Source organism: Lysobacter sp. Root604 (assembly GCF_001427505.1).
Lineage (GTDB): Bacteria > Pseudomonadota > Gammaproteobacteria > Xanthomonadales > Xanthomonadaceae > Lysobacter.
On record NZ_LMGS01000009.1, the window covers coordinates 1,192,403 to 1,423,088 of the forward strand.

Sequence of the window (230,686 nt, forward strand, 5' to 3'; positions counted from 1 at the left end):
CTGCGGCAGCCCAGGCAGTGGTCCAGGTGGGTGTCGGCGATCGTGCTGGGCTCGATCGTGCCCAGCGCCCAGGCCCGCGCCACGGCGATGCGCCCGCGCGGGGATTCGGCTTCCAGGCGGTCGTGGCCGTAGGTCGGGCAGGCCGGCAGACACAGCCCGCACTGGACGCAACGGTCGGCCAGCGCCACCAGCGGGTCGGCGGAAGGCGGGCGGGCGGCGGACATGACCCCCGATGCTAGCACCGGTTCAGCTCGACTTGCAGGCCTGGCCCGACCCCGCTATCATTCCGCCTCTTTCGTTCCACATTCACAACGCGAGGCGAAATTCCGCGCCGCGCCCGCCCTGATCGCAGGTCGGGGAGATGCGCGAAATCAGCCCGACCAGGTACCCATAGCAGACTTCCATGAAGACTTTTACCGCTAAGAACGAGACCGTCCAGCGCGACTGGTACATCGTCGACGCGTCGGGCAAAACGCTCGGCCGCTTGAGCTCCGAACTCGCGCGCCGTCTGCGCGGCAAGCACAAGCCCGTCTACACCCCTCACGTGGATACCGGCGATTACCTCGTGGTGATCAACGCCGAGAAGATCGCTGTCACGGGCAATAAGCTCCAGGACAAGATCTATCACCGCTTCACCGGCTACGTCGGCAACCTGAAGAGCGAAACCCTGGGCCAGGCGCTGGAGCGCCACCCGGAGCGCGTCATCGAGATCGCCGTCAAGGGCATGCTGCCGAAGAATCCGCTCGGCCGCGCCATGTATCGCAAGCTCAAGGTCTACAAGGGCTCCGAGCATCCGCACGCTGCCCAGCAGCCGCAGCCGTTGGACATCTAAGGTAAAGACACGCACATGGCTATCCAGCAGAACTACGGCACCGGCCGCCGCAAGTCCTCCACCGCTCGCGTGTACCTGCGCAAGGGCGAGGGCAAGATCACCATCAACCAGCGTTCGATCGAAGAGTTCTTCGGTCGCGAGACCGCGCGCATGATCGTGCGCCAGCCGCTCGAGCTGACCCAGTCCAGCGACAAGTTCGACGTCAGCGTCACGGTCGCCGGCGGCGGCATCACCGGCCAGGCCGGTGCGATCCGCCTCGGCATCGCGCGTGCGCTGGTCGAGTACGACGAAACCCTGAAGTCCGAGCTGCGCAAGGCCGGCTTCATGACCCGCGACGCCCGCGAAGTCGAGCGTAAGAAGGTCGGCCTGCACAAGGCACGTCGCGCTACCCAGTTCTCGAAGCGTTAATCGCAGTCGCAATTCTGCGTTTTTTGCTAAGATTTGTTCTATAGCCCCGTCGCCAAGCGGTAAGGCACCTGACTCTGACTCAGGCATTCGGTGGTTCGAATCCATCCGGGGCTGCCACAACAAGATCGATCCATGCCGGCGACGGCGCGGATCGGCAACAAAAAACCCGCCCTCCGGCGGGTTTTTTGTTTTTGCGGCTCAGCCGCCACGCTGCGTAGGATGCGGTGAGCCGAAGGCGAACCGCATCGTCGCGCCAAACGGCCGCGATGTGAGCTTCGGGAACCCGTCCATGCAACGCGCCTCGCCCCGACTCGCCGCCGACGCGCAGGCCCGGTAGGGTGAGGGCCGATCCGCGCGGGCCTGTTGCCCGCGACGATTCGGTTACAATTGAAACTATCGCGCTGCGGCGCCCTGCAATTTGAGGTCTGGATGAAGCTCGGTTCCCTGAAGGAAGGCGGCCGCGACGGCACGCTGATCGTCGTCTCCCGCGATCTGACCCGCGCCGTGCGCGCCAGCGGCATCGCCGACACCCTGCAGCGCGCGCTGGAGGACTGGTCCAACGCCGCGCCGCGCTTGAACGCCCTGTCCGACGCGCTCAACGCCGGCAGCGCCGAGGGCGCGTTCGATCTGGACTACGCCGCCCTGGCCTCGCCGCTGCCGCGCGCCTACGAATTCGTCGACGGCAGCGCCTACCTGCCGCATGTCGAGCGCGTGCGCCGCGCGCGCGGCGCCGAGGTGCCGGAGAGCTTCTACGTCGACCCGCTGATGTACCAGGCGGTCAGCGCCGGCTTCTACGGCCCGCGCGATCCGGTGCGCGTGGTCAGCGAGGACTACGGCATCGACCTGGAAGCCGAGGTGGTGATCGTGACCGACGACGTGCCGATGGCGGCCACGCCGGAGCAGGCCGCCGCCCATATCCAGCTGATCGGCCTGGTCAACGACGTCTCGCTGCGCAACCTGATCCCGAACGAGCTGGCCAAGGGCTTCGGCTTCCTGCAGTCCAAGCCGCGCTCGGCGCTGAGCCCGGTGTTCGTGACCCCGGACGAGCTGGGCGAGGCCTGGCAGGACAGCAAGGTCCATCGCCCGCTGCTCACCCACATCAACGGCGAGTGGTTCGGCGCGCCCGAGGCCGGCGTCGACATGCAGTTCAACTTCGCCCAACTGGTCGCGCACGCGGCCAAGACCCGGCCGCTGTCGGCGGGCACCATCGTCGGCTCCGGCACCGTCGCCAACGAGGACACCTCGCTGGGCGCGTCCTGCTTCGCCGAGCGCCGCACAGTCGAGACCCTGGAGCACGGCAAGCCCCTGACCCCGTTCATGAAGTTCGGCGACACCGTGCGCATCGAGATGCTGGACGCCGACGGGCGCAGCATCTTCGGCGCGATCGAGCAGCGCATCGAGCGGCAGGCTTCCGCCTGACGGCAGCGGCGCGCCGGACGAGAGGTATCCCCGGCGCGCCGGCCACCGGCTAAGGTGGCGATCGACCAGGCACGACGGCAGATCCAGGGACAGGCAGTGGGCGAGCAACTCAGGCTGTATTCGTACTGGCGGTCGAGCGCGTCCTATCGGGTGCGCATCGGCCTCAATCTCAAGGGCCTGGCGTACGAGACCGTGCCCGTGCATCTGGTCCGCAACGGCGGCGAGCAGCACAGCGAGGCCTATCGCGAGATCAATCCGTTGGGCCTGGTGCCGGTGCTGGAGCACGGCAGCCGCAAGATGCGGCAGTCGATCGCGATCCTGGAATACCTGGACGAGACCTGGCCACAGCCGTCCCTGCTGCCCGCCACCGCGCGCGACCGCCAACGCGTGCGCGCGCTGGCCCAGACCATCGCCTGCGACATCCATCCGCTCAACAATCTGCGCGTGCTGCAGTACTTCGACCGCACCTGGAGCGTGCCGCATCCGGAGCGCGAGGACTGGATCAAGCACTGGGTGCGCGAAGGCTTCAGCGCGATCGAGGCCACCCTGACCGACCATCCGGCCACCGGGCGCTACTGCGAAGGCGACACCCCGACCCTGGCCGACTGCTGCCTGGTGCCGCAGGTCTACAACGCCCGCCGTTTCGGCGTGCCGCTGGACGATTTCCCGACCATCGTGCGGATCGAGCAGGCTTGTTTGGAGCTGCCCGCGTTCGATGCGGCGCGGCCGGAGAACCAGCCGGACCGGCCGCCGGAGTGAGCGGGGCGGGTCAGGCGATCCAGGTGCCTTGTACCGCCAACAGCTTCCATGCGCCTGCCCGATGGGCGAGCACGAATCGTTGGCCCTCGCCGCACAGCGGGCCGCAGCCGATTCCGGTGTCGACGGTGGCGATCAGCTCGTCGCGACGGTAGTAGACGGGCAGGCCCATGCGCAGGGTTCCGTGCGCTTCGGGGTAATGGCGGTGAAAACAACGCCATAGCGGTAGCGCCGATTTTTCGCTTTCCGGGCAGGGAGGCTTGCCGGCGAGCGCGGCGTCCAGCTTCGCGGACGGTTCGATCCTCACGAGCGCGCAGACACGGTCGATCCCTGGTGGGAATCGAGTCGAATCCAGTTGCTTGCGCTCGTGCGCAAGTTCGTCGGGCACGTCGTGAAGCAGCAGGGGTTTGCTCTGTCCCTTGCATAGATCCTTGAGCACGAGCGAAAGCACGGCGAGGTCGTTTTCCGAAGCGAGTTGTCGCGTCAGCGGAATCGGCTGCAGTCCTTCGAGCGAAGGTGCGCGCGCTTCATCGCCGGCTGGTTCAAGAATGGGCGCTGGCACGACCGCGGCCGGACGCATCAGCAGCGGCAGCCCCAGGTAGGCCGAAATCGCCAGCGTGAGGCAGACGGCGACGGCCGCGATCGTGCGAGTGCTCATGCCTGCTCCTGCCGGTGGATGCCGTGTCGCGGACTTGGCTCATCGTACGTTCTTGCGCGCGACATCGCGCAGTCGGCCCCTTGCGACCCTGGCGGTGCTTCAGCTCTGGCGTTGAGGGCGCGCGTCCGCTCAGGTGCCCGGCGACGGAACATTCGGATACCAGACGCCGCGCACGCTGCACACACCGATGTTCGGGAGCACGTGTCCCGGATCCAGATCGCGGATATCGATGTCGACGATAGGCGGGCCCAAGGTGGTCATGTCGATATACGGCACGGCCGATCGCAAGAGCCTGCGCGCGTCTTGCTCGGTCCATGCGGTCGCGCCGAAACCGATGCCGAAACCGATACGGGTAGGAAACCAGTATCGGTGCAGCCGGATGCCGCTGATCATCGGAGCGGTGACGAACCGCGCCGCGCTCAGTGCGCGGCGTTGGCGTCGTACATGTCCGCGTAAGGGTCGTGCTCGGCGCCGCCCTCGGAGAGGCGGAACTTGAGCGCCAGGCCGTCGCGCGAGTCGGCCGCCTTGAGCGCCTCCTCCATCTCGATCCGGCCTTCCTTGTAGAGGCGGAACAGGCACTGGTCGAACGACTCCATGCCTTCTTCCAGCGACTCTTCCATCGCCTGCTTGATCTCGTGCACCTGGCCACGGCGCATCAGGTCGCGCACGTGCGGGGTGTTGATCAGGATCTCGGCGGCGGGCAGGCGGCGGCCGTCGGTACCGACCACCAGGCGCTGCGACACCACCGCCTTGAGGTTCAAGGCCAGGTTCATCAGCACGTTCTTATGCGCCGACTCGTTGAAGAAGTTGAGGATGCGTTCCAGGGTCTGGTCGGCGTTGTTGGAGTGCAGCGTCGCCAGGCACAGGTGACCGGTTTCGGCGAAGGCGATCGCCGCCTCCATCGTGGTCGCGTCCAGGATTTCGCCGATCAGGATCACGTCCGGCGCTTCTCGCATCGCGTTCTTGAGCGCGTTGTGGAAAGCGTGGGTGTCCAGGCCGACTTCGCGCTGGTTGACGATCGACTTCTTGTGCTTGTGCAGATACTCGATCGGATCCTCGATGGTGAGGATATGGCCCGAGGTATTGCTGTTGCGGTGGTCGATCATCGACGCCAGCGTCGTCGACTTGCCGGAGCCGGTACTGCCCACGATGAGCACCAGGCCGCGCGGGGCCATGATGATCTCCTTGAGCACCTGCGGCAGCTGCAGTTCCTCGATGCTGGGAATGATGCTGCGGATGGCGCGGATCACCATGCCGACTTCGCCGCGCTGCTTGAACACGTTGATGCGGAACCGGCCCGCGTCGGGCAGCGCCAGAGCCATGTTCAGCTCCAGGTCGCGCTCGAACTGCGGTACTTGGCCCTCGTCCATCAGCGAATAGGCGATCTTCTTGACCATGCCCGGGGGCAACCCGGTGTTGCCAAGCGGGTACAGTCTGCCCTCGACCTTGATATAAACCGGCGCCCCGGTGGTCAGGAACATGTCCGACGCGTTCTTTTCCGTCATCAGCTTCAGGAAATAGCCGATGTCCATGCACACACCCCTTGTTAACGACGACGTACCGTTGCAAGCACGCCGCCGGCTTCCGACAATGGCCGAGCGCACTCCTTACGCAACGGCATCCCCTATGAACGCAAGCTTCGCACGAATCAGCTTCTCACAGATGCGCACCGTGGCGCTGGCACTAGTTCTCGCTTCCGCGCTGAGCGCATGCGCCTCGCTGCCGCCGCCGACCGCGGAGCTGGCCGCCGCCCAGCAGGCGGTCACGCGCGCCGACGGCGCCGATGCCGACCAGTACGCGCCGCAGGACCTGGCCGCCGCGCGCAATGCGCTGGGCCAGGCCCAGGGCGCGATGTCGCGCGGCCGCGAGGACGACGCCCGTCGCCTGGCCGCGGCCGCCGCCGCCGACGGCGACCTCGCCGCCGCCAAGAGCCGCGACGCGGTGATCAACGCCGAGCTGGCCCAGCGCCGCGCCGAGATCGCCGACTTGCGCCGCCGCCTGCAGACCGGAGACGACCGATGAGCCTGCGCCATCTGCTCAGCTGCACCCTGCTGGCGACCGCGCTGGCCGCCGCAATGCCGGCCGCGCACGCCGCCGAGGACCCGGACGTGGCGCGGCTGTCGCGCCGTCTGACCGCGGTCGACGCCGATCCCGGCCTCAACGGCTTCGGCGCCTACGAACGCCTGCAGGCGCGTCAGGCCGTGCAAGCCCTGGCCGAGGCCAGCCGCCGCGACCGCGACGGCGCCTTCTACGTGGCCGAGCGCCGGGTCCAGATCGCCGAGATCGCGGCGCGCAGCCAGGCCGCGCAGCGCGAGGTCGACCGTCTCGACCGCGAGCGCAGCGACCTGCTGGTCGAGGCCAGCCGCCGCGACGCCGAACGCGCGCGCGCCGAGGCCGAACGCCTGCGCCTGCAGGCGCAGATGCAGGCCGAGGAGGCCGAGCGCCTGCGTGCCCAGGCCGCCGCCGATGCGCTGGCGATCCAGGACGCCGACGCGGCCCTGGCCACGGTCGGCGACGCCCAGACCGCCAAGCTCAACGCCGCGCGCGAGCGCGAGGCGGCGCTGGCGCGCCAGGAAGCCGAGCTGATGGCCGGCGGCAAGCTGCCCGCGTCCAAGCGCGACGCACGCGGCGAAGTGTTCGCCTTGAACCGCGATGCCTTCGGCGCCGGCAAGGCCGCCCTGGGCGGCGCCGCGGCTGGGCAGGTGCGGACCCTGGCCGCCTACGTCCAGGCCGGTCCCTCCGGTTCGGTCAAGGTCGAGGCCCAGGCCGGCGACGCCAAGCTGGCCCAGCGCCGCGCCGACGCGGTACGCGATGCCCTGGTCGCCGGCGGCGTGGCCAAGAGCAAGATCCAAAGCAGCGGCCGCAGCGGCAAGGGCGACCGCGTCGATGTCGTGGTATCGGATAAATAATCTTAAAAATCAGTTATTTGTTGCTTGAGCCCGCGCCAAAGGCACCGCCTTGGCGCGGGCCCGATGCCGATCCTGTCGAATGCGACCGTCGGCCTTGCCGACCCCGAAAAGGAGGAGTAGGGTCGAATACCCAAGCGGCCGGATTTCCGCTTGGCGAAGAGCCAGGCCGATGACGCAAGCCCACCATCTGCAGGAACCCGCCACCGCAAGCTTGTCGGTGGCCGGCCTGTATGAGGCCGGCGCCGCGCCCCGCCTGGCGCCCCTCACGGACCCCCCGCGACGCCCTGGTCATTAGGCCGGGGCGTTTGCTTTTCTGCTGAAGGAGGCTTTCATGTTCGAAGAACGACCGCAGCCCGAAATCGACGCCCTGATCAAGAGCAGCCCCGAGTTCAAACAGCTCTACCAGCGCCATAAGGAGCTCGACAAGAAGGTGATGGACGCCGAGCTCGGCGTGCTGCCGATCGACGACGTCACCCTGGCGCAGATGAAGCGCGAGAAGCTGGCGGCGAAAGACCGATTGACCCAGTTGTACGACACGCAACCTCACTGAATCTTCTTCAGCGCGGGCGGTGGCGGCCATCCTCGTCGGCCGCCACCGCCCGCGGCTACCGGACGGACCGTGACCATCGCCGGCCCGTATTCCCGACACGTTCCCTCATCGCCTCCGCGCCCGCGGGCGGCCCGATCGCGCGCCCAGCGCGGCCGCGAAGCGCGGCGCCCCGCTAGAATGGCCGGGTCCCGCCGCGCCGAACGCGGCCTCGCAGAAGCCGCGTAACCGCATGGCCATCCATCAATCCGTACTCGAACTGATCGGTCAGACCCCGATCGTCAAAGCCCAGCGCCTGGACACCGGCGTATGCGAGCTCTACCTCAAGCTGGAATCGCAGAACCCCGGCGGCTCGATCAAGGACCGCATCGGCCTGTCGATGATCGAAGCGGCGGAGAAGGCCGGCAAGATCAAGCCCGGCGACACCCTGGTCGAAGGCACCGCCGGCAACACCGGCATCGGCCTGGCCCTGGTCGCGCAGCAGAAGGGTTACAAGCTGCTGCTGGTGGTGCCCGATAAGATGAGCCGCGAGAAGATCTTCAACCTCAAGGCCATGGGCGCGCAGGTGGTGCTGACCCGTTCGGACGTGGCCAAGGGCCATCCCGACTACTACCAGGACCTGGCCGAGCGCATCGCGCGCGAAACCCCCGGCGCCTACTTCATCAACCAGTTCGGCAATCCCGACAACCCGGCCGCGCACGAGTTCGGCACGGCGCCGGAAATCCTCGAACAGATGGGCGGCCAGCTCGACGCGATCGTGTTCGGCTGCGGCAGCTCGGGCACCATGACCGGTCTGTCGCGCGCTTTCGCCAAGCTGTCGCCGAACACCGAGCTGGTGCTGGCCGATCCGGTCGGTTCCATCCTCGAGGAATACATCAACCGCGGCACGCTCTCGGACAAGTCGGCGAGCTGGATGGTCGAGGGCATCGGCGAGGATTTCCTGCCGCCGATCTCCGACTTCACCCGGGTCAAGCAGGCCTATGCGATCAGCGACAAGGAAAGCTTCCTGACCGCGCGCGAGCTGCTGGAGAAGGAAGGCATCCTCGGCGGTTCCTCCACCGGCACCCTGCTGGCCGCGGCGCTGAAGTACTGCCGCGAACAGACCCAGCCCAAGCGCGTGCTGGTGTTCGTCTGCGACACCGGCAACAAGTATCTGTCGAAGATGTACAACGACTACTGGATGCTGGACAACGGCTTCATACAGCGCGAAAGCCACGGCGATCTGCGCGACCTGATCCTGCGCCCATATTCGCAGCGCGACACCGTGGTGGTGGGTCCCAACGATCTGCTGGTCACCGCCTACCAACGCATGAAGCTGTACGACGTCTCGCAGCTGCCGGTGATGGACGGCGAGCACATCGTCGGCATCGTCGACGAGAGCGACGTGCTGCTGCACGTGTACGGCGACGAATCGCGCTTCCGCGACCCGGTTTCGACCGCGATGGTCAGCAAGCTCGACAAGATCCCGGTGTCCGATCCGATCGAATCGCTGTTGCCGGTGTTCGACCGCGGCCACGTCGCCATCGTCATGGACGGCGAGCGCTTCCTCGGCCTGATCACCCGCATCGACCTGCTCAACTTCCTGCGGCGGCGCGTGCAGTGACCGCGGCGGCGGCCGAACGCTGGCTGCCGGGCGACCGCCTGCCCGACGTGTTGCTGCGCGACGGCGCCGGCCAGGCCCAGACCCTGCACGCCGAGTTCGCCGGCGCGCCGCTGTGGCTGGCCGCACCCTCCCAGGCCGCGCTCGCCGCGGCCCTGCCGGCGCCGCCGGCGGGGGTGCTGGCGCTGTGCCTGGGCGCGGACGTCTACCCGAATCCGCCCGCCGGCTGGCGCGCGTTCGCGACCGATCCGCGTTGGCTGGCCGGCCTGGGCGCGGACACCTTGTGGCTGGCCGATGCCAACCTGCGTTTGCAGGCCGCGAACGCGCTGCCGGCCGCCGCGCCGCCTGCGCCGGCCGCGATCGAAAGCGCGCTGACGCCGGCGCAGACCTGGCGCATCGCGCCGGTGCTGCAGATTCCCGACGTGTTCGAAACCGAGCTGTGCGCCGAGCTGATCCGCCATCTCGACGTCGACTGCGGCGGCGGCGACGCCTCCGGGGTGATGGTGCTGGAGGACGGCGCACAGCGTTTCCAGCTCGATCCCACGGTCAAGCAGCGTCGCGAAAGTTTTCCGCGCGATCCGGCCCTGGACGCGCGCATGCACGAACGCCTGCTGCGCCGCGCGCTGCCCGAGATCGCGCGCGTCTATCAGTTCAACGTAAGCCGGCGCGATCCGTTCAAGCTGCTGGCCTATCCGCAGGACGCGGGCTATTTCCGCGCCCATCGCGACAACGAAACGCCCGACGTGGCCTACCGCCGCTTCGCCTTGTCGGTGAACCTCAATGCCGGCGCCTACGCCGGCGGCGAATTCCGCTATCCCGAATTCGGCCCGCATTTGTTCTCGCCGGCGACCGGCTCGGCGCTGGTGTTCTCGTGTTCGCTGCTGCACGAAGTGCTGCCGGTACGTAGCGGCACCCGCTACGCGATGACGACATTTCTGGCCTGAGCGTCCGCGCTCAGAGGCCCAGTCGCGGTCGCAGACTCTCCGCGTCCAAGCCGGCCAGCGCGCTTTCCGCCCAGGCCAGGCCGGCCTCGATCTGCGCCGCATGCGCGCGCGCCGCCGCCGCCAGCTCGCGTTCGCGCGCGGCGGTGTCATAGGCCTGGTTGTGGTCCTTGGCGTAGCGATCCAGCAGGCCCGAGGCCGCGATCCGCGCGGCCCAGTCCGCCGGCACGGCCAGGCCGTAGTGCGCGGCCAGTTCGGCGGTGCGCGCGGCCGGATCGGCCAGCACGGCCGCGAAATCCAGATCGATCAGGCGGCCGGCCAGGGCCGGGTCCGCGTTCAAGCGGCGCCAGCGCAGTTGTTCGGCCAGCCACAGCCGGGCCAGGCGGGCGCCGTCGCCGGCCGCGGCGGGCAGGCCGTCGCGGCCGAACTCGGCCAGGCGCAGGGTCTCGCCGGCCAGGCTGCCGTCGCGCAGGCCGTCGTCGCGCAACATCGTCGCCAGCCAGCTGCGCAGGTCGATCCACAGCAGGCAGGCGCGCCCCGGTACCCGCGCCAGCAGCCGCGCGGCGAGGGTGGTCACGGTGCTGGTCGGCTTGATCAGCACGACCTGGTCGTCGGCGAATCGCCGGTTCAGCAGGCGCAGCACCGGGCCCTGCCAAGCCTGGGTGGCGGGGTCGTCGGGGGCCTGGGCCAGGCTCAGCAGGGGCAGGGGCTCGCGCAGCCCCAATACCGGATCTAGCGTATCCAGCAAACGGCTGGCCAAGCTGGAGCCGCAATGTCCAATATGGAAAATCCAGTGCAGGGGCGCCGTTGCCGGCGGCGGCGCCAGCGCGGCCTCGATTTCGGCCAGCGGCAGCTCCCAGCCGCGGATGTCGCGATGGTGCAGGGCGCGCTGGTCCAGGAAGCTCGCGCGGCGGTAGTCGGCGGGCTCGAAATGCAGCACCCAGCCGCGCCCCGCTGCCGCGTCGAAGGCGAACAATGGATAGGCTGCACTGTGACTGAAGTCGGGTGGCAGGCGCCGGGTCGGACTCATGGGCGATGGTAGAATTCGCGTTTGCGCATGCTAGCCGAAGCGGAAGAACGCAATGACTGAACGAAAGCCGGATGGCGGGGCGCACAAGCCCGGACTGGGCACCCTCGCGATCCACGCAGGCCAGTCCCCCGACCCGACCACGGGCGCGGTGATGACCCCGATTTACGCGACCTCGACCTATGCCCAGAGCAGCCCGGGCGTGCACCAGGGTTTCGAGTACTCGCGCAGCCACAACCCGACCCGCTTCGCCTACGAGCGTTGCGTCGCCGGCCTGGAAGGCGGCAGCCACGGTTACGCCTTCGCCTCCGGCCTGGCCGCGACCTCGACGATCCTGGAACTGCTGGACTCCGGCAGCCACGTGATCGCGATGGACGACGTCTACGGCGGCACCTACCGCTTGTTCGAGCGCGTGCGCCGACGCTCGGCGGGCCTGGACTTCAGCTGGGTCGACCTCAGCGACATCGCCGCCTTCGAGGCCGCGATCCGTCCCGAGACCAAGCTGGTCTGGATCGAGACCCCGACCAATCCGCTGCTGAAGCTGGTCGACGTGGCCCGCATCGCCGAGATCGCGCGTAAGCGCGGCCTGATCGTGGTCGTCGACAACACCTTCAGCTCGCCGATCCTGCAGCGCCCGCTGGAACTGGGCGCGCACATGGTCATGCACTCGGCGACCAAGTACCTCAACGGCCACTCCGACATCGTCGGCGGCATGGTCGTGGTCGGCGACGACGCCGGCCTCGCCGAACAGATGACCTTCCTGCAGAACGCCATCGGCGGCGTGCAGGGGCCGTTCGACAGCTTCCTCGCCCTGCGCGGCCTGAAGACCCTGCACCTGCGCATGAAGGCGCATTGCGAGAACGCGCAGGCGCTGGCCGAGTGGCTGCAGTCGCATCCGTCGGTGGAGAAGGTGATCTACCCGGGCCTGAGCTCGCACCCGCAGCACGAGCTGGCCAAGCGCCAGATGCACGGCTTCGGCGGCATGGTCAGCATCCTGGTCAAGGGCGGCATGGACGGCGCGCGCCGGATGATGGAGCGCTGCGAACTGTTCGCGATCGCCGAATCCCTGGGCGGCGTGGAAAGCCTGATCAACCACCCGGCCGTGATGACCCACGCCTCGATTCCGCCCGACCGCCGCGCCGCGCTGGGCATCGCCGACAACCTGGTGCGCCTGAGCGTGGGCGTGGAGGATCTGGCGGATCTGCGCGCCGAGCTAGAAGGCGCGCTGGCTTGACGCCGATCGCGACGGAGCGCAACGCCAGCGCCGCTGCGCGCGTTCGCTCCGTATCGCGATCCGACGGGTTCGCTCCATTTTCCGCGCCGCGATTCGTGGCCGCGGACAGGCAGGAAAGCCGCGTGCGCGCGGCTCCCACCCAGCCCAATCGAATTTCCCCCGCCATGCCCGTTCGCCGCGCGCGAGCGGCCACCTGGAGCGTCTAAGTGCACCACAGTTCGTACGAACACATGCAGGATCTGGTGACCCGCCACCTGGACCCGCAGCAGTCGCTTTCGGTCGTGGACATCGGCTCCTACGACGTCAACGGCTCTTACCGCACCCTCTTCGGTCAGCCCAAGTGGTCCTACACCGGCATCGACCTGGAGGCCGGCCCCGGCGTCGACGTCGTGCTGACCTCGCCTTACCGCCTGCCGTTCGCCTCCGGCTCGGTCGACCTGGTGATCTCCGGCCAGGCTTTCGAGCACGTCGAGTACTTCTGGATGAGCTGGCTGGAAATGGTGCGGGTGCTCAAGCCGGGCGGCCGGATCTTCCTGATCGCGCCTTCACGCGGCCCCGAGCACCGCTACCCGCAAGATTGCTGGCGGTTCTACCCGGACGGTTACCGCGCCCTGGCCAAGTACGGCGCCTGCGACCTGCTGGAAGTGAGCACGGACTGGGAGCGCAACCATCCCGATCCGCACAGCCAGGACTGGGGCGACACCGTCGGCGTGTTCCGCAAGCAACGCGTCGGCCTCAGGACCCGCGCGTTCCAGGCCGCGATGCGATTCGCGTACCGCCTCCACAAGAGCGCATGACCGTGCCCATGTCAGATTCCGATTACCGAACCCGCGCGAGCATCGCCCGCTCGGCGCAGCCGCGCGCGCTGCCGGCAGGCGTGCGGCCGACATGAGTTACGGCCATCTGGTGAACGCGCATCTTCCGCCGAAGGCCGGGCCGGTCAGCATGTTCGCTGGCTTCTGGCGCGAGCGCAGGCTGATCGGGCAGTTGATCCGTCGCGAAGTGCTGGGCCGCTATCGCGGCTCGGTAATGGGTGTGGCCTGGTCGTTCCTGTATCCCGTGCTGATGCTGGCGGTATACACCTTCGTGTTCTCGGTGGTGTTTTCGGCGAAGTGGCCCGGCGCGATGGCGGGGCAGAGCAAGACCCAGTTCGCGCTGTTGCTTTTCGTCGGCGTGATCGCGCACGGCATCATCGCCGAGGCCCTGACCCGGGCGCCGGCTCTGATCGTGCAGAACGCCAACTACGTCAAGAAGGTGGTGTTCCCGCTGGAAACGTTGGGCTGGAGCCTGGTCGGCTCGGCCGTGTTTCATGCGCTGGCGAGCCTGGCGATCCTGCTCGCGGCCAAGCTCGTGTTCGAGGGTTCCATCACGTTGGCGACCTTGTGGTTGCCGGTGATCTTGCTGCCCTTGGTGCTGTTCGCGCTGGGCATCTCCTGGCTGCTGGCCGCCCTGGGCGTGTTCATCCGCGACATCGGGCAGATGACCGGCGTGATCTCGACGGTACTGATGTTCCTGGCGCCCGTGTTCTATCCGATCGCGTCGCTGCCGGAAAAATACCATCGCTGGGTCTATATGAATCCGATCACGGTGGCCATCGAGCAGAGCCGCGCGGCCTTGTTCGCGGGCACCGCGCCGGACGCCGCGATGCTGATCCGCTACTACTCGTTCGCGTTGGTGTTCATGGCGTTCGGCTACTGGTGGTTCCAGAAGTCGCGCCGAGGGTTCGCCGATGTCCTCTGACACGCAGCTGACGGACATCGCCGACGCCGCGCCGGAACGCGCCATCGTCGTGTCCGACGTCGGCAAGTGCTATCAAATCTACGAACGGCCGCAGGATCGCCTGAAGCAGGCGCTGCTACCGCGCCTGGACCGCATGGCCGGCCTGAAGCCGCGCGCGTATTTCCGCGAGTTCTGGGCGCTGCGCGGCCTTTCCATGACCGTCGCCCGCGGCGAGACCGTCGGCATCGTCGGCCGCAACGGTTCGGGCAAGTCGACCTTGTTGCAGATCGTGTGCGGCACCTTGTCGCCCACCAGCGGCGATGTGGCGATTTCCGGGCGCGTCGGCGCGTTGCTGGAGCTCGGAAGCGGTTTCAATCCCGAGTTCACCGGGCGCGAGAACGTCTACATGAACGGCGCGATCCTGGGCATGAGCGAACAGGAGATCGCCTCCAAGTACGACGACATCGTCGCTTTCGCCGATATCGGCGAATTCATCGAACAACCGGTCAAGACCTACTCCAGCGGCATGTACGTGCGTCTCGCGTTCGCGGTGATCGCTCACGCCGATGCGGATATCCTCATCATCGACGAAGCCTTGTCGGTGGGCGACGTGTTCTTCGGCCAGAAGTGCATGCGCTTCCTGCGCGACTTCCAGAAACGCGGCACCGTGCTGTTCGTCAGCCACGATGCCGGCGCGGTGACGATGCTGTGCGATCGCGCGCTGTGGCTGGATGGCGGCCAGGTGGTGATGGACGGCCCGGCGAAGGAGGTCTGCGAGGCCTACAACGCCAGCGTCTACGGCCATCGTCCCGATCCGTCCAAGCCGGCCGCGATCGCGGTCGCCGCGGCGTCGGATGGCGACGAGGCGAGCCAGACCGACGCCGCCCAGGACGTCGCCGCCATCGATGCCGCCGATCCCGATGCGTTCGATCCGAGTCTGGATCGAAGCAGCATGCGCGTTTTCCGCTTCGATCCGGATGCGCAAAGCTTCGGCGACGGCGGTGCGACGATGACCTCGATACGGTTGGAAAACGCCGAAGGTCGCGGCCTGAGCCTGCTTGAGGGCGGCCAGATCGTGCGCCTGATCATCGAAGCGACGGCCAATCGCCGCATCCCCAGCCCGGTCATCGGCTTCATGCTGAAGGATCGCCTCGGCCAGCATCTGTTCGGCACCAACACCTATAGGGACGGCGAACCCGCGAAGGCGGTCGAAGCGGGCCGGCAAGTGCGCGCGATTTTCGAGTTCCGCGTGCCTTTCTTGCAGCCTGGCCGCTACACGATAGACGCAGCGTTGGCAGACGGAACTTACCTAAATCATGTGCAAACCGTTTGGGTTTATGATGCGCTCGTGCTCGATTCCACCACGGACACGCGTTCGACCGGGCTGGTCGGGATTCCCTTCCGCGCGATCGAGCTTTCGGTATCGGACGTGGCCGAGGCCGCCGATTCGGCGCATGCCTCCGGGACGCCGATCTGATCCGATCGCATCCCTCGCCACCGCGATCGATCGAGCCGCTCGCCGCGATATCCGTCGGCCGATGCGAATCGATTTTCTCCCCTACACCTGAAGCCCCGGAGTGTTGAACTTGAGTCTCCGTCTTTACCAAAGCAGACCGCGAGTCGGCGAAACCGGGGCTGAGACCGCTCTCGATACGTCGCCCCTATGCGAATCGAAGGTACAAGCATGAGTACGGGTACACCGCGTTTGAAGCTCAACGCCGCCATGTCCTTGCCGGCGCTGCATGTTCCGCCCAGCGCGTGGACGGGGCATCTTCCGTTCGCCTTCTGGCTGGTCGAGGAAGCCAAGCCCCGCATGCTGGTCGAGCTGGGCAGCCACCATGGCACCTCCTACCTGGGGTTCTGTCAGGCCGTTCGTCACTGCGGCCTGGATACGCGCTGTTTCGCCGTCGACATCTGGACCGGCGACGAGCACTCGGGCTTCTACGGCGACGAAGTGTTCAACACGCTCTGGCAGTACAACCAGGAGCAGTACGGCGGCTTCTCGGCCTTGATGCGCATGACCTTCGACGAGGCCCGCGGCTACTTCGCCGACGGCAGCGTCGATGTGCTGCATATCGATGGTCTGCACACTTACGAAGCAGTGCGCGAGGATTTCGAGAACTGGTTGCCGAAGATGTCGACGCGCGGCATCGTGCTGTTCCACGACACCATGGTGCGCGAGCGTAACTTCGGCGTCTGGCGGTTGTGGTCCGAGTTGAGCCAACGCTATCCGAGCTTCGAGTTCGTGCATTCGCACGGTCTGGGCGTTCTGCTGGTGGGGCCGCAGCAGCCGCAGTCCCTGCTGGATCTGGCCGCGCTGCGCGGCACGGACAGCGAGGTGACCGTGCTGCGACTGTTCGATGCGCTCGGCAGCCGCATCTGCGCCGATCAACGCATCGAGGCCGCCGAACAGCGCGTCGACGAAGTCCTGCTCGAGACCCGTCAGCGCTTGGCCCAATCCGGCGCAGCGACCGAGGGGCTGCAGGAAGGCGCCGCCCTCGTCCGCGACCGGGCGGTACAACTGCCCGAAGGTCTGACCGTGGTTCGCGAGCAGATGTCCCAGCTGTCCAAGGATCTGGCCGTCACGCGTCTGCAGGCGGCCCAGTTGTCCACCGAGGTGACGGCCCTGCGCTCGGCCAACGCCACCAACGAGACGGTTCGCACGAATCTCGAAACCGCGTTGCAGGATCGCGAGACGCGCTTGCGCGCGCGCGACGAGCAAGTGCGCGCGATCATGGCTTCGTTCAGTTGGAGACTGGCCGCGCCCATGCGCTGGCTCTCGACGAAGCTCAAGGGAAAATAGCATGGCCTCGCTCAAGGCCCTGGTCGGCAGGTCTCTGCGCAAGGTGTATCACGCCTTGCCCTTGTCCTGGGCCATGCGGCTGAAGTTGAAACAGCTGATCTTTCGCGGCTTCGCGCCCGTGCTGTCGGGCACGCACGCCTACCGGCGGTGGGATCAGCAGGTTTCCGATGGCTCGGTCGCGGAGCTCGCGGCCATCGCGGCCACCGACGATCCGGCACCGCTTTCCGTGGCGGCGCCGGCTGCGCCGCTGCGCGCCAAACTGGCCTTGATTTCGCACGACGCCAATCCGCATGGCGCGCAGTACTTGGCGCTGAATCTGGTTCGCGAACTGCAGCGCATGCATCAGGACGTGGAAGTCCTGATGCAGAACGGCGGCCTCCTCGAGCCCGAGTTCGAGGCGATCGCGCCGCTGCATCGCCTGTATCAAATGGATCAGGCCGAGCTCCGCGCCTTCGCCGTGCGCCTGCGCGAGCAGGGCGTGCAGGCGGTGATCGCCAATACCACCGTACCGGGTCTCGTCATCGCGCCGTTCCGCGAAGCCGGGCTGCGCGTGGTCTCGTTGATACACGAGCTGCCGGGCATCATCGCCAAGTACGGCTTGGGTCAGGCGTTGTTGGACCTGGTGGACGCCAGCGATCGCGTCGTGATCTCGTCCGAAGCGGTACGCAAGGGCGTCGACGGACTGGTGCCGCCCGAAGCGCTGGCCGGCAAGTTGATCCTGCGGCCGCAGGGCTTGTTCACGCGCAGTCGCTATCGCGGTTTGGACGACCTGTCGGAGCCGCGCGCGAATCTGCGCCGCAAGCTCGGCGTCTCCGAGCAGGCGGTGGTGGTGCTGGCGGTGGGCTTCGGCGATCTGCGCAAGGGCCTGGACCTGCTCGCGCGCGCGGCCGCCATTGCCTACCGCAGCGAGCCGAACCTGCATGTCGTCTGGGTGGGAAACCACGAGGACGAAGTGAAGCAGGATGTCGATCGGATGCTGGAGGAAGCGGGCATCGCTTCTCGCTTCCACTTCGTCGGGCTCGACTTCGACACCGACGACTATTACGCCGGTGCCGACGTGTATGCGCTTCCCTCGCGCGAAGACCCGTTCCCGTCGGTGGTGCTGGAAAGCCTATCGGTAGGTACGCCGGTGGTCGCGTTCGAGGGCACCGGCGGCGGAGCCGATCTGGTGGCCGACCGCGCCGGCCTGACGGTAAGGGCGTTCGATGTCGACGCCTACGCGCAAGCGTTGCTGCGCATCTGCAGGGACGGCGAGCTGCGCGCGCGCTACGCACGCGCGGGCCGGGATATGGTGGACACGGAGTACTCCTTCCGCCGTTACGCCCAGGACCTGTTGGAGCTCTGCGAGGTGCCGGCGCCGCGGGTGTCGGCCATCGTGCCCAACTACAACTACGCCCATTATCTTCCGCACAGGCTGGCCACGCTGTCCGCGCAGACGCTGCCGCTGACCGAGATCCTGGTGCTGGACGACGCGTCTTCCGACGACAGCGTCGCGGTGGTGCAGGCGCACAGGGGTTCCTATCACCCGGAGCCGATGATCGTGCGCAACGAGCGCAACTCGGGTTCGGTGTTCCGCCAGTGGCTGGCGGGTGCGCGGCGCGCGACCGGCGAGTTCGTCTGGATCGCGGAGGCCGACGACGAGGCCCGGCCGGAAATGGTCGAGTCTTTGGTGGGCGCGCTGCGTGCCGATACCAGCCTGGTCATGGCCTATTGCCAGTCAGAGGCGATCGATGCCGACGGCGTCGTGATCGCGGCCGACTACACCGGCTACACCGACGACCTGTCCCGGGATCGTTGGCGCTCGGCCTACACCGCCACCGGCGCCGAGGAGGCGATCGCCGGGCTGGCGATCAAGAACACCGTGCCGAACGTCAGCGCCGCCGTGTTCCGGCGCGAGGCGTTGCTGCGGGTGCTGAGCGAGCACGAGGACGAGATCGTGTCCTATCGCGTTGCCGGCGACTGGATCGTCTATCTGCGCCTGCTAGCGTTGGGGCGTATCCATTTCGAGCCGCGCGCCCTGAATCGCCATCGCCGCCACACCTCCAGCGTAACCGCGGCGTTAGACCTGCAGCGGCATTACGACGAAGTGGTCGCGGCGCAGGCGTTGGCCGCGCGGTTGTATCCGCTGAAGGAAGAAACGTCAGTCGCCGCATCGAACTACGCCGCGCATCTGCGCGAGCACTTCGGTTTGGCGTGAGAGGAGCGACATGCGGACTTTATTGATTGGCGGCAACGGCTTCATCGGCTCGCACCTGGTCGAGGGCTTGCGCGCCGCGGGCCACGCGGTTTCGGTGCTCGATCCCCGGCCTGCGCGCGACGACGTGGATTGGAGCGGCGTGAACTATCGCTGCGCCTCCCATGCTGACGAAACCGTGTTGGGCGAGATGCTGGCGGATTGCGACGTGGTCCTGCACCTGGCCAGCACCACGGTGCCGTTCACTTCCAACGCCAATCCGGTCTACGACGTATCGACCAATCTGGTCGATACCTTGCGCCTGCTGGGCGCGATGCGCAGCCGCGGTCTGCGCCGCATCGTGTTCTTCTCCTCCGGCGGTACCGTCTACGGCAATCCCGATAGCCTGCCCGTGGAAGAGACGCATCCGCTGCGGCCGGTCTCCTCCTACGGCGTGGTGAAGACGGCGATCGAGCAGTACTTGCTGATGTACCACCGCCTGGGCGAGCTGGACCCGTTGATCCTGCGGCCGTCCAACCCCTATGGGCCGCGTCAGGCCGCGTCGGGACGCCAGGGGTTCATCGCCAAGGTCCTGTCCTGCCTGCACGACGACGCCCCGCTGCAGATCTGGGGCGACGGAAGCGCGGTCCGCGATTACCTCTATATCGACGATCTGGTGTCCCTGGTCTCGCAGGCGGTGAACGGGGCGGAGTGCGGCGTGTACAACGTCGGCAGCGGAATCGGCCATAGCCTCAACGATGTGCGCTCGGCGGCGGAGCGGGTCGCGGGCAAGACCATGAACGTGGAGTACTTGCCCGCGCAAGGTTTCGATGTGCGCGGCATCGTGCTGGATATCGCCGCGGCCGGCGCACGTTTCGGTTGGCGCCCGCGGATCGATCTGGAGGAAGGCTTGGCGCGCACCTGGCGTCAGGGCGGTTGAGCCGAGCTCGGAACTCGACCTTCCTGAACCGATTCCCGCGCTGCGGGGAGGGCGCGAGCCGATGCGTACTAAAGACCCACTTGAGACGTATTAAAGACTTGTTAATAGCTATAAAATCTGTAGTGGACTTCAAGGAATACAGGGCATGAAGCAGCATTCGAACAACGCCTGCGATTGGACGCCGGGCGTTCGGGTATCGGCACCCACGCAAAAGGTGGCTTTCGTGTGCCGGGTGGTTTCTCGGCGCTGCGGCCGCTACGGCGCGGTCTAACGATTAGCGATGGGGTCGTTGCGCAAGGAGCTCAACGCCTGCGGCGCCGAATTTATGGACTATCCCGCTCTGGATCCGATGTTGTCGATATGAAAGATACTGCCCAACTTACCTTTTTCACGATCTGCTCGAAGAACTTCCTCGCCTATGCGCGTACGTTGTTCGACTCCGTGCGCGAACACCACCCGGACGCGACCTTCTATGTCGCCCTGTGCGATCGCGTCGACGGAATGATCGATCGCGCGAACGAGCCGTTCGAGATCATCGAGCTGGATCAATTGGATATTCCGGATCTGGCCGGAATGATCGCCCGCTACAACATCACCGAGCTCAATACGTCGATCAAGCCGTATGTGTTCGATTATCTGTTCAGCAAGCGCGACGAGCAGCGCGTGGCGTATCTCGACCCCGACATTATCGTGGTCGGCCCGCTGAAGGAGTTGCAGGACGCCATGGATGCGGGCGCGGACGCCGTGCTGACGCCGCACGTGCTGAATCCCGCCGAGAACGTCGATATCGACGACATCAAGATGCTGCAGCTGGGCATCTACAATCTGGGCTTCGTCGCCTTCAACCGCACCCCGCGCGTGCTGGACATCGTGCGCTGGTGGGCGCGGCGGCTCGAGAGCCAGTGCGTCATCGATATTCCGAACGGACTGTTCGTGGATCAGAAGTGGGCGGATCTGCTGCCCTCCTTCATCGCCAAGACGCATATCCTGCATCACCCCGGCTACAACGTGGCTTACTGGAATCTGTGGCAGCGCAAGATCGAAAGATCGGGCGACGGCTGGCTGTCCAACGGCTTGCCCCTGCGTTTCGTGCATTTCAGCGGCAACAATCTCAACGACGAGAACGTGTTTTCGCGGCATAGCCCGCGCTTGACCGCGGCGAACGTCGGCGAAGCCAACGAGTTGCTCAAGGAATATCGCGCACGCGTGTTCGCCAACGGCCACGCGAGTTACTCCAAGCTCCCGTACGCGTTCAGCTGGAATGGCGCCTCTGGCGTGAACGAGCACACCCCGGAGCCGGCGCGCGCGCCGGAATCCGAGGCCACGATGCAGCCGTCGGGCGAGCATGTCGTGGTTGCGCAGGCCGCCGCCGGCGGCGGCGCGCTGAGCAAGCTGTCCAACGCGATCACGACCCTGCGCCGGGTGCGCGATCACTCCGGCGGCTGGTCGGCGGTGATGAGCAAGGCCGTCGCGGTGTATCGTCGCGGCGGCTTGCGCCTGGTTCGCGACACCGTCCGCCAGCTCAACCTCATCTATCCCTTGTTGCACGGTCGTGGTCTGAGCCGTCCGGTCGAAGTGCTGCCCTATCTCGCGCCGGAAACCGAGGCGATCGTCGAGGCCGCCAACAACAGTCGCGGCAAGCTGCTCTTCATCGACATGTACACGCCGAGGCCGGATTGCGACGCCGGCTCGATCACCGCGTTCTACCTGATGAAGATCCTGGTCGACATCGGCTACGACGTGACCTTCATTCCCAGCGATCTGGTCAAGCTGGGTCACTACACGCAGCAGCTGCAGAACGTCGGCGTGACCTGTCTGGGCCGCGACGACGTGCCGTCCATCGAGGCGCACCTGATCGCGGACGGCCACCTGTACGACTACGCGCTGCTTTGCCGCGCGCCCGTCGTGGAGCCCTATCTCGACATCATCCGGCAGCACGCCAGCCGGGCCAAGATCATCCTCAACACCTCCGATCTGCATTACCTGCGCGATATCCGCCAGGCCGAGATCGAGGGCTCGGAGGAGAAGATGCAGGCCGCGCTGCGTTGGAAGGAGCGCGAGTTGGAGGTCATTCGGCGCTGCGATCACAGCATCGTGATGAGCGATCACGAACTGGCGATCCTGTCGAAGGAGCTGCCGAACTCGAACATTCATCACGTGCCGCTGATGTTCGTCGATATCCCGGGGCGCACCGGCGACTACGCCTCGCGCAAGGACATTCTGTTCATTGGCGGCTTCCCGCACCTTCCCAACGTCGACGCCGTCACCTACTTCTGCGAGCAGGTATGGCCGATGGTCCGCGCCCGACTTCCGGATGCGAAGGTGCATCTGCTGGGCAATTCGCCTTCGGAAGAAGTGTTCGCTCTGGGCGAGATTCCGGGCGTCAACGTGGTCGGCTACGTCGAAGATCTCAAGCCGTGGTTCAACGGCATCCGCATGAGCATCGCGCCGCTACGCTACGGCGCCGGCATCAAGGGCAAGCTCGGCACGAGCCTGAGCTTCGGCGTGCCTTCGGTCGCCACGTCGGTGGCGGTGGAGGGCATGCGCGTGGTCGACGAGCAGCATGTGCTGGTCGCCGACGAGCCGGAGGCGTTCGCCGACCAAGTGGTGCGTCTGTACAACGACGAGGCGCTGTGGAACCGACTGAGTCAGGCTGGGCTGGATTTCGTGGCCGATACCTATTCGCTCGACGCGGGCCTGAAGCGCATCGATGAGTTCATGAGCATGGTCGCGGGCGATCCGCCGGCGTTCCCGGCCGTGGCCGTGTCCACGCCCGCCGAGTACGCCCGTTATCACGCCGAGGCGATCGGGGAATATCCCAAGCGCGTTGCCGCGGAAGAAGCTCTGATTCCCGAGCGCGTCGATTCGTTCCTGGTCGACGGTCATTGCGCTGTCTGCGATCGTCCTTCCGCGTTCGACGTCAGCTTTCTGTACTCCTGCGGCACGCGGTCCGACGGCGGGCCGATGCCGAATTGGCGCGAGCATCTGGTTTGCGCGAAGTGCGGCTTCACGAACCGGATCCGCGCGGCGATCCACGCGTTCCGCTCGGAGCTGAAGCCCGAGCCGGAAGCGCGGGTCTATATCACCGAGCAGACCACGCCGCTGTACCGCTGGCTGCACGAGCAGTTCCCGAACGCCAAGGGCAGCGAATACTTCGCCGACAAGGTGCCGCCGGGCGAGGAGCTGGGCGGGCTGCGCAACGAAGACATCATGGCCTTGACCTGGCCGGACGCGAGTTTCGATTTCGTGCTTTCGTTCGACGTGATGGAGCACGTGCCCGATCCCGCCAAGGCCTTCGCCGAGTGCGCCCGCATTCTGCGCCCGGGCGGCTCGATGCTGTGGGCCGCGCCTTTCGCGCTGGACGGCAATCACAAGATGCTGGACCGGAACGTGATCCGGGCGCGTATCGATGGCGACGGCGAGCTCGTGCACCTGATGGAGCCCGAGTATCACTGCAATCCCGTCGATCCCGACGGTGGGGCTTTGTGCTTCCAGTACTTCGGTCTGCAGGTGCTTGAGCAGATGCGAGCGGCGGGGTTCGCCGACGCGCGGTTGTTGTTCTACTGGTCGCCCAAGTTCGCATACCTCGGACAGGAACAGATTCTTTGCATCGCCACCAAGGCGGCGCGCTGATCCGACCGGGCCCATTCGCACGGGCTTCAAGCTTGATGGTCTATAAGGCTAGGCGGCGCTCGGCGCCCCGCGCACTCGAAGAAGGAATGTTCCAATGAAGAAAGGGATCCTGGTGGTGTTGCTGACGATCGCCGCGCTTGCGGGGATTTGGTGGCTTACCGAACCGAAGTCCGGCAAGGACGCGGCGCCCCCGGCGGCCAGCGTCGAACCCGCGGCGGGCGCGCCGGCGTCCACGGCGACGCCGACGACGACCGATGCGGCGCAAGCCAGCGTCGGTCCGGTGACCTTGCTGTGGCGCAACGGCGCGACGGGCGAGAACCGGCGCTGGCGTTTCGACGGCAAGACCGCCATGGCCCCCCTGGAAACCTGGGCGGTCGCGCCGGAGTGGAGCGCGCTGGGCTACATGTCGCGCGCCTGGGGCGGCAACGATCTGGCCGCATGGCGCATGAAGGCGACGGGCGAGGTCCGGCTGTGGAAGCTTTCCGCCGCTAGCCCCGAGCCGGCCGCGGAGATCCTTCCCGCCGCGGACGCGAGCTGGCAGGTGGTGGCGTTCACCGACGTGAATCAAGACGGCTTCGACGATGTGGTGTGGCTGGGGCGCGACGGCGGCGTCGCGGTCTGGACGCTGCGCGACGGCAAGGTCCAGGAACAGGCGCTGATCGGCAACGTCGGCACCGGCTGGTCGGCCGCGCAAGTCGGCGATTTCGACGGCGACGGTCGCGGCGACCTGTTCTGGATCAAGGACGACGGCTCGTCCGCGAGCCTGTGGCTGCTGGATGGCGCCAAGCTCAAGAGCGCCCGGGCCATCACCTACACGGGCGGCGACTGGAGCCTGGTGGCCGCCGGCAAGTTCGACGGGGAGGCCGGCGACGATCTGTTGTGGCGCGCCTCGGACGGTCGTCTGCAAGGCTGGAGCTCGGCCGATCCGGGTAAGCAGATCGCGTTCACCCGTCAGGCCACCGGCGACTGGCGTTTCGTCGCCGCGCTGGACGTCGACGGCAACGGCTACGCCGACCTGCTGTGGCACAACCCGAAGACCGGCCAGGTCGGCGCATGGCTGCTTGCCGCGAACGGAGCGATCACGGATCGTGAGCTACCGTCCATCGGCGGCGAATGGACGCCGGTGCCGACGGGGCTGGTGGCCAAGGCCGACGCGGCGCGCTCGCCGAAGTGAAGGTTCGGGCCTGGCCCGGCAACGTATCGCGTGACTAGGATCGCACCATGAAAGAATGCAGCAAATCGATCGCCCGCCGACTGTCGGATCCGAACTTCAGCAATCGGTATTTCGTCGGCGAAGGCATCGATATCGGCGGCAAGCCCGATCCGCTGGCGCTCTACGTCGGCATGTTCTCGCGCATGACCGGCGTGAAGACCTGGGATTGGGAGGACGGCGACGCCCAGCACCTGCAGAGCGCGGGCGACGGCAGCTACGATTTCGTGCACAGCAGCCATTGTCTGGAGCACCTGACCGATCCGCACGAGGGGCTCAAGAACTGGTTCCGCGTGCTGAAGCCGGGCGGCTACCTGGTGCTTACCGTGCCCGACGAGGACCTCTACGAGCAGGGCGTCTTCCCTAGCACGTTCAATCGCGACCATAAGTGGACCTTCACCGCGTACAAGCCGCAGTCCTGGTCCGATCGCTCGATCAACCTGGTCGACCTCGCCCGCGACCTGGGCGCGGAGGCCGAGATCGTCCGCATCGAGCAGCTGTCCTCGACCTATCGCTTCGATCTTCCGCGCTTCGACCAAACCCTCACTCCGGTCGGCGAATGCGGTATCGAGTTGGTGCTGCGCAAGCGCCCTGCGGCGGAAGTGGAGGCGCGCGGCCGTTGGCAGCGCCCGGCCACCCTGGACGATCGCGAACTGCGCATCCATTTCAATCAGTATCGACAGGACATGCAGTCGATGAAGAACTCGAACCAGGGCGCCGCGCCCTTCCAGAACGACGAGCCGTTGTGAACCGCAACGCTATCATCCGAGCCCGCGCGCCCCTGCGCCTCGGCTTGGCCGGTGGCGGCACGGACGTTTCCCCGTACTGCGATACGTACGGCGGTTATGTGCTCAATGCGACGATCGACCGTTACGCGTATGCGGTGATCAAGCCGATGGAAGGCCCGAACGTCCGCTTCGTGGCCAGCGATCAGCAGCAATCGGCCGATCTGCCGCTGCAGCCGTCATACGAGCTGCGCGACGGCCTGCAGCTGCACAAGGCGGTCTACAACGAGATCGTCGCCCGCTACAACAACGGCGAGCCGCTGGCCGTCGAGCTGACCACGTTCTGCGATTCGCCGATCGGTTCCGGCCTGGGCTCTTCGTCGACGCTGGTCGTGGTGATGATCCGTGCGTTCGCCGAGCTGCTGGGCCTGCCGCTGGACGACTACGCGATCGCTCACATGGCCTACAAGATCGAGCGCGTCGATTGCGGCCTCAAGGGCGGCAAGCAGGATCAGTATTCGGCCACCTTCGGCGGCTTCAACTTCATGGAATTCTACGAGAACGATCGCGTGATCGTGAACCCATTGCGGATCAAGAACTGGGTGCTGTGCGAGTTGGAAGCCTCGCTGCTGCTGTACTACTCGGGGGTGTCGCGCGAGTCGGCGAAGATCATCGCCGATCAGAGCGACAACGTGCGCGACAAGGATTCCGGCACGATCGAGGCCATGCATCGGCTGAAGGAAGAGGCGCAAAGCATGAAGGTCGCCCTGCTCAAGGGCAGCTTCGGCGAGATGGTCAGTTCGATGCGTCTGGGCTGGGAAAGCAAGAAGAGCACCGCCAGTTCGGTGTCGACGCCGAAGATCGAGGCGATCTACGAGGCGGCTGTCGGCGCGGGCGCGCTGGCGGGCAAGGTGTCCGGCGCCGGCGGCGGCGGCTTCATGATGTTTTTCGTCAAGCCGGATCGACGCATGGAAGTGATCCGAGCGCTGAAGGCCTTCGACGGCCAAGTCAGCAACTGCCACTTCACCAAGAATGGCACGCAAGCCTGGAGAATCGAGTGAAACAACAGATCATCGAGAAGCTCGAGCGCGCCGTGCAGGTCATGCGCGCCCTCGCCGACGACCAGACCACGCAGCAGCAGCTGGAAGCCTGCGCGGCCAAGTGCATCGAGACGCTGAACTCGGGCGGCAAGCTCCTGCTGGCCGGCAACGGCGGCAGCGCCGCCGACGCCCAGCACATCGCAGCCGAGTTCGTCAGCCGTTTCGCCTTCGACCGCCCGGGTTTGCCGGCGATCGCGCTGACCACCGACACCTCGATCCTCACCGCGATCGGCAACGACTACGGCTACGAGAAGCTGTTCTCGCGCCAGATCCAGGCGCTGGGCCGCAGCGGCGACGTCTTCATCGCATACTCCACCTCGGGCCGTTCGCCGAACGTGCTGGCCGGTCTGCGCGAAGCGCGCGAACGCGGCCTGTTCTGCATCGGCCTGACCGGCAGCGGCGGCGGCGACATGCCCGAGCTGTGCGACATCCTGCTGCGCACGCCTGCCACCGACACCGCCGAAATCCAGCAGGGGCACGCGGTGCTGGGCCACATCATCACCGGCCTGGTCGAGAGCGCGATTTTCGGTAAGCCCGCGTGAAGCAAGCGATCGTCCTGGCGGGCGGTTTCGGCACGCGTCTGCGCAGCGTGGTCAGCGACGTTCCCAAGCCGATGGCGCGCATCGCCGGGCGGCCGTTCCTGGAGCTGTTGCTGAGCCACCTGGTCGGCAACGGCTTCCAGCGCATCGTGCTGTCGGTAGGCTATCTGTCGGACACCATCGTCGCCCATTTCGGCGATGCCTTCCGCGGCGTGCCGCTGGCCTACGCGGTCGAGAACGAGCCGCTGGGCACCGGCGGCGCGATACGCGAGGCGATGGCCCACTGCGACGATGGCCACGTCTACGTACTCAACGGCGACACCTATCTGGCCGTGGAAACCGCCGAAACCGACGCGCTGTGGGCGCGCCGCGGCCTGCCCGTGATCGTCGCCCGCGAGGTCGAAGACACCGCGCGCTACGGCAAGTTGGAGGTGGATAACCAGGGGCGCATCACCGGTTTCCTCGAGAAGGACGCCAGCGGCGGTCCCGGGCTGATCAACGCCGGCTGCTATGTGCTGCCGACGGACATCGTGCGCGAGTTTCCGGACCGCGAGCGTTTCTCGTTCGAGACCGAGTACCTGCGCGATGCGGTGAGCCGCCGCGAGTTTCTGGCATTGCCGACCAATACGGATTTCATCGACATCGGCACGCCCGAGGACTACGCGCGCGCCCAGACCCTGCTGTCGGCGATCCGCTGACCGTGGCCGGGCTCGCGCGGGCGCTGTTCCTGGATCGCGATGGCGTGGTCAATCGCGACGAGGGCTATACCCATCGCTGGGAGGATTTCGTCTTCATCGACGGCATCTTCGACCTGTGCCGCGCCGCGCGCGCCCAGGGCTACCGCTTGTTCGTGGTCACCAACCAGGCCGGCATAGGCCGCGGTCGCTATACCGAGCAGGACTTCCTCGCGCTGACCGAGCGCATGTGCGAGGCCTTCGCCGCCGAAGGCGCGCCGATTGATCGGGTTTACTTCGACCCCACCCATCCCGAGCATGGCATCGGCGACTATCGCCGCGAGTCGCCGATGCGCAAGCCGAACCCGGGCATGCTGCTCGCGGCCGCGCAGGAGTTCGGCGTGTCGCTGGCGGACAGCCTGCTGGTGGGCGACAAGCCCTCCGACATCCTCGCCGGCCAGCGTGCCGGCCTGGCCACGACCCTGCTGTACCGCCCCCCGGGAGCGGCAGCGGCGGAGGAGCCCGGCCAGGGCGAGGTCGTGCCGACCGCCGTCATCGATCGCCTGCGGCAGGCGATCGATTGGCTGTAACGCTCGCCTCTGCGGCGCGCGCCGGAGCGTAGCGACAGCGCCGCGATCGCGTCGAATCATTGGCGTTGGAACGGCACCCAGATGCTGTGGTCGTACTGGGCTACGAGCGTCGAATCGAAGCTGCCATCGCCGCGTCCGCGCCACAGATACAGCAACGCATCCTCTCGCTGAGCCTTGGTCGTCCACATGACGTCGCCCTTGCCGTCGCCGTCGTAATCGCCCACGCCCGCGATCTCGAAGCGGTCGCGGTCGATCGGGATGGTGCCGCCCTGCAGTACGCCGTCGCCGCTCATCAGCCAGTAGGCGAACGACCTGCCGGTGTAACTGGTGAAGACGATATCGGATCGGCCATCGCCGTTCAGATCGGTCGTGCCATAGAACTGAAAGGCGATGCTGAGGTTGCCCACCAGCACTTGATCGAACTGACCGTCGGCCCGGCCGCGCCACATGTACAAGGGGCCGTTGGTTCGATGGCCCAGCCATAGCAGGTCGCCGCGGCCGTCGCCATTGAAGTCGCCGCGGCCGAGGAAGTCGTAGTTGGCGGTGTCCACGCCGAACACGGCGCTGCCCGCGATCGCGGTGCCGTTCATGAGCCAATACGCCATTTGCCCGCGCGTCTTATCCACCCAGACGATATCGCTCTTGCCGTCGCCGTTCAGATCCTCGACCGCGGACGGAAGCCACGCGCCGCCGACACCGGCCACGAAGGTGGGCGCTAGGATGCCGTTTGCGTCCTGGCGGGCCAGCAACAGCCGACGGTTGCCGGCGTCTGGGTTGAACCATATCTGGTCGACGCGCCGGTCGCCGTCGAAATCGCCGTTGAAGATGGAGTAGTTCCCCTCCGGCAGCACGGTCGCCCCGACCATTTGCAGGATCGTGGCGCCGTTCATTCGCCAATGCGCGACATGAAAGGTTCCGCTGCTGCCGCCTAGCCAGAACATGTCGGAACGGCCATCGGCGTTGGCGTCGCTGTTGGGCGGGCGCACGGCGGTTGCGAGAGGCGAGGCCGCCGCCGCGCCGGTCGGGCCGACACCCAGAGCCTGGACCACGCCGCCTTGCGCTGCGCCGGGCGCGCGGGCCGAAGGGGCGGCGGGCATCCGCGCCTGCACTGCGCTCGCGACCTGCTTGGCCATGGCTGCGTCGCCTTCCGAGGACGTCGCGATTTTCGCCTGCTCGAGCGGGCAGCCGGTCAATAGCGCGGCGGCGACGGCGGCCGAAAAGAGATTTCGCATGGTTCTATCCCTGGGTTTGGATGCGATGCGCTGAGCGCCGGTCGAGGCCATCGGTTCGCAACGGACGGTGTTCATGCGTCCGCATACGGCGGCATCGGCTGCCAGACGCTGTCGTCGTAAGTCGAGATAAAGCTCGGATCGAACGAGCCGTCGCCGCGGCTACGCCAGAGGTAGAGCGAAGCGGCGGTGGCATCGCGTCGCGTCGCCCAGACGAGATCGCCTTTGCCGTCGCCGTCGAAGTCGCCCCATGCGGCGATCGTGTAGCGCTCGGTGTCCGCACCGATCACGCCCGTCCGTTGCGGGGCGGCTCCATTCATCCACCAGTACGCCATCTGGTTCGCGTCCCGGTTGGTCCAGACCAGGTCGGAGCGCGTGTCTGCGTTGAGGTCGACCACGGCATCGAGCACCCAGCCCGCCGGCACCGTGCCGACGTAGGACTGATCGAAATGGCCATCGCTGCGGCTGCGCCACATGTAATAGGCGCTGTTTTGGCGGCCGCGCCACAGCAGGTCTTCGCGGCCGTCGCCATCGAAGTCGCCGACGGCGACGAGCGCATAGTTGTTGACGTCGAGCGGGTACACGCCGCTACTCAGTATGGTGGTGCCGTTCATGAGCCAGTACGCCATCCGGCCCAAGGTGCGGTTGGTCCAGATCGCGTCGCTGCGGCCGTCGCCGTTGAGGTCCGCGGAGCGATCGAGCAACCAGCCGTCGCCGATCCCGGCGACCTGCCTGTGTTCGTAGGAGCCGGCTTCGTTCAGTCGGCCCAGGGTCAAGCTGCCGCCGCGACGTTCGAGCCGCAACCAGAGTTGGTCGACCCGCTTGTCGCCGTCGAAATCGCCGGTGCTGATGACATGGCTGTCGGCGGCCATCGGCGTCGGGTTGAGCGTGCGCATAACCTGGTTGCCATTCATCAGCCAATGGGCGACATGCAGCCCGGAGAGGTCGCCGGCCCAGACCAGGTCCGAACGGCCGTCCGCGTTGGCATCGTTGTAGGCGCCGCGCGCGCTCGCCAGGGGTTGCGCGGACGGGCTGCCGCGTTCGATGGGCGCGGAGGCGCGGGCCAGCGGCCCGGATGCGGATCCGGTCGGCGCGACGAAACTGGAGGCGTTCGCGCCCAGGGCTTGCGCCGGCACAGGCGCCGTGGCGGCCTGCGCGGGCGCGGCGACCTTGTTCGAATCGAGCGGGCAGCCCGACAAGGAGACGGCGGCGATTCCTGCTAGAACGAGATGACGCATGGGGAGCTCCTTGCTGATATCCGAGGTTCGGTTGCCGATCGCGCGCCGGCGAGCCGTGCCCGCGCGTGCCGTTTCTGGCGAACGAGATCCGGGCGGCTATCCGCATGCGCATCGCGAAGCGCTGCGCGAGTGACATCGGCGCATGCCGCGAGCGTCGCGATGTCGTCAGCGCCGCATGCGTCGACTTGCGCCGGACCTGGCAACGCGATGCCCGCATGGCGCCTCGCCGATGCGATGGCATGGGCGCGCATCGGATCGACGGGATGCGAGGGCAAGATCGCGCGTGCTTGCGGTGCGCGAGCCAGCGCAATGCGCGTTCGCATGTCGGCCGCGCGCATGTCGATAGCGACGGCGTTTTTATCGGGTTCGATGGCGTAGCTGCGCGGATGCGCAGCAAAGACTGCGATCGAAACGTAATGGCGCATGCTGCGCTCCCTGCGGCTGGATCATCCCAGTGGCCGCACGCAGGATACGACGCTTGCGTGAGGAAAAAATCACGCGCGCGCTCGCGAAAAATGGGCCTACGTTCTTAAAGTGCCATTGATATTGATGGTGTGTGCATTGCGTGTGTCGCATCTTGCGGTTGCGGCATCGGCGCATTGCAGTAGCGGCACGCGAATACTGGTTGAGACCGCGTTCGCGCAAAAAAAAGCCCCGCGAATTTCGCGGGGCTTTTGGGGTCGAGACGCGAGCGTCGGTCAGGGCAACAACGACCAGGCGGTGGAGTAGCCTGCGACGAACGAGGCATCGAAGTTGCCGTCGCCGCGGCTGCGCCACAAGTACATCTGACCGGTGGTGGCATTGGTCCAGATGAGATCGCCGCGGCCGTCGCCGTCCAGATCGCCGGTGGTGGCGATGCGGAACTCGGGCGCCACGCCCTTCACGCCGCTGGACTGCACGCTCGCACCGTTCATCATCCAGTACGCGATCATGGCGTGACCGGAGTGTTCCCAGACCAGATCCGAACGGCCATCGGCGTTCAGATCGGGGGTGCCGACGATGGTCCAGGCGCTGTCGTAACCGCCCAGGGACGGCTTATCGAAATCGCCGTCTGCGCGGCCGCGCCACAGGGTCAGCTGACCCAGGCTCGGATTGGCCAGCACCAGGTCGCCGCGGGTGTCGCCATCGAAGTCGCCGGCGGCGACCACGCGCGCGGCGCCGACCGGGAACACGCGGCTGCCGGTGACGGTGTTGGTGCTCATCAGCCAGTACGCCATCAGGCTCGCGCTGGTGTTCTCCCAGACGATGTCGTCCTTGCCGTCGCCGTTGAGGTCGACCGTCTTCACGACCTTCCATTCGCTGGCGAAACCGCCGATCACCGAGAAGTCGAACTGGCCGTCGCCGCGGCTACGCCACAGCTGCAGCTGGTTGAAGTTGACCCAGAGGACGTCCATGCGGCCGTCGCCATCGAAATCGCCGGTGCCCGCGATGCGCGTGCTGGCCGCCAGCGGGTAGTAGCCGCTGCCGATGTTCGTGGTGTTGTTCATGAACCAGTACGCCATGCCCGGCTGGTTTGCGTTGTACCAGACCAGGTCGGAGTAGCCGTCGCCGTTGATGTCGTTGTGCTTGCGGCTCGGGTTGGGCACCAGCGAAGCGCGGAACTGCGCGATCAGCGGCATCGTGATGTTCAGGCTGCGCGCGTTGTCGGCGGTGGCCGAGCCGGTGGGACGGCCGGTGCCCGGATGGACGACGTTGGGGTTGCCGAAGTACGGGATCGAGAACTGGGTGCTGCTGGCCAGGCGGTAGGCCATGACGGTGTAGAAACCGTTGGTCGCCGCTTCGCGGTAGCCGTAGGAATAGCTGTGCGCGCCTTGACCGCTGCTGTCTTCGGGATTGTGCGCCTGGCCCATGTTGTGGCCGAGCTCGTGCGCCAGCGTTTCCTCGCGGCAGAAGTAGGTCTTGCCGTCGCCTTCGTCGCGGTCCTGGCCGTCGCTGACCACCGAGTAGCCGAAGCCGGCATCGCTGTTGTCGATGGTGCTGCCGCCGCCGCCGAGCAGCCAGGCGATGCCGCAGCCGTCCTGTTCGGGCGTGGTGAACGGACGCACCAGCGACACCAGGTCGGCGCCGACCGCGTCGCGCGCGGCGCGCAGGCCCTGCAGGCCCGCCGGCACCGGCTGCTGGGTGCAGCCGGAGCTGGTGCAGGTGTAACCGGTCAGGGCTTCCAGCGCGGTGTCGTTGCTGTTGGCGTCGGTGTAGTCGACCTGCATGGTGTGCACGAGGCGCACGCGCGGGTTGATCTGGCTGTCCTGGTAGGCCTGGTTGGTGATCGCCATCAGGTTGACCAGGCGCGTGTTGACCTGGGTGGCGCCGCCGTAGCGGGCGACCATGCCGGCGGTGTAGCCCAGCGCCACGTCGACGGTGTTGGCCGCGTTGGCCAGCGTGCCGACCTGGGCCGACGCGGCGTTCGCCGCGGCCTTGGGCGGAATCAGGGTGTCGGACTCGGCCTCGCTGCGCAGGTTGCCGTCGAGCAGCTTGGATGGATCGGCCTGCATGACCCAGGTGCGGCCGTTGAGCGTGGTGATGCGCAGGGCTTCGGTGGCCTTCTGTTCGATCTTGCCGAACACCGCCTTCTCGCCGAAGGTGATGACGGCGCGCAGGCCGTCCTCGGTCTGGCCGATCCAGGTCCAGTTGCCGTCGAGGCTTTCCTCGTGGCGCTGGTAGGCGATGCGCATCGGACGGCCGTCCGGCGTGGTCAGCGAGATCGCGCGACCCGGCACGGTGGCGGCGAGGCCATGCGCCTCGCTCAGCTCGACCGGCAGATACGTGAAGGCGCCGCGCTGTTCGCTGGGCTGCTTGCGGTCGTACTGGATCAGGGCGCCGCGGTCGGGCAGCGCTGCGAAGCCCTGGCCCGGCGCGTGGCCGAATGCGGGGCTCGTGGCCTGGGCGACGGCGCCAGCACCCGTCTTCGCCGAGGCTGTGGCCTTGCGGCCGTCGTCCGATTCGGACGCACAGCCGGCAAGGAACAAAGTAAGGGTCAAAGCTAATATGGAATAACGCATCGTTGCCTCAGCTGGCTGCATCGTTGGTGGCGCCCGGTGGCAAGCATAGCGCCTTAGCTCGGGCCGTCGCATGACCGGGCTCGGGGCGGATCGCGGCTATTTGCTACGCCTATTCCAGTTCCGAAAGCACATGAATGGGGGCGTTCGTGTGCCAGCTACCTGCGTTGTCGCCGATCGCCCGGAAACGGGCCGGCGCCTGTTCCCTGGGAAAACGGCGACCGGCAACGAAAAAGGCCGCCCGAAGGCGGCCTTTCGCGTGTCGCGGCGAGGTCGGTTCAGAGTGCCTTTTCCAGCTCCGGCAACAGCGTGAACAGATCGCCCACCAGGCCGATATCGGCGATCTCGAAGATCGGCGCATCGCCGTCCTTGTTGATCGCGACGATGGTGCCCGCGTCCTTGATGCCGGTCAGGTGCTGGATCGCGCCGCTGATGCCGACCGCGACGTACAGCTCCGGGGCGATGATCTTGCCGGTCTGGCCGACCTGCAGTTCGTTGGGCACGTAGCCGGCATCGACCGCGGCGCGCGAGGCGCCGACCGCGGCACCGAGCTTGTCGGCGAAGTCGTAGATGATCTTGAAGTTGTCGGCCGAACCGACGCCGCGGCCGCCGGAGACGACGCGCTTGGCGCTTTGCAGGTCGGGACGGTCGGACTTGCCGGCGGCCAGGCCGACGAAGCGGGTGTGGCCGGGCAGGGTCGCTTCGACCGTGGCCGCTTCGACCGAAGCGCTGCCGCCCTTGCCGGCTTCCGGCCACGAGGCGGTGCGCACGGTGGCGACCACGGTGTGATCGGCCGGGGCTTCGACGGTGATGATCGCGTTGCCGGCGTAAATCGGACGCTTGAAGGTGTGGCTGGCGTCGACCGCCATCACGTCGGAGACCTGGGCCACGCCGAGCAGGGCCGCGACGCAGGGCATCAGGTCCTTGCCGAAGGTGGTCGAGGGGCCGAACACGTGGCTGTAGCCGGGCGCCAGCGCGGCTACCTGCGGCGCCAGCACTTGCGCAATCGCGTTGGCGTTGGCGGCGTTGCTCACGGTCAGCACGCGCGCGACGCCGGCGATCTGCGCGGCTTCGTTTGCGATGCCGGCCGGGTCGGCGGCCAGTACCACCACGTCGATGGCGTCGGGCTTCAGCGCCTGCGCCGCGGACACGCACTTGGCGGTCGAGGCGTTGAGCTTGCCGCCCAGGTGTTCGGCAACGATCAGAACCTTGCTCATCACAGCAACCCCTTCTGCTTCAGTGCGGCGACCAGTTCGGCCGCGTCCTTGACCATCACGCCACGGCTGCGCTTCGGCGGCGGCGCGTAATGGGTGGTCTTGAGGGTGTCGCCGGTGTCCACGCCGAGGTCGGCGAAGGCGATGGACTCCATCGGCTTGCTCTTGGCCTTCATGATGTCGGGCAGCTTGATGAAGCGCGGCTCGTTGAGGCGCAGGTCGGTGGTGACCACCGCCGGCAGATCGACTTCCAGCGTTTCCAGGCCGGCGTCGACTTCGCGCGTGACCGTGGCTTTGCCGTCGGCGACCTCAAGCTTGGAAGCGAAGGTGGCCTGCGGGCGGCCCCACAAGGTCGCCAGCATCTGGCCGGTCTGGTTGGCGTCGTCGTCGATCGCCTGCTTGCCCAGGATCACCAGGTCCGGCTGTTCCTTCTCGATCAGCTTGAGCAGGGTGCGCGCGGCGGTGAGCGGCTGGATCGGCTGGTCGCTGACGACGTGGATGGCGCGGTTCGCGCCCATCGCCAGGCCGTTGCGCAGATGCGCCTGGGCGTCGGCGGGACCGATCGTGGCGACCACGACCTCGGTCGCGATGCCCTTGTCGCGCAGCCGCAGCGCTTCTTCCAGCGCGATTTCATCGAAGGGATTGGCCGACAGCTTGACGCCATCGGTGACCACGCCGGAACCATCCGGCTTGACCTGAATGCGGACGTTGTAGTCCACCACGCGCTTGTAGCCGACGAGGATCTTCATCGTGCGGGGGTTCCTTGGGGGTGCCCGTTGGGGGGTGCGCGGCCCGGGGGCCGAGAACCGCCAATTCTAGCGGAGACCGTTCGCGGGCGCAGGGGGCGGAACGGCCGGTGGCAGGCGCCGGGCGGCCGAAATGCGCCCAGCGTGCAGGCAACGTGCGCCGATCCGTACGGATTACGCGGCCGGCGTGCGGTCCGCCACGGTCAGGATCTGGCGCCCACGCCAGTCCGCGCCCGGCGCCAGCGACAGCGGCATGGCGACCGCGGCGGCTTCGATGCAGACGAAGCGCGCGTGCTCGCCCGCGCCCAGATCGTCCAGGCTGGCGGCGAGCGCGGCGCCCGGGTTCCAGACCACGGTGTCGGCATAACCTTCGGCGTCGATGCGCAAGCCGCGTTCGCCGTCGAGCAGATGCAGACCGCCGGCGATGTCGGGGTAGAGGCGGTCGAGCTCGCCGTCGAAGCGCAGGTCGTGTTCGCGCTGGACGGCGGAGGCGCCGGCGCGGGTGGCGTCGGCGTAGGCGCGTCCTTCCAATCCTTGAACGCGCGCGCCGGCCAGGTCGTCCACGCCTAGATACGTGTGCAAGGCAGCGGTGAAGGCGAAGGTCTCTGCGCCGGTGTTGCGCACCTGCAGCGCGATCGCCAAGGCATCGGCGCCCAGTTCCACCGTCAACTCGGCCTGGAATGCATAAGGCCACGACGCGCGCGTGTCGGCGTCGTCGCGCAGCACGAAGCGGCCCGCGCCCGCCTGCGACCACTCGCGCACGCGCGCGAAGCCGTGACGCGGGCCGGGCCCGCGGTCGGAGAACTGCGGAAAGATCACCGGCACGCCGCCGCGGATGGCCTGGCCCGGCGCGAAGCGCGCGCGCGGGCTCAGGTACAGGCGCTCGCGGCCGCGGCAGGTCCAGGACAGCAGCTGTCCGCCGTGCAGGGCCACCTGCGCGCTGGCGCCGTCCGGCCCCTGCAGGCGCACCGACGGGGCGCCGTTCACGCCGCCTCCGGGGCCGGACGGCGAGGCTGGGTGACTGCCGCCTGAGCGACGGCCCGTACCGACGCGCCGCCAAGCGGGCGGCGCGCGGCTCCGATCCGGTACCCTTCACGATGTAACCCCAGTGCGGAGTCGAAATGCTTCACCCGGTCATCCTCAGCGGCGGCAGCGGAACCCGATTGTGGCCGCTTTCGCGACAGAACCAACCCAAGCAGTTCCTGTCGCTGATCGGGGACCATTCGCTGTTCCAGGAAACCGTGCTGCGCGCAAGCAAGCTGCCCGATGCGCAGGCCCCGATCACGGTCTGCGCCGACGACCACCGTTTCATGGTCGGCGAGCAGTTGCAGGCGATCGGCGTGCGCAGCGGCGGCATCCTGCTGGAGCCGGTCGCGCGCAGCACCGCGCCGGCGATCGCGGCCGCGGCCCTGCACGCGCTGGTCGGCGACCCCGACGCGCTGCTGCTGGTGCTGCCGGCCGATCATCTGATCGAGGACGAAGCCGCCTTCCGCGACGCCGTGAGCGCGGCGCTGCGGCTGGGCCGCGAGGACTGGCTGGTGGCGTTCGGCATCCGCCCCGATTACGCCGAAACCGGCTACGGCTACATCCTGCGTGGCGACGCGCTGGGCGCGGACGGCTATCGCATCGAGCGCTTCGTCGAGAAGCCCGACCAGGCCACCGCCGAACGCTATCTCGCCGAGGGTACCTACGCCTGGAACTCGGGCATGTTCCTGTTCCGCGCGCGCAGCTATCTGGACGAACTGGCGCGGCTGGCGCCGGCGATCCACGCCGCCGCCCAGGCCGCGTTCGCCAGCGCCGGCACCGACCTGGATTTCCTGCGCCTGGGCCATGACGCGTTCGCGGCCAGTCCCAGCGATTCGATCGACTACGCGGTGATGGAGAAGACCGACCGCGCCGCGGTGGTGCCGGTGAGCTGCGGCTGGAGCGACATCGGCTCCTGGTCCTCGCTGTGGTCGGTGGCCGAGCGCGACGCCGACGGCAACCGCCACGAAGGCGACGTGATTTCGGTCGACACCCGCGACAGCCTGGTGCGCGCGTCCGACCGCCGCATGATCGCGACTCTGGGCGTCGAGGATCTGGTCATCGTCGATACCGCCGACGCCACCCTGGTCGCGCGCAAGGACCGGGTCCAGGACGTCAAGATCATCGTCGACCGCCTCAAGGCCGCCGGCCGCCAGGAACACCTGTTCCACCGCAAGGTCTACCGGCCCTGGGGCAGCTACGATTCGATCGGCGTGGGCGAACGCTTCCAGGTCAAGAAGATCGTGGTCAAGCCCGGCGCCGCGCTCAGTCTGCAGAAGCATCAGCACCGCGCCGAGCATTGGATCGTGGTCTCCGGCGTGGCCGAGGTCACCTGCGACGACAAGGTGTTCGAGCTGCGCGAGAACGAGAGCACCTACATCCCGCGCGGCAGCGTGCACCGCCTGCGCAACCGCGGCAGCGAACCGGTCGAGTTGATCGAAGTGCAGTCCGGCGGCTACCTGGGCGAGGACGACATCGTCCGGCTCGAGGACGTATACGGGCGCTCTTGAGCGTCCGTATACGTCAGGTATGCGTAGCGTTCCTGAGGCGCCCGTGATTCGCGTACGCGCTTAGTTCGTCGCGCCCAGCCGCTCGCGCAGGCGCGCGACGAAACGGTCGGCGCTGCCGTCGGCGTAAGGGAAGAACAGCGACGGCTCGCACAGTTCCAGTTCCAGCAGGCGCGGCGTGCCGTCGGCGTCGCGGATCAGATCCACGCGCGCATAGGCCAGCGGCGCCTCCAGCTTCAGCGCATCGCGCGCGGCCGCCAGCACCGCCTGCGCCAGCGCGTGCTCGTCCTGGCCGGGCTCGCGCGCGACGATCTGTTCGGGCACGAGCGCGGTGCCGTTGCCGCCGTCGTCGGGACGCAACAGCGCGCCCTTGCGGATCGCATGGCTGTAGTCGCCATCGAAATACAGCAGGGCGGTTTCGCCGTCGCGATCGACCGAGGCCAGATAGGGCTGCAGCAGCACGCTGCGGCCGGCGTCGAGCAGGCGCGCGATGTGGTTGGCGGCGGCGAACTCCTGCGAGCGCGCATACCGTTGCGTATCGCGCGAACCGGCACTGACCGTGGGCTTGACCACGAACTCGGCGGCCCCGGCGTGCTCGGCCAGGAAGGCCTGCAGCGCGGGCAGGGGCTCGGCCTCGGGTTCGACGAAGGCGCTGGGCACCACCGCCACGCCGCGCGCGGCCAGGTCGGCCAGGTAGTGCTTGTCGGTGTTCCAGCGCACCACCGGCAAGGGATTGAGCAGACGCGACTGCGCGGCCACGCGCTCGCACCAGGCCAGGAATTCCGGCAGGCGCTCGGTGTAGTCCCAGGGCGAGCGCAGCAGCGCAGCGTCGTAGCGTGTCCAGGCCACGCTGGGGTCGTCCCAGGCGCGCACCTCGGCGGCCAGGCCGGCGCGGGCGCAGGCCTCGATCAGCGGCACCATATCGGTGTCGGTTCCGGTAGCGGCGATGGCGGTGACCAGGGCGATTTTGCTCATGCTTCGAGTCTAACGTCGCCACCCATCCCGGCACGAGTGACCATTGCCCTAAGGTCCGGTGGGGCCGGGCGGGCTGGCGCGCTAAACTGCGCCCATCCCGTACAGGAGTTCCCCCATGGCCGAGGCCATTGCCGCGACGCCCAGCGCCGGCGCCGCGAAGAACAAAGTGTTCCCCAATGCCGACGAAGCGCTGCGCGGACTGGTCGCGGACGGCCAGACCCTGGCGGTCGGCGGCTTCGGCCTGTGCGGCATTCCCGAGGCCCTGATCGCGGCACTGCGCGACAGCGGCGTCAAGGGCCTGACCGCGATTTCCAACAACGCCGGCGTCGACGGTTTCGGCCTGGGTCTGCTGCTGGAAACGCGCCAGATCCGCAAGATGATTTCGTCCTACGTCGGCGAGAACAAGGAATTCGAACGCCAGTTCCTGTCCGGCGAACTCGAGCTCGAGTTCAACCCGCAGGGCACCCTGGCCGAGCGCCTGCGCGCCGGCGGCGCCGGCATTCCGGCGTTCTACACCCGCACCGGCTACGGCACCGTGGTCGCCGACGGCAAGGAGACGCGCGAGTTCGACGGCCACCACTACGTGATGGAAACCGCGCTCAAGGCCGACGTCTCGCTGGTCAAGGCCTGGAAGGCCGACAAGGCCGGCAACCTGGTGTTCCGCAAGACCGCGCGCAACTTCAATCCGGCCTGCGCGATGGCGGGCAAGGTCTGCGTGGCCGAAGTCGAGGAAATCGTCGAGATCGGCGCGATCGATCCCGATCACGTGCACCTGCCCGGCATCTACGTCGATCGCATCGTGCTCAACGCCGCGCCCGAGAAGCGCATCGAGCAGCGCACCGTGCGCGCCTGACGCGCACGCCCCACCGACGACTCGACGCTTACGACTCTTTCAAGGAATTCGACATGGCTTGGACCCGCGATCAAATGGCGCAACGCGCCGCGCAGGAACTCACCGACGGCGCCTACGTCAACCTCGGCATCGGCTTGCCGACGCTGGTGGCCAACTTCATCCCCGAGGGCATGGACGTGTGGCTGCAGTCCGAGAACGGCCTGCTCGGCATCGGCCCGTTCCCGACCGAGGCCGAGGTCGACGCCGACCTCATCAACGCCGGCAAGCAGACTGTGACCGCGCGCGCCGGCGCCAGCTACTTCGGCAGCCACGACAGCTTCGCGATGATCCGCGGCGGCCACATCGACCTGGCGATCCTGGGCGCGATGCAGGTCACCGACAAGGGCGATCTGGCCAACTGGATGGTGCCCGGCAAGATGGTCAAGGGCATGGGCGGGGCGATGGATCTGGTGGCCGGCGTGAAGCGCGTGGTGGTGCTGATGGAGCACAGCGCCAAGAACGGCGAACACAAGATCCTGCCCGAGTGCACCCTGCCGCTGACCGGGCTGGGCGTGGTCAACCGCATCATCACCGAACTGGCGGTGATGGACGTGACCGAGGACGGCCTGGTGCTGGTGGAAAGCGCGCCCGGCGTGAGCGAGGACGAGCTGCGCGAGAAGACCGGCGTGGCGTTCAAGCGCGCCGCCTGAGGCGCGCGTCCGCCGCCTGCGGCGACGCCCCTGAAGCATCGCCACCGGCCACGGACGAAGGCGAAACCGGGCGCTGCGCCCGGTTCGCATCAACGGGATTTGATGAAGTCGCGCATCTGCGGGAAGTAGTCCGCGGGTTGGCGCGTGGACAGGCGGCTGCCGTCGGCGGCCAGTTCGAATTCGTACATGCCGTGCTCGGCATGCGGGAACACAGTGAGGCGGATCGGCGCGCCGGCCTTGGCCAATGCGGTGAGGCGGCGCACGGTCTCCGCGCTGGGCGCGTCGATGTCTTGCGCGCCCAACAGCCACAGCTGCGGCGTGCGCAGATTGCGCAGCACCGGTAGGGCGTCGTAGTCCAGGGACGCGCCCGGAAACAGCGTTGGGCCCACGCTGCGCAGTTCAGCCTCGGGTTTTTCCAGAATGAAGTAGCTGACGTTGCCGCGCACGAACTTGAACCAGGGTTCGGCGCCGTAGCGCTGCTTGATCCGGGCCACCTGCTCGTAGCCTTCGCGGAAATCGCTCTCCAGCACCGCGGCGGTGGCGTCGGCCACCTGCATGGCCTTGGCGACCACGTCGGGGCCGTAGCCGCGACGCGTCATGTCCAATTCGATCGCGGCGCGGTCCTCGTCCAGCGGCGACACCGCCAGGCCGAAACTGACGATCACGAAATCCGCCGGTTCGATCTGCGCCGCCAGCGGCGCCACCCAACCGCCCTGGCTGCCGGCCTGATAACCCATCTTGCCGGCGCGCGCGCCGGCCAGCCGGCGCGCTTCGCGCAAGGCGGCGATCGCGTCGTTGGCCAGGGTGAGGAAGTTCTGGGTGTAGCGCCCGCCGGATGCGCCGGTGCCGCGCTTGTCGTAGACGAAGGCGCCGATGCCTTCGGACGGGAACTGGCGCTGCAGCGCGTAGTAGTCGCGCGCCGAATCGCGTTCGGAGCCGTGCACCAGCACCACGATCGGCACCCGGCTTTTGCCCGGCGGCAGCACCAGACGACCTGACAGGGTTGCGCCGCCGGACTGGAAGCGCGTCTCGGTCACGTCGAACGCGAGCCGCTGGCCTTCGACGCGGTCGAAGGCGATGCGGCCGGCGGCGCAGTCGCGCAAGGCGATCTGGTGGCCATCGGCGCGTTCGGTCCAGCCTCGCGTGCTCGACCAGTCGCCCGGCGCGGCCCAGCTCAATTTGCCGCTGGTGCCGTCCTTCATGCGCCAGCGGTAGTGCGATTCGTCGGACACCGCGATATCGACGTCGCGGCCGTCGCGTAAGCGGTAGCTGCCGATGCAGGCCTTGTCAGTCGGCTCCGCGGCGGACGCGGGCAGCAGGGCGCTCGCGGCCAGCAGCGCGCACAGGGCGAGGCCGCGGCGGAGGAGGGAGGGGGCGTTATCCATGGTCTAGGTCGGGCCGAAGGCAGGGAGAGGGAGCCGCGGCATCACGCCGCAGGTACTTTTTACCCCTGGCGACCAGTACAGTACCGATACACTTTCCGCTCCTGGGGCCGATACGGTGTCCGTGCCTTCCAAGCCTCGCCCGCCCGGCCTGAGCCGGGTCGAAGACTGCGTGCGCTGGGCGCGCCGGCGCATCGAGGGGGAGGTGCTGCGGCCGGGCATGCGCCTGCCTTCGGTGCGCGCGTTGGCGCGCCAACGCGGGGTGTCGCCGTTCACCGTGGTCGAGGCCTACGAACGCCTGGTCGCCGACGGTTATCTGGAAGCGCGCCGCGGTTCGGGGTTCTACGTGCGCGAGCGCGCGGTCGCGGCGCCCGCGTCGGAACCGCCGGTGGGATCGGTGATCGATCTGGATTGGCTGATGCAGAACATGCTCGAAAGCGGCGCCGCGCAGGGGCCGGGACTGGGCGTGCTGCCGGCGTCGTGGCTGGACGGCGCGCAACTGGGCGCGGCGATCCGCGCGCTGGGGCGCGAGGGGCGCTGGCTGGACAGCGGCAAGCCGCACGGCTACGGGCCCTTGCGCTCCCTGTTGCAGCAGCGCCTGGCCGAGCTGGACATCCTGGCCCAGCCCGATCAGATCGTGCTGACCACCGGCGTCGCGCATGCGCTGAATCTGGTGCTCGCGGCCCTGGTCAAACCCGGCGATGCGGTGCTGACCTTGGACCCGTGCTGGTTCGGCGCGCTCGGCATCGTGGCCGCGCACGGCGCGCGCGTGGTCGGCATCGCCTGCGGCGCCGACGGCCCGGATCTGGCCGAGCTGGAACGGCGGATGGCGCAGGAGCGGCCGCGCCTGATGGTGCTGAGCACCGCCGCACGCAATCCGACCGGGCTATCGCTGCCGGAGAGCATCGTGGTGCGCATCCTCGCGCTGGCCGCGCGCCACGACGTGACCGTGTTCGAGGACGACGTCTACGCCGATCTGTGCGGCTCGCGGGTGACGCGCGCGGCGGCGCTGGATCGGCTCGATCGCGTAGTCTATGCCGGCAGTTTCTCCAAGACCTTGGCCGCGAACGTGCGCGTCGGCTACCTGGCCGCCAACGCCGAACTCGCGCGCAAGCTGACCAACGCCAAGATCCTGACCGGCTTCACCACGCCCGAGCTCAACGAGCGGCTGGTGCACAAGCTGCTGGCCGAGCGCCGTTACGACAAGCACGTCGAAGGCCTGCGCGAACGCCTCGCGGGTCAGCGCGAGCTGGCGAAACGGATGTTCGCGGCCGAAGGTGTGGAGATCCTCGGCGACCCGGCCGACGGCATGTTCCTGTGGGCGAACATGCGCGCCGACACCAATCGACTGGCGGTGCGCTGCCGCGAGCAGGGCATCCTGATCGCGCCGGGCAGTCTGTTCACGGCGCAGCAGGCGCCGAGCACCTGGATGCGGTTCAACGTCACCGCGCAGGTGGACAAACGCATGCGTGATTTGTTGTTCGCTTGAGGCGGGACAGTAGGAAGGCTCAGTCGCCGCTGGGCGGCAATGGGAACTTCGCTTGAATCGCAGCCTTGAGTGCCTGGTGGGCGGGTGAGTTGCAATGCTGCCTCGACAGCGTATAGCGACCTCGCACGCACGACTGCATGATGTTGCCGCCGCTGACGCATACCGATGTGCGTAGCTGCGGCGTGCGCCACAAGGTTGGGTCTTGCCAGGTGCGCCGTATGCCTTCTAGTTCTTTCGTGTCCGCATGGAACAACCGGCGAGCATGCATTCTGAGAGGCTGTTCGCCCATCAATCCGCGCGACTCCAGCTCGATGGCGATCGACGCATTCGAGTCGCGGATACTGAAATCGGCACGGTAGTAGGGTTTGAACCCGCCCGGATCGAAGAGCGCGACGTATCGCTCTTCGTCCTGCGCATGGTCCTCGCGCCCGCAGATGTGCGGCAGCTCGCCGAGCATCGGACTGGCTGCCAACAGTGCGCCTCTAGCGTTTGCGCCGCCGTCGAACTCGCTTTCGGGCGGCATGGAAAGCCATGCTGCCCGAGCTGGCGAAGGGGGCGCGACTTGTAGGCTAGCCCAGACCGCCGTGGCCAGAATCGCCACGATGGCGAGCGCACCGGTCGTTACCAGGATGCGCTCGGCCCGGATCGCCATGAGGTTGGGCCTTAAAGATTCTGGTAATTCGGCCCCGAGCCGCCTTCCGGCGTGACCCAGGTGATGATCTCGTAGGGGTCCTTGATGTCGCAGGTCTTGCAGTGCACGCAGTTGGCGGCGTTGATCTGCAGGCGCTTGCCCTCGGCGTCTTCGACGATCTCGTAGACGCCTGCGGGGCAGAAGCGGGTACAGGGGTTGCCGTATTCCTCGGCGCAGCGGGTCACGCAGATCGAGGTGTCGGCGACCTTGAGGTGCACCGGCTGGTCTTCGTCGTGTTCGGTGGCGGCGAAGTAGACGCCGGCCAGGCGGTCGCGCGGCGCCAGGCTGCGGTCGACGTAGTCGCGCTTGGGCTTTTCGGCCTCGTCGAGTTTCTGCAGCGAGGACCAGTCGGGCTTGTTCTTCAGCGTCCACGGCGACAGCCCGCCGGTGACGGTTTCCCAGGCCGCGTTGAGCATGCCGAACCACAGGCCGCGCTTGAACCCGGGCTTGATGTTGCGGACTTTCTTGAGCTCGTCCATCGCCGGCGAGGCGCGCAGCTTGGCGTCGTAACCTTCCGGCGCCAGTTCGGACGCGGCCAGGTGTTCGGCGGCGAGCATGCCGCTGCGGATCGCCTGATGCGTGCCCTTGATCTTGGGCACGTTGAGCAGGCCGGCGGTGTCGCCGATCAGCAGCGCGCCCGGCATCTCGACCTTGGGCAGCGACTGCCAGCCGCCGGTGACGATCGCGCGCGCGCCGGCCGAGACCAGGTTGCCGCCTTCCAGCAGGGGCTTCACCGTCGGGTGGTTCTTCCACTGCTGGAAGGCTTCCCAGGGCTTGTAGTCGGGGTCGCGGTAGTCGAGGCCGCTGACGTAGCCCAGGGCGATGCGGCCCTTGTCCAGGTGATACAGGAAGCTGCCGCCGTAGGTGTGGTTGTCGGCCGGCCAGCCGAAGCTATGCACGACCTTGCCCGGGGTGACCCGGTCTTCCGGCACCTGCCACAGTTCCTTGATGCCGATCGAATAGCCCTGCGGGTCGCTGTCCGCGTCCAGGCCGAAGCGCTTGATCAGGCGCTTGGTCAGGTGGCCGCGCGCGCCCTCGGCGAACACGGTGACCTTGGCGCGGATGTCGATGCCGGCGGTGTAACCGGGCTTGTGCGACCCGTCCTTGGCCACGCCCATGTCGCCGATGCGCACACCGGCCACGCGGCCGTCGGCGTCGTGCAGGGTCTCGGAGGCGGCGAAGCCGGCGTAGATTTCCACGCCCAGCGCTTCGGCCTGCGGCGCCAGCCAGGCGCAGGTCGCGCCCAGGCTCACGATCACGTTGCCGTGGTGATTGTTCATGCCCGGCGGCACCGGCAGACGGCGCCCGCCGTCCTTGCTCAGCAGCCAGAACTCGTCCTGGGTGACCGGCACGCAGATCGGCGGCGGGTTGTCGCGCCAGTTCGGCAGCAGCGCGTCCAGCGGGCCGGTCTCGATCACCGCGCCGGACAGGATGTGGGCGCCGATGGTGCTGGACTTCTCGATCACGCAGACCGAGAGCTCCGGGTTGATCTGCTTGAGGCGGATCGCGAACGACAAGCCGGCCGGACCGGCGCCGACGGTGACGACGTCGTACTCCATGACGTCGCGCTCGACCTCGGCGGGGTTGGGGCTGTGTTCGCTCATGCTGGCTCTCCGCTTGCTGAGGCTGGAATTGTCGCGGGTTTGGGCCCCGAGCTCAAAGTCGGCCCGCGAACGCGGCGGCGACGGTATGCTCGACGCCGCCTCCCTTTGGCCCTGCGCGTATGACCGGCCCCGCCTCTCCACCCGCGAAGGACGCGCGCGTGCCCGCCGGGCCGCGCCTGTTCCTGGCCGAGGTCGATGCCGCCTACGACGCCGTCTACGAGGCCCAACTGGGCCTGCTGGACGAGGACGAGCGCGCGCGCCTGGCGCGTCTGCGCCTGGTGCCGGTGCGGCGCGAGGCCCTGGCCGCGCGCTTGTTGTTGCGCCACGCGCTGTCGGCCTGCCAACCGCGGCCGCCGCAGGACTGGCGCTACCTGCGCGGCGTCTACGGGCGCCCGCGCGTGGCGGATGCGCCGGAACTGAGTTTCAGCCTGTCGCATTGCGCCGGCCTGGTCGGCTGCCTGGTCGCGCCGGGCGGCCGCGTGGGTCTGGACCTGGAACCCTGCGCGCGCGCCACCGAGGAACTGTGGAACGCGCGCACGCTGGCGCCGCAGGAACTGGACGAGTTGCTGGCGCAGGCGCCCGAGCGGCGCGACGCCGCGTTCCTGCGCAGTTGGACGCTGAAGGAGGCCTATGCCAAGGCCGGCGGCCGCGGCCTGCGCCTGCCGTTCGATCGCATCGCGTTCGCGCGCGCGGGCGACGGCGCGCCGCGATTGCAGCGCGATCGCGCCGAAGCGCCGGCATGGCGGTTCTGGAGTTTCCGGCTGGACGCCGCGCATGTCGGCGCGATCGCCCTGCGCAGCCGCCGCGTCGCCGCGCAGGCGATCGCGATCGAAACCGTGCCGGCCTTGCCCTATCGCGGCGCCGGCCGCGTGCTGCGGCCGGCCGACCCGTTCTGAGCGCGGTCAGCGGCGCGTGCTGCGCGGGTGCTCGGCCTGTTCGTGGGCGTTGCCGCTGGTCAAGATCCAGCCGCCGAGGTCGCGGGTGATCGCGGCCAGGGCGCCGTCGAAGGCGGCGACCACGTCCGGCACCGCGGTGGTGGACGCGCGTTGGCTCTGCACGAAGGTGCGCGCGGCGGCGATCTTCTGGTCGCTGTTGTGCAGCAGCTTGGCGCTGACTTCGATGGTCGCCGAGGGCAGGGCCTGGCCGTTGTAGTCGGATTCGAAGCGGCGCAGGTCCAGCACCAGCTTGTAGTCGGCGGCTACGCCGCTGCCCTGGCGCGCGACCGCGTCGATCCGGCCGGAGTCTTCCAGCGCGCGCAGCAGCGCGTCCTGCAGCATCTCGCCGGGCGGCTTGGCCCAACCGGCGCCCTTGTAGACCTGCATCTCGTTCGGGCTGGGGCGCACCGCGATGCGCAGGCTGTCGATCATGCGCGCCGAGGTCGGCGGCGTCAGCGACAGCTGCCAGTCGGCGTTGGGCCAGGCGGCGTCGGCCTGCACGCGCGGATCGGGCGCGTACAGGGTGGAGCGCTCCTTGGGCTTTTCGCCCAGGATCGAGCACGCGCTCAGGCTCAACAGCAGGCTCAGGCCGGCGGCGCGGCGCAGCAGCGCGTAAGGGCGGGGCAGGGGGCGAGAGGTCATTGCGGCTCGAACTCCTTCTGGGCGTCGCGGCCGAGCAGGTAACGGGTCGGGTTGCTGTCGATGCGGTCGCTGATGCGGCGCAGGTCGCGCACCAGCACGCGCAACTCGGCCAGGGTCGGGCCGAGCTGCGCGAGGCCGTCGTTGGCGAAGCTGCTGATCGCGGCGCGGTTGTCGTTGAGGATGCCGTTGGCGCCGTTGGCGGCCGAGTCCAGGCGGGTCAGGGTGCTGTCGAGCTTGGAGATCAGCCCGGGCAGCTTGGCGACCAGTTCGCGGTCGACGTTCTTGACCGCCTGATTGGTGGTGTCCAGGGTGGCCGACAGCTGTTCGCTGGACTTGCGCGCGTTGACGATGAGCAGGCGCAGGTCGTCGCGCTGGTCGGCGATCGAGCCGGTCATGGCCTCGATGTTGGACAGCGTGTTCGACACCCGCTTGACGTTCTCGTCGCTGAGCACCTGGTCCAGGCGCGCGACCAGGCGGTTGGCGGTGTCGGCGATGTTCTGCAGCGCCGAGGCCTCGGTCTGGATCACCGGGATTTCGCGGCGGTCGACGTCGGCCAGGGCCGGGCTGCCGGGGCTGCCGCCGGTGAGCTGGATGATCGGGCTGCCGGTGATGCCGGTCAGCGACAGCTTGGCGCGGGTGTCGGCCTTGATCGGCGCGTCGGCCTGCAGGCGCAGCTGCGCGATCACCCGGCGCGGGTCGTCCGGTGCGAGCCGCAGCAGCTTCACCGTGCCCACCGAGATGCCGTTGTATTGCACGGTGCTGCCCTCCGACAGGCCGGTCACCGGTTCGTTGAAGATCACCGCGTACTCGCGCCAGCTCTTCTCGGACGAGTACTTGGCGGCCCACAGCGCGAACAACAGCAGGAACAGCGTCGCGATGATCGTGAACGCACCGATGAGGACGTAATTGGCCTTGGTTTCCATCAGGCACCTGAGACGATGAGGCCCGGCGGGCGGTCCGTGACGGACATCATGCCAGCACGGGGTAAGTGAACGTGGTGAAGTGGACCAGGTTGAGTCCGAAATGGGTCAGCATCGCGGCCTGCAATCCGCCGCGGCGGTAGGCCAGGCCGTAGCCGGCGCCGGCCACGCCGGCCAGCAGCGCCCAGGCCCAGCCGCCGGCCAGATGGATCAGGCCGAAGGCGAGCGCGGCGACCGCGATCGCGGCCGCGTCGCCCCAGCGCCGCTCGCGCCAGTGCCGGCTCAGGCCTTCCTGCAGATAGCCGCGGAACAGCGCCTCCTCGGCCAGCGTCACCAGCAGCAGGTTGTTGAGCGCCCACAGCAGCCCCCAGCTCGGCCACTTCGGCGCCCAGGCGATTTGGCCCAGCGCGCAGGCCAGGCCCAGGCACACAAGCGTCACGGCAAGGCAGGCCGGTAGCGCGGCCTTGAGCCAGTCGGCGAGCGGCCGCTCGCGCTGCACCCCGGCCCAGACCAGCACCAGCCAGAAACCGACCAGGGGCTTGTCGAGATTGAGGTACATGCTGAATTCGATCGCGTCGGCGGTGATCCGGGTCGGCGCGATCGCGAGCGGATTGTGGAATCCAGGCGCCACATGGAAGCCCAATGCCAGCGCGACCACCACAAAAAGTACATGCCCGCCGATGCGCGTCGCTTTCGCGCGCGCCGCGCCCACCATCCAGCCGGCCAAGGCCAGCAGGGCCAGCGCGATCAGCGCGCGGATATCGAGCTGGCCCAGCGCGAAGCCGGCCACGCCGGCGATCGCCAACAGGGCCAGGCTGGCGATGCGCGCGCGGGGCCACCACAGCAGCAGCGAGGCCAGCGCGAGCGCGGCCCAGGGCAGGTGGTCGACGGCGGCGAGCGCGGGCGAGAGGGCGGAAAGCAAACCGGGGCGTCCTTGCGTGCGGCGTCAGCGTTCGGTCGCCGCGTAGTTGTCGCGCGCGACCTGGGCGGCGCGCGCGCGCGGGCCGTGGAAGTACTCGTGCGCCCAGGGGTGGTCGAGCTTCTCGATCTCGGCCATCGGCGCGCAGGCGATCACCTTGCGGTCGGCGAGCACGGCGATGCGGTCGCAGATCGCGTACAGGGTGTCCAGGTCGTGGGTGATCAGGAACACGGTCAGCCCCAGCGCCTGCTGCAGGGTGCGGATCAGGCGGTCGAACGCGGCCGCGCCGATCGGGTCCAGGCCGGCGGTGGGTTCGTCCAGGAACAGCAGCGGTGGGTCCAGCGCCAGCGCGCGCGCCAGGCCGGCGCGCTTGCGCATGCCGCCGGACAGCTGCGAGGGCAGCTTGTTGATCGCGTCGGCGGGCAGGCCGGCCAGCTTGACCTTGAGCAGCGCCAGTTCGTAGCGCAGCGAGTCGGGCAGGTCGCTGTGGTACTCCTTCAGCGGCACCTGCACGTTTTCGCCCACGGTCAGCGACGAGAACAGCGCGCCGTCCTGGAACAGCACGCCGGTGTTGCGCTCGATCTCGCGCCGGCGCGCCGGGTCCTCGCTGCGCGCGTCGATGCCCAGCACCTCGATGCTGCCCTCGTCGGGGCGGCGCAGGGCCAGGATGGAGCGCATCAGCACCGATTTGCCGGTGCCCGAGCCGCCGACCACGCCCAGGATCTCGCCCGCTTTCACGTCCAGGTCCAGGCCGTCGTGCACGGTCTGTTCGCCGAAGCGATTGACCAGGCCGCGCACGCGGATGATCGGCGTGTCGGCGTCGATATGGTCGCGCGGATCGTCGAGGGGCTCGCTCAAAATCCGACCTCCATGAACCAGATCGCGGCGAAGGCGTCGATGATGATCACCAGCGAGATCGCCTGGACCACGCTGGAGGTGGTGCGCTCGCCCACCGACTGCGCGGTGCCTTCGACCTGCAGGCCTTCCAGACAACCGATCAGGCTGATCAGCAGGGCGAAGATCGGGGCCTTGGACAGGCCGACCAGGAAATGGCGCAGCTCCATGGTCTCGTGCATGCGCGCCAGGTACTGCTGGGGCGGGATGTCGAGGTTGTAGGCGCCCACGGTGAGGCCGCCGAGCAGGCCGAAGATCATCGCCACGAAGGTCAGCAGCGGCAGCATCACCAGCAGCGCCAGCACGCGCGGGATCACCAGCAGGTCGATCGGGTCCATGCCCAGGGTGCGGATCGCGTCGACTTCCTCGCGGCTGACCATGGCGCCGATCTGGGCGGTGAAGGCGCTGGCGGTGCGGCCGGCCAGCACGATCGCGGTCAGCAGCACGCCGAATTCGCGCAGGAACGAGATGCTGACCAGCTCGACCACGAAGATGGTGGCGCCGAAGTCGCGCAGGATGGTCGCGCCCAGGAACGCCACCACCGCGCCGACCAGGAAACACAGCAGCGCGATCAGCGGCACCGCGTCCAGACCGACCTGTTCCATGTGGTGCACGGTCGCGGTCGGGCGGAAGCGGCCCGGGTCCTTGAACAGGCGCAGGATCTTCATCAGCGTTTCGCCGAAGAAGGCGATCAGCGCCAGCACTTCCTTCCAGTTGTCGGTGACCGCGTAGCCCAGGCGCGCGAGCGCGGCGTAGACGCCGTACTCGCGCTTCTTCTTGGGGCGCTCGTCGGCGACGTCCTCGATCGCGCTGACCAGGGCGCGGTGGTTGTCGTGGAAGTCGAAGCCGTCGAAATCCAGCTCGCGCCGGCGCGCGAAGCGCATCAGCTGCAGCACGCCCACCGAGTCCAGGCGCTCGACCGCGCTGGCGTCGATCGTGGTCGCGTCCTGCGGCGCGCCGTGCAGCGCGGCCGAGATCGCGTTGGCGTTCTCCAGCGTCCAGCGGCCGGATAGCCGCAACCGCGACGGCGTCTGGGCGTCGGCGGCGATCTGCGGCGTGTGCGTGGACGGTGCGGTCATAGGCTCTCCGGCGGAGGATACAGGCTAGGAACGACGAGGTGAGGGCGGCGTGCGCATGCGCGGACCGTCCGCGGGCTGACTCGACGTGCGGTCGCGCTGCCCATGCGGCACGTCCGCATGCGATGCTTTCGCGCATGTCGACACCCGATTCCTCGAGCGCGCCGCCCGCCCCGCTGAGCGCGACCAGCTATGCCGCGCGTATCGGCTTCGTGGTCGAACTGGCCGAGCGCCTGCACGCCTATGGCACCACCGCGCAGCGCCTGGAAGGCGCGGTGTCGGCGGTGGCCCAGCGGCTGCGCCTGGAGTGCGAGCCCTGGTCGAATCCGACCGGCCTGATCCTGACCTTCAGCGACCCCCACCGCCCGCCCGGCGAAAGCGACACCACCCGCGTGATCCGGATGCCGCCGGGCGAAAACGACCTCTACAAGCTCAGCGAGACCGACCGCATCGCCGAGGACGTGATGGCGGGGCGCCTGGACCTGGCCGCCGGCCATGCCGCGCTGCAGGCCCTGGACCGTCCGCGCACCGCGCGCTGGCGCGCGATGCAGGTGCTGGCCTTCGGCCTGGCCGCGGCGGCGGTCGGCGGCCTGCTGCGGCTGCCCTGGCCGGACATCGCCGTGGCCGGCGTGAACGGCCTGCTGATCGGCGTGCTGATCGACTGGTCGAGCGCGCGGCCGCGCTTCAAGGAGGCGGTGGAGGCGGTCGCCGGCATGGTCGCGGCCATGGTCGCGGTGCTGGTGGCCAGTTTCCTGGTGCCCTTGAATCAGAACACGGTCATCATCGCTTCGCTGATCGTGCTGCTGCCCGGCATGGCGCTGACCAATGCGGTCAACGAACTCACCAGCCAGCATCTGGTGTCGGGCACGGCGCGCTTCGCCGGCGCGCTGACCACGGTGGTCAAGCTGGCGGTCGGCACCATCATCGCGCTGTACCTGGGCGACCTGGTCGGCCTGACCCCGGCGATCCAGGCTTCGCGTCCGCAGCCGGCCTGGGTGGAGTGGTGCGGCCTGGCGGTGGCTTCGTACGCGTTCGCTGTGCTGTTCCGCGCCCATCGCTCCGATTATCCGAAAGTGATGGCGGCCGCCGCCTGCGGTTATCTGATCTCGCGTTTCGCCGGCGAAGCCTGGGGCAGCCCGGCCGGTATCTTCCTGGCCGCGCTGGCGCTGACCGCGGCCGGCAACGCCTACGCGCGCTGGGGCAACCGGCCCGGCGCGATCGTGCGCGTGCCCGGCATCATCATGCTGGTGCCGGGCAGCGTGAGCCTGCGCGGCCTGCTGACCCTGATCCAGCAGCAGGACATGGAAGTCGGCCAGGATGCGGTGCTGGCGGTGATCAATATCCTGCTGGCCCTGATCGCCGGCCTGCTGTTCGGCAACCTGCTGTTGCCGGCGCGGCGGAATCTGTGAGGAGCCGGGAGTGGGGATTCGAGATTCGAGATTCGAAAGAGCCTGAAGCGGCTACTAATCCCGAATAACCAATCCCGAATCCCGCAGCAAAAAAGCCGGCGTTAAGCCGGCTTTTTAATGAGTTACTTGATCAGGAACTCGTCGAGCTTGCGGCCGTTGCCGGTGTAGGCGGCCAGCCAGCGCGGCTGCTTGCCGCGACCGGTCCAGGTTTCGCCGGTGTTGGCCGGGTTGCGGTACTTCGGCGCGACCTTGCCCAGCGGCTTGCGGGTCTTGCGCGCGGCCGCGGCCGCCGGCTTGGCGGCCTTGGCGCGCGCGCTGGGGGCGCTGGCGCCGTTGCCGAACAGCTCGGCGATATCGTAGCCCTCGGCCTTGGCGAGCTGGCTCAGCTTCTTGCGCACGGCCGCGATCGGCTTGCGCTTGCTCAGCGTGGTCTTGCGCTTCTTGGCCTGCGAGATCAGCGATTCGAGTTCTTTCGCGGACAACGAGTTCAGATCGATCGACATGGGGGACTCCGGTGGGAATATCGGTGGGGATTATCGGCCGGTCCATGGCGTGCCGGCCCATATTAATGGTCCGGCGCGACGGAAGTAAATCTCCCGGGGTTTTCCGGGAGATTCTAGGTCGGATAATCCCGCGCGGTCGGCGGGCTCAGACGGCCGCGGTCGGGCCGGCAAGCAGACGCGCGAACAGGCGCTCGCGGTCGAGGTTTTCGGCCTCGGCGGCGCGGCGCTGGCGATACTCGTAGGTGCCGGCGGCCAGGCCGCGCTCGGACACCACGATGCGGTGCGGAATGCCGATCAGCTCCATGTCCGCGAACATCGCGCCCGGGCGCAGGCCGCGGTCGTCCAGCGCGGTTTCGATGCCGGCCGCGTTGAGGTCGCGGTACAGCGCCGTCGCCGCCTCGGTCACGCCGGCATCGTTCTTGGGATTGATCACGCACACCACCGCCGCCCACGGCGCCATCGCCTCGGGCCAGCAGATGCCGGCCGCGTCGTGGTTCTGCTCGATCGCGGCGGCGACGATGCGCGACACGCCGATGCCGTAGCAACCCATCGCCGGGATCGCGGCCTTGCCGGTCTCGTCGAGCACGCTGAGCTTCATCGCCTCGGCGTACTTGCGGCCGAGCTGGAACACGTGCCCGACCTCGATGCCGCGGCCGATCCGCAGCGTGCCCTTGCCGTCGGGCGAAGGGTCGCCTTCGACCGCGTTGCGCACGTCGGCGACTTCGTCGGGCTCGGCCAGATCGCGGCCCCAGTTGACGCCGGCCAGGTGGTAGCCGTTTTCGTTGGCGCCGACCACGAAGTCGGCCATGGCGGCGACGCTGCGGTCGGCGACCACGCGGATTTTCTTCGGCGGCGCGACCGGGCCGAGGAAGCCGGGATTCGCGCCCAGGTGCTCGAGTATCTCGGCCTCGCTGGCCAGGCGGTATTCGCCCAGGCCGGCGAGCTTGCGCAGTTTGATTTCGTTGACCACGTGGTCGCCGCGCACCAGCACCAGCGCGAACTGGGCCTGGCCGTCGGCATCCGCGCCGATGATCGCAACCGACTTGACCGTGCGCTCCAGCCCGATACCCATCAGCGCGGCCACGTCCTCGCAGGTCTTCTGGGTCGGCGTATCGACCTTGCGCAGCGTCTCGGTCGCCGCGGCGCGCGCGCCGGGCGCCAGCGCCTCGGCCAGCTCGACGTTGGCGGCGTAGTCGGAGCCGTCCGAGAACGCGATCGCGTCCTCGCCCGAATCGGCGACCACATGGAACTCGTGCGAGGCGCTGCCGCCGATCGCGCCGGTATCGGCGAACACCGCGCGGAACTGCAGGCCCAGGCGGGTGAAGACGCGGCCGTAGGCGTCGTACATGTTGCGGTACTCGCGGCCCAGGTCCTCATCGCTGAGATGGAAGGAGTAGGCGTCCTTCATCAGGAACTCGCGCGCGCGCATCACGCCGAAACGCGGGCGGATCTCGTCGCGGAACTTGGTCTGGACCTGATAGAAGTTGACCGGCAGCTGCTTGTAGCTGGACAGCTCGTTGCGCGCGAAGTCGGTGATGACCTCCTCGGCGGTGGGCGCGTAGCAGTACTCGGCCTCCTTGCGGTCCTTGAGCTTGAGCAGCTGGCCGCCGAACTTCTCCCAGCGCCCGGTTTCCTCCCACAGCTCGCGCGGCTGCACGGTCGGCATCAGCACCTCGATCGCGCCGGCGGCGTCCATTTCCTCGCGCACCGCGCGCTCGACCTTGCGCAGTACGCGCAAGCCCAGCGGCGACCAGGTGTACAGGCCGGCGGCGAGCTTGCGGATCATGCCGGCCTTGAGCATCAGCTTATGGCTGACGATTTCGGCCTCGGCGGGGGTTTCCTTGCTGGTATGAAGATGGAACTGCGACAGACGCATCGGCGGGAATTCGAAACCGGAGGGGAACCCCCATTCTGCCGTGCGCGCGGGCGTCGCGCGAATGGCGGGCCTCAGTCGCGGTCGCCGTGGACTTCGATGCCGGCCTGCGGCTGGCGCGCCACGCGCTCGTACGGGCGCCCCTTGGGCGGCCGTTCGCCGACGTGGAGCTGGCCGGAGGCGTCGCGCCAGCGGTACAGCGGCGGGTCGGCGGATTCGGCGCGGGCCCGCGCATCGGCCTGGGCCCGGCGGCCCGGGGCCGGCTCGTCCTGAGCGGCCCACCAGGCCAAGCCAGCGCCGAGCGCGATGCCCGCGACGATGGCCCAGCCCAGTTTCATCCCGGGTTACAGCTGCGGGGCGGCGGCCGCGACGGCCGGCTTGCAGTAGGCGGCGATCGAGGCCTCGGCCAGCTTGACCTGGGCGGCGCGCTGCTCCGGGGTGAAGGCGGAATCGGCCTTGCCGTCCTTGTCGGTGTCCAGACCGATCGGGGCGTTGCTCTGCAGCTGCTTGAGATTGCTGCGCGCGGTGGTGCATTCCGCGCTTTCGCTGGGCTTGGCCTGGGTCACCGAGGGCGCGCCGGTCTTGTGCTGGATCTGGCGGCCCTTGACGTTGCTCTGGTTGGGCGGCGGCGAATCGGAGTAGTGGGTGACGCCGTTGGCGTCCTTCCACTGGTAGACCTCGCCCGCGGCGGCTGGCAGGGCCAGCGCCAGCAGGGCGGCGGCCAGCCACGCGTGGCGCGACGGACGGGGGGGGGGAATGCGGGTCGGGCAGGGCATGGTCGGCTCCGGGCAGGACGGTGCTGGACGGTGGCGGGTAGGGGGACTACGGGGGGAACGTCGATTGCAGCACCGTGCCGGCGCGCAGGCAAGCGCTACACTTCCGTTATGGAACCTACACCTACGCCTCGACCGCGCGGACGCGGCATTTATTTGCTGCCCAATCTGTTCACCACCGGCGGCCTGTTCGCCGGCTTCTACGCCATCATCTCGGCCACCCAGGGCCGCTACGGCGACGCCTGCGTCGCGATCTTCATCGCCGCGATCCTGGACGGCGTCGACGGCCGGGTCGCGCGCCTGACCAATACCCAGAGCGAATTCGGGGTCCAGTACGACTCGCTGGCCGACCTGATCAGCTTCGGCCTGGCGCCCTCGCTGGTGATGTACCACTGGGCGCTGGAGGCGATGAAGCACGACGGTCCGATGCCGGGCAAGATCGGCTGGATCGCCGCCTTCCTGTACGCCGCCTGCGCCGCGCTGCGGCTGGCGCGCTTCAATTCCCAGGTCGGCCAGGTCGACAAGCGCTGGTTCATCGGCCTGGCCAGCCCGGCCGCGGCCGGGCTGGTCGCCAGTTTCGTATGGACCTGCGACGAACTGGGCTGGACCGGCGACGAGCTGCGCTACGTCGCCCTGACGGTGACCGTGATCGCCGGCCTGCTGATGGTCAGCCGGCTGCGCTATTTCAGTTTCAAGGGCGGCGGCCCCAAGCACGACCGGGTGCCGTTCCTGGCGATCCTGGTGGTGGTGGTGGTGGTGATCGCGATCGCGATCGATCCGCCCAGCGTGCTGCTGCTGATCTTCGCGCCCTACGCCTTGTCCGGCCCGGTCTACGCGCTGTACCGGCGCGCGCGCCGGCTGCCGCCGGCCGACACGGGGGCCGCCACGTGAGTTTGTGGAGCGCGCAGCAACGCGAATGGCTGCAGGCGCTGGGCCATCCCGCGCTCGCGCTGGCGTCGGCCGCGCCGGAAGCGGCGCCGCCGTCGCGCCCGGACACGCCGGCCGCGCACGAGCGCGCACGCGCCGAACTGCGCGCACCCGCCGCCGAACGCGCGCCGGAGCGTCCCATCGAGCGCGCCAGGCCCGCGACACCCGCACGCGGCGGCGACGACGCCCTGCTGCGCGCGGTGCTGCGCGCGGCCGGCCGCCGCGCCGATGCGGCGCCCGACGAGGCGGTGCTGAGCCTGTACGACGCCGCGACCCTGCGCGGCTATCCGGCCGCCAAGCGCGCCCTGTGGCCGCTGTTGCGCAGCCTGCGGCGGGGCTCCCGCCCATGAGCGCATTGGCCGCCGACGTCGACCGCGATTCTCCGGCCGCCGCGCTCCGGCCGATGCGCGAGGAGGACCTGGACGCGGTGCACGCGATCGAGATCCGCGCCTACGAATTCCCTTGGACGCTGGGCATCTTCCGCGACTGCCTGCGCGCCGATTACCCGTCCTGGGTGCTGTACCGCAAGGACCGCATCCTGGGCTATTTCCTGATGAGTCTGGCCGCCGGCGAGGCGCACATCCTCAACGTCTGCGTCGCCCCCGAGCAGCAGGGCCACGGCTACGGCCGCCGCCTGCTGCACGCGCTGCTGCAGGTCGCGCGCGGGCGCGGGGCGCAGCGCGTGTTCCTGGAGGTGCGCCCGTCCAATCCGGGCGCGATCGCGCTCTACCACGCCGAAGGCTTCAACGAGATCGGCCGTCGCCCGCGCTATTACCCGGCCCGCGACGGCCGCGAGGACGCGCTGGTGATGGCGATGGAATTGTTCGCGGACGAAGGCTGAGCGAATGCGACCGGCACGATGGCCCCTTGCGTGGCTGCTGGCCGGTTTGGCGCTGGCGCCCGCGTTGGCGTCCGAGCCGGCGCCGAGCGTGCGCCTGTTGACCTCAGCGCCGACCTGCGCGCACAAGCGCCTGGGCCAGGTGTCGGTGACGCTGGGCGAGAAGGCGCCCAACCTGCGCACGGGCATGCCTGCGTCCTCGGTCGACTATCGCTTGGCCTTCGCCAAGCTGGCGCGGGCCGCGCAGGCCAAGGGCGGCGACGCGGTGGTGTTGCGCGGCCACGAAGCGGCCTATGTCACCAAGGGCGCGCGTCCCTCGCGCCGGCCCAGCTACGTGTCCCTGCAAGGCGCGGTGATCGCGTTCGCGAACCCCGGCGCCGCCTGCGAGCTGGTTCTGCTCGATCCGCAGACGTTCGCGCGCGAGGTGTTGGCGCGCGAAGCGGAGGACGTGGTCAAGGAAACCGGTACCGCGTTCTAGGCGGCGCTATCGCCCCATCGGTGCAGGTGGCCCCCGTGCGGTGTGTACCGCGCGCTCCTACCCCRRAGCARAGCSSATCCGCGACGCAGCCGCRCGCTTMCTGTRGGAGCGGCGYAAGCCGCGATGCTTTCCCCGCGCCCGCTGCGGCCGTAGGGTGCGATGACAAACGTATCCTCGTGATCCCGGCCTACCCACGCCGGTGCGGTGCGCCTACGGCTTACCGCACCCTACGAGTTACGGGGCGACATAGAGCTCGGCCGGAAGGCCGATGAAGGCCGGGCCCGACAGTTCGCCACCGTCGAGCGAATCGCCCTTGTGCAAGGCGCGATTGACCGTGGTCAGCGATGCGCTGCGCAGCGCGATGGTATTGAAAGCCTCGCTGGGGCCCTCGTCGTGGAGCATGCGCATCGCCGTTGCCGCCGCCAAGGCGAAGATCGGTTCGCGCGCGCATTCGATCGTATGCCAGCGGCCGTTGCGGCCGCGTGCCGAAAAGGTGGCCGGCAGTACGACGCCCGCGCATTCGGGGATGTGCGCGATCAAGGTCAGGCCGAAGGCCTCCGCGGTCACATCCACCAAGCGTCGTGCGGTCAGCGGATGTCCAGCCAGCCGCAACACTTCGGCTTCGATCTGCGCTTCCGCGCGGTCGCCGTGCCCGAAAGCTTCTATGGCTTGGGCGACGAGTTCGGGCGACACCTCCAGCGGCGGCAGCGCGGCGCGGAACGCCGCATCGGCGCCCTCGCGATCGAACCAACCTAGCAAGCGCCGCAGCACGGACTCAGCCCAGCTTCGCGCGCTGCGCCTGCAAGGCTTCGCGCTGCGCGCGCCAGTCGGCCAGGCGCTTGCGCTCCTGCTCGACCACGGCCGGCGGCGCGTTCTGGACGAAGGTCTCGCTGGACAGCTTGTTCTCGCACTTGCCGATCTCGCCGCCGACGCGCTTGATCTCCTTGTCCAGGCGGGTGCGCTCGGCATCCAGATCGACCAGGCCTTCCAGCGGCACCAGCAGGGTCAGGTCGCCGACCACGCCGGTCGCGGCGGCCGGCGATGCGGCGCCGACGGCAAGCGCTTCGACCCGCTCCAGGCGATTGAGGAAGCGCAGCTGCGAATCGAAGCGCGCGGCGCGCGCACGATCGGCGTCATTGCCGCCCGACAGCAGCAGCACGACGGTCTTGGACGGGGCCACGTTGAGCTCGCTACGGATCCTGCGCAGCGCGGTGACCATCGCCTTCAACCACTCCACGTCGGCTTCCGCGCCTGCGTAATCGGTGTCCAGGTCCGCGGCCCGCGGATACGGCCGCAGCATGATCGTGGTCTCGGCGATGCCCAGCTTGGGCGCGACCTGCTGCCACAGTTCCTCGGTCACGAACGGCGTCAGCGGGTGCAGCAGCGACAGCAGGCGTTCGAGCACGTACAGCAGGGTGTGGCGAGTGCTCTGCGCGGCGGCCTGGTCCTCGCCCAGCAGGGCCGGCTTGGCCAGCTCCACGAACCAGTCGCAGAACTCGTTCCAGGCGAATTCGTACAACGCCTGCGCCAGCAGGTCGAAGCGGTAGGCGGCGAAGTGGGTTTCGGCTTCGGCCGCGACCCGCGCCAGGCGCGACAGGATCCAGCGCTCGGCGTCGGTCTTGGGCTCCGGGGCGCCGCTGAAGCTGGCGTCCTCGGTGTTCATCAGCACGAAACGGGTCGCGTTCCACAGCTTGTTGCAGAAGTTCTTGTAGCCCTCGGCGCGGCCCAGGTCGAACTTGATGTCGCGGCCGGGGCCGGCCAGCGCGGTCATGGTGAAGCGCAGCGCGTCGGCGCCGAAGGCCGCGATGCCGTCGGGGAATTCCTTGCGCGTGGCTTTTTCGATCTTGGGCGCGTCCTGCGGCCTCATCAGGCCGGTGGTGCGCTTGGCGACCAGGGCATCGGCGGTGATGCCGTCGATGATGTCCAGCGGGTCGAGGATGTTGCCCTTCGCCTTGGACATCTTCTGGCCGTCACTGTCGCGCACCAGGCCGGTGATGTAGACGTCGCGGAACGGCACGCGGCCGACCAACTCGTCGGTCATCATGATCATGCGCGCGACCCAGAAGAAGATGATGTCGAAGCCGGTCACCAGCACGCTGGTCGGCAGCGCCACGTCGAAGCCGAGTTCGCCCATCTTGTCTTCGTTCGGCCAGCCTTGCGTGCTGAACGGGAACATGGCCGAGGAGAACCAGGTTTCCAGCACGTCCGGGTCTTGAATCAGCTCAATCCGGTCCTTGACCTTCTCGTAGTTGTCCCGACCGAGCGCGCCAAGCAGCTTGGCGTGAGCGGCAACTTCGGCCTCGGCTTCCGTGCGGGCGACGATCTCCCCGACGAGCGGCGTGAAATCCGAATCTTCCGAGCGCACGGTCCAGGCGGGGATGCGATGGCCCCACCAGAGCTGGCGCGAGATCGTCCAGTCCTGGATGTTCTCCAGCCAATGGCGGTAGGTGTTGATCCAGTTCGCCGGGACGAACTGCACTTCGCCCGACTCGACGAGTTCGAGTCCGCGCTGGGCCAGGCTGTCCATCTTCACGAACCACTGGTCGGTCAGGTAGGGCTCGATCACCTGGCCGCTGCGGTCGCCGCGCGGCACCTGCAGCCGATGCGGTTTGACCTCGATCAGCAGTTCCGCGACATCCAGATCCGCGACGATGATCTTGCGCGCTTCGAAGCGGTCCAGGCCCCGATACGCGGCCGGGATGTACTTCTCGACGATCGCCGTCATGCCTTGTTCGGTGAACAAGGAGAAATCGTCCATGTACTGAGTCTGCTGCGGCGTGCAGCTATCAGGGGCGATCTTGGTGAAATTCGGATCGGCGGACGACAGCACGTGCTTGAGCGCGGTCGGGCCGGAAAGCGTCCAGACCGACGCATCGGGCGCGAAGATGTTGATCGACAGCAGCGAATGGCGCTGGCCCACCGCGTAGTCGTTGGCGTCGTGGGCGGGCGTGACCTTGACCACGCCGGTGCCGAACGCGCGGTCGACGTAGCTGTCGGTGATGACGGGAATGCGGCGGCCGGTCAGCGGCAGATCGACGAACCTGCCATGGATCGCGGTGTAGCGTTCGTCCTCGGGGTGCACCATCACCGCGGTATCGCCCAGCATGGTTTCCGGGCGGGTGGTGGCGACCACGACGTAATCGCGAATCTCGCGCAGGATTTCGTTGCCGTCGGCGTCGCGCTCGACGTATTCGTAGCTCGCGCCATCGGCCAACGGGTAGCGGATCGACCACATGTGGCCGTTCTCTTCCTCGTTGGCCACCTCCAGGTCGGAGATCGCGGTCTTCAGCACCGGGTCCCAGTTGACCAGGCGCTGGCCGCGGTAGATCAGTCCCTTCTCGTGCAGGCGCACGAAGGCTTCGGTGATCGCGTCCGAGGCCATCGGATCCATGGTGAACACGCTGCGCGACCAGTCGCCGCTGGCGCCGAGGCGACGCATCTGGCGCTCGATGGTGCCGCCGGATTGCTGCTTCCAGGCCCACACCTTTTCGATGAACTTGTCGCGGCCCAGCGAATCGCGGGTCTCGCCCTTGCCTTCGATGGCGAGGTTGCGCCCGACCACCATTTCCGTCGCGATGCCGGCATGGTCGGTGCCCATCTGCCACAGGGTGCGATAGCCGCGCATGCGGTGATAGCGGATCAGCGCGTCCTGCAGGGTGTGCTGGAAGGCGTGGCCCATGTGCAGGGTGCCGGTCACGTTGGGCGGCGGCAGCAGGATCGTGTACGCCGGGCCCTCGCCGTGCGGCTGGAATACGCCGCTGCTCTCCCATTGCGCGTACAGGCGGGCTTCGAACTGTTTGGGGTCGTAGCTGGGGGCGAGGGACATAGGAGCCGGGATTCGGGATTGGGGATTCGGGATTGGGAAGGGCGGGGGCGGGAAGTGGTTAGGTTGTTCGAATCTCGAATCACCCATCCAGAATCCCGGCCTTCATCACATGTCGTGCTTTTTCAGGTCGAAGCCGCGGGACTGGTACTGCTTCCAACGTTCGCGCAGCGGGCCGCGCGCTTCGGCGTCGGCGGGTACCACTTCCAGCACGCGGTCGAAGCTGCCCTGTACGGCGTCGTCGCGCAGGTTGATGACCAGCGGGCGCATCGCCGCGTCGGCGTCCGGCGCGCTGATCAGCACGTCGGCCTCCTCCTCGTCGACGTCGGCGCCGGCGATCTGGTGCGGGATGAAGACGTCGTCGCCCATGTCCCACAGCAGATCGTCCAGGGCCTCGGCCTGGGACGCGTCGCGGGCCAGGATCAGGGTCGGCAGGCCGGCGTCGAACGCCTTGCGCGCCAGTTCGCCCACCAGCCGCAGCGGCTCCTCGCGGAAACGCGCGGTGGTGATCAGATAGAAGTCGGCGCGCGGCATGGTGTCCTAACTATTCACTTTTTTTGAACGACGCGGCGCGGACGACTTCCAGTACGCGCACGGGATCGCAACCGTAAATGCCGGATCCCCAGGCCGCATTCTGTTCTACGCAGGCCCAACGGCCATCGTCGAGCGTTCCGACATCAATGACCACGGCATTGGGGATTTCGACGGAAGGGTCGGCGAGTATCTCCGCCATGAAAGCTTCGAGCGCTGAACACTCGTCGTCGCTGGTGGAGAACCCTGTATCCCGCTGCAGATCGCCGTTACGCGAATAGATCGAGTAGGTATGCAGCACGCGATTCAGCACGAAGCAACGGAACTCCATATTCCATTGCACGACGTCCGATACCAGGACCGGAGTGTCTCCGTCGTACTCGATCGGGAGGTCCGCGCCGCCATAGACGCCCGCAGGAAACGATTTGTCGTTCGGCGGCTTCACGAACATCGGCACTTCCAGCTTGCGCGCCTCTTGCAAGGTCGTCAGGCGGATATGCCGATGTTTGTACTTCATTGGCAGGCGGACGAGCCAATCCTCCGACGGCGACAGCAGCGTCAGCCCAAGCGTTTCTGCGTAGTCGGGGGCAAACAGAGCCTCTGCGTACAGCACGGGGTCCGGTAGCGCGACGACATGGTCAGGAAGGCGCCATCCGCCCAGCCTTTCCGTAGACCAGCCGAGCGCATTCGCCGCTTTCCACAGAGAGCGGGAATCTTCAGTCTGGCGTGGGGTCAGGATCAGGGTCGGCATCGTATGGAGTCGACAGCTCAGCTCAGGCCGCGCGCTCGAGCAGCCACTGGCTCAGCAGGCCGACCGGACGGCCGGTCGCCAGGCCGCGCTTGCCCTCGTCGTTGGCCACGCCGGCGATATCCAGATGCGCCCAACGCTGGCCTTCGGTGAAGCGGGCCAGGAAGCAGCCGGCGGTGATCGCGCCGGCCCAGCGGCCGCCGATGTTGTAGACGTCGGCGAAGGTCGATTCCAGCTGGGTCTGGTACTCGTCCCACAGCGGCAGGCGCCAGGCGCGGTCGAACACCTGCTCGCCGGCACCGAGCAGCTCGGCGGCGAGGTCGTCGTCCTTGCTCATCAGGCCGCTGGCGTACTTGCCCAGCGCGACCACGCAGGCGCCGGTCAGGGTGGCCACGTCGAGCAGGGCCTGCGGCTCGAAGCGCTGCGCGTAGGTCAGCGCGTCGCACAGGATCAGGCGGCCCTCGGCGTCGGTGTTGCCGACTTCGATGGTCTTGCCGGACATGCTGGTGAGCACGTCGGAGGGGCGGTAGGCGTCGGCGTCGGGCATGTTCTCCACCGCCGGCACCACCACCACCAGGTTGATCGGCAGCTGCATGCCGACCGCGGACACGAAGCTGCCCATCACCGTGGCCGCGCCGCACATGTCGAACTTCATTTCCTCGATGCCGCCCTGAACCTTCAGGTTGATGCCGCCGGTATCGAAGGTGATGCCCTTGCCGACCAGCACATAGGGCTTGGCGTCGCCGCCGTTGTTGTACTTGAGCACGATCAGCTTGGGCGGATTGGCCGAGCCGCGCGCCACCGCGAGCAGCGAGCCCATGCCCAGTTCCTGCATCTGGGCGCGGTCCAGCACTTCGCAGCTGGTGGTCGGGAAGCGCGCGGCGAAGGTCTGCGCCTGCTCGGCCAGGTAGGCCGGGTTGCACACGTTCGGCGGCAGGTTGCCCAGCTCGCGCGCGAACGCGACGCCAGCGGCGATCGCCTGGCCCTGGGCCAGCGCGGCGGCATCGTCGCCGTTGATCGCGAGCTTGCGCAGGCCGGCCTCGTCCTTCTTCTTGCCGAGGGTGGCGGTGTAGCGGTAACAGGCGTGATCGGCGGCGATCGCGGCCTGGCGGATCGCCCAGGCGTTGTCGCGGCCGGTCACCGGGGCTTCGGACAGGGTGAACACGGCGTGTTCGACCGGGCCGGCCTTGAGCGCGCGGGCGGCGTCGGCGGCGGCCTTGAGGTACTGCGGCACGCCGAACTTGCCGGCTTCGCCCAGGCCCACCACCAGCACGCGCGGCGCGGTCACGCCGGCCAGATCGTGCAGCAGGGTGGTCTTACCGGTCTTGCCGCTGACGTCGCCGCGCTCCAGCAGGGCGGTCAGGCGGCCGCCGCTGGCGGCGTCCAGCGCCTGGCCGGCGGCGGTCAGGGTCTTGTCGGCATAGGCGCCGACCACGATGCAATCGGTCTTGACGGCGGCGGGCGCATCGCGGTTCAGGTCGAATTCGAGGGTCATCCAACAGATTCCCAGGTAGAAGTGCAGCTAAAGGAAGTGAGTTCCGTACAATCGGGCGGCTTCCGGTGGGCTGGACTTGCGCGCATCGCGCCGGCTTCAGCCGTCCCATGCCGTCGAACGAACCCCCGAGTTTAACGCAAGCCCGCCCCCATGCCGAAGCCCAATGCCCGATGCCCAAGCTTGACCGCTACCTGCTGAGCGAATTCGCCCAGGCCACCTTCGCCACCCTGGTGGTGCTGCTGATCGTCGCCGTCGGCGGGGCCTTCACCGACGTGCTGCAGGACATCGCCCGCGGCCGGGTGCCGGCCGGGATGATGCTGGCCCAGCTGGGCCTGGTGCTCCTGAAGTGGCTGCCGCTGATCCTGCCGCTGGCGCTGATGCTGGGCCTGATGATGGGCACCGGGCGGCTCTACCGCGACTCGGAAATGCCGGTGATCGCCTCGATCGGCGTCGGCCCGCGCCGCCTGCTCAAGCCGGTCATGCTGCTGGTGGTGCCGATCGTGCTGGTGGTGGGCGCCTGCTCGCTGTGGCTGGGGCCCTGGGCCGAGCGCGTGTCCAAGCAGATGATCAGTCAGGCCAACCGCAACCTGATCGTGGCCGGCCTGGAGCCGGGCAGCTTCACCGAATTGCCGGGCGGCAAGGGCGGGGTGATCTATGTCGGCGCCATGTCCAACGACGGCAGCCGCTTCCAGCGCGTGTTCGTGTACCGCCAGAGCGACGACCGCCGCGAAATCACCACCTCCAACGACGGCGTGCTCAATGTCGACGAGCAGGGCAACCGCTACCTGACCCTCAACAGGGGCTTCCAGGTCGAGGGGCCGCGTGATAACGGCCTGGATTTCCGCATGATGCATTACGCCAGCAACGAGCTGCTGCTGCCCGCCGGCGAGACCAAGTTCGACCCCAAGAACCCCGAGCTGATGTCGACCCCGGCCCTGCTCGGCGATGCGCGTCGCGAGGCCGGCGCGCAGCTGCATTACCGGCTGGCGCCGCCGCTGCTGACCTTCGCGTTCGCCCTGATGGCGATCCCGCTGGCGCGCAGCATGCCGCGCCAGGCGCGTTACGGACGCATTCTGATGGGCTTCCTGGCCTATCTGATCGGCATCAATCTGATGATCGCGGGCACCGGTTGGCTGGAGAGCGGCAAGATTTCGCTGAGCCTGGGCCTGTGGTGGCTGGTGCTGCCGATGCTGGCGCTGGCGCTGTGGCTGTACTTCGGTGACGGCCGCCTGCGCCGGGCGAGGGCGCTGGCATGAAGCCCTTCCCGAAGATCCACGACGTCTACGTCGGCCGCGTCGTGCTGGGCACGGTGCTGCTGACCTGGACGGTCTTGATGGGCCTGGATGTGATGCTGGGCTTCGTCAGCAGCGAGCTCAGCGACATCGGCAAAGGCAACTACGGCCTGACCCAGGCCCTGACCTACATGGTCTACACGATCCCGCGCCGCGCCTACACGCTGTTCCCGACCTCGGCGGTGATCGGCGCGCTGATGGCGCTGGGCCAGCTTGCGGCGACCTCCGAGCTCACCGCGCTGCGCGCGGTCGGCCTGTCGCGCCGGCGCCTGAGCCTGGCCGTGGCCGGTGCCCTGACGACCCTGACCCTGCTGATGGTGGTCAACGGCGAGACCCTGTCGCCGTGGGCGCAGCGCAGCGCCGAGGCGCTCAAGGCCTCGGCCAAGTCCAAGAACATGATCGTCGCCCAGTATTCGGGCCTGTGGGCGCGCGAGGGCGATTTCATCCTCAACGCCGGCGGCGGTCAGGACCGCAGCAACGGCAAGGACACCTGGCTGGAACTGCGCGACGTGTTCTTCTACGAGTTCGCCGAGGACGGCCGCCTGAAGTCGGCCGCGATCGCGCATATCGCCGAACACCGTCCGGGCGGCTGGGTGCTGCGCGACGTCACCCGCACCACATTCGGCGCCAAGTCGGTGACCCAGACCCATGTGGCGCAGGAGCGTTGGGAGTCCAAGCTGGACGGCGCCGCGCTGATGGCCGGCTCCGACCGGCCGCGCTACCTGAGTTCGGCGGCGTTGGCCGCGGCGATCGACTACCGCGAGCGCAACGGTCTGGACGCGGGCGAGTTCGAGGAGCACTACTGGGGCCGCTGGTTTTATCCGATCAACGTGCTGGCGCTGTGCCTGGCCGCGATTCCGTTCGCGTTCGGCGCGCTGCGCAGCGGTGGCATGGGCAAGCGCTTGTTCATCGGCATCGTGTTCGCGCTGGGTTTCTGGTTGCTGCAAACGCAGTTCGTGAAGCTGGCCAGCGTGTACAAGTTCGACTTCCGCCTGGCCTATCTGATGCCCACGGTAATCATGGTCGGCGTGTCGGCATTCCTGTTCAAGAAACGCTCGGGCTAAAGCTCGGGCGCCTGCCGCGGCGCCCCTGTAGGAGCGGCGCAAGCCGCGACCCCGACCTCCGGCTGCATCGTAATTTTCGATTCGAGGCGGCTTTCTGTGGGAGCGGCGTGAGCCGCGATCGCGAGCTCCGGCGACGTCGTAATTTTCAATTCGAGTCGCCTTTCTGTAGGAGCGGCGCAAGCCGCGACCGCGAGCTCCGGCTACGTCGTAAATTTCGATTCGAGACGGCTTTCTGTGGGAGCGGCGTAAGCCGCGATCTCGAGCTCCGGCTACGTCGTAAATTTCGATTCGAGACGGCTTTTTGTGGGAGCGGCGTAAGCCGCGATCTCGAACTCTGGTTGCTGTGCAAGCTAGGCTTCAGGCCGGGCTTCCGCCTGCTGCGCATGCGCGCCACTTGCCGTTGCTTCTAGCTCCCTCCTTTGGAAAAGGAGGGTTGGGGAGGATTTGCTTTTGCCTTGCTGTCGCTTCTTCTGACCGAAGGTCAAAGGCTTCCGCCTGCTGCGCATGCGGGTCACTTTCTCTTGCTAGCCCAAGAGAAAGTAACCAAAGAGAAGCGTCCTGCGCGCCGCCCTACGGGTCTACGACTGGTCGTGTGAGTGCGGTGCCTTTGGATTTCAATGCCGCGGCAACGGCAACGGCAACGGCAACGGCAACGGCAACGGCAACGGCGATGGCAATTGCAGCTCCGTGAAAGGCGGTATTCGTAGGATGCGGTGAGCCGCAGGCGAACCGCATCGTCGCGTGGCGGCGGCGACGCGCGCGGATCGAACTACTTCTTCGGCAACCGAATCAACCGCGTCCCGCTGGCGCGGTCGTGCCAGGTCAGGCGGTCGCGATCCAGCCAGGCCCACCAGAAGCCCAGGCCGGCGGCCAGCAGCGATACGCTGCCGACGCCGTAGCGAATCAACAAGGCCTTCCAGCCCGGCCGGCCGCCGTCGGCGCCGATCAGGCGCAAGCGCCACGGCCGCATGCCCAGGGTCTGGCCGCCGCGGCGCCAGCTGATCGTGGCGTAGGCGCCGGTGAGCAGCCAGCACACCAGCCACAGCAGCCACTGCAGCGCGCTGAACGGCGCGATGTTCTCGTGCACGTCGTGCCCGGACACGGTGTAGCCGACCGAGAACAGGGCCGAGGCCAGCATCCACAGCGCCAGCGCCGGCCAGAAATCGTAGAACAGCGCGAACCAGCGCCACAGCAAGAGGGGGGCGGGTCGGGTAGGCGTGTCCGGGGCGGCATGTTCGGTGCTCATCGCAACAGGATAGCCGCCGAGCGCGCGCGGTCGTAGCGCCGCCGATGCGCGCGTGCGCGATTGCGGGCGCGCGCCGGGCTTGCGCCGTCGCGCCCGGCTGAGGGACGCTGCCGCGATGACGTCGCCGAAATCCCGCAAGACCACGCCCGCCGAACGCCGCAGCCTGGCGATGTCGCTGCCGCCGCTGCCGGACGCCGACGAGGCCGCGATCCGCGTGTTCCTGGATGCGATCTGGGCCGAGAGCGGCCTGGCTCAGCAAACCCTGGACAGCTACCGGCGCGACCTCGAAGGCCTGGCGCGCTGGCGCGGCGGCCGCGACGGCGGCCTGGCCGGCGCCGATCGCGCGGGCTTGTTCGATTACTTGGCCTGGCGCACCAAGGAAGGCTATTCGCCGCGCAGCAACGCGCGCCTGTTGTCGGCGCTGCGGGCCTTCTACGCGCTGCGCCTGCGTCGTGGCGAGCGCGCCGACGATCCCACCGCCCTGCTGGAGCCGCCGCGGCTGCCGCGTTCGCTGCCCAAGGCGCTGGCGGAAAGCCAGATCGAGGCGCTGCTGGCCGCGCCCGAGGTCGACACGCCGCTGGGCCTGCGCGACCGCGCCATGCTGGAACTGATGTACGCCGCCGGCTTGCGCGTGAGCGAGCTGGTCAACCTGGCCGCGACCGCGGTCAACCTGCGCCAGGGCGTGCTGCGCGTGACCGGCAAGGGCGGCAAGGAGCGACTGGTGCCGCTGGGCGAAGAGGCCCAGCACTGGCTGGAGCGCTATCTGGCCCAGTCGCGTCCGCTGCTGGTCGGCAAGCAGGCGCTGAAGCCCCTGTTCGTCGGCGGTGCCGGCGAGGAAAGGGCGCTGACCCGCCAGCAGTTCTGGGGCCTGGTCAAACGCTACGCCGCGGTCGCCGGCATCGACCCGGCCCGGATCAGCCCGCACGGCCTGCGCCACAGCTTCGCCACCCACCTGCTCAATCACGGCGCCGACCTGCGCGCATTGCAGATGCTGTTGGGCCACAGCTCGCTGTCGACCACCCAGATCTACACTCTGGTCGCGCGCGAGCAGCTCAAGCAGTTGCACGCCAAGCATCACCCTCGAGGGTGAACCGCCATTCAACCTGGTCCGGCCGTTTCCAGCCCCGATTCCCGTACTCCCCAGTTCCCGAAAACGCCAACCCCGTCGCGCTAGCGCCACCGGTCCGGCCCCCCCGGCCGACCCCGTCCCGCGCCCCGTGCGACAATCGTTGAACCACACCTTCCCCGCGCGGTCCAAACGCTCGGTGAACCAGCCAAGGACCCGATCGATGAAGTACGCCCTATTCGCCGTGCTCGGAGCGCTCAGCCTGTCGGCCTGCGCCGAGGCCCCCAAGCCCGCCGCCGATGCCGCTAAAACCCCGGCCGCCGCCAGCGCCAAGCCTGCCGAGGCCAAGGCCGCCGCCGGCACGCCGGACGCGCGCGCGATCGAAGCCATCCGCGTGCTCAACTCGCGCGTCACCGTCGAGCGCGTCGGCGCCGCGCCGATCCCGGGCTTCCGCGAGGCGATCGTCGCCGGCCAGGTGGTCTACGTCAGCGACGACGGCCGCTACCTGTTCCTGCCGGGCTCCGGCGGCGCCCTGTTCGACACCACCGCCAAGAAGAACCTCAGCGAAGTGGCCTTGGCCGGCATGCGCAAAGAGGCGTTGAAGGCGATCCCGGCCAGCGAGCGCATCGTGTTCGCGCCGGCCAATCCCAAGTACACGGTGTCGGTGTTCACCGACGTCGAATGCGGCTACTGCCGCAAGCTGCACAGCGAAATCGCCGAGTACAACCGCCAGGGCATCGCGATCGAGTACCTCGCGTTCCCGCGCGCCGGCATCGGCAGCCAGGACTACAACAAGATGGTGTCGGTGTGGTGCGCGCCGGATCGTCGCAAGGCCCTGACCGACGCCAAGGCCGACCACGCGGTGCCGAACAAGAACTGCAAGAACAGCATCAACCAGCAGTACGACGTGGGCCAGCGCGTGGGCCTGACCGGCACCCCGATGATCCTGGCAGCCGACGGCACCCAGCTCGGCGGCTACGTGCCGCCGGCGGCGCTGCGCGAAACCCTGGACAAGCTGGCCACCGATGGCAGCGCCAAGCCGGCCGCGACCGGCCCGGTCGACGCCGTACCGGCGGCGGCCACGGCCGGCGGGGCCTGAGTCCCGTCGCCCCGGCCGACCCGGCCGGGCGCCACTGACGATGCCGCCGCGAGGCGGCATCGTCGTTTCCGGGCCCCGCCCGGGCCCGCCGGGCTTGCCGCGGCGGGCCGTGTGCACGGAAAACGGCGCGGGTGCGGGCGCTTGGATACAATACCGGGCCCGACGTTGCACGGTTCCCCGGACATGATCGTCCTCGAGGGCCTTTCGGCCCTGTCTCCGTTCCGCCGCGAACGGCTCCAAGCCCGCCTGCAAGCCATTCACCCCGAAGTCCGCCTGATCGACGCCTGGCCCGTGTATTGGGTCCGGCCCGACGTGGGCGCGCAGCCGGATGGCGACACCCTGCGCCGTATCCTGCAGGCCGAGCCGGACGCCGCCGCGCGCGAAGCCGGCGCGGTCTCGCGCTACGTGACCCCGCGCCTGGGCACGCTGTCGCCCTGGGCCAGCAAGGCCACCGAACTGCTGCGCGGCGCCGGGCAGCCGGTCGCGCGCGTGGAGCGCGGCACCCGCTACGACCTCGCCGGCTGGCCCGCCGACGCCGCCATCCAGGGCGCGCTGGCCAAGGCCCTGCACGATCCGATGACGCAGTCGCTGCTGGATGCGCGCGACGACGCCGCGGCGCTGTTCGCGGTGCCGGAGCGCGGCGAACTCGAACGCATCCCGCTGGACGGCCTGGAGAGCGCCAACGTCCGCCTCGGCCTGGCCCTGGCCGAGGACGAGATCGCCTACCTGCGCGAACGCTATGCCGCGCTCGGCCGCGCCCCGTCCGACGTCGAACTGATGATGTTCGCGCAGGCCAATTCCGAGCACTGCCGGCACAAGATCTTCAACGCCTCCTGGACCATCGACGGCCGCGAGCAGACCAGCTCGCTGTTCAAGATGATCAAGCACACCCACGCGCAGACGCCGGAAAACACCCTGTCGGCGTACAGCGACAATGCGGCCGTGGTGGAGGGCTATCCGAGCCGGCGTTTCCGCCCGCAGCCGGGCAGCCAGGCCTACGCCGCCGAAGCGGAAACGCCATCGGCGTTCTGCATCAAGGTCGAAACCCACAATCACCCGACCGCGATCGCGCCGTTCCCGGGCGCCAGTACCGGCAACGGCGGCGAGATCCGCGACGAAGGCGCGACCGGCCGCGGCGGCCGCCCCAAGGCCGGCCTGTGCGGTTTCAGCGTCTCGCACCTGCGCATTCCGACCCTGCCGCAGCCCTGGGAAGGCGAGCGCGCCTTGAACCCGCGCATGGCGCCGGCGCTGGAGATCATGCTCGACGGCCCGATCGGCGCAGCCGCGTTCAATAACGAGTTCGGCCGCCCCAACCTGGTCGGCTACTTCCGCAGCTTCGAACTCGCCGAGGGCGCGCATGCGCGCGCCTACGACAAGCCGATCATGCTCGCCGGCGGTCTCGGCGCGATGGACCGCATCCAGGTCGCCAAGCTCGGCCTCAAGCCCGGTCACGCCGTGATCGTGCTCGGCGGTCCGGCCATGCTGATCGGCCTGGGCGGCGGCGCCGCCAGTTCGGTCGCATCCGGCGACAGCGCCGAGGACCTGGATTTCGCGAGCGTCCAGCGCGACAACCCGGAAATGGAGCGCCGCTGCCAGGAAGTGATCGACCGCTGCGTCGCGCTCGGCGCGGACAATCCTATCGACAGCGCCCACGACGTCGGCGCCGGCGGTTTGTCCAACGCGATCCCCGAATTGCTGCACGACTCCAACCTCGGCGGCGTGATCGATCTGGCGCGCGTGCCCAGCGACGATCCCTCGCTGTCGCCGATGCAGCTGTGGTGCAACGAATCGCAGGAGCGCTACGTGCTCGGCCTGCCGGCCGACCGCGTCGCCGACTTCGCCGCGATCTGCGAACGCGAACGCTGCCCGTTCGCGGTGGTCGGTTACGCGACCGCGGAAGAGCGCCTGGTGGTGGGGTATGGCGCGACCGTCGAATCCGTCTACGGCGTTGCGGATTCCCTTCTCCCGCCTGCGGGAGAAGGTGCCCGCAGGGCGGATGAGGGCACGCGGCAAGGCATTGGCGGCGACTCTCAGCAGTGGCCGATCGACCTGCCCATGGACCTGCTGTTCGGCAAGCCGCCGAAGATGCACCGCGACACCCGGCGTCCGCCGACCGCGCCGTGGCCGGCGCTGAACTGGAACGGCCTGGACCTGCATCAGGCCGCGCTGCGCGTGCTCGCGCATCCCACCGTCGCCTCCAAGCAATTCCTGGTCACCATCGGCGACCGCAGCGTCGGCGGCCTGACCGCGCGCGATCAGATGATCGGCCCCTGGCAGCTGCCGCTGGCCGATTGCGCGATCACGCTGTCGGGCTTCGAAGGCTATGTCGGCGAAGCCATGGCGATCGGCGAGCGCACCCCGCTGGCCCTGCTGGATGCGGCCGCGGCCGCGCGCATGGCGGTGGGCGAAGCGATCACCAACCTGTGCGCCGCGCCGGTGGAATCCTTGAACCGGATCAAGCTGTCGGCCAATTGGATGGCGGCGGCCGGTCACCCAGGCGAGGACGCGCTGCTGTTCGACGCGGTCAAGGCGGTCGGCCTGGAGCTGTGCCCGGAGCTCGAGCTGAGCATTCCGGTCGGCAAGGACTCGCTGTCGATGCAGGCGCAATGGCAGGCCGACGGCGTCGCCCACAAGTCGGTGTCGCCGGTGTCGCTGATCGTGAGCGCGTTCGCGCCCGTGGTCGATGTGCGCCAGCAACTCACCCCGCTGCTCGCGCGCGAGCCCGACAGCGAGCTGTGGCTGATCGGCCTGGGCGCCGGCAAGCAGCGCCTGGGCGGTTCGGTGCTCGCGCAGTGCCACCCGCAGGCGACCGGCTCGGCCGAGGCCGGCGGTCTGCCCGCGTTCGCCGCGCTGTCCGCCGATGGCGACCGCGACGACCTGGGCGTGCCCGACCTCGATCACCCGCAGCGCTTGCGCGATTTCTTCGAACTCATCCGCGACGCGCGCGAGGCCGGCCTGCTGCTGGCCTATCACGACCGCAGCGACGGCGGCGCGTTCACCGCGCTGTGCGAAATGGCGTTCTGCTCGCGCCTGGGCCTGGACATCAGCCTGGACGGCTGGGGCGAGGATCCGTTCCGCACCCTGTTCAACGAGGAACTCGGCGCGATCGTGCAGATCGCCGACGAGGACCGCGCCGAATTCGCCGACCTGGTCGCGCGCCATGGCCTGATCGACTGCGCCCAGCGCATCGCCAAGCCGGTGCTGAGCCGCGTAGAAGGCGCGGCGGCCGCACCCGCGGTGCGCGTGCGCGAGGATGGCGCAACCCTGGCCGAATGGCGTTGGGACGAGCTATTCGATGCCTGGTGGTCGGTCAGCCACGCCATGCAGAAGCTGCGCGACAACCCCGATTGCGCCGATGAGGAGCGCGCGATCGCGCGCGACTTCGCCGCGCCGGGCCTGAAGCCCAAGCTCACCTTCGACCCCGCCGACGATGTCGCTGCGCCGTTCGTGAACCTGGGCGCGCGTCCCAAGGTCGCGATCCTGCGCGAGCAGGGCGTCAACGGCCAGATCGAAATGGCGGCCGCGTTCGACCGCGCCGGCTTCGAAGCGTTCGATGTGCACATGAGCGACCTGATCGCCGGCCGCGTCTCGCTGCAGGACTACAAGGGCTTCGCGGCCTGCGGTGGTTTCAGCTATGGCGACGTGCTCGGCGCGGGCCGCGGCTGGGCCACCAGCGTGCTCGAGCGCAGCGCCCTGCGCGACGCGTTCGCGGCCTTCTTCGCGCGCGAGGACAGCTTCTCGCTGGGCGTGTGCAACGGTTGCCAGATGCTGGCCCAGCTCAAGCCCATCATCCCGGGCGCCGAGCATTGGCCGCGCTTCCTGCGCAACCGCAGCGAACAATTCGAAGCGCGCCTGGGCCTGCTGGAAGTCGGCGAGTCGCCGTCGCTGTTCTTCCGCGGCATGGCCGGCTCGCGCATCCCGGTGTCGGTGGCGCACGGCGAAGGCCGCGCCAGCTTCGATAACAACCTCGACCAGAGCGCGGCGGACATCTCGTTGCGTTACATCGACGGCGAAGGCCGCGTCGCCGAGCGCTACCCGCTCAACCCGAACGGCTCGCCCGACGGCATCGCCGGCCTGACCTCGCGCGACGGCCGCGCCACCATCCTGATGCCGCACCCCGAGCGCACCCTGCGCAGCGCGAATCTGAGCTGGGCGCCGCGCGACTGGAGCGGTGACTCGCCGTGGATGCGGATGTTCCGCAATGCGCGGGTGTGGGTGGGGTAAGCGTTGGCGCTGCTACGAACGAGGCATTAAAGAAGGGCGTCCGCAAGGGCGCCCTTTTTTTGTGCCAGTTGGCACGCATAAAAAGCGGCGAATTTCGCATGGCCGGCTTGGTGCGCGCACGCCGCTTGCGACGGCGATAGAACCGCTGAATTGCGCTCGATTCGACGGCATAGCGTTCGGATCTGCGCCGAGCCGTGCTCGCATTGCGCTAAGGCGTGATCGCGCATGCGCATGCACGGAGTTTCACCACGAACATCCGATTGACAGCCTTTTCCACTCGGCTGCGATCCTGCGATCAGGCGTGCGCCCACTGCGCCGAAGCGAACGCATTCGCGCGTTCTTCGGTCCGACAATGCATCGACACGACCGGGAGTTCATACCGGTCTCACATCGGGCCTCTGGTCCTGGGTCGAGGGGAAGACCGTGCGATATCTGATCGGTGCATTGCTCACGCTTACGTCCTGCGCGGTTTGCGCGCAGAAGGCGCCGTGGGAGGAATACGACAAGCTCATCAAGTCGGCGCAGACCATCAAGTCCGAGGGCCCGACCTTGTTCGGCGATTCGGTGAACCTGTACACGGGCGCGACTTCGTTCGCGACCGTGGACGTGTCGATCCCCGGCAACTTTCCGATTTCGGTCGCGCTTGGGCGGCGTTTCTCTTCGGCGACCGACGCGCGCAGCCGCCCGTTCGGAGATTGGGATTGGGACGTTCCGTATATCAGTGGCAACTTCAGCCGTGCCGAAGGCTGGGTGCTGGGAACTTCGGCCGCCACTGCCAGCGCCAATCGCTGTTCGTTCCCCACCAGCCCGGAAACGGCGCGGCCGCCCTTGGTCAAAGTGCAGAGCTCGACGCCTACGAGTGCGCCGGCGGTGCAGCCCTGGGAGTACTGGAGCGGCTATAGCATGTCGGTTCCCGGCGGAAGCCAGGAGCTGCTGATCGCAACCGCGGAGACGCGGCCGCGGCCGACCGACGGCGGTGTCTATCCCTGGGTCACCAACAAGCACTGGCACCTGTCCTGCGTGTCGAGCCTGCAGAGCGGACAGGCGGGCGAGGGCTTCATGGCGCGTTCGCCGGACGGTACCCGTTACCGTTTCGACTGGATGGTGGCGCGTCCTTCCGACGATCTGTTGAAGCCGGTGGTCAGCCAGGGCGTCGTGGTTCAGCGCCCGGTGCCGCGCGACGAGATACGCCTGTACCCGACGCGGATCGAGGATCGATTCGGCAACTGGGTCGCCTACGCCTGGAGCGGCGCCAAACTGCTGTCGATCACCTCCAGCGACGGCCGTCAGCTCAGCTTGAGCTGGGAGAACGTCAACGGCTACGACCGGGTCACTAAGGTGGCGACTAATACCGGGCGCGAATGGAACTATGGCTATTCGCCGTACTCGCAGCTCACCGCGGTGACGCTGCCCGACAGCAGCCAGTGGGCGATCAATTTCGCCGCGCTTTGGGGAAGCCCGTACTACGAGATCGACGAAGAAACCATGACCGACGGCCGTCGCGTGCCTCTGCAGGACAAGGCGCTGTATTGCTCCTGGATGCGCAAACTCAGGCCGCTGACACGTATCGCGACCATCCGGCATCCGTCCGGCGCCAGTGGCGAGTTCGTGTTCCAGACGGTGCGCCATGGCCGAAACGGCGTGCCGTTCGATTGCGTCTTCCCGCCGAACATGGGGCCGCGTCCCGATCCCGATTTCGAGCCGGGCGATGACACGCTGAACGCCATGATTCCGGCACGCTTCGACGTGCTGGCCCTGCAGACCAAGCGCGTCACCGGGCCGGGCCTGCCGGGTCACGTCTGGAGCTACAGCTACACCACTCCGATCGGTAGCTGGGAAGGCGAGTGTCCGAGCTGCGCGACCACCAAGACCACCACGGTTACCGATCCCGACGGCGATCGCACGGTGAATACTTACGGCGTGGTCTACAACGACAACGACGGCAAGCTCTTGAAGGTCGACGTCTACGCCGGCAGCAGCTTGCTTCGCAGTTCGACCACCACCTATCTCAGTAACGCAGCCGCGCCGAATCAGGAATTCGCCGACCGAATGGGCGTAAGCCCGCAGATCCGTCTCGACTCGTTCTCGTCAGAACGCCAGCGGCCGGCGGTGTTCAGCTCGGTGCAGCAGGACGGCGTGCGCTTCGATACGGCATACGAGACCTTCGACGAATTCGCCCAGACGAAGCGCGTTGGGCAGTCGAGCACTTTGGGCTACACCCGCACCGACATCACCGAATACCTCAACGATAAGACGAAGTGGGTGATTGGCCAAGTCCAGCGCCAGACCAACTTCAACACCGGTGCCATTCCTTCGCGTACCGAATACGACCCCGCTACTGCATTGCCTAAGCAGACCTTCGCCTACGAAAAACCGCAGCAGGGACTGACCTACAACGCCGACGGCACGCTGGCCAGCGTCGTCGATGGGCGTGGTTTGGCTACGACGGTAAGCAATTGGAAGCGCGGCATTCCGCAGACGATACGTTTTAATGACGGCACGCAGAAGCTCGTGGGCGTGGACGGAAACGGCTGGGTCGGATCGGTTACCGATGAGAATGGTTATGCCACGGGCTACTCCTACGATTCCATGGGGCGTATCACGCGCGTCACGCCGCCGGCTGGCGACGATGTCGCGTGGCTGGATACGGTACTGCGTTTCGAGCCCGTAGCTACGGCCGAGTACGGCCTGGAGGCCGGACATTGGCGCCAGGTGGTGACTACCGGAAATCGAAAGAGGATCGTCTATTTCGACGCTCTGTGGCGTGCCGTTGTGGAGCAGGAAGAGGATATGTCCAACCCTGCCGGAACGCTGCGCTGGAGCGCCAAGCGCTACGACGACGAAGGGCGGACAGTCTTCGCCTCCTACATGCTCAATCCACGGGTCGATGGTGAGTCGACGTTCTCAAATCCCGCATTGAAAGGCACGGTGTCGCAGTTCGATGCGCTCGGACGGCCGACGCGGACGATACAGGACGGCGAAGAGGGGCCGCTGGCGACGGTGATCGACTACCTGGCCGGTTTCAAGCGTCGCACCACCGACCCACGCGGAATCGCCACCAGCGAGACGTTCGAAGTCTACGGGACGCCGGGTTACGACGCGCCGAGGCAGATCGATGCCGCTGAGAACACCGTCGATAAGGCGCGCACCACCATCGTTCGCGACGTGCTGGGCAATACCAAGGAAATCGTGCGCGGCCCGGGCGGTTGATCCGGCGATAGCTCAGGGGACTGCGGCCCGCGCATCAGCGCGGATCGCGGCAACGGCATAGGACAGCAGGCCGGATTCGGCCAACAGGTCGGTTTATGTGCAAGACACGCAATGTGATGGCGCCCCAAGAACGGGCGCTGAAGGCGCCGCTGCGGATGGCGATGTGGTTATGGCTGCTGCTGGCGACGTTGTTGCCGGGGCTGGCCGTCGCCGCCGCGGGGCCGACACTGAGTTTCAGCTACCCCGCCGCGCCGGAGATGAATTTCGCCGCGCCGGCCAACGTCAAGGTGTTGCTGAACGCCACCGCGGGCTGTGGCCCGATCAACATCTACGTCACCGGTCCGGGCTTGGATACCTCGATCAGCAACGGCGATACGTTAAGCAATCTGCCGCCGGGCCGCTACTTCATCGATGCCTACTTCGAAATGTGCGACCGGCGTTGGATCGACCCGGTCAGCGCCGGCCGAGCCTTCAACGTGCTTGGCGGTTCGATAACGGCGTCGCCGCAGACCTGCACCATTCCCTGGGGCGGCAACGCCTGCTACACCACGATCAACTGGAGCTCGAACGCGGCCAATGCCGAGGTCTGGTACTCGCTGCCGGACGGCAGCTTCATGACCCGATGGGCCAGTGGCCAGAACGGCTCGGCCAACGGCGGCATAGACAGCCGCGGGCTACGCTTCTACCTGAAGAGCGGCGATCTGACCCTGGCGACGGTCAACGTCAGCGCAGTGCCGACCAACAATGCCGCGCCCTCGGTGGCTCTGACCGCGCCTACGCAGAATCAGGTCTTCCCGGCCGGCAGCGCCATCGCGCTCACCGCGAACGCCAGCGACGCCGACGACGGCGTGCAGCGCGTCGAGTTCCTGGTCGATGGGGTCAAGATGGGCGAGGACACCAGCGCGCCCTACGAACTGCATTGGACCATGCTTGAGGGCGGTCACGCGGTGACCGCACGCGCCTTCGACACGCGCGGCGCGCAGACCACCTCGGCCGCGGTGAACATCATCGGCAACGGCCCGCCATCGGTCGTGCTGACCGGTCCGGCCAACGGCGCCACATCTATCCTGCCCGGCAGCTTCCTGCTGAAGGCCAATGCGAGCGATCCCGACGGCATTGCGCGAGTCGAATTCGTCGCCAACAGCGTCGTGGTGAGCAGCGACACGGTCGCGCCCTATGAGTTCCAGTGGTCCGGCGTGGGCGTCGGAACGCACACGATCCATGCGGTAGCGACCGACGGGCGCGGAAGTCAGAGCGTATCCGCGGTGGCCACCGTTACCGTCACTCAGCCGCCATCCGGGCCGACCGGCGTCGCGCGCCGCTACGTGTACGACACCCATCAGCAGTTGTGCAAGATCATCGAACCCGAAACGGGCGCCACCGTGATGGGCTACGACGCAGCCGGCAACCTGGCCTGGTCGGCTGCCGGTCTCGATCTTCCGGACCAGAACAACTGCAATACCAACGAAGGCTATGCGTCCGGTCGTCGCGTCGATCGCGGCTACGATCAGCGCAACCGTTTGCACACCCTGGCGTTCCCTGACGGCCGTGGCAATCAAACCTGGGTCTATACGCCCGACGGTTTGCCCAAGGAGATCAGCACCAGCAACGACGGCCCGGGTTTGGGTGTCGTGGTCAATACCTACGCCTACAACAAGCACCGCCTGCTGACTGCCGAAACGCAGGCCCTGCCAGGCGACTACACCGGCCTCATCGCCTACGCTTACGACGCCTACGGCAATCGCAGCCAATACACCACGCCGGACGGCCAACCGATCAGCTACGCCAACAACGCGCTGGGCCAGCCGGTCAGCGTGAGCTCGAACTGGGGCAATCACGCCACTGGTATCAGCTACTACCCCAACGGTGCGATCAAGCAGTTCACTTACGGTAATGGCGTCGTCCACACCCTGACCCAGAATGCCCGTCAGCTGCCTAGCTCCAGCGCCGACGCGGGCGTGGCTCGGTTGGACTACACCTACGACCCCAATGGCAACGTCAACGGCATCCTGGATCGGGTGCGCGGCGATACCTACAGCCGTTGGATGACCTACGACTATCGCGACCGTCTGACCGCCGCGGGTTCGTGCAGTTTCCTCGGCGATTGTTGGCATCGTTTCACCTACGACCCGCTCGACAACCTCAAGAGCTGGACCCTGGGCGGCGTCAAGGATCACGCTACCTACTACTACGATGATCGTAACCGCCTGACCAACATCCGAAACAGCGCGGGTGCGGCGGTGCTGGGCCTGGGCTACGACCCGCAGGGCAATCTGGAGAACAAGAACGGCCAGGCCTACCAGTTCGACTACGGCAACCGTCTGCGCACGGTCGTCGGCAAGGAGGCCTACCTATACGACGCGCAGGGCCGGCGCGTAGCTACGACCGGGCGCCCCGACACCACGTACTCGCGATCGTTCTACAACCTCGATGGCCAGATGGTGATGAGCGAAGACCATCACACCGCCGAGGCGCAGAACGACAGCCATCCCGAACTCACCGTTCCTCACGTCTATTTGAACGGCAGTCTGCTGGCGACCATCGAATGGAACCGTGCGACGGGCAACGGTCAGATCAAGTATCACCATACCGACGCGTTGGGCAGCCCGATCGCTGTCACGAATGGCGCTGGTGCGGTGATCGATCGCACCGACTGGGAGCCCTATGGCGCTGCAATCGGCAAGCCGAACTACAACGGCGTGGGCTACACCGGTCATGTGATGGATGGAGCAACCGGTGTCACCTACATGCAGCAGCGGTACTACGACCAAAGCTTAGGGCGATTCCTAAGCGTCGACCCCGTTACTGTCGACAAGGTTGTGGGCTCCAACTTCAATCGCTACTGGTACGGAAACAACAATCCGTACAAGTTCGTCGATCCCGATGGACGGTTCGGCCAAGGGGCGCAGTGTCAGGGAGCAAACTGCGCACCTCAGATGGGAGCCGAGGGATTGTCTAGGGCTTATGACTCGGCGGCGGGAGCGATCAAATCCGTACTGGACGTGGTGGACATACGTGTTGAGTTTATGGCGGCGTACGGCATCGGCGTAGAGGGGTCCATGAGCCTAATGCGTGGTGACGGCGAGATCGGCATGGTGACAGCGGGGTACGGCGTATCGGCCGGCGCCACGCTCCAGCCTAGAGATGGGTTCATCGTGGGAATGGACAACGCCGTGGAGGCGCCCATTACGTTTAGCGGAGAAGCAAGCGTGGGTGCTGGCCTTTATGGAAGTCTTGAGGGTAGCGTCAATCCAGGGGGCTCTGCGGAGTTGGTACCAAAGCTCGGCGTCGGTGTTGGTGAGTCGTTCAAGACGTCTCCCAGCGTTATGTTCCTGAAGTGGGGCGAGCTCGCGACGGATGAGAAGGCACCCTCTGATTGAATGGTTGCATGCAGGAGATGGGAGCTTCATTGGACCCCGTGTTTTCAATCTTGGCTGTATATCGGGAGCTGGCACCCTGTCGTGGTTGTAACTCCGGCCTGGGAAGACTTAGTGGCCGAAACTGCTAAAGTCCGGGTTCACGCGCAGGAGGGTGACGTGAACGCAGTAGCCACCAATATGGGATCGCCCGGGGCTCCGGAACCCGGGCTGTCCGCCGCCGAGGCCGGGGCCGGAGGCCCACAGGCCGCCGTGGACGCGGCCATCGTCGAGGCCCTGCTGGCCAAGGGCCGGCTCAAGGAGCCGGACCTGGCGCGCGCGCGCCGGCTGCAGGAGGAAACCGGCGGTAGCCTGCTGGCGCTGCTGGCCCGGCTGGGCCTGGTGTCCGAGCGCGACCACGCCGAAACCGTGGCCGCGGTGCTGGACCTGCCCCTGGTCAGCATCAAGGACGCACCGGAATTACCTCCGGAAGGCGTCGCCCTGACACTCAAATTCATGAAGCAGTTCGCGGTTTGCCCGGTCCGCGAGACCGAGCAGGCCGTTGAGGTGCTGATGGCCGACCCGCAGGATGTCTACACGCTGGACGCGCTGCGCCTGGCGACCCAGCGCGACATCCGGCCTTACGTGGCGCTGCGCTCGGAGATCGGCGACGTGATCGAGCGCTGGCACGGCCAGGGCCGCAGCGCGATGGGCGCGATCGTGGAGACCGCCGAGGGCGAGGGCTCGGGCGATCTGGACGACGTCGAGCACCTGCGCGACCTCGCTTCCGAGGCGCCGGTGATCCGGCTGGTGAACCTGGTGATCCAGCGCGCGGTCGAGCTGCGCGCGTCGGACATCCATATCGAACCGTTCGAGAACCGCCTGAAAGTGCGCTACCGCGTCGACGGCGTGCTGGCCGAGGGCGAGAGCCCGCCGGCCAATCTGACCGCGGCGGTGATCAGCCGCATCAAGATCATGGCCAAGCTCAACATCGCCGAGCGCCGCCTGCCGCAGGACGGCCGCATCATGCTGCGCGTGCAGGGCAAGGAGCTGGACCTGCGCGTGAGCACGGTGCCGACCGCGCACGGCGAGTCGGTGGTGATGCGACTGCTGGACCGCGAGACGGTGGTGTTCGACTTCTACAAGCTCGGCTTCACCGACGAGTTCCTGCCGCAGTTCCAGAAGGTGCTGGACCAGCCGCATGGCATCTTGCTGGTGACCGGCCCGACCGGCTCGGGCAAGACCACCACGCTGTACACCGCGCTGAGCAAGCTCAACACCAGCGACGTCAAGATCATCACCGTCGAGGACCCGGTCGAGTACCAGATCGAGGGCATCAACCAGATCCAGGCCAAGCCGCAGATCGGCCTGGATTTCTCGCATGCGCTGCGCTCGATCGTGCGCCAGGACCCGGACATCATCATGATCGGCGAAATGCGCGATCTGGAGACCGCGCGCATAGCGATCCAGTCCGCGCTGACCGGCCACCTGGTGCTGAGCACGCTGCACACCAACAACGCGGCCGGCGGCGTCACCCGCTTGCTCGACATGGGCGTCGAGGACTACCTGCTGACCTCGACCATCAACGGCATCCTGGCCCAGCGCCTGGTGCGCCGCCTGGAGCCGACCCACGCCGAGAAGTATCCCGCCTCGCCGGAGGAGATCGAGAAGTTCCATCTGCGCCGCTACCAGCCGCAGGGCGAGATCTTCCTGTATCGCCCGCGCGGGTCGGCGCTGGCGCCGACCGGTTACCACGGCCGCACCACGATCATGGAATTCCTGGTCATGAACGACGAGCTGCGGCGTGCGGTGATGCGCCATGCGGGCATGGGCGAGATCGAGCAGATCGCGCGCGACGCCGGCATGCGCACCATGTACGAGGACGGCATCGTCAAGGCCCTGGCCGGGCACACCACGATCGAAGAAGTACTGCGCGTGACCGAGGACGCGTGATCGCGTCGGGGCCGCGCGCCACCACCATAGGGGCAGGGCGTATGAGTAACGCAACGGTAAGGATATCGGGCCTGTGTGTGCTGGCGGCCGCGCTGGCCATGGCCGGCGTCGTGCATGCGGCGGGCAAGGCGCCCGCCAAGTCGCTGAGCAAGGACGCGCTGCCGGCCGGCTTCGCGGTCGGCAAGGGCCAGCCGCCGTTGACCCTGAAGGTGGACGTGGCCGACGGCAAGGCCAGCAGCACGGTGGTCAGCGACGCGGCCCAGGCCAACGTCACCGCCAGCGGCGGCGCCGACGGCGGCGAGACCATGCTGACGATCCGTCACGACCTGGCGGTCGCGATCAAATTCGATCTCTACATCTCCTCCGACGGCGAGCGCTTCGAGTACACCAGTTCCTGCGCGGTGACGCCGGGAATTTCCAGTTTCGAGATGTGGTCGCGCCCGATCCGCGCCTTCGCGCTGGGCAACCCGCGCGTGGTGCCGGCCGACCGCATGGCCTGCGACTGAGCCGCCGATGGCCCTGTACCACTACAAAGCCCTCAACGCCCGCGGCGAAATGCTGGACGGCCAGATGGAGGCGGTCAGCAACGCCGAGGTCGTGCAGCGCCTGCAGGAGCAGGGTCATCTGCCGGTCGAGGCCAAGCTGGCCAGCGAGGCCAGCGGCGCTTCGGTATGGAAGGGCCTGTTCAAGCCCAAGCCGTTCGCGGGCGCGCGCCTGGTCCAGTTCACCCAGCAGTTGGCGACCCTGCTGGGCGCCGGCCAGCCGCTGGATCGCGCGCTGACCATCCTGCTGGAACTGCCCGAGGACGAGGCGGCCAAGCGCACCGTCACCGACGTGCGCGACGCGGTGCGCGGCGGCGCTTCGCTGTCCACCGCGCTGGAGCGCCAGCACGGCACCTTCTCGCGCCTGTACATCAACATGGTGCGCGCCGGCGAAGCCGGCGGCAGCATGCACGAGACCCTGGCGCGCCTGGCCGACTATCTGGAGCGCAGCCGCGCGCTGCAGGGGCGCGTGATCAACGCCCTGATCTACCCGGCGATCCTGGTGGTGATGGTCGGCGCCAGCCTGCTGTTCCTGCTGGGTTACGTGGTGCCGCAGTTCGCGGTCATGTACGAGAGCCTGGACGCGCCGTTGCCGTTCTTCACCAAGATCGTGCTCAGCATCGGTCTGTTCGTGCGCGACTGGTGGTTCCTGCTGGTGGCCACGCCGGCGGTGGCGTTCTGGTGGTTCGACCGCAAGCGTCGCGACCCGGTGTTCCGCGAGGCGCTGGACGGCTGGCTGCTTAAGCGCAAGTTCGCCGGGGCGCTGGTCGCCAAGATCGAAACTGCACGTTTGGCGCGCACTTTGGGCACGCTGGTGCGCAACGGCGTGCCGCTGATGACCGCGCTGGGCATCGGCCGCAACGTGATGGACAACCGGGTGTTGGCCGCCGATGTCGAGGCCGCGGCCGAAGAGGTCAAGAACGGCGTCGCCCTGTCGACCGCGCTGGGCAAGGGCAAGCGCTTCCCGCGCCTGGCCCTGCAGATGATCCAGGTCGGCGAGGAGTCGGGCGCGCTGGACACCATGCTGGTCAAGACCGCCGAGACCTTCGAGCACGAAACCAGCCTGGCCCTGGACCGCATGCTGGCGGCGATGGTGCCGGTGATCACCGTGGTCCTGGCCGGCGTGGTCGGCACGGTGGTGCTGGCCGTTTTGACGCCGCTGTACGATCTGACCAATGCGATCGGCTGAGCGCGGGGCGGCAAAACTGCGACACGGTTCCCTGTTCAGGCTGGCGCCCGGCGGTCCGGATCGGCGCGCTTCCGCCGTTTTGAACGCAAGCTGTACCGCTTCCCGCGCGCTTGCACCGGCGTCGGGATCGCGGCACAGAATCGAGCTGGACCACGCCGCTCCGGAACCGTTCCGGCACGCGGCGGTCGAACCGAGTCGCGGGGGCAGCGGGATCGTCCCTGGCAGGATCGCCTCTTCTGTGTACCCAACCACTTACGGATGAACGAAATGCGAAATCCCCGTTCCCTGCGCCGCCCGTCCGCCGCCCTGCAGCGCGGCATGAGCCTGATCGAAATCATCATCGTGATCGTGCTGATCGGCGCGGTGATGACGGTGGTCGGGACCAAGGTATTCGGCGCCAACGACAACGCCAAGTTCAAGCTCGCCAAGACCCAGGTGCAGACCCTGGCCGGCAAGATCGAGTCCTTCCAGATGGACACCGGCCGCCTGCCGGGCTCGCTGGACGAGCTGGTCAAGGCGCCCTCGGACGCCAGCGGCTGGCTCGGCCCTTACGTCAAGGACACCGACCTCAAGGATCCGTGGGGCCACCCGATCGAGTACCGCTCGCCCGGCGAAGGCCGCGATTTCGACGTGGTGATCCTGGGCAAGGACGGCAAGCCCGGCGGCACCAGCGTCGACGGCGACGTCAAGTACGAGTAAGCCGCGCATGAGGCAGTCGCGGCAACGCCCTTGCGCTCCCGTAAGGGGCCACCGGGGCTATGCCGCGGCGCGGGCGGCTGTCGCCTCGCCTCGCCTCGTACGCGGTTTCACGTTATTGGAAATGCTGTTGGTGATCGCGCTGATCGCGGCGATCGGTTTGCTGGCCGCGTTCGCGTTCACCGGCGGCATCGCCGGCATGCAGCTGCGCAGCAACGCCAAGGAACTCGCCGCGCAACTGCGTTACACCCGCACCCAGGCGATCGCCACCGGCCAGAAACAGACTTTCACCATCGATCCGGGCGCGCATACCTGGAGCGGCGCGAACGGGCGCGCGGGCGAGATTCCGAAGTCCTTGAAACTGTCCTTCGTCGGCGCGCGTCAGACCCAGCCCGCCGAAGGCCAGGGCGCGATCGTGTTCTTCAACGACGGCGCCTCCACCGGCGGGCGCATCCAGCTCAGCGCCAAGCGCGCGGGCTGGAACATCGATGTAGCCTGGCTCACCGGCGAAGTGCGACTCAAACGCGTGGAGGCGCGCCGATGAGCGCGTCGCCGCGTCGGTCCGGCTGGCGCGCGCCGCGCGCGGCCCGTGGTTACACCCTGATCGAAGTCATCATCGCGTTCGCGCTGCTGGCGCTGGCGATGACCCTGCTGCTGGGCACGCTGTCGGGCTCGGCGCGGCAGGTGCGCTGGGCCGGCGACGCCGGGCGCGCGAGCTTGTACGCGCAGTCGCTGCTGGACCAGGTCGGTGTGGCCGAGCCGCTCACGCCGGGCCAGCAAAGCGGCGATTTCGAGGAAGGCCGCTACCGTTGGACCCTGGGCGTGGCGCCATGGCGCGACCGCGCCGTGGCCGCGGTCGCGCAGCCGGTCGACGTGAACGGTCCGCAGTTGTTCGAAATCACCCTGGCGGTGGAGTGGGGCGACGGTGGGCCCGCGCAGCGCTTCCAGTTGCGTAGTCTGCGCAGCGCCTTGCCGGGCACCGAGGCGGTGCTGCCATGATGCGCGCGCGTCGCGCCGCCGCCGGCTTCACCCTGATCGAGATCCTGCTCGCGACCGTGCTGTTGGCCGCGGGCGTGGCCCTGGCTTTCGCGACGCTGTCGGCCGCCACCCAGACCGCGACGCGCGGCGAGGCCATGGCCCAGCGCAACGAGCGCCAGCGCGCGGTCGAAGGTTTTCTGCGCAAGCGTCTGATCGCGACCCGCCCGATCGCGTTCGGCTTCGACCAGGCCAGCGCACTGCCGCAGCGCTTTATCGGCGAGCCCGACCGTCTGCGCTTCGTCGCCGACCTGCCGGACTACCTCGGCCGCGGCGGTCCCTACCTGCACGATTTCGCGATCGAATCCGACGGCGACCAGGCGCGCATCATGCTGTCGCTGTCGATGGTGCTGGCCGGCCAGACCATCGAGGAGGAACAGGAGCGTCCGCCGGAACTTTTGGTCGAAGGCCTGAAGTCGGCGCGCTTCCGCTACCGCGCCCTGGACGAGACCGGCAAGCTCGGCGACTGGCAGGAGCGTTGGCAGGCGGTGGAGCAACTGCCGCTGATGGTCGAAGTCACCCTGACCGATATCGACGGCCGCGAGTGGCCGCCGCTGGTGGTATCGCTGCCGCTGGCCGCCAGCGTCGCGCGCGGCGTCGTGCCGGGGACGATATGAGCGCGCCCGGCATCCGCGCCCACCGTCACGCTCGCGGCGCCGCGCTGCTGCTGGTGCTGTGGCTGATCGCGATGCTGACCGCCTTGATCGGCGCGTTCGCGCTGTCGGCGCGGGTCGAGAATCTACAGGGCCGCGTCCTGATGCGCGGTTTGGTCGCGCAAAACGCAGCGCGTGCAGGCATGGAATTTGCGCTGACCCGGGTCGGCCAGACCGATCCGCGTCTGCAATGGCGGCCGGACGGCACGGCCTATCGCTGGTCGTATGGCGGCGCCGAAGTGGAAGTGAAGCTGATCGACGAGAACGGCAAGGTCGATCTCAACCAGGCCGATCCGGCCCTGCTGACCGCGCTGATCCAGGGCGTCGGCGGCATCGAACAACAGGCCGACGCGGCGCGTCTGGCCTCGGCGATCGCCGATTGGCGCGATCCCGATCCGCTGACCCAGATCGCCGGCGGCGCCGAGGATCCGGACTACGCCTCCGCGGGCCTACCCTACGGCGCCAAGGACGCGGAGTTCGAAAGTGTGGCCGAGGTCGAGCAGATCCTGGGCTTTACGCCCGCGCTGTATGCCAAGCTCGAGCCCTACCTGACCGTCTACAGTGGCCGCGCCCAGCCCGATCCCGCGTTCGCTGCGGCACCGGTGCTGGATGCGATGGGGCTGAACGGTGCCGATGTGGTGGCCCAGCGTGGCCGTCGCAACCCCGATGGCACACCGATGCCGGGTGGGGGGGCGCCAGGGCAATTGCCCGGTCTCGTCGGCGAAGGCAGTGGCACCTATAGTATCGACAGCCGCGCGCGGCTCTCCGATGGCCGCGAGTCGGTGTTGCGAGTAGTCGTGCGCGCGGGAGGCGGTGCCGTGCCAGGCATGGCCTATACACCGTTGCGTTGGGAGGAGGGAGCTTCGCCACGATGAATTCGCAAGTGGAAAGCCGGCCGGGAAGCTGGCAGACGGACAATCCGTTACGACGTCTGGGCAGCCGCGTGATGCCGGGCGCGGGCGGCTTCCTGTCGTGGTGGGGGCGCAATCTCGCGGCCTGGCTGCCGCTGCGCGCGCGCCAGGCCCTGGGCATGGACCGCGGCCGCTTGCTGCTGCAGGTGCAGGGCGATGCCGTGTCGCTGCGGCTGCAGCGCGGCGCCGAACTGCGCGAACTGGGCGTGCTGCCCGGGCTGGCGGGCTACGCCGACCCCGCCGCCGCCGAACTGGCCGCGCTTGCCGGACCGAACGCGGTGGTCGCCCACACCAGCGATCCGCTGGCGCCGCTGCTGCCGTCCGGTCTGGCGGATCTGCCGCGCTGGCTGCTGCTGCCGGCCGCGAGCAGCCTGCGCCGTCGCCTGGCCTTGCCGGCCGCCGCGGCCGAGCGCCTGCGCGACGTGGTCGGTTTCGAGATCGACCGCCAAACCCCCTTCACCGCCGACGCGGTCGCGTTCGACGCGCGCGTGCTCGCGCGCCGCGATGCCGACGGCCAGCTCGACGCCGAACTGGTGGCGGTGCCGCGCCAGGCCCTGACCCCGCAACTGGCGGCGATCGGTCCGCTCGCCGACAGCCTGGCCGGTGTCGACGTCGCCGGCGCCGACGGCATGCCGCTGGCCGTGAACCTGTTGCCGCCCGCGCAGCGCCGCAGCCACAGCGATCCGTTCCGGCTGTGGAACCTGGCCCTGGCCGCGGTCGCGCTGGTCGCGATCGCCGCGACCATGTGGCAGTTGCTGGCCAACCGCCGCAGCGCCGCCGACGCCCTGGAGCAGACCATCGCCAGCCACGCCGTCGCCGCGCGCAACGCCGCCGCGCAGCGCCAGGAACTGATCGGACTGATCGAAGGCCAGGCCTTCCTCGACCGCACCCGCGCCGAGCGTCCGAGCACGATCGAACTGATCGACGAACTCAGCAAGCGCCTGCCCGACAGCACCTACCTGGAAAAACTCGCGATCGAGGACAACAGCCTGCTGCTGATCGGCCTCAGCCGCGAAGCTTCTTCCTTGATCGCGCGCCTGCAGGGCACCCAGCTGTGGCGCTCGCCGGCCTTGACCGGCGCGGTCCAGCCCGACCCGACCAGCGGCCGCGACCGTTTCACCCTGACCGCCGAGATCGGTCCGCCGCGAGCGGAGGCCGCCCGTGGCCAATGAGCTGAAGATCGGCGGCATCGAACGCGACCGCTGGGCGGCGCTGGGCCTGCTGTTGGCCGCGCTCGCGCTGGCCTACGCGGTGCTGGTGCACCCGTGGTGGACAGTGCCGATGCTGGAAGCCAACGAACGCCTGGAAAACCTGAAGGAGCGCGAGCTGCGCCAGCGCATGCAGTTGCAGCAGGCGCCGCAGGTGCAGCAGCGTTTGCAGCAAGTGCGCCAGCAACAGGCCGGGCTGCCGGGCTTCCTGCCCGAGGCCTCGGCCGAACTGGCCAGCGCGTCCCTGGTGCAGCGCCTGGAGAACGTAGTCGCCCAGGCCAGCCCGGGCAACCGCAGCTGCCGCATCGACAACCGCTCGCCGCTGGCCGACAACAGTCGCCGCGACAAATACGCGCGCGTGGTCGTGCAGGTGCGCCTGCGTTGCGGCACCGGCGAGACCGCGGCCGTGCTGCATTCGCTGGAGACCGGTTCGCCGCGTTTGTTCGTGGGCAATCTCAATCTGCTGTCGGCGCGCGGCTATTTCGTGCCCGGCACCGGCCGGCCCTCGTCCGACGGCGGCATCGACGTGAGCTTCGACCTCTACGGCTATCTGCGCCCCGGCCCCGCGGCCGCGACGCCCGCGCCCAAGGCCAACATTCCGGGGGCCGCCGATGCGTCTTGACGCCGCCAGCCCCCGTACCTGGTTGCTGGCCACAGTGGCCGGCTGGGCCGTGCTGGCCTGGCTGCTGGCCCTGGCCGGCATGGGGCGCCAGACCCGGCTGTTGGACGACGATGCCAGCCTGGTTCAGGCGCTGCCGCAGTCGCGCGCGCCGGCCAAGCCGCGTATCGGTCCGCTCACCCAGTACGGCGAAATCGCCGCGCGTCCGCTGTTGATGGACGATCGCCGGCCGCGCGCGTTCTTCGTCCAGGGCAAGGGCGACGAGACCGCGCAGGCCAACACCTTCGACTACGTGCTGACCAGCGTGCTGATCACGCCGGATTTGAAGATGGCGATCCTGCAGCCGGCCGACGGCAGCGAGTCGGTGCGGGTCAAGTTGGGCGAAGTGCCGGAATCGCATCCGGCCTGGCGCCTGAGCGCGCTGGATCCGCGCAAGGCCGTGTTCGAAGGCCCCGAAGGCCGGCGCGAGATGGATCTGCGCGTGTATGACGGCCAGGGCGGTCAACCGCCGACCGCGGTCGCCGTGCCGGTGCCGCCGCCTAACCAGGCCGGGCCTGGTACGCGCGCGCCGCCGCCGCCGCCGCAACCGCAGCCGCAGCCGCAGCCAGTCGCACGCAGCACCGCCGGGCCGATGCCTTCGACCAACCCGCCTGGACAGGTCGCACCCGTGACCAACAGCAACACCGTCGTCAGCCCTGCCGGTAGCGAACCGATGACCGAGCAGGCGCAGATGGAAGCCATCCGCAAAAGGATAGAGGCGCGTCGCGCCCAATTGCGGCAACAGCAAGCCCAGCAACCCCCGGCCAAGACGCCGTGAGAGTGAACGCATGAAGCTACGTCACAACCCAACCGCGTCCCGCGCCCTTGTTGGCCTCACCATTGCCAGTCTGCTGGCGGGCTGCTCTACGGTGCCGGTCCCGAACATCAGGCGCGATGCCAATCCGGCGGCCTTGTCCGACAAGGCTACCGCTGCGGGCACCTCTTCCAGCGAAGGCGTTTCGTCGCAACCGTTGCCAGAGCAAGACAGTGGCCCGCGTGCGCAAATCCGGCGCGGCACCGGCCAGGTCATCAACCGCAGCGCGGCGGCGGAAGCGCCTCCGGGCATCGGCGCCACCAGCGGTTCGGCCACCTTCAATTTCGAAGGCGAGTCGCTGCATGCCGTGGTCAAGGCCATCCTCGGCGACATGCTGGGCCAGAACTACGTGATCGCGCCGGGCGTGCAGGGCACGGTGACCCTGTCCACGCCCAAGCCGGTCAGCCCGGCGGCGGCGATGAACCTGCTGGAAATGGTGCTGGGCTGGAACAACGCGCGTCTGGTCTACAGCGGCGGCCGCTACAACGTGGTGCCCGCCGATCAGGCCCTGGCCGGCAACGTCGCGCCCAGCACCAATCCGGCCTCGACCGCGCGCGGCTTCGAAGTGCGCACCGTGCCGTTGCGTTACATCTCGGCCACCGAGATGGAGAAGATCCTCAAGCCTTACGCGCGTCCGAACGCGATCATCAACGTCGACGGCGCGCGCAACGTGATCAGCGTCGGCGGCAGCCGCGCCGAGCTCGAGAACTACCTGCACACCATCGAGATCTTCGACGTCGATTGGCTGTCGGGCATGTCGGTGGGCGTGTTCCCGCTGCAATCGGGCAAGGCGACCAAGGTGGTGGCCGATCTGGAGAAGGTGTTCGGCGAGCAGAGCAAGTCGCCGGTCGCGGGCATGTTCCGCTTCATGCCGCTGGAAGGCGCCAACGCGGTGCTGGTGATCAGCACCCAGGCCGACTATCTCGACGATATCCAGCAGTGGCTGGAGCGCATCGACGGCGCCGGCGGTGAGATGCAGTTGTTCACCTACGAACTCAAGTACATCAAGGCCAAGGAACTCGCCCAGCGCTTGTCGGAGGTGTTCGGCGGCGGCCGCAGCGGCGGCGGCGATGGGGGCGGGGGTTCGCCCTCTCTGATGCCAGGCCTGGATCCGGTCGAGCTACAGGACGGCGCCAACGGGTCCGTGGCCAACATCGGCGGAAAGGACGGTGGCACTGGTGGCGGCGGTGGCAGCGGCGGCGAGATGTCGCTGGGTTCGCGCCAGAGCGGCAACGGCGCGGTCACCTTGGAAATCGACGGCGCGCGTGTGGGCGTGGCCGCGGTCGAGGAAACCAATTCGCTGCTGGTGCGCAGCAGCCCCGGCGCCTGGCGTTCGATCCGCGACGTGATCGACAAGCTCGACGTGATGCCGATGCAGGTGCACATCGAGGCTCAGGTCGCAGAGGTTGAGTTGACCGGCGACCTGTCCTACGGCGTGCAATGGTTCCTCGATCGCGCCACCAGCGACAATGGTTTCGGCGACCTCAATCGGCGAACCAACCCGCTGGTGCCGCCGAAGTGGAGCACGCTCGCGGCCAGCATCGGCGGCGTCAATGGCGACGGCCTGTCGTGGTCGCTGATCCGCAACAACGCGGCAGCGTTGATCACAGCGCTGGACGAGGTCACGGACGTACGTCTGTTGCAGACACCCTCCGTGTTTGTGCGTAATAACGCCGAGGCCACGTTGAACGTTGGCAGCCGCATTCCGATCGAGTCGGTCACGGTCAACCCAGGCTCCAACAACGACAGTACCTACAGCCAGGTCCAGTACCTGGATACGGGCGTGATTCTGAAGGTTCGTCCACGAGTAAGCCGCGACGGCATGGTGTTCCTGGATATCGTCCAGGAAGTCAGTTCGGCTGGTGCGCCGCTACGCGCGAACAGTCAGAACGTCACTATCAACACGCGCAAGCTCAAGACCGAGGCGGCGGTGCAGAGCGGCGAAACGGTCCTGCTTGCAGGTTTGATCTCCGACAGCGTCACGCGTGGCTCCACCGGTTTCCCAGGGTTGAGCCGCATACCGGTGATCGGTGGCTTGTTCGGAACGCAAGGCTCCAAGACCGAACGGCGGGAAACCATCATATTGATCACGCCGACCCTGGTGCGTAATCCACAGGAAGCACGCAACCTGACCGACGAATATAGCCGCCGGTTCCGCGCCATGGAGCCGCTCAACCCGCCTAAGAAGAAAAAGTAGGAGCCGGGCGCGTCCGTTGAGGCAAAGCGGTGCTGCATCGCATCCGTCGGATGCGATGCAGGCCGATACCCGCGAGCGGGCGCGTAGGCCCGCCGAGCCGGCGCCACGGTTCTTGGTTAAGATCGCGGCAATACCGGCTGCTACGGACCGCGACGTTTGGCCGAAACGCTTTCTAGTAACAGCCTGCCCATCGTCGTGGTCCCGGTCGGCGTCGACGACGACGCGCTGGACGCCTGCCTGGCCGCGCTGGACGCGTGCACGCCGCCGGGCACCCGGGTCTGGCTGGCCGACGACGCCCAGGCCGGTCCGCGCGGCTATGCCATCGTCGAACGCTGGATGGCGCGCACTCCGCTCAAGGCCGACTACACCCGCCGCCAGCGCCCGATCGGCGAGGCCGCCCACCTGGGCGAGGCGCTCGCGGTCTGCGGCGATGCCGACGTGGCGGTGCTGGCGCCGGACGCGATCCCCGCGCCGGGCTGGCTCAGCCGGCTCGCCGCCTGCCTGAGCACCGACGGCGCGATCGCCACCGCCACCCCCTGGAGCAACGCCGGCGAGGCCGCGTCCTGGCCGCGCATCGGCGAGATCGAGGCGGTGCCCACCGACCTGGAACGGCTGTCGCGCGCGGCTGCCGGCATGCCGGCCCTGTACCCGGAACTGCCGGCCGCGATCGGCCACGCCGTGCTGCTGCGCGGCAGCGCGCGCAAGCGCGCCGGCGGCATCGACGGCGCCAGCTACGGCTCCTGGTACGCCGCGCTCACCGATCTGTCGCTGCGCCTGTCCGGCCTGGGCTGGCGCAACGCGCTGTGCGAGACCGCCTTCGTCGCCCGGCGCGGCGAGGGCGGGCCCTGCGACGGCGACATGGACCACCTGGCGGTGCGCTGGCCGGACTGGCACGCGCGTCTGGCGGGATTCTTGATGAGCGACCCGCTACGCGGTTCGCGCGAACGACTGGCCGCGCTGCTCGACGGCGTCGGCCCACCGGATCCGCAACGTGACTTCTTCACCTGATTCCCCTGCGCGCGTCGCGGCGGCGCCCGACGACGGCATCGCCGCGATCGTGGTCAGCTACCAGAGCGCGGCGACCATCGACGACTGCCTCACCCGCCTGCGCGCCGCGCAAGGCGTGAGCGCGATCCGCGTGGTCGACAACCACTCCAGCGACGGCACCTTGGAGATCGTCCAGCGCCACGCGGCCGGCGACGCACGCGTGCGTTTCATCGACAATCCCGACAATCCCGGCTTCGGCGTGGGCTGCAACCAGGGTGTGGCCGATCTCGGCGGTGCGCCGACGGGCTGGCTGGCGTTCGTGAATCCGGATTGCCTGCTCGAAGCCGACGCGCTCGCGCGCCTGCGCGCGCTGGCCGCGCCGTTGGGCGAGGCGCTGCTGGGCGCCGATCTGGTCGACGACGACGGCGTGCGCGACGGCGCGGCGCGGCGCAACGATCCCGACTTCGCCGGCATGCTGGCCGGCGCGCTGCGGCGCGCGCCCAGCGCCGCGCTCAACCTCGCGCCCGACGACAGCCAGGCCTTGCAACGCGTGCAGGCGGTGTCCGGCGCCCTGATGCTGATGCCGCGCGCATTGTTCGAGCGCATCGGCGGTTTCGACCCGGGCTATCGCCTGCACGCCGAGGACCTGGACCTGTGCCGGCGCGCGCGCGAGGCCGGCGCCACCGTCGCGGTGGCCAACGGTGTGCGCGTGCTGCACGTGCGCGGCGTGTCCAGCCGCTCGCGGCCGCTGTTCGTGGAGTGGCACAAGCACCGCGGGCTGTGGCGTTACTTCCGCAAGTTCGAATACGCGCGTCGCGGTTTCGCGACCCGGGTGGGCGTGTTCGCGGCGATCTGGCTGCGATTTCCCATCGCGGCGGTGCGTGCTTGGCTGCGCTGATACGGCCAAAGCCAAAGCAAATCCCCCCTAGCCCCCCTTTTTCAAAGGGGGGGATCAAAAGCGGGGCCAAGTTGTTGCCGGCCCGTTCTTTGAAGAGCTGTTGCTGTTCCCCCCTTTGAAAAAGGGGGGCTAGAGGGGATTTGCTCCTGCACTCAAACCTCCATCAAATCTCCATCAAATCCCGCCCCACGATCAGCTCGCCGCTGAAATGCGGCGCCACCGCTTCGCGCCACACCGCATCGGTCAGCGAGGCGTCGCCGCCCGGCACGAAGTGATTCAGCACCAGGGTTTTGACGCCGGCCTCGCTGGCCAGGCGCCCGACCTGTTCGGTGGTGGTGTGGCTGTCGAGCAGATGCTGACGCAGACGCGCGGCCTGCGCTTCGCTGGCGATCAGGCGCTCCAGCGCCGGCAGGTACATCACCTCGTGCACCAGCACGTCGGCGCCGCGCGCCAGTTCGACCAGCGCCGGCGAGGGCCGGGTATCGCCCGAGAACACGATGGAACGGTCGGGGCCGTCGAAGCGGTAGGCGAACGCGGGCGCGACCGGCGGATGCTCGACCAGCGCCGCGGTCACCTTCACCCGCTGGTCGCGCATCACCACACCGCCGCGGGTGAGCTCGTGGGCGCGGATCATCGGCGCCAGCGGCGCGCGGCCTTCGTCTTCGATGCGGGTACGGATGTCGGCCTGGTTCATGGCCAGGAACTGCCGGGTCATGCGCTTGAGCGGCGGCGGCCCCCAGGTGTCGACCGGATGGCGCAGGTCCGCGGCCCAGGCCAGCCACAGCAGATTGCCGTAGTCGGCGTTGTGATCGGAGTGGTGATGGGTGACGAAGACGTCGGCGATCGCGCCCAGCGACAGGCCGGCCAGGGCCAGCTGCCGCGCAACGCCGTTGCCGCAGTCGACCACGTAGACCGCGTCGTCGATCACCACCGCGCTGGCCGGCGCCGCGCGCAAGGCCTTGGGCGTGGGGCCGCCGGCGGTGCCGAGCAGGATCAGGCGCGTGCGCTTGCGCGCGATCGCGCTGGCGAGCGCGGGCAGGGCCGGACAGGCGCCGGCAGCGAGCCCGAACGGAGCGGCGGCGAGCAGGCGACGGCGGTGGCGATCCATGGGGAGCAGTAACTAAATGAAGAGTAATTAGTGACTAGTAAGAGCCATGGTGCCTCTACTGGTTCCTCGTTACTAGCTACTCGTTACTGCTCACCTGAAGGCATTGATCTGGTCGCGCAGAGTCCGCGCCGCGACCGCAGCGGCCTCGGCATAGTCCTCACCCGAGGACGCGTACAGGATCGCGCGCGAGGAGCTCACCATCAGGCCGGTGCCATCGGCGGTCTTGGCGTTGCTCACCACCGCCTCGACGTCGCCGCCCTGGGCGCCCACGCCAGGCACCAGGAAGGGTACGTCGCCGACGATCGCGCGCACTTCGCGCAACTGCGCCGGCCAGGTCGCGCCGACCACCAGCGCGCAATTGCCGTGCGCGTTCCATTCGTGCGCGACCTTATGGGCGACGTGCTGGTACAGCGGACGGCCGTCGACCATGAGGTCCTGCAGGTCGCCCGCGCCCGGATTGGAGGTGCGGCAGAGCACGACCACGCCGCGGTCGGCGCGATCCAGGAACGGCTGCACCGAATCGCGGCCGAGGTAGGGATTGGCGGTGACCGCATCGGCCGCATAGCGATCGAAGGCCTCGCTCGCGTAGTGCTGGGCGGTACTGCCGATATCGCCGCGCTTGCTGTCCAGGATCACCGGGATGCCGGGATGCGCGGTGTGGATGTGGGCGATGAGGCGCGTCAGCGCATCCTCGGCGCCGAGCGCGGCGAAATGCGCGATCTGCGGCTTGAACGCGCAGGCGTACTGCGCCGTGGCATCGACGATGTCGCGGCAGAACCCGAACACCGCGTCCGGATCGGCGGCCAAGCGCGCCGGAAACTTGGCCGGTTCGGGATCGAGGCCGACGCAGACCAGCGAGTCGGCCTGGGTCCAGCGTTGCTTCAAGTCGGCGATGAATCGGCTCATAGCGAGTCCTGCTTATCCGTTAGGAGGAGAGGCCTGATCGGCCTCTCCGTAACTCGGCGGCTTCGGTCGCGGCATCAGGCGGATGACGATGGGCGCGCTATCGCCGTTTCCCAGCGCCTTGTGCGTGGTCGCGTGCCGGCCTATGCCGAAATCGGGGTGTGTGGCGATCAGTTCGATGGGGAAGTCGCAGGTGCAGTCCGTTCGCTGCAGTCCGAAGCGACCTTGCGCATCGGTCCACAACACCGGGTCGTACGTATCGGCACGATCCGACACGAACAGATACACCGGAACTCGCGCCATCGGCGTACCGGTGGGGCCGACGACCTGGCCGGACAACTTCAAACTGCCGTCGCAGCCTGCCGAGACCAGGCAGGCTGCGAGCAGGAGACCGGCCAGGCCTCGCGTCACTTAAGCGCCTTGAAGCGCAGGCGATGCGGCTTGGCGCCTTCCTCGCCCATGCGACGCTTCTTGTCTTCCTCGTACTCGCGATAGTTGCCCTGGAAGAACTCGACGTGCGAGTCGCCTTCGAAGGCCAGGATGTGGGTCGCGATGCGATCCAGGAACCAGCGATCGTGCGAGATCACGAAGGTGTTGCCCGGGAATTCGAGCAGGGCGTCTTCGAGCGCGCGCAGGGTTTCGATGTCGAGGTCGTTGGACGGTTCGTCCAGCAGCAGCACGTTGCCGCCCTGCAGCAGGGTCTTGGCCATGTGCAGACGGCCGCGTTCGCCGCCCGACAGCGAGCCGACCATCTTCTGCTGGTCCTGGCCCTTGAAGTTGAAGCGGCCGATGTAGGCGCGCGACTGGATCTCGATGCCGTTGATGTTGAGGATGTCGAGACCGCCGGAGACTTCCTGGAACACGTTGTGGTTGCCGGTCAGGGCCTCGCGGCTCTGGTCGACATAGGCCAGCTTGACGGTCGGGCCGGTCTCGATGGTGCCCGAGTCCGGCAGCTCCTTGCCGATGATCATCTTGAACAGCGTCGACTTGCCGGCGCCGTTGGGGCCGATGATGCCGACGATCGCGCCCGGCGGCACGCTGAAGCTCAGGTCCTCGATCAGCAGGCGGTCGCCGAACTTCTTGTTGACGTTCTTGAACTCGATGACCTTGTTGCCCAGGCGCTCGCCCGGCGGAATGAAGATCTCGTTGGTTTCCTGGCGCTTCTGGTAATCGACCGACTGCAGCTCATCGATGCGCGCCAGGCGCGCCTTACCCTTGCTGCGGCCGCCCTTGGCGTTGCTGCGGGCCCACTCGAGTTCCTTCTGGATCGCCTTCTGGCGCGACTTTTCCTGGTTCTCTTCCTGCTTCAGGCGCTCGTCCTTCTGCACCAGCCAGTCGGTGTAGTTGCCCTTCCACGGAATGCCGCGGCCGCGGTCGAGTTCCAGGATCCACTCGGCGGCGTTGTCGAGGAAGTAGCGATCGTGGGTGACGGCCACCACGGTGCCGGTGTAGCGGGCCAGGAACTGCTCCAGCCATTCGACCGATTCGGCGTCGAGGTGGTTGGTGGGTTCGTCGAGCAGCAGCATGTCGGGCTTCTGCAGCAGCAACTGGCACAGCGCGACGCGGCGCTTCTCGCCGCCGGACAGGTTGCCGACCACGGCTTCCCACGGGGGCAGGCGCAGCGCGTCGGCGGCGACTTCGAGCTGGTTTTCGAGGGTGTGCGCGTCGCCCGCGGCCAGGATCGACTCCAGGCGCTGCTGCTCGGCGGCGAGCTTGTCGAAGTCCGCGCCTTCCTCGGCGTAGGCGGCGTAGACCGCGTCCAGCGCGGCTTGGGCGTTGATGATCTCGCCCAGGCCGACTTCCACCGCCTGGCGCACGGTGTGGGCCGGATCCAGCTGCGGCTCCTGGGCCAGATAGCCGACCTTGATGCCGTTGGCCGGACGCGCTTCGCCGGTGAAGTCCTGGTCGACGCCGGCCATGATCTTCAGCACCGTCGACTTGCCGGCGCCGTTCAGACCGAGCAGGCCGATCTTGGCGCCCGGGAAGAACGACAGCGAGATGTCCTTGATGATCTGGCGCTTCGGCGGCACGGTCTTGCTGACGCCGTTCATGGTGTAGATGTATTGCATGCGGACTCCGAAGCATGGGCGCGCCGAGCCGGGCCGGGGATGGCCGGAGGGGCGAGGCGGGAAGCGGTAATTATCCCGCAGGCGCGGGCGGGGTTCCAGCGCGGGGCGGGGCGGTGGGGGATCCGATGGGGCGGCAGGCCCCGTCGGAGGCAGGCGGAGCGGGCGCCGAGGGGCCTGGCTTGCGCCGGGAGGCCGGTTTGCGTGGTCGCGGCTTACACCGCTCCTATCCCAAGACGGGGGTTAGAGCCAGATCACGAAGCCGATCGCCGCCAGCACCAGGGCGTATTTGAGGGCGTAATACAGGGGCTTGTTGCGCTCGCGCAGGCCCTTGGCCTTCAGGCGCAGGGCGTAGAAGTACTTGAACAGGCGGTTGATGCCGCCGGTCTTGTCGCCTTCCATGTTCGGCGAGGCGCCCGCCGCGATGAAATGCTTGGCCACGAAGCGGTTGAGGCCGCGCGCCCAGGCGAAGCGCATCGGCCGCTCGATATCGCAGAACAGGATGATGCGATTGGCCTGCGAGCCGTTCTGGGCCCAGTGGATGTAGGTCTCGTCGAACATGGTCCACTCGCCGTCGCGCCAGCTGTAGCGCTGGCCGTCGACGTCGATGAAGCAGGCGTCGTCGTTGGGCGTGTCCAGGCCCAGGTGCAGGCGCAGCGAGCCCGCGAAGGGGTCGCGGTGCGGGCGCAGCTCGCCGCCCGGGGGCAGCTCGGCGAACATCGCGGCCTTGACCGCCGGGATCTGGCGCAGCAGCTCGGTGGTGCGCGGGCACAGCTCGGCGGCCGAGGGGTGGGCCTCGTCGTACCACTTCAGATAGAAGCGCTTCCAGCCGCGGCGGAAGAACGAGTTGAAGCCGACGTCGTTGTAGCCGTCGGCGGCCTTGATGTGCTGCAGCTCGCGCAGGTGCAGGGCTTCCTCACGGATTTCGCGCCAGCGCGCGCGCAGCGGCTCGAGTTCGGGAAAATGCCGGTCCGGCTCGATATAGGGGCTGGTCGGCACCCGCGAGCAGGCGTACATCAGCACGTTGATCGGGGCCATGAAGGTCGAATGGTCCAGCAGCTGCCGCCCCAGACGGTGGCGTACCTTGCCGCGCAGGTGCACGTACACGGCGCTGGCCAGGAACAGGAAGACGAAGACCCATTTCACGGTCGGGACATCCAACAAAGCGGTGGGGTGGGGGTGCGGGAGCGGTTTCGGGCGCTCCGGGGCCTGCGGACCCATCATGGCGGTTGGCCGCCATACGCCCCTAGGCTAACATTTCAAGTCTTACGTCAAGCCTGCTCGTAGGTTAACGCCGGCCTGGGCCTGACGCGGCGCACCCCTCTCCCCCCGTCCGTTTTACCCTCCGAGGCCGCGAATGTTCCCCAGCCAGACCCGTATTGCCGGATTCGACGACGAACTCGCCCAGGCCATCGCCGCCGAGGCGCGTCGCCAGGAAGACCACGTCGAACTGATCGCCTCGGAAAACTACGCCAGCCCGCGCGTGCTCGAAGCGCAGGGCAGCGTGCTCACCAATAAGTACGCCGAGGGCTACCCGGGCAAGCGCTATTACGGCGGCTGCGAATACGTCGACATCGCCGAGCAGTTGGCGATCGACCGGGTCAAGGAACTGTTCGGCGCCGACTACGCCAATGTGCAGCCGCATTCGGGCTCGCAGGCCAACCAGGCCGTCTACTTCGCCCTGCTCAACCCCGGCGACACCATCCTGGGCATGAGCCTGGCCCACGGCGGCCACCTCACCCACGGCGCCAAGGTCAACGCCAGCGGCAAGCTGTTCAACGCCGTCCAGTACGGCGTCAACGACCAGGGCCTGATCGATTACGACGAAGTCGAGCGTCTGGCCCTGGAGCACAAGCCCAAGATGGTCGTGGCCGGTTTCTCCGCGTACTCGCAGGTGGTCGACTGGGCGCGCTTCCGCGCCATCGCCGACAAGATCGGCGCCTACCTGTTCGTGGACATGGCCCACGTCGCCGGCCTGATCGCCGCCGGCGTCTACCCCAGCCCGGTCCCGCATGCGCACGTGGTCACCTCGACCACCCACAAGACCCTGCGCGGCCCGCGCGGCGGCATCATCGTCGCCAAGGACGCCTCCGAGGACCTGGTCAAGAAGCTGCAGAGCATCGTGTTCCCGGGCATCCAGGGCGGTCCGCTGATGCACGTGATCGCGGCCAAGGCGGTCGCGTTCAAGGAAGCGCTGGAGCCGGAGTTCAAGGACTACCAGGCCCAGGTGGTCAAGAACGCGCAGGCGATGGCCAAGACCATCATCGCGCGCGGTTACAAGATCGTTTCCGGCGGCACCCAGAACCACCTGATGCTGGTCGACATGATCGGCAAGGGCATCACCGGCAAGGCCGCCGAGGAAGCGCTGGGCAAGGCCCACATCACGGTCAACAAGAACGCCGTGCCGAACGATCCGCAGAAGCCGTTCGTGACCTCGGGCCTGCGCATCGGCACCCCGGCCGTCACCACCCGCGGCTACAAGGAAGCCGACTGCGTGGCGCTGGCCGAGTGGATGTGCGACGTGCTCGACCACCCCACCGACGAGAAGGTCATCGCCGGCGTGCGCGAGAACGTGACCAAGCAGTGCGCGCAGTTCCCGGTGTATGGCTAAGGCCGGTTTCCGGCTGGCGATGGTCGGCTGGCTTGCATGCCTGAGCGTGCAAGCCGCCGAGGCGCCGCCGGCCGGGACAGAGCCGCCGCCGGCGATCGAGTACAGGACGCTGACGCCGGCCGAAGCCGCCGAAGCGACGATCGTCGAGATCAACGCGCCCACGCCGCCGCCGCTGCCTGACATGCGCGAAAGCATCGGGATGACGGAGACCTACTACATCCCGATGTGCGAGCTGTCCGCCGGAGCGGGGCCGTACCGAACGAACTGGCGCGAGATCTCGGACTTCCACGCGCGCAACCGCGTGCCGTGGTTGTCGGAAGCCAATCGCGGCAAGGCGCAAGCCGCCTATACGCAAGAAGGCAGCCGCGCGCCGGAGCCGAACAACCGCCCCGAGGCGGTGTATCCCGCCGCCGCCGGCGACAAGGTCGGCGAGGTGGTGGTCAAGGTCATCATCGACGCCAAGGGCCGCACCCGCGATGCGATGGTGATCTGCAGCAACGACCCGGTTTTCCACGCGCCCGCGTTGGCATTCGCGCGGAAAGTGAGCTACACGCCGGCCTTGAGCGATGGTCGGCCGGTGGCGGACTACGGCAACGTGAGCATGCGTTTTTATCCGGATGGGCCGCAGTACGGGTTTCGGCGGCATAAATGATCGCCTCCGCTACCGGCCGAAACGAAGCCATGAGCCCAATGGGCGTGTCGTCCGCACGAGCCTTGTTCAACGATGCGGCCCTGGCCGCAGTAAGATCGGCGACGTTCGTCCCCGCTACGTCTCGCGGCGTTGCCGTCGCCAGCGTGGAATCCGTCGAATACCGGTACCCGCGGTTCTGAGCGCATGAACGACGCGAAGGCCGATTCCCCGCTGCTGTCCAGCCAAGGCTAATCCTTTGCATTGCCCCTTCTGCCAGCACCAGGACACCCGCGTGATCGATTCGCGCGTGTCCGACGACGGCGCCACCATCCGCCGTCGCCGCGTCTGCGAGGCCTGCGGAGAGCGCTTCAGCACGCTCGAGACGATCGAGCTGAAACTGCCGATGATCATCAAGGGCGACGGCCGCCGCGAAGCCTTCGACGCGCGCAAGCTGCGCGTGGGCTTCGACCGTGCGCTGCAGAAGCGGCCGGTGTCGGAGGAGCAGATCGAAGCGGCGGTGCGCGCGGTCGTGCACCAGCTGCGCATGACCGCCGAGCGCGAACTGGCTTCGCGGCGGGTCGGCGAGTTCGTGATGGCCGAGCTGCGCAAGCTCGACCACGTCGGCTACGTGCGCTTCGCCTCGGTCTACCGCTCGTTCGAGGACGTGGCCGATTTCCGCGAGGAGCTCGATCGCCTGGAACGCGACATCCCGGGCGACGCGCAGTTGCCGTTGCTGGGCGAGGATGAACCGCGTCCGGATAAGAAGAAGCGCTGAGCCGAGCGCGAGCCCCTGTCACGCGCTGAAAGGAGTTCGCGCATGTCGAACGCATTGAAATTTTCGCTGCTCGCCCTGAGCTTGCTCGCGGCCGGCGCCCAGGCCGCCGATCCGATCCAAGACCGCCAACGCGCGGCGTTGGCCGGGCACTACGTCCTGGAAGGCGTGGCCGATGCCGGCTCCGAACTGGAGCTCAGGCCCGACGGCCGCTTCGAGTGGAGCCTGAGCTACGGCCTGATGGTCGAGTCCGCCAGCGGCATCTGGAATGTGGGCGCGGATAGGGTGGTGCTGACCATGCAAGCGCCGGCCGAAGGCAAGCCGCTGTTCTCGCTCGATCAGGTGCTGCCGTGGAATCAGGACGCGCAGCGGCGCCTGGAAGAGTTTGCGCAGGAACAGCGCGACGCGATGGCCGAACGCGCATGCGGCTTCGCGCAGACCTACCGGCTCGGCCTGGCTCAGGCCGAAACCGAGGCCCTGGTGGCCCAGCCTGCGAACGATCCGGCCGACCCAGCGCATCGCGCCGCCGCCGAGGCGGCCCTGACGCCGGAGTTGGCTGCCCTGGAGCGGTCGCGCCTGGCGGTGGAGGCGGCGGCCGCCACGGCGATCAAGCGCAAGGCGGGATCCGCTGCTGCCTACGACCCCTTGCCGCCGCCGATGCCGTCGGCGACGGACGCGGCCGCTGCGGCCGCGGCCGCAGCGGCGAACGAGGCCAAGGCCATGCAGTCGCCCGGCCACGCGGCTCCCGTCGACGAGATGGAAGCCGCCGACCGCGCGGTGCGCGCCTACCTGCGGCAATACCAGCGCGTCGGCGAATTGCACGCGCTGGCCGGCCGCACTCCGCCGCAGCTGCGCCAACCCCAATTCGATACGACGGGCTGTCTGCCGCCGTCTGCGGCCGCCAAGCCCAGCGGCTATGCGGTCGTCGTCGGCGATCCGCAGCGTGGCTACCGGGCCGAGGGCATCGGCGTCGAGTTCGTGTATTCCGATGGTCGCAGTGCGAGCGCCCAGACCAGTCCTGGCGGTTGGGCCCTGGCCTTGCAACGACCGGGTGCGCGTCTGCAACGCGTGGTCCTGCAGGCGCCCGATCGGCCAAGCGAAACCCTGGCGCTGGATGAGGGCCAGGGCCGGGTGTTCGCGATCCGCCTCGACACCGCGGCGGCGCGGCCGCCGTCTTTCGAGCAAATGATCCTGACCCAGGACGATGGCGATCTGATATCGCCGCAGATCCGCGGTCGCTATGTACGGCAGTGACCAGTACAGGAGCGCGACGTGAACCCCGAGATCCCCGCGCGACACCGCGCCGAACCTTGCGCGCGCCTGTACACCCTGGTCGCCTGCTTGATCCCGGCCGCCTCCGCGGTGGCAGCCTGCAAGCCCGCCGACCCCGCGCTGGCGGCGCGCTACGCCTCGGTGGCCGAAGCGCCGGTGAGCCTGAGCTTGCACCAGGACGGCCGCTTCCGAATCTACGACCTGCCGGCGGCGGCGCCGACACCCGAGGTGACCGGTTGCTGGTCGCGCGACGGCGACCGCGTGATCTTCGCGCCGGGCGCGGATACCGGCGGCGAGGGCATCCGGCGCGTCCTGCCCGATCCGCTGACCCAGGCCGATCTGGACCCGGTGCGCGGCGACGGCATCGAGACGATCGCGCAGGCGGTGGACGCCGGTTTGCTGCCGGCCGGACGCGTGTGGGCGCACCAGGTGCGCAAGCCCGGCGAGCCGGTGCGGGTGAAGCTGTTCGACTCCAAGGTGGGCATCGCAGCGGGCGAGGCCAAGGTCGTGCTGCGCCTGGCCGACGGCCAGGAGCTCGAGGCCAGCGTGGGAATGGGCGACGGCGAGTACGAGCTCGCGTCCTTGCCCGCCGACGCCGTGGTGACCGCCATCGGCGTACGTTTTTCGTACCCGCCCGAGCGCACGCGCTGGCTGACGACGACCGATTCGACCAAGCGCTTGTACCTGATCGATTTCGATGCGCTGGCCGTTGGCGCTCTTCCGGGCGGCCCCTTGACGCTGACCGTCCAAGCCGACGGCAGCCTGCGCGCGGATACGCCCGACCGCATCCATTTCAAACGCACACCATGAGCGCGCCCTGCGCCGAGGGAATCTCCACCGCATGACGCGCCATCGATCCTACCCGCGCGCCGCCGGCGCGATCGTGCTGGTGTGCGCCTGGATGCTCGCGCTACCTGCGGCCGCGGCCTGCGCGGCGGGCGACGCGGCGCTCGCGGGGCGTTATGCGGCGAGCGCGACGAAAGCGGCGCCGAGTCTGCAGTTGAACGCGGACGGCAGCTTCCGCCTGCGCGAGCTGCCGATGCCGGGCATGGACGTGACCGGCTGCTGGCAGCGCAGCGACGGCACGCTGGTGCTGGTGGAGCGCATGATCGACAGCGAGGACGGAATCAAGCGCGCGCTACCGCCGCCCCTGACCGAGGCCGATCTGAACAAAGTGCGCGGCGACGGCATCGAAACCCTGCAGCAGGCGGTGGACGCGGGACTGTTGCCGATCGGCACCTGGTGGGCGCACCGGCCGCGTCGCGCCGGCGAGGCCGTTTGGGTCAAGGTGTACGAGCCGCGTATCGGTCTGGCGGTGGGCGAGGCCAAGGCGATGCTGCGTCTGGCCGACGGTCGGGTGATCGAGCAGACCTCGAAGGAGGGCGGCGACGGGGAATTCGAGTTCGCTGCCTTGCCGGCCGATGCCGCGGTGAAAGCCGTCGGCGTACGCTTCCCCGAACAGCCCGACCGTCCACGCTGGCTGAACGTGGACGATGCGACCAAGCTGTTGTACCTGATCGAGTTCGACGCCAACGCCATCGGCGCCAGCGAGGGCGGCGCGATGACCCTGACCGTGCAGGCGGACCGCAGCCTGATCTCCGACTTTCCCGACGCCACCCATTTCAAGCGCGCCCCATGACGACCTCCTTCACCGCCACCGATCACCTCCACATGGCCCGCGCGCTGCGCCTGGCCGAGCGCGGCGCCTACACCACCAAGCCCAATCCCATGGTCGGTTGCGTGATCGCGCACGGCGACGAGGTGGTGGGCGAGGGCTGGCACCAGCGCGCGGGCGAGGCGCACGCCGAAGTGCACGCCTTGAACGCGGCCGGCGAACGCGCGCGCGGCGCCACCGCCTACGTCACCCTCGAACCCTGCGCGCACACCGGTCGCACCGGCCCTTGCAGCCAGGCCCTGATCGCGGCCGGCGTCGCGCGCGTGGTCGCGGCGATGCGCGATCCCTTCCCGCAGGTCGACGGCGCCGGCTTCGCCCAACTGCAGGCGGCCGGCATCGAGGTGGCCAGCGGGCTGATGGAGACGCAGGCGCGCGCGCTCAATCGCGGTTTCCTGTCGCGTATCGAGCGCGGCCGGCCGTGGTTGCGGGTCAAGCTGGCGACCAGCATCGACGGCCGCAGCGCGCTGGCCAACGGCGAATCGAAATGGATCAGCGGCGACGCCTCGCGCCTGGACGTGCAGCGCTGGCGCGCGCGCGCGGGCGCGATCGTCACCGGCGCCGGCACCGTGCTGGCCGACGATCCCTCGCTGACCGTGCGCCTGGGCGACGACACCGCGTTCGTGGCGCCGCTGCGGGTGGTGCTGGATCCGGGCCTGGCCACGGTCGCGCGCGGGCGCGTGCGCGAGGGCGATGCGCCCACCTTGTACCTGCACGCGCCCGACGCCAAGCCGCCGCGCGAACTCAGCGCCCAGCACGCCGCGATCGCGGTGCGCGAAGGCCGTTTCGATCTGGACGCGGTGCTGCGCCTGCTGGCCGAGCGCGGCGTCAACGAAATCCAGCTCGAAGCCGGCGCGACCCTGGCCGGCGCCTTCCTCGCCGCCGGCCTGGTCGACGAAGTGCTGTTGTACGTGGCGCCGGTGTTGCTGGGCCAGAACGCGCGGCCCCTGTTCGATGGTCTGGAGATCGAGGCGATGGCCCAGAAGCTGCGTTTGCACATCGTCGAATCGCGCCGCATCGGCGAGGATGTGCGCCTGTTGCTGCGGCCGGAGACTACGGGCTGAGGGCGCGGTCATGAGCGGCACCGATTTCAAAGACCATTTCTCGGCCATCGCCGGCGCCTACGCGGCGGCGCGACCCGAGTACCCCGATGCCTTGTTCGACGTGCTGAGCGGCGTGGTGCCGGCGACCGCGCGGGTGTGGGAGCCGGGCTGCGGCAGCGGCCAGGCCACGCGCGGCCTGGCGGCGCGTTTCGCCTGGGTCCACGCCAGCGATCCCAGCGCGCAGCAGATCGCCCAGCACTGGGCCCAGACCGGCGACGCGCGCGTCGAGCTAGCGGTCGAGCCCGGCGAACGCACCGTGCTGGCCGACGCGAGCGTGCAGTTGGTCGCGGTCGCCCAGGCCCTGCATTGGTTCGACCGCGCGGCCTTCTTCCGCGAATGCGAGCGCGTGCTCGCGCCCGGCGGCGTGCTTGCGGCCTGGGGCTACGGCGACTTCCTGGCCCCGGAAGGCATGCTGGAACCGGTGGCCGCGTTCCGCGCCCAGATCGAGGCCTACTGGCCGCCGGAGCGCGCCCAGGTCGACGCCGCCTATGCCGGTTACGACTGGCCGTTCCCCGCGCTGCCCGCGCCCAGCCTGTGGCTGGAGGCCGAATGGTCGCTGGCGCGTTTTCTGGGGTATCTGGGCAGCATGTCGGCGACCGCGCGCTGCCTCGCCGACAGCGGCGACGACCCGGTCGCGCGGCATGCGCCGGCGCTGGCGGCGGCCTGGGGCGATGCGGGCGACCTGCGCACGCTGCAGTGGCCGCTGTTTTTGCATTTGCGGCGCAAGGCTTGAAAGCAAATCCCCCCTAGCCCCCCTTTTTCAAAGGGGCGACAGCGCCCGCTTCTCTTCCCCCTTTGAAAAAGGGGGATTGAGGGGGATTTGCTTTAGGCCGCGAACCCCCACCACCCCCAGAACACTGCATCCGGCCGGCCATCCCCACCCCCGGTGCTAGAATGCCCGCGCCGGTTTCCGGCACTACTACTTACGTAACGTCTTCAGGGCGGGGTGCGATTCCCCACCGGCGGTAGGTGCGGGGCCTAAGCTCCCCGCGCGAGCCCGCGAGCGCCTCCGGCCACGCCGGAGGGTCAGCAGATCCGGTCGGATGCCGGAGCCGACGGTCACAGTCCGGATGAAAGAAGACGGCTTTCGCATGGCGCGCGTCGCCGTGCGCTTGCCTCGTGCCTTGAGGCGTTTTTCGCTCACCATCATGCGGGAAACGTTTCATGTCCAAGCTCCACCTTAGCCGCCGCGCGCTCGCTGTCCGGGAGACGCGCTGATGTTCACCGGCATCATCGAAGGCGTCGGCGCGCTCGCCGATCGCCAGAACCTGGGCGGAGACGTGCGCCTGCGCGTCGCCACCGGCAGCCTCGACTTCGCCGAACCCAAGCTGGGCGAAAGCATCGCGGTCAACGGCGTCTGCCTGACCGTGATTGCGTTCGGCAGCGACTGGTTCGACGCCGACGCCTCCACCGAAACCCTGGCCCTGACCACCCTGGGCGGCCTGCGCGACAACGCCATCCTCAATCTGGAACGTGCGATGCGGCCCAGCGATCGCCTCGGCGGGCACCTGGTCAGCGGTCACGTCGACGGCGTCGGCCGCGTGCTCGACGTGCGCGAGGACGCGCGCGCGCAGCGCTGGCGCTTCGCCGCGCCCGCCGCGCTCACGCGCTACATCGCCAAGAAGGGTTCGATCTGCGTCGACGGCGTCAGCCTCACCGTCAACGAAACCGATGCGCAGGGCTTCGAGGTCGCGTTGATCCCGCACACCGTCGCCCACACCGCATTCGCGCAGACCGCGGTCGGCGATGCGGTGAATCTGGAAATCGACCTGGTCGCCCGTTACGTCGAGCGCCTGCTGGGCCACGCACAGGAGACCGGCGCATGAGTTTCGCCAGCATTCCCGAACTGTTGGAAGAGATCCGTAACGGCCGCATGGTGGTGATCGTCGACGACGAGGACCGCGAGAACGAAGGCGACCTGATCATGGCCGCCGAACTGGTGCGGCCGTCCGACATCAACTTCATGGTCACCCACGCGCGCGGCCTGGTCTGCCTGTCGCTGATGCGCGAGCGCTGCCTGCAACTGGGCCTGGGCCCGATGGTGCGCGACAACACCTCCTCGCACCACACCAACTTCACCGTCAGCATCGAGGCCGCCGAGGGCGTCACCACCGGCATTTCCGCCTACGACCGCGCCCACACCGTGCGCACCGCGGTGCGTCCGGACGCCAAGCCCGCCGACCTCGCCCAGCCCGGCCACATCTTCCCGCTGATGTCGCAGCCCGGCGGCGTGCTCAATCGCGCCGGCCATACCGAAGCCGCCAGCGACCTGGCCATGCTCGCGGGTCTGGAGCCGGCCGGCGTGCTGGTGGAGATCCTCAACCCCGACGGCAGCATGGCGCGGCGGCCGCAGTTGGAGGCGTTCGCGGCCGAGCACGGGCTCAAGATCGGTTCGATCGAGGAGCTGATCCGCTACCGCCTGGCCACCGAGCACACCGTCGAGCGCGTCGACGAGCGCGAGATCGAGACCGAATACGGTCCGTTCCGTTTGATCAGCTACCGCGACCGCCTCAGCCATGCGCTGCATTTCGCGATGCTGCGCGGCCAGCCCGATCCGACCCTGCCGACCCTGGTGCGCGTGCACGTGCAGAACCCGCTGGCCGATGCGCTGCACTGGCGCCGCGCCGACTTCGGCCCCGCGGTCGGCGACGTGCTGGCCGCGATCGCGCGCGAGGAGCGCGGCGCGCTGGTGCTGCTGGGCGACGCCTCCGGCGCCGATGCGCTGCTGGCGCGGGTGCGCGAGCAACCGGCCGCGCACGAGGCCGAACCGGTCGTCGCGCCCAGCCAGGGCCATACCCTGGCCGAATGGCGCCGCAACGGCGCCGGCGGCCAGATCCTGGCCGATCTCGGCCTGGCCCGTCTGCGCGTGCTCGGCACGCCCCGGCGCCAGGTCGGCCTGGCCGGCTTCGGCCTGGAAGTCGTCGAATACGTCGATCCGGCCGCGCTGGGCTGAGCCCGGCCGAACCGCGCATGCGCCCGTTCGCGGTCGCATGCGCGCACCGCGGCGGTCGCGGCCGCCGATTCGTCGGCACTGGCCGCCCCAGCCGCTAAACTACCCCTTTCGTCCAGACGGTTCCCCCATGTCCCATTACGAAGGCGATCTGCGCAGCCCCGAAGGCGCGCGCTACGCCGTCATCGCCAGCCGCTGGAACCCGCGCATCACCGATACGCTGGTCGCCGGCGCGCGCCGCACCTTCGCCGAACACGGCGTCGCCGAGGACGCGATCGACGTGATCCGCGTGCCGGGCGCCTGGGAGCTGCCGGTGGTGGCCGCGCGACTGGCCCGCGCCGGTTCGCACGCCGCGGTGGTCGCGCTGGGCTGCGTGGTGCGCGGCGATACCCGCCACTACGAACAGGTCGCCGACGGTTGTTCCGAGGGACTGATGCGGGTATCGCTGGACTACGGCTTGCCGATCGCCAACGGCGTGCTGGCGGTGGAGCGCCACGAAGACGCCGAGGCCCGCGCCGGCGGCAGCCACGGCAACAAGGGCGAGGAGTGCGCATTGGCCGCATTGGAGATGGCGCACCTGCTCGCGCAGGCGCCGTTCGAGCAAGCATCACAGGAGCACAGCCGATGAACCGCCGCCGCCACGATGGCATTGATCCGGTCGCGCGTTCGCGCGCACGCCGCCGCGCGCTGCAGGCGGTCTACGCCTGGCAGTTGTCGGGCGCGCGCGTCGAGGACGTGATCGCCCAGTTCGCGCACGAACAGGCCCACGAAGTCGCCGACCTGCTGTATTTCGAGGATCTGGTGCGCGGCGTCGACAAGTACCAGGAAGAACTGGACGTCGCGCTGGCGCCGTTCCTGGACCGCGACATCGAGCAGGTCGATCCGATCGAGCGCGCGGTGCTGCGCATCGCCGCCTACGAGCTGCGTCGCCGCCCGGACGTGCCGTATCGCGTGGTTCTCAACGAGGCCATCGAAACCGTGAAGCGTTTCGGCGCCGAGCACGGGCATACCTACGTCAACGGCGTGCTCGATCATGCCGCCGCCGATTGGCGCCCGGTGGAAACGCAGGCGCCGCGCGCCAAATAAGCGCGACCTGCCGCGATGGCCGAATTCGACCTGATCGCGCGCATCCGCCAGCGCGTGGCCGCACGCGACGACGTCGTGCTCGGCATCGGCGACGATGCGGCGGTGCTGCGCGTGCCGGCCGGGCGCGAGCTGGTGGTGGCGATGGACACGCTCAATGCAGGCGTGCATTTCCCCGACGAAACCGCGCCGGCCGATATCGGCTGGAAAGCCCTGGCCGTGAATCTGTCGGACCTGGCCGCGATGGCGGCCGAGCCGGCCTGGTGCACCTTGTCGCTGTCCCTGCCGCAGGCCGACGCGGGCTGGTTGGACGCGTTCCTCGACGGTTTTCTCGGCCTGGCCGCGCAGCACCGTGTGGCCCTGGTAGGCGGCGACACCACCCGCGGCCCGCTGTCGGTGTGCGTGACCGTGCATGGGCTGGTCGAACCGGGCCGCGCGCTGCGCCGCGATGGCGCGCGCGTGGGCGACACGGTATGGGTCAGCGGCAGCCTGGGCGATGCCGCGGGCGCTCTGGCGCAGTGGCGCGCGGGCGCGGCGATGGACGCCTTCCTGCGCGAGCGCCTGAACCGGCCGACGCCGCGCTTGGCCTTACTGCCCGCGTTGCGGCATGCGAACGCGGGCATCGACGTGTCGGACGGTTTGTTGGCCGATCTGGGGCATGTGTGCGCGGCCAGCGGCGTGGGGGCGCAAGTCGATCTGCCTGCGCTGCCCGCTACGGAAGCCTTGCGCGCGTGCTTCGACGACGCGACGCGGTATCGGCTGCAGGCCACAGGCGGCGACGATTACGAGCTGTGCTTCACCGCGCCGCAGAGCGCGCGCGAGGCGATCCTGCGCGACGCGACCGACGCCGGCGTGGCGGTCACCGCGATCGGCCGCGTGGTGGCGGGCACGGGCGTGTCGGCGTTCGATGCCGAGGGTTCGCCTTGGCGGGACGCGCGCACGGGGTACGACCACTTCGCCGCGTAGGCGGTCGTGATTCCCATCGCACATCGTCGCAACGCACCTGCGCGCGCTTGCGCGACGATGCGGTTCGCCTGCGTCTCACCGCATCCTACGGCTCTGGCAACCGCAGGCCGTCGCTCTTCCTCCCCCTTTGAAAAAGGGGGATTGAGGGGGATTTGCTTTTGCGCGATGAAAATCAGTCGCGCACGGTCCGATACGCTCGCTACGAGCGGCTCCACCGAACCCTCAATCGATGCCGATGGTTCGCCTTGGCAGGACGTGCGCACGGGGTACGAGCACTTCGCCGCGTAGGCGGTCGTGGTTCCCATCGCGCATCGTCGCAACGCACCTGCGCGCGCTTGCGCGACGATGCGGTTCGCCTGCGGCTCACCGCATCCTACGGCTCTGGCACCCGCGATGCCGTCGCTCTTCCTCCCCCTTTGAAAAAGGGGGATTGAGGGGGATTTGCTTTCGCGCGATAGGAATCGGCCGCACACGGCCCCTCACCCTCGCTACCAGCGTCTCCCACGCCCCCTCAATCCGGCAACAACTTCCCCGGATTGAGTATCCCCTGCGGATCGAACACCGCCTTGATCTGGCGCATCAGCGCCAAGGTCGGTGCGTCGATCGCCTGCGTCATGAAGTCGCGCTTGGCCAGGCCGATGCCGTGCTCGCCCGAGAGCGTGCCGCCCAAGGCCAGCGCCAGGCCGAACACCCGCGCCATCGCCGCGTTAGCGCGCGCGCTTTGGTCGGCATCGGCGGGGTCGTAGAGCAGGTTCACGTGCAGATTGCCGTTGCCGGCGTGGCCGAAGCAGACGATGGGCAGAGCGAACTCGCGCGCCAAGGCCTGCACGCCATCGACCAGTTCCGGTATGCGCGAGACCGGCACCACCACGTCTTCGTTGATCTTGCCCGGCGCCAACGTGCGCAGCGCCGGCGACAGGGCCTTGCGCGCGGCCCAGAGCGTTTCGCGCGCGGCCTCGTCGGCCGCGTCGTCCAGTGCCAGCAGGCCTTCGCCGGCGGCCGCGCGTTTCAGCGCCTCGATCGCCTGCGGCAAGGTGTCCGCATCGCCGTCGGCCTCGACCATCAGCAGCGCGCCGGCCTCGTGCGGAAGATCGGCGCCACCGACGTCGCGCGCGAGGCGCAAGGCGTCGCCGTCCATGAACTCCAGCATCGAGGGCGTCACCGGTTGCGCCATCAGGCGCGCCACCGCCAGCGCCGCCGACGAAACGTCGCGGTAGATCGCGCGCAGCGCGCGCCGCTGCGGCGCCGACGGCGTGAGCCGCAGGCTGGCCTCGACGATCAGCGCCAGGGTGCCCTCGCTGCCGACCAACAAGCGATGCAGGTCGTAGCCGGTCGAACCCTTGGTGGTCGCGGTGCCGCAGACGATGAGGTCGCCCGCGCCGGTGACCGCGGTGATCGCGAGCACGTTGTCGCGACTGGCGCCGTATTTGACCGCGCGCGGGCCGCCCGCGTTGCAGGCCAGATTGCCGCCGACGGTGCTGAAGGCGGCGCTGGTCGGATCCGGCGGCCAGAACAGGCCGTGCGGCTTGAGCGCGGTTTGCAGCTCGCCGTTGAGCACGCCGGGTTCGACCACCGCGCAGCGGTCGCCGGGACGGATCGCGAGGATGCGGTTCATGCGCTCGAACGAGACCACCACGCCCGCCGCGACCGGCACCGAGGCGCCGGTGGTATTGGTGCCGCGCCCGCGCGCGACCACCGGCACGCGGTGCGCGCGACAAGCGCGTACCAGCGCCTGCACCTGCTCGCGCGTGCGCGGCAGCGCGACCGCGTCCGGCAGCGCTTCGCGGCGCGAATTGTCGTAGGCGTAGGCCAGTCGTTCGCCGGGGTCGGTGAGCCAGCCGTCGCCGAGCAGCTCGGCCAGCGTGCGCGCCAGCTCGACCGGCAGCGCGCTCATGGGCGCGTACCCGCGTTCCGGCGCGCCAGCCAGGCCAGCGGCGCCGCCAGCAGCAGGGTCGGCAGCCACACCCATTGGATCTCCGACCACAGCACATGCACACCGCGCAGACTGAAGAAACCGGCGCCGATCGGCGAGACCTCGATCGGCCGCCACGGCGCGAAGAGGCGCGCATCCGACCACGGCCACCATAGGGCGACGCCGAGCCCGCCGTCGGTGAACGCGTCCAGCAAGGGATGCGAAGCCACGCACAGCGCCAGCCACAGCGCCGCCCACAGCGGCGGACTGCGCAGCCAGCGGGCAACGAGCGCGCCCAGCGCGCCAACGGCGGCGGCGAACGCGAAGGAGTGGCTGGCGCCGCGATGGCCGAAATCGTCGGCGTAGGCGATGCCCAGCTTGAACGCGACCACGTCGGCGTCGGGCAGCATCGCCGCGATCGCACCGGCCACCAGCAAACGCCGGTCGACCCGGCGCGGGTCCAGGGCCCAACCCAGCGCTAGCGGTACCACGGCATGGCTGATGACGGTGGGCATGCGGTGTCAGATCTCGTCGGCGCGGAAGGCGTCGCGCAGCCAGTGCAGGCGCGGGGCGGTGGGATCGCCGTCGGCTTCGATCACGTCGAAGCGGCAGGGCGCGTTGCGGTAGGCGCGGTGCGCGACGAGGAAGGCCTGCGCGGCCTGGACCAGGCGCCGGCGTTTGCCGATATCGACCGAGGCCGCGCCGCCGCCGAAGGCCGCGCTGCGGCGGTAACGCACCTCGACGAACACCACGCAGTCCTCGCGCGCGGCAGGGTCCAGCATCACCAGGTCCAGCTCGCCGAACCGGAAGCTGGCGTTGGCGGCGATATCGCGCAGGCCCTGTTCCAGCAAGTACGCGCGCGCGGCGGCCTCGACCGCCGCGCCGCGGCTGCGTCGGTCCGTCGGTGCGGCCATGCGGGCTGGCTTACTGGCGCGCCACGTCGCTCAGCGAAACCGCGACGCCGCTGCTGAAGGTCGACCACGCCGGCGTGCGCATCACGTTGCCGAAGCCGTCGATGCGCAGGGTGCCGGTGGCGCCGGTGATCTGGCCGTCGGTGGCGGTCGCCATGCGTTCCAGATAGGCCGACAACAGCCAGGCGTCGTAGCCGAACGCGAACAGGCGCGCGGCCGGCCCGCGCGCGGTCGGCAGGGTCTGGCCGGCGGACGCCGCCGCCGGCAGGCCGCGCACGCCGCGGGTGGTCCAGGCTTCGGAGGGGAACACGATGCCGTCGAGCACGCGGTCCTGTTCCGGCTTGCCGGTGCCCGACAGCACATAGGAGGTCGCCACGCGCGGCTTGCCGCCCAGGCCGGCCAGGGCCAGCTTGGGCATCAGCGTGCGCGCCGAGGCGCCCTTGACCGCAAGGAAGATCGCATCGACGCCGCCTTCTTTATTGGCGAACGGCGCGAAGTCGGCGGTGCCTTCGCCGACCACGTCGCTGATCGCGGCGCCGCGCTCGTTCAGGCGTGCGCGCAGCGCGGCCACCGCGCGGTTCTGACCGTCGTCGCCGCCGCCGACCACCAGCACGCGGCGCGCACCGCGGCCGAGCAGGTAGTCGGCCGCCGCGATGCCTTCGTCTTCCGGCGACAGCGAGAAGCTGGCATTGCCGGATGGCGGCGCGACGCTGCCGCGGTTGAGCGCGAGCACCGGCAAAGGCAGCGCGCCCTTACCGAACAGCGCGCTGACCTCGTCGCGGCCGAGCGGGCCGACCACGAAATCGTTGCCCTCGGCGGCGGCCTTGTCGTAGGCGGCCAAGGTGCCGCCGGCGGTGCCGAGGGTGTCGTAGAACACCACGTCCGGACGTCGGCGGTTCTCGCCGTAGTAGCCGGCGAGGAAGCCGTCGCGCACCGGCGAGGCGGCGGTGGCCAGGCCGCCGGACAGCGGCAGCAGCACCGCGATCTTGTTCGGCGGGCGGTAGCCATCGCTGTCGGCCGGCGGGCGGCTGGGATCGAGGCGCAAATTGCGGTCGAACGGGCGCGGCAGCGGCAGGCCGCGGCGCAGCAGGGCACGGCCTGCGTAGTTGTAGAGCGGGTCGCCGGCCGGCAGCGCCGCGGCTTCGCGGGCCAGGCTGTCGTTGTCGAGCTGATTGAGCAGGCGCTCGATCTGGCTGTCGTTCTCGCTGCGCGCCGCGCCGCTGAGGGCGGCGCCGTTGCGCGCCAGCTCGGCGGCCTGCATCACCAACGGATGGCCGGCGGTCCGCGCCGGCGCCGGGCCGGTTTGGGTGGCTACCGTGCCGCAGCCCGCCAGCGCGAGGCCCAGCGCCAGAGCGGCCAAGGCGAACCGCGCGCCGCGCCAGCCGACCCGGCCGGCAGCGGTAGGCGTGAGGGGGGATCCTGCGATCTCGAGCTGAAGGCGCATCGGCTTGCTTCCCGCCGCGACGCGGCGTTCCTTGGGGGACCGGTTAGGATTCTACCCGGCCCCGACACGGAAGCACGATGCACAGCCCCGGCACCCTTCACATCGTTGCGACCCCGATCGGCAACCTAGGCGACCTGTCGCCGCGCGCGCTGGAGACCCTGCGCGGGGTGGCCGCGATCTGCGCCGAGGACACCCGCCACACCCGTCAGCTGCTGTCCCACTTCGGCCTGGAGCGGCCGCTGCTGGCCCTGCACCAGCACAACGAGGACGCCCAGGCCGCGCAACTGATCGCGCGCCTGCAGGCCGGCGACTCGCTGGCGCTGGTGTCCGACGCCGGCACGCCCCTGGTCAGCGATCCCGGTTTCCGCCTGGTGCGCGCCGCGCGCGCGGCCGGCATCCGGGTCTCGCCGGTGCCCGGCGCCTGCGCCGCGATCGCCGCGCTCAGCGTGGCCGGGTTGGCCTCGGACCGGTTCGCGTTCGAAGGCTTCCTGCCGGCCAAGGCGTCCGCGCGCCGCGAGCGCCTGAGCCGGCTGGCGGCCGAACCGCGCACCTTGCTGTTCTACGAATCCGCGCATCGCATCGAAGAAGCCTTGGCCGACATGGCTGTCGCGTTCGGCGACGAGCGCCCGGCGGTGCTGGCGCGCGAGCTGACCAAACTGTTCGAGACCGTGCTCGACGGCAGCCTGGCGCAGCTGCGCGAACGCGTCGCCGCCGATCCGAACCAGCGCAAGGGCGAGTTCGTGGTGATGATCGAAGGCGCTGGCGAAGACGCCGATGCGCAGATCGTCGAAGGGCGGCGGCTGTATGCGAAGCTGACCGAATACTTGAAGCCGTCGCAGGCCGCCAAAGTGGCGGCCGAGCTTAGCGGGGCGTCGCGCAAGGCGCTGTACGGCGGCGATTGAATCTAGGCGCCCAACGCGGCGCGGGGGCGGGGCATGGACGTGCGACGAAGTGGGTATTGGCCTGCGGTCCTGGGCATAAGCTTGCTTGCGGCCGGCATTGCCATGGCCGCGCCGCAGGAACGGCCCGATCGTGTTCAGGCAGCGGCCGAAACCGCGGCGGCGCTGGCGCGGGAGGCGGCGCGAGAGCACGGCCCGCGGGATGGGGCCGCACGCGAACAAGCCAAGGCGCAAACGGCACCCGCCGAGATGGATTGCAAACGCGGCGCGCGCTATCTGCTGGCCAGCGCCGTCATGCTGCGCAAGCCGTCCGATCCGGACAGCGCGGCGGTCGCGCGATTGCCGATCGGCGCCGAGGTCGAGGGCGGGTGCGCCGAGAACGGCTGGGTGCGAGTCTGGGCTAAAGACCACAGTGGCTTGATCGGCTGGGTGCGCAGCGACTTGATGAGCATGCGACGGCCGACTCTGGAGGCCCTACTGGATGAATCGCGTGCCTTGCCTGCCGCCGATCGCGAGGGCCGTCTTCGGATCGCCGAGCGTGCGCTCGCGCTGGCGCCGTTCGACGAACGCGCGCATCGGTTGCGCATCGACGCCCTGCGCGAGGTCGGCGAACGCGCGGCGCTGGTGCAGGCCGAACGCGCCCTCGCCGAGTTGCGGCGGCCGCAGGTGCGGCGCGACAAGGACGAGCCGCGCCTGATTTTCGCCTACGACGGCGAAGTGCTCAGTCCGCTGGCGACGCTCACTGAGCGCGGCTTGCAGGACGGCCCCTATTCCGCGGCGGACGGCGGCCTGCCGGTCGGCGATCCACGCCGCGCGCCGGCGTACTTCCGGCCCGGGCGCGTCTATCACTACTACCGTGGCGGCGCCGACGCCGGTCTGCTGCGCGTACTGGGCAAGACCGAGCCCAGTTGCGAATCGGACGTCGCGCTGGTGCAGCGTGTCGGCGCGGACGGGGCCCAACCGCTATTGGCGGGCATCGCGACGAACTTCGCCTTGCGACCCTCGGCGAAGGCCGCCATCGCCGAGCCCGATGCCGGCGAGCGCCAACTGCTCGAGCGTTTGTTGCGCGAGGCCTTGAGCAAACAAGGGCTGTCGAAGCGGAAAACCGACGCCGCTCTCGACCCTGCGCGCGACGCGGCCGGATCCGGTCCGCAGTACGCCGCGGCGCTATGGCAGGCGCGCGGACCGCGCGTGCTGATCGCGAGCGTGCGCGCCTATTTCAGCGAGGAAGAGGATCGCGACGACACCCACGCCCAGGCTTACGCCTTGCTGATCGTGGAGCTGGATCGTAACGGCAAGCACCGCGTAGTCCATCGCGAGGCCGAGGTGGGCGAGGGGGGCGAGAGTTCGCACTCGGCGCGCTATCTGGACCATCTGGACCTGGACGGCGACGGCCGCAACGAGCTGATCTTCATGCAATACGGCTACGAAAGCTGGGGCTATCAGGTCTGGCGGCGCGGCAAGAGCGAGTGGAAGGCGGTGGCCAACGGCGGTGGCGGCGGCTGCTGAACCGCGTTCGCGCGTTTTCAGGCGCGAATACGCGAACAATGCGACAATACGCGCGGCGGAGTCGGCCAGGCAGTCGCGTCATCGGATCGCAAGATCGGGTGCCGAGGAAAGTCCGGGCTCCACAGGGCACGGTGCCAGGTAACGCCTGGGCGGCGCGAGCCGACGGAAAGTGCAACAGAGAGCAAACCGCCGAACGGCGTCGCAAGACGCGCGTGGTAAGGGTGAAACGGTGCGGTAAGAGCGCACCGCGAGTCCGGTAACGGACCGGCACGGCAAACCCCACCGGGAGCAAGGCCAAATAGGGAGACTATGCCGCGGCCCGCGGTGTCTCCGGGTAGGCTGCTTGAGCGTAACGGTGACGTTGCGCCTAGAGGAATGACTGCTCACGACAGAACCCGGCTTACGGCCGGCTCCGCCGCTTTTTTAGACGCCAGTGGCGTCTAAAAAAGCCCCAAAGTTTTCGTGGAAAACTTTGGGCCCCAGGCTATCGCTTCCAATCCCCGCGGCTGTCGCCGCGCCCCCTTACTAAGGGGGCTCTCCATATCGAGCGGCGTCACTGTGGCCGCTTCCTGTGGCAGCGGCGTGAGCCGCGATGTATTTCGTGCTGCGCACGAAATCCCAAACTTGCTGCGCAAGTTCGGGCCCCGCTATGTGCTTTCAATCCCCGCCGCTTCGCGGCGCCCCCTTACTAAGGGGGGCTCTCCACATCGTGGTGATGTCGGGGGCATCTGTCTTCGTATGGTTTGCGATTTTGCTCCCTCTCCCGTTTACGGGAGAGGGTTGGGGTGAGGGCACGCGGGGCATCGGGTTCGCGCCGAAATTCTCGTTTCGCGCGCTCTTTGTTTCGCGCATGCGCAGCGAAAAATCGGCGTGCGGACTACTTCGCCAAACCGATCTGCTTCATGAAGGCCTGGTTGTCCCAGAGCAGCCCCATGCTATCGGGCTGCGGCGCCGTAGGCGGCAATGAGCCGCGCTTGCCTTACCCGTCCTCGCGGACGTGCAACTGCGCGATGGCCGAGTCCTTGAGGGTTCCGGGTTCCTTCTTAATCCTCCCGGCTTCCAGCGACATCATTGCGTAGATGATCGGGCCAACGGCGCGCCTGTCGGCGTTGCCCGGCGCACCCACGTACCGGAAGAGTCGCGGTTTCTTGTTCGGATTGTTGGGCACCCACACGCCGCCCTGCGTCTGGATGACTTGTCCGTCGCCTAGGAAGTTGACCAGCCGGAAGCAACCCTCGGGGCCGATGAAATAATCGCCGGACGAATCCCGGTGCGCGACGCGGTAGGTGCATGCGCCCAGCGTGATGTTGGACGGCTGCCCTTTGTCGGTGAAGTAGTCCTGGGCGACGACGTCCTGCTCCAGGGTGAAGTAGCGCTTCGCGGCCTCGGCCGGCGCGGGCTTCGGTGGGCGGGCGTGACCGACGCCGAGGCTCGCGCATAAGACGATCAGAAGCAGCATCCATTTCATGTAGCGATCCCCAGCACCTGCGTCGACAGCGCCGTGAGCTTAGTGGCGCGCCTCGAGATTGTCGCGGGCGTGGCTGCGTGCCCCTATTCAGGATTCTGGCGCGGCGCGCTAGCTCAGGGAGGTCGGCCCCGCATCCTCGGGCTCATCGTCCCAATTTGAATGGTGCGGTGCAGCAGGTTGGCCGCCCGGGCCGCCAGAGATTGCGACGACCGTCAAACTAATCGCCAGAATCTCAAAATATGAGACGAAACAAAGGTTAGTGGATAAGTCTTGAATAAAGTTCTGAAGATTGCCGCAAGCCATTGATGCGCCTAGCGAAATTCCGTCTCAAAAGTTGTTGACAACCTTGTGCGCAGTGCTAAGGTGGGCATCCGAGGGAAAACCGGGTTTTTTGTGGTTTTTTCGGAGGCCTTGGCCGCCGGTTGGCGGCCAGTACGCAGGTGATCCGTCGCGAGGCGGACCTAACCAGGCGACCCATCCGGTAGAGAGGGGCGCCGTATAAGGTGGGCAATGTTCCAGGGCGAAACCGCCATCACGATCGACGACAAGGGCCGGCTAGCGGTGCCCACCGCTTACCGGGACCTTGTCGCGCGCGATTGCGGCAACCGCCTGGTCATCACCTACAACCCGTTCGAGGCCGGCAGCCTCTATCTCTATCCGCTGGCGATCTGGGAGCGCGTGCGCGACCAGGTCAACGCCCTGCCCAAGGCCAAGAAGGTCAACCGCAACATCCAGCTCAAGCTGGTCGGCGCGGCCTCCTTCGTCGAGCTCGACGGCAACAGCCGCATCACCGTGCCGGCCAGCCATCGCGCCGCCGTGGGCATAGAGAAGAAGGCCGTGCTGCTGGGCATGGGCGACAAATTCGAGTTGTGGAGCGAGCAGGCGCATCACGCCCAGATCCGTCAGACCATTACCGACGACGATCTGAGCGACGAGCTGCTCGACCTGCAGCTGTGACGGGCGGTGGCATGGAGCGCCCGGGTGCGCGGTCCGGCCACCTCCCCGTGATGTATCGGCAGGTCCTGGACGGCTTGCGCATCGACGGGAGTGGGACGTACCTGGATGGCACGTTCGGCCGTGGCGGTCATGCGCGCGGCGTACTCGATCAACTCGGCGCCGGAGGCCGGCTGCTGCTGATGGACAAGGATCCCGAAGCGATCGCCGTCGCCGAACGCGAGTTCGGCGCCGATCCGCGCGTGGCGATCTTCCGCGGCAGCTTCGCCCAGCTCGCGCATTGGGATGCGGCCGAGTCCGGTCTGGACGGCGTGCTGCTGGACCTGGGCGTGTCCTCGCCGCAGCTGGACGTGGCCGAGCGCGGTTTCAGCTTCGGCAAGGACGGTCCGCTGGACATGCGCATGGACCCCGACAGCGGCGAGAGCGCGGCCCAGTGGCTGGCGCGCGCGGACGATCGCGAGATCGCCGACGTGCTGTGGACCTACGGCGAAGAGCGCCAGAGCCGGCGCATCGCGCGCGCGATCGTCGCCCGTCGCGGCGAGCAGCCGCTGACCCGCACCGCCCAGCTGGCCGACCTGATCGCCTCGGTGGTGCCGCGCGGCGGCGACAAGATCCATCCGGCCACGCGCAGCTTCCAGGCCATCCGCATCCACATCAATCGCGAGCTGGCCGATCTGGAGACCGGGTTGGACGGCGCGTTGGCGCGGCTCAAGCCCGGCGGCCGCCTGGCGGTGATCAGCTTCCATTCGCTGGAGGACCGCATCGTCAAGCAGTTCATCCTGCGCCACAGCAAGGCCCCGCCGGCCAACCGGCGCATGCCGATCGAGATCGCGTTCACGCCGACCCTGCTGGCGGTTGGCGGTGCCCAGAAGGCGCTGGACGAAGAAACCGCCGACAACCCGCGCGCGCGCAGCGCGGTGCTGCGCGTGGCCGAGAAGCTGGGAGAGCGGGAAATCGGGAATCGGGAATCGGGAATCGGCACGGCGAAAGCCCAAGCCGCTGACGATGTGCCCGGGGCCTTGCTTGTCCGATTCCCGATTCCCGATTCCCGACTCCCGGCGCCACCGGCGGGAGTCGCCCAGTGATGCGCCTGCTCGTGACCGTGCTGGTGGTGGCCAACGTGGCCTCGGCCCTGGCCGTGGTCTACGCGCGCCATCAGCACCGCCAGTACTTCGTCCAGATCAACAAGCTCGACCGCGAGCGCGACGAGCTCAACATCGAATTCGGCCGCCTGCAGCTGGAGCAGGCGACCTGGGCCGAGAGCAATCGCATCGATCAGGTCGCGCGCGATCGCCTGGGCATGAAGTTCCCGGAAGGCGTCGAAACCGTGGTGATCAAGCCATGAGCGGCCGGCGCGACGACCACCGCAGCGGCCCGCTGGACCGCCTGCTGGGCGAGCGCGGCAAGCGCCAGGGCCCGTATTCGCGCGGCCCCTCGGATCGCGGCGCGGGCAAGCCGCGCGGGCGCGCGCGCTTCGACCTGCGCAACCGCCTGCTGATCGTCGGCGGCACTCTGGGTCTGTGCGCGCTGGCGCTGGTCGGGCGCGCGTTCTATCTGCAGGTGATCGGCAACGATTTCTACCGCCAGCAGGGCGACGCGCGCGCGCTGCGCGAGATTCCGATCCCGACCTCGCGCGGCATGATCACCGACCGCAACGGCGAGCCCTTGGCGGTGTCCACGCCGGTCGAGTCGATCTGGGGCAATCCCAAGGAACTGCTGAAGAATCCGGCGCGCCTGCCGGAGCTGGCGGCGGCGCTGGGCGTGCCCACCGACTACCTGACCCGCAAGCTCAGCCAGCGCTCGGGCAAGGAATTCCTGTACCTCAAGCGCCGGATCAATCCGGACGAGGCCCACCGCATCCTCGCGCGCAAGATTCCCGGCGTGTTCTCGCAGCGCGAGTTCCGTCGCTTCTACCCGCAGGGCGAAGCGATGGCGCATGTGCTGGGCTTCACCAATATCGACGACCGCGGCCAGGAAGGGCTGGAGCTGGCCTTCGACGACTGGTTGCGCGGCAAGCCGGGCGCCAAGCGCGTGATCCGCGACGGCGCCGGCCGCATCATCGAGAACGTCGATCTGGTCAAGTCGGCCGAGCCCGGTCACGACCTGACCCTGACCATCGACCGTCGCATCCAGTACCTGACCTACCGCGAACTGCGCCGCGCTCTGCTGGAGACCGGCGCCAGCAGCGGTTCGGCGGTGGTGCTGGACGTCGACACCGGCGAGGTCCTGGCGATGGCCAACCTGCCGACCTACAACCCGAACCTGCTCGGTTCCGGCAATCCGGACACCCACCGCAACCGCGCGGTCACCGACGTGGTCGAACCGGGCTCGACCATGAAGCCGATCACCATCGCGGCGGCCCTGCAGTCGGGCCGGGTCACCCCCAACACCATCGTCGATACCCGGCCGGGCTCGATGCCCAACGGCCGTTACCGCATCAACGACACGCACAACTACGGCGTGCTGACGGTTACCGGCGTGATCACCAAGAGCTCCAACGTCGGCGCCGCCAAGCTCGCGCTGCCGTTGCCGAACGACTACTACTATCAGTTCGTGAAGGGCTTCGGTTACGGCCGCAAGCCCGAAAGCGGCTTCCCCGGCGAATCCTCTGGCGTGCTGATGCCGCCGGATCGCTGGAGCGGCACCACCAAGGCGACCATGTCCTACGGCTACGGCCTGTCGGCGACGCCCCTGCAGATCGCGATGGCCTACGCGGCGATGGCCAACGGCGGCAAGCTGATCGCGCCGACCTTCGTGCGCGGCCAGCGCAACGAGCCGCAGCAGGCGATGGACCCGAAGGTCTCGGCCGAGGTCATGCGCATGATGCAGACCGTGACCGAGCCCGGCGGCACCGCCAAGGCCGCGGCGATCCTGGGCTACCACGTCGCCGGCAAGACCGGCACCGCGCGCAAATTCAGCGGCACCGGCGGTTATTCCAACAAGTACATCTCGCTGTTCGCCGGCGTGGTGCCGGTCAAGCGTCCGCGTTTCGCCATGACCGTGGTCATCAGCGAGCCGGATCCGTCGATGCGCGGCTATTACGGCGGCTCGGTGTCCGGCCCGGTGTTCCGCAACGTCATGGACGGCGCCCTGCGCCTGATGGACGTGGCGCCCGACGACATCGACACCTGGCTGGCGGCGCAGTCGGCAGCCGAAGCCAAGCGGCTCAAGGCCAACGGCGGCAAGCCCAGCGGCCCGGTGCTGCCGATCGACGCCGACAGCGTGAGCGAGAACATCGAAGAACTGCCCGCCGATCTGCCGCCGGTGGCGGCGGGCGCGGTCGCGCCGCTCGGAGCCGGGCGATGAACGCCGCGCGCCGCGCCATGCCGCTGACCGAACTGCTGCCGGACGTGGCGGCGGTGCCGGCCGGCCTGAGCATCACCGGGCTCACCCTGGACAGCCGCGCGGTGCGCGCGGGCGATGCCTTCGTCGCGATCGCCGGCTTCGGCGCGCACGGGCTTAAGTTCGTCGCCCAGGCGCGTGCCGCCGGCGCCAGCGCGATCCTGTTCGAGCCGCCCGCGCCAGAAGACCTGCCCGCGCCGGACGACGCCATCGCGGTGCCCGGCTTGCGCGCGCGCCTGGGCGAGATGGGCGACCAATTCCATGGCCGCGCCAGTGCCGCGATGAGCATGGTCGGGGTGACCGGCACCAACGGCAAAACTTCGACCGTGCAGTTGCTGGCCCAGGCCTGGAATCTGCGCGGCCTGCGTTGCGGCACCATCGGCACGCTCGGCGCCGGGCTTTACGGCCAGATCGTGCCGACCGGCTTCACCACTCCGCTGGTGCTGCAGCTGCACGAGCTGCTGGCCGACATGCACGACGCCGGCGCCCAGGCGGTGGCGATGGAAGTCAGCTCGCACGCGCTCGATCAAGGGCGCGTCGACGGCGTGCATTTCGACATCGGCGTGTTCACCAATCTCACCCGCGACCACCTCGACTACCACGGCGACATGGCCAGCTACGGCGCGGCCAAGGCGCGGCTGTTCGCGTGGCCGGGTCTGAAGGCGGGCGCGATCAACCTGGACGACGAGTTCGGGCGCACGCTGCACGCGGGACTGTCCGCGAGCGTGCGTGCGATCGGCCTGAGCTCGCGCGGCGCCGACGGCGCCGACCTGCGCGCCGAGCGCCTGAGCCTGGACAACCGCGGCATCGGCTTCGACCTGGTGGTCGACGGCCAGGTGCACGCGGTGGCTTCGCCACTGCTGGGCCGTTTCAATGTCGACAACTTGCTGGCGGTCGCGGGCGCGCTGTACGCGCTGGGCGATGCGCCCGCGCAGATCGCCGCGACGCTGTCGCAGCTGCAGCCGATCCACGGCCGCATGAACCGCCTCGGCGGCGACGGCCGCCCGCTGGTGGTGATCGACTACGCGCACACGCCCGACGCGCTGGATCAGGCCCTGAGCTCGCTGCGCGGTCACGCGCGCGCGCGCCTGATCTGCGTATTCGGCTGCGGCGGCGAACGCGACCGCGGCAAGCGCCCGCAGATGGCCGCGATCGCCGAGGCGCGCGCGGACACGGTCGTGGTCACCGACGACAACCCGCGCGGCGAGAACGGCGACGCCATCGTCGCCGACATCGTCGCCGGCTTCGCCCATCCCGAACGCGCGATCGTGCTGCGCGACCGCGCCGCCGCGATCGCCCGCGCGATCGCCCACGCCGGTGCCGACGACATCGTGCTGGTGGCTGGCAAGGGCCACGAGCCCTATCAGGAAATCGACGGTGTGAAGCACCCCTTCGACGACACCGACGTCGCGCGCGCGGCGCTGGAGGCGCGAGCATGAAGTCGCTGCGCCTGTCCGAGATCGCACGCATGACCGGCGGTCGCCTGCACGGCGAGGATGCCTCGGTCGCGTCCGTGGTCACCGACACCCGCGCCCTGGCCGAGGCGCGCGATGCGCTGTTCGTCGCGCTCAAGGGCGAGCGTTTCGACGGCCACGACCACGTCGCCGCCGCGGCCGCCGCCGGTGTGGCCGGCGCGCTGGTGTCGCGCCAGATCGACAGCGCGCTGCCGCAGGTGGTCGTCGCCGACACCGAGCGCGCGCTGGCCGCCTTCGCCACCGCCGTGCAGCGCGAGCGCAACGCCACGATCACTCTGGCGATCACCGGCAGCAGCGGCAAGACCAGCGTCAAGAACCTGACCATCGCGATCCTGGAACGCGCGGGCCGCGCCTACGCCACGCCCGGCAACCGCAACAACGAGATCGGCATGCCGCTGGCGGTGTTGGCCGCGCCCGAAGACGCGCAGTACGCGGTCTATGAGATGGGCACCGGCGCGCCAGGCGATATCGCCTACCTGACCGCGATCGCGCCCGCGCGCGTGGCCCTGGTCAACAACATCGCGCCCGCGCATCTGGAGCGCATGGGCAGCCTGCTCGCGATCGCCGATACCAAGGCCGCCGTCTACGACTCGCTGCCGCCGGACGGCGTGGCGGTGATCAACGCCGACGACGCGTTCGCGCCGTATTTCGCCGAGCGCGCGCACGGCCGCCGCCTGATCCGCTTCGGCCTGGATGCCAGTGCCGACGTGAGCGCGCGCGACATTCGCCTGGGCGAGGAAGGCTCGCAGTTCGTGCTGACCGCGCCGCAGGGCGAGGCCGCGATCGCGCTGGCCATTCCGGGCCGCCACAACGTGCGTAATGCGCTCGCCGCGGCCTCGCTGGCGCTGGGAGCCGGGGTGGCGCTGGACATCATCGCGGCCGGCCTCAACGCCGCGCGTCCGGTGTCCGGGCGTCTGGTCACCCATCGCCTGCGCAATGGCGCGGTGCTGATCGACGACAGCTACAACGCCAATCCGGGCTCGGTCGCGGCGGCCATCGACACGCTCGCCGACGCCACCGCGCACGGCCGCGCGGGCGAGGGCTGGCTGGTGCTGGGCGACATGCGCGAACTCGGGCCGGACGGCGCGGCGATGCACGCCGAGGCCGGCCGTCGCGCCAAGGGCGCCGGGCTCAAGCGCCTGTTCGCGCTGGGCGCGCTCAGCGCCGAAGCGGCGCGCGCGTTCGGCGAGGGCGCCACGCATTACGACAGCCACGAGGCGCTGGCACAGGCGCTCGCGGCGGAGCTGCGCGAGGGTGTGCGCGCGCTGGTGAAAGGTTCGCGCGGTAGCGCGATGGATCGAATCGTGACAGCGCTGCTGGCCAGCGACGCGTCGCCGAATGGGGAGGAACCGACGCATGCTGCTTGAACTGACGCGCTGGCTGGAACAACTGCAGAGCCTGTTCGGCCTGTTCGGCTATCTGACCTTCCGCGGCATCCTCAGCGCGCTGACCGCGCTCGGACTGTCGCTGTGGTGGGGCCCGGCGGTGATCCGCAAGCTCGCCCAGTACAAGGGCGGCCAGCCGATCCGCAAGGACGGCCCGCAGACGCATTTCTCCAAGGCTGGTACGCCGACCATGGGCGGCGCGTTGATCATCATGACCGTGCTGGCCTCGGTGCTGCTGTGGGGCGACCTGCGCAACCGCTACGTCTGGCTGGTGCTGGCGGTGATGCTGGCGTTCGGCGCGATCGGCTGGTACGACGACTGGATCAAGATCGTGCACCGCGATCCGAACGGGTTGAAGTCGCGCTGGAAGTATCTGCTGCAGTCGATCTTCGGCCTGGCCGCGGGCATCTTCCTGTACTACACCGCCGACGCTCCGGCCGCGACCACCTTCTATATCCCGATGCTGAAGTCGATCGCGCTGCCGCTGGTGGGCGTGACCTTCATCGCGATCGCCTATTTCTGGATCGTCGGCTTCTCCAACGCGGTCAACCTGACCGACGGCCTGGACGGCCTGGCGATCATGCCGACCGTGCTGGTGGCCTGCGCGCTGGGCGTGTTCGCCTACGCCTCGGGCAATGCGGTGTTCTCCAACTATCTGCAGATTCCGCAGGTGCCGGGGGCAGGCGAGCTGGTGATCATCTGCGCCGCCATCGCCGGCGCGGGATTGGGCTTTTTGTGGTTCAACACCTATCCGGCGATGGTGTTCATGGGCGACATCGGCGCGCTGGCGCTGGGCGCGGTGCTGGGGACGGTCGCGGTGATCGTGCGCCAGGAACTGGTGCTGGTGGTCATGGGCGGCGTGTTCGTGATCGAAACCCTGTCGGTGATGATCCAGGTCGCCTCGTTCAAGCTCACCGGCAAGCGCGTGTTCCGGATGGCGCCCATCCACCACCACTTCGAGCTCAAGGGCTGGCCCGAGCCGCGCGTGATCGTGCGCTTCTGGATCATTTCGGTGGTGCTGGTCCTCGTCGGCCTGGCGACCTTGAAGGTGCGCTGATGAACGACACCGCCGCACGCCAGGCAACACGACTGGACGCCATCCACGGACGTTACGATCCGTGGCTGTTGGCGGTGTCGTGCGCGCTGGCCTGCGCCGGTCTGGTCATGGTCGGCTCGGCCTCGATCGGCATCGCCGACGGGCTCGACGTCGGACCGTTCTACTTCCTGGTCAAGCACGCGATCTTCCTGGCCGTGGGCCTGGTCGCGGCGGTGTGGCTGATGCGCACCGAGCTCAAGACCCTGGAGCAGTACAACCAGGTGCTGCTGCTGGTGTGTCTGGTGCTGCTGCTGGCGGTGTTCGTGCCCGGCATCGGCAAGAGCGTCAACGGCGCGCGTCGCTGGCTGAATCTGGGCGTGTCGAATTTTCAGGCGGTGGAAGCGGTCAAGCTGCTCTACATCCTGTGGCTGGCCAGCTACCTCAAGCGCTTCAGCGAAGACATCTCGGCGACCTGGATGGCGATGCTGAAGCCGATCGGCGTGGCGGTGGTGCTGGTGGCGCTGCTGCTGCTGCAGCCCGACTTCGGCTCCTCCTCGCTGATCCTGGCGATCACCGCCGGCATGCTGGTGCTGGGCGGCGTGAACATGCCGCGCATGTTCGGCCCGGTCCTGATCGGCCTGCCGGTGCTGGCGATCGTCGCGATCGCCGAACCCTACCGCGTGAGCCGACTGACCTCGTTCCTCGATCCCTGGTCGGACCCGTTCAAGACCGGCTACCAGCTCACCAACGCCTTGATGGCGGTCGGCCGCGGCGAGTGGCTGGGCGTGGGCCTGGGCGCGTCGGTGCAGAAGCTGTCCTACCTGCCCGAGGCGCACACCGACTTCATCCTGGCGGTGATCGCAGAGGAGTTCGGTTTCGCCGGCGTGTGCACGGTCGTCGGCATGTATGCCTTGCTGACCGGGCGCGCGTTGTGGATCGGTCTGAAGTGCGTGGAAATGCGCCGCCATTTCTCCGGCTACGTCGCCTTCGGCATCGCCTTGTGGATCGGTCTGCAGAGTTTCGTCTCGATCGGCGTGAACCTGGGCCTGCTGCCGACCAAGGGCCTGACCCTGCCCATGATCTCCTCCGGCGGTTCCAGCGTGATCATGACCTGCGCCGCCTTGGGCGTGCTGTTGCGCGTGTCCTACGAACTCGACCGCGCCCAGCGCCAGGTCGCGCGCCTGCGCACCGAGGCTACCCAGCCCTCGGCCGGCGTGCCGGCGACCGCGAATCCGTTGCCGGCCGGCGTCGCCGCCGATCCGGTGCGCGGCACCAGCCGCCTGCGCCAGCGCATCGAGCCCAGCCTGGGGAGGACGGCATGAGCCTGAGCAAGGCCGCCACCGATTCCGACCTGCATCCGGTGATGATCCTCGCCGGCGGCACTGGTGGGCATATCTTCCCGGGCCTGGCGGTCGCGCGCGCGTTGATCGCGCGCGGCACTCCGGTGCTGTGGCTGGGCGCCGACGGCGGCATGGAAACGCGTCTGGTGCCGCAGCACGGCATCGCGATCGACACCATCGCGGTGCGCGGCATTCGCGGCAAGGGCGTGGCCGCGCTGCTGGCGGCGCCGTTCAAGGTCGTGGGCGCGGTGCGCGCGGCCGCGCAGGTGCTGCGCCAGCGCCAACCGCGCGCGGTGATCAGCTTCGGCGGTTACGCGGCCGGGCCGGGCGGCATCGCCGCGCGCCTGGCCGGCATTCCGCTGATCGTGCACGAGCAGAACCGCGCCCCGGGCCTGACCAATCGCGTGCTCGCCAAATTCGCGCGGCAGGTGCTGACCGGCTTTCCGGACACCTTCGCCAACGGCAAGGAAGAGGTCGTCGGCAACCCGGTGCGCGCCGAGATCGCCGCGCTGGCGCCGCCGGCCGAACGCTATGCCGGCCGCAGCGGTCCGCTGCGTTTGCTGGTGCTGGGCGGTAGCCAGGGCGCGCGCGCGCTCAATGCCGCGGTGCCCAAGGCGATCGCCGGCCTGCGCGGGCGCCTGAGCTATGAAGTGCGCCACCAGTGCGGCGAGAAGCTGCGCGAGGACGCGGTGCGCGCCTATGCCGACGCCGGCGTGGCCGCGTCGGTCGAGCCCTTCATCGCCGACATGGCCGCGGCCTACGCCTGGGCCGACCTGGTGATCTGCCGCTCCGGCGCGCTGACCCTGGCCGAGCTGTGCGCGGCCGGCGTGGGCAGCGTGCTGGTGCCGTTCCCGCAGGCGGTCGACGACCACCAGACCAAGAACGCGCAGTTCCTGGTCGACCGCGGCGCGGCCCAACTGCTGCCGCAAAGCACCGACCTGGCCGAACGCATCTCGGCCACGATCGAAATTCTCGGCGAGCGCGAGGGCCTGTTGCAGATGGCGCTGGCCGCGCGCGCGCTGGCCAAGCCCGACGCGGCCGAACGCGTCGCGGACATCGTCCTGGAGCAATCGAACATGAGGAAGCCGGCATGAGTACGGCCCTGCGCCGCCGGCTGCAGCACACGGGCGATCTCGCCAAGGCCTTCCCGCGCGTGCATTTCGTCGGCATCGGCGGCACCGGCATGAGCGGCATCGCCGAGGTCATGTGCACGCTGGGCTATCAGGTGTCCGGCTCGGACATGGCCGACAACGCGGTGACCCGTCGCCTGGCTTCGTTGGGCATCGCCGTGCATCGCGGCCACGCCGCCGCCAACGTGCTGGGCAGCGACTGCGTGGTGGTGTCCAGCGCGATCAAGCGCGACAACCCGGAGCTGATGGAAGCGCGCGCGCAGCGCATTCCGATCGTGCCGCGCGCGGAGATGCTGGCCGAGCTGATGCGCTTCCGCCGCGGCATCGCGGTCGCCGGCACCCACGGCAAGACCACCACCACCTCGCTGGCCGCCAGCGTGCTGGGCGAGGGCGGCATCGATCCCACGTTCGTGATCGGCGGCCAGCTGCTCGCCGCCGGCGCCAACGCGCGCCTGGGCGGCGGCCAGTGGCTGGTGGCCGAGGCCGACGAGAGCGACGGCAGCTTCCTGCGCCTGAATCCGCAGATCGCGATCGTCACCAACATCGACGCCGATCACCTGGAGAACTACGGCGGCGACTTCGCCAAGGTCCTGGCCGCGTTCGAGGAATTCCTGCACCGCCTGCCGTTCTACGGCCTGGCGGTGTTGTGCATCGACGACCCCAAAGTCGCCGCGCTGGCCGCGGAAACCCCGCGCCACGTCATGACCTACGGCTTCGACGAGGCCGCCGACGTGCGCGCCGAGGACGTCGAGCAGCACGGCCCGAACATGCGCTTCACCCTGTGCCTGCCGGACGCCACCCGCACCGCGGTGACCCTGGCGCTGCCGGGCCGTCACAACGTGCAGAACGCGCTGGCCGCGGCCGCGGTGGGCTGGCAGCTGGGCGTGCAGCCCGACGCGATCGCGCGCGCGCTGCAGAACTTCGCCGGCATCGGCCGTCGCTTCAACCTGCTCGCGCAACTGCGCACCGCCAAGGGCGCGAATGTGCAGTTGGTCGACGACTACGGCCACCACCCCAAGGAATTGGAGGCCGTGTTCGCCGCCGCGCGCGGCGGCTGGCCGGACAAGCGCCTGGTGGTGGCGTTCCAGCCGCACCGCTACAGCCGCACCCGCGATCTGTTCGACGAATTCGCCGCGGTGCTGTCCAGCGTCGACGCGCTGGTGCTGACCGAAATCTACCCGGCCGGCGAAGCGCCGATCGCCGGCGCCGACGCCAAGTCGCTGGCGCGCGCGATCCGCGCGCGCGGCCGCATCGATCCGGTCGTGGTCGGCGGCGCGGCCGAGCTGGCCGCGGTGCTGCCCGACGTCCTCAACGACGGCGACCTGCTGCTGATGATGGGGGCCGGCGACATCGGCCACGCCGCCCAGCAGATCGCCAGCCAAGGTTTTCAGGGAGAATCCAAGTGAGTTCGCAGTTCGCACCGCTCCGCGTCACCGATCCGGCCGTGTTCGGACGGGTCGCCGTGCTCATGGGCGGCACCAGCGCCGAGCGCGAGGTGTCGCTGGATTCCGGCCGCGGCGTGCTCGAGGCGCTGCGCTCGCGCGGCGTCGACGCGTTCGCGATCGACGGCATCCCCGCGCTGATCGAGGCGATCCAGGCCGGCCGCGTCGACCCCGCCAAGCGTGTCGATAGGGTCTTCAACATCCTGCACGGCAACAAGGGCGGCGGCGAAGACGGCGTGCTGCAGGGCGTGCTGGAAGCGCTGGGCGTGCCTTACACCGGCTCGGACGTGCTCGGCTCGGCGCTGGCGATGGACAAGATCCGCACCAAGCAGGTGTGGATGGCCGAAGGCCTGCCGACCCCGCGCTACAAGCGCATCGCCAAGGGCGAGGACGTGCATGCGGCGGCGCGCGAGATCGGCCTGCCGGTGATCATCAAACCGTCCAGCGAAGGCTCCAGCGTAGGCGTCTCGCGGGTGCTGGCCGATGCCGACATCGACGAGGCCGTGGCCCTGGCCGCGCGCTACCCCGGCGAGATGCTGATGGAGCAGATGGTGATCGGCGACGAGCTCACCGTCGCGGTGCTGATCGATGGCGACGGCTACACCGCGCTGCCGTCGATCCGGATCGTGCCCAAGGGCCCCTGGTACGACTACCACGCCAAGTACATCGCCGACGACACCCAATACCTGTGTCCGGGCCTGGAAGGCGAGGTCGAGGACGAAATCCGCCGCATCGCGATGCGCGCCTTCGTCGCCGCCGGCTGCAAGGGCTGGGGCCGGGTCGACGTGATGCGCGACCGCGTCAGCGGCCAGTTGTATCTGATCGAGGTCAACACCGCGCCGGGCATGACCAGCCATTCGCTGGTGCCCAAGGCGGCGCGTCAGCTCGGAATCGAGTACGACGAGCTGTGCTGGCGCGTGCTCGAGGCGACGGTGCAAGGAGGTGCCACGGCGTGAACGCCATGCTGCGCCTGATCGGTTGGCTGCTCGCGCTGGCGCTGGTCGCGCTGCCGGTGGTCGCCGTGCTCAACGGCTGGATCGGCGCGGGCCAGTGGCCCTTGCGCAAGCTGCGCGTGACCGGGCAGTTCGATCGCGTCGACGAGGCGCTGTTGCGACGCACGCTGTTGCCTTACGCGCAGCGCGGCTTCTTCGCGGTCGATCTGGCCTCGGCGCAGGCCGCGGTGGCCAAGCTGCCGTGGGTCGAGCATGCCGAGGTGCGCAAGCGCTGGCCGGACGTGCTGGAAGTGAGCGTGGCCGAGCACCGGCCGTTCGCGCGCTGGGGCGACGATCGCCTGCTGTCCGAGCAGGGCCGGCTGTTCCCGTCCAAGGGCATCCAGGTGCCCAAGGGCCTGCCGCAGTTCGCCGGGCCGGAAGCGCGGGTGGCCGAGGTGGTGGCTTTGTACAACGAGTCGCGCGCGATGTTCGCGCCGATCGGAATGGAGGTGCAGCGGGTCGAGATCGACCAGCGCGGCAGTTGCACCCTCGGCCTGGTCAACGGCGCCGCCCCAGGCGGTACCGAAGTCGTGGTCGGACGCGAGCAGGCGCGCGCGCGGCTATCGCGCTTCGTGCGGCTGATGCCGCGCTTGCTGGCGCAACGGGTGCAGATCCTGGCCCGCGCCGACCTTCGCTACACCAATGGTTTCGCGCTGTCGTGGGCGCCGGTCACGGCGCCTTCGGCCGCAACGCAACAGCAGCAGGAAAAGTCATGAATCGCAAAGGCGACAAATCGCTGATCGTCGGCCTCGACATCGGCACCTCGAAGGTGGTCGCGCTGGTGGGCGAGTATTCGCCCGGCAACCCGATCGAGGTCATCGGCATCGGATCGCACGAATCGCGCGGCCTCAAGCGCGGCGTGGTGGTCGATATCGAGTCGACGGTGCAGTCGATCCAGCGCGCCATCGAGGAAGCCGAGTTGATGGCCGGCTGCGAGATCCGCTCGGTCTACGCCTCGATCTCCGGCAATCACGTGCAGTGCCGCAATTCGCAGGGCATCGCCCCGATCCGCGACGGCGAGGTCACCTACGGCGATCTCGACCGCGTGCTGGAGGCGGCCAAGGCGGTCGCGATCCCGGCCGACCAGAAGATCCTGCATGCGATCCCGCGCGATTACGTGCTGGACGATTCGCAGGAAGGCATCCGCAACCCGGTCGGCATGAGCGGCGTGCGCCTGGAAGTGCACGCCCACCTGGTGGTGTGCGCGCAGTCGGCCGCGGCCAACATCAGCAAGTGCGTGCAGCGCTGCGGTCTGCAGGTCGACGACCTGGTGCTGAGCGTGCTGGCGTCCAGCACCGCGGTGCTGACCAGCGACGAGCGCGAACTGGGCGTGGTCCTGGTCGACATCGGCGCGGGCACCACCGACATCGCGGTGTTCGTGCAGGGCGCGATCGCGCACAGCGCCAGCCTGGCGATCGCCGGCGACAAGGTCACCGAGGACATCGCCCACATGCTGCGCACGCCCACGCCCGAGGCCGAGCAGATCAAGGTCCGCTACGCCTGCGCGCTGGCGCAGATGGCGACCGCCGAGGAATCGATCCAGGTGCCCAGCGTCGGCGACCGTCCGCCGCGGCGCATGCCGCGTCACTCGCTGGCGCAGGCGGTGCAGGCGCGCTACGAGGAGATCTTCGAAATGATCCAGGCCGAGCTGCGCCGTTCGGGTTTCGAACAGCACGTGCGCGCGGGCATGGTCCTGACCGGCGGCGCCGCGAAGATGGAAGGCGTGGTCGAACTGGCCGAGGAAATGCTGCAGATGCCGGTGCGTGTGGGCATTCCGCAGCACGTGACCGGCTTGGGCGAGGTGGTCGGCAACCCGGTCCACGCCACCGGCGTCGGCCTGTTGCTGATGGGCAGCCAGATCGAACACCCGCGGCGCAGCTCGGTGATTCCGACCGGTCGCGCCGGCAGCTTCTTCAACAAGATCAAGAACTGGTACCGCGGCGAGTTTTGACGGCCGGGATTCGGGATTCGAGATTCGGAATTGGTTAGAGCGGCGGGCGAGAAGACGGCGAGCGAAGGATTTGCAACACGTTCCAAAAACGGCAGTGCACCAAAAACGTCGGTGGTGAGGACGAAAGGCGAGGGGCCCGCTTCTGCGAATCCCCAATCCCCAATCCCCAATCCCGGCACTTATAAGAGGACGAGGACATGGCACATTTCGAATTGGTTGAAAAAATGGCCCCGAACGCGGTCATCAAGGTCGTCGGCGTGGGCGGCGGCGGCGGCAACGCCGTGGCGCACATGGTCAGCGGCAACGTCGACGGCGTGGAATTCATCACCGCCAACACCGACGCCCAGGCGATCAAGAACTGCGGCGCCAAGCTGCAGCTGCAGCTTGGCAGCAACGTCACCAAGGGCCTGGGCGCGGGCGCCAATCCGGAGGTCGGCCGTCAGGCCGCGCTGGAGGATCGCGAACGCATCATGGACGCGCTGACCGGCGCCGACATGGTCTTCATCACCGCCGGCATGGGCGGCGGCACCGGCACCGGCGCCGCGCCGGTGGTGGCGCAGCTGGCCAAGGAGATGGGCATCCTGACCGTCGCCGTGGTCACCAAGCCGTTCCCGTTCGAAGGCCGCCGCCGCATGCAGGTCGCGCTCAAGGGCATCGAGGAGCTGTCGCACCACTGCGACTCGCTGATCACGATCCCGAACGAGAAGCTGATCACCGTGCTCGGCCGCAACGCCACCATGATCCAGGCCTTCCGCGCTGCCAACGACGTGCTGCTGGGCGCCGTGCAGGGCATCGCCGACCTGATCGTGCGTCCGGGCCTGATCAACGTCGACTTCGCCGACGTGCGCACGGTGATGAGCGAGATGGGCCTGGCGATGATGGGCACCGGCTCGGCGCGCGGCGACGATCGCGCCCAGGCCGCGGCCGAATCGGCGATCCAGAACCCGCTGCTGGACGACGTCAACCTGTCCGGCGCCAACGGCATCCTGGTCAACATCACCGCCGGCCCGGACTTCACCATGGCCGAGTTCGACGAGGTCGGCCGCACCATCGAGGGCTTCGCCTCCGAGGATGCGACCGTGGTCATCGGCACCGTGCTCGATCCGGACATGCAGGACGAGGTCAAGGTCACCGTGGTCGCCACCGGCCTCAACCGCGTCGCCGCCAAGCAGTCGGTGCGCGGCCAGGGCTACGAGCGCGAATCGCAGCGTGCCCCGATCCAGCTGGTGCGCAATGCGACCACCGGCCAGCCGGAGTTCTCGGCCATGGACGAAATGCCGTCCTCGCCGATGCCCAGCTTCGGCGGCAGCCTGCGCGGCGGCTCGCGTCCGGTCGAGACCTCGGCCCCGGCCGTGGCCGACTTCGGCAACGACAGCAGCTACCTGGACATCCCGGCGTTCCTGCGCCGGCAGGCGGACTGAGGAACGAGTAGTGAGCGCAGAGGCGTGAGGAGCGAGTAAGCGCAGCTTTCGCTCACTACTCACATCTCTCAGCTCACTCCTGCAGTACCGCCCTCGGGCCGGACTCGTCCCCTGGCCCGGGGGGGCAACACTCCGCCGCACGCTTCGGCGCACGGCGTTTGGACCGGTCGACCCGTCCCTAGGCGGGTCGACCGGTCGGTTTCTCCGTGCGAGGCTCCGGTATAGGAACTCGGGTGGGACACTGCGTCCTTTCCGTTCAGGTTCAGGGTCCTGCGTGCTACCCTTGCGCGGTTTCGACCCCGTCCCGATAGTGATGGAGTCGGCCGCAAGACCAGAATCCACGACCGGCCGCCGTTCCCCAGCAGCCCAGGCAGATCCTCTCCGAACCATGTTGCGTCAGCGCACTCTCAAGAACGTGATCCGCGCCACCGGCGTGGGCCTGCACAGCGGCGAGAAGGTCTTTCTCACCCTGCGCCCGGCCCCGGTGGATAGCGGCATCGTGTTCCGGCGCGTCGACCTGGATCCGGTGGTGGAGATCCCCGCGGCCGCCCAGCTGGTCACCGAGACCGTGCTGTGCACCGGCCTGACCCAGGGCGCCGGCAAGGTCATGACCGTCGAACACCTGTTGTCGGCCCTGGCCGGCCTGGGCATCGACAACATCTTCATCGAACTGTCCGCGGCCGAAGTGCCAATCATGGACGGCTCGGCCGGCCCCTTCGTGTTCCTGCTGCAGTCGGCGGGCATCGCCGAGCAGGAGGCGCCCAAGCGCTTCATCCGCATCAAGCGCCCGGTCGAGGTCCGCCACGGCGACAAGGTCGCGCGCTTCGAACCCTACGACGGCTTCCGCCTGGGCTTCACGGTGGTGTTCGACCATCCGGCGATCCCGGCCTCGCAGTCGCGCGCGGAAGTGGAGTTCTCCACCGAGAACTACATCCGCGAGGTTAGCCGCGCCCGCACCTTCGGCTTCATGCGCGATCTGGAGTACATGCGCGAGCGCAACCTCGGCCTGGGCGGCTCGATGGACAACGCGATCGTGCTTGACGAGTTCCGGGTCCTCAACGACGACGGCCTGCGCTACGCCGACGAATTCGTGCGCCACAAGATCCTCGACGCGGTCGGCGACCTGTACCTGGCCGGGCACCCGATCATCGGCGCCTACGAGGGCTACAAGTCCGGCCACGCGCTCAACAATCAGCTGGTGCGCGCCCTGCTGGCCGAGCGTTCGGCCTGGGAAGAAGTCACCTACACCGACGTCGACGCGCCGCCGGTGGCCTACGGCGAGCCGGTCACGGCCTGAGCCTCGCGCCCGACCCGGCACAGCCCGGGAACAGAGGGCGCACAAAGCATGACCCCAACGTGCGACGGATCACAGACGTGAACGTCCGGTGACGCTTTAACTAAATTTTAACGGATTTTTTCCGTTTCTTTAGTGTGTTCTTAACAAATTCAAGGGTTTAGGCCGTTAGCATGCCCCGACCCGGCCTCATAGCCGGCGGCGGCACAGACCGTGCCAGCCGTCGAACGAGTGGTCAGGCGGCGTCATCCGAACCCGATGGATCGGGTTCTTTGAGCGATGCCAGGGCGTCCGCCAACGCTTTTTGCGCGTACGCCGACATGGGTAAGGCTTTCCTGGCCGGTTGCACAGGCGCAGCCGCCGGTGCTGTCGTTTTGACGATCAGTTCAGCTGCATCCAGCCCGACGGAACGGGCCGCGTCGAGTAGTTCCGGAGCCGCGAGCCGCAGCTTGGCCCGCCACACCGGAGCATCGACGACAAATACGAGCTTGCCGTTCTCGAAGTTAGCCAGTCGCGCGTGCGCGGCCAGCGAAGGCGGCAAGAGGGGGCGTAACCGTCGGTCCAGACCGTCCAGCCAGAGCGCTCGACGGATCGGGTTCCCTGCCGGCTCCGCGAGCAGCGCTTCCAGCGCGTCGCGAGGGGTCGAGGGGGGGCGCGTTGGTGGTTTGGACTTGGAATCAGACATAGAACAAATGACCTATCAAACCATCGTAAACAAATCGCGGGCGCAGCTGGGATCGTTCTTCCAGCACGTCGGCCACTTCGGCGGACGTCGCCCCGCGGTCGCGGTAGCCCTGCTGCTGGGCACCGGTGTGGCGCTGGGTGCCGGCGCCGGCATCGCCGACAACGCCATGCTGCGCGCCCAGGTGCGCGACCAGCAGGCCCAGATCGACGCCACCCGCCGCGACGCCCAGCGCGAGATCAACGCCCTGGCCGCCCGCATGGGCGAGCTGCAGGCCGAGGCCAACCGCCTCAACGCGCTCGGCGAGCGCCTGACCCGTATCGGTCAGCTGCAGGACGGCGAGTTCGACTTCAACAAGCCGGTCGGCCAAGGTGGCGCCGGCCCCGTCCGGGACATGCCCAAGGCCGAGTTATCGGTGGGTATGGCCAAGCTGGACGGCCAGTTCAAGGCCTCCGGCGAGCAGCTGTCGGTGCTGGAGTCGCTGCTGTTCAATCGCCAGCTCGACATGAACGCCGTACCGTCGCGCGCGCCGATCGCCAACAGCTATATCACGTCGGGCTTCGGCGGTCGCGCCGATCCCTTCAACGGCGGTAGCGCCTTCCACAAGGGCATCGACTTCGAAGCCGACGTCGGCGATCCGGTGCTGGCCGTGGCCGACGGCGTGGTCAGCTATTCCGGCGTGCGTTCGGGCTACGGCAACGTGGTCGAGGTCGACCACGGCAACGGCTACGTGACCCGCTACGCGCACAATTCGCGCCTGCTGCTCAAGGTCGGCGAGCTGGTGCGCGCGGGCCAGGAAGTGGCCAAGGCCGGCTCCACCGGCCGCTCCACCGGCGCCCACGTGCACTTCGAGGTCTGGGAGAACGGTCGGGTCGTGAACCCGGTCAAGTTCTTGAACCAGCAGTCGCCGCTCAGGGGCTGATGGCCCAAGACGCCAGCGCGCCTCGGCGCGCGCGGGCGACGACCGCTACGGCGCCCTCGGGCGCCGTTCGCGTTTTCGGGCCCCGGCCCGCATGAATGCGGGACCCGTCGTCGGCCGCCGTGGCCCCTTGCAAGCGCCGGGGCGCGGCCCAAGCTAGAATGAGCGTTGGCTTAAGACCAGGCTCGATGCGATCGGGGCGCCACGCGCTCCGATTCCGTCTCTGGACCTTCCTCAATCGGGAACTCGCCGGCGGTTAAGCGTTCTTAACGCGTTCCGCCCCCGGATTCCTGTTCCGCTTCACGGACCCGTTCATGCTCAACAGCCTGCTTACCCGCGTTTTCGGCAGCCGCAACGATCGCCTGCTGCGCCAACTGCAACGCTCCGTCGTCAAGATCAACGCGCTCGAACCGGAGATGGAAAAGCTCTCCGACAGCGAGCTGCAGGCCAAGACTCCCGAATTCCAGCAGCGCATCGCCGCCGGCGAGACCCTGGACAAGCTGCTGCCGGAGGCGTTCGCGGTCTGCCGCGAGGCGTCCAGGCGCGTGCTCGGCATGCGTCATTACGACGTGCAGCTGATCGGCGGCATGGTCCTGCACCTGGGCAAGATCGCCGAGATGCGCACCGGCGAGGGCAAGACCCTGGTCGGTACGCTGCCGGTCTACCTCAACGCGCTCGAGGGCAAGGGCGTGCATGTGGTCACCGTCAACGACTACCTGGCGCGCCGCGACTCGGCCTGGATGGGCCGTCTGTACAACTGGCTGGGCCTGAGCGTCGACGTGGTCTACCCGGGCATGGCGCACGGCGACAAGCACGCCGCCTACGCCGCCGACATCACCTACGGCACCAACAACGAATTCGGCTTCGACTACCTGCGCGACAACATGGCGCTGTCGAAGGAAGACCGCTTCCAGCGCGGCCTGCACTACGCGATCGTCGACGAGGTCGACTCGATCCTGATCGACGAGGCGCGCACGCCGCTGATCATCTCCGGTCCGGCCGACGAGTCGCCGGAGCTGTACATCAAGGTCAACCGCATCGTGCCGTCGCTGATCCGCCAGGAGAAGGAAGACGGCGAGGGCGATTACTGGGTCGACGAGAAGGGCAAGCAGGTGCATCTGTCCGAGTCCGGCCAGGAACACGCCGAGGACCTGCTGCGCCGCGCCGGCATCCTGCAGGGCGACGAAGACAGCCTGTACGGCGCCAACAACCTCAGCGTCGTGCACCATCTCAACGCGGCGCTGCGCGCGCATGCGATCTACCAGCGCGACGTCGATTACATCGTGCGCGATGGCGAAGTGGTGATCGTCGACGAATTCACCGGCCGCACCCTGGCCGGCCGTCGCTGGTCGGACGGCCTGCACCAGGCGGTCGAGGCGAAGGAGGGCGTGCCGGTCCAGCGCGAGAACCAGACGCTGGCGTCGATCACCTTCCAGAACCTGTTCCGCATGTACAAGAAGCTGGCCGGCATGACCGGTACGGCGGACACCGAGGCCTACGAGTTCCAGAGCATCTACGGCCTGGAAGTGATCGTGATTCCGACCCATCGGACGATGGTGCGCAAGGACCATCCCGATCAGGTGTTCCTCAATCGCGCCGGCAAATACCGCGCCGTGCTCAACGAGATCAAGGACGCGCACGGCCGCGGCCAGCCGGTCCTGGTCGGTACGACCTCGATCGAAGTCTCGGAAATGCTCAGCCAGCAGCTGCGCGAGGCCGGCGTGCCGCACGAAGTGCTCAACGCCAAGCAGCACGAGCGCGAAGCCAACATCGTCGCCCAGGCCGGCCGCCCCGGCGCGATCACTATCGCCACCAACATGGCCGGCCGCGGTACCGACATCGTGCTCGGCGGTTCGCTGGAGAGCGAACTGGCGGAACTGGCGGCGCAGAACGAAGGCCAGGCGGTCGACGAAGTCACCCACGCGCGCCTGAAGGGCGAGTGGCAGCGTCGTCACGACGCGGTCAAGGCGTCCGGCGGCCTACACATCGTCGGCACCGAACGCCACGAGTCGCGTCGTATCGACAACCAGCTGCGCGGCCGCGCCGGTCGTCAGGGCGATCCGGGCTCCTCGCGCTTCTACCTGTCGCTCGAAGACAACCTGATGCGCATCTTCGCCGCCGACTGGGTGCAGCGCGTGATGGCACGCATGGGCCTGAAGGAAGACGACATCATCGAAAGCCCGCTGGTGACCAAGCAGATCGCCAACGCGCAGCGCAAGGTCGAGGCTCACAACTTCGACATCCGCAAGAACCTGCTCGACTTCGACGACGTCAACAACGATCAGCGCAAGGTGATCTACGGCCAGCGCGACGAACTGCTGGAAGCCGAGAGCGTGCAGGACAACGTCGACGGCATCCGCGAGGACGTGGTCGCCGACCTGGTCGCGCGCTACGTGCCGCCGAATTCGGTCGACGAGCAGTGGGATCTGCCGGGCCTGGAAGCCGGCATCGCCGAGGAGTTCGGCGTGCAGGTGGACATGGTCGATTTCGCCCGCGGCCACGACGAACTCGACGCCGACGGCGTCGCCGCGCGCGTGGTCGAGGCGGTCAACCAGCACTTCACCGATCGCGAAATCCAGCTAGGCGCCGAGACCATGCGCATGCTGGAGAAGCACATCATGCTCAACGTGCTCGATCAGAACTGGAAGGAGCATCTGGCGCGCATGGACTACCTGCGCCAGGGCATCCATCTGCGCGGTTACGCTCAGAAGCAGCCGAAGCAGGAGTACAAGAAGGAAGCCTTCGAGCTGTTCTCGGACATGCTGGAAAAGGTCAAGCGCGAAGTGGTCACGCTGCTGTCGCGCGTGCGCATCCGCAACGAGGAAGAGATCGCGGCGATGGAAGCGCAGGAGCGCGCGCAGGCCGAGGCCCAGGCCCGGCAGATGCAGTTCCAGCACGCCAGCGCCGGCGGTTTCGGCGCCGACGAGGAGGCCGCGGAAGTGTCCGAGGAGGCATTCGCCAACGTCGGCCGCAACGATCCCTGCCCCTGCGGCAGCGGCAAGAAGTACAAGCACTGCCATGGGCAGTTGGCCTAACAAGGCTGGGATTAGGGATTCGGGAGTCGGGATTGGAAAGGCCAAGGCCGATCCGTCCCCAGGTCCAGCCGCTGCATGCGGCGTAGAAGGCGGGCCTGCCGAATTCCCAATCCCAAATCCCGAATCTCGGGTCGTGGAAGTAGTCGCCGGCGTGATCCGCGACGCGCGCGGCCGCATCCTGCTCACCCGCCGCACCGAAGGCCGCGACCTGGCTGGCCTATGGGAATTCCCGGGCGGCAAGCGCGAGCCTGGCGAATCGCCCGAGGCCGCGCTGCAGCGCGAACTGCACGAAGAACTGGGCATCGACTGCGAGGTCGGCGCGGCCTTGATCGACGTGCCGCAGGCCTATCCCGACAAGCGCCTGCGCCTGGACGTGCGCGAGCTCAAGCACTGGCGCGGCAGCGTGCGCGGTCGCGAGGGCCAGGCCCTGGTCTGGGTGCCGCCGGCCAAGCTGGCCCGCTACGAGATGCCGCCGGCCGACCGTCCGGTGGTCGCGGCCCTGCTGCAACCCGATCGCTATCTGGTTACGCCCGCGCCCGGCGCCGACGACGATGCGCGTTGGCTGGCCGCGCTGGAGCGCGCGCTCGCGGCCGGTGCGACCCGAGTGCAACTGCGCGCGCCCGGCACCGCACCCGCGCGCTGGCGCGCGCTGGCTGCGGCCGCGGTGACGCGCTGCCGTACGGCGGGCGCCGAGGTCCTGATCAACGGCGATGCCGAGCTGGCCCTGGCCTTGTCGTCGGGCCTGCACCTGCGCGCCGCGCAACTGCGCGAGTACCCGCGGCGCCCGCTACCGGCGGAGCTGCCGCTGGCTGCGTCCTGCCACGATGCCGAGGAGCTGCGCCGCGCCCAGGCGCTAGGCTGCGATTTCGCCGTGGTCGGCGCGATCCGCGCCACGCCCACCCATCCCGGCGCGGCCGGAATCGGCTGGGACGGTTTCGCGGCTATGCGCGAGGCGGTGTCCCTGCCGATCTATGCGATCGGCGGCCTGGCGCCGGACGACATCGCCACCGCACGCGCGCACGGCGCCCAGGGCGTGGCCGCGATCCGCGGCCTATGGCCCGATGCGATCGCCGAGGCGGCGGCTTAAGAGCGGCTCCGGCCCAAGCAGCACGTGGACCAGAAGAGTGTCGACAGCGGTCGGCTCAGCCGGCCGCAAGGGCCCGGTAACGCCGATCCAAGGCCGCGACCTGACGGTCCAGCGCCTCCAGCGGTCCGTCGTTGACGATCACGTCGTCGGCGATCGCCAGGCGCGCAGCGCGCGTGGCCTGGGCCGCGATCATGCGTTCGGCCAGCTCGGCCTCGACCCGGTCGCGCGCCATCACGCGCGCGCGCTGGACCGCGACCGGCACGTCGACCAGCAGGATGCGTTGCAGCCAGGGGTAGGCTTCGCGGCCGCCGCCTTCGGTGAGCAGCGGGATAGCGGCGATTGCATAGGCGCCGGGCGCCTGTTCGCATTGCGCGCGCAGCAGGGCGCGCACGCGTGGATGGACGATGGCTTCCAGGCGCCGGCGCGCGTCGGGATCGGCGAACACGCGTCGGCGCATCGCCGCGCGATCCAGGCCGCCCTGCGCGTCCAACACCTCCGCACCGAACGCGGCCACGACCTCGGCCAGCCCTGCGGAGCCGGCCTCGACCGCCGCGCGCGCGGCCAGATCGGCGTCGGCCACGGTCACGCCCAGCGCTTCGAAACGCCGCGTCACTTCACTCTTGCCCGAAGCCACGCCGCCGGTCACGCCGACGCAGAACGCGGCCATGGCGGTCAGCGCAGCCCGGCGTAGCGCATGTACGCGCCGACCAGTTGCTCGCCCCAGAAGAACACGATCCAGCCGGCGATCGCGAGATAGGGCCCGAACGGTATCGGGGTGGCCTTGTCGCGCCCGCGCGCGGTCAGCCAGATCGAGCCGATGATGGCGCCGACCAGCGAGGACAGCAGGATGGTCGGCAGGATGCCCTTGAGCCCGACCCAGGCGCCGATCGCGGCCAGCAGCTTGAAGTCGCCGTGGCCCATGCCTTCCTTGCCGGTCAGCTGTTTGAACACCCACCACACCGACCACAGGCTCAGATAACCGGCGATCGCGCCGAGCAGGGCCGGCTTGGTGGTGAAGTACAGATTGTCGGAACTGGCGATCAAGCCCAGCCACATCAGCGGCAGGGTGAGCTGATCGGGCAGCAACTTGGTGCGGAAGTCGATGCCGGACAGGGCGATCAGGTAGGTGCTGAACACGATCGCGCCGAAGCCCTGCCAGCCGAAGCCGAAGCGCCACACGCAGGCCAACACGGCCAGCATGGTCACCAGTTCGACCAGCGGGTACTGCGGCGAGATCGGGGTCTTGCAGCTGCGGCAGCGTCCGCGCAGGAACAGGTAGCTGAAGACCGGGATGTTCTCGTACCAGCTCAGCTGATGCTTGCAGTGCGGGCAATGCGAGCGCTCGACCACGATGCCGGGCGGCGGCGGGTCGTAGATCTCCGGCAGCTCGAGGATCTCGCGGGCGTCGCGCTTCCACTCCCATTCCAGCCGCTTGGGCAGGCGCAGGATGACCACGTTGAGAAAACTGCCGACCAACAGCCCGAAACCGGCCGCGAGCGGAAACCCGAGGCCGGGGTTCTGATCCAGGAATGCCATGCGTGAAGAATAACCCTAGATGGTCATCGGCACGTAGCGGTCAGATCGTCGCGGCGAGCTTGAAGATCGGCAGGTACATGCCGATGACCATGCTGCCGACCACGACGCCCAATACCACCATGATCAGCGGTTCGAGCAGGCTGGACAGCGCGTCGACCGCGTTGTTGACCTCTTCCTCGTAGAACTCCGCGACCTTGAACAGCATGGTGTCGAGGGCGCCGGCTTCTTCGCCGATCGCGGTCATCTGGATGACCATGTGCGGAAACAGGTTGACCTGCTTCATCGACATGTTGAGCTGATAACCCACCGCGACGTCGTCGCGGATCCGGTGTACGGCCGATTCGTAGACCACGTTGCCGGTGGCGCCGGCGACGGTATCCAGCGCCTCAACCAGCGGCACGCCGGCCTTAAAGGTCACCGCCAGCGTGCGCGCGAAACGCGCGATCGCCGAGTTGTGCAGGATCTGACCGATCACCGGGATCTTCAGCATCATGCGATCGAGGAAATGCGCGAACGCCGGCGATCGGTTCTTGGCCATGATGAAGCCGACGATGGTGCCGACCACGATAAACAGCACCGCCCACCAGTATTTGATCATGAAGTCGCTGGCGCCGATGATCATCAGGGTGAACGCCGGCAGCTCGGCGCCGAAGCTCTCGAAGGTCTTCTGGAACTGCGGGACCACGAAGATCAGCAGGATCGCGCTGACCAGGATCGCCACCGCGACCACCGTGGCCGGATAGAACAGCGCTTTCTTGATCTTGCCCTTCAGGCTTTCGATGTTCTCCTTGTAGCTGGCGACGGTGTCGAGCACCGTTTCCAGCACACCCGCCGATTCGCCGGCCTTGACCAGGTTGCGGTAGAGCTCGTCGAACTGGATCGGGTGCTTGCTCAACGCCTCATGCATCGAGGAGCCGCTTTCCAAGTCGGCGCGGATCGTATTGATCAGCGTCTTCATCTTCTGGTTCTTTTGACCGCCGGCCATGATCTCCAGCGAGGTCACGATCGGCACGCCCGATTTCATCATGGTCGCGATCTGGCGGCTGAAGATGGCGATATCGCGCGGCGTGATGCGCTTGCCGGCGCCTCCCAAGAACGGCTTGCCCTTGGGCTTGACCGTGCCGGGCGTGATGCCCTGGCGGCGCAGCTCGGCGCGCAGCATGTTGGCGTTCTTCGCCGACTGCTCGCCTTTCATAACGACGCCGCGCTTGTCCTTGCCTTCCCAGACAAAGACTTCGAGCGGATTGGGGCGGCGGACGGGGGTCTGCTGCTTGGTCGCGGTGCGGGTCGCGGACATGGTTTAGTCCTTGGTAACGCGGTTGATTTCGGAGAGGCTGGTGACGCCGTTCCTGACCTTCATTAACGCCGATTGGCGCAGGTCGCGGACGCCGGACTTCAGTGCGGCGGCCGCGATCTGCATCGCGTTGCCGCCTTCCAGCACGATGGCCTGGATCTGTTCGGTCATGGGCATGACCTGGTAGATGCCGGTACGTCCCTTGTACCCCTCGGTGCAGTCCGGGCAACCGGCGGCTTCGTAGATCTTCAGTCCGCCGACGATCTCGTCGTGGGTGAAGCCCTCGGCCAGCAGCGCGTGTTCGGGCAGATGAACCTCGCGCTTGCAGTCGTGCAGGCGCCGGGCCAGACGCTGGGCGATGACCAGGGTCACCGAGGAAGTGATGTTGTACGGCGCCACGCCCATGTTCATCAGACGCGCGATGGTCTGCGGTGCGTCGTTGGTGTGCAGGGTGGACAGCACCATGTGGCCGGTCTGGGCGGCCTTGATCGCGATTTCGGCGGTTTCGAGGTCGCGGATTTCGCCGACCATGATCACGTCCGGATCCTGGCGCAGGAAGCTGCGCAGCGCGGCGGCGAAGGTCATGCCGCGCTTCACGTTCATCTGCACCTGGTTGATGCCCGGCACGCGGATTTCGACCGGGTCCTCGACCGTGGAGATGTTGCGCATGTCGTCGTTGAGGATATTCAGCGCGGTGTACAGCGACACCGTCTTGCCGGAGCCGGTCGGACCGGTGACCAGGACCATGCCGTAGGGCTTGACCACGGCGCCGACGAACAGCTCCTTCTGGTCTTCCTCGTAGCCGAGCTTGTCCACGCCCAGGCGCGCCGCGCTGCCGTCGAGGATACGCAGCACGATCTTCTCGCCGAACAGGGTCGGCAGGGTGCTGACGCGGAAGTCGATCTGCTTGGTCTTGGACAGGTTGAGCTTGATGCGGCCGTCCTGCGGCACGCGCTTCTCGGCGATGTCCAGCTGCGCCATGACCTTCAGGCGCGCGGCGATGCGCGGGCTGAGCTTGACCGGCACCTTGGCGACCTGCTTAAGGATGCCGTCGATGCGCAGGCGCACCCGGTAATCGGTTTCGTAAGGTTCGAAGTGGATGTCCGAGGCGCCGCGGCGGATCGCGTCCACCAGCACCTTGTTGACGAACTTCACCACCGGGGTGTCGTCGCCCTTGGCGTCGACGCCGCTGTCGCCGGAGGCGGTCAGGTCGTCGTCGCCGCTGCCGACGTCGAGCGTCTCCAGACCTTCCTCGTTGACGCCTTCGCCGAGCGCGTCGGCGGACTCGAGCCACTGGTCCAGACTGCGCCGGATCGTGTCCTCGTCGACCAGGATGGCCTCGATCACCAGGTTGGTCTGAAACTTGATCTCGTCCAGGGCGCGGGTGTTGGTCGGATCGGCCAGGCCCACGAACAGTTTGTTGCCGCGCTTGAATAGCGGCAGCACGCCGTGCTTGCGTACCAGCTCCTCGCTGACCAGCTTGATCGCCGATTGCGAGGAGTCCAGCGTGGAGGCGTCGAACAGCGGCACGCCGAACTCGATCGAGTTGGCGGCGGCGAGCTGCCCGGCCGAGACCAAGCGCTTTTCGGACAGGTAGGTCGCAATCGGCTTGCGTTCGCTGCTGGCCGTGGCCATGGCCTCGCGGGCCGCAGTCTCTTCCAGGGCGCCGTCCAGCACCAGACGCCGGGCAATGCCGGTGATCCCCACCAAGTTGGCGGTAGCGACGCTAGACATCGCAGTCCTCGGTTTTTCCCCAGACCGACTTTACCCCAATCCGTGGGCTGCGCGAGCGGACAACGGTCGCCTTTTCGCGCGCCGGAAGGCCGCGCAGACGCCTTTACGCGGGTTTCAGCAGGTTGGACCTCGCCTGCGATGAACAGTTCAGCGCTCTGCCAGGCGGCTCCGCCAATGCGCGATCAGACGTAGGGCGGCACGGTCGTAGGACTTGGTCCGCGCGGTCAGTTCCCGCAATACGCGTTCGGCCGATTCGGGGCGCCCCTCTTTTACGTAGGCCTGAATCAACAGGTCGGCCAGTTCGAGGCGAGCATCGGCGCCCCAGGCCGCCTCGGCCTGGCCCCTGGCTTCGGGCCAGCGCTCGCTGCGCGCCAGCAAAATCGCCGCTAGCAGGCGCAGCTGGCGTTTGGGCTGGGCGCTGTCGGGTTGCGTAGCCGCGGCCTTGAGCAGGGCCGATACGGTGTCGATTACGCGTTCAGGTGAAATACGTGGGCAGCGTCCCTGGCCGCTGGCTTGCGCGAGCAGATCGGCGACCAGCACCTCGTCCAGCGTGATCTTGGTCTGGCGATCGGCCAAGGCCCGATCCAACTGCACCGGATCGGGGTCGCGACCGCTGAGGCAGTCGATCGAAACCGAATCGATCCCGGCCAGCAGGCGACGGCGCGGCAGCGGACTGCGGGCCAGATAGGCCATCTGGGTAAGGCTGGCATCGTGGCGGCCTGCGCTGAGGTCGATGAAGGCCTGAGTCTGGCGGGCGCGCAACGAGTCGGGGTGGTAGGCCAGAGCGTTCGCCACGATGTCCGCTTTGCTACGCCAGATCAGCGCCCGGGCGTGCGTGGACCAGGCCAGCAAACCGCATGCGGCGATCGCCGCGGGCAGTGCGAACATCGGCGCGCGGGGCCAGCGCGACGGCAGCAACCCCCAGGCCCCCACGACCGCCAACGCGAGTCCGATCGATGGCAGGTAGTTGCGATGCTCGTAATACATTTCCAGCGGCAACACGCTGGACTCGACGGCGTGAGCGGTCAGGAAGAAGAACCAACCTGCGAACAAGCTGGGGGCACGTTTTCGCAGAGTCGCCGCAAGCGTGCTGATGGCCGCCAGCACGAGCATTGCCGGTATCGGCGAGGGCACGGTCAACCAGCCGGTGGATAGCGCGAAGTCGTCGCTGAACAGGGTCATGCGCTCGCCACGCGGCAGCAGCAGAGCAAGCAGGTAGTCGGCCAGCACGCGCGGCTGAGTCAATAGCCGCTGCCCCAAACTGAAATCCCAGTCGGCGTAACCGTCCAGCAGCAGGCGGGGCGACCAGGCCAGCAAGGCGAGGCCGGCGATCAGCGGCAGCGCCAGGAACAGGCCGAAGAACGCCAATACTCGGCGCGGGCGGGCGCCGGTGAAATAGGCCAGTTCCAGCACTAGGCACAACGCCGGCGCGACGACCGCATTCTGCTTGCTCAGCACGCCCGCCATGAGCAGCAGCGGAAAGACTCCGAACAGCAGGAGCGTCGCCGAGCGGGTGTATCCGGCGATCAGCCGGCGGCGTCCGACCCAGTAAGCGAGCGTTGCCGCCAGCGCGAACAAAGCGGCAAGCTGAGCCATGCGCTGCACCGCGTAAAGCACCGTGCTGACTTGAATCGGGTGCAGCAACCACAGCGTCACGGCGATTGCGGCGAGCAAGCGTGCCCGCTTCGCGAGCGCCTGATCTTCGGCCAGCGTGCGCAGCAGCAGCCGGAACGCGAGCAGTCCGACCGTGAGGTGCAGGAGCAGGTTGCCGATCTTGTAGGACAGCGGCTCGGGGCCGCCCAGGGCTACGGTTGCCAGGAAGCTGGCCATCGACAACGGCCGCGCCGCTAGCGGATCGGTTCGACCGAGCACCGCGTAGCGCCAATCGACACGGCCGTTGTACCAGTCGCGGAACACCGTCAGGTTGGCGGCGTCGTCGAACAGGAACGGCCCGTTCAGGCCTGGCCAATAGACCGCCAACGTTGCCAGCAAAGCGCCCGCCAACACGATGCGCGCGAGATCCCAGCGACGGGGCGCTGCGCCCTTCAGTGGCCGTTGCGGCGTCTCTTCGAACATCGCGGGTCCACTCCGGTGCCTGTGCCGCGCCTCCTAGAGCGCGGCGCGCACGGTCGCCAGTTCGCGACGTTGCTTGGAGTCGTAAGGTTTGATCGTGCCTTCCAGTCGGTCGAGCATGCGCTGGGCCTGCGCGCGCTTACCCTGTTTGGCGTAGGACCACGCCATCAGCAAGCCGACTTGCGTGTCGTGACCGCTAGGTTCCCATAGCGACGCCGTGAGCGCCTCGGCCTTAGCGAAATTGCGGTCCATCGCATACAGATCGGCTGCGATGTAGCGCGTACGCCACTTGGGCATTGCGTCATCGGGTTGCTGCGGCGTCGCTGCCGCCATCTTGAGCAGGCTCTCGGCCAGACGGCTATTGGTGATCTTGCCGCAGCCATGGCTTTGCGTGGTGTCCGCCAGGAATTGCAGGGAGGACAGCTCGAAAACGGTAATCTGCGGCAGGGTCAGCGCGGTCAGCGTATCCAGTTCGGCGGGGTCGGCATCCGAATGATGCAAGCAGTTGCCGGTGATCATGTTGATCCTGGCCAGCAGGCGATTTCGCGGGTCGGGGCTGCGCTCGAGCCGCAACATGATGTCCATGTGCTCGTCGTAGCGGCGCGCCTGCAGCGCCATGACAGCGCGATCGAAATTGGCGCGCAAGGAATCTGGGTGGAATCTGAGTCCTTGCTCCACCACCGTATCCAGGTTTTTCCAGACCATGACGCGGCCCATCGTGGCGAACGCCAGGACCAGACAGAAGGTGCCTGCAGCGATCATTCCCAACTGGCGCGTCGATAGCACATTGGTCTTGAGATTGACGCCGAGCTGGCTGGCCACCGCCACCAGAGCCAGCAATATGCCGACGGAAGGCAGGTAGTTGCGGTGCTCGTAGTACATCTCCAGCGGCAGGAAGCTGGACTCGATCAGGTGCCCGACCAGGAAGAAGAACCAGCCCGCGAACACGGTTGGCATGCGCTTGCGCACGGCGATCGCGCCTGCGCTGAGTGCAGACAAAGCCAGGATCGCCCACAGCGTGCTCGGCGGCGAAAACAGCCCGGTGGAAACCGCGAAATCGTCGGTGTACAGGCCCATGGCCGGACTGCGCGGTATCAACAGGGATATTAGGTAGTCGGCCAGCGCGCGCGGCTGCGTCAGCAGGCGTTCGCCGAGGGTGAACCCCCATTCCGAGTATCCGCCCAACAGTTTGTCGGGTGCGATCGCAAGCAGGCCCAGGAGCAGCAATCCGGGCACAGCCAAGCTCAGGCCGAAGAAGGCCCAGATCATTCGGCGCGAAGCGGTCTGACCCGAGAAGTAGGCCAGCTCGATCACCAGGCATAGCGCGGGCGCGATGGCGGCATTCTGCTTGCTCAGCAGGCCCGCGAGAACGAGCAGCGGAATCAGCGCGAACAGCATTAGCGCCGCACTGCGCTTATCTCCTTGAATCAAGTGGCGGCGCGCGACCAGATAGGTCCATACCGATGCCAGCACGAACAACGTGCTCAGTTGCGCCATGCGCTGCACGGCGTACAGCACGGTGCTGACTTGCAGCGGGTGCAGCAGCCAGAGCGCTGCAGCCGTGATCGCGAGCGCATTGGCGTAGGGCATCAAGCGCGGGTCTTCCGCCAGAGCGCGCCGGCTCACCGCCCATATCAGCACTCCGCAAACCAGGTGAATCACCAGGTTGCCGAGCTTGAAGGAGAACGGGTCCGTGCCGCCGATCCAGGCGGTGAGCAGGAAGCTGGCCATCGCCACCGGCCTGGAAAGCAGCAACGAGCCGTTGCTGAACAGGACTTCCTGCCAAGTGGCCTTTTGCTTGGCCCAGGCGAATAGGGTGGTGAAATTCCAGCCGTCGTCGAACAGGAACGGACCGGACAAGCCCTGCCAGTAGATAACCGCCGTTACCAGCAGGACCAGGCACAACAACAGCTTATGGCGCATGCTCATCCCCAGGCGGGGAATCCGCCGCTAGCGCTTGCTACAGGATGCGCATGGCTCGGAGCACATGCGCATCAAGGAACCCGGATACTAAGGGGTTCTGCATTCGGCGGGAAGCTGCGAATTGTTAGCCTGCCCCGTCGCGCTGCACGTCCATTCGATGCGGCCGGTATTCGGCGCGCTGCTCGGAACCAGGGTGATCGTGGTCACGGGACCGCCGGTGCTGCGGGTGACCATGACGATCGAACCGCCGTTCTGGACTTGCACGGACTGGCAATAGTCGCTGCTGGTGAACGAATAGCCGGTATTGGTCTGGGTGATCAGCGCCAAGCCTTCGGCCGAGTGCGCGGTCTCGCCTACGGCGAGCTTGGCGCCGCTGGCGACATTAAGGCATTCGGCGTTCTTGGTGCGGATCGAATAGTCCTGATAGGCCGGTAATGCGATGGCGATCAGGATGCCAAGGATCGCAATCACGATCATCAGCTCGATCAGGGTGAAGCCGTTTTGTCTGTTCATGGTCGGTCCCTCTGCAGGACGGATAAGTCGCGAGCCGATATGGCGTTGCGGACCGACAGGGGGGTGGTCCAACGCTGTTGCAGGCAGATGCAACAGGCCTCTCAGAAGAAACCCCGGCGAACCGGGGTTTCTCGTTGTAGCGTGAAGCGAATTACGTCGAGCGAATTACGGGGCGCGGCACTCGCCCGGCAGCTGCGACTGGTTCGCCATGCCCGTGGCCGAGCAGGTCCAATCGATGCGGCCGCTGTTGCTGGTGCTGCTGGGAGCCAGCGTGAAGGTCGTGTTCGGACCACCGGTGCTCTTGGTGACAGCGGTGATGGTGCCGCCGTTGGCGATCGAGACCGAGTTGCAGTAGTCGCTGGCGGTGAAGTTGTAGCCGGTGTTGGCCTGGGTCACGATGCCCAGCGAACCACGGTCCTGAGCGGTTTCGGCGACGGCAAGCTTGGCGGCCGCGGCGACGTTCAGGCACTCGGAGTTCTTGGTGCGGATCGAGTAGTCCTGGTAGGCCGGGAGGGCGATGGCGATCAGGATGCCGAGGATCGCGATCACGATCATCAGTTCGATCAGGGTGAAGCCTTGCTGGTTGTTCTTCATTGGTGTTTCCCCTAGGAGTGGTGAACTTCACGTGCCTGCTGGCCCGGCTTGGCGGTCCGTCGGCTTGCCGTGCGTAACTGCACGTGCACCAGAAGCATACGCATAACCCATGCCAATAGCGGCCACGGTTGTTTCGAAAATCCAAACTGGCAAGGCGATCACGCTAACGCGGCGAGGGCGTAGAATCGAGGTGACGTAATTTGTCAGTGGTGATTCGGCCGTGTGACGCTGTGCGTCACTTCATGATTGCGAAGACGTTCGGACTCGAAGGAATCGGTATGGAGGGCCGCGCCGGCCCCTCGCGCCGCAGGGGTGACCGCCATCGCAGCTATGCGGATCCCGGCCGACCGGTCGGAGCGCAAGCTTGCATACTTATATGTCCAGCGGGACGCAGGGGCTGCATAGCGTCTACGCAAATCAAGGCCTTGGGGGCTGAGTGATCCGCGAAATTTTCATGATCCTGTTCGTGAGCTGCTCGACCATCGGCAGCCAGTTGCTGATCAAGCGCGCCTTGCTGCAACTGGCCGTGCGCAGCCCCGACCTGAAGGGTTTCGACTGGCTGATGTCGGCCATGCTGTCGCCAGGCGTGCTGGCCGCGATCGCGATCCAGGGGCTGGGCTTCACCATCTGGGTGATCGTCGTGAGCCGGGTCAAGCTCGGCATGGCGTTCGCGATCTCCGGCGCGACCATGTACATACTGATGGCGACCGCGAGCTGGCTGGTCTATGGCGAGCGGCTCACGCCGGCGCAATGGGTCGGCGTCGCGCTGGTGTCGTCCGGGGTTTTGCTGCTGGCATCGGTGGGGCAGGGCTCCTGAGCGTCGCGCGCGTGCCCGAATCGCTGCATTCCTTCGTCGTTCCCGCCTATGGGCGTTCGCCGCATCTGCGCGCGTGCCTGGACTCGCTGCGCGCGCAGAGCCTGCCTTCGCGTCTGCATGTGGCGACTTCGACGCCCTACGAGGGGCTGGCCGAACTGGCGCGCGAGTACGGCGCCACGCTCGCGGTGCACGCCCCGAACGCCGGCATCGGCCGCGACTGGAACCAGGCCCTGGCCCAGGCCGACACGCCCTGGGTCACGATCGCGCACCAGGACGATCTCTACCTGCCCGAGTTCACCCGCCGCACCTTGGATGCCGCCGCCGCGCATCCGGACGCGGCCTTGCTGTTCACCGGTTACGCCGAACTGCTGGGCGATAGCGAGGCCGTGCGCGGCGCCACCGCGATGCTGCGGATCAAGCGCCTGCTGCTGGAGCTGGCGTTTCTGGGGCGCGGCGCGATCGCGCGACCGGGCGCCAAGCTGCGCGCGCTGCGCTTCGGCTGCCCGATCCCGTGCCCGTCGGTGACCCTGGCGCGCGGGCCGGTACCGCCGCGCTTCCGCGAGGACCTGCGCGTCAATCTGGATTGGGACGCCTGGGTTCGGCGCGCGCGGGAGCCGGGCGCGTTCGTGTACATTCGCGAGCAATTGATGCTGCATCGCATCCACCCCGGCAGCGAAACCAGCGCGGGCGTGCGCGATGGGGTGCGTGCGGCGGAGGACCAGATGATGTTCGATTCCCTGTGGCCGCGACCGATCGCACGCCTGCTCGCGCGCGCCTATCGCCTGTCCTACGAAAGCGCATGAGCCAGCTCGCCGAACCGATCGCCGCCTTGCCCGGGCTGGAGCCCGCGACCGACGCGCCGCGTATCGCCGTGGTCGTGCCCTGCCATCGCGTGCGCGAACATATCCTGGGCGTGATCGAGGACGTGCCGGCGGCGGTGTGGCGCATCTACGTGGTCGACGACGCCTGCCCGGAGCAATCCGGCCGTTACGTCGAAAGCGAATGCCGCGATCCGCGCGTGCGCGTGCTGTTCAACGAGGTCAATCTGGGCGTGGGCGGCGCGGTGATGACTGGCTATCGCAGCGCAGTGGCCGACGGCGCCGATGTGGTGGTCAAGATGGACGGCGACGGCCAGATGGCCGGCGCGGCGCTGCCGCAGCTGGTCGGGCCGATCCTGCGCGGCGACGCCGACTACACCAAGGGCAACCGCTTCTACGACCTAGCCCAGATCGGCCGCATGCCCAAGCTGCGCATCTTCGGCAACGCCATGCTGTCGTTCATGACCAAGATCTCGTCCGGCTACTGGGACGTGTTCGACCCGACCAACGGCTACACCGCGATCCACGCCAAGGTGGTGGCCAAGCTGCCGCTGAAGAAGATCAGCCGGCGCTACTTCTTCGAGACCGACATGCTGTTCCGGCTCAACATCATCCGCGCGGTGGTGGTGGACGTGCCGATGGACGCGCGCTACGGCGCCGAGACCAGCAATCTGCGCATCTCCAAGATCCTGTTCGACTTCCTGTTCAAGCACGTGCGCAACACCTTCAAGCGGGTGTTCTACAACTACTTCCTGCGCGACCTGTCGCTGGCGTCGATCGAGCTGGCGTTCGGCCTGCTGTTCATGGCGGTCGGTGGCGCGATGGGTCTGGGGTTCTGGATCGAGTCGTTCCGCAGCGGGGTGCCGACCAGCGCCGGCAGTGTGATGCTGGCGGCCTTGCAGATCATCGTCGGAATTCAATTGTTGCTGGGTTTCCTGGCCTACGACATTTCCGCGGTGCCGCGGCGTGCCGTGCATCCGCTGTTGCGCGATGAATAAGCCCTCATCGATCGCGGGGGCGTCATGAGGATCGGTCCGCTGCTGCGGGCATGCATGCCCGCGTCGCTGGAACGTGCGGCAGCCAATGCCTATCGCGCGATATTCGTGGACTTGGACCGGGTGGCCGCGAAGTTGGCCGAGGCGCTGCCGGCCGACGCCAGCGTGCTGGACATCGGCGGTGGCGACGGCGAGCTGCTGAACCGATTGTTCGCGCTGCGTCCGGACCTGCGCGTGACCATGGTCGATGTCGCCGGCAGCGTGGGCCGGTTCCTGCGCCCGCAGTTCCATGCGCGCGTTGCCTTGGTGCCCTCGACCACCATCCAGGATCATTTGCTGTCCCTGCCGGGCAAGTACGATGCGGCGATCGTGGTCGACGTCATGCACCATGTCGCTCCGGAGCAGCGCGAGGATTTCCTGCGCGCCGTCAGCGATGCGCTGCGGCCAGGCGCGCCGTTGCTTATCAAGGACGTCGAGCCTGGCCATTACCGGGCGACGCTGGGTTTCCTGGCCGACAAATACATCAGCGGCGATCGCGGCGTGATGCTGATCGGATCGGCGCAGGTGGCGGAGATGGCGCGGCGTCTGTTGCCCGACAGCGCGCCGGCCGAGCTGGGTCTGTTGACGATAGACCGGCCCAACTATCTGGTGCGCGTGTGCGTACCCCAAGGCGACACGCCATGCAGCCGTTGAGCTATACCGCCCTGGAGGCCGTGAAGGTGCCGCGGCCGCGCGATCGCGTCGCCCAGATCGAGGCGCATGCGCGCGGCAAACGGGTTTTCGATCTGGGCGCCCTGGACGAGACGGCCTACGCCGCCAAACAGGACAACGGCCGCTGGCTGCACGCTCGCCTGTGCTCCGTCGCGCACGAGGTGGTGGGCATAGACAACTCTGCGTTGGTGCCGCCCGAAGGGCTGCAGACGCGCCCGAACGGACGCATCGTCAATGCGGACATTTTCGCGCTGTCGTCGTCGGTCGCACTTTATGGCCGGCCCGACGTGATCGTCGCCGGCGAATTGATCGAGCATCTGCCCGACACGCTGGCGTTCCTGCGCAGCCTTAAGGCCAGTCCGGAGCTGGCCGGCGTCGACTTCGTATTCTCCACGCCGAATGCCTGCAGCTGGCACAACATCGCGATCGGGCTGATGGGGCGCGAGTCGACCCATCAGGACCATCTGCAAATCTATTCCTACAAGACGCTGCGAACCCTGTTCGACCGCGCCGGCGTCGAGTTGTTGTCGCTGCAGCCCTATGGTGCGCGCTTCGACGAGATGATCGAGCGTAGCGGCGGCGCGACCCGGGTTGCGGTCAAGGGCTTCCAGGCCACGATCAATGCGCTGGAGTGGGTCACGCCGGTGCTCAGCGCCGGTTGGGTCGGCGTGGCGCGTATCTGATGGGTCTGGCTGGTCCGGCCGTCAGCGTAGCGGGCGGCCGAACTCCTCAGTCGATCCCGAGCTTCTTGAGCTTGTAACGCAGCGCGCGGAAGGTGATGCCCAGCGCGGCGGCGGTGCGGGTCTTGTTGTAGCGGTTTTCCTGCAGCGCCTGCTGGATCGCGGCGCGTTCGATTTCCTCGATGTACGAGGGCAGGGCGCTGGTCGAGGTGTCGCGGGGGTTCAGCGTGCGCGGGTCGACGCCGGCCGCGGGAGCGGGCGCGGAGGTTGCCGCGGGAGCGCCCGCCACGGGCGCAGGCGCCTGGGTCGACAGGCGCGGCAGGCGCAGGTCGGCGGCGTTGAGCAGCTCGCCTTCGGCCAGGGCCAGGGCGCGCTCGAGGATGTTCTCTAGTTCGCGCACGTTGCCGGGGAAGGCATAGGCGCGCAGCGCTTCCAGGGCGTCGTCGCCCAGGCGCGGAATCGGGCGGCCTTGGGCGCTGGCGAGGCGTTCGAGCACCTTGCTGGCCAGGCCGGGCAGATCGTCCAGGCGTTCGCGCAGCGGCGGCACGCGCAGTTCGATCACGTTGATGCGGTAGTACAAGTCCTGGCGGAAGCGGCCGTCGGCGACCAGCGCGGCCAGGTCCTTGTGGGTGGCCGAGAGGATGCGCACGTCGACCACGACCTCGGCCTGGGCGCCGACCGGACGGATCGACTTTTCCTGGATCGCGCGCAGCAGCTTGACCTGCATCGGCAGCGGCAGTTCGGCGACTTCGTCGAGGAACAGGGTGCCGCCGTCGGCGGCCTGGAACAGGCCGGGCTTGTCGGCGTGGGCGCCGGTGAAGCTGCCCTTCTTGTGGCCGAAGAATTCGCTTTCCATCAGCTCGGCCGGGATCGCGCCGCAGTTGACCGGCACGAAGGGACCGCCGGCGCGGCCGCCTTCGGCGTGGATGGTGCGCGCGACCAGCTCCTTGCCCACGCCTGACTCGCCGGCGATGTAGACCGGGGCCTGGCTGCGCGCGACCTTGCCGATGGTCTGGCGCAGCTTGGCCATGGCCGGCGATTCGCCGTATAGGCGCGAGGCGACGGTGTCGGCGGTGCTGCGGCGGCTCTCGTTCAGTTCCAGCGCGTGCCGGACCAGATCGCGCAGCACGGTCAGTTCGACCGGCTTGGCGACGAAGTCGAAAGCCCCGGCCTTGAGCGCTTCCACCGCGGCTTCGACGTTGCCGAAGGCGGTGATCATCGCCACCGGGGTGTCCGGATGCTTCTGGCTGATCTCGGCGATCAGTTCCAGACCGGAGCCGTCGGGCAGGCGCATGTCGGTCAGGCAAAGATCGTAGCGATTGCGGGCCAGCTGGCTGCGCGCCTCCGAAACGCTGGAGGCGGTGTCGCAACGCAGGCCCATGCGGCCCAAAGTCATGACCAACAGCTCGCGAATATCGCGCTCGTCGTCGATCACCAGTGCACTACGAGTTTCAGCCATTGCATCCTCCGCCCGACACGATAGCTTAAGGGTGCGTCACGGCCAAGCCGGGAGCGTGCTCCAGGTCACGCCGGCAACATCGCGTTGGTGCCGGAGAGATGGATACGGAAGCAGCCGCCGCCGCCCGGCATGGGTACATAGTCGAGCGAGGCCTGGTTCGCCCGCACCAGCTCGCGGGCGATGTACAGGCCCAGTCCGGTGCCGTGGCTGGAGGTGGTGAAGAACGGCCGGAACAGCCGTGAGGCCACCGATTCGGGAATGCCCGGGCCGCGATCCAGCACGTCGATCACCGGCGCCGCGCTCGCGTCCAGATAGGCGTGCACCGTGACGCGCGCCGGTTCGCCCGGCATGCGGCCGTAGGTCAGGGCGTTGTGCACCAGCACGGTCAGGGCCTGATGCAGCTGGCGCGGATCGACCAGGGCCGGGATGCGCGGCTGCGCCGAGGTCGCGCGCAGGCTGTCCAGTTCGATCGGGTGGCTGGTGTTGTACTCGTCGACGAACTGGCGATTGAACGCGACCAGGTCGACATGCTCGGGCTTGGCCGGTTCGCGCCGCGCCATGCCCAGCACGTTCTCGACGATGCCGTTCATGCGCGTGCCCTGCTGGCGCACGATCTCGAGCAGGCGGCGGTCGGCCACGGCGATGTCGCGCGACTCCTCCAGCAACTGCACGGCGTAACTGATCGCGGCCAGTGGGTTGCGGATCTCGTGGGCCAGGCTGGCCGAGAACCGGCCCAGTGCGGCCAGGGTGATCGATTCGGCGCGGCGCGAGACCAGCGAGGTGTCGTCCAGGAAGATCAGGGTCTGGTCGCTGCCGGCGAGCAGCCGGGTGAAGCGCGGCACCACCTCGGGCTGGTCCGGCGCCATCTGCAGCGGGGTCTCGTCCGGGACCGCGTCGGCGCGCCAGCGCCCCAGCCGGCGCGCAAGCTCGGGCGAGGCGATCGCCAGGTTGCGGTGGCTGTGGTCGGAATGCTCGCCGGGTTCGCCCAGCAGCAGCATGGCGGCCTCGTTGGCCAGGCGCAGGCGTCCCTCGCCGTCGACCAGCAGCACGCCGGTACGCATGCGCCGGATGATGAGTTCGTTGACCTCGGCGTAATTGGCGGCCTCGGCGCCGCGGCGCTCGGCCAGGGCCGAGCTGGCGCGCATCTCGCGCCCGAGCAGGCTGGTCAGGGTGGCGATGGCCATGAAGCCCAGGGCGAACATGACCGGCTCGCCGACCACGCGTTCGCTGCCGCTGCCGATCAGCTCGCTGAATGCGTACTCGCCCAGCAGCAGCGCCACCGCGATCACCGCCATGCTCAGGCCGTAGCGCATGCGCAGCAGCAGGGCCGCGGCGCCGACGTTGAACACCAGCATCAGGGCGATGCCGGTGCCGGCGGCGGGCAGGGCGTGCAGGGCCAGGATGCCGGCCAGCAGGTCGACGGTGATGCCGATCAGGGCCTGGGTGTGTAGGTTGCCGCGGCGCCCGGACACGAACAGCAGCATCGCCGCCAGCATGTAGCCCAGGACCACGGCGCGCGCGAGCAGGGGCAGGCTGGGGGCGCGGATCAGGACCTGGGCCGGCCCGAACACCAGCAGCGCCAGCAGGGCGGCCTCCAGCAGCCGATACAGGGTGAAGAAGTACAGCTCGCGGCGCAGCGCATGGTCGGCGTCGGAGGCGGCGACGGGGGCGAGACCTGACGGCAAGCGGCTGACCCTGTCCGGACGGAATGGCGCCGAGTATGCGCGAAAGCGCCCGGATCGCCCATGCGCCGGGCCCCGCGCGCAAGGCCTCCCGGGGCGGTCGCGGGCCGCCCCGGCGGGCTTTGCCGGGTCTGGCGGGGCCGGCCGGGTCCGGGCCCGGTTTTGCTCGCTCCGCCGCGATCGGCGACAATGCGGCCCCCTCGCGCTGGCCCGCCCAGCGGTCCGCTATTCGCGCGGGACGTCTTTCACTCCCCTCGGTGACGCATGAATTTTCACGAATATCAGGCAAAGCAGCTGTTTGCCGACTATGGCATCGCGGTGCCCGCCGGGCGCGTCGCGCGCACGCCGGATGAGGCCGTTGCGGCCGCCAAGGCCATTCCTGGCGACCTCTGGGTGGTCAAGGCCCAGATCCACGCCGGTGGCCGCGGCAAGGCCGGCGGCGTCAAGCTGGCCAAGAGCTACGACGAAGTGAAGCAGTACGCCACCGCCATGCTCGGCACCCGCATGGAGACCTACCAGTCCGCCGGCGTCGCCCTGCCGATCGACACGGTGCTGATCTCCGAAGGCACCGACATCGCCAAGGAGCTGTACCTGTCGGTGTTGGTCGACCGCTCCACCAAGTCGATCACCTTCATCGCCTCCGCCGAAGGCGGCGTCGAGATCGAGAAGGTCGCGGCCGAGACGCCGGACCTGATCAAGACCCTGCACGTGAACTACATCCAGGGCCTGCAGGCCTACCAGTGCCGCGATCTCGGCTTCGACCTGGGCCTGAACGCCAAGCAGGTCGGCCAGCTGACCAAGATCATGCAGGGCCTGTACCGCCTGTTCAACGAGAAGGACCTGGCGCTGGTCGAACTGAACCCGCTGGCCATCCTCACCAACGGCGACCTCGCCGTGCTCGACGGCAAGGTCAACAGCGACGACAACGCCACGTTCCGTCACAAGGACCTGGCCGCAATGCGCGACATCCGCCAGGAAGACGAGACCGAGGTGCTGGCCAGCCAGCACGACCTCAACTACGTCACCATGGACGGCAACATCGGCTGCATGGTCAATGGCGCCGGCCTGGCGATGGCGACCATGGACGTGATCGCGCTTAACGGCGGTTCGCCGGCCAACTTCCTCGACGTCGGCGGCGGCGCCACCAAGGAACGCGTGACCGAGGCCTTCAAGCTCATCCTGAGCTCGGACAAGGTCAAGGCGATCTTCGTCAACATCTTCGGCGGCATCGTCCGCTGCGACATGATCGCCGACGGCATCATCGCCGCGGTCAAGGAAGTCGACGTCAAGGTGCCGGTGATCGTGCGCCTCGAGGGCACCAACGTCGAAGCCGGCAAGGAACTGCTGAAGAACTCGGGTCTGGCCATTACCCCGGCGGACGATATCAACGATGGCGCTAAGAAGGCGGTTGCCGCCGTCGCCGGCAAGTAAGGGGCCACTGACATGTCCGTTTTGATCAACAAGAACACCAAGGTCATCGTCCAGGGCTTCACCGGCACGCAGGGCAGCTTCCACGCCGAGCAGATGCTCGACTACGGCACCCAGGTCGTCGGCGGCGTGACCCCGGGCAAGGGCGGCACCCAGCACCTGGGCCTGCCGGTCTTCAACACCGTGCGCGACGCGGTCGCCCAGACCGGCGCCGATGCGTCGGTGATCTACGTGCCGCCGCCGTTCGCGGCCGACGCGATCCTGGAAGCGGCCGACGCCGGCATCAAGGTCATCGTCTGCATCACCGAAGGCATCCCGGTGCTGGACATGCTGCGGGTGAAGAACACCCTGGCCGGTTATCCGGACACGGTCCTGATCGGTCCGAACTGCCCCGGCGTGATCACGCCCGGCGAGTGCAAGATCGGCATCATGCCGGGCCACATCCACCTGCCGGGCAAGATCGGCATCGTGTCGCGCTCGGGCACGCTGACCTATGAAGCCGTCAAGCAGACCACCGACGCCGGCCTCGGCCAGTCGACCTGCATCGGCATCGGCGGCGACCCGATCAACGGCACCAACTTCATCGACGCGCTCAAGCTGTTCCAGAACGATCCGCAGACCGAGGGCATCATCATGGTCGGCGAAATCGGCGGCTCGGCCGAGGAGGAAGCGTCCGAGTACATCGCCCAGCACGTGACCAAGCCGGTGGTCGGCTTCATCGCCGGCGCCTCGGCTCCGGCCGGCAAGCGCATGGGCCACGCCGGCGCGATCGCGTCGGGCGGCCAGGGCACCGCCGCCGGCAAGTTCGCGGCGATGGAAAAGGCCGGCATCACCACGGTCAAGTCGCCCGGCGACCTGGGCGCGGCGATCGCGAAGCGTCTGGCGAAGTAAGCCGGCGCCACCGTGTTGCGAAGAAGCCGCCTCCGGGCGGCTTCTTCGTATGTAGCACCTTTGTGCTACGCTGCTCGCAGCACCCAGACGATCCGGAGGCGCCGATGTCGACCACCACGATCCGACTCAGCGATGAGCTCAAGGCGCGCATCAGCCACGCCGCCGAGCGCGCCGGCACCACCGCGCACGGCTTCATCCTCGGCGCCATCGAGGAGAAAGTGGGCGAAGCCGAGCGCCAGCGCGAGTTCCTGGACGAAGCCGAACGTCGCTGGCAGGCCTTCGTAGCCGATGGCCAGGTCCTGGCCTGGGAGGACATGCGCGACTACCTGGAGCGCCGCGCGCGCGGCGAGCACCCGGACTTGCCCGTCGAGAAGACCTTCGGGCGCCAGCCGTGACCCGAATCGTCCTCTCGCCCGGATTGGCGGAGGATTTCGCGCGCATCCTCGACCACCTGGATCGGCATGAGGTCGCGCAACGCGAAGAGCGCATCGCCGGCCTCCTGCATGCCGTGGACGTGCTAGCCGACAATCCCTTGATCGGACGCGCGCAGGCCGGAGATTTGCGTGAGCTCGTCGTGGGCCGCGAAGGGCGGGGCTACGTCGCGCTGTACCGATATATGAAAGAGTTCGACACGATCCTGATCCTGGCCATTCGAGGCCAGCGCGAAGCCGGTTACTCGCACGACTGAGATCGAAGCTTCCAGTCGACGCGACCCGATGCAGCGCGCATCAATCCCCGTTTTCCGAGACTCGCCGCATGTCTACGCAACTCCGCATCGCCCTGGCCCAATTCGATTTCCCGGTCGGCGCCGTCGAGCGCAACGCCGAACGCATCGCCGAAATGATCGTGGAGGCGCGCGACCGGCATCGCGCCGACGTGGTGCTGTTCCCCGAACTCGCCATCAGCGGCTACCCGCCCGAGGACCTGCTGCTGCGCCCGAGCTTCCTGGCCGACTGCGAGGCCGCGCTGCTGCGCGTGGCCGCCACCACCCAGGGCATCACCGCCGTGGTCGGCTGGCCGCAGGCGGCTGGAGCGGTGGTCTACAACGCCGCCAGCGTGCTGCGCGACGGTCGCGTGGAGGCGACGTATCGCAAGCGCGAGCTGCCCAACTACGCAGTGTTCGACGAGCGTCGCTACTTCGACGTCGATCCCGACGGCGAGCGCTGCGTGTTCGAGGTCAAGGGCGTGGCGCTGGGCCTGGTGATCTGCGAGGACTTATGGTTCCCCGAACCGCTGGCGGCGACCGCCGCGGCCGGCGCCGAGCTGGTGCTGGTGCCCAACGCCTCGCCGTTCGAGCGCGACAAGCACGCCCAGCGCGACGCCCTGATCGCCCAGCGCGTGCGCGAAAGCGGTTGCGCGCTGGCCTATCTCAACGTGGTCGGCGGCCAGGACGCGCTGGTGTTCGACGGCGCCTCGGTGCTCGCCGACGGCGACGGCCGCGTGCACAACGCCGCGCGCGCGTTCGAGGACCATTGGCTGGTCGCCGACTACGACGCCGCCACGCGCGCGTTCGCGCCGGTGGCCTGGCCCGAGGAAACCGACGACGGCCGCGATTCGCTGGCCTGGCGCGCCATCGTGCGCGGCACCCGCGACTACTGCCGCAAGAACGGCTTCGATTCGGTCTGGCTGGGCCTGTCCGGCGGCATCGATTCCTCGCTGGTGCTGGCGATCGCGGTCGACGCGTTGGGCGCCGACAACGTCACCGCGGTACGCATGCCTTCGCGCTACACCGCCGGTCTGTCCAACGACCTGGCCGCCGAGCAATGCCAGGCCCAGGGCGTGCGCCTGATCGCGCTACCGATCGAAAAGCCGTTCCAAGGCTATCTGGACACCCTCGCCGAGACCTTCGCCGGCAAGGCCGTGGACGTGACCGAGGAGAACCTGCAGTCGCGCACGCGCGGCGCGCTGCTGATGGCATTGAGCAACAAGTTCGGCGGCCTGCTGCTGACCACCGGCAACAAGAGCGAGTACGCGGTCGGCTACGCCACCATCTACGGCGACATGTGCGGCGGCTACGCGCCGATCAAGGACCTCTACAAGACCGAGGTCTACGATCTGGCGCGCTGGCGCAACGCGGTCGCGGGCGCGCCGCTGATTCCGCCGGGCGTGATCGACCGCCCGCCCTCGGCCGAGCTGCGCGACAACCAGAAGGACCAGGACTCGCTGCCGCCTTACGACGTGCTCGACGCGATCCTGCTGCGCCACGTCGACCAGGAGCAGTCGCGCGACGAGATCGTCGCGGCCGGTTTCGCCGCCGACACCGTCGACCGGGTGCTGCGCCTGGTGCGCATCAGCGAGTGGAAGCGCCACCAGGCCGCGCCGGGGCCCAAGGTCTCGCACCGCGCGTTCGGGCGCGAACGCCGCTACCCGATCAGCAACGGCTACCGCGGCTGACGCCGCCGCGCCGCACGCGACGGCGCAAACGTCTTAGCATTCCCCGTCCCCCATCAGGAGCCCGTCCATGTCCAAGCAGATCATCAACACGGCCAAGGCGCCCGCCGCGATCGGCCCCTACTCGCAGGCCGTGCGCGTCGGCGACACCGTCTATCTGTCCGGCCAGATTCCGCTCGATCCGGCCAGCGGTCTGGTCATCGAGGGCGACATCGAGGCCCAGGCCCACCGCGTCTTCCTCAACCTCAAGGAAGTCTGCGAGGCCGCCGGCGGTTCGCTGGAAAAGATCGTCCGTCTCGGCCTGTTCCTGACCGACCTGGGCCACTTCGGCAAGGTCAATGCGGTGATGGGCGAGTACTTCAACGCGCCGTATCCCGCACGCTCGACCGTGCAGGTCGCGGCGCTGCCGCGTGGCGTGGCCTTCGAGGCCGACGCGATCATGGTGCTGGACTGATCCCAGTCGCGATCGCGGCGGTGCGCGCTCGGCGCATCGTTCCGGGGGGGGCGGGCAGGGCTCGCACGACCCGCGCCCTGGGTGCCGCAAAACCTACAGATGTTCCAAAAGCCGTTCGTGGCGAGCCCGTCGAACCGGGGGCGCTGCCGCGGGTCGCTGCGGGCCTCGCGTCGCGCGGTTGCGACTCGGCGGCTCAGTCCGGCGCGGTCCTGCGCACCGCCGCCTCTTCCAGCAGCCGCTCGCGCGCCTCGCGCGGGGTGGTCTGGGTCAGGCGCTTGAACGCGCGTCGGAACTCGCGCGGGTCCTTGTAGCCGATCGCCGCCGCGATGCTCGCGATTGGGCGTTCGCGGTCGCGCAGCAGGGCATAGGCCTGGTCGATGCGCAGCCGGTCGTGCAGCGCGTTGTAGCGCGTGCCCTCGGCGCTGAGCTGGCGGCGCAGAGTGCGCTCGCTCACGTGCAACTGCGCGGCGATGTCGGCCAGCTTGGGGTCGCTTGCCAGTTGCGCGCGCAACAGCCGCTCCACCGCCGCCGTGGTCTCGCCCGGGGCCTGGGTCGCGGGCATCTGCGCGCGCAACAGCGCCAGCACCTGCTGCGCCGCGATCGGGTTGTGGGTGCTCAGCGGATGCGCCAGCCAGCGTTCGTCCAGCACCAGCCGGTCCTGCGGCTGGTCGAAGGCGATCGGGCATTCGAACACCTCGCGATAGCGTTCGGCGTAGTCCGGCGCCGGGTAGCTGAACTCCAGGCGCAGGGGCTTGAGCGCCGCGCCGACCAGCCCGCGCGCCAGCGCCAGGCAGCTGGCGAAGAACTCCTCGCACACGAAGCGGTGGATGGCCGCGTTGGCCACGATCATCTCCCCGGCCAGGGCGATCTCGCCCGGCGCGGCCGCGCTTTCGACGAAGCGCATCAGGCTGCCGACCACCGGCGTGAAGCGCAGGCCCAGCGCGATCGCCTCGCCGAAGGTGGCGGCGGTGGTCATGGCCAGGCCGAGCAGGCCGAAGTTGCCGACGTTCTGCTGTGCGCCCAGGTCCAGCCCGATCGACGGCGGTAGTACCCGCAGCGCGCGTTCGACCACGATCGCGGTCTGGCGGTCGGGCAGGCGCACGCCGGGGTCGTCGATCTGGGCGCGGGTGAGCTGGGTGCCGAGCAGCCAGTCGGCGCTGGACACGCCGTGTTCCTCCGCGCTACGGAACAGGCCCCACAGCAGATTCGGCGACATCAGGGCGATGTCGGTGCGCGGCGCTTCCTGGATCCGGTGCGGCATCGTTCTCGCAACTTGGCCGTTAATCCCCCCTTAGTGTGCCGCAACTGCCCTCACGCGCGCGCGTGACCGCGGCCGAGACTCGTGAATGGAACGGCGGCGTCGGCAGGGGGTGCCGCGCGGCCCAACGCAGCGGCGCGCGAGCGCGCCAGCCACGACCACACGGGGAGCGCAAGACTCGATGAGCAGACTGACCCTGGCACTCGCGATCCTGATCGCCCTGACCGCCTGCGGCCGCGACGCCGGACCGGCGCACGTGCCCAGCGCGCAGGTCGCAGCGGGCGATCCGGCCTACGCCGAAACCCTGCGCACGCGCTTGCTCGACGCCAAACCCGGCGACGTGATCGAGGTGCCGGCCGGCCGCTACAGCTTCGACCGCAGCCTCAGCCTGCGCGTGGACGGCGTGACCATCCGCGGCGCCGGCCCCGACAAGTCGGTGCTCAGCTTCAAGGGCCAGAAAGCGGGCGCCGAAGGCCTGCTGGTCAACGCCAGCCACTTCACCCTCGAGAACATCGCCATCGAGGACAGCAAGGGCGACGGCCTTAAGGTCAACGAAGGCGAGCACATCACCATCCGCAACGTGCGCGTGGAGTGGACCGGCGGGCCCAGCACCAAGAACGGCGCCTACGGCCTGTATCCGGTCAAGACCCGCAACGTGCTGATCGAGAACTCGGTGGCGATCGGCGCCTCCGACGCCGGCATCTACGTCGGCCAGTCGCGCGACGTGATCGTGCGCAACAGCCGTGCCGAGTTCAACGTCGCCGGCATCGAGATCGAGAACACCGTCAACGCCGACGTCTACGACAACGTGGCCACCAACAACACCGGCGGCATCCTGGTGTTCAACATGCCGGCGCTGTCGCAGCAGGGCGGGGCGATCCGGGTGTACAAGAACAAGGTGTACAAGAACAACACCGCCAACTTCGGCGCCAAGGGCACGCCGGTGGCCAGCGTGCCGGCGGGCAGCGGCGTGGTGGTCAATTCCAACGACGACGTCGAGATCTTCGACAACGACATCAGCGACAACGCCACCACCAACATCATCATTTCCAGCGTCTACTCGACCGGCTACAAGGACGATCAGGCGGCCAAGGACTTCGACCCGTACCCCGAGCGCATCTCGGTCTACGGCAACCGCTTGTCCGGCGGCGGCGACGCGCCCGACGGCTTCGATCTGAAGGCGCTCAAGGTGGCCAGCTACGGCCTCACCGGTCGCCTGCCCGATGTGCTCTGGGACGGCTACCGCAATCCCAAGCCGGCCAAGCCCGGCGATCCGCACCTGTGTCTGCGCGACGTGTCGGGCGTGCTCAACGCCGACGGCCCCGGCGGCTACAAGAACCCGAGCAAGGACATGGCGGCCTACAACTGCACCCTGCCCAAACTGCCGGCCATCGACCTCAAGCGCGGCTAAGCGATGACGGGATTGCGATCGCGCGCCTGCTTGCTGTTATTGCTGCTGTTGTCGGTGCTGGCCGCCTGCGATCGCGCACCGGCGCCGGTGCGCTTCCATGCCCAAGGCCAGCCGGCCCTGCTCAGCGAATGGGGCGTGCTGCGCGTGGCCGATCGCCACTTGCGCCTCAACGAAGGTGTGGTGCCCTACGAACTCAACACGCCGCTGTTCAGCGACTACGCGCACAAGCTGCGCACGGTGTGGATGCCCAAGGGCGCATCGGCGCGCTACAGCGCCGAGGGCGCGTTCGAGTTTCCGGTCGGTACCGTGGTCAGCAAGACCTTTTACTACCCGCGCGTACCCGGCCAGGCCGCGGACAGCGACGTGGTCGTGCGCAGCAACAGCGCCGACGGCGAGTTCCGCGACGGCGGCCTGGACCTGGCCAAGGTGCGACTGATCGAAACCCGCCTGCTGGTGCGGCGCCAGGAAGGCTGGATCGCGCTGCCCTACGTGTGGAATGCCGAGCAGACCGAAGCCAAGCTGATGCGCGGCGGCGAACTGGTGGCGCTGAGCCTGCAGGCCGCCGACGGCAGCCGCGAGGACGCGACTTATCAGGTTCCCGATCAAAACCAATGCGGCGGCTGCCACGGCACCGACATCAAGAGCAAGGCGCTGCAGCCGATCGGCCTGAAGGCGCGCCACCTCAATCGCGAGTTCGACTACGCCGGCGGCCGCGCCAACCAGCTCGCGCATTGGCAGCAGCTGGGTTACCTGCGCGATGCGCCGGCGGCCGGCGCCGCGCCGCATGCGGCCGACTGGCGCGACACCGCGCGCGCCAGCCTGGACGCGCGTGCGCGCGCCTACCTCGATATCAACTGCGGTCATTGCCACAGCCCCAAAGGACCGGGCAACACCTCGGGCCTGTGGCTGGATGCGGCCACCCAAGAGCCGCTGCGGCTGGGCCGCTGCAAGCTGCCGATCGCTGCGGGCAAGGGCACCGGCGACCGCCGCCACGACATCGTGCCGGGCGATCCGGACGCGTCGATCCTGACCTACCGCATGGACAGCGACGACCCCTCGGCGATGATGCCGGAGGTCGGTCGCTCCGTGGTGCATCGCGAAGGCGTGACGCTGATCCGAGAATGGATCGCGGCGCAGCAGGGAGATTGCGGCTAGCGCCCGGCGAGGCGTGCGCTGCCTGGGGAGGACGACGGGCGTGTTCGGGGGAACGCGTCGTCCATGTCGAAAACGAGCGTGAAGGAAGATCACGATGCTCTTGCGTAAACATAAGTTGGTCACCGCGATCGCCGCGCTTTGCGGCGGTGCCGTCCTCACCTTCGGCGCGCCGTCCACGGCGCTGGCGCAGTCCGCCGCGACCGAGCCGCAGCCGCGCGCCGAGGCCAAGGACCTCGACGCCATCACCGTCACCGCGCAGAGCCGCGAGCAGGAACTGCAGGACGTGCCGATCGCCCTGCAGGTGGTGAGCGACCAGCTCATCGACGACGTCGCCGCCAAGGACCTGGGCGATCTCGACAGCTTCGTGCCGGGCCTGGTGGTGAACAGCCAGCAGCCGACCCAGCCCAGCTTCCAGCTGCGCGGCATCAGCACCGACGACTTCGGCATCGGCACCGACCCGGCGGTCGGCATCTACGTCGACGGCGTCTACGCCGGCCGCGGCGGCGGCGTGCTGCTGCCGTTCACCGACGTGGAGCGGATCGAAATCCTCAAGGGCCCGCAGGGCACCCTGTTCGGCCGCAACACCGCCGCCGGCGCGGTGTCCATCATCACCCGCAAGCCCGGCAGCGACACCGAAGCCGCCGCGCGCCTGCGCCTGGGCAACGAAGGACGCGTCTACGCCGACGCGATGGTCAACTTGCCCACCGGCGAGGACGCGGCCCTGCGCGTGAACGCGCTGTTCAACCACAGCGACGGCTGGATCCAGGACGCCAACACCGGCCGCGATCTCAATCCCGAAAACAACTGGGCCACGCGCGCCGCGTTCCGGCTGGGCCTGGGCGAGCGCACCACCGCCACCTTGAGCTGGGACCACGAGAACCTGGACCAGCTCGGCCAGGCCACCACCGGCATCGTGCCGCTGCCGCCGCGGCCGGGCCTGCCGACCCTGCCGGTGGACGAGCTGGGCTACCTGGATCCGCGCAAGGTGCCCACCGCCTCCGACGCCGAAGGCAACGAGGAGTCGCGCCGCTTCGACGGCGTCACCCTGATCGTCGACCACGGTTTCGACTGGGGCACGCTGACCATGACCAGCTCCTGGCGCGACTACGACTCGGTCAACCGCGTCGAAGAGGACGGCACCGACCGCAACTACCTCTACGTCGACTCCACCAACACCGAGAGCAACGAAAGCCTGTACCAGGAGTTCAAGTTCGCCGGCAGCACCGACCGTATCGACTGGGTCGCCGGCGCCAGCTACTTCAAGGAGGAGGCCGACCAGACCAGCGAGGTCAACGCCCTGACCGACTCGGTGGATACCATCGTCCACAACCTGGGCCTGGCGCCCACGCCCACCGGCTATCTGTTCGGCTACGTCGACCAGCAACTGGCCGCGTTCGGCATTCCGATCCGACTGCGCGGCCACCGCTGGAACGAGAAGTTCATCAATACCCTGGAGACCCAGTCCTACGCGGTGTTCGGCGACGTGATCTGGCATGCCACCGACAGGCTCAACCTGACCTTCGGCCTGCGCTACACCCGCGACGAGAAGGAATTCAGCTGGCTCAACAACCCGCGTTCGGCGCCCGAGCTGGATGCGGCGCTGGACCAATTGGAAGCGATGGGCTTCTTCGCCCTGGCGGGCATCCCACGCGAGACCTTCGTCTTCGACGTGGCCTTCATCGACCCGCCGGCCATGCTCAACAAGGGCGTGACCAACCGCGCCAAACGCTCCTGGAGCGATGTCAGCCCGCGCTTCGTCGCCGACTACCATTTCAACGACAACACCATGGGTTACGCCTCGCTGGCCAAGGGCTACAAGGCCGGTGGGTTCAACTCGCTGCAGATCGGCAGCCGCTTCGACAACGAGGACGTGTGGAATCTGGAGTTCGGTCTGAAGCAGTCCTTCCCCGAGCATCGCCTGCAGTACAACCTGTCGGCCTACTACTACGTTTACGACAACCGCCAGGCGGTGGTGCTGGACATGAGCACCACCATCCCGCGCTTCGTCGTCGACACCTCGGACATGGAAGCCTACGGCGTGGACTTCGATGCGCGCTGGCAGGTCACCGACGGCCTGGGCCTGGACTTCAACGCCGCCTTCATCGACGCCACTTACAAGAACTACGCGTCGATCAGCGGCCTGGACCTGTCGGGCAAGCCCACCGGCGTGCCGCACTGGTTCCTGGCCGGCGGCATGAACTACCAGTGGTACCTGCAGGAGCACGGCGACCTGCGTCTCTCGCTGCGTCACGCCTACCGCAGCAAGAAGCGCTGCAACACCGAATCGGTGGCGCAGGGCGACTGCGGGCCCAGCCCGGCGCTGGACCTGGACGAGTCGCGCAACCGCACCGACGTGCGCCTGGCCTGGACCGCACCCAACGGCCATTGGGGCCTGGCCCTGTTCGGCAACAACGTGTTCGACAACCAGTACATCAATTCCCTGGGTACCTACGGCAAGACCGTGCTCGGCACCGTCGGCGCGCGCGTGACCGAGCCGCGCACCTTTGGTGTGGAGTTCAACGCGAAGTTTTGAAGGCCGGGATTCGAGATTCGGAATTCGGGATTCGACAGAGCGACCAGCGAGGGCCCGCCCATGGCGGGCTCTTCGCTTTTGCGAATCCCGAATCCCGAATCCCTAATCCCTAATCCCTAATCCCGACTCTCGGCCTTTATGCTTAGCGCATGCCGAAGCGCAAGGGCGGGGCGTCCGTCGATCTCCAATTGCAGCCGCTCTCCAGCCTGCCCGGGGTCGGCCCGAGCGTGGCCGAGAAACTCGCCGCGCGCGGTCTGAACAGCCTGCAGGACCTGTGGCTGCAATTGCCGCGGCAGTACGAGGACCGCACCTCGATCACCCCGATCCGCTTGCTGCAGCCGGGCGTGCCGGCGCAGGTCGAAGGCCGCGTCGAAGCGGTCGAGCGCGGCTTCCGCTATCGCCCGCTGCTGCGGGTGGCGATCGGCGACGACAGCCGCGGCACCCTGGTGCTGCGCTTCTTCCATTTCCGCGCCGCCCAGGTCGCGCAGTTCCGGGTCGGCGCGCGCGTGCGCTGCTACGGCACGCCCAAGCCCGGCCAGATCGGCTTGGAGATCGTGCATCCCAGCTATCGCGTGCTCGACGATCACGACGACAGCGCGCTGGGCGAGCGCCTGGATCCGGTCTATCCCGCGGTCGAGGGCATCGGCCCGGCTTCGCTGCGGCGCCTGATCGGCCTGGCCCTGGACCGCCTGCCCGACGAGGACGCGCTGGAGCTGTTGCCGCGCGAGCTGCGCGAGCGCCTGCAACTGCCGACCCTGCGCGAGGCCCTGCTGACCGTGCACCGGCCGCCGCAAGATGCCGACGTGGCCGCGCTGATCGCCGGCACCCATCCGGCCCAGCGCCGGCTGGCGCTGGAGGAACTGCTGGCCCATCACCTCAGCCTGCGTCGCCAGCGCATCGCCCAGCAGGCGCACAAGGCGCCGGCCTTGAAGGGCCTGGCCCTGGCCGAGCGCCTGCGCAAGGCCCTGCCGTTCGCGCTCACCGGCGCCCAGCAGCGCGTGTTCGCGCAGATCCGCGCCGACCTCGCCAAGCCCTCGCCGATGCTGCGCCTGGTCCAGGGCGACGTCGGCAGCGGCAAGACCGTGGTGGCGGCGATGGCGGCGATGATCGCGGTGCATGCCGGCCGCCAGGCCGCGCTGATGGCGCCGACCGAACTGCTGGCCGAGCAACACCTCAACAATCTGCGTGGCTGGCTGGAACCGCTGGACGTGCGGGTGGCCTGGCTGGCCGGCAAGGTCACCGGCCGCGCGCGCGCCAAGGTGCTGGAACAGGTGGCCTCGGGCGAGGCCCAGGTCGTGGTCGGCACCCACGCGCTGATGCAGGAGGGCGTGGCCTTCCGCGATCTGGCGTTGGCGATCGTCGACGAGCAGCACCGCTTCGGCGTGCACCAGCGCCTGGCGCTGCGCGACAAGGGCGCGGGCGGGGAGGTCGGCGCGAACGCGATCGTCCCGCACCAGTTGGTGATGACCGCCACCCCGATCCCGCGCACCCTGGCGATGGCCGCCTATGCCGATCTGGACGTGTCGGCGATCGACGAACTGCCGCCCGGGCGCACGCCGGTGCAGACGGTGGCGCTCAGCGAAGAACGCCGTCCGGAGCTGGTCGAGCGCATCCGCGGCGCCTGCGCCGAGGGCCGCCAGGCCTATTGGGTCTGCACCCTGATCGACGATTCCGACGAAGTGGTCGCGCAGGCCGCGCAGACCACCTTCGAAGAACTGTCGCGGCAGCTGGCCGAGCTGCGCGTGGGTCTGGTCCACGGCCGCATGAAGGCCAGCGAGAAGCAGGCGACCATGCGCGCGTTCAAGGACGGCGACATCGACCTGCTGGTCGCGACCACGGTGATCGAGGTCGGCGTGGACGTGCCCAATGCCTCGCTGATGATCGTCGAGAACGCCGAGCGGCTGGGCCTGGCGCAGCTGCACCAGCTGCGCGGCCGGGTCGGGCGCGGTCGCGCCGCGTCCAGCTGCGTGCTGCTGTACCGCGCGCCGCTGTCGGGGCTGGCGCGGCAACGCCTGGAGACCATGCGCCAGACCCACGACGGCTTCGTGATCGCCGAAAAGGATCTGGAATTGCGCGGCCCGGGCGAACTGCTGGGCACGCGCCAGACCGGTCTGGCCGGCTTCCGCGTCGCCGACCTGGCCCGCGACGCCGACCTGCTGCCGCAGGTGCAGGCGCTGGGCGAGCGCCTGCTCGCCGACGCGCCCGAGATCGCCCAGCGCATCGTCGAACGCTGGGTCGGCGGCGCCGCGCGCTACGCTTCGGCGTAGGCGGGCGGGCGCCCCCATGCGCCGCGGTCGCCGGGCGGCGCAGCTGAATTGACGAAATCGGCCGGTTTTGATCGATACAAATGCGCGACGGCTTGGTCGATAATCGGGTCAACCCCCTGGGAAGCAGGCCATGCCCGCCGTCCGCTCCAACGCCGCCGTCCTGCCCGCGCCGTCCGCCGCCGGCACTCCGGTCCCTCGTCGCGGCGAGACCGCGCTAGCGGTGCACGTGTCGGAACCGGCATGCTCGCCGGCTATGACGGTCCATCCCAAGTGCGCGCAGCTGCGCGATCTGATCGCCGCCGATGTCGGCGGCACCCATGCCCGGGTCGGACATGTGCGCGTCGGCGACGACGGCACGCTGTCGGTACTGCGCTTTCGCCAATACGCCTGCGCGCAGGCCCCCAGCCTGGCCGCGATCCTGCGCGACTTCGCCGAAGAGGCGCAGGTGGCGCAGGAACACGCGGTGGTCGCGATCGCCGGGCGCCTGGACGGCGACCGCCTGCTCAACAGCAATCTGCCCTGGCCGGTCTCGCTGGAGCGCACCCGGCTGGAGGCCGGCTGCGGACAGTTGGCCCTGCTCAACGATTTCGAAGCCGTGGCCTACGCGGTGCCGCGCCTGGACCCGGCGCGCATGCTGCACATCTGCGGCGACACCGCCGCCAACGCCGGCCCGGCGTTGGTGCTGGGCCCGGGCACCGGCTTCGGCGCCGCGCTGTACGTGCCGGGCTCGCCCGCGCGCGTGCTGGCCAGCGAAGCCGGCCACGCCGCGCTGGCCGCGGGCACGCCGCGCGAACTGGATTTGCTGCGGCAACTGCTGCAACGCTGGCCGCACGTGGACAACGAACGCGTGCTGTCCGGCCCCGGTCTGGTCCACACCTACGAAGCGCTATGCGCGCTGGACGCGGCGCCGCCGCGACTGGACACGCCCGAAGCCATCGCCGCGGCCGCGCAGCGCGGCGACGATGCGCAGGCGGTGGAGGCGCTGTCGATCTTCTGCGCCATGCTCGGCAGCCTGGCCGGCGACCTCGCCGTGACCTTCGGCGCGCAGTCGGTGTACCTGGCCGGCGGCATCCCGGCCCAGATCGCGCCGTTCCTGCTGGCCAGCGATTTCGCCGCGCGCTTCCGCAACAAGGGCGTGTTCGCCGAGCTGATGGCGCGCACGCCGGTGCGGCTGGTCGAGCACGGCCAACGCGGCCTGCTCGGCGCCGCCGCCTATTACCTGGAGCGCCACGCCGGCGACTGAAATCGCGCGGCGCGACGGCGACCGCCGACCGACTTCCCATCGAGACCACGCCATGAGCACGCGCCGCCACTTCCTCCAGTCCTCGTTATTGGCCGCGGGCGCCCTGGCCGCGCCGCGTCTGGCGCGGTCCGCGCCCGCCAGCGGCGCCAAGGTGGTGTCGACCTGGGATTTCGGCGTCGGCGCGAATGCGGCGGCCTGGCCTGTGCTCGCGCGCGGCGGCGACGCGCTGGACGCGGTGGAGGCCGGCGCGCGCTGGGCCGAGGCCGACCTGTGCAATCCCACCGTGGGCCGCTGTGGCAATCCCGACCGCGACGGTGTGCTGACCCTGGACGCCAGCATCATGGCCGGCGACGGCCGCTGCGGCGCGGTCGCTGCGCTCGAGGACATCCTGCATCCGGTGTCGGTGGCGCGCGCGGTGATGGAGAAGACCCCGCACGTGATGCTGGTGGGCGAGGGCGCCCAGCAGTTCGCGCTGGCGCAGGGCTTTCCCAAGCAGCCGCTGCTGACCGACGAGGCGCGCAAGGCCTGGCGCGAATGGCTGAAAACCAGCGAGTACCGCCCGCAGATCAATGCCGAGCGCAGACAGCGCCCGGGCGACGCCAGCAACCACGACACCCTGGGCATCCTGGCGATCGGCGCGGACGGCAAGCTTGCCGGCGCCTGCACCACCAGCGGCATGGCCTGGAAGCTGCACGGCCGGGTCGGCGACAGCCCCATCGTCGGCGCCGGTTTGTACGTGGACAACGAGGCCGGCGCCGCCACCGCCTCGGGCGTGGGCGAGGAGATGGTGCGCAACGCGGCAAGCTTTCTCGTGGTCGAACTGATGCGCCAGGGCCGCTCGCCGGCCGAGGCCTGCCGGGAGGCGATCGAACGCGTGGTGCGCAAACGGCCGGAAGCCAGCAAGCAATTGCAGGTGTGCTTCCTGGCCTTGAACAAGCACGGCGAAGTCGGGGCCTACGCGCTGCACCAGGGTTTCGTCTACGCCGTGCACGACGGCGGCGCCGGGCCGCACGAGCGTCTGCACGAATCGGCGTCGGTCTACGCCACGGCACGCCAGTGAGCCGCATCGCCCTGGAGATCGCCGCCAACTCGCTGGCCTCGGCGCTGGCGGCGCAGGACGGCGGCGCCGACCGGGTCGAACTGTGCGAGAACCTGGGCGAGGGCGGTTGCACGCCGTCCTACGCCAGCATCGCGATGGCGCGCGAGCGCCTGCGCATCCCGCTGTACGTGCTGATCCGCCCGCGCGCAGGCGATTTCCTCTACGACGCGTTGGAGCGCGAGCATATGCGCCGCGACATCGAACTGTGCGTTCGCCTGGGCTGCGACGGCGTGGTGATCGGCGCGCTGGATGCCGACGGCGACGTCGACCGCGACGCCTGCGCCGAACTGATCGCCGCGGCCGGCGCGCTTGGCGTCACCTTCCATCGCGCCATCGACGCCGCGCGCGATCGCGCGCGCGCGCTGGAGGACGCGATCGCGCTCGGCTGCGAGCGCGTGCTGAGTTCCGGCGGCGCGGCCGGCGCCCCTGCCGGCGCCGCCGGCATCGCCGCGCTGGTGCGGCAGGCGCAGGGACGCATCGCGCTGATGGCGGGGGCGGGGATCGGGGCCGGCAACGTGGCCGCCTTGCTGGCCGCGACCGGAGTGAACCAGGTGCACGCCTCGGCCAAGGGCATGCAGCGTTCGCGCATGCGCTGGCGTAACGCAGCGCTGGTGGGGCTGGATCCGGATTGGATCGCCAGCGAGCGCGAGCAAGTAGCTGCGCTGCGCCAGGCCCTGGATGCCAGCGCTGCCTGACGCCGCCCGTAGGGTGTGGTGAGCCTGGGGCGAACCGCACCGTCGCGCGAGCCCGAATCGTCGTGCCGGGGCGGTCGCCACCTCGTGCCAATCACCGAGGCGGCCAGGCCGCCCTGGAAGCGCCGAGACCTTGCATCGTCGCCGCGCTCGCTCGTCGCCGTGGAAGCCGCGCCGCAGTAGGGAGCGGCGAACCGCAGCATCGCACCGATGCGGCGGCCACCGCGGCCTGGGGCGCAGCGCTGCCTCGCCACCTCGATCACAAACGGCACGGGGCCCGGTCTGGCCGGATTCTCGAGCACTAAACCCATCCGGCTCAATCGCTTAGCCGTCGAAGGTTAAAGATTTGTTGCAGCGCAGAATGCAATCCGGCAAAGCCTGTGATGAATTTAGATCGATCCAGTTTTGTAGGGGGAAAGGGATGGCCGGGCCGGCGTCCCTTTTAAACGGTCGGATTTTTAGATCGTGACAAAAGCTGGAGATCGCTGTCCGCGTGTCCCGTTGCAGCCCACCTTTCGAGATCGCCGTGATGACTCACTCCACGCTTCACCGCAATGCGCTGACCAGCGCGCTCGCGCTCGCTTTGTTCGCACCGCTGGCCGCGCAGGCCCAGGACGCGCCGCAGGGGACGGCCGCCCAGGACCAGGTAACCGAAGTCGAAAAAATCACCGTCACCGGTTCGCGCATCAAGCGCACCCAAATCGAAGGCCCGGCGCCGGTCACGGTGATGACCGCCGAGCAGATCAAGGCCGAAGGCTTCGTCACCGTGCACGACGCCCTGAGCACGCTCAACGAGGCCATCGGCACCGTCGAGGCCGACGTCCAATGGGGCTCGCACACGCCCAACGCCAGCCCGCTCAACCTGCGCAACATGGGGCCCAACCGCAGCCTGCTGCTGGTCAACGGCCGCCGCGTCGCCGATTACCCGCTGCCCTACGGCGGCCAGAGCAACTTCGCCAACTACTCCAACATTCCCGCCGCGGCGGTCGAGCGCATCGAAGTGCTGACCGGCGGCGCCTCGGCGATCTACGGCTCCGACGCCATCGCCGGCGTCATCAACGTGATCCTGAAGAAGAACTACAGCGGCGACGAAGTGCGCGTGCGCGGCGGCACCTCCACCGAAGGCGGTCGCGACACCTGGGACCTGTCCTGGGCCGGCGGCAAGACCGGCGAGCAGTGGAGCGTGAGCTACGCCCTGCAGTGGACCAAGCGCGACCCGCTGTTCGGCCGCGACCGCCCCCAGATGGACGACTCCGACGATGCCGCGCCCAGCTCCTGGAACACCGAGCAGCGCAAGGTCGGCTTCCGTCCGTTCACCGGCCTGGCCCTGCTCGACGCCGGCAACGGCAACCGTCGCCTGGCCCCGCCCCCCGGCGCCTGCGAACAGTTCCGCGGCGAGTACTACCGCGCCGACCGCCTGGTCTACAACTACAACACCAACACCGTCAGCAACACCGGCCAGCTATGCGGCAAAAGCGCCGACTTCGGCGATTGGCTGCTGCGCAGCGGCAGCGAGGACTGGTCGGCCTACGCGCATGCCACCTGGGATTTCGACAACGGCATGCAGGCCTGGGTCAACGTGGCCCTGTACGATTCCAAAGCCCAGTGGGGCACCTCGCCGCCGTCGTTGCAGCTCACCGACGGCCTGGACGGCGGCGCCTTCATCGACGCCAACACCGGCCGCCAGCTGATCGGTGTGCGCAGCTTCACCCCGTTCGAGGTCGGCGGCATGGACAACATGCGCAACCTCAACAAGGAACAGTCCTGGGACCTGAGCGCGGGCCTCAGCGGCACCGTGTTCGACGGCCGCTTCAACTGGGACGCCTCGGTCGGCCGCTCGCGCTACACCGTGCACGAGCGCATCGCCACGGTCGATTGGGACGCGGCCGAGAACTTCTTCCTCGGCCCTCAGATCGGCACCCAGGGCGGTCTGCCGGTGTACAACTTCAACGAAGCGCGCTGGTGGGCGCCGGTGACGCCGGAGCAGTACCGCCAGTTCGGCGTCAACTCGATCAACAACGCCGCGTCCTGGGTCAATCAGGCGCAGGCCTCGATCAGCGGCGACCTGTTCGAAGGCTGGGCCGGCCCGATCGGCTTCGCCGCGGTGCTGGAAGCGGCCAAGCAGGGCTACCAGCTCGACCCCGATCCACGCGGCAACCAGGATTACTGGGTGCAGAACATCGATCGCGGCGGCGGCGAGCGCACCCGCTATTCGGCCGGCGTCGAGTTCAAGGTGCCGCTGCTGGAATCGGTGACCCTGACCGCGGCGGCGCGCCGCGATCACTACGGCAGCTACCACGCCTTCGATTCGGCCGCGCGCCTGGCGATCGGCTCACAGGCCGAAACCACCTGGAACGCCGGCATCGAATGGCGCCCGCTGTCCAACCTGTTGTTGCGCGGCAGCTACGCCACAAGCTTCCACGCGCCGGACATGCATTTCCTGCTGGCCCAGCCCAGCACCTCCGACGTCGGCATGAGCGACCCGCTGCGCTGCATCCAGAGCGGCGCCTATCTGACCAACGACTGCGGCAGCGGCAACCCCGACGTGTTCTACGCCTTCGGCGCCAACCGCCGCGGTACCCCGGATCTGAAGTCCGAACTGGGCGAGTCGTGGACGGTCGGTCTGGTCTGGGATCCGATGGACAACCTGTCGCTCACCGCCGACTACTGGTCGATCGATCTGGACGACGAAATCCGCGACCTGCCGCTGGACGTGATCCTCAATGACGAGGCCGGCTGCCGTACCGGCAAGACCGTCGATCCCTCGGTGCCCTGGTCCAACCCCAGCGGCGCGGAGTACTGCGCGACCATCCTGGCGCGCGTGAACCGCGACGCCAACGGCCGCCTGCTGTCGGTGGAAACCGGTCCGATCAACATCGCCCAGCGCAGCGTCGCCGGCGTCGACGCCTCGCTGCGCTACCGCCTCGATACCGCGCGCTGGGGCAACTTCCAGTTCGGCCTGAACTACACCAACCTGGTGTCGATGAAGGAGCAGGTGTACGCCACCGATCCCAACCCGGAACGTCGCGATCGCGACGTGCGCAGCAAGATCCGCGGCAGCGTGAGCTGGCAGGGCGAGAAGTGGAACTGGACCGTGTACGGCGACCGCATAGGCTCGGTACCGGGCGTGCGCTACCACTGGGGCACCGACCGTCTCGACAACCCCGGCGGCTGCCGCCCGTTCCCGGACGGCTATGTGCCCAGCGACAGCCTGGACGCCAATTGCGCGGTGCCGCCCGGCAGCAGCAACCCCAACGCCGGCAAGAGCACCTCGCGCTACTACGGCCGCGTCGGTCCGGCGATCACCTGGAACTTCAACGTCGGCTACAAGGTGACCGACCGCGCCAAGATCAACTTCTACGTCAACAACGTGTTCAACAGCACCGGCTGGAACCACAAGGACCCGTACAAGCTCGACTACGAGTTCTACAACAGCCGTCTGTTCAGCCCGGTCGGCCGCGAAGTGTCCCTGGAGTACGTGTTCAACTTCGATTGATCTCTCCCGCCCTCCCCCTCGGGCCCTGGGCCCGGCCGACTGGCCGGGCTCTTTTTTCCCTGGGGCGGCGGCCGTTTTCGGGCGACCGCCCGATCCTCGCCTACGGGCCGTAGGCACGCATCCGGAACGCGTTCGACTTGGGTATCCGCCTCGCCACGACGCTGCTGTTGCTGCTGTTCGCGCCGGCCTGCGTCTGCGCGCAAGCGCCGTTGTCGCAGGCTGTGGCCACGCAGGCGCCGACGTCGCCGGCGCTGATTCCGCAGCCGCGGCATTGGCAGCGCGGCGAGGGCAGGTTCGTGCTCGACAGCGGCGTGGCCCTGGTGGTGCCGGCCGATACGCGCAGCCGCGAGATCGCCGATTTCCTGCGCCGCTCGCTGGCAGACGATCACGGCCTGTGGCTGACCGCCCGCGGGGCGCGCGACGCGCGCACGATCGAGCTGCGCCTGGACGCCGCGGTGGCCGGCGAAGAGGCCTACCGCATCGAGGTCGCGCCACAGCGCATCGTGCTGAGCGCCGCGCGACCGCGCGGACTGTTCTGGGCGGTGCAGAGCCTGCGTCAGCTGCTGCCGCCGGGCCGCGCCACGCGCATCGAAGTGCCGGCGCTGCGCATCGAGGATGCGCCACGCTACGGTTATCGCGGGCATATGCTCGATGTCGGCCGCCATTTCATGCCGGTCGACTTCGTCAAGAAACAAATCGACCTGCTGTCCTACTACAAGATCAACACCTTCCGTTGGCATCTCAGCGAAGACCAGGGCTGGCGGATCGAGATCAAGCGCTATCCCAAGCTGACCCAGGTCGGCGCGTGGCGCGACGAGCAAGACGGCAGCCGCTACGGCGGCTACTACACCCAGGCGCAGATACGCGAAGTGGTGGAATACGCGCGTCAGCGCAACATCATGGTGATCCCCGAGATCGAGATGCCCGGGCATGCGTCGGCGGCGCTGGCGGCCTATCCGGAGCTGTCCTGCCGTAAGCAGCCGATCGCCGTGCCCGCCAGCTGGGGGGTGTTCGAGGACATCTACTGCGCCGGCGACGAGTCCACCTTCGAGTTCCTGCAGCAGGTGCTGGACGAAGTGGTCGCCTTGTTCCCCGCGCCCTATGTGCACATCGGCGGCGACGAAGCGCCCAAGGCGCGTTGGAAGGAAAGCGCGTCCTCGCAGCAGCGTATGCGCGAACTCGGGCTGAAGGACGAGGACGAACTGCAGGCCTGGTTCGTGCGCCGCATCCAGCGCTACCTCGCCGGCAAGGGCAAGACCCTGATCGGCTGGGACGAGATCCTCGACGGCGGCCTGGGCAAGGACGCCATCGTCGAAGTCTGGCGCGGAGACGAACCGGCCGCGAGCGCGCTGCGCAACGGCAACCGCATCGTCGTGGCCAGCCCGTTCTATTTGGACCGGGCGCTGAGCGATCTGAGCCTGGAAAAGCTCTATCGCACCGATTTCGCCGCCGCGCCGGCGTTCGCCGAGCATGCCGCGCAGGTGCTGGGCGCCGAGGCGCCGCTGTGGACCGAGCGGGTGACGCCGCGCAATGCCGAGGCGATGCTGTATCCGCGCCTGCTCGCGTTCGCCGAGAACACCTGGAGCGGCGTCGGCGACTACCCGGATTTCCAACGCCGCCTGAGCCAGCACTACCCCAGGCTCGACGCCTGGCGGGTGAGCTACGGCCCGGAAGCGACGGACGTGGTGGGCTATCGGCTGGAGCGCGATCCGGCGCAACGCGTATGGCGTGTGCACGCGCAACGCGGTTTCTCCGACTTGCGCATCCACTACAGCACCGACGGCCGCGAACCGGACGCGACCTCGCCCTGGTTCGAGGACAGCCTGGAGATCGCCCGGCCGGGCACGCTGAAGCTGACCCCGTATCGCCACGGCCGCGCCTATGCGCGCAGCCGCGCTTACCCCCTGGTGGCGCACCGCGGTCTGGATCGCGAAGTGCGCTACTCGCTGCCGGCGCACCCGCGCTACCGCGGCAATGCCGATACCGCGACTCTGAGCGATGGCGTGCTGGCCGGCGACGAGCATGCCGACGGCCGCTGGACGGCCTGGGCCGGCGGCGACGTCGAGCTCATCGTGGACCTGGGCGCGCCGACCGTGCTGCGCGCGCTGTCGGCGCGCTTCCTGCAGCAGACCCAGAGCTGGATCCTGCCGCCGCGCCACCTGCAGCTGTTCACGTCCGACGACGGCCGGCGCTGGACGCCGGGCGCGGAACTCGCGCTGGACGTGGACGCCGCCGAGTTGCGCCAGCGTTATCACACGCCGCGCCTGGTCTTGCCGCAGCCGATGCGCGCACGCTACCTGCGCTTGCAGATTCAAGGCTATGGCGCTCTGCCCGCGGGCCATCCCGGTGCCGGCAGCCCGTCCTTCTATTTCGTCGACGAACTGGTGATCGAATGAGTCGCTCGCACACGCCGCCGCAGACCGCCGGTTCCGCTCTCCGCTTGCGCACGGGCCTGCGCTGGTTGGGTTTGGCCCTGGCCTTGACCGTTGCCGCCGCGCAGGCCGCGCCCGCGCGCGAGGACCTCGCCGCCGCGGTCAACACCTACATCGGCAGCAAGGACGACGGCAACACCTATCCCGGCGCGTCCGCGCCGTTCGGCCTGATCCAGGTCTCGCCGATCGGCGATCACTACGCCGGCTGGCGCTACGACGAGCCCAAGATCCGCGGCTTCGGCCATTCCTTCCTGTCCGGTGCCGGCTGCTGGGAGCAGGGCGGGCAGTTGTCGGTGCTGCCGGTGACCGGCAGCATCGCGCCGGGCGGCGCCTTCGACACCGCCAAGTCCGAGAGCTTCGATCAGCGCAAGTACGCCGCCGCCTATACCCACGAAGGCGAGGTCGGGCAGGCCGGTTACTACAAAGTGCGGCTGACCGATTACGGCGGCATCGATGTCGAAGCCACCGCGCGCACCCGCGCCGCCGCCGAGCGCTACACCTTCAGCGTCGATGCCGGCACCGGCCACGTGCTGGTCAACACCGGCCAGGCCAACAACCGCCACTGGGTGGTCGGCAGCGCGCTGCGCGTGGTCGACGAGCGCAGCGTCGAGGGCCGCATCACCACCAAGAGCTTCTGCGGCGGCCAGAACTACACCACCTGGTTCGTGCTGCGCTTCGACCGCCCGTTCCAAAGCCAGGGCACCTGGGACGAGGAGGGCGGCCACCCCGGCGGCCGCGGCGCCATGCAGGGCGACGGCCGTCCGGCCGGCGCGTGGTTCAGCTTCGATCTCAAGCAGGGCCGCGCGGTCACCGCGATCAGCGCGATCTCGCACGTCGACCAGCAAGGCGCCTGGAACAATCTGCGCGCCGATGCCATGGCCGGCGAGCAAACGCTGGGATTCGACGCCATGCGCACGCGTGCGCAGGACGCTTGGCGCAAGGAGCTACAGAGCGTGCGCGTGCAGGGCGGCAGCGGCGACGATCGCACCGTGTTCTACACCGCGCTCTACCACACCTTGTTGCAGCCGCTGACCGGCAGCGACGCCGACGGCCGTTATCGCGGCTACGACGATCGCATCCACCAGGCCGAAGGCTGGACCTATTACGAGTACTTCTCGCTGTGGGACACCTACCGCTCGCAGAACCAGCTGCTGGCGATGCTGCGTCCGCAGCGCGCGCGCGACATCGCCCAGTCGGTGCTGAAAATCCGCGAGCAGGGCGGCTGGCTGCCGCGCTGGGGCTACGCCAGCTTCGAGACCAATGTGATGACCGGCGACCCGGTCACGCCGTTCCTGGTCGATCTGTGGAAGTTCGGCGCATTGCAGGGCCGCGAGCGCGAGGCCTGGACCGCGCTGCGCGAGAACGCCTTCGGGGTGCCGCCGTTCGGTTCGCGCAGCAGCGGCCGCGCCGGTAATCCCAGCTATCTGCAGCGGGGTTTCGTCCAGTACGACCGCGCGTTCCCGGTCAAGAGCATGGACATCGATCCGCATCACGGCGGTTCGGCCACGCTGGAGTACGCGCTCGCGGATTGCTCGCTCGCGAGCTTCGCCCAGGCCCTGGGCGAGGACGCGGACGCGCAGGCGCTGCGCACGCGCGGCGGCAACTGGCGCAAGGTGTGGGACGCGCAAGCCCAGGACGCCGAGCTGGGCTACACCGGCTTCCCGCGTCCGCGCCTGGACGACGGCGGCTGGTACAGCGGGCCGGACGGACGCTACAACCCGCGTTCGCACCACGGCTTCCACGAAGGCACCGCCTGGCAATACCAGTGGCTGGTGCAGCAGGACGTGCCCGGACTGGCCGCGGCGATGGGCGGCGAAGCCGAGGCGCTGCGCCGGCTGGACGCGTTCTTCGCTTACGACGCGCTGGTGGCGGACCCGGCCCACGCCGCGCGCAAGCAGTGGGTGGTGGGGCCGTACAGCTACTACAGCCAGTACCGCTATAACCCCAACAACGAACCCGACCTGCACGCGCCCTGGCTGTACGCGCTGCTGGGACAGCCGTGGAAGACCTCGACGGTGCTGCGTTCGGCGCAGACGCTGTTCACCAACGCGCCCAACGGCGTCACCGGCAACGACGACCTGGGCACCATGTCGGCCTGGTACCTGTTCAGCGCGATCGGCCTGTACCCGCTGATGCCGGGCAGCGGTGAGCTGGTGCTGCACGCGCCGCGTTTCGAGCGCGTCGAGCTGGACCTGGGCGAGGGCAAGACCCTGCGCATCGAGGCGCCGGGCGCCGACGGCCGCAAGCTGCAATATCCGCAGTCGGTACGTTTCGGCAGCGCGGCGGTCGATCAGGTCTGGCTGGATTGGTCGCGCGTACGCGATGGCGGCACCCTGCGTTTCGAACTCGGTCCCGCGCCGTCGGCCTGGGCCACCGCCGCTTCGGCGCGTCCGGCCGCGGCCTGCGGCGCGCAAACCGGGAGCGCGCCTTGAATGCGGTCGCGGCGCCGCCGCGCCGCCCGGCGGTCCGCAGCGGCCGCGGGTCGGCCGGCCTGGGCCTTGCCGCCGCAAGCAGCCAACTTGGATCGATCCACTTGGTGAATAATCGGGCGACAGCACGAGTCCAAGGACCCGGGATCTCCGATGACGACCCACAAGCCCGGCACCGGCCGGTCCAACCGCAAGCAGGTCACCGTGACCGACATCGCCCAAGCCTGCGGCGTGTCGCGGGCGACGGTGTCGCTGGTGCTGCGCGGCAGTCCGCTGGTGCATGCCGATACCCGCGCGCGGGTGGAAGCGGAATTGAAGCGGCAGCGCTACGTCTACAACCGGGCGGCGGCGAACCTGCGCCGGCAGACTTCCAGTTCGGTCGCGTTGGTGATCAACGACCTGTCCAACCCCTTCTTCGCCGAGTTCGCCGCGGGCGTGGACGAGGCCTTGGGCGAGGAGGGCTACGTCACCCTGTTGGGCAGCACGGCCGAATCGCCGCAGCGCCAGTTGGCGGTGCTGGGCTCGCTGGTCGAGCACGGGCCGGCCGGCATCATCCTGTCGCCGGCCGAGCACAGCGACGGCGCGGCGCTGCAACGCTTGCTGGGCGCGCACACGCCGGCGCTGGTGTTCAACCGCGCCTTGCCGGGCGTGGACTGGGACTTCCTGGCGCTGGACAACGAGCACGGCGCGCGTCTGGCCACCGAGCACCTGCTGTCGCTGGGGCACCGGCGGATCGCGTTCTTCGGCGGGCATGCCGATTCCAGTTCCTGTCGGCAGCGCCGGCAGGGCTACAGCGACGCGATGCGCGCGGCGGCGATCGAGCCTTCGCCGGATTGGCTGGTCGAATGCAGCCCGACCCGCGTCGAAGCCGCCTCGCGCACCGCCGAACTGTTCGAGCACGCGCCGGATGCGACCGCGGCGGTTTGCTACAACGACACCGTCGCCTTGGGCCTGATGCTGGGCCTGAGCGCGCGCGGGATCCGGCCGGGGCTGGACTTCGCCCTGACCGGATTCGACGACATCACCGAGGCGGCGCTGTCGACGCCGTCGCTGACCACGCTGGCGGCGCAGCCGCGCGCGTGCGGGCGCCAGGCCGCCGAACTGCTGTTGCAGCGCGTGCGCGATCCGGGCGCGTTGTCGCGGCGCGTGATCGCGCCGGTGAAGCTGGTGGTGCGCGGCAGCAGCGGAGCCGCGGCCATGTGAGTTCCCTCCTCCGGCGCCGACCGCACGACGCCTCCACCGAGCCGTCGACGCCATGAGCACTCAAGATCCCAACGCGCCGGCGTCCGCCGCGCGCAACCGCGCGGCCCTGATCGCGATGACCGCGATCTTCTTCATGTGGGGCTTCATCACCGAGCTCAACGGGGTGCTGATTCCGCACCTGCAGTCGGTGTTCCAACTCACCCACGCGCGCTCGATGCTGCTGGACTCGGCCTTCTTCGGGGCCTACTTCGTGATGGCGGTGCCGGCCGGGCGGGTGGTGGCCAGGGTCGGCTACAAGCTGGGCATCGTGATCGGCCTGCTGATCGCCGGCGGCGGCGCGCTGCTGGTGCTGCCGGCGGCGCAGGCGGCCTCGTTCGAATTGTTCCTGCCGGCCTTGTTCATTCTGGCCACCGGCATCGTCCTGTTGCAGGTCTCGGCCAATCCCTACGTGAGCCTGCTGGGCGCGCCCGAGCGCGCCGCCAGCCGGCTCAACTTCGCCCAGGCGGTGAATTCGCTGGGCCACACCATCGGCCCCTACGTGGCCGGCCTGCTGATCTTCAGCGCGACCCTGCTCAGCGCCGAACAGCTGGCCAAGCTGCCGGCGGCCGAGCGCGTGCAGACCGTGCAGCCGCTGTACATCGGCGTGGCCGTGGCGCTGATCGCGCTGGCGGCGGCGGTGTACTTCTTCCGCATGCCGGCGCTCACCGAGGCCACCGAACAGGCCGATACGCGCAAGCACGGCTTCGTCGACGTGCTGCGTCATTCGCATCTGCGTTGGGGCGTGCTGGCGATCTTCTTCTACGTGGGCGTCGAGGTCACGGTCGCTCACTTCATGGTCAAGTACGTTTCGCGCCCGGAGATCGGCGCGATGAGCGAAGGCCAGGCTTCGCTGTACCTGTCCTACTACCACGGCGCCGCGATGATCGGCCGCTTCCTCGGCGCGGCGCTGCTGATGAGCGCCAATCCGCGCCGGTTGCTGCCGTTGTACGCGGCGGTCAACATCGTGCTGCTGCTGGTCACCATGAACACCCTGGGCGGCGTGGCCTTGTGGTCGGTGGTGCTGGTGGGCCTGTTCAACTCGATCATGTTCCCGACCATCTTCACCCTGGCGATCGAGCGCCTGGGCCCGATGACCGAGAAGGCTTCCAGCCTGCTGGTGATGGCCATCGTCGGCGGCGCGGTGATTCCGCCGCTGCAGGGCGCCTTGGTGGATCTGCTCAAGGGCGCGCTGGGCGACGAGACCCGCGCCCTGCAGTACGCGTTCGTCGTATCCGCGCTGTGCTACGCCTACATCGTCTGGTACGGCCTGCGCGGTTCGCGCCTATCGCCGCCAGCCAACACCGTACAGGGGCAGGATTGAACCGCATGCGCAACATCGTTTGCTTCGGCGAGGCCTTGATCGATTTCCTCGCCCAGCCCGCGCCCGCCGACGACGCGCCGCGCGCGTTCCTGAAATACGCCGGCGGCGCGCCGGCCAACGTCGCCGCGGCCGCGGCGCGGCTGGGCGCGCCGACCCAGTTCGTGGGCATGCTGGGCCACGACATGTTCGGCGACTTCCTGCTCGACAGCCTGCGCGGTTGCGGCGTGGCCACCGACTACGTGCTGCGCACCGACGCGGCCAAGACCGCGCTGGCCTTCGTCGCCCTGGACGAACACGGCGAACGCAGTTTCAGCTTCTATCGTCCGCCGGCGGCGGATCTGCTGTTCCGCAGCGAGCACTACGCCGCCGACTGCTTCGCCCGGGCCGGCGCCTTCCACGTCTGCTCCAACAGCCTGACCGAAGACGAGATCGCCGAGGCGACCTTGCAGGGCATGCGTCTGGCGCGTGCGGCCGGCGCCCTGGTGAGCCTGGATCTCAACCTGCGCCCGATGCTGTGGCCGCAGGGCGTGGAGCCGCGGCCGCGCTTGTGGCAGGCGCTGGCCGCGGCCGACCTGGTCAAGCTGGCGCGCAACGAACTGGACTATCTGGCCGAGCCCTACGGCGGCGGCGAAGCCGGCGAACGCGCGGTGCGCGAACGTCTGTTCGCGGGCGCGGCGCGCTGGCTGGTGGTCACCGACGGCGGCGCGCCGATGCGCTGGTACAGCGCCGACGGCGACGGCGACGGCGAGGGCGAGGTGCGCGGCTTCCGGGTCAAGGCGGTCGACACCACCGCCGCCGGCGACGCCTTCGTCGGCGGCCTGCTCTCGTATCTGTGCGAACGTGGCGTGGATGCGGCGGGCCTGCCCGCGTTCCTGGCCGACCGCGCCGCGCTGGAGGACGCCCTGCGTTTCGCCGCCGCGGTCGGCGCGCTGGCGGTGACCCGGCACGGCGCCTTCGCCGCGATGCCCTCGCGCGCGCAGGTCCAGCAATTGCTCAAGGATCAGTATGAACACGCTGCCTGACCCCGTCGCCCCGGACTTCCGTTCCGCCGACTTCCTGCGTGCGCATATCGCGCGCACCATGGCCTTCTATCACCCGCGCTGCATCGATCCGTCCGGTGGCTTCTTCCACTATTTCAAGGACGACGGCGGGGTTTTCGAGGCCTCGCACCGGCATCTGGTCAGCAGCACCCGCTTCGTTTTCAACTACGCCATGGCCGCGCGCGAGTTCGGCGAGGACGCGGCTTTGCGCGCGCAGTACCTGCAGGCGGCGCGCCACGGCCTGCGCTACCTGCGCGAGCGCCACCGCAATCCGGACACCGGCGGTTACGCCTGGACCCTGCGCGACGGCCGGGTCGAGGACGAGACCTACCACTGCTACGGCGTGGCCTTCGTGCTGCTGGCGTACTCCACCGCGCTCAAGGCCGGCATGGACGAAGCGCGCGCCTGGATGGACGAAACCTGGCAGCTGCTGGAGCGGCGCTACTGGGAACCGCGGCACGGCCTGTATCGCGACGAAGCGGACGCGCATTGGAACTTCAGCGGCTACCGTGGCCAGAACGCCAACATGCACATGTGCGAGGCGATGCTGGCGGCGTTCGAAGCCAGCGGCGAGCGCCGTTACCTGGATCGTGCGCTGGGCCTGGCCGAGCGCATGACCCGCCACCACGCCGCCCAGGCCGGCGGGCTGGTGTGGGAGCACTACGACGCCGACTGGAACATCGACTGGACCTACCACCTCGACGATCCCAAACACCTGTTCCGCCCCTGGGGCTTCCAGCCCGGCCACCAGACCGAGTGGGCCAAGCTGCTGCTGATCCTGGACCGGCATGTCGAGGCCGACTGGCTGCTGCCGACCGCGCGCCATCTGTTCGACACCGCGCTCGCGCATTCCTGGGATGGACGGCGCGGCGGCATGTATTACGGTTTTGCGTTCGAGGGCCTACGGCAGGCGTTGAGCGAAGCAAGCGCTTTGGAACGTCCAGCCATGGATGGCCCGGCGCTTGCGGAGGGACCCGCGTATGTGTGCGACGACGACAAGTATTTCTGGGTTCAAGCCGAATCGCTGGCCGCCGCCGCGCTGCTGGCCGCGCGCACCGGCGAAGATCGCTATTGGGATTGGTATCAGCGCCTGTGGGCCTACGCCTGGACGCATCTGGTCGATCATCGCTACGGCGCCTGGTTCCGCATCCTCGATGCCGACAACCGCAAGTACAGCGACGAGAAGAGTCCGGCCGGCAAGACCGATTACCACACCATGGGCGCGTGTTACGAAGTGCTGAACCTGGTGCGCGGGAGCTGAGGGCGAAGATGCGGCCGGCCAAGCTCTGGCGGGGATGGCGAGGCTGCGCGGCGGTCGTATCGATCGCCGTGGCGGTGCTGTTCGCCACGGCCGCGCCGGCGGCGCAGCCCCAGGTGCGCTACCTGCATCAGGGCTGGGAGTTCCGCTTGCTGCCGGACGACCCGCAGGCGCGCGAGCATGCGCCCGCGACGCAGTGGCGCGCCGCGCGCGTGCCCGGTCACGTGCATACCGACCTGCTCGCCCAGGGGCTGATACCCGATCCCTATGTCGGCGCGCCGGAAGCGCAGCTGCAATGGATAGGCCTGGGCGCCTGGGAATACCGCAGCCGCTTCGATCTGAGCGAGGCGACACTGCGCAAGTCTCATGCCGAGCTGGTATTCGAGGGCCTGGATACCTACGCCGACGTCTACCTCAACGGCGAGGCGCTGCTGTCGGCCGACAACGCTTTCCGGAACTGGCGGCTGCCGGTGGCCGGCAAGTTGCGCGCGCGCGGTAACGAGCTGCGGGTGGTGCTGCATTCGCCGATCCGGCGTCTGCTGCCGCGCGTGGAGGCGATGCCGCACAAGATCGCCGGCAACTACCCCTCGCCCTACGGCGACGAGCCCAAGGAGGCGATGACCGGCAACTTCGCGCGCAAGCCCGGCTACCACTACGGCTGGGACTGGGGCCCGCGCTACGTCACCGCTGGCGTATGGCGCGACGTGAAGCTGGAGAGCTGGGACGGCCCGCGTATCGACGAACTGCACCTGCGTCAGCTGCGCGTCGATGCCGATGTCGCCGAGCTGCGCGCGCAGGTGCAAGTGCGCGCCGACGCCGCCGGCAGCGCGACCCTGGAGCTGGACTGGCTGGACCCCGACGGCCGCCGCGCGCGCGCGCTGCGCCAGACCGTGCAACTGCAAGCCGGCGCGCAAACGTTGAATGTGCCGGTGCGGATCGAGCGGCCGCGTCGCTGGTACCCGTTCGGCTACGGCGAGCAGGCGCTGTACACCTTCCGCGCGCGTCTGCTCGACGCGGACGGCCAGCGCGCCCAGGCGCAGCAGCGCACCGGCCTGCGCCGGGTCGAGCTGCGCCGGCCGCGCGACGCGGAGGGGCAGGGCTTCGCGTTCGCGGTCAATGGCATCGAGATCTTCGCCAAGGGCGCCAACGCGATCCCGTTCGACATGTTTCCCGCGCGGGTGCCGCGCGAACGTTTGCGCAAGACCCTGGAGGACGCGCGCGCGGCCAACATGAACATGCTGCGTAACTGGGGCGGCGGCTATTACGAAAGCGATGCGTTCTTCGACCTGGCCGACGAGCTCGGCCTGATGGTGTGGCAGGACTTCATGTACGGCGGCGGCATGCAGCCGGGCTTCGATCCGGCTTTCCGCGCCAATGCCGTGGCCGAGGCGCGCGACCAGGTCCGACGCCTGCGCCGCCATCCCAGCATCGTGCTGTGGTGCGGCAACAACGAAGAGGAGACGGCCTGGAAGGATTGGGGCCATCGCCGCAAGCTGATGGAGTCCGATCCTGCTTTCGCGCAGACGGTCTGGGACGGCTACGTGCAGCTGTTCGGACGCGACCTGCGCGAGGTGGTCGCGCAGGAGGCCGGCGATCTGCCGTACTGGTCCAGTTCGCCCGGCAACGATCTGGACGAGAAGGCCAACGATTCGTCCAAGGGCGACAAGCATTACTGGGACGTGTGGGCCGGCTCCAAACCGATCGCCGCCTACTTGGACGAAACCCCGCGTTTCATGTCCGAGTTCGGCCTGCAGGCCTGGCCGTCGCTGCGCACCGTCGACGCCTTCGCCAGCGCGGCGGAGCAGGGTATCGATACGCCGGTGATCCGCGCCCACCAGAAGTTCCTCGCCGGCGCCGGCAACGAGCGCCTGCTGCACTACATTCGCGCCGGCTACGGCGAGCCGCGCGATTTCGCCCAGTTCGTCTACCTCAGCCAGGTCATGCAGGCCGAGGGCATCGAGCTGGCCGCGTTGCACCACCGCGCCAGCCGGCCGCACACCATGGGCTCGCTGTACTGGCAGCTCAACGACGTCTGGCCGGGCGCGTCCTGGTCCAGCCTGGACTATTACGGCCGTTGGAAGGCTTTGCACTTCCACGCACGCCGCTTCTTCGCCCCGGTCGCGGCGGCGGCGCTGCGCAAGGACGGGCGCACCACGCTGAGCCTGCTGTCGGACCGCACCCAGGCCCTGCCGGCGCGATGGACGCTGCGCGTGATCGATTTCGACGCCCGCGAACATTGGCGTGCGCAGGGCGAGGTCGCGCTGACGCCGCTGGCCGTCACCGCCGCGGGCGCCTGGAGCGATGCCGAACTGCTGCGCGGCGCCGACCAGCGCCGTACCGCGGCGGTGTTCGAGCTGCAGGCTCAAGGCGAGCCGGTATCGCGCCGTGTGATCTATTTCGACGAAGCCGAGGCGCTGGCGCTGAGCGATCCGCAGTTGCGCACGCAGTGGCGTCGCGACGGCAAGGCCGCGGTATTGACGCTGCAGACCGAGCGCCTCGCGCGCGGGCTGTGGATCGAGTTCGACGGCCTCGACGCCGAATTGTCCGATAACGCCTTGACCCTGCTGCCCGGCGAAACCGTGCAGCTGCGCGTGCGCGCCGATGCCGACCTCGCGCGTCTGCGCCAGGCGCTGCGGCTGCGCTGGCTGGGCGCCCCCTAAGTCCGGCTTCCGTTTTCCCGCGCCGCGCGCCGGTATGGGCGCGGCCCCAACCGACCTTGGTGACCCTGATGACTCCACGCACGCTCGCCTGCCTTATCGCCGCTGTCCTGATCGCCGGCTGCGCCCGCCCCGCTAGCGATGTCGCTACGGCGCCCGCCGCCCAGCCACCCGCCGCGGCACCCGCGCAAAGCGCCGACGTGGCTGAGGCCGCGCGCATGGCCGAACGCGTGAAGGCCGAGACCCGTCATGCCTGGCAGGGTTACAAGCGCTACGCCTGGGGCCGCGACGCGCTCAAACCGCTGAGCAAGAGCGGTCACGACTGGTACCCGCACTCGCTGCTGATGACGCCGGTGGACGCGCTGGACACTCTGCTGCTGATGGGCCTGAAGAGCGAAGCCGACGAGGCGCGCGAGCTGATCGCGACCCAGCTGAACTTCGACCGCGACATGGTCGTGCAGAACTTCGAGGTCACCATCCGCCTGCTCGGCGGCCTGTTGTCGGGCTATCAAGCCACGGGCGACGAGCGCCTGCTCAAGCTCGCCGACGACTTGGGCACGCGCCTGCTGCCGGCGTTCGACTCGCCCACCGGCCTGCCTTACACCCACGTCAATCTGCGCACCGGCAAGACCCGCGGCAAGGTCAGCAACCCGGCCGAGACCGGCACCCTGCTGATCGAGTTCGGCATGCTGTCCAAGCTCACCGGCAAGCCGGTGTACTACGAGCGGGCCAAGCGCGCGTTGGTGGAGACCTATAAACGGCGCGACCCCAAGACCGGCCTGGTCGGGTCCTGGATCGACGTGGAGAGCGGCCGTTGGACCGATACCGGCTCGCACATCGGCGGCGGCATCGATTCCTATTACGAGTACCTGTACAAGTGCTGGCGTTTGTTCGGCGACCAGGAATGCAAGGCGATGTGGGATCAGAGCATCGTCGCGGTCAATGCGCACCTGGCCGACGAAGTGCGCGAGCGCGAGCTGTGGTACGGCCACGCCGACATGGTCACCGGCAAGCGCATGGCCACGCGCTACGGCGCGCTGGACGCGTTCATGCCGGCGCTGCTGGCCTTGGGCGGCGATCTGGATCGCGCCCAGCGCCTGCAGGATTCGGGCTTGAAGATGTGGCGCCTGCACGGCATCGAACCCGAGTCGCTGGACTACGCCAAGATGCAGGTCGCGTCTCCCGGCTACGCGCTGCGGCCGGAGATCGTCGAGTCGGCCTATTACCTGCATGTGCTGACCGGCGATCCCAAGTACCGCGCGATGGGGCGCGAGTTCTTCGACGACTTCGTGCGCCACTGTCGCACCGAGGCCGGCTACGCCGCGCTCAAGGACGTGACCAGCAAGCAGCAGGACGACTCGATGGAGAGCTTCCTGTTCGCCGAGACCTTCAAGTACTACTACCTGCTGTTCGCGCCGGCGCAGACGCTGGACTTCGAGCAGGTGACCTTCAATACCGAAGCGCATCCGCTGCGCCTGCCGGCGGCCAAGTCGCAGTGAGGCTGCGCGCGGCGCTGGCGCTGTGCGCGCTGTGGCTGGCGGCCTGTGCCGCCACGCCGCCACGCACGCCGCCGGCCGTCGCGCTCCATCCGCGCGCGATCGTTTTCTACTACAACTGGTACGGCAACCCCGAGCGCGACGGCGCGCGCCTGCATTGGTCGCATCCGGTGCTGAAGCTGCGCGCCGAGGACGCGGGCGCGCCGGACATTCCGGGCGGCGGCGACATCGCCGCCGACTTCTACCCCGCGCTGGGCGAGTACAGCAGCGCCGACCCGGCGCTGGCCGAGCGTCACATGGCGATGATCGCGCAGGCCGGCATCGGCATCGTCGCGGTGACCTGGCTGGGCCGCCAGGACCCGAGCGCGCGCAGCCTGCCGGCGCTGTTCGATGCCGCCGAGCGGCATGGCCTGCGCATCTGTTTCCAGATCGAGCCCGGCTCGCGCCCCGATATCGGCGCGGCGCGCGCGCAGTTCGTCGCCGCGATCGACGACTACGGCGGGCACCCCGCGTTCTACCGCGATCCCGATAACGGCCGGCCGCTGTTCTTCGTCTACGATTCTTATCAATTGCCGGCCTCCGACTGGGCGCGCCTGCTGCGCGCGGACGGCGGCGAATCCTTGCGCGGCGGCGTCTACGACGCCGACGTGATCGGACTGTGGGTGAACGCCGACGAGGGCCGGTTCTTCCTCGACTCCGGCTTCGACGGCGTCTATACCTATTTCGCCAGCCGCGGCTTCACCTGGGGCGCCACGCCGGAACACTGGCCGCAACTGCAGCGCTGGGCGGATGCGCACGGGCTGCGTTTCATCCCCTCGGTGGGGCCGGGCTACAGCGACCGGCGCGTGCGGCCCTGGAACCGCGCCAATGAGCGTGGCCGCGACGGCGGCGCCTATTACGACGCGATGTTCGGCGCGGCCGTGGACAGCGGCGCCCGCTGGGTGTCGATCACGTCCTTCAACGAATGGCACGAAGGCACGCAGTTGGAACCGGCGCGCGCGGCCGACCGCGATGGGCGCTATTTCGACTATGCGCCGCTGACGCCGGATCGCTATCTGCGGCGTACGCGGTACTGGCTGTCGCGGTTTCCGCAGGGCTCGCCCTAGCGTAGCGACGAGGCGGTGTGGGGCCGGAGCCTCGCAGCCGCTCGCCCCATATCCGCCCTGCGGGCACCACACCTCCTGCGGTCGCCGCAAGCGGGAGTAGGGACTGCAGAGTCTCTGCATCCCGCTCGGTTCTGGGCCCTCTCCCGCCAGCGGGAGAGGGGTTGGGGTGAGGGCCCGGCGCAAGCGAGCATCCCGAGATCCGTGACCTCGTCTCGAGCATCCAGGTCCCCTCCCACACCCTCAACACACAAACCCGCAAAACTCTGGCTATAGTGTCCCGCCGCCAGGAGCGCACCCCCCGGATGCCGGGAGCCCCTCACAACGCGGCCACGCAATGGTTCGGCCCGGCTTTCGAGCGGCTGCACCCGCTGCTGCAAGCGCTGCATCGCAGCGGCGGCAGCCTGAGCGGCGAAGTCGCGATCTCCACCGGCAGCGGCCTGGCCGGGCGCCTGGGACGGCGCCTGGCGCGACGCCTGGGCATTCCCCTGGATCGCCCGCGTCGCGGCTTCCAGGTGCGCATCGTCCACGACGGCCAGGCCATGCACTGGCGCCGCCGTTTCGACGACGGCAGCGAGCTCGTGTCGACATTCCGTCCGGTCGGTCATTACCCCGACGGACACTGGCTGGAACACACCGGCCCGGCCCGCCTGCGCCTGGGCGTGGACCTGGCCGACGGCGGCTGGCGCTGGCGCCTGCGTTCGGTCGCCCTGCGCGGCCTGCCGCTGCCGCGCTTCCTGTTCCCGCGCACCGACGCCTACAAACGCATCGAGGACGGCGACCGCTATCGCTTCGCGGTCGCCTTCTCCCTGTTTCCCCTCGGCGAACTGCTGCGCTACGAAGGCGCGCTGCACGCCATCCCGGCCGATCCGGCCGTCAATGTCGAAAGAGTGGCTACATGACCGACCGCATTCCCTTGCTAATCGATACCGACCCGGGCGTGGACGACGCGCTGGCGCTGCTGATGGCGTTCAACGATCCGCGCCATGAGCTGGTCGGCCTGACCATCGCCGCCGGCAACGTCGGCCTCAAGCACACCGTCGCCAACGCGCTGAAGCTGTGCGAGGTCGCCGGCGTCGAGGTGCCGGTGTTCGCCGGCGCCGCCGCGCCGCTGCTGCATCCCTCGCCGGACGCGGGCTACGTGCACGGCCAGGACGGCTTCGGCGATGTCGGCTACGAACCCGCGCGCCGCCAGGTCGAGGCCGAGCACGCCGCGCTGGCGATCCTGCGCCTGTCGCACGAGCACGCCGGCAAGCTGCTGCTGGTCGCGCTGGGGCCGCTGACCAACATCGCGCTGGCGCTCAAGCTGGACCCGACCCTGCCCGAGCGCGTCGCGCGCTTCGTGGTCATGGGCGGCGCGGTCACTTGCCGCGGCAACATCACCCCGGCCGCCGAGTTCAATATCTACTTCGATCCGGAGGCCGCGCACATCGTGTTCGAGGCCTTTGAGCGCATCGAGCTGGCCGATTGGGAGGCGGTGATCGCGCACGGTTTCCTGCACGACGACGTGGTCCAGTGGCTGCAGGCCGACAGCGATCGCGCGCGCTTCTACGAGCGCATCTCGGAGAAGACCCGGCTGTGGTCGGCCGACCGCCGCGGCGCCCACTGGCATGCCGCCGACGCCCTGGCGATGGCGTTCGCGCTGGAGCCGGAGGGCGCGCTGGAGGTGTTGGACCGGGCCCTGGCGATCGAGCTGGAGGGCCAGCACGGCCGCGGCGCCACCATCGTGGACTGGCGCGGGGAGGGCGGGGCCCCGGCCCGGGTCGCGATCCTGATGCGCTACGACCAGGAACGCTTCCAGGGCCTGATCCGGGGGGCGCTGGCGGCTGTTTAGACCGGGGCTTGCCTCGGCCGCGGAGGGGCGGCTATAATGCCGCTCTTTCCCGCATCAATTTGTGAGTGCCATGAAGGCAGGTATCCATCCCGAGTACCGCGACGTCGTTTTCCAGGACGTCACCACCGATTTCCAGATCGTGACCCGTTCGACCCTGTCGAGCAAGGAAACGGTCAAGGTCGACGGCACCGAGTACCCGCTGATCAAGGTCGATATCTCCTCGGCCTCGCACCCGTTCTACACGGGCAAGCACAAGATCATGGACACCAGCGGTCGCGTCGACAAGTTCCGCAAGCGCTACGCGCAGAAGTAATCGCGTCGCCAGGTTTCGCGCACAACGGCTGCCCTCTGGGCGGCCGTTTGCGTTTGGGCCGCGTCGGTCGCCGGCCCCGTCTCATGGCCGCCGCATCGCCCGCGTTCGCGGCCGTCGCCGGCGGCGCCGGACGGGCGCCCGCTGACGAATTCCGCGCGCCGGCCCGCGCCGCGATCGACCCCGCCGGCGGAACAGCCCGGCCCGTCCCCGCGACCAAAGTCAGAGCCGGTGCTCCATGCCGGTGTGCGATAATTCAGGCACGCGGCGAGTCCGCGATTCCCTGTCCCCACCTCGCCCGCGGCCATCCCTGCGCGGCGCAGACATGAGGAGCTGTTCGTGTCCGGTACTGATAAGTCCGCCCCTGAAAAAACCGCTGCTGAGAAAGCTGTCCCGAATAAACCCGGCTTCGACCAGGTCACCCTGGCCGCTGGCGACAAGAGCGTGACCCTGCCGGTCCAGCACCCGGTGCTCGGTGCCTCCTGCATCGACATCGCCAAGGTGCCGAAGGAAACCGGTCTGTTCACCTACGACCCGGGCTTCACCGCGACCGCCAGCTGCAAGTCGGCGATCACCTACATCGACGGCGACGAGGGCGTGCTGCTGTACCGCGGCTACCCGATCGAGCAGCTCGCCGAGAAGTCGAACTTCCTCGAAGTCGCCTATCTGCTGATGAACGGCGAACTGCCGACGGCCAACGAATTCAGCAAGTTCGAGCACGAGGTCACGCATCACACGATGATGCACGAGGCCTTCCGCACCTTCCTGTACGGCTTCCGCCACGACGCCCACCCGATGGCGATGCTGGTCGGCATGCTCGGCTCGATGGCGAGCTTCTACCACAACGAACTCGACCTGGAAGATCCGGAGCAGCGCCGCCTGGCCGCGATCCGTCTGATCGCCAAGGTGCCGACGATCGCCGCCGCCTGCCATCGCTATTCGATCGGCTGGCCGATCCGCTATCCGAAGAACAGCCTGGACTACACCACGCGCTTTCTGCACATGCTGTTCGAAGTGCCGAGCGAGCCGCTGGAGCTCAATCCGGTCGCAGCCAAGGCCATGGACCTGCTGTTCATCCTGCACGCCGACCACGAGCAGAACGCGTCGACCTCGACCGTGCGCCTGGTCGGTTCGACCGGCGCCAACCCCTACGTCAGCGTCGCCTCCGGCGTCGCGGCGCTGTGGGGGCCGGCGCACGGCGGCGCCAACGAGGCCGTGCTCAAGATGCTCAATGAGATCGGCCGCCCGGAGAACGTCAAGGCCGCGGTCGACAAGGCCAAGGACAAGGAATCGGGCTTCCGCCTGATGGGCTTCGGCCACCGCGTCTACAAGAACTACGACCCGCGCGCGGCGCTGGTGCGCAAGATGACCCACGACGTGCTGGGCGCGCTGGGCGTCAACGATCCGCTGCTGGAAGTGGCGATGAAGCTGGAAGAGGCGGCGTTGCAGGACGAATACTTCGTGCAGCGCAAGCTCTATCCGAACGTCGACTTCTATTCCGGCATCATCTACAAGGCGCTGGGTATTCCGGTCGAGATGTTCACGGTGATGTTCGCGATCGCGCGCACCGCCGGCTGGGTGTCGCATTGGCTGGAGCAGCAGAACGATCCGGAGAACAAGATCGGGCGTCCGCGTCAGATCTATACCGGTCATGGCGTGCGCGATTATGTGGCCAGCGACAAGCGCTGAAGCCGCATCGCAGCGCATACGAAACGCCCCGCCTAGTGCGGGGCGTTTTCGTTTCGGGGTATGGCGATAGCAGGATGGGCGAGGACTCGCTTTTGCCTCGCCTTGGGCTCCCTCCTTTGGAAAAGGAGGGCTGGGGAGGATTTGCTGTTGCTTTGCTTTGCGTCTGTTCTTCACGGAAGTCAAAGGCTTCCGCGCGCTGCGCGCATGGGTCACTTTCTCTTGCTAGCCCAGGAGTCCGTCTGGATTCCCTTCGGTCAAAAGTAACCAAAGAGAAGGGCTAGCGTGACCAAACCTCCCCTGCGGGTTCGGAGCTGGCGCGGGGATGTTTCGAATGGACGTCCCTGTCCATTCGAAAAACGGCGCGCGTCCTGCGCGCCGCCCTTCGGGTCTACGGGTGTCTGTGTGAGTGCGGTGCTTTTGGACTTCAATGCCGCGGCAACGGCAACGGCAACAGCGTTAACGCCATAGCCCGGCCTTTTTTGCCGTCATCCCCGCGAAGGCGGGGATCCAGTGACTTCAGCGCGCAGTTGGAGCGCCGACGTAGTCGCGCGTCCTCGGCGGCAGGCATCGATGTTGCGTCTCCGCATCTCACGGCAAAGCAAATCCCCTTCAATCCCCCTTTTTCAAAGGGGGAAGACGAGCGGGTGCGCGGGGCGCGCGGGCGAACCGCACCATCGCGCCCGCTCGCTGCTCACTCCTCCACGCTCACTCCTGCCTCAACCCCTCGTAATCCGCGATCTCCTCGTCCGCCAGCAACTGTCGCAGCTGGGCGGCCGAGGCGCGCTTCATCGGCTTCTCGTACACACCCGACAGCGGGGCCTGGCGCAGCACGTCCAGCGGCAGCACGGTCAGGTCGAAGCTCAGATCTTCGGCGCTGAAGATCCAGACCGGGAAGTCGTCGCTGCGTTCGCGATCCAGGCGCAGGCGACGGCTGCGCGCTTCGGCCGGGATGCCGTGCTGGTCGAGGAAGCGAGGGGCGGCGTCGGCGTCGTCGCTGTACAGCTGCAGGGCGACCGGGCTGCGCGCGTCGGCGGTGCCGTCCAGGACCGGGCCGACCAGGCGCGGTTCGAACGCGGCGAAAAACTCCATCGCGCGCAGCGCGGCTTCGCGGCGCTGGCGCAGGCCGGTCGCGTTGTCGCGCTGGAACAGACGCTGGTACTCGCGCAGCGCGTCCTCGATCTCGCGATTACGCGGCAGCGAGGCGTCGTCGAAGATGCCCAGGCGCTCGGCGGCTTTGAGCTTGGCCTGGTGGTAGTCGCGGATGCCGCCCTCGGCCATCAGCCGCGCGGCCTCGTGGGCTAGGCGGTGGCGGCGTTCGCGGGTGCGGGTTTCGGCGTGCTGCTGTGCGTGCTGACGGGCGTGATGTGGCATGACGACCTCCGCGGCGGGCACGGCGTCGGCGAGGGGACTCGCCGCGGCCGGCGACGCGTGCCGGCGGTTCAACGCTATCACGCCGATGTGGTTTTGCTAATCACATTGGCGCTGGAACGGTGGACGCCCGCGTCGGGGCGGGCGTCCGTTGCGGATCGGGCTCAGAAGATGTCGAAGGACTCTTCCGACGGCGCGGCTTCCGCCGGGCCGTAGTCGACGTAGGACTGCATCTTGTCCAGGTCCTCGGCCTTGACCCATTCGGTGATGCCGCCGCCGCCGTCCGGCATCAGCGCGCCGTTGGCGCCGACCGAGACCTTGACCATGCCCTGCGGCGGTTCGTTGGGGGCGATCGGCTTGTCCTTGAGCGCGGCGCGCATGTAGTCGATCCAGATCGGCAGCGCGGCCTTGCCGCCGTATTCGCGGTAACCCAGCGACTTGTAGTTGTCGCGGCCGACCCAGACCGTGGTCACCAGCGGGCCGCCGAAGCCGGAGAACCAGGCGTCGCGGTGGTCGTTGGTGGAGCCGGTCTTGCCGCCGATGTCCTCGCGGCCGAGCACCTTGGCCGCGGTACCGGTGCCGCGCAGGACCACGTCGCGCAGCATCGACACGATCTGGTAGGCGATGCGGTCGTCGATCGCGCGCGGCGCCATCACCAGGTCCGCCGGCGGCTTGGCCGCGGGCTTGGCCGGCTCGGAGGCCTTGGCGCTGGCCTTGGGATCGGGCTTGGCCTCGCCTTCGGGGCCGAAGTTGAAGCCGTCGACCACGGTGCTAGAGCGCACGCTGGTGCCGGGGCCGCGGCCGCCGCATTCCGGGCAGGCGGTCGGCGGCTTTTCCTTGAACACCACCGCGCCGGCGCGGTCCTTGATCTCGTCGATGAACCAGGGCGTGATGCGAAAGCCGCCGTTGGCGAAGGTGGCGTAGCCGCGGGCGACCGACAACGGGGTCAGCGAGGCGGTGCCCAGCGACATCGACAGGTTGGGCGGCAGCTGTTCGATGTCGAAGCCGAAGTTGGCGATGTACTTGCGCGCGAAGTCGACGCCCATGGCGTCGAGCAGGCGCACCGAGACCAGGTTGCGCGACTGCACCATGGCTTCGCGCACGCGCATCGGGCCGGCGAAGTTGCCGCCGTCGTTCTGCGGGCGCCAGATATGGCCGCGACGGTCGCGGAACACCACCGGGGCGTCGAGCACGATCGAAGCCGGGTTGTAGCCGCGTTCGAACGAGGCCGCGTAGACGAAGGGCTTGAAGCTGGAGCCGGGCTGGCGGCGGGCCTGGGTGGCGCGGTTGAACTTGGCGCCGGCGAAGCTGAAACCGCCGGACAGGGCGCGCAGGGCACCGTTGGACGGTTCCAGCGAGACCAGCGCGGCCTGCGCCTGCGGCAGCTGCTCCAGGCGGTAGCCCAGCGGCGCGCCGACCACGGGCGGGGCCGCCGCGACCACGGCGTCGGGGTTCTTGGGGTCGGGTTTGGGCGCCGGCGGTTCGATCCGCTCGATCCGGACCAGGTCGCCGCGCTTGACCAGGCTGCCCGGGCTGCGGCCGCCCCAGCCCTGGTTGGGCGCCAGCGTCACTTCGCTGCCGTCGGCCAGGGCCAGGCGCGCGCCGCCGCCCTCGTTGCCGAGCACGATCGCGGGCAGCAGGCCGGCCTGGGCCGGAATCGAGCGCAGGCGCTGCTTGGCGGTGGCCGCGTCCTCGTTGGCGGCCAGGTCGAAGTGCTGCTCGACCCCGTGCCAGCCGTGGCGGCGGTCGTAGACCTTGAGGCCGTCGCGCACCGCCTTGTCGGCCGCGACCTGCAGGGTCGGGTCGATGGTGGTGGTGACGTGGTAGCCCTTGGTCAGGGCCTCGGCGCCGTAGCGCTCGATCATCTGCTGGCGGACCATTTCGGCCACGTAGGGCGCGTAGACCTCGACCGGGCGCTCGTGCGGGGTGGCGTGCATCGGCACCGTCTTGGCCTGGGCGGCCTCGGCGGCGCTGATGTACTTGAGTTCGGCCATGCGGTCGAGGATGTAGTCGCGGCGTTCCTTGGCGCGCTCGGGGTTGCTCAGCGGATTGCCGCTGGAGGGGAACTTGGGAATGCCGGCCAGGGAGGCCATTTCGTCGAGCGCAAGCTCGCTCATCTTCTTGCCGTAGTAGAACTCGGCGGCGGCGCCGACGCCGTAGGCGCGGTTGCCGAAGAAGCTCTTGTTCAAGTACAGCTCGAAGATCTCGTCCTTGCTCAGCTCGCGCTCCATGCGCATGGCCAGCAGCATTTCGCCGAGCTTGCGCTTGTAGCTGTATTCCGAGCTCAGGAAGTACTGGCGCGCGACCTGCTGGGTGATGGTGGAGCCGCCCGGGACGCGCTTGTCGTCGGTGGTCGCGAGCAGCCAGACGGCGCGCCCGATGCCCTTGTAGTCGATGCCGTGGTGCTTATAGAAGCGGGCGTCCTCGATCGAGATGAAGGCCTGCTTGAGCCGCAGCGGCACGTCCTCGATCGCCACCGGGTAGCGGCGGGTCTCGCCGAACATGGCCATCAGGCGGCCGTCGGCGGCGTAGACGTACATCGGCTCCTGCAGCTCGATGGTGCGCAGGGTCTCCACGTCCGGCAGCTTGGGGGCGATCAGGTAATACAGGGTGCCGGCGGCGATCACCCCAAGCAGGGTCAGGCCGGCGAACGCATACAGCGCCCAGCGCAGAAGGCGGCGAAGACGGGGCATCGAAGCGGGTTCCGATTGCGGGTTGTAGTGGCCGTGGAGTATAGAGGAGCGGGGACACGGACCGCCCCAGGGGGCAGGCGGCCGGTGATTTCCGCTAAGGCCGTTACGCAAAAAAGGCGGTCTAGGTTGGCATTCCTGAAAGAAATGGTTGCCAGCCTGTGAAAAGTCCGTTATCTAAGGCGGGGCCACACGAAGTGCGCGTAAGCGCTTGTGGCATGGGGAGAAAACAGTGGGCGTCATCACAAAAAGCCAGCCGGCCCTCGTCGGCGTGGATATCAGTTCGACCGCAGTGAAGCTGTTGCAGCTCTCCCGAGCCGGCAACCGCTACCGGGTCGAGCATTACGCCGTCGAGCCGCTGCCGCCGAACGCCGTCGTCGAGAAGAACATCGTCGAGGTCGAGGCCGTGGGCGAAGCGATCAAGCGCGCGGTCGCGAGGTCCGGGACCCGGGCCAAGCACGCCGCCGCGGCGGTGGCCGGGTCCTCGGTGATCACCAAGGTGATCCCGATGCCGGGCGACCTGGACGGCGAGGAACTCGAGTCCCAGGTCGAATTGGAGGCGGTGAACTACGTGCCGTATCCGATCGAGGAAGTGAATCACGACTTCGAGGTCCTAGGCCCGATGCCCAACAGCCCGGACATGATCCAGGTGCTGCTGGCCGCCTCGCGCTCGGAGAACGTCGAAGTGCGCGCCTCGGCGCTGGAGATCGGCGGCCTGACCCCCCGGGTCATGGACGTCGAGGCCTTCGCGGTCGAGAACGCGTTCGCGCTGATCGCCGATCATCTCAGCACGCCGCGCGACGGCATCGTCGCCCTGATCGACTCAGGCGCGACCATGACCACGCTCAACGTGCTGCGCAACGGCCGCAGCCTCTACAGCCGCGAGCAGGTGTTCGGCGGCAAGCAGCTCACCGACGAGGTGATGCGCCGCTACGGTCTGAGCTACGAGGAAGCGGGCCTGGCCAAGCGCCAGGGCGGCCTGCCCGAGAGCTATTCGGCCGAAGTGCTGGAGCCCTTCAAGGAAGCGATGGTGCAGCAGGTCAGCCGCCTGCTGCAGTTCTTCTACGCCGGTAGCGAGTTCAACCGCGTGGACCAGATTGTGCTCGCCGGCGGCTGCGCCTCGATTCCTGGCATCGCCGAGATGGTCGAGGAGCAGTTGGGCGTGCCCACCATCATCGCCAATCCGCTGGCGCACATGACGCTCGGTCCGCGCGTGCAGGCGCACGCGCTAGCGCAGGACGCGCCGGCGTTGATGATCGCGTGCGGCCTCGCCCTGAGGAGCTTCGACTGATGGCACGCATCAATCTTCTCCCGTGGCGAGCCGAACGCCGTAAACAGCGGCAGAAAGAGTTCGTCACCATGATCGTGGCGGCCGTCTTCGGCGCCCTGGTTCTGTCCGCGCTGATCGTCATGTTCTACAACGGCCAGATCGACGGTCAGAACAACCGCAACAACTACCTCAAGGACCGCATCACCGAGGTCGACAAGCAGATCAAGGAGATCGAGGAGCTCGACAAGAAGAAGTCGAAGCTGCTGGCGCGCAAGGAAGTGATCGAGCAGTTGCAGTCGAACCGTTCGCAGATGGTCCACTTGTTCGATTCGCTGGTGCGCACGATCCCCGATGGCGCGGTGCTGACCGCGATCAAGCAGGATTCGGACACCCTGACCCTGGAAGGCCGCGCGCAGTCCAACGCCCGCGTCAGTACCTATATGCGCAACCTCGAAGGCTCGGGCTGGATGACCAATCCGGACCTGTCGATCATCGAGGCCAAGGGCACCGACAAGGGCCTGCCGTACGAGTTCAAGTTGCAGGTCAAGCTGGCTAACCCGAACGCGCCCAAGGACGAGAACGGCGACGGCCAGCCCGATGCTCCGGCCGCTGGCGCCGACGCCGCGACGGCCGACGCCGCCGCGGCCAACGCGACCGCTCCGGCCGCGACGCCCGCCGCCGCGGCGCCTGCCGCGAATGCTCCGGCCGGCGCCGCTGCACCGGCGGCGATCGCTCCGGTGGCTCCGGCAAGCCCGGCCGCCGCGCCCGCCGCCGCACCGGCTCCGAGCAACGCTCCGGGCGGCGTCCCGACGCCGGTCCAGGAACAGCCCGCAGCGGCTCCGGCCGCAGGCAACAACAAGGGGGCCGAATCGTGAGCCAGAAGAAGATGTCGCTCAAGGACCTCGACTTCAACAACATGGGGTCGTGGCCGCAGCAGGCCAAAATCGGCTTTTGCGTGATCATCGGCCTGGTGATCGTGGGCCTCGCCTGGTACCTGTTCGTCAGCGACAAGCGCACCCAGCTCGAAGGGCTGGAACGCACCGAGAACGACCTGCGCGCCGAGTTCGAAACCAAGCAGGGCCGCGCCGCCAACCTGGAACCGCTGAAGCAGCAACTGGTGCAGATGGAGCAGCAGTTGCAGCAGATGCTGCGCCAGCTGCCGAGCAAGACCGAAATGCCCGACCTGATCGTCGACATTTCCCAGACCGCGCTGGCCACCGGCATCACCAACGAGCTGTTCCAGCCCGGCCCGGAGCAACCCAAGGACTTCTACGCCGAGAAGCCGATCGCATTGCGCATGGTGGGCACCTACCACCAGTTCGGCGCTTTCGTCAGTGGCGTGGCCTCGCTGCCGCGCGTGGTCATCATGACCATGCACGACATCTCGCTGCGTCCGCGCGGCGCCGCGGCCGGCGACAAGACCGCGGTGATCACGCCCAACAGCCCTCTGGAACTGGCCGGCACGGTCAAGACCTACCGTTACCTGGACGAAGAAGAAGTGTCGGCGCAGGAAAAGGCCAACGGCGATCCGAATGCCGCGGCCGCGCCTGCCGCGCCCACTGGCGATAAGAAGGAGGGCGGCTGATGCGTACGACATTCAACGCGGGCGCTCGCGGCCGTCTCCTGATCGCGGCGACGATGCTGCTGGCGGCCACGGCCTGCTCGCGCGGCATCACCAGCACGCCGGGCGACGCGCCGAACCTGGAAAAGTGGATCGCCGAGGTCAAGGCGCGTCCGGCGCCGCCGCTGGACCCGCTGCCGGTGATGCAGCAGTTCGAAACCTTCGAATACGCCGCGCAGACGCTGCGCGATCCGTTCAGCAACGCGTTCACCGACCAGGGCGGCGGCAGCGGCCCGCGTCCGGACTCGACGCGTCGCAAGCAGACCTTGGAGCAGTTCCCGCTCGACAGTCTCGACATGGTCGGCACGCTCGGCCGCGGTCCTGGGGTGATCGCCCTGGTGATGGCGCCCGACAAGGTGACCTATCGGGTACGGCCGGGCGCGTACATGGGCCAGAACGACGGCCGGGTGACCAGCGTGTCCGAAGACCGGATCGAGCTGGTGGAACTGGTGCCGGATGGCGCGGGTGGTTGGCTGGAACGTCCAGCCACCGTGGCGTTAGAAGACAATTGATTGGGGGATAGCACGATGACCGTATTCAACGCCAAATGCTCGCGGCCGGCCCGGCGCCCCTTGGCTTTCAGCACGCGTAGCGCCGGCCTGGTGGTCGGCCTGCTCGCGGGACTCAGCGCCGCGCACGCCGCGACGCCGGCGTCCGAAGCCGCGGCACCGGTCGCGGCTCCCGCCGCGCCCGTGGTCGCTCCCGCGCACAGCCTCGACCCGGCCAAGCAGCTGCCGGGCGCGATCTCGGTCGCGAACATCGATTTCAAGCGCGGCGAAGGCGGCTCCGGCAAGCTGATCCTGAAGTTCAGCGGCGACGGTGCCGCGCCCGACCTGCGCAACCAGGGCTCGAGCGTGATCATCAACGTCGGCAACGCCCAGTTGCCGGCCGCGCTGCAGCGACCGCTCAACGTCACCGACTTCGCCACCCCGGTGCAGCGCATCGACGCGCGCGCCAGCGGCAACGGCACCCAGCTGGTGCTCAACACCAACGGCGGTTTCGAGTCGCTGGCCTACCAGACCGGTCGCGAGTACATCGTCGAGATCGTGCCCAAGTCGGCGGCCGCGGCGTCCAGCCGTGCGGTCGGCGCCAGCACCATCAGCAGCACCACCGATGCCAGCAAGCGCGGCTACAGCGGCCGCCCGGTGACCTTCAACTTCCAGGACGTGCCGGTGCGCACCGTGCTGCAGTTGATCGCCGAGGAGTCCAATCTCAACGTGGTCGCCGCCGACACGGTCCAGGGCAACGTCACCCTGCGCCTGGTCAACGTGCCCTGGGACCAGGCCCTGGACATCGTCCTGCAGGCCAAGGGCCTGGATAAGCGCCGCAGCGGCAACGTGGTGTGGATCGCGCCGCAGGCCGAGGTCGCCAAGTACGAGCAGGACAAGGAAGACGCGCGCATCGCGCTCGACAACCGCGTCGATCTGGTCACCGAATACATTCAGGTCAACTATCACAACGCCGGTGCGATCTTCAAAGCGCTGACCGAGGCCAAGGGCGTCGGCAACTCCGGTGGCGGTAGCGGCGGTCAAAGCAACAACGAGAACGGCTTCCTCTCGCAGCGCGGCCGCCTGGTCGCCGACGAGCGCACCAACACGCTGATGATCAGCGACATCCCGAAGAAGGTTCAGCAGATGCGCGAGCTGGTTCGGGTGATCGATCGCCCGGTCGACCAGGTCGTGATCGAGGCCCGCATCGTGATCGCGACCGAATCGGTCTCGCGCGAGCTCGGCGCCAAGTTCGGCATCAGCGGCAACAAGGACAATTCCTACTTCAGCGGCAACCTCGACGCCAACACCGCGACCCGCAACTCGCAGGTCGCCGCCGATACCGCCTACGCCAACGCCTTCCGCGACTGGCTCAACGGCGGCTCGGTCGGCACCCCGCCGGTGCGCACCCTGGGCGCGATCACTCGCGGTCTGATGACCAACCTGGGCGTCGACAACCCGGCCGGTTCGCTGGCGCTGTCGATCCTCAACGCCGGCTACCTGCTCGACATCGAGCTGTCGGCGATCCAGGAAGAAGGCCGCGGCGAAGTCATCTCCAACCCGCGCGTGGTCACCAGCAACCAGCGCGAAGCGGTGATCAGCCAGGGCCAGGAAGTGGGTTACGTGACGATCTCTCCGCAGCAGGGCGGCAACAACACGCCGATCCCGAACGTCCAGTTCAAGGACGTGCTGCTGGAGCTCAAGGTCACCCCGACCATCACCAACGACGGCCGCGTGTTCCTGAACATGGCGGTCAAGAAGGACGAGGTCGACGGCCAGCTCAACACCTCGATCGGTCAGGTGCCGATCATCGCCAAGCGCGCGGTCAACACCGCCGTGCTGGTCGAAGACGGTCAGACCGTGGTGATCGGCGGCGTGTACGAGTTCCGCGACCGCAGCGACATCACCAAGGTGCCGTTCCTGGGCGACATCCCCTTCCTGGGCAACCTGTTCAAGAAGAAGGGCCGTTCCAAGGAAAAGGCCGAGCTGCTGATCTTCGTCACCCCGAAGGTGCTCAAGGTCGCGCAGCGCTAAGCGCCCGCCGCCGCAGCCGAAATACGCGAGAGGGCCTACGGGCCCTCTTCGCGTTTATGGGGCCGGGCGGACGGCCGGGAACTGAACGTGCCATCGGTTGGGTGAACCCGGGCCGCCAAGTTCGGTCAAAATCGGACTTCGCCCCGCGTCGGACCCTCGATGGATACCCCCGAAAGCCTCGCCGGCCCTGCGCCGGACCGTACGCCCGTCCTCCCCGACGCCGAATTGGCGCGCCTGCACGACGCCTTCCGCGGCCTGCGCGAGGCGCTCGCGGCCGAGATCGTCGGCCAGGCGGCGTTGATCGAACGCCTGCTGATCGCCCTGCTCGCCGACGGCCATCTGCTGGTCGAGGGCGCGCCCGGTCTGGCCAAGACCAGTGCGGTGCGCGCGCTGGCGGCGCGCCTGGAGGCCGACTTCGCGCGCGTCCAGTTCACTCCCGACCTGCTGCCGGCCGATCTCACCGGCACCGAGGTCTGGCGCCCGCAGGACGGCCGCTTCGAATTTCAGCCCGGGCCGATCTTCCATCCCATTCTGCTCGCCGACGAGATCAACCGCGCCCCGGCCAAGGTCCAATCGGCCTTGCTGGAGGCGATGGGCGAGCGCCAGGTCACGGTCGGGCGCGCGACCTACGCGCTGCCCTCGCTGTTCCTGGTGATGGCGACCCAGAATCCGATCGAGCAGGAAGGCACCTTTCCCCTGCCCGAAGCCCAGCTCGACCGCTTCCTGATGCACGTGCGCATCGGCTACCCGGAAGCCGCGGCGGAAGCCGAGATCCTGCGCCTGGCGCGCGAGCGCGCGCGCGATTCGCTGCGGGCGACGGCGCCGATCGAAAACCGGATGCCGCTGACCGACGTGTTCGCCGCGCGCGCGGCGGTGCTGTCGCTGCACGTGGCGCCGGCGGTGGAGCGTTATCTGATCGAACTGGTGCTGGCCTCGCGCGACGCCGCGCGCTACGACGGCGCGCTCGCGCGCCGGATCGCCTGGGGCGCGAGCCCGCGCGGCTCGATCGCGCTGGAGCGCTGCGCACGCGCGCACGCCTGGCTGGCCGGCCGCGACTACGTAACCCCGGACGACGTGCGCGCGATCGCGCCCGAGGTCCTGCGCCATCGCATCCTGCCCAGCTACGAGGCCACCGCCGAAGGCTGGGACGGCGATCGTCTGGTCGCCGAGCTGCTGCAGCGCGTGCCGCTGCCCTGATGGTCGGGAGCGCGCGTTCGTGATTCGCGATCGAGCCCTGCGGGGCGACGCATGAGCGACGGCATCGTCCCCAGCCTGGCCGAGCTGGTCGCCTTGCGCGCCGCCGTCGGCGGCCGCCGCAACGCGCGCCTGGGCCGCCACGGCGTGAGCGGGCATGCGCTGTCGCCCCTGCGCGGGCGCGGCATGGAGTACGCCGAGTCGCGCGAGTATTCCAACGGCGACGACGCCCGCCACATCGATTGGCGCCTGACCGCACGCACCGGGCGCGCCCATACCAAATTGTTCCAGGCCGAGCGCGAACGCCTGAGCCTGATCGTCGCCGACACTGCGCCGGCGCTGTACTTCGGCACCCGCGTGCGCTTCAAGTCGGTGCAGGCCGCGCGCGCGGGGGCGATCGCCGCCTGGGCCGCGGCGCGCGACGGCGACCGCATCGCGGCTTTGCGCGGCAGCCTGCGCGAGGCGCCGGTGCCGCCGGCCTCGGGGCCGCGCGGCGCCCTGCGCGCGCTGGACGCGCTGGTGCGCTGGTACGCGCGCCCGCCCGAAGACGACGCCGGGCTCGCGGTCGCGCTGGATCACGCCGAGCGCCTGCTGCGGCCGGGGTCGCGGCTGGTGGTGCTGGCCGATCCGCGCAGCCTGGCGCTGGTGCCGGAGCGGCGCTGGCCGGCGTTGGCCCAGCACCACGAAGTGATCGTGCTGTTGTTGACCGATCCTCTGGAACACGCGCCGCCGTCGTCGGCCTTGGCCTTCCGCAGCGGCGAACGCCGGATCCAACTGGATCTGGGCGTGCCCGCGCAACGCCAGCGCTGGGCCCAGGAGTTCGTCGCGCCGGTTGCGGCGGCGCTGGAAAACCTGCCGCTGCGCGGCGTGCGCGCGCAGGCCTTGTCCACCGACGCGCCCAGCGAGTCCTGGTTGCCTTTGCTGGGCCGGGCGCGGCCGCTGGTGGCGTGATGGCCGATCCGACCCTGCTGCTGCGCGATGTGCACGACAGCGCGACGCCCTCGTGGTGGCCGCCGGCGCCGGGCTGGTGGATGGTGTTCATCGCGGTGGCGCTGATCGCCGCTGCGGTGTGGTTCCTGCGCGCGCGCCGCCAGCGCAAGCGGCGCACGGCCGAGCGTTTGTTCGACGACGCGATCGCGGCCGCGGCCTCGCCGGCGGCGCAGGTCGCGGCGATGTCGGAACTGCTGCGCCGGGCCGCGCGCCGGCGCGACGGCGCGGCCGATCGTCTGCAGGGCGAGGACTGGCTGGCTTTCCTCGACCGCGGCGCGAAGTCGCCGCAATTCGTCGAGGCCGCGGGCCGGCTGCTGCTGGACGGCGGTTTCCGCCGCGACGTCGATCCCCTGCATGTGGAAGCGCTGCGCGAGCCGGTACGCGCGCGTTTCCTCGAACTGATGGGCGTGCGCTGATGGACGCGCTGATGCGCGCCCTGAGCGATGCGCGCGATGTGTTCGCGTGGCCGTGGTGGCTGCTCGCCTTGCCGCTGCCGTTGCTGGCGCGCTGGTGGCTGCCGGCGGCGCGCGATGGCTCGGCGGCCTTGAAGGTGCCGTTCGGAGAGCGCCTGGACGCGGTCGCCGCGGTCGGCGGCCACGGCCTGCGCGGGCGCGGCCCGGGCTGGCTGATGTGGGCGGCGTGGGTCCTGCTGTGCATAGCCGCCGCGCGCCCGCAACAACTCGGCGACGCCGTGCAACCGCCGCAAGTGGGACGCGACCTGATGCTGGCGCTGGACCTGTCGGGCAGCATGCGCGAGCCGGACATGGAACTGGGCGGGCAACCGGTGGACCGCCTGACCGCGGCCAAGGCCGTGCTGTCGGATTTCCTCGACCGACGCGTCGGCGACCGCGTCGGCCTGCTGGTGTTCGGCCGGCGCGCCTACGCCTTGGCGCCGCTGACCCTGGACCGGGCGACCGTGCGCGACCAACTCGCCGACAGCGTGGTCGGCCTGGCCGGCCAGGAGACCGCGATCGGCGATGCGATCGCGCTGGCGGTCAAGCGCCTGCGCACGCAGCCGGCCGAGCAGCGCGTGCTGATCCTGCTCACCGACGGCGTCAACACCGCCGGCGCGATCGAACCCAAGAAGGCCGCCGAACTCGCCTCGGCCGATCAGGTGCGCGTGCACACCATCGCCTTCGGCGGCGACGGCGAGCTGTCCCTGTTCGGCATCAAGTTGCCGATGCCGGGCGCTGGCGACGACATCGACGAGACCACCTTGCGCGCGGTCGCCAAGCAGACCGGCGGCCGCTTCTTCCGCGCCCGCGACACCGCCGAGCTGGCCGGCATCTACGCCGAGATCGACCGCCTGGAGCCGATCCAGCGTCCCGGCCAGGCCGTGCGTCCGCGCATCGAGCGTTACGCCTGGCCGCTCGCCGGCGCGTTCGCGCTGGCGCTGCTGGCGTTCGCGCTGCAGGGGAGGCGACGCGCATGAGCGACTGGTCGAGCGGCTTGGCGAGCGCGTTCTCGCACTTGCATCTGCTGCGCCCGCACTGGCTGTGGGCCTTGCTGGCGCTGCCGCTGCTGGCGTTGTGGTGGCGCGCGCGCCGACGCCGCGCCAACGCCTGGCGCGATGCGGTCGATCCGCATCTGTTGCCGCACCTGCTCGAGTCCGGGCAGGACCGCCGCACGCGCTACGGCGTGTGGCTGGCGATGCTCGCCGGCGTGCTGGCCGTGCTCGCGCTGGCCGGCCCGAGTTGGCGCCAGACCGAACAGGCGCTATGGCAAAGCCGGGCACCGCTGGTGATCGCGCTGGACCTGTCCAGCGCGGCGCTCGCCGCCGATCTGCCGCCTTCGCGCCTGGCCCAGGCGCGCGCCAAGATCGCGACTCTGCTGCGCGAGCGCGACGGCGGTCAGGTCGGCCTGGTCGTCTATGCCGGCGACGCCTACACCGTGGCTCCGCTGACCGACGACGTCGCCAACGTGGCGCTGTTCCTGGACGCGCTCAATCCCGATGTGATGCCCGTCGACGGCCAACGCGGCGATCGCGCGATCGCCTGGTCGGCGCGGCTGCTGCGTCGCGCCGGCTTCGAGCGCGGCGACATCCTGCTGCTCAGCGACCACAGCGATGCGCGCACGCGCGCGGCCGCGGCGGAGGCGGCGGGCGAGGGCTATCGCATATCCGCGCTCGGCCTGGGCAGCGTCGCCGGCGCGGCGATCCGGCGCGGCGACGGCAGCATCGTCGGGGTCAAACTAGATCCCGGCTCGCTGCGCGATCTGGCCGCGGCCGGCGGCGGCGCCTATGCGGCTGTGGTCGGCGGCGACGAGGATCTGCAGGCGCTGGGCGTGCTCAAGCCCAAGCCCACCGACGCGACCGCGGCCAAGGGCGAGAAAGGTCGGATCTGGCAGGACGAAGGCTATTGGCTGTTGCCGCCGCTGCTGCTGCTCGCGCTGTTCGCGTTCCGTCGCCGTGGCGGCAGCGCGCTCGCGGTGCTGCTGCTGTGCGCATGGTGGCCGCTGCAACCGGCGCGCGCGGCCGACCTGTGGCAGCGCCCCGATCAGATCGAGCACAAGCGCATGCAGGAAGGCAGCCGCGCCTACCGCGGCGGCGACTACCCGCGCGCGGCGCAGTTGTTCCGCGGTTCCGACACGGCCGACGCGCACTACAACCTCGGCAACGCGCTGGCCAAGGCCGGGCAGTACCCGCAGGCGATCGCGGCCTACGATCGCGCCTTGCGCCTGCAGCCGGGCATGCCCGACGCCCTGGCCAACAAGCGCGCGGTCGAGGCGACGATGAAGCGCAAGCCGCCGTCGCAGGACAAGTCCAAGCAGAACCAGTCCTCGCAGGGCGGCAAGGGCCAGCCCCAGCAGCCGCAGCAGGATCCGCAGCAGGGCCAGCAGAAACAGCAGAAGCCGGCGCCGGGCCAGCAGAAACCCGAGCGCGACGAGTCCGCCTCCAAACCCGAGCAGGACCCGGCCGCCGCGGCCAAGGCCCAGGAGCAGGCCGACCGTGCGCAGCGCGAGCGCATGCAGCGCGCGCTGCAGCAACAGCCGCGCGGCGAGCAGCCGGCGCAGGCGCGCGCGCGCGGCAAGGAAACGCCGCAGCAGCGCGAGATCCGCGTCGCCAACGAAGCCTGGCTCAAGCGCGTGCCCGACGATCCGGGCGGGCTGCTGCGCGAGAAGTTCCGTATCGAGCACGAACGCCGCCAGGTCCTGGGCGAGCAAGGAGATTGACCGCGATGCCGCGCATGCCATCCGCCCACGTCCGCACCGCCGCCGCGTTCGCGCTGTGGCTGCTGCTGTGCGCCGTCAGTTTCGGCGCGATCGCGCAGCCGCGCGCCTGGCTGGATCGCGACAGCATGAACGCCGGCGAGACGGTCACGCTCAACATCGAGACCACCTCGCTCAGCGGCGCCGGCCCGGATTACGCGCCGCTGGCCAAGGACTTCGAAGTCAGCAACAACACCAGCCGGCGTTCCTTCGAGCGCAGCAACGGCCAGTTCGTGACTCGCTCGCTGTACGGCGTGGCGCTGCGCCCGCGCCGCGACGGGCGCCTGACCGTGCCGGCGCTGAGCGTGGGCGGCGAGCGCACTTCGCCCCTGACCCTGGTGGTCGCGCCGGTGGCCGCGCGCGCGCCGGCGCGCGCGGGCGACGATGTCTTCATCGAGAGCGAGGCCGACGACGCCGACCCCTATGTGCAGCAGGCGGTGGGCTGGGTGGTGCGGCTGTACTCGGCGGTGCCGATCGTGGCCGGCCAGCTCGATCAGCCGGCGCCGGAAGGGGCCTCGTTCCAGCGCGTCGGCGACGACGCCCAGTATTCGCGCGAGCTCGGCGGGCGCCGCTACAACGTGGTCGAGCGCCGCTACCTGCTGGTGCCCGAACGCAGCGGCGAAGTGACGGTGCCGGGCGCGCGCTTCGAGGGCCGCGGCGCGCCCAGCTTCTTCGAGGACATGTTCGGCAGCAACGGCGACAGCCTGCGCACCGCCGCCGCCGCCAAGCGCCTGCAGGTGCGGGCGATGCCGGCCAACGCGCCGCAGCCCTGGCTGCCCTTGCGCGATCTGCAACTGCGCTACCAATCCGCGCCGCAGGACCTGCGCGCGGGCAGCGCCGCCACCCTGACCGTCGAGGTCAGCGCCGACGGCGCCACCGCCGCGCAGCTGCCGGAGCTGCAACTGCCGCCGATCGACGGCGTGCAGGTGTTCGCCGAGCCGCTGCAGTCGGACGAGAACTTCGTCAACGGCCGCCCGCGGGTCAAGCTCACGCGCAAGTTCTCATTGGTGCCCACGCGCACCGGCGATGCGCGTCTGGACGGACTGCGCCTGGCTTGGTGGGACGTGGGCAGCGGCAGCGCGCGCACGACGCAGCTGCCGGCGCTGAGCTGGAAGATCGCGGCCGCCGACGGTTCGACCCCGGCGCCGTTGCCGGCGCCGGCCGGCGCCGATGCCAAATCCGCTTCGACCGCTTCGCCGATCGCGGCGATCGCCCAGGATCCGGCCGCGCGCTGGTGGGCGCTGGCGGCGCTGGTGTTCGCGGCGCTGTGGCTGGCGACCCTGGTCTGGGCGCTGCAGTTGCGCGCGCATCCGGCGCCGGCGCGCACCGGCGCGGCGGCCTTGCCCGCGGCCACGGGGGAGGGTGCCGCGCAGCCGATACCTGGCTCGGGCCGACGCGGCTCGCTCAAGCAGGTCCTGGACAGAGGCGATTTCGGCGAGGTCGCGGCCGCGCTGTGCGCGCTCGCGCAGCCGCCGGCGGCCGATGTCGACGAACTGATCCAGCGCCTGGACGATCCTGCCCAGCGCGCGGCCTTGCAGGCCATGCAGCGCGCGCGTTGGGCCGGCGGCGACGGCCCGGCCGCACGCGCGCAACTGCGCGCCGCGTTCGCATCCGGCCCGCGTTGGCGTGCCGCCCCCGCGCCGTTGGCCTCGCCCTTGCCGCCGCTGTACCCGCCGGGACGGTGACCGGGCTGGTGTACTCTTTCCGGCTGACGCACCCGGGAGTACCGCATGAGCCACGCCAGCCTGCCTGACGCCACGCCGTCCAAGGGCATCCCCCTGCACATCAAGGTGTTGATCGGTTTCGTCCTGGGCGCCGTGATCGGCCTGGTCGCGCACTTCGTCGCGCCGGGCTCGCCGCTGGTGTTGGGACTGGTCGCTTACGTCGCGCAGCCGATCGGCCAGATCTTCCTGGCGCTGCTGTTCATGCTGGTGTTGCCGCTGATGTTCTCGGCGCTGGTGCTGGGCGTGGCCGAACTGGGCGACGTCGCCAGCCTCGGCCGGCTCGGCTGGCGCACCTTGCTCTACACCGCGGTGGTGACCCTGATCGCGGTGGCGATCGGCTTGCTGATGGTGAATCTGATCGGACCCGGCCACGGCCTGGACCGCGCCATGCTCGACCAGGCCATGGCCCAGGGCGCGCAAAAGGCCGGCGAGATCGCCGCCACCGGTCAGCAGATGGATTTCATGAAGCTGCTGCTGGGCATCGTGCCCAAGAACGTGGTCGCCGCCGCGGTCGACGACAAGCAGAAGCTGGGCGTGATGTTCTTCGCCCTAATGATCGGCATCGGCCTGGTGATGACGCCGACGCCGGCCACCAAGGCCTTCAAGACCGCGCTGCAGGGCCTGTTCGAGATCTGCATGCGCTTGATCGGCATGATCATCAAGCTGGCGCCGTACGCGGTGGCCTGCCTGATGTTCGCCCTGTGCGCGCAGTTCGGCTGGGAGCTGCTGCTGGTGCTGGGCAAGTTCGCACTGACCGTGATCCTGGCGATTGCGGTGCACATGTTCATCGTGCTGCCGCTGTGGGTGAAGTTCGCCGGCGGCATGAGCCCGCGCGCGTTCTTCCGCGGCAGCGAGGAAGCCCTGCTGACCGCGTTCGCGACCGCGTCCTCGACCGGCACCCTGCCGATCACCCTGCGCGTGGCCGAGCAGAACCTGCACCTGCCGCGCAAGGTCTCGCGCTTCGTGCTGACCGTGGGCGCCTCGGCCAACCACCACGGCACCGCGCTGTTCGAGGGCATCACGGTGCTGTTCCTGGCCCAGGCCTTCCAGATCGAGCTGACCCTGGTCCACCAGATCATGGTGCTGGGCCTGTGCCTGCTCGGCGGCATCGGCACCGCCGGCGTCCCGGCCGGCTCGCTGCCGGTGATCGCGATGATCTGCGGCGTGCTCGGCATCCCGCCCGAGGGCGTGGGCATCATCCTGGGCGTCGACCGCTTCCTCGACATGTGCCGCACCGCCCTCAACGTCACCGGCGATCTGGCGACCGCGGTGGTGGTGGCCAATCGCAGCGGCGAACTCGCCGACGAGGCGCCGGAAGCGCCCGAAACCGTCGCCTGAGCCCGGCGCCGCCGTCCGGCGGCGTCCAGCCAGGATGCGCAAAGCCCGCTACGGCGGGCTTTGCCGTTTTCGGGCCCGGCCCGCGCCGATCCGGCGCGACAGGGCGGCGCGCGGATGGGACAATGGCCGGTCCGCCCGGCTGGTCCAGCCGCTCGCGCGGGCGCCTCCCGCCTCCAGAAGACCCCGTGCCCGACGCCATGACGACGCCCAGCCGCCGCGACCTCGCCAACGCCATCCGATTCCTCGCCATCGACGCGGTGCAGGCCGCCAACTCCGGTCATCCGGGCATGCCGATGGGCATGGCCGACATCGCCGAAGTGCTCTGGAACGATTACCTCAACCACAACCCGAACAATCCGAAGTGGTTCAACCGCGACCGCTTCATCCTCTCCAACGGCCACGGTTCGATGCTGCAGTACGCGCTGCTGCACCTGGCCGGCTACGACCTGTCGATCGAAGAGCTCAAGCGCTTCCGTCAGCTCGAGTCCAAGACCCCGGGCCACCCCGAGAACTTCATGACCCCGGGCGTGGAAACCACCACCGGCCCGCTCGGCCAGGGCTTCGCCAACGCCGTCGGCATGGCGCTGGCCGAGAAGCTGCTCGCACAGCGCTTCAACCGTCCCGAGCTGGCCGTGGTCGATCACCGCACCTGGGTGTTCATGGGCGACGGCTGCCTGATGGAAGGCATCTCGCACGAGGCCGCGTCGCTGGCCGGCACCTGGGGCCTGGGCAAGCTGGTCGCGTTCTGGGACGACAACAAGATCTCGATCGACGGCAACACCGACGGCTGGTTCACCGACGACACCCCGGCCCGCTTCGAGGCCTACGGCTGGCGCGTGATCCGCAACGTCGACGGCCACGATCCGGTCGAGATCAAGACCGCCATCGACACCGCGATGGCAAAGACCGACAAGCCGACCCTGATCTGCTGCCGCACCACCATCGGTTTCGGTTCGCCTGCCAAGGCGGGCAAGGAGTCCTCGCATGGCGCGCCGCTGGGCAAGGACGAAGTGGTCGCCACCCGCGAGGCTCTGCACTGGCCGCATCCGGCGTTCGAGATTCCCGAGCCGATCTACGACGGCTGGCGCGCGCGCAGCACCGGCCAGGTGCGCGAGGACCAGTGGAACCGTCTGTTCGACGCCTACGCCGCGCAGTACCCGAACGAATCGGCCGAACTGGTGCGCCGCTCGCACGCCGAACTGCCGCAGAGCTTCGCCGCCGACGCCGACGCCTACATCGCCAAGCTGCAGGCCGACGGCCAGACCATCGCCTCGCGCAAGGCCTCGCAGATGGCGATCGAGACCTTCGCGCCGCTGCTGCCGGAACTGATCGGCGGCTCGGCCGACCTCGCCCACTCCAACCTGACCTTGTGGAAGGGCAGCAAGTCGGTCGCCAGCGACGATCCGAACGCCAACTACATCTACTTCGGCGTGCGCGAGTTCGCGATGACCGCGATCAGCAACGGCCTCAGCCTGCACGGCGGTTTCATTCCCTACGACGCCACCTTCCTGGTGTTCAGCGACTACGCGCGCAACGCCGTGCGCATGAGCGCGCTGATGGGCGCGCACGCGATCCACGTCTACACCCACGATTCGATCGGCCTGGGCGAGGACGGCCCCACCCATCAGCCGGTCGAGCACCTGGCCAGCCTGCGCTACATCCCGCACAACGACGTCTGGCGTCCCTGCGACGCGGTCGAATCGGCGACCTCCTGGCGCGCCGCCATCGAGCGCAAGGACGGCCCGAGCTGCCTGATCTTCTCGCGCCAGAACCTCACCCATCAGCCGCGCAGCGACGAACAGCTCAAGCAGATCGCGCGCGGCGGCTATGTGCTGCGCGACAGCGAGGGCGCGCCCGAGCTGATCCTGATCGCCACCGGTTCCGAGGTCGGCCTGGCCACCCAGGCCGCCGACGCGCTGAGCGCCGAAGGCACCAAGGTGCGCGTGGTGTCGATGCCGTCCAGCGACGTGTTCGATCGCCAGGACGCCGCCTACCGCGAATCCGTGCTGCCCAACGCGGTGCGCAAGCGCGTGGCGATCGAAGCCGGCGTGAGCGATTTCTGGCGTAAGTACGTCGGCCTGGACGGCGCCGTGATCGGCATCGACAGCTTCGGCGCGTCGGCGCCGGCCGAGGCGTTGTTCCCGCACTTCGGCTTCACGGTCGAGCGCGTGGTCGCGGCGGCGAAGGCGCTGGTCTGAGCCTAGGGGCCGCGCCGATGAGGCCGCCGGCACCGAAACTGTCGAACGCGGCTCGCGCAGCGCGAGCCGCGCGAGCCGCCGCCGCGCAAGGGCGCGACGGTTGATCGTCGCGCCGGCCCGTAGACGGTGCTCGCCGCCCGCGCGGCGTCGGCCTCTCGCGCTGGCCGCGGCTTGCGCCGCGCTGTTCCTGATCGTGATCGGCGGCGCGTCCGCCGCGCCGCCGCGGGTGCTGTGCGATGCCGTGCCGACGCCGCGTCCGCTGCCGGATCCGGCCACCTGCCCACGCCGGCTCGGCCTGCCCGCCACCGCGGCGGCGCCGACCGCGGCATCCACCGCCGAAGCCTTGCTCGCGCAGGCGCGCGAGCGCATCGGCGGCGGGCGTTTCGATGAGGCCGGGCAGGCCCTGGATTGCGCGGAGGCGACCCTGGGCCGCGACGCCGACTGGTCCTTGCACTACGAACTAGTGCGCCAGCGCGGCATCCTCGCGTATCGGCGCGAACTGATTCCCGAAGCCCTGAGCCGTTTCGAATGCGCGCTCAAACTCTCGACCGCGCACGAGGATCGTGACGCGATCGCGCGCGATCTCAAGAACGTCGGCAGCGCGCTGCGCCGGCTCGGCGATTTCCGCGGCGCCCTGCGCACGCTAACGGCCAGCCTGCGGATGCAACGCGCCCAGGGCGAAGTCGGCGGCGCGGTGCTCAACAACATCGCCGACGTCTATCGCGAGCTCGACGATTCCGATGAGGCGACCCGGCATTACCGCGAGGCGCTGGCCGCGTTCCGCGCCCAGAACAATCGCGTCGAAGCCGGCCACGTGCTAGAAAGCCTGAGCGAGCTCAGCCTGGACCGCGGCGACGCGGCGCAGGCGCAGCGCTGGCTGCAGGAAGCCTTGCAGACCTACCGCGAAGCCGGCAACCGCGCCTACGAGTTGCGCGTCTACGCCGGCCTGATGCGCACCGCCTTGTCGCGCGCCGACCTCGCCCAGGCGCGGCAGTGGCGCCAGGCCGCGTTCGCGATCGCGAGCGAGCACAAGCTCGGTTTGCCGGCCAGCCTGCAATTGCAGATCGCGCGCAGCGAACGCTTGGAAGGGCGCGCCGATGCGGCCGCCGAACGCCTGCGCGCGGCGATCGCGGCGCTGCCGGAAGGCGGCGTGGAACGCATCGCGCTGCTGGAGGAACTGTCGCTGGCGCAGGAGGCCGCGGGCGACCGCGCCGCCGCGATCGCGACCCTGCGCGGCGCCCACGAACAGGAACGCATGCTCAGCCGCGCGCAACAGGATCGCCAACTGGGCTGGCTGCGCACGCGTTTCGAAACCGCCGAACGCGACCGCACCATCGCCGGGCTGGAGAGCGAGAACCGCTTGCGCCGCGGCGAGCTGCGCCAGCGCACCTTGCTGCTATGGCTGACCCTGGCGGCGAGCTTGGCCGCGGCGCTGGCGGTGGGGCTGTTGTGGATGCGCCGGCGTCAGCGCGCGCGCCTGCTCGACGCCGAGCGCGAGGTGCGGGAAGAGGAGGCGCTGGCGCGTTACCGGCGCGAGACCGAGGCCCTGGCCGAAGACCGCAGCCTGCTGCAGGCCCTGTTGGACAGCCGCCAGGATGCGGTCTGCCTGATCGACGCCGAGGGCCAGGTGCTGGCCGCCAACCGCGCCGCCTGCGAACTGCTCGATGCCGACGCCGCCTCGCCGGTGGGCCAGGCCCTGGGCGACTACCTCGGCGAGGCCGATCGCGAAGCATGGGCGGCGGCGCTGGAGGGCATGGAGGACGCCAGTGAACAGACCCTGGCCTGCGCGCGTCGCGATGGCGCGATCCGTCTGCAGGCGCGGCTCACGCCCTGGCTGCGCGGCGACGGCCTGATCGTGCTGGGGCTGCGCGAGGATGTCGCCGGCGCGGTCGCGATGACGGGCTTGTCCGAAGCGACGGCCAACAGCGACGACTCCGCCCACGACGCGCACCTGCGCGAGGACTTCCGGCGCGCCCTGGTCGAACTGATGCTGGCGGTGGTCGAGAGCTGGGAGCGCAGCACCGGCAGCAGCCGATTGGAGCTGGCCGAACGCAGCCGCATCTGGCGGGTGACCGTCGACGACGGCCGTCTGCGGGTGCGGGCGATGGAGCGATATCTCAGCCTGGCGCGGCTGCCGCGGCGACCGCGTTGGCGCGACGTGCTGCGCTCGGCCTACTACGTGCTCAGCCACTGCACGATGACGGCCCAGGAGCGCGAGGACCTGCAGCGCCGGGTCGACGCGGCGCTGGCCTATACCCGGCGCCGCGCGCTGGTCTGAGGCGCGGCCTCAGCGATCGGGCAACAGCGGTGCGGCCTCGACCCGGTTGTCGACGCAGACCACGCATACGCCCTGCAGGTTGCCGTCCTTGAAACGGTAGAGGTCGTGGTGGTCGCCGTTGTCGGGGCTGAAATCGACGGGCCCCTGCACGAACGGCACCGCCTGCGCCGCGGGGTCGGTCGATTTGACGCCCAGCGCCGAGCACTGGTCGTGCGCCGCCTCGTTGGCCCAATACCACTCGTCGACGATGCCGCAGGTCTTTTCCGGCACGCAGTAGGTCGCGCCGGCCGTGCCCAGCAGCGGCGCGTGCTCGGTGCGGTACTGCGACAACGCCGCCGGCGTGATGCTGAAGGTGCTGACGATCTGGGGTGCGGTGTTCGGGTCCAGGCACCACTTCTTGTTCTTGGCCAGAGGGTCGTGGGCGTGGGCGCCGGTGGCGAACAGCAGGCTGAGGCTGAGCAGGCAGAGCAGGCGATGGCGCGTCATGGCTCGGTCACGGTAGGTGGATGGCCCGCTCAGTGTAGGCGCCGGCGCGGTCGCGGCTCCAACGGTTTCGGGGGCACAAACGGGGTACGAATCCGCGCCAAGCGATTGATTCTTCGAAGCATCGGCGCGATTCGTTCCCGCCGCGGTCCGGTTTGGTCCCGTGCGCGCACTGGCCGCCGGGCGGCGCCGCTCCTAGCGTGATCGGACCCGGTCGGCCGCCGATCACGCGATCGCAAGGCCGGCCCCGGGACCCGCAACCGTCCAATACCGCCGTCGCCACGGCGGTCCCACCTGGAGATCGCTATGAAGCTCAAGCTGTTCAACCTGGCCCTGATGACCACCGTGCTGATCGGCGCCAGCCTCGCCTCCGTTCCCGCCGGCGCCGCCAACGGCGTGCCGGGCCGGGTCATCCACGACCGCGACGATCCGGTCGGCCCGGCCACCGGCACCTGGCGCGGCAGCTACTACACCCAGTACAGCGTGTGGGGCGACGGCATCGAACACATCGGCGAGATCGGCACCACCTTCCGCACCGGGCACGAGGTCTTCGGCAACTCGTACCAGAGCTGCCACAGCGCTCTGATCGCGGAAATGAACGCCGTCGGCGGCGTGGCCGGCTGGACCGACTGCTCGCAGCTGTAATCGTTTTGGGGAGTCGTCTCGGGGGATCGCGCGCCGTCCCCGCGGCCGCGATCAGCCGGCGGGTCGTTCGCCGCGCACGGTGACGCGTGTCGGCGGCTCGTCGGTCTCGAGGCGGCCCGGATACCGGTCGTACTCGGACATGGGGCTGTCCTGCGCGCAGCGCGCGTCGGGGAAACCGTAGCGCTGGCGCAGCGCCAGCCCGCATTCGGCCATGGCCTGGAAGGCCTGGCCGACCTGCATGCACTGCTTGTCGAAATCGCGCCGGAACGCATCGCGGCGGCGCATGAAATCCTCGCCGCATTTGCGCCCGACCCGGATCCGGTCGAGATCGTCCTGGGCCGCGTTGGTGCCGGCCAGGCCGTACTCCTTGAGCTCGGCCTCGCTGAGGATGCGCAGGTCGCGGTTGGCGACCGTCATCATCTGATCGGCGACCGCGGTGGCCACGCCGTTGCGCTCCAGATAATCGCGCACCTGGGTGTTGATGGCCTTGAGTTCGGCGCTGAGTTCGGCGCGAGAGGTGGCGGTGGAGCGGTCGCGGATCAGGCGGTGGATGCCGACCTTGCCCGAGATCGAACGGGTGTCGCCCGCGGCCAGCACCAGCACGCAGGCGCTGTGGCATTGCGAATCCTCGCGGATCCAGATCGCCCAGCGCGATTCGGCGATCGAGTCGCCGGCGCGGATCGCTTCCTCGACGTGGCCGCCGGTCGAATCCAGGTCGAGGATGCGGGTGGGGATTTCCATGCGGTCGGCCATCGCCGCCACGCGCTGGACCAGGGCGGTGAAGCCGGCGCCGATCTTGCCGCGGTAGCGCACCCGCACCATGCCCTGCGGCTGGCAGGCGCGCAGCGCGTCGACCAGGCTGAAGAACTCCAGCGAGGTCAGCGCTTCGCCGTCGCCGTGCTGGGCGTAGTCGTATTCGCAGCTGATCGAGGCCTCGCCGGAATCCAGCTTGGCCGGCGGCCAGTAGGTGCCTTTGAGCGCGTCGGCCTTGACCGGCGCCTGGTCGTCGGCGGGGGCCGCGGAGCGGTCGCCGGACTGGTCGCCGATGGTGACCGCCTCGGCCCGGGCCGTCGCATCGTCGCCGCTCGCCGGCCGCTGGCAGGCCGCGGCCAACAGGCTCAGTGCCAGCAGACCCGACGCGAACAACCACCTCTTCGACATGCCTTGCTCGTCCTGGTTACGGTTGCGGCCGACGCCCGCGCGCCGGTCGGCACGGGATTGGACCGTGCGGCCGGCGCCGAGTTTCGGCGACCGACCCGATCATGATCGCGCGCGCCGGATGAACGCGAGCGTGATCCCGGGCGGCGTGGACGGCGCCGCCCGGGCTGTCGCCTCAGGCCGACGGAGGCGGCGTGTCGTAGCGCTTGAAGTAGCGGTGGTGGCGCAGATGGTCGTGCTGCTGGCCGATCCCGAAATAGGCCTTGCCGCCGCGCCGCCCGGGCTGCAGGCAGGGCAGTTCGTGCTGGGCATCGGGGTTGTTGGTGTAGTAGGCCGGGATCTTGTCGATGAAGCGGCTGAGCATCTGCGGCCCGCACTCGACGCCGTCGTAGCTGTCGAAGCCGAAGCGCGGATGGCCGATGTTGAAGTCGTCGACGCAGACCACGCCGTTGTCGATCAGCGACAGCTCGCGCTCCAAGGGCCAGGCGTCGTACCAATGCGCATCCAGGTAGTACAGCGGGCAGCGGAACTGGTCGCGGAACTTGGCGATCAGCTCCGGCGAGTCCAGCTTCTCCACGTGCGTATGCGGCATGAAGCCGACCCGGCGCTTGACCAGCTCGACATAACGGTCGACCACGTCGCAGGTGACGATGTTGAGGTGCGGGTAGGCGCGCGCGAGGTACTCGGTGGTGTCGCCGACGTTGGAGCCGGTCTCGATGATCGCGTCGCACTGATAGCGCTCGATCAGATAGTCGAACTCCAGCGCGGTGGTGATGTCGAAGCCGAACGGCCCGCCGTCGTCGCTGAGCTCGGCCGCGCCCAGGCGCATGGTGCGGTAGAAATGCTTGTAGACGTTATCCGACGACATCCGCGAGGCGCTCCCTGAAACCCGGTCAGTGACCGAAGTATATGCGGCGCCCGCCCCCGCTTCCTGTGCGAGCGGCGGCAGCCGCGATCGCGAACCCGACCCGGGCCGCGCCCGCCACGACCGGCGCCGGCATGCTTTCCCTGCCGCGCGCCCGGCGATCGCTCAGGGCGCGCGCGTCTCCCGCAGGCCTAGCGCCAGCAGCCGCGCCAGCAGGCGTTCGCCCAGTCCCGAGGGCGCGGCCAGGTCCATGCGCGCCAGCGCCTCGGCGTCGTCGCTGCGCGCGCCGATCAGGGCGCGCGCGATCGTGGCCAGCTTGCCGCCGCGGCTGGCGGTGGCGGTTTTGAGCCAGCCCAACGCACGCACCAGGCGCTGTTCGACCGCGCTGAAATCGCTGCCCAGCGGATAGTCGGGCAGCAAGCCGTCGCGGCGCAGCGGCGCCAGCGCCGCGCGCAGGTGCTCGGGCGTATTGTGCCGCGCCGGCGCGGCGATGGCGTAATCGGCGCGCAGCTTGCCCTCGCGGCGCGCGGTGTCGAGCAGGCCGCCGCGGTAACGCGCGTCGGCGATCGCGGCCATGGCCAGCACGCAGTCCTCGTCGGCGCGGCCGCGCAGGTCGGCGATGCCGTACTCGCTGATGTAGATATCGCGCAGGTGGCGCGGGATGGTGGTGTGGCCGTAGTTCCAGACGATATTCGAGCTGGCCTGGCCGCCGGCCTCGCGGCTCGCGCGCAGCATCAGCACCGAGCGCGCATCGGGCAGCGCGTGCGCCATGGCGACGAAGTTGTACTGCCCACCCACGCCCGACACCACCCGGCCGTCGGCCAGCCCGTCGGACACCGCCGCGCCCAGCGCGGTCGCCATCATGCAGGTATTGAAGAAGCGCGCGTCGCGGCGTTGCAGGCGCTCCAGCGCCTCGTGGCCGCCGTAGAGCTCGTTGACCTCGCTGATCCGGCGCATGCCGATGCCGCGGCGCTGCTCGTCGGGCAGTCGGCGCAGCCAGTCGTAGAACTCCGGCGAGCCCAGATAGAAGCCGCCGTGCAGATATTCGCCGTCGCGTTCCAGCGCGGCGCGGTCGGCGTCGTCGGCGCTGCCGTCGGCGAGGCGCCGCATCAGCGCTTCGTCGTCGACCACCTTGCGCCGGATCACCCCGACCTCGACCAGGCGGCGGAAGCCCTCGTTGATCATCTCGCTGCAGCCGTACAGGCCCTCGGCGAACGGGGCCAGATCCGCGCGCGCGGCCAGCGCCGGATCCAGCGCGGCCAGCACGCGCCGGTAGCCGGCGTTGTCGGCGTGGCGCAGCGCCAGCGCGTGGCAGAGCGCGTCGGCGAGCGCGCCGATGCCGATCTGCAGGGTGCCGCCGTCGCGCACCAGGGTGCTGGCGTAGAAGCCGATCGCGTAGTCGGCGTCGGTGACCGGCTGGCGCGGCAAGCCGAACAGCTTGGGGTGCGGGCCGGGCGGGGTCAGTACCACGTCGAAATAGTCCTCGGCGACGGTGGCGCTGCCGCCCAGCCAGGGCAGTTCCGGATCGACCTCGGCGATCAGCAGCGGCCGCGGCAGGCCGCGCGCGACGATCGCATCCACCGCGTCCTGGGTCAGGTCGGTGTTGCACGACAGCGACAGGCGCGTATCGCCGTCGCGGCGCGCGACCTTCTGCACGATCGCGTTGACGCCGCGGTCGGCCAGCGCGCGTGCGACATGGGTGTAGTTGAGGCTGGCGTAGCGCTGCTGCGCCGGCGGCGAATGCAGCAGCGCGCCGGACTGCAGATAGAACTCCTCGATCTCGATGTGCGCGGGCAGGGCGTCGCGCTTGAGCGCGCTCACATAGCGCAGGCGCGGGAAGTCGTCGCCGAAGTGGCGGCTCGCGAACGGCCCGATGAAGCGGCCCTCCAGGCCTTGGCCGGCGCCGGGCGGATCCAGCGACAGCGCGGTGTACAGATGCAGCGGCCGCGTAGGGTCGGCTTCGGCGCGCGCGTAGATCGCGTTCAACAGCCGGTGCGGCTTACCCAGGCCCAGGGGCGCGCCCAGGTGCAGCGGGCCCTGGATGCGGGTGTAGAGGAAATCGACGGCGTCGTCGAGGCGTTCGTAATGGGCGGGGGCGGTCATGGCCAGGAGTATCGCATCGCCGCGGTGGCTGGCTTGACAACTCCGATTACGGGTGTAATCTCAAGAAAAATTACGGATGTAAACGATGCAGATCAGCGAAGCCGAATCGGTGGTGATGGACGTGCTCTGGCGCGAGCATCCGCTCGCCGCCGAGGACGTGGTCGCGGCCCTGGCCCAGCGCCAGGATTGGCAGGAGGCGACCATCAAGACCCTGCTCAACCGGCTCTTGAACAAGGGGGCGGTGCGCGCCGAGAAGCAGGGCCGGCGCTATCTCTACGCGCCCGTGCTCAAGCGCGAGGACTGGGTGCTGGAGGAGAGCCAGGGCCTGCTGCAGCGCTTGTTCGATGGTCGGGTCGCGCCGCTGGTCGCGCACTTCAGCGAGCAGCGCAAGCTCAGCCGCAAGGACATCGCCGAACTGCGCAAACTGCTGGAGGAGCTCGACGATGAGCAGCGTTGATATCGCCGCCGTGCTGTTGGAAACCGCGCTCGCGAGCAGCTTCGCGATCGCCGTGGTGCTGCTGTTGCGGCGCCCGCTGCGGCGCGGCTTCGGCGCGGCCGCCGCGTACGCGCTGTGGGCGTTGGTGCCGGTGGCGGTAGTGGCCGTGCTGTTGCCGGCCGCGCCCGCACGCCTGCCGCTGGCCTTGCCGGTGCAGGCCATGGTCCAGGCCCCGTTGACGGTGGCCGCGCCGCAGGCGTCCGCCATCGCGCCGGCCGCCGCGGTCGTGCTGGTCTGGCTGGCGGGCGCGTTGCTGGCCTTGCTCGCCCTGGCCTGGCAACAGCGTCGCTTCGTGCGCGCGCTGGGCGTGTTGCGCGCGCGCGCCGATGGATCGCGCCAGGCCGACGCGGTGGCCGGCCTGCCGGCCGCGATCGGTGTGCTGCGGCCGATCATCGTCGTGCCCGAGGACTTCGAGCGGCGCTACAGCATCGAACAGCAGGCGCTGATGCGTGCCCACGAGCGCGAGCACATCGCGCGCGGCGACCTGGCGCTCAACGCCCTGGTCGCGCTGCTGCGCTGCGTCTACTGGTTCAACCCGCTGCTGCACTACGCCGTGCGCCACTACCGCCACGACCAGGAACTGTCCTGCGATCAACGCGTGATCCGCCGACATCCGCAGGCGCGTCGCGCCTATGGCGAGGCCATGCTCAAAACCCAACTGGCCTCGCGCCCCGTGCCGCTGGGCTGCCACTGGGGCCACAGCCATCCGCTCAAGGAGAGAATCGAAATGCTGAAGCATGCGAACGTATCGTCGAAGCGCTGGATCGCGGGCGGCGCCCTGGTGGCGCTGCTGGCCGCAGCCACCGGCGCGGCTGCATGGTCGGCGCAGCCGCAACGCGCCCCGGCCGCCGCGGCCGCGTTGCCCGATGGCTATGCCCTGCTGAAGTTCGAGGTCAGCCTGGACGGCGGCGACCCCAGCACTTTCCGTGTGCTCGAACGCTACGGCGAATCCTTCGGCGTGAGCGGCGACGACGGCGGTTCGACGTGGTCGCTGCAGGGCCGGGTATCGCCGCTGGGCGAAGGGCGATCGCTGCTGGTGGCCTCGCTGCAACGCGACGGCAAGCCGCTCGGACAACCGCGCTTGACGGTGCGCAACGGGGAACCGGCGCGTATCAGCATCGGCAGCGTGCGCGGATCGAGCAACGCCGAAGTGCTGCAAGGCATCGACATGACGGTGACGGTGAGCGCCGCGGCGGATGCGCGGCCCGTGGTCCAGCCGCGACCGATGGTCGAACCGCGGGCCGCGGCCAAGCCCGCGCTGAAGCCGGTCCCCAACCCTTACGCACAAACGGTGGATATGACCGCCGCGGCCTACGGCGCACTGTCGCCGCCGCCGTACCCGAAGGGCCGCAAGGTCAACGGGCGGGTGCTGTTGGAGATCCAGGTCGGCAGCGACGGCGGCGCACAGCAGGTGCGGTTGGCGCAAAGTTCGGGCGATGCCGAGCTCGATGCCAGCACCGTCGAGGCCGCGCGCAAGTGGCGCTTCCAGCCTGCGACCCAGAATGGCCAACCGGTGGCGTCGTGGGTGCAGGTGCCGGTCGATTTCGCCGCCACGTCCGGTCCGACCGCGGCGGCGCCGTTCGACGCGGCGACGGTCGCCCTGGATCCGATCCAGGTCACGGACGAATGATCGCGGCCGCGTAGCGGCGCGCATCGAAGCGGCTTAGCCGCCGACGATATGGACCTCGTCGGCGATGCGCCGCACTTCGTCGGGGTAGTGACTGACGTAGATCATCGGCAAGGCCACCTCGTCGCGCACGCGCTGCAGATAAGGCAGCAATTCGTCGCGGCGGTTCATGTCCAGCATCGACAGCGGTTCGTCCAGCAGCAGGATCTGCGGCTGCGACAGCAGCGCGCGGCCCAGGGCCACGCGCTGCATCTCGCCGCCGGACAAGCCTGCGGTGGAGCGCGCCAGCAGCGCGCCTATGCCCAGCAGTTCGACGATCGCCTCCAGCTGGAACCGCGGTGCTGCGCGTGCCTCACCGCGCAGGCCGTAGAGCAGGTTGCGGCGCACGTCCAGATGCGGGAACAGCCGCGCGTCCTGGAACACGTAGCCGATCCGGCGCCGATGCGCGGGCAGGTCGATGCCGGCCTGGGCATCGAACAGGCAGCGCCCGCCGATCTCGATGCGACCGCGCTGCGGCCGCAGCAGGCCGGCGATGGCATGCAGCAGCGAGGTCTTGCCGGCGCCGGAATCGCCGACCAGGGCGATCACGCGCTGCCGGCTGCGGATGCTCACGCTGCGCTCGAACGCGCCGCGCCGCAGGGTGAAGTCGAGCACATGCAGCGGCGACTCGCTCATGCGCCGCGCTCGCGGCGCTGGCGCTGCACCAGCCATTCCGACAACAGCACCGCGCCGAACGAGATCGCCACCGCGACCACGGTCAGCCGCCACAGCCCCGATTCGGCGCCGGGCACCTGCAACATGCCGTAGATCGCCGAGGACAGGGTCTGGGTCTCGCCGGGGATGTTCGACACGAAGGTGATGGTGGCGCCGAACTCGCCCAGCGCCTTGGCGAAGGCCAGCACCGCGCCGGCGATCACGCCGGGCAGGGCCAGCGGCAGGGTCATGCCGAAGAACACCCGCCACGGATTCGCGCCCAGGGTGGCCGCCGCGTGCTCCAGGCGCTGGTCCACGGCTTCGATCGACAGCCGGA

The 230,686-nt window shown here is 68.7% G+C and carries 194 protein-coding genes, 1 tRNA gene, 1 other RNA gene, 3 pseudogenes and 1 riboswitch (2 of these 200 cut by a window edge); of the genes and pseudogenes, 138 read left to right on the forward strand and 61 right to left on the reverse strand.

All coding sequences use genetic code 11. The annotated features are described in order from the left end of the window. Window positions 1-224, reverse strand: partial view of a (Fe-S)-binding protein gene (locus ASD69_RS13615; protein ID WP_056178845.1) — the 5' end (the start) only. It extends 955 nt beyond the left edge of the window; the window shows 224 of its 1,179 coding nt (coding positions 1-224); the start codon lies at window positions 222-224; its stop codon lies beyond the left edge, outside the window. 179 nt (window positions 225-403) lie between these two features. Here ASD69_RS13615 and rplM point away from each other — a divergent pair, with 179 nt between their 5' ends. The 5 genes from rplM (at window position 404) to maiA (ending at window position 3,418) form a co-directional block, all read left to right on the forward strand. Further along, the gene (rplM, locus tag ASD69_RS13620) at window positions 404-832 is read left to right on the forward strand and encodes a 50S ribosomal protein L13 (RefSeq protein ID WP_056178849.1); all 429 of its coding nucleotides are present in this window, start codon (window positions 404-406) and stop codon (window positions 830-832) included. Between the two features lie 15 nt (window positions 833-847). After that, the gene (rpsI, locus tag ASD69_RS13625; protein WP_056178853.1) at window positions 848-1,240 is read left to right on the forward strand and encodes a 30S ribosomal protein S9; all 393 of its coding nucleotides are present in this window, start codon (window positions 848-850) and stop codon (window positions 1,238-1,240) included. 42 nt (window positions 1,241-1,282) lie between these two features. Then, window positions 1,283-1,357: transfer RNA gene (locus ASD69_RS13630), tRNA-Gln, on the forward strand. 312 nt (window positions 1,358-1,669) lie between these two features. Continuing rightward, window positions 1,670-2,659 (forward strand): fumarylacetoacetate hydrolase family protein, encoded by a 990-nt coding sequence (locus tag ASD69_RS13635; RefSeq protein WP_056178855.1) that lies wholly within the window; start codon window positions 1,670-1,672, stop codon window positions 2,657-2,659. 96 nt (window positions 2,660-2,755) lie between these two features. Next, the gene (gene maiA, locus ASD69_RS13640) at window positions 2,756-3,418 is read left to right on the forward strand and encodes a maleylacetoacetate isomerase (RefSeq protein WP_056178858.1); all 663 of its coding nucleotides are present in this window, start codon (window positions 2,756-2,758) and stop codon (window positions 3,416-3,418) included. A 10-nt stretch (window positions 3,419-3,428) separates the two neighbouring features. Here the strand turns inward: maiA and ASD69_RS13645 are convergent, their stop codons facing one another. From ASD69_RS13645 to ASD69_RS13655, 3 genes are all read right to left on the reverse strand, one after another. After that, a complete protein-coding gene (locus tag ASD69_RS13645; protein WP_056178861.1) occupies window positions 3,429-4,073 on the reverse strand; it encodes a hypothetical protein in 645 nt (214 codons plus the stop codon). Between the two features lie 129 nt (window positions 4,074-4,202). Next, window positions 4,203-4,466 carry a hypothetical protein gene (locus tag ASD69_RS13650; protein WP_056178864.1) on the reverse strand — a complete coding sequence of 88 codons (264 nt, stop codon included), beginning with the start codon at window positions 4,464-4,466 and terminating at the stop codon, window positions 4,203-4,205. Window positions 4,467-4,492: 26 nt separating this feature from the next. Further along, window positions 4,493-5,605 (reverse strand): PilT/PilU family type 4a pilus ATPase, encoded by a 1,113-nt coding sequence (locus tag ASD69_RS13655; RefSeq protein ID WP_056178868.1) that lies wholly within the window; start codon window positions 5,603-5,605, stop codon window positions 4,493-4,495. A gap of 94 nt (window positions 5,606-5,699) precedes the next feature. On the opposite strand from ASD69_RS13655, the gene ASD69_RS13660 reads away from it, so the two are divergent. The 5 genes from ASD69_RS13660 to ASD69_RS13680 all read left to right on the forward strand — a co-directional run bounded on the left by ASD69_RS13660 (window position 5,700) and on the right by ASD69_RS13680 (window position 10,073). Next, complete coding sequence (locus ASD69_RS13660; protein ID WP_056178870.1) at window positions 5,700-6,095, forward strand: DUF4398 domain-containing protein; 396 nt, start codon at window positions 5,700-5,702, stop codon at window positions 6,093-6,095. Further along, window positions 6,092-6,982, forward strand: coding sequence for an OmpA family protein (locus ASD69_RS13665; protein WP_056178873.1), 891 nt, complete (start codon window positions 6,092-6,094; stop codon window positions 6,980-6,982). The genes ASD69_RS13660 and ASD69_RS13665 overlap by 4 nt, the downstream gene beginning before the upstream one ends. A 331-nt stretch (window positions 6,983-7,313) precedes the next feature. Then, on the forward strand, window positions 7,314-7,532 hold the full coding sequence (locus ASD69_RS13670; protein ID WP_056178877.1) for a YdcH family protein: 219 nt from the start codon (window positions 7,314-7,316) through the stop codon (window positions 7,530-7,532). A gap of 229 nt (window positions 7,533-7,761) precedes the next feature. Then, on the forward strand, window positions 7,762-9,132 hold the full coding sequence (locus ASD69_RS13675; protein WP_056178880.1) for a pyridoxal-phosphate dependent enzyme: 1,371 nt from the start codon (window positions 7,762-7,764) through the stop codon (window positions 9,130-9,132). Continuing rightward, window positions 9,129-10,073, forward strand: a complete 945-nt coding sequence (locus tag ASD69_RS13680; RefSeq protein ID WP_056178883.1) for a 2OG-Fe(II) oxygenase — start codon at window positions 9,129-9,131, stop codon at window positions 10,071-10,073. Before ASD69_RS13675 ends, ASD69_RS13680 begins: the two co-directional genes overlap by 4 nt. Window positions 10,074-10,083: 10 nt before the next feature. Here the strand turns inward: ASD69_RS13680 and ASD69_RS13685 are convergent, their stop codons facing one another. Next, a complete protein-coding gene (locus ASD69_RS13685) occupies window positions 10,084-11,100 on the reverse strand; it encodes a hypothetical protein (RefSeq protein ID WP_157499195.1) in 1,017 nt (338 codons plus the stop codon). A gap of 52 nt (window positions 11,101-11,152) precedes the next feature. Here ASD69_RS13685 and ASD69_RS13690 point away from each other — a divergent pair, with 52 nt between their 5' ends. From ASD69_RS13690 to ASD69_RS13755, 14 genes are all read left to right on the forward strand, one after another. Further along, window positions 11,153-12,331: a cystathionine gamma-synthase gene (locus tag ASD69_RS13690; RefSeq protein ID WP_056178889.1), complete on the forward strand. Its 1,179-nt coding sequence runs from the start codon at window positions 11,153-11,155 to the stop codon at window positions 12,329-12,331. A gap of 206 nt (window positions 12,332-12,537) precedes the next feature. Then, window positions 12,538-13,128 carry a class I SAM-dependent methyltransferase gene (locus ASD69_RS13695; protein WP_056178892.1) on the forward strand — a complete coding sequence of 197 codons (591 nt, stop codon included), beginning with the start codon at window positions 12,538-12,540 and terminating at the stop codon, window positions 13,126-13,128. A 91-nt stretch (window positions 13,129-13,219) separates the two neighbouring features. Beyond that, window positions 13,220-14,071: an ABC transporter permease gene (locus ASD69_RS13700; protein ID WP_056178894.1), complete on the forward strand. Its 852-nt coding sequence runs from the start codon at window positions 13,220-13,222 to the stop codon at window positions 14,069-14,071. After that, window positions 14,061-15,527, forward strand: coding sequence for an ABC transporter ATP-binding protein (locus tag ASD69_RS13705; RefSeq protein WP_056178896.1), 1,467 nt, complete (start codon window positions 14,061-14,063; stop codon window positions 15,525-15,527). The genes ASD69_RS13700 and ASD69_RS13705 overlap by 11 nt, the downstream gene beginning before the upstream one ends. A 207-nt stretch (window positions 15,528-15,734) precedes the next feature. Further along, window positions 15,735-16,853, forward strand: a complete 1,119-nt coding sequence (locus ASD69_RS13710) for a class I SAM-dependent methyltransferase (protein ID WP_235567214.1) — start codon at window positions 15,735-15,737, stop codon at window positions 16,851-16,853. A 1-nt stretch (window position 16,854) separates the two neighbouring features. Next, window positions 16,855-19,050 (forward strand): glycosyltransferase, encoded by a 2,196-nt coding sequence (locus ASD69_RS13715; RefSeq protein ID WP_056178902.1) that lies wholly within the window; start codon window positions 16,855-16,857, stop codon window positions 19,048-19,050. Window positions 19,051-19,060: 10 nt separating this feature from the next. Next, window positions 19,061-19,966, forward strand: coding sequence for an NAD-dependent epimerase/dehydratase family protein (locus ASD69_RS13720; protein WP_056178905.1), 906 nt, complete (start codon window positions 19,061-19,063; stop codon window positions 19,964-19,966). A gap of 360 nt (window positions 19,967-20,326) precedes the next feature. Continuing rightward, entirely contained in the window at window positions 20,327-23,599 is a 3,273-nt protein-coding gene (locus ASD69_RS13725; protein ID WP_056178908.1) for a glycosyltransferase, read from the forward strand. A gap of 94 nt (window positions 23,600-23,693) precedes the next feature. Beyond that, window positions 23,694-24,773 carry an FG-GAP-like repeat-containing protein gene (locus ASD69_RS13730; protein WP_056178911.1) on the forward strand — a complete coding sequence of 360 codons (1,080 nt, stop codon included), beginning with the start codon at window positions 23,694-23,696 and terminating at the stop codon, window positions 24,771-24,773. 47 nt (window positions 24,774-24,820) lie between these two features. Then, window positions 24,821-25,558 carry a class I SAM-dependent methyltransferase gene (locus tag ASD69_RS22730; RefSeq protein ID WP_056178915.1) on the forward strand — a complete coding sequence of 246 codons (738 nt, stop codon included), beginning with the start codon at window positions 24,821-24,823 and terminating at the stop codon, window positions 25,556-25,558. Then, window positions 25,555-26,595 carry a dehydrogenase gene (locus ASD69_RS13740; protein ID WP_235567215.1) on the forward strand — a complete coding sequence of 347 codons (1,041 nt, stop codon included), beginning with the start codon at window positions 25,555-25,557 and terminating at the stop codon, window positions 26,593-26,595. Before ASD69_RS22730 ends, ASD69_RS13740 begins: the two co-directional genes overlap by 4 nt. Further along, window positions 26,592-27,176: a D-sedoheptulose 7-phosphate isomerase gene (locus tag ASD69_RS13745; protein WP_304438368.1), complete on the forward strand. Its 585-nt coding sequence runs from the start codon at window positions 26,592-26,594 to the stop codon at window positions 27,174-27,176. Before ASD69_RS13740 ends, ASD69_RS13745 begins: the two co-directional genes overlap by 4 nt. Then, window positions 27,173-27,871 carry a nucleotidyltransferase family protein gene (locus tag ASD69_RS13750; RefSeq protein WP_056178918.1) on the forward strand — a complete coding sequence of 233 codons (699 nt, stop codon included), beginning with the start codon at window positions 27,173-27,175 and terminating at the stop codon, window positions 27,869-27,871. The genes ASD69_RS13745 and ASD69_RS13750 overlap by 4 nt, the downstream gene beginning before the upstream one ends. 2 nt (window positions 27,872-27,873) lie before the next feature. Then, entirely contained in the window at window positions 27,874-28,437 is a 564-nt protein-coding gene (locus ASD69_RS13755; RefSeq protein ID WP_056178921.1) for an HAD family hydrolase, read from the forward strand. Between the two features lie 56 nt (window positions 28,438-28,493). Here the strand turns inward: ASD69_RS13755 and ASD69_RS13760 are convergent, their stop codons facing one another. From ASD69_RS13760 to ASD69_RS13785, 7 genes are all read right to left on the reverse strand, one after another. Further along, window positions 28,494-29,744: a VCBS repeat-containing protein gene (locus ASD69_RS13760; protein ID WP_157499196.1), complete on the reverse strand. Its 1,251-nt coding sequence runs from the start codon at window positions 29,742-29,744 to the stop codon at window positions 28,494-28,496. Further along, a complete protein-coding gene (locus ASD69_RS13765) occupies window positions 29,741-30,904 on the reverse strand; it encodes a VCBS repeat-containing protein (RefSeq protein ID WP_082576479.1) in 1,164 nt (387 codons plus the stop codon). The genes ASD69_RS13760 and ASD69_RS13765 overlap by 4 nt, the downstream gene beginning before the upstream one ends. Then, window positions 30,886-31,329, reverse strand: a complete 444-nt coding sequence (locus tag ASD69_RS21985; protein ID WP_157499197.1) for a hypothetical protein — start codon at window positions 31,327-31,329, stop codon at window positions 30,886-30,888. The genes ASD69_RS13765 and ASD69_RS21985 overlap by 19 nt, the downstream gene beginning before the upstream one ends. Window positions 31,330-31,602: 273 nt before the next feature. Beyond that, window positions 31,603-33,903, reverse strand: a complete 2,301-nt coding sequence (locus ASD69_RS13770) for an FG-GAP-like repeat-containing protein (RefSeq protein ID WP_235567216.1) — start codon at window positions 33,901-33,903, stop codon at window positions 31,603-31,605. Window positions 33,904-34,178: 275 nt separating this feature from the next. After that, entirely contained in the window at window positions 34,179-35,117 is a 939-nt protein-coding gene (locus ASD69_RS13775; RefSeq protein ID WP_056178935.1) for an electron transfer flavoprotein subunit alpha/FixB family protein, read from the reverse strand. Beyond that, entirely contained in the window at window positions 35,117-35,863 is a 747-nt protein-coding gene (locus ASD69_RS13780; RefSeq protein ID WP_056178938.1) for an electron transfer flavoprotein subunit beta/FixA family protein, read from the reverse strand. Before ASD69_RS13780 ends, ASD69_RS13775 begins: the two co-directional genes overlap by 1 nt. Window positions 35,864-36,034: 171 nt before the next feature. Continuing rightward, a complete protein-coding gene (locus ASD69_RS13785) occupies window positions 36,035-36,847 on the reverse strand; it encodes a D-hexose-6-phosphate mutarotase (RefSeq protein WP_056178942.1) in 813 nt (270 codons plus the stop codon). A gap of 134 nt (window positions 36,848-36,981) precedes the next feature. On the opposite strand from ASD69_RS13785, the gene ASD69_RS13790 reads away from it, so the two are divergent. Next, window positions 36,982-38,394, forward strand: coding sequence for a mannose-1-phosphate guanylyltransferase/mannose-6-phosphate isomerase (locus ASD69_RS13790; protein WP_056178946.1), 1,413 nt, complete (start codon window positions 36,982-36,984; stop codon window positions 38,392-38,394). A gap of 60 nt (window positions 38,395-38,454) precedes the next feature. Here ASD69_RS13790 and ASD69_RS13795 read toward each other — a convergent pair whose 3' ends face one another. After that, window positions 38,455-39,366: a hypothetical protein gene (locus ASD69_RS13795; protein WP_056178949.1), complete on the reverse strand. Its 912-nt coding sequence runs from the start codon at window positions 39,364-39,366 to the stop codon at window positions 38,455-38,457. A gap of 115 nt (window positions 39,367-39,481) precedes the next feature. On the opposite strand from ASD69_RS13795, the gene ASD69_RS13800 reads away from it, so the two are divergent. Both ASD69_RS13800 and ASD69_RS13805 read left to right on the forward strand, forming a co-directional pair. Continuing rightward, complete coding sequence (locus ASD69_RS13800; RefSeq protein WP_056178953.1) at window positions 39,482-40,219, forward strand: CoA transferase subunit A; 738 nt, start codon at window positions 39,482-39,484, stop codon at window positions 40,217-40,219. 53 nt (window positions 40,220-40,272) lie between these two features. Further along, entirely contained in the window at window positions 40,273-40,908 is a 636-nt protein-coding gene (locus ASD69_RS13805; protein WP_056178956.1) for a CoA transferase subunit B, read from the forward strand. Between the two features lie 89 nt (window positions 40,909-40,997). On the opposite strand, the gene ASD69_RS13810 is transcribed toward ASD69_RS13805, so the two are convergent. Beyond that, complete coding sequence (locus ASD69_RS13810) at window positions 40,998-42,293, reverse strand: alpha/beta hydrolase (RefSeq protein ID WP_056178959.1); 1,296 nt, start codon at window positions 42,291-42,293, stop codon at window positions 40,998-41,000. Between the two features lie 121 nt (window positions 42,294-42,414). On the opposite strand from ASD69_RS13810, the gene ASD69_RS13815 reads away from it, so the two are divergent. Next, entirely contained in the window at window positions 42,415-43,779 is a 1,365-nt protein-coding gene (locus tag ASD69_RS13815) for a PLP-dependent aminotransferase family protein (RefSeq protein ID WP_157499198.1), read from the forward strand. Between the two features lie 19 nt (window positions 43,780-43,798). On the opposite strand, the gene ASD69_RS13820 is transcribed toward ASD69_RS13815, so the two are convergent. Both ASD69_RS13820 and ASD69_RS13825 read right to left on the reverse strand, forming a co-directional pair. Continuing rightward, entirely contained in the window at window positions 43,799-44,431 is a 633-nt protein-coding gene (locus tag ASD69_RS13820; protein ID WP_056178965.1) for a hypothetical protein, read from the reverse strand. A gap of 11 nt (window positions 44,432-44,442) precedes the next feature. Continuing rightward, a complete protein-coding gene (locus tag ASD69_RS13825) occupies window positions 44,443-46,074 on the reverse strand; it encodes an electron transfer flavoprotein-ubiquinone oxidoreductase (protein ID WP_056178970.1) in 1,632 nt (543 codons plus the stop codon). Window positions 46,075-46,232: 158 nt separating this feature from the next. Here ASD69_RS13825 and ASD69_RS13830 point away from each other — a divergent pair, with 158 nt between their 5' ends. Beyond that, window positions 46,233-46,970 carry a 4'-phosphopantetheinyl transferase superfamily protein gene (locus ASD69_RS13830; protein ID WP_162250657.1) on the forward strand — a complete coding sequence of 246 codons (738 nt, stop codon included), beginning with the start codon at window positions 46,233-46,235 and terminating at the stop codon, window positions 46,968-46,970. 6 nt (window positions 46,971-46,976) lie between these two features. Here ASD69_RS13830 and ASD69_RS13835 read toward each other — a convergent pair whose 3' ends face one another. The 5 genes from ASD69_RS13835 to ASD69_RS13855 are packed head-to-tail and all read right to left on the reverse strand — an operon-like array spanning window position 46,977 to window position 51,463. Further along, the gene (locus ASD69_RS13835) at window positions 46,977-47,651 is read right to left on the reverse strand and encodes an ABC-type transport auxiliary lipoprotein family protein (protein ID WP_056178977.1); all 675 of its coding nucleotides are present in this window, start codon (window positions 47,649-47,651) and stop codon (window positions 46,977-46,979) included. Then, window positions 47,648-48,574 carry an MlaD family protein gene (locus tag ASD69_RS13840; protein ID WP_056178980.1) on the reverse strand — a complete coding sequence of 309 codons (927 nt, stop codon included), beginning with the start codon at window positions 48,572-48,574 and terminating at the stop codon, window positions 47,648-47,650. The genes ASD69_RS13835 and ASD69_RS13840 overlap by 4 nt, the downstream gene beginning before the upstream one ends. 46 nt (window positions 48,575-48,620) lie before the next feature. Next, entirely contained in the window at window positions 48,621-49,493 is an 873-nt protein-coding gene (locus ASD69_RS13845) for a CPBP family intramembrane glutamic endopeptidase (protein WP_056178984.1), read from the reverse strand. 24 nt (window positions 49,494-49,517) lie between these two features. Beyond that, a complete protein-coding gene (locus ASD69_RS13850) occupies window positions 49,518-50,351 on the reverse strand; it encodes an ABC transporter ATP-binding protein (protein WP_056179938.1) in 834 nt (277 codons plus the stop codon). Continuing rightward, window positions 50,345-51,463 carry an MlaE family lipid ABC transporter permease subunit gene (locus ASD69_RS13855; RefSeq protein ID WP_056178987.1) on the reverse strand — a complete coding sequence of 373 codons (1,119 nt, stop codon included), beginning with the start codon at window positions 51,461-51,463 and terminating at the stop codon, window positions 50,345-50,347. The genes ASD69_RS13850 and ASD69_RS13855 overlap by 7 nt, the downstream gene beginning before the upstream one ends. Window positions 51,464-51,597: 134 nt before the next feature. On the opposite strand from ASD69_RS13855, the gene ASD69_RS13860 reads away from it, so the two are divergent. Next, complete coding sequence (locus tag ASD69_RS13860) at window positions 51,598-52,869, forward strand: threonine/serine exporter family protein (RefSeq protein WP_056178990.1); 1,272 nt, start codon at window positions 51,598-51,600, stop codon at window positions 52,867-52,869. Window positions 52,870-52,997: 128 nt separating this feature from the next. Here the strand turns inward: ASD69_RS13860 and ASD69_RS13865 are convergent. The 4 genes and pseudogenes from ASD69_RS13865 to ASD69_RS13880 form a co-directional block, all read right to left on the reverse strand. Beyond that, window positions 52,998-53,372, reverse strand: a pseudogene (locus tag ASD69_RS13865) (H-NS histone family protein); the annotation flags it as partial. Between the two features lie 145 nt (window positions 53,373-53,517). Continuing rightward, the gene (locus ASD69_RS13870; RefSeq protein ID WP_056178997.1) at window positions 53,518-55,248 is read right to left on the reverse strand and encodes a proline--tRNA ligase; all 1,731 of its coding nucleotides are present in this window, start codon (window positions 55,246-55,248) and stop codon (window positions 53,518-53,520) included. Between the two features lie 71 nt (window positions 55,249-55,319). Further along, the gene (locus tag ASD69_RS13875) at window positions 55,320-55,583 is read right to left on the reverse strand and encodes a DUF4124 domain-containing protein (RefSeq protein ID WP_056179000.1); all 264 of its coding nucleotides are present in this window, start codon (window positions 55,581-55,583) and stop codon (window positions 55,320-55,322) included. Between the two features lie 6 nt (window positions 55,584-55,589). Then, a complete protein-coding gene (locus ASD69_RS13880; RefSeq protein ID WP_056179004.1) occupies window positions 55,590-56,021 on the reverse strand; it encodes a DUF4124 domain-containing protein in 432 nt (143 codons plus the stop codon). A gap of 108 nt (window positions 56,022-56,129) precedes the next feature. Between ASD69_RS13880 and pssA the strand changes: the two genes are divergently transcribed. Genes pssA through ASD69_RS13900 form a run of 4 tightly spaced genes read left to right on the forward strand, consistent with a single transcriptional unit; the run spans window position 56,130 to window position 58,261 of the window. Next, the gene (pssA, locus tag ASD69_RS13885; RefSeq protein WP_056179006.1) at window positions 56,130-56,909 is read left to right on the forward strand and encodes a CDP-diacylglycerol--serine O-phosphatidyltransferase; all 780 of its coding nucleotides are present in this window, start codon (window positions 56,130-56,132) and stop codon (window positions 56,907-56,909) included. Continuing rightward, window positions 56,906-57,295, forward strand: coding sequence for an alanine acetyltransferase (locus ASD69_RS13890; RefSeq protein ID WP_157499199.1), 390 nt, complete (start codon window positions 56,906-56,908; stop codon window positions 57,293-57,295). The genes pssA and ASD69_RS13890 overlap by 4 nt, the downstream gene beginning before the upstream one ends. Further along, window positions 57,292-57,786, forward strand: a complete 495-nt coding sequence (gene rimI / locus ASD69_RS13895) for a ribosomal protein S18-alanine N-acetyltransferase (protein ID WP_056179011.1) — start codon at window positions 57,292-57,294, stop codon at window positions 57,784-57,786. The genes ASD69_RS13890 and rimI overlap by 4 nt, the downstream gene beginning before the upstream one ends. A gap of 4 nt (window positions 57,787-57,790) precedes the next feature. Continuing rightward, entirely contained in the window at window positions 57,791-58,261 is a 471-nt protein-coding gene (locus ASD69_RS13900; protein ID WP_157499200.1) for a hypothetical protein, read from the forward strand. Window positions 58,262-58,495: 234 nt separating this feature from the next. Here ASD69_RS13900 and ASD69_RS13905 read toward each other — a convergent pair whose 3' ends face one another. The 5 genes from ASD69_RS13905 to ASD69_RS13925 form a co-directional block, all read right to left on the reverse strand. Further along, the gene (locus tag ASD69_RS13905; protein ID WP_157489403.1) at window positions 58,496-59,020 is read right to left on the reverse strand and encodes a hypothetical protein; all 525 of its coding nucleotides are present in this window, start codon (window positions 59,018-59,020) and stop codon (window positions 58,496-58,498) included. Window positions 59,021-59,036: 16 nt separating this feature from the next. Beyond that, window positions 59,037-62,087: a valine--tRNA ligase gene (locus tag ASD69_RS13910; RefSeq protein WP_056179021.1), complete on the reverse strand. Its 3,051-nt coding sequence runs from the start codon at window positions 62,085-62,087 to the stop codon at window positions 59,037-59,039. Between the two features lie 105 nt (window positions 62,088-62,192). After that, window positions 62,193-62,618, reverse strand: a complete 426-nt coding sequence (locus ASD69_RS13915; RefSeq protein WP_056179023.1) for a DNA polymerase III subunit chi — start codon at window positions 62,616-62,618, stop codon at window positions 62,193-62,195. Window positions 62,619-62,628: 10 nt separating this feature from the next. After that, window positions 62,629-63,366, reverse strand: coding sequence for an ATP-grasp domain-containing protein (locus ASD69_RS13920; RefSeq protein WP_056179026.1), 738 nt, complete (start codon window positions 63,364-63,366; stop codon window positions 62,629-62,631). Window positions 63,367-63,388: 22 nt separating this feature from the next. Beyond that, window positions 63,389-64,858 (reverse strand): leucyl aminopeptidase, encoded by a 1,470-nt coding sequence (locus ASD69_RS13925; RefSeq protein ID WP_056179029.1) that lies wholly within the window; start codon window positions 64,856-64,858, stop codon window positions 63,389-63,391. A 170-nt stretch (window positions 64,859-65,028) separates the two neighbouring features. Between ASD69_RS13925 and lptF the strand changes: the two genes are divergently transcribed. Both lptF and lptG read left to right on the forward strand, forming a co-directional pair. After that, window positions 65,029-66,114 carry an LPS export ABC transporter permease LptF gene (gene lptF, locus ASD69_RS13930; RefSeq protein WP_056179033.1) on the forward strand — a complete coding sequence of 362 codons (1,086 nt, stop codon included), beginning with the start codon at window positions 65,029-65,031 and terminating at the stop codon, window positions 66,112-66,114. Next, the gene (gene lptG / locus ASD69_RS13935; protein WP_056179035.1) at window positions 66,111-67,214 is read left to right on the forward strand and encodes an LPS export ABC transporter permease LptG; all 1,104 of its coding nucleotides are present in this window, start codon (window positions 66,111-66,113) and stop codon (window positions 67,212-67,214) included. The genes lptF and lptG overlap by 4 nt, the downstream gene beginning before the upstream one ends. A gap of 769 nt (window positions 67,215-67,983) precedes the next feature. Here lptG and ASD69_RS13940 read toward each other — a convergent pair. Beyond that, window positions 67,984-68,460 (reverse strand): RDD family protein, encoded by a 477-nt coding sequence (locus ASD69_RS13940; RefSeq protein WP_056179037.1) that lies wholly within the window; start codon window positions 68,458-68,460, stop codon window positions 67,984-67,986. A gap of 115 nt (window positions 68,461-68,575) precedes the next feature. Between ASD69_RS13940 and xerD the strand changes: the two genes are divergently transcribed. The 19 genes and pseudogenes from xerD to ASD69_RS14035 all read left to right on the forward strand — a co-directional run bounded on the left by xerD (window position 68,576) and on the right by ASD69_RS14035 (window position 95,156). Beyond that, window positions 68,576-69,550 (forward strand): site-specific tyrosine recombinase XerD, encoded by a 975-nt coding sequence (xerD, locus tag ASD69_RS13945; RefSeq protein ID WP_056179040.1) that lies wholly within the window; start codon window positions 68,576-68,578, stop codon window positions 69,548-69,550. A 199-nt stretch (window positions 69,551-69,749) separates the two neighbouring features. Beyond that, a complete protein-coding gene (locus ASD69_RS13950; protein WP_056179043.1) occupies window positions 69,750-70,625 on the forward strand; it encodes a DsbC family protein in 876 nt (291 codons plus the stop codon). Between the two features lie 183 nt (window positions 70,626-70,808). After that, the gene (gene purL, locus ASD69_RS13955; protein ID WP_056179046.1) at window positions 70,809-74,849 is read left to right on the forward strand and encodes a phosphoribosylformylglycinamidine synthase; all 4,041 of its coding nucleotides are present in this window, start codon (window positions 70,809-70,811) and stop codon (window positions 74,847-74,849) included. Window positions 74,850-75,272: 423 nt separating this feature from the next. Continuing rightward, the gene (locus tag ASD69_RS13960) at window positions 75,273-78,059 is read left to right on the forward strand and encodes an RHS repeat domain-containing protein (protein WP_157499201.1); all 2,787 of its coding nucleotides are present in this window, start codon (window positions 75,273-75,275) and stop codon (window positions 78,057-78,059) included. Window positions 78,060-78,154: 95 nt separating this feature from the next. Then, on the forward strand, window positions 78,155-81,439 hold the full coding sequence (locus tag ASD69_RS21990; RefSeq protein WP_157499202.1) for an Ig-like domain-containing protein: 3,285 nt from the start codon (window positions 78,155-78,157) through the stop codon (window positions 81,437-81,439). A 177-nt stretch (window positions 81,440-81,616) separates the two neighbouring features. Further along, complete coding sequence (gene gspE, locus ASD69_RS13970; protein WP_082576482.1) at window positions 81,617-83,368, forward strand: type II secretion system ATPase GspE; 1,752 nt, start codon at window positions 81,617-81,619, stop codon at window positions 83,366-83,368. A gap of 41 nt (window positions 83,369-83,409) precedes the next feature. Then, the gene (locus ASD69_RS13975) at window positions 83,410-83,874 is read left to right on the forward strand and encodes a hypothetical protein (protein ID WP_157499203.1); all 465 of its coding nucleotides are present in this window, start codon (window positions 83,410-83,412) and stop codon (window positions 83,872-83,874) included. A 7-nt stretch (window positions 83,875-83,881) separates the two neighbouring features. Next, on the forward strand, window positions 83,882-85,099 hold the full coding sequence (locus ASD69_RS13980; protein WP_056179055.1) for a type II secretion system F family protein: 1,218 nt from the start codon (window positions 83,882-83,884) through the stop codon (window positions 85,097-85,099). 267 nt (window positions 85,100-85,366) lie between these two features. Further along, window positions 85,367-85,798 (forward strand): type II secretion system major pseudopilin GspG, encoded by a 432-nt coding sequence (gene gspG / locus ASD69_RS13985; RefSeq protein WP_056179943.1) that lies wholly within the window; start codon window positions 85,367-85,369, stop codon window positions 85,796-85,798. 100 nt (window positions 85,799-85,898) lie between these two features. Then, window positions 85,899-86,339: pseudogene (locus tag ASD69_RS13990) on the forward strand (GspH/FimT family pseudopilin); the annotation flags it as partial. Then, complete coding sequence (locus ASD69_RS13995; RefSeq protein WP_056179061.1) at window positions 86,336-86,794, forward strand: prepilin-type N-terminal cleavage/methylation domain-containing protein; 459 nt, start codon at window positions 86,336-86,338, stop codon at window positions 86,792-86,794. The pseudogene ASD69_RS13990 and the gene ASD69_RS13995, both read left to right, overlap by 4 nt. Continuing rightward, window positions 86,791-87,447, forward strand: coding sequence for a prepilin-type N-terminal cleavage/methylation domain-containing protein (locus ASD69_RS14000; protein WP_056179064.1), 657 nt, complete (start codon window positions 86,791-86,793; stop codon window positions 87,445-87,447). The genes ASD69_RS13995 and ASD69_RS14000 overlap by 4 nt, the downstream gene beginning before the upstream one ends. Continuing rightward, entirely contained in the window at window positions 87,444-88,358 is a 915-nt protein-coding gene (locus ASD69_RS14005) for a type II secretion system protein GspK (protein WP_056179067.1), read from the forward strand. Before ASD69_RS14000 ends, ASD69_RS14005 begins: the two co-directional genes overlap by 4 nt. Window positions 88,359-88,429: 71 nt before the next feature. Next, window positions 88,430-89,566 (forward strand): PilN domain-containing protein, encoded by a 1,137-nt coding sequence (locus ASD69_RS14010; protein ID WP_056179070.1) that lies wholly within the window; start codon window positions 88,430-88,432, stop codon window positions 89,564-89,566. Continuing rightward, entirely contained in the window at window positions 89,556-90,224 is a 669-nt protein-coding gene (gene gspM, locus ASD69_RS14015) for a type II secretion system protein GspM (protein WP_235567219.1), read from the forward strand. The genes ASD69_RS14010 and gspM overlap by 11 nt, the downstream gene beginning before the upstream one ends. Next, window positions 90,214-91,038: a hypothetical protein gene (locus ASD69_RS14020; protein ID WP_056179074.1), complete on the forward strand. Its 825-nt coding sequence runs from the start codon at window positions 90,214-90,216 to the stop codon at window positions 91,036-91,038. Before gspM ends, ASD69_RS14020 begins: the two co-directional genes overlap by 11 nt. A gap of 10 nt (window positions 91,039-91,048) precedes the next feature. Further along, window positions 91,049-93,271 (forward strand): type II secretion system secretin GspD, encoded by a 2,223-nt coding sequence (gspD, locus tag ASD69_RS14025; RefSeq protein WP_056179077.1) that lies wholly within the window; start codon window positions 91,049-91,051, stop codon window positions 93,269-93,271. Between the two features lie 156 nt (window positions 93,272-93,427). Continuing rightward, window positions 93,428-94,279, forward strand: a complete 852-nt coding sequence (locus ASD69_RS14030) for a glycosyltransferase family 2 protein (RefSeq protein ID WP_056179082.1) — start codon at window positions 93,428-93,430, stop codon at window positions 94,277-94,279. 37 nt (window positions 94,280-94,316) lie between these two features. Then, window positions 94,317-95,156: a glycosyltransferase family 2 protein gene (locus tag ASD69_RS14035; RefSeq protein ID WP_056179950.1), complete on the forward strand. Its 840-nt coding sequence runs from the start codon at window positions 94,317-94,319 to the stop codon at window positions 95,154-95,156. Window positions 95,157-95,319: 163 nt separating this feature from the next. On the opposite strand, the gene ASD69_RS14040 is transcribed toward ASD69_RS14035, so the two are convergent. The 5 genes from ASD69_RS14040 to lpxO all read right to left on the reverse strand — a co-directional run bounded on the left by ASD69_RS14040 (window position 95,320) and on the right by lpxO (window position 100,379). Then, the gene (locus ASD69_RS14040) at window positions 95,320-96,264 is read right to left on the reverse strand and encodes an MBL fold metallo-hydrolase (protein ID WP_056179086.1); all 945 of its coding nucleotides are present in this window, start codon (window positions 96,262-96,264) and stop codon (window positions 95,320-95,322) included. Window positions 96,265-96,354: 90 nt separating this feature from the next. Then, complete coding sequence (gene pyrF / locus ASD69_RS14045; RefSeq protein ID WP_056179088.1) at window positions 96,355-97,170, reverse strand: orotidine-5'-phosphate decarboxylase; 816 nt, start codon at window positions 97,168-97,170, stop codon at window positions 96,355-96,357. 12 nt (window positions 97,171-97,182) lie between these two features. Then, window positions 97,183-97,578: a hypothetical protein gene (locus ASD69_RS14050; protein ID WP_056179090.1), complete on the reverse strand. Its 396-nt coding sequence runs from the start codon at window positions 97,576-97,578 to the stop codon at window positions 97,183-97,185. Then, window positions 97,575-99,236 carry an energy-dependent translational throttle protein EttA gene (gene ettA, locus ASD69_RS14055; protein WP_056179093.1) on the reverse strand — a complete coding sequence of 554 codons (1,662 nt, stop codon included), beginning with the start codon at window positions 99,234-99,236 and terminating at the stop codon, window positions 97,575-97,577. Before ettA ends, ASD69_RS14050 begins: the two co-directional genes overlap by 4 nt. A 240-nt stretch (window positions 99,237-99,476) precedes the next feature. Next, a complete protein-coding gene (gene lpxO, locus ASD69_RS14060; RefSeq protein WP_056179953.1) occupies window positions 99,477-100,379 on the reverse strand; it encodes a lipid A hydroxylase LpxO in 903 nt (300 codons plus the stop codon). Window positions 100,380-100,590: 211 nt separating this feature from the next. Here lpxO and glyA point away from each other — a divergent pair, with 211 nt between their 5' ends. The 13 genes from glyA (at window position 100,591) to thiL (ending at window position 112,293) form a co-directional block, all read left to right on the forward strand. Then, window positions 100,591-101,844 carry a serine hydroxymethyltransferase gene (gene glyA, locus ASD69_RS14065; RefSeq protein ID WP_056179097.1) on the forward strand — a complete coding sequence of 418 codons (1,254 nt, stop codon included), beginning with the start codon at window positions 100,591-100,593 and terminating at the stop codon, window positions 101,842-101,844. Between the two features lie 46 nt (window positions 101,845-101,890). Beyond that, window positions 101,891-102,496 carry a TonB family protein gene (locus tag ASD69_RS14070; RefSeq protein WP_162250658.1) on the forward strand — a complete coding sequence of 202 codons (606 nt, stop codon included), beginning with the start codon at window positions 101,891-101,893 and terminating at the stop codon, window positions 102,494-102,496. Window positions 102,497-102,731: 235 nt separating this feature from the next. Next, window positions 102,732-103,250, forward strand: a complete 519-nt coding sequence (nrdR, locus tag ASD69_RS14075; RefSeq protein ID WP_056179102.1) for a transcriptional regulator NrdR — start codon at window positions 102,732-102,734, stop codon at window positions 103,248-103,250. 42 nt (window positions 103,251-103,292) lie between these two features. Next, window positions 103,293-104,501: a hypothetical protein gene (locus ASD69_RS14080; RefSeq protein WP_056179107.1), complete on the forward strand. Its 1,209-nt coding sequence runs from the start codon at window positions 103,293-103,295 to the stop codon at window positions 104,499-104,501. Between the two features lie 18 nt (window positions 104,502-104,519). After that, window positions 104,520-105,329 carry a hypothetical protein gene (locus tag ASD69_RS14085; protein ID WP_056179111.1) on the forward strand — a complete coding sequence of 270 codons (810 nt, stop codon included), beginning with the start codon at window positions 104,520-104,522 and terminating at the stop codon, window positions 105,327-105,329. A 31-nt stretch (window positions 105,330-105,360) separates the two neighbouring features. Beyond that, window positions 105,361-106,158, forward strand: coding sequence for a hypothetical protein (locus ASD69_RS14090; protein WP_056179114.1), 798 nt, complete (start codon window positions 105,361-105,363; stop codon window positions 106,156-106,158). Then, a complete protein-coding gene (gene ribD, locus ASD69_RS14095; RefSeq protein WP_056179116.1) occupies window positions 106,155-107,255 on the forward strand; it encodes a bifunctional diaminohydroxyphosphoribosylaminopyrimidine deaminase/5-amino-6-(5-phosphoribosylamino)uracil reductase RibD in 1,101 nt (366 codons plus the stop codon). Before ASD69_RS14090 ends, ribD begins: the two co-directional genes overlap by 4 nt. 10 nt (window positions 107,256-107,265) lie before the next feature. Continuing rightward, entirely contained in the window at window positions 107,266-108,027 is a 762-nt protein-coding gene (locus tag ASD69_RS14100) for a class I SAM-dependent methyltransferase (RefSeq protein WP_056179120.1), read from the forward strand. A 195-nt stretch (window positions 108,028-108,222) separates the two neighbouring features. Beyond that, window positions 108,223-108,380, forward strand: a riboswitch (FMN riboswitch). 131 nt (window positions 108,381-108,511) lie between these two features. After that, window positions 108,512-109,120 (forward strand): riboflavin synthase, encoded by a 609-nt coding sequence (locus ASD69_RS14105; protein ID WP_056179123.1) that lies wholly within the window; start codon window positions 108,512-108,514, stop codon window positions 109,118-109,120. After that, a complete protein-coding gene (gene ribB / locus ASD69_RS14110; RefSeq protein ID WP_056179126.1) occupies window positions 109,117-110,247 on the forward strand; it encodes a 3,4-dihydroxy-2-butanone-4-phosphate synthase in 1,131 nt (376 codons plus the stop codon). The genes ASD69_RS14105 and ribB overlap by 4 nt, the downstream gene beginning before the upstream one ends. 127 nt (window positions 110,248-110,374) lie before the next feature. Then, on the forward strand, window positions 110,375-110,872 hold the full coding sequence (gene ribH / locus ASD69_RS14115; RefSeq protein WP_056179129.1) for a 6,7-dimethyl-8-ribityllumazine synthase: 498 nt from the start codon (window positions 110,375-110,377) through the stop codon (window positions 110,870-110,872). After that, on the forward strand, window positions 110,869-111,330 hold the full coding sequence (gene nusB, locus ASD69_RS14120) for a transcription antitermination factor NusB (protein ID WP_056179132.1): 462 nt from the start codon (window positions 110,869-110,871) through the stop codon (window positions 111,328-111,330). The genes ribH and nusB overlap by 4 nt, the downstream gene beginning before the upstream one ends. Window positions 111,331-111,345: 15 nt before the next feature. Continuing rightward, window positions 111,346-112,293 carry a thiamine-phosphate kinase gene (gene thiL / locus ASD69_RS14125; RefSeq protein WP_056179135.1) on the forward strand — a complete coding sequence of 316 codons (948 nt, stop codon included), beginning with the start codon at window positions 111,346-111,348 and terminating at the stop codon, window positions 112,291-112,293. Between the two features lie 511 nt (window positions 112,294-112,804). On the opposite strand, the gene ASD69_RS14130 is transcribed toward thiL, so the two are convergent. The 4 genes and pseudogenes from ASD69_RS14130 to ASD69_RS14145 form a co-directional block, all read right to left on the reverse strand. Further along, a complete protein-coding gene (locus tag ASD69_RS14130; protein ID WP_056179139.1) occupies window positions 112,805-114,187 on the reverse strand; it encodes an FAD-linked oxidase C-terminal domain-containing protein in 1,383 nt (460 codons plus the stop codon). Then, entirely contained in the window at window positions 114,184-114,720 is a 537-nt protein-coding gene (locus ASD69_RS14135) for a metal-dependent hydrolase (RefSeq protein WP_056179142.1), read from the reverse strand. The genes ASD69_RS14130 and ASD69_RS14135 overlap by 4 nt, the downstream gene beginning before the upstream one ends. 6 nt (window positions 114,721-114,726) lie before the next feature. Then, window positions 114,727-115,119 carry a YraN family protein gene (locus ASD69_RS14140; RefSeq protein ID WP_056179147.1) on the reverse strand — a complete coding sequence of 131 codons (393 nt, stop codon included), beginning with the start codon at window positions 115,117-115,119 and terminating at the stop codon, window positions 114,727-114,729. A gap of 10 nt (window positions 115,120-115,129) precedes the next feature. Beyond that, window positions 115,130-116,398, reverse strand: a pseudogene (locus ASD69_RS14145) (penicillin-binding protein activator); the annotation flags it as partial. A gap of 239 nt (window positions 116,399-116,637) precedes the next feature. On the opposite strand from ASD69_RS14145, the gene rsmI reads away from it, so the two are divergent. The 3 genes from rsmI (at window position 116,638) to rnpB (ending at window position 119,386) form a co-directional block, all read left to right on the forward strand. Continuing rightward, window positions 116,638-117,462, forward strand: coding sequence for a 16S rRNA (cytidine(1402)-2'-O)-methyltransferase (gene rsmI / locus ASD69_RS14150; protein ID WP_056179150.1), 825 nt, complete (start codon window positions 116,638-116,640; stop codon window positions 117,460-117,462). Window positions 117,463-117,708: 246 nt separating this feature from the next. Continuing rightward, complete coding sequence (locus ASD69_RS14155) at window positions 117,709-118,968, forward strand: bacterial transcriptional activator domain-containing protein (RefSeq protein ID WP_157499204.1); 1,260 nt, start codon at window positions 117,709-117,711, stop codon at window positions 118,966-118,968. A gap of 57 nt (window positions 118,969-119,025) precedes the next feature. Further along, window positions 119,026-119,386: RNase P RNA component class A (rnpB, locus tag ASD69_RS15170), an RNA gene on the forward strand. Window positions 119,387-119,947: 561 nt separating this feature from the next. Here the strand turns inward: rnpB and ASD69_RS14160 are convergent. Continuing rightward, window positions 119,948-120,436 carry a hypothetical protein gene (locus tag ASD69_RS14160; protein ID WP_056179156.1) on the reverse strand — a complete coding sequence of 163 codons (489 nt, stop codon included), beginning with the start codon at window positions 120,434-120,436 and terminating at the stop codon, window positions 119,948-119,950. A 510-nt stretch (window positions 120,437-120,946) separates the two neighbouring features. Here ASD69_RS14160 and mraZ point away from each other — a divergent pair. The 15 genes from mraZ (at window position 120,947) to lpxC (ending at window position 138,201) form a co-directional block, all read left to right on the forward strand. Beyond that, window positions 120,947-121,393, forward strand: coding sequence for a division/cell wall cluster transcriptional repressor MraZ (mraZ, locus tag ASD69_RS14165; RefSeq protein WP_056179159.1), 447 nt, complete (start codon window positions 120,947-120,949; stop codon window positions 121,391-121,393). A gap of 11 nt (window positions 121,394-121,404) precedes the next feature. Continuing rightward, entirely contained in the window at window positions 121,405-122,475 is a 1,071-nt protein-coding gene (rsmH, locus tag ASD69_RS14170; RefSeq protein WP_056179162.1) for a 16S rRNA (cytosine(1402)-N(4))-methyltransferase RsmH, read from the forward strand. Beyond that, window positions 122,472-122,735: a cell division protein FtsL gene (gene ftsL / locus ASD69_RS14175; RefSeq protein ID WP_056179165.1), complete on the forward strand. Its 264-nt coding sequence runs from the start codon at window positions 122,472-122,474 to the stop codon at window positions 122,733-122,735. The genes rsmH and ftsL overlap by 4 nt, the downstream gene beginning before the upstream one ends. After that, window positions 122,732-124,696 carry a penicillin-binding transpeptidase domain-containing protein gene (locus ASD69_RS14180; RefSeq protein ID WP_082576485.1) on the forward strand — a complete coding sequence of 655 codons (1,965 nt, stop codon included), beginning with the start codon at window positions 122,732-122,734 and terminating at the stop codon, window positions 124,694-124,696. Before ftsL ends, ASD69_RS14180 begins: the two co-directional genes overlap by 4 nt. 17 nt (window positions 124,697-124,713) lie before the next feature. After that, entirely contained in the window at window positions 124,714-126,171 is a 1,458-nt protein-coding gene (locus ASD69_RS14185) for a UDP-N-acetylmuramoyl-L-alanyl-D-glutamate--2,6-diaminopimelate ligase (RefSeq protein ID WP_056179960.1), read from the forward strand. Beyond that, window positions 126,168-127,574, forward strand: a complete 1,407-nt coding sequence (gene murF, locus ASD69_RS14190) for a UDP-N-acetylmuramoyl-tripeptide--D-alanyl-D-alanine ligase (protein ID WP_056179168.1) — start codon at window positions 126,168-126,170, stop codon at window positions 127,572-127,574. Before ASD69_RS14185 ends, murF begins: the two co-directional genes overlap by 4 nt. After that, window positions 127,564-128,649, forward strand: coding sequence for a phospho-N-acetylmuramoyl-pentapeptide-transferase (mraY, locus tag ASD69_RS14195; protein ID WP_056179171.1), 1,086 nt, complete (start codon window positions 127,564-127,566; stop codon window positions 128,647-128,649). The genes murF and mraY overlap by 11 nt, the downstream gene beginning before the upstream one ends. Then, window positions 128,649-129,950 (forward strand): putative lipid II flippase FtsW, encoded by a 1,302-nt coding sequence (gene ftsW, locus ASD69_RS14200; protein ID WP_056179173.1) that lies wholly within the window; start codon window positions 128,649-128,651, stop codon window positions 129,948-129,950. Before mraY ends, ftsW begins: the two co-directional genes overlap by 1 nt. Then, window positions 129,947-131,062: an undecaprenyldiphospho-muramoylpentapeptide beta-N-acetylglucosaminyltransferase gene (gene murG / locus ASD69_RS14205; protein ID WP_056179175.1), complete on the forward strand. Its 1,116-nt coding sequence runs from the start codon at window positions 129,947-129,949 to the stop codon at window positions 131,060-131,062. Before ftsW ends, murG begins: the two co-directional genes overlap by 4 nt. An 8-nt stretch (window positions 131,063-131,070) precedes the next feature. Further along, entirely contained in the window at window positions 131,071-132,504 is a 1,434-nt protein-coding gene (gene murC / locus ASD69_RS14210; protein ID WP_056179962.1) for a UDP-N-acetylmuramate--L-alanine ligase, read from the forward strand. Beyond that, window positions 132,501-133,496 carry a D-alanine--D-alanine ligase gene (locus tag ASD69_RS14215; protein WP_056179178.1) on the forward strand — a complete coding sequence of 332 codons (996 nt, stop codon included), beginning with the start codon at window positions 132,501-132,503 and terminating at the stop codon, window positions 133,494-133,496. Before murC ends, ASD69_RS14215 begins: the two co-directional genes overlap by 4 nt. After that, complete coding sequence (locus tag ASD69_RS14220; RefSeq protein ID WP_056179181.1) at window positions 133,493-134,248, forward strand: cell division protein FtsQ/DivIB; 756 nt, start codon at window positions 133,493-133,495, stop codon at window positions 134,246-134,248. Before ASD69_RS14215 ends, ASD69_RS14220 begins: the two co-directional genes overlap by 4 nt. Then, window positions 134,245-135,483, forward strand: a complete 1,239-nt coding sequence (gene ftsA / locus ASD69_RS14225) for a cell division protein FtsA (protein WP_056179184.1) — start codon at window positions 134,245-134,247, stop codon at window positions 135,481-135,483. The genes ASD69_RS14220 and ftsA overlap by 4 nt, the downstream gene beginning before the upstream one ends. A 197-nt stretch (window positions 135,484-135,680) precedes the next feature. Further along, a complete protein-coding gene (gene ftsZ, locus ASD69_RS14230) occupies window positions 135,681-136,904 on the forward strand; it encodes a cell division protein FtsZ (protein ID WP_056179188.1) in 1,224 nt (407 codons plus the stop codon). 388 nt (window positions 136,905-137,292) lie between these two features. Then, the gene (gene lpxC / locus ASD69_RS14235) at window positions 137,293-138,201 is read left to right on the forward strand and encodes a UDP-3-O-acyl-N-acetylglucosamine deacetylase (protein WP_056179191.1); all 909 of its coding nucleotides are present in this window, start codon (window positions 137,293-137,295) and stop codon (window positions 138,199-138,201) included. A gap of 232 nt (window positions 138,202-138,433) precedes the next feature. Here lpxC and ASD69_RS21290 read toward each other — a convergent pair whose 3' ends face one another. Beyond that, window positions 138,434-138,883: a DUF721 domain-containing protein gene (locus ASD69_RS21290; RefSeq protein WP_082576486.1), complete on the reverse strand. Its 450-nt coding sequence runs from the start codon at window positions 138,881-138,883 to the stop codon at window positions 138,434-138,436. 7 nt (window positions 138,884-138,890) lie between these two features. Here ASD69_RS21290 and ASD69_RS14240 point away from each other — a divergent pair, with 7 nt between their 5' ends. From ASD69_RS14240 to ASD69_RS14250, 3 genes are all read left to right on the forward strand, one after another. After that, on the forward strand, window positions 138,891-139,802 hold the full coding sequence (locus ASD69_RS14240) for a M23 family metallopeptidase (protein WP_056179193.1): 912 nt from the start codon (window positions 138,891-138,893) through the stop codon (window positions 139,800-139,802). 311 nt (window positions 139,803-140,113) lie between these two features. Further along, window positions 140,114-142,834, forward strand: coding sequence for a preprotein translocase subunit SecA (secA, locus tag ASD69_RS14245; RefSeq protein WP_056179196.1), 2,721 nt, complete (start codon window positions 140,114-140,116; stop codon window positions 142,832-142,834). A 109-nt stretch (window positions 142,835-142,943) separates the two neighbouring features. Continuing rightward, window positions 142,944-143,921, forward strand: a complete 978-nt coding sequence (locus tag ASD69_RS14250) for a Nudix family hydrolase (protein ID WP_056179965.1) — start codon at window positions 142,944-142,946, stop codon at window positions 143,919-143,921. A gap of 55 nt (window positions 143,922-143,976) precedes the next feature. Here the strand turns inward: ASD69_RS14250 and coaE are convergent, their stop codons facing one another. The 8 genes from coaE to ASD69_RS14290 form a co-directional block, all read right to left on the reverse strand. Beyond that, complete coding sequence (gene coaE / locus ASD69_RS14255; protein ID WP_056179198.1) at window positions 143,977-144,588, reverse strand: dephospho-CoA kinase; 612 nt, start codon at window positions 144,586-144,588, stop codon at window positions 143,977-143,979. Between the two features lie 5 nt (window positions 144,589-144,593). Next, window positions 144,594-145,457: an A24 family peptidase gene (locus ASD69_RS14260; protein ID WP_056179202.1), complete on the reverse strand. Its 864-nt coding sequence runs from the start codon at window positions 145,455-145,457 to the stop codon at window positions 144,594-144,596. Window positions 145,458-145,497: 40 nt separating this feature from the next. Continuing rightward, on the reverse strand, window positions 145,498-146,754 hold the full coding sequence (locus ASD69_RS14265; RefSeq protein WP_056179206.1) for a type II secretion system F family protein: 1,257 nt from the start codon (window positions 146,752-146,754) through the stop codon (window positions 145,498-145,500). Window positions 146,755-146,757: 3 nt separating this feature from the next. After that, complete coding sequence (gene pilB, locus ASD69_RS14270) at window positions 146,758-148,485, reverse strand: type IV-A pilus assembly ATPase PilB (RefSeq protein ID WP_056179211.1); 1,728 nt, start codon at window positions 148,483-148,485, stop codon at window positions 146,758-146,760. 147 nt (window positions 148,486-148,632) lie between these two features. Next, entirely contained in the window at window positions 148,633-150,561 is a 1,929-nt protein-coding gene (locus tag ASD69_RS14275; protein WP_056179214.1) for a hypothetical protein, read from the reverse strand. 33 nt (window positions 150,562-150,594) lie between these two features. After that, complete coding sequence (locus tag ASD69_RS14280; RefSeq protein ID WP_162250659.1) at window positions 150,595-152,481, reverse strand: hypothetical protein; 1,887 nt, start codon at window positions 152,479-152,481, stop codon at window positions 150,595-150,597. Between the two features lie 87 nt (window positions 152,482-152,568). Next, entirely contained in the window at window positions 152,569-152,994 is a 426-nt protein-coding gene (locus tag ASD69_RS14285; protein ID WP_056179218.1) for a prepilin-type N-terminal cleavage/methylation domain-containing protein, read from the reverse strand. A 165-nt stretch (window positions 152,995-153,159) separates the two neighbouring features. Then, entirely contained in the window at window positions 153,160-153,588 is a 429-nt protein-coding gene (locus ASD69_RS14290) for a prepilin-type N-terminal cleavage/methylation domain-containing protein (RefSeq protein WP_056179222.1), read from the reverse strand. 454 nt (window positions 153,589-154,042) lie between these two features. Here ASD69_RS14290 and ASD69_RS14295 point away from each other — a divergent pair, with 454 nt between their 5' ends. The 5 genes from ASD69_RS14295 to ASD69_RS14315 are packed head-to-tail and all read left to right on the forward strand — an operon-like array spanning window position 154,043 to window position 157,612. Then, window positions 154,043-154,405 carry an EamA family transporter gene (locus ASD69_RS14295; protein WP_157489411.1) on the forward strand — a complete coding sequence of 121 codons (363 nt, stop codon included), beginning with the start codon at window positions 154,043-154,045 and terminating at the stop codon, window positions 154,403-154,405. Window positions 154,406-154,416: 11 nt separating this feature from the next. Further along, entirely contained in the window at window positions 154,417-155,208 is a 792-nt protein-coding gene (locus tag ASD69_RS14300; RefSeq protein ID WP_056179229.1) for a glycosyltransferase family A protein, read from the forward strand. After that, window positions 155,205-156,221 (forward strand): glycosyltransferase, encoded by a 1,017-nt coding sequence (locus ASD69_RS14305; protein WP_082576489.1) that lies wholly within the window; start codon window positions 155,205-155,207, stop codon window positions 156,219-156,221. The genes ASD69_RS14300 and ASD69_RS14305 overlap by 4 nt, the downstream gene beginning before the upstream one ends. 24 nt (window positions 156,222-156,245) lie before the next feature. Then, window positions 156,246-156,911 carry a class I SAM-dependent methyltransferase gene (locus ASD69_RS14310; protein ID WP_056179231.1) on the forward strand — a complete coding sequence of 222 codons (666 nt, stop codon included), beginning with the start codon at window positions 156,246-156,248 and terminating at the stop codon, window positions 156,909-156,911. Continuing rightward, window positions 156,899-157,612 carry a methyltransferase domain-containing protein gene (locus ASD69_RS14315; protein ID WP_056179234.1) on the forward strand — a complete coding sequence of 238 codons (714 nt, stop codon included), beginning with the start codon at window positions 156,899-156,901 and terminating at the stop codon, window positions 157,610-157,612. Before ASD69_RS14310 ends, ASD69_RS14315 begins: the two co-directional genes overlap by 13 nt. A gap of 46 nt (window positions 157,613-157,658) precedes the next feature. Here the strand turns inward: ASD69_RS14315 and ASD69_RS14320 are convergent, their stop codons facing one another. Beyond that, window positions 157,659-159,068 carry a sigma-54 dependent transcriptional regulator gene (locus ASD69_RS14320; protein ID WP_056179236.1) on the reverse strand — a complete coding sequence of 470 codons (1,410 nt, stop codon included), beginning with the start codon at window positions 159,066-159,068 and terminating at the stop codon, window positions 157,659-157,661. Between the two features lie 65 nt (window positions 159,069-159,133). Next, entirely contained in the window at window positions 159,134-160,753 is a 1,620-nt protein-coding gene (locus tag ASD69_RS14325; protein ID WP_056179239.1) for an ATP-binding protein, read from the reverse strand. 261 nt (window positions 160,754-161,014) lie between these two features. Here ASD69_RS14325 and sucC point away from each other — a divergent pair, with 261 nt between their 5' ends. The 6 genes from sucC (at window position 161,015) to ASD69_RS14355 (ending at window position 165,914) form a co-directional block, all read left to right on the forward strand. Beyond that, on the forward strand, window positions 161,015-162,181 hold the full coding sequence (gene sucC, locus ASD69_RS14330; protein WP_056179243.1) for an ADP-forming succinate--CoA ligase subunit beta: 1,167 nt from the start codon (window positions 161,015-161,017) through the stop codon (window positions 162,179-162,181). 12 nt (window positions 162,182-162,193) lie between these two features. After that, complete coding sequence (gene sucD / locus ASD69_RS14335; protein WP_056179245.1) at window positions 162,194-163,069, forward strand: succinate--CoA ligase subunit alpha; 876 nt, start codon at window positions 162,194-162,196, stop codon at window positions 163,067-163,069. 104 nt (window positions 163,070-163,173) lie between these two features. After that, a complete protein-coding gene (locus ASD69_RS14340) occupies window positions 163,174-163,464 on the forward strand; it encodes a DUF1778 domain-containing protein (RefSeq protein WP_056179248.1) in 291 nt (96 codons plus the stop codon). Continuing rightward, the gene (locus ASD69_RS14345; protein ID WP_056179251.1) at window positions 163,461-163,757 is read left to right on the forward strand and encodes a type II toxin-antitoxin system RelE/ParE family toxin; all 297 of its coding nucleotides are present in this window, start codon (window positions 163,461-163,463) and stop codon (window positions 163,755-163,757) included. Before ASD69_RS14340 ends, ASD69_RS14345 begins: the two co-directional genes overlap by 4 nt. 68 nt (window positions 163,758-163,825) lie before the next feature. Continuing rightward, window positions 163,826-165,463, forward strand: coding sequence for an NAD+ synthase (locus tag ASD69_RS14350; protein ID WP_056179253.1), 1,638 nt, complete (start codon window positions 163,826-163,828; stop codon window positions 165,461-165,463). Window positions 165,464-165,530: 67 nt separating this feature from the next. After that, window positions 165,531-165,914, forward strand: a complete 384-nt coding sequence (locus ASD69_RS14355) for a RidA family protein (protein ID WP_056179256.1) — start codon at window positions 165,531-165,533, stop codon at window positions 165,912-165,914. Between the two features lie 193 nt (window positions 165,915-166,107). Here the strand turns inward: ASD69_RS14355 and ASD69_RS14360 are convergent, their stop codons facing one another. Further along, window positions 166,108-167,175, reverse strand: coding sequence for an AraC family transcriptional regulator (locus ASD69_RS14360; RefSeq protein WP_056179259.1), 1,068 nt, complete (start codon window positions 167,173-167,175; stop codon window positions 166,108-166,110). 178 nt (window positions 167,176-167,353) lie between these two features. On the opposite strand from ASD69_RS14360, the gene ASD69_RS14365 reads away from it, so the two are divergent. From ASD69_RS14365 to ASD69_RS14465, 21 genes are all read left to right on the forward strand, one after another. Further along, window positions 167,354-168,583 (forward strand): parallel beta-helix domain-containing protein, encoded by a 1,230-nt coding sequence (locus ASD69_RS14365; protein WP_056179262.1) that lies wholly within the window; start codon window positions 167,354-167,356, stop codon window positions 168,581-168,583. Between the two features lie 3 nt (window positions 168,584-168,586). Then, window positions 168,587-169,738, forward strand: coding sequence for an SO2930 family diheme c-type cytochrome (locus ASD69_RS14370; RefSeq protein WP_056179264.1), 1,152 nt, complete (start codon window positions 168,587-168,589; stop codon window positions 169,736-169,738). A gap of 94 nt (window positions 169,739-169,832) precedes the next feature. Then, window positions 169,833-172,271 carry a TonB-dependent receptor gene (locus ASD69_RS14375; RefSeq protein ID WP_056179267.1) on the forward strand — a complete coding sequence of 813 codons (2,439 nt, stop codon included), beginning with the start codon at window positions 169,833-169,835 and terminating at the stop codon, window positions 172,269-172,271. Window positions 172,272-172,420: 149 nt separating this feature from the next. After that, a complete protein-coding gene (recG, locus tag ASD69_RS14380) occupies window positions 172,421-174,538 on the forward strand; it encodes an ATP-dependent DNA helicase RecG (RefSeq protein WP_056179270.1) in 2,118 nt (705 codons plus the stop codon). A gap of 130 nt (window positions 174,539-174,668) precedes the next feature. Further along, a complete protein-coding gene (locus ASD69_RS14385) occupies window positions 174,669-175,781 on the forward strand; it encodes a glucokinase (protein ID WP_255357235.1) in 1,113 nt (370 codons plus the stop codon). A 52-nt stretch (window positions 175,782-175,833) separates the two neighbouring features. Further along, window positions 175,834-176,841 (forward strand): N(4)-(beta-N-acetylglucosaminyl)-L-asparaginase, encoded by a 1,008-nt coding sequence (locus tag ASD69_RS22745; protein WP_056179273.1) that lies wholly within the window; start codon window positions 175,834-175,836, stop codon window positions 176,839-176,841. Continuing rightward, complete coding sequence (locus ASD69_RS22750) at window positions 176,838-177,575, forward strand: copper homeostasis protein CutC (RefSeq protein ID WP_056179275.1); 738 nt, start codon at window positions 176,838-176,840, stop codon at window positions 177,573-177,575. The genes ASD69_RS22745 and ASD69_RS22750 overlap by 4 nt, the downstream gene beginning before the upstream one ends. A 592-nt stretch (window positions 177,576-178,167) precedes the next feature. Continuing rightward, a complete protein-coding gene (locus ASD69_RS14400) occupies window positions 178,168-181,068 on the forward strand; it encodes a TonB-dependent receptor (RefSeq protein ID WP_235567236.1) in 2,901 nt (966 codons plus the stop codon). Window positions 181,069-181,205: 137 nt separating this feature from the next. Continuing rightward, window positions 181,206-183,464: a family 20 glycosylhydrolase gene (locus ASD69_RS14405; protein ID WP_056179282.1), complete on the forward strand. Its 2,259-nt coding sequence runs from the start codon at window positions 181,206-181,208 to the stop codon at window positions 183,462-183,464. Continuing rightward, the gene (locus ASD69_RS14410; RefSeq protein WP_082576490.1) at window positions 183,461-185,932 is read left to right on the forward strand and encodes a GH92 family glycosyl hydrolase; all 2,472 of its coding nucleotides are present in this window, start codon (window positions 183,461-183,463) and stop codon (window positions 185,930-185,932) included. The genes ASD69_RS14405 and ASD69_RS14410 overlap by 4 nt, the downstream gene beginning before the upstream one ends. 150 nt (window positions 185,933-186,082) lie before the next feature. Next, entirely contained in the window at window positions 186,083-187,132 is a 1,050-nt protein-coding gene (locus ASD69_RS14415; RefSeq protein WP_056179285.1) for a LacI family DNA-binding transcriptional regulator, read from the forward strand. Between the two features lie 52 nt (window positions 187,133-187,184). After that, the gene (locus ASD69_RS14420; protein ID WP_056179287.1) at window positions 187,185-188,492 is read left to right on the forward strand and encodes a sugar MFS transporter; all 1,308 of its coding nucleotides are present in this window, start codon (window positions 187,185-187,187) and stop codon (window positions 188,490-188,492) included. 5 nt (window positions 188,493-188,497) lie between these two features. Continuing rightward, a complete protein-coding gene (locus ASD69_RS14425; RefSeq protein WP_056179976.1) occupies window positions 188,498-189,514 on the forward strand; it encodes a carbohydrate kinase in 1,017 nt (338 codons plus the stop codon). After that, on the forward strand, window positions 189,498-190,793 hold the full coding sequence (locus ASD69_RS14430) for an AGE family epimerase/isomerase (protein WP_056179289.1): 1,296 nt from the start codon (window positions 189,498-189,500) through the stop codon (window positions 190,791-190,793). The genes ASD69_RS14425 and ASD69_RS14430 overlap by 17 nt, the downstream gene beginning before the upstream one ends. An 8-nt stretch (window positions 190,794-190,801) precedes the next feature. Next, on the forward strand, window positions 190,802-193,450 hold the full coding sequence (locus ASD69_RS14435) for a glycoside hydrolase family 2 protein (RefSeq protein WP_056179292.1): 2,649 nt from the start codon (window positions 190,802-190,804) through the stop codon (window positions 193,448-193,450). A 215-nt stretch (window positions 193,451-193,665) separates the two neighbouring features. Next, window positions 193,666-194,946, forward strand: a complete 1,281-nt coding sequence (locus ASD69_RS14440; RefSeq protein WP_235567220.1) for a glycoside hydrolase family 47 protein — start codon at window positions 193,666-193,668, stop codon at window positions 194,944-194,946. Further along, on the forward strand, window positions 194,943-196,049 hold the full coding sequence (locus ASD69_RS14445) for a glycoside hydrolase family 99 protein (protein ID WP_200943997.1): 1,107 nt from the start codon (window positions 194,943-194,945) through the stop codon (window positions 196,047-196,049). The genes ASD69_RS14440 and ASD69_RS14445 overlap by 4 nt, the downstream gene beginning before the upstream one ends. Window positions 196,050-196,351: 302 nt before the next feature. Next, window positions 196,352-196,948, forward strand: coding sequence for a DUF4166 domain-containing protein (locus tag ASD69_RS14450; protein WP_056179297.1), 597 nt, complete (start codon window positions 196,352-196,354; stop codon window positions 196,946-196,948). Continuing rightward, the gene (locus ASD69_RS14455) at window positions 196,945-197,880 is read left to right on the forward strand and encodes a nucleoside hydrolase (protein ID WP_056179301.1); all 936 of its coding nucleotides are present in this window, start codon (window positions 196,945-196,947) and stop codon (window positions 197,878-197,880) included. Before ASD69_RS14450 ends, ASD69_RS14455 begins: the two co-directional genes overlap by 4 nt. 70 nt (window positions 197,881-197,950) lie before the next feature. Beyond that, window positions 197,951-198,193, forward strand: coding sequence for a type B 50S ribosomal protein L31 (locus ASD69_RS14460; RefSeq protein ID WP_055903860.1), 243 nt, complete (start codon window positions 197,951-197,953; stop codon window positions 198,191-198,193). Between the two features lie 420 nt (window positions 198,194-198,613). Next, window positions 198,614-199,879, forward strand: coding sequence for a citrate synthase (locus tag ASD69_RS14465; RefSeq protein WP_056179981.1), 1,266 nt, complete (start codon window positions 198,614-198,616; stop codon window positions 199,877-199,879). A 705-nt stretch (window positions 199,880-200,584) separates the two neighbouring features. Here the strand turns inward: ASD69_RS14465 and ASD69_RS14470 are convergent. Together ASD69_RS14470 and ASD69_RS14475 are read right to left on the reverse strand one after the other, a co-directional pair. Beyond that, window positions 200,585-201,250: a hypothetical protein gene (locus ASD69_RS14470; protein WP_056179984.1), complete on the reverse strand. Its 666-nt coding sequence runs from the start codon at window positions 201,248-201,250 to the stop codon at window positions 200,585-200,587. Window positions 201,251-201,411: 161 nt separating this feature from the next. Next, window positions 201,412-203,940, reverse strand: coding sequence for a penicillin-binding protein 1A (locus ASD69_RS14475; protein WP_056179304.1), 2,529 nt, complete (start codon window positions 203,938-203,940; stop codon window positions 201,412-201,414). 229 nt (window positions 203,941-204,169) lie between these two features. On the opposite strand from ASD69_RS14475, the gene ASD69_RS14480 reads away from it, so the two are divergent. From ASD69_RS14480 to ASD69_RS14545, 14 genes are all read left to right on the forward strand, one after another. Continuing rightward, window positions 204,170-205,228, forward strand: a complete 1,059-nt coding sequence (locus ASD69_RS14480; RefSeq protein ID WP_056179307.1) for a pilus assembly protein PilM — start codon at window positions 204,170-204,172, stop codon at window positions 205,226-205,228. After that, window positions 205,228-206,082 (forward strand): PilN domain-containing protein, encoded by an 855-nt coding sequence (locus ASD69_RS14485; protein ID WP_056179309.1) that lies wholly within the window; start codon window positions 205,228-205,230, stop codon window positions 206,080-206,082. The genes ASD69_RS14480 and ASD69_RS14485 overlap by 1 nt, the downstream gene beginning before the upstream one ends. Beyond that, window positions 206,079-206,792, forward strand: coding sequence for a type 4a pilus biogenesis protein PilO (gene pilO / locus ASD69_RS14490; protein ID WP_056179314.1), 714 nt, complete (start codon window positions 206,079-206,081; stop codon window positions 206,790-206,792). The genes ASD69_RS14485 and pilO overlap by 4 nt, the downstream gene beginning before the upstream one ends. 53 nt (window positions 206,793-206,845) lie before the next feature. After that, window positions 206,846-207,340: a pilus assembly protein PilP gene (locus ASD69_RS14495; protein WP_056179320.1), complete on the forward strand. Its 495-nt coding sequence runs from the start codon at window positions 206,846-206,848 to the stop codon at window positions 207,338-207,340. A gap of 15 nt (window positions 207,341-207,355) precedes the next feature. Next, entirely contained in the window at window positions 207,356-209,350 is a 1,995-nt protein-coding gene (locus tag ASD69_RS14500) for a type IV pilus secretin PilQ family protein (RefSeq protein WP_056179323.1), read from the forward strand. A 159-nt stretch (window positions 209,351-209,509) separates the two neighbouring features. Then, entirely contained in the window at window positions 209,510-210,547 is a 1,038-nt protein-coding gene (locus tag ASD69_RS14505) for a MoxR family ATPase (protein ID WP_082576491.1), read from the forward strand. A gap of 51 nt (window positions 210,548-210,598) precedes the next feature. After that, a complete protein-coding gene (locus ASD69_RS14510; RefSeq protein WP_056179326.1) occupies window positions 210,599-211,495 on the forward strand; it encodes a DUF58 domain-containing protein in 897 nt (298 codons plus the stop codon). Then, window positions 211,495-211,950, forward strand: a complete 456-nt coding sequence (locus tag ASD69_RS14515) for a DUF4381 domain-containing protein (RefSeq protein WP_056179329.1) — start codon at window positions 211,495-211,497, stop codon at window positions 211,948-211,950. Before ASD69_RS14510 ends, ASD69_RS14515 begins: the two co-directional genes overlap by 1 nt. Further along, window positions 211,950-212,966, forward strand: coding sequence for a VWA domain-containing protein (locus ASD69_RS14520; RefSeq protein WP_056179332.1), 1,017 nt, complete (start codon window positions 211,950-211,952; stop codon window positions 212,964-212,966). Before ASD69_RS14515 ends, ASD69_RS14520 begins: the two co-directional genes overlap by 1 nt. Beyond that, window positions 212,963-214,705: a VWA domain-containing protein gene (locus ASD69_RS14525; protein WP_056179334.1), complete on the forward strand. Its 1,743-nt coding sequence runs from the start codon at window positions 212,963-212,965 to the stop codon at window positions 214,703-214,705. The genes ASD69_RS14520 and ASD69_RS14525 overlap by 4 nt, the downstream gene beginning before the upstream one ends. 14 nt (window positions 214,706-214,719) lie before the next feature. Then, a complete protein-coding gene (locus ASD69_RS14530) occupies window positions 214,720-216,426 on the forward strand; it encodes a BatD family protein (protein ID WP_056179988.1) in 1,707 nt (568 codons plus the stop codon). A 45-nt stretch (window positions 216,427-216,471) separates the two neighbouring features. Beyond that, window positions 216,472-217,803, forward strand: a complete 1,332-nt coding sequence (locus ASD69_RS14535) for a dicarboxylate/amino acid:cation symporter (RefSeq protein WP_056179337.1) — start codon at window positions 216,472-216,474, stop codon at window positions 217,801-217,803. A gap of 197 nt (window positions 217,804-218,000) precedes the next feature. Beyond that, window positions 218,001-220,001 (forward strand): transketolase, encoded by a 2,001-nt coding sequence (tkt, locus tag ASD69_RS14540; RefSeq protein ID WP_056179340.1) that lies wholly within the window; start codon window positions 218,001-218,003, stop codon window positions 219,999-220,001. Window positions 220,002-220,194: 193 nt separating this feature from the next. Continuing rightward, the gene (locus ASD69_RS14545) at window positions 220,195-222,279 is read left to right on the forward strand and encodes a tetratricopeptide repeat protein (protein ID WP_056179342.1); all 2,085 of its coding nucleotides are present in this window, start codon (window positions 220,195-220,197) and stop codon (window positions 222,277-222,279) included. 9 nt (window positions 222,280-222,288) lie between these two features. Here ASD69_RS14545 and ASD69_RS14550 read toward each other — a convergent pair whose 3' ends face one another. Further along, the gene (locus ASD69_RS14550; RefSeq protein ID WP_056179344.1) at window positions 222,289-222,765 is read right to left on the reverse strand and encodes a hypothetical protein; all 477 of its coding nucleotides are present in this window, start codon (window positions 222,763-222,765) and stop codon (window positions 222,289-222,291) included. A gap of 303 nt (window positions 222,766-223,068) precedes the next feature. On the opposite strand from ASD69_RS14550, the gene ASD69_RS14555 reads away from it, so the two are divergent. Then, a complete protein-coding gene (locus ASD69_RS14555; protein ID WP_056179347.1) occupies window positions 223,069-223,407 on the forward strand; it encodes a hypothetical protein in 339 nt (112 codons plus the stop codon). Between the two features lie 51 nt (window positions 223,408-223,458). On the opposite strand, the gene ASD69_RS14560 is transcribed toward ASD69_RS14555, so the two are convergent. The 3 genes from ASD69_RS14560 to ASD69_RS14570 form a co-directional block, all read right to left on the reverse strand. After that, complete coding sequence (locus tag ASD69_RS14560) at window positions 223,459-224,568, reverse strand: hypothetical protein (protein ID WP_157489414.1); 1,110 nt, start codon at window positions 224,566-224,568, stop codon at window positions 223,459-223,461. Window positions 224,569-224,740: 172 nt separating this feature from the next. Then, a complete protein-coding gene (locus tag ASD69_RS14565; protein WP_056179352.1) occupies window positions 224,741-225,433 on the reverse strand; it encodes a hypothetical protein in 693 nt (230 codons plus the stop codon). 162 nt (window positions 225,434-225,595) lie between these two features. Then, window positions 225,596-227,533 (reverse strand): acetyl-CoA hydrolase/transferase C-terminal domain-containing protein, encoded by a 1,938-nt coding sequence (locus ASD69_RS14570; RefSeq protein ID WP_056179354.1) that lies wholly within the window; start codon window positions 227,531-227,533, stop codon window positions 225,596-225,598. 85 nt (window positions 227,534-227,618) lie between these two features. Here ASD69_RS14570 and ASD69_RS14575 point away from each other — a divergent pair, with 85 nt between their 5' ends. Together ASD69_RS14575 and ASD69_RS14580 are read left to right on the forward strand one after the other, a co-directional pair. After that, the gene (locus tag ASD69_RS14575; protein ID WP_056179358.1) at window positions 227,619-227,990 is read left to right on the forward strand and encodes a BlaI/MecI/CopY family transcriptional regulator; all 372 of its coding nucleotides are present in this window, start codon (window positions 227,619-227,621) and stop codon (window positions 227,988-227,990) included. Further along, the gene (locus ASD69_RS14580) at window positions 227,977-229,659 is read left to right on the forward strand and encodes a TonB family protein (RefSeq protein WP_056179363.1); all 1,683 of its coding nucleotides are present in this window, start codon (window positions 227,977-227,979) and stop codon (window positions 229,657-229,659) included. The genes ASD69_RS14575 and ASD69_RS14580 overlap by 14 nt, the downstream gene beginning before the upstream one ends. A gap of 33 nt (window positions 229,660-229,692) precedes the next feature. Here the strand turns inward: ASD69_RS14580 and ASD69_RS14585 are convergent, their stop codons facing one another. Both ASD69_RS14585 and modB read right to left on the reverse strand, forming a co-directional pair. Then, entirely contained in the window at window positions 229,693-230,316 is a 624-nt protein-coding gene (locus tag ASD69_RS14585) for an ATP-binding cassette domain-containing protein (RefSeq protein ID WP_157499221.1), read from the reverse strand. 11 nt (window positions 230,317-230,327) lie between these two features. Continuing rightward, on the reverse strand, window positions 230,328-230,686 hold the 3' portion of the coding sequence (modB, locus tag ASD69_RS14590) for a molybdate ABC transporter permease subunit (protein ID WP_056179370.1). Its footprint extends 334 nt past the window's final position; only the last 359 of its 693 coding nucleotides appear in the window; its start codon lies off the right edge, out of view; the stop codon is at window positions 230,328-230,330.

Bases quoted from the DNA above. Each gene is read 5' to 3' on its own strand.
- rplM (WP_056178849.1), top strand. From the start codon at position 404: ATGAAGACTTTTACCGCTAAGAACGAGACCGTCCAGCGCGACTGGTAC.
- rpsI (WP_056178853.1), top strand. From the start codon at position 848: ATGGCTATCCAGCAGAACTACGGCACCGGCCGCCGCAAGTCCTCCACC.
- ASD69_RS13635 (WP_056178855.1), top strand. From the start codon at position 1,670: ATGAAGCTCGGTTCCCTGAAGGAAGGCGGCCGCGACGGCACGCTGATC.
- ASD69_RS13645 (WP_056178861.1), bottom strand. From the start codon at position 4,073: ATGAGCACTCGCACGATCGCGGCCGTCGCCGTCTGCCTCACGCTGGCG.
- ASD69_RS13650 (WP_056178864.1), bottom strand. From the start codon at position 4,466: ATGATCAGCGGCATCCGGCTGCACCGATACTGGTTTCCTACCCGTATC.
- ASD69_RS13655 (WP_056178868.1), bottom strand. From the start codon at position 5,605: ATGGACATCGGCTATTTCCTGAAGCTGATGACGGAAAAGAACGCGTCG.
- ASD69_RS13660 (WP_056178870.1), top strand. From the start codon at position 5,700: ATGAACGCAAGCTTCGCACGAATCAGCTTCTCACAGATGCGCACCGTG.
- ASD69_RS13665 (WP_056178873.1), top strand. From the start codon at position 6,092: ATGAGCCTGCGCCATCTGCTCAGCTGCACCCTGCTGGCGACCGCGCTG.
- ASD69_RS13670 (WP_056178877.1), top strand. From the start codon at position 7,314: ATGTTCGAAGAACGACCGCAGCCCGAAATCGACGCCCTGATCAAGAGC.
- ASD69_RS13675 (WP_056178880.1), top strand. From the start codon at position 7,762: ATGGCCATCCATCAATCCGTACTCGAACTGATCGGTCAGACCCCGATC.
- ASD69_RS13685 (WP_157499195.1), bottom strand. From the start codon at position 11,100: ATGAGTCCGACCCGGCGCCTGCCACCCGACTTCAGTCACAGTGCAGCC.
- ASD69_RS13690 (WP_056178889.1), top strand. From the start codon at position 11,153: ATGACTGAACGAAAGCCGGATGGCGGGGCGCACAAGCCCGGACTGGGC.
- ASD69_RS13700 (WP_056178894.1), top strand. From the start codon at position 13,220: ATGAGTTACGGCCATCTGGTGAACGCGCATCTTCCGCCGAAGGCCGGG.
- ASD69_RS13705 (WP_056178896.1), top strand. From the start codon at position 14,061: ATGTCCTCTGACACGCAGCTGACGGACATCGCCGACGCCGCGCCGGAA.
- ASD69_RS13710 (WP_235567214.1), top strand. From the start codon at position 15,735: ATGAGTACGGGTACACCGCGTTTGAAGCTCAACGCCGCCATGTCCTTG.
- ASD69_RS13715 (WP_056178902.1), top strand. From the start codon at position 16,855: ATGGCCTCGCTCAAGGCCCTGGTCGGCAGGTCTCTGCGCAAGGTGTAT.
- ASD69_RS13720 (WP_056178905.1), top strand. From the start codon at position 19,061: ATGCGGACTTTATTGATTGGCGGCAACGGCTTCATCGGCTCGCACCTG.
- ASD69_RS13725 (WP_056178908.1), top strand. From the start codon at position 20,327: ATGAAAGATACTGCCCAACTTACCTTTTTCACGATCTGCTCGAAGAAC.
- ASD69_RS13730 (WP_056178911.1), top strand. From the start codon at position 23,694: ATGAAGAAAGGGATCCTGGTGGTGTTGCTGACGATCGCCGCGCTTGCG.
- ASD69_RS22730 (WP_056178915.1), top strand. From the start codon at position 24,821: ATGAAAGAATGCAGCAAATCGATCGCCCGCCGACTGTCGGATCCGAAC.
- ASD69_RS13760 (WP_157499196.1), bottom strand. From the start codon at position 29,744: ATGAACACCGTCCGTTGCGAACCGATGGCCTCGACCGGCGCTCAGCGC.
- ASD69_RS13765 (WP_082576479.1), bottom strand. From the start codon at position 30,904: ATGCGTCATCTCGTTCTAGCAGGAATCGCCGCCGTCTCCTTGTCGGGC.
- ASD69_RS21985 (WP_157499197.1), bottom strand. From the start codon at position 31,329: ATGCGCCATTACGTTTCGATCGCAGTCTTTGCTGCGCATCCGCGCAGC.
- ASD69_RS13770 (WP_235567216.1), bottom strand. From the start codon at position 33,903: ATGCGTTATTCCATATTAGCTTTGACCCTTACTTTGTTCCTTGCCGGC.
- ASD69_RS13775 (WP_056178935.1), bottom strand. From the start codon at position 35,117: ATGAGCAAGGTTCTGATCGTTGCCGAACACCTGGGCGGCAAGCTCAAC.
- ASD69_RS13780 (WP_056178938.1), bottom strand. From the start codon at position 35,863: ATGAAGATCCTCGTCGGCTACAAGCGCGTGGTGGACTACAACGTCCGC.
- ASD69_RS13790 (WP_056178946.1), top strand. From the start codon at position 36,982: ATGCTTCACCCGGTCATCCTCAGCGGCGGCAGCGGAACCCGATTGTGG.
- ASD69_RS13795 (WP_056178949.1), bottom strand. From the start codon at position 39,366: ATGAGCAAAATCGCCCTGGTCACCGCCATCGCCGCTACCGGAACCGAC.
- ASD69_RS13800 (WP_056178953.1), top strand. From the start codon at position 39,482: ATGGCCGAGGCCATTGCCGCGACGCCCAGCGCCGGCGCCGCGAAGAAC.
- ASD69_RS13805 (WP_056178956.1), top strand. From the start codon at position 40,273: ATGGCTTGGACCCGCGATCAAATGGCGCAACGCGCCGCGCAGGAACTC.
- ASD69_RS13810 (WP_056178959.1), bottom strand. From the start codon at position 42,293: ATGGATAACGCCCCCTCCCTCCTCCGCCGCGGCCTCGCCCTGTGCGCG.
- ASD69_RS13820 (WP_056178965.1), bottom strand. From the start codon at position 44,431: ATGGCGATCCGGGCCGAGCGCATCCTGGTAACGACCGGTGCGCTCGCC.
- ASD69_RS13825 (WP_056178970.1), bottom strand. From the start codon at position 46,074: ATGAGCGAACACAGCCCCAACCCCGCCGAGGTCGAGCGCGACGTCATG.
- ASD69_RS13835 (WP_056178977.1), bottom strand. From the start codon at position 47,651: ATGACCTCTCGCCCCCTGCCCCGCCCTTACGCGCTGCTGCGCCGCGCC.
- ASD69_RS13840 (WP_056178980.1), bottom strand. From the start codon at position 48,574: ATGGAAACCAAGGCCAATTACGTCCTCATCGGTGCGTTCACGATCATC.
- ASD69_RS13855 (WP_056178987.1), bottom strand. From the start codon at position 51,463: ATGACCGCACCGTCCACGCACACGCCGCAGATCGCCGCCGACGCCCAG.
- ASD69_RS13860 (WP_056178990.1), top strand. From the start codon at position 51,598: ATGTCGACACCCGATTCCTCGAGCGCGCCGCCCGCCCCGCTGAGCGCG.
- ASD69_RS13870 (WP_056178997.1), bottom strand. From the start codon at position 55,248: ATGCGTCTGTCGCAGTTCCATCTTCATACCAGCAAGGAAACCCCCGCC.
- ASD69_RS13875 (WP_056179000.1), bottom strand. From the start codon at position 55,583: ATGAAACTGGGCTGGGCCATCGTCGCGGGCATCGCGCTCGGCGCTGGC.
- ASD69_RS13880 (WP_056179004.1), bottom strand. From the start codon at position 56,021: ATGCCCTGCCCGACCCGCATTCCCCCCCCCCGTCCGTCGCGCCACGCG.
- pssA (WP_056179006.1), top strand. From the start codon at position 56,130: ATGGAACCTACACCTACGCCTCGACCGCGCGGACGCGGCATTTATTTG.
- rimI (WP_056179011.1), top strand. From the start codon at position 57,292: ATGAGCGCATTGGCCGCCGACGTCGACCGCGATTCTCCGGCCGCCGCG.
- ASD69_RS13900 (WP_157499200.1), top strand. From the start codon at position 57,791: ATGCGACCGGCACGATGGCCCCTTGCGTGGCTGCTGGCCGGTTTGGCG.
- ASD69_RS13910 (WP_056179021.1), bottom strand. From the start codon at position 62,087: ATGTCCCTCGCCCCCAGCTACGACCCCAAACAGTTCGAAGCCCGCCTG.
- ASD69_RS13915 (WP_056179023.1), bottom strand. From the start codon at position 62,618: ATGCCGCGCGCCGACTTCTATCTGATCACCACCGCGCGTTTCCGCGAG.
- ASD69_RS13920 (WP_056179026.1), bottom strand. From the start codon at position 63,366: ATGCCGACCCTGATCCTGACCCCACGCCAGACTGAAGATTCCCGCTCT.
- ASD69_RS13925 (WP_056179029.1), bottom strand. From the start codon at position 64,858: ATGACCCTCGAATTCGACCTGAACCGCGATGCGCCCGCCGCCGTCAAG.
- lptF (WP_056179033.1), top strand. From the start codon at position 65,029: ATGCCCAAGCTTGACCGCTACCTGCTGAGCGAATTCGCCCAGGCCACC.
- lptG (WP_056179035.1), top strand. From the start codon at position 66,111: ATGAAGCCCTTCCCGAAGATCCACGACGTCTACGTCGGCCGCGTCGTG.
- ASD69_RS13940 (WP_056179037.1), bottom strand. From the start codon at position 68,460: ATGAGCACCGAACATGCCGCCCCGGACACGCCTACCCGACCCGCCCCC.
- xerD (WP_056179040.1), top strand. From the start codon at position 68,576: ATGACGTCGCCGAAATCCCGCAAGACCACGCCCGCCGAACGCCGCAGC.
- ASD69_RS13950 (WP_056179043.1), top strand. From the start codon at position 69,750: ATGAAGTACGCCCTATTCGCCGTGCTCGGAGCGCTCAGCCTGTCGGCC.
- purL (WP_056179046.1), top strand. From the start codon at position 70,809: ATGATCGTCCTCGAGGGCCTTTCGGCCCTGTCTCCGTTCCGCCGCGAA.
- ASD69_RS21990 (WP_157499202.1), top strand. From the start codon at position 78,155: ATGTGCAAGACACGCAATGTGATGGCGCCCCAAGAACGGGCGCTGAAG.
- gspE (WP_082576482.1), top strand. From the start codon at position 81,617: ATGGGATCGCCCGGGGCTCCGGAACCCGGGCTGTCCGCCGCCGAGGCC.
- ASD69_RS13975 (WP_157499203.1), top strand. From the start codon at position 83,410: ATGAGTAACGCAACGGTAAGGATATCGGGCCTGTGTGTGCTGGCGGCC.
- ASD69_RS13980 (WP_056179055.1), top strand. From the start codon at position 83,882: ATGGCCCTGTACCACTACAAAGCCCTCAACGCCCGCGGCGAAATGCTG.
- gspG (WP_056179943.1), top strand. From the start codon at position 85,367: ATGCGAAATCCCCGTTCCCTGCGCCGCCCGTCCGCCGCCCTGCAGCGC.
- ASD69_RS13995 (WP_056179061.1), top strand. From the start codon at position 86,336: ATGAGCGCGTCGCCGCGTCGGTCCGGCTGGCGCGCGCCGCGCGCGGCC.
- ASD69_RS14000 (WP_056179064.1), top strand. From the start codon at position 86,791: ATGATGCGCGCGCGTCGCGCCGCCGCCGGCTTCACCCTGATCGAGATC.
- ASD69_RS14005 (WP_056179067.1), top strand. From the start codon at position 87,444: ATGAGCGCGCCCGGCATCCGCGCCCACCGTCACGCTCGCGGCGCCGCG.
- ASD69_RS14010 (WP_056179070.1), top strand. From the start codon at position 88,430: ATGCCGGGCGCGGGCGGCTTCCTGTCGTGGTGGGGGCGCAATCTCGCG.
- ASD69_RS14020 (WP_056179074.1), top strand. From the start codon at position 90,214: ATGCGTCTTGACGCCGCCAGCCCCCGTACCTGGTTGCTGGCCACAGTG.
- gspD (WP_056179077.1), top strand. From the start codon at position 91,049: ATGAAGCTACGTCACAACCCAACCGCGTCCCGCGCCCTTGTTGGCCTC.
- ASD69_RS14040 (WP_056179086.1), bottom strand. From the start codon at position 96,264: ATGGATCGCCACCGCCGTCGCCTGCTCGCCGCCGCTCCGTTCGGGCTC.
- pyrF (WP_056179088.1), bottom strand. From the start codon at position 97,170: ATGAGCCGATTCATCGCCGACTTGAAGCAACGCTGGACCCAGGCCGAC.
- ettA (WP_056179093.1), bottom strand. From the start codon at position 99,236: ATGCAATACATCTACACCATGAACGGCGTCAGCAAGACCGTGCCGCCG.
- glyA (WP_056179097.1), top strand. From the start codon at position 100,591: ATGTTCCCCAGCCAGACCCGTATTGCCGGATTCGACGACGAACTCGCC.
- ASD69_RS14080 (WP_056179107.1), top strand. From the start codon at position 103,293: ATGTCGAACGCATTGAAATTTTCGCTGCTCGCCCTGAGCTTGCTCGCG.
- ASD69_RS14090 (WP_056179114.1), top strand. From the start codon at position 105,361: ATGACGCGCCATCGATCCTACCCGCGCGCCGCCGGCGCGATCGTGCTG.
- ribD (WP_056179116.1), top strand. From the start codon at position 106,155: ATGACGACCTCCTTCACCGCCACCGATCACCTCCACATGGCCCGCGCG.
- ASD69_RS14100 (WP_056179120.1), top strand. From the start codon at position 107,266: ATGAGCGGCACCGATTTCAAAGACCATTTCTCGGCCATCGCCGGCGCC.
- ASD69_RS14105 (WP_056179123.1), top strand. From the start codon at position 108,512: ATGTTCACCGGCATCATCGAAGGCGTCGGCGCGCTCGCCGATCGCCAG.
- ribB (WP_056179126.1), top strand. From the start codon at position 109,117: ATGAGTTTCGCCAGCATTCCCGAACTGTTGGAAGAGATCCGTAACGGC.
- ribH (WP_056179129.1), top strand. From the start codon at position 110,375: ATGTCCCATTACGAAGGCGATCTGCGCAGCCCCGAAGGCGCGCGCTAC.
- nusB (WP_056179132.1), top strand. From the start codon at position 110,869: ATGAACCGCCGCCGCCACGATGGCATTGATCCGGTCGCGCGTTCGCGC.
- thiL (WP_056179135.1), top strand. From the start codon at position 111,346: ATGGCCGAATTCGACCTGATCGCGCGCATCCGCCAGCGCGTGGCCGCA.
- ASD69_RS14130 (WP_056179139.1), bottom strand. From the start codon at position 114,187: ATGAGCGCGCTGCCGGTCGAGCTGGCGCGCACGCTGGCCGAGCTGCTC.
- ASD69_RS14135 (WP_056179142.1), bottom strand. From the start codon at position 114,720: ATGCCCACCGTCATCAGCCATGCCGTGGTACCGCTAGCGCTGGGTTGG.
- ASD69_RS14140 (WP_056179147.1), bottom strand. From the start codon at position 115,119: ATGGCCGCACCGACGGACCGACGCAGCCGCGGCGCGGCGGTCGAGGCC.
- rsmI (WP_056179150.1), top strand. From the start codon at position 116,638: ATGCACAGCCCCGGCACCCTTCACATCGTTGCGACCCCGATCGGCAAC.
- ASD69_RS14155 (WP_157499204.1), top strand. From the start codon at position 117,709: ATGGATTGCAAACGCGGCGCGCGCTATCTGCTGGCCAGCGCCGTCATG.
- ASD69_RS14160 (WP_056179156.1), bottom strand. From the start codon at position 120,436: ATGAAATGGATGCTGCTTCTGATCGTCTTATGCGCGAGCCTCGGCGTC.
- mraZ (WP_056179159.1), top strand. From the start codon at position 120,947: ATGTTCCAGGGCGAAACCGCCATCACGATCGACGACAAGGGCCGGCTA.
- rsmH (WP_056179162.1), top strand. From the start codon at position 121,405: ATGGAGCGCCCGGGTGCGCGGTCCGGCCACCTCCCCGTGATGTATCGG.
- ASD69_RS14180 (WP_082576485.1), top strand. From the start codon at position 122,732: ATGAGCGGCCGGCGCGACGACCACCGCAGCGGCCCGCTGGACCGCCTG.
- ASD69_RS14185 (WP_056179960.1), top strand. From the start codon at position 124,714: ATGCCGCTGACCGAACTGCTGCCGGACGTGGCGGCGGTGCCGGCCGGC.
- murF (WP_056179168.1), top strand. From the start codon at position 126,168: ATGAAGTCGCTGCGCCTGTCCGAGATCGCACGCATGACCGGCGGTCGC.
- mraY (WP_056179171.1), top strand. From the start codon at position 127,564: ATGCTGCTTGAACTGACGCGCTGGCTGGAACAACTGCAGAGCCTGTTC.
- ftsW (WP_056179173.1), top strand. From the start codon at position 128,649: ATGAACGACACCGCCGCACGCCAGGCAACACGACTGGACGCCATCCAC.
- murG (WP_056179175.1), top strand. From the start codon at position 129,947: ATGAGCCTGAGCAAGGCCGCCACCGATTCCGACCTGCATCCGGTGATG.
- ftsA (WP_056179184.1), top strand. From the start codon at position 134,245: ATGAATCGCAAAGGCGACAAATCGCTGATCGTCGGCCTCGACATCGGC.
- ftsZ (WP_056179188.1), top strand. From the start codon at position 135,681: ATGGCACATTTCGAATTGGTTGAAAAAATGGCCCCGAACGCGGTCATC.
- lpxC (WP_056179191.1), top strand. From the start codon at position 137,293: ATGTTGCGTCAGCGCACTCTCAAGAACGTGATCCGCGCCACCGGCGTG.
- ASD69_RS21290 (WP_082576486.1), bottom strand. From the start codon at position 138,883: ATGTCTGATTCCAAGTCCAAACCACCAACGCGCCCCCCCTCGACCCCT.
- ASD69_RS14240 (WP_056179193.1), top strand. From the start codon at position 138,891: ATGACCTATCAAACCATCGTAAACAAATCGCGGGCGCAGCTGGGATCG.
- secA (WP_056179196.1), top strand. From the start codon at position 140,114: ATGCTCAACAGCCTGCTTACCCGCGTTTTCGGCAGCCGCAACGATCGC.
- coaE (WP_056179198.1), bottom strand. From the start codon at position 144,588: ATGGCCGCGTTCTGCGTCGGCGTGACCGGCGGCGTGGCTTCGGGCAAG.
- ASD69_RS14260 (WP_056179202.1), bottom strand. From the start codon at position 145,457: ATGGCATTCCTGGATCAGAACCCCGGCCTCGGGTTTCCGCTCGCGGCC.
- ASD69_RS14265 (WP_056179206.1), bottom strand. From the start codon at position 146,754: ATGTCCGCGACCCGCACCGCGACCAAGCAGCAGACCCCCGTCCGCCGC.
- pilB (WP_056179211.1), bottom strand. From the start codon at position 148,485: ATGTCTAGCGTCGCTACCGCCAACTTGGTGGGGATCACCGGCATTGCC.
- ASD69_RS14275 (WP_056179214.1), bottom strand. From the start codon at position 150,561: ATGTTCGAAGAGACGCCGCAACGGCCACTGAAGGGCGCAGCGCCCCGT.
- ASD69_RS14280 (WP_162250659.1), bottom strand. From the start codon at position 152,481: ATGCGCCATAAGCTGTTGTTGTGCCTGGTCCTGCTGGTAACGGCGGTT.
- ASD69_RS14285 (WP_056179218.1), bottom strand. From the start codon at position 152,994: ATGAACAGACAAAACGGCTTCACCCTGATCGAGCTGATGATCGTGATT.
- ASD69_RS14290 (WP_056179222.1), bottom strand. From the start codon at position 153,588: ATGAAGAACAACCAGCAAGGCTTCACCCTGATCGAACTGATGATCGTG.
- ASD69_RS14295 (WP_157489411.1), top strand. From the start codon at position 154,043: ATGATCCTGTTCGTGAGCTGCTCGACCATCGGCAGCCAGTTGCTGATC.
- ASD69_RS14305 (WP_082576489.1), top strand. From the start codon at position 155,205: ATGAGCCAGCTCGCCGAACCGATCGCCGCCTTGCCCGGGCTGGAGCCC.
- ASD69_RS14310 (WP_056179231.1), top strand. From the start codon at position 156,246: ATGAGGATCGGTCCGCTGCTGCGGGCATGCATGCCCGCGTCGCTGGAA.
- ASD69_RS14315 (WP_056179234.1), top strand. From the start codon at position 156,899: ATGCAGCCGTTGAGCTATACCGCCCTGGAGGCCGTGAAGGTGCCGCGG.
- ASD69_RS14320 (WP_056179236.1), bottom strand. From the start codon at position 159,068: ATGGCTGAAACTCGTAGTGCACTGGTGATCGACGACGAGCGCGATATT.
- sucC (WP_056179243.1), top strand. From the start codon at position 161,015: ATGAATTTTCACGAATATCAGGCAAAGCAGCTGTTTGCCGACTATGGC.
- sucD (WP_056179245.1), top strand. From the start codon at position 162,194: ATGTCCGTTTTGATCAACAAGAACACCAAGGTCATCGTCCAGGGCTTC.
- ASD69_RS14340 (WP_056179248.1), top strand. From the start codon at position 163,174: ATGTCGACCACCACGATCCGACTCAGCGATGAGCTCAAGGCGCGCATC.
- ASD69_RS14350 (WP_056179253.1), top strand. From the start codon at position 163,826: ATGTCTACGCAACTCCGCATCGCCCTGGCCCAATTCGATTTCCCGGTC.
- ASD69_RS14355 (WP_056179256.1), top strand. From the start codon at position 165,531: ATGTCCAAGCAGATCATCAACACGGCCAAGGCGCCCGCCGCGATCGGC.
- ASD69_RS14360 (WP_056179259.1), bottom strand. From the start codon at position 167,175: ATGCCGCACCGGATCCAGGAAGCGCCGCGCACCGACATCGCCCTGATG.
- ASD69_RS14365 (WP_056179262.1), top strand. From the start codon at position 167,354: ATGAGCAGACTGACCCTGGCACTCGCGATCCTGATCGCCCTGACCGCC.
- ASD69_RS14370 (WP_056179264.1), top strand. From the start codon at position 168,587: ATGACGGGATTGCGATCGCGCGCCTGCTTGCTGTTATTGCTGCTGTTG.
- ASD69_RS14375 (WP_056179267.1), top strand. From the start codon at position 169,833: ATGCTCTTGCGTAAACATAAGTTGGTCACCGCGATCGCCGCGCTTTGC.
- recG (WP_056179270.1), top strand. From the start codon at position 172,421: ATGCCGAAGCGCAAGGGCGGGGCGTCCGTCGATCTCCAATTGCAGCCG.
- ASD69_RS14385 (WP_255357235.1), top strand. From the start codon at position 174,669: ATGCCCGCCGTCCGCTCCAACGCCGCCGTCCTGCCCGCGCCGTCCGCC.
- ASD69_RS22745 (WP_056179273.1), top strand. From the start codon at position 175,834: ATGAGCACGCGCCGCCACTTCCTCCAGTCCTCGTTATTGGCCGCGGGC.
- ASD69_RS14410 (WP_082576490.1), top strand. From the start codon at position 183,461: ATGAGTCGCTCGCACACGCCGCCGCAGACCGCCGGTTCCGCTCTCCGC.
- ASD69_RS14415 (WP_056179285.1), top strand. From the start codon at position 186,083: ATGACGACCCACAAGCCCGGCACCGGCCGGTCCAACCGCAAGCAGGTC.
- ASD69_RS14420 (WP_056179287.1), top strand. From the start codon at position 187,185: ATGAGCACTCAAGATCCCAACGCGCCGGCGTCCGCCGCGCGCAACCGC.
- ASD69_RS14425 (WP_056179976.1), top strand. From the start codon at position 188,498: ATGCGCAACATCGTTTGCTTCGGCGAGGCCTTGATCGATTTCCTCGCC.
- ASD69_RS14430 (WP_056179289.1), top strand. From the start codon at position 189,498: ATGAACACGCTGCCTGACCCCGTCGCCCCGGACTTCCGTTCCGCCGAC.
- ASD69_RS14435 (WP_056179292.1), top strand. From the start codon at position 190,802: ATGCGGCCGGCCAAGCTCTGGCGGGGATGGCGAGGCTGCGCGGCGGTC.
- ASD69_RS14440 (WP_235567220.1), top strand. From the start codon at position 193,666: ATGGCCGAACGCGTGAAGGCCGAGACCCGTCATGCCTGGCAGGGTTAC.
- ASD69_RS14450 (WP_056179297.1), top strand. From the start codon at position 196,352: ATGCCGGGAGCCCCTCACAACGCGGCCACGCAATGGTTCGGCCCGGCT.
- ASD69_RS14455 (WP_056179301.1), top strand. From the start codon at position 196,945: ATGACCGACCGCATTCCCTTGCTAATCGATACCGACCCGGGCGTGGAC.
- ASD69_RS14460 (WP_055903860.1), top strand. From the start codon at position 197,951: ATGAAGGCAGGTATCCATCCCGAGTACCGCGACGTCGTTTTCCAGGAC.
- ASD69_RS14470 (WP_056179984.1), bottom strand. From the start codon at position 201,250: ATGCCACATCACGCCCGTCAGCACGCACAGCAGCACGCCGAAACCCGC.
- ASD69_RS14475 (WP_056179304.1), bottom strand. From the start codon at position 203,940: ATGCCCCGTCTTCGCCGCCTTCTGCGCTGGGCGCTGTATGCGTTCGCC.
- ASD69_RS14485 (WP_056179309.1), top strand. From the start codon at position 205,228: ATGGCACGCATCAATCTTCTCCCGTGGCGAGCCGAACGCCGTAAACAG.
- ASD69_RS14495 (WP_056179320.1), top strand. From the start codon at position 206,846: ATGCTGCTGGCGGCCACGGCCTGCTCGCGCGGCATCACCAGCACGCCG.
- ASD69_RS14500 (WP_056179323.1), top strand. From the start codon at position 207,356: ATGACCGTATTCAACGCCAAATGCTCGCGGCCGGCCCGGCGCCCCTTG.
- ASD69_RS14505 (WP_082576491.1), top strand. From the start codon at position 209,510: ATGGATACCCCCGAAAGCCTCGCCGGCCCTGCGCCGGACCGTACGCCC.
- ASD69_RS14510 (WP_056179326.1), top strand. From the start codon at position 210,599: ATGAGCGACGGCATCGTCCCCAGCCTGGCCGAGCTGGTCGCCTTGCGC.
- ASD69_RS14515 (WP_056179329.1), top strand. From the start codon at position 211,495: ATGGCCGATCCGACCCTGCTGCTGCGCGATGTGCACGACAGCGCGACG.
- ASD69_RS14520 (WP_056179332.1), top strand. From the start codon at position 211,950: ATGGACGCGCTGATGCGCGCCCTGAGCGATGCGCGCGATGTGTTCGCG.
- ASD69_RS14525 (WP_056179334.1), top strand. From the start codon at position 212,963: ATGAGCGACTGGTCGAGCGGCTTGGCGAGCGCGTTCTCGCACTTGCAT.
- ASD69_RS14530 (WP_056179988.1), top strand. From the start codon at position 214,720: ATGCCATCCGCCCACGTCCGCACCGCCGCCGCGTTCGCGCTGTGGCTG.
- ASD69_RS14535 (WP_056179337.1), top strand. From the start codon at position 216,472: ATGAGCCACGCCAGCCTGCCTGACGCCACGCCGTCCAAGGGCATCCCC.
- tkt (WP_056179340.1), top strand. From the start codon at position 218,001: ATGACGACGCCCAGCCGCCGCGACCTCGCCAACGCCATCCGATTCCTC.
- ASD69_RS14550 (WP_056179344.1), bottom strand. From the start codon at position 222,765: ATGACGCGCCATCGCCTGCTCTGCCTGCTCAGCCTCAGCCTGCTGTTC.
- ASD69_RS14555 (WP_056179347.1), top strand. From the start codon at position 223,069: ATGAAGCTCAAGCTGTTCAACCTGGCCCTGATGACCACCGTGCTGATC.
- ASD69_RS14560 (WP_157489414.1), bottom strand. From the start codon at position 224,568: ATGTCGAAGAGGTGGTTGTTCGCGTCGGGTCTGCTGGCACTGAGCCTG.
- ASD69_RS14565 (WP_056179352.1), bottom strand. From the start codon at position 225,433: ATGTCGTCGGATAACGTCTACAAGCATTTCTACCGCACCATGCGCCTG.
- ASD69_RS14570 (WP_056179354.1), bottom strand. From the start codon at position 227,533: ATGACCGCCCCCGCCCATTACGAACGCCTCGACGACGCCGTCGATTTC.
- ASD69_RS14575 (WP_056179358.1), top strand. From the start codon at position 227,619: ATGCAGATCAGCGAAGCCGAATCGGTGGTGATGGACGTGCTCTGGCGC.
- ASD69_RS14580 (WP_056179363.1), top strand. From the start codon at position 227,977: ATGAGCAGCGTTGATATCGCCGCCGTGCTGTTGGAAACCGCGCTCGCG.